The following is a 230,686-nucleotide window of genomic DNA, read 5'->3' as shown; positions in this document are numbered from 1 at the left end:
CATGCAGAGCGGCAACGGCGGCGTCGCGGCGACCGTCGACGATGCTCGTGTGCTGAGTGGCGAACTCGCTGAGGCATTGGGTGTGCCCGCGACCGCGGAAGCCTTCGCGGCAGTGTCACCGTCGGCGCTGCTGGCCGCGCAGGAGTCGGTCCGTGCGGCCTTGGCCCGCGATCCGGACCCGGCGCGCTGGGGGGAGTCGGTGCTGGTCGCAGGGGCCGGCATGAGCTTCTTTCCGGTCGTGGACGGCGATGTTCTTCCCTCGGTACCCGCCGAGGCGATCGCGGCGGGATCCGCCCGTGGCATCGCCTTGCTCGCGGGCTGCACCACCGAGGAGTTCCGGCTGTTCACGGTGCCCACCGGACTCGGGGACGCGATCACTGTCGACGCGCTACCGTTCGCGCTCGCACGCTTCGGCATCGGCGCTTCGTCGATCAGGCCGTATGCCGCCAACCGTCCCGAGGCGACCGCGGGTGACCTGTTCGCGGCGATGGTGACCGATGCGGTATTCCGTGGTCCCACCAGGGAACTCGTCGAATCGCAGACCGCTGTCGACACTCCGGCGTTCCTGTACGAGTTCGGGTGGCGGCGCGCGGATCTGGGTGCGATACACGGACTCGAGGTGCCGTTCGTCTTCGACACCTTGGCCGCGGCAAGCAGCCTCACCGGTCCGAATCCGCCACAGCGGATCGCTGACGAAATGCACTCGGCCTGGATCGGTTTCGCCACCCATGGTGACCCCGGCTGGCCCCGCTACGCCGAGCACAAGCTGGTCATGACCTTCGGCGAGCCTTCCTCGGAGCTGGTCGGCAATCCGCGTGCCGAGGAAAATGCGACGCGCCACCCAGGACGACAGGACTGACCATGGCAAATCTTTTCGATCCCGTCCGCCGACATGCCGATACCCACCCCGACACGGTGGCCGTTCGCGGCGAAAGCTCCGGCCCCGGCGACTTCGCCGCGTGGACCTATCACCAATTGCGTTCGAGGAGTATCAATTACGCTGCGGCGCTGGTCGCTTCGGGGCTGCGGGTCGGTGATCGCGTGCTGCTCGTCGCACCGTCGGTGCCCGAATTCGTCGTCGCCTACCTGGGGATTCAGGTGGCCGGTGCCGTGGTGGTACCGATCAACACGATGTCGACCCGGCACGAAGTCGATTACGTCCTCGACGACGCGGGCTGCGCGCTCGTCATCGCCTGGCACGCACTCGGTCCCGCCGCCTCGTCGGCGGCACAGGCGCGCGGTGTGCCCGTCTGGAATCTACGCCCCGGCGCGGACGCGGGTCTCGCGTCGACGGAGGTTCGTGACCGTGACCCCGACGACACCGCGGCGATCCTCTACACCTCGGGTACCACCGGTCGTCCCAAGGGCGCGCAACTGACCGTGTCGAATCTGTTGTCCGCGGGTGAGATCGGCGTCGCGTGCAGCCGTTCGACGCGGTCGGACCGCACGGGCACAGCGCTGCCGCTGTTCCATGTCTTCGGCCAGGCCTCGGTGATGATGACAACCTTCACCGCCGGTGGGTCGCTGTCGTTGCTCTCCCGATTCGACGCGCAGGCGATGACGGCGATGTTGCGCCGCGATCGGCTCACCGTCATGGTCGGCGTACCGACCATGTGGAACGCGATGCTGCACACCGCGGGCGACGCCGATTCCGCCGACTTCGCCCACCTGCGGATCGCCGTCTCCGGCGGCGCGTCATTGCCCGCCGCGGTGACCAGGGAATTCCAGGCGCGCTTCGGCTGCACCCTGCTCGAGGGGTACGGGCTCACCGAAACCACGGCGATGGGCACCTTCACCGACATCGAGCGGGGTGCGAAGGTCGGCTACGTCGGCGGCGCGACACCATTCACCCGGATCGAGGTCCGTGACGAGGCGGGCCGCCCGTGCCCGCCGTCGACCATCGGCGAGATATTCCTCCGCGGCGCGACGGTGATGAAAGGTTACTGGGAGCGACCGTCGGACACCGCCGACGTTCTCGATCACGAGGGCTGGTTGCGCACCGGGGACCTGGGCGCCGTCGACGCCGACGGTGACCTGCGCATCGTCGACCGGGCCAAGGACCTGATCATTCGCGGCGGGTACAACGTCTATCCGAGCGAGGTCGAGGAGATCCTGTTCGCGCATCCCGATATCGTCGAGGTGGCCGTGATCGGTGTCCCGGACGATTACTACGGCGAAGAGGTCGCCGCCGTCGTCGTGCGCCGCCAGGAATCGGTGCTCGATGCCGCGCACGTGTCGGTGTGGGCGCGAGAACGGCTCTCCGCGTACAAGATCCCGCGCGTGATCCAGTTCGTCGACAGCCTTCCGAAGGGTGCCACGGGCAAGGTCCTCAAGCGAGCCATCGACCGTGGAACCCTCGGTTGAAGCGTCTCACAGTAACAATGTTACTCTCTGTCGGCGCTGGTGTGACAGGCATCATGATCTGATTCTCCGGCGACCTGAGTCACTGCGGCGACGATGCCGTCAGTGGTGTCGACTGAGAGGTTCTCGATGAAGCGACAGGATCTTCGACGGATGCGGCCGCAGGCCGGGCGCATCGTCGCGGTGTTGGTCTTGGCCTGCGCTACGGCGGTGGCCGGTGTGGTGACGGATGCGGGGGAGGTCTCGGCCGAGCCGATGAACTCGTTCTACACACCGCCGGCCCAGATCCCGCAGGAACCGGGCGCGATCATCAAAACCGCGCCGATGACCCTGGTCATGACTCCCCCGACCGAGCAGGGATGGCCGGGCCGGGCGCAGCACGTGATGTACACGACGAAACTGCAGGACGGGTCCCCTGTCGCCGTGAGCGGGACCTACATCGAACCGACCGGCCAATGGCGCGGATCCGGCCCACGGCCGACGGTGGTCATCGGGCCCGGCACCTCGGGTCAGGGCGACCGTTGCGCGATGTCGATGGCGTTCTCGACAGGGATGACGGTGTCCACCGAGCCGTTGGGGCTCTCGGCGAACCAGGAGCTGCCGTCGTCGGTGGTGTGGAGCGGCCTGGGCGCGCGAGTGCTGGTGACCGATTACGTCGGCTTGGGCACACCCGGCATTCACACCTACGCCAATCGGTTCGAGAGCGGACACGCGATTCTCGACGGAGTTCGGGCGGCCAACAACCTGGGCGGGGTCGGACCGGAGACACCGGTGGTGCTCTGGGGCTACTCCCAGGGCGGTGGCGCTACCGCGGCCGCCGCGGAGATGCAGCCCAGCTACGCGCCGGAACTGAACCTCAAGGGCACCTGGGCCGGTGGGCCGGTGGCCGACCTGCCCGCGATCCTGGAAAAGATCGATGGCGCGCTGATCGGCGGTGCGATCGGGTTCGCTGTCAACGGCATGCTCGCGCGCTACCCCGAACTGCAGCGTGCGGTGGACAAGGTCATGAGCCCGAGCGGGCGCGCGATGCTCGATACGTTGAGCAATGCCTGCATCGTCGACTTGATCACCACCTACCCCTTCCTGAAGACCAACTCGCTGACCAACGACGGTCGCTCACTGACCGAGCATCTCAGGGAAATGCCCGAAGCCGCCCCGGTTCTCGCGGAACTACGCATCGGCAACTCCACCCCGGCCACCCCGGTCCTCATCACCAGTGGTCTCAACGACGACACCGTCCCCTATGGGCAGGCCCGCCGCCTCGCCGAAGACTGGTGCGGCAACGGCGCCACAGTCACCTTCCGCACGAACGACCTGCCGCCGATCCTGCCCGGAACCACCATCCCGAACCATTTCGGTCCGGAGATCATCGACGGTTTCGGTCCCGACAACGCGTTCACCTATCTTCTCGATCGCCTTGCGGACAAGCCGGTCTCCGGCTGCAGTATCGACTGAACAAGGATCTGAGTGTGAGGAACATTCCCGCCGCTGGATGCTGATTGCCGTGGCAACAGCGAGCGGGATGTTTCTCGACCCCAACGCGCTGTTTCCCCGACCTGGCATCCGCTCGGTGGAGCGAGCTTGGGCTCGGTGTGCGATCTGAACGGCGCGTCCACGACCAGCCAGGTTCTCTACGTTCTCGACGGTGCGCTGCTGCCGAGCAGCGCCGCCGCATGCGACCCGTCGATGACCATCGCGGCGGTCGCGGAGCGGGCCATGGACAATCTCGTCGCCGAGGATGTGGGCACCCGCATCTGAGGGCGGATCGCCTCGGTGGCAGGACAAGTGGATGGACTACTGTGACATGGTGGCCAGAAAGGGCGAAGGTGATCCCGCGCGCAAAATCACCGAAACCACCCTGTCGCTGCTCGAATCGGAAGGTTACGACGCGGTTCAGCTGCGCCGGGTGGCCCGCCTCGCGCAGGTATCGCTGACCACGGTCTACAAGCTGTACCCCACCCGCGACGAACTCGTTCTCACGGCGGTCGCCCACTGGATGGCCACCAACACCTACACCGAACTCGACCCGCCGCGAGTCGGCGAATCGCTCGCCGATGTGCTGATACGGGTGACGCGCTACGTGTTCGAACCGTGGGAGCGCCACCCCCGGATGCTGGCCGCCTACTCGCATGCTCGTTCCGGTCCAGGCGGGCAGCGACTCGACGCCCAGGGTTTCGCCGCGGTGTTGCCCGCCGTCGGCACGATGTTCGCCAGTCTCGACGAGGACTACGCCGCCGATCTCGCCCTCGTGCTGACCAACATGGTCTATGCCCTGTTGGGACGTTTCGCGCACGGAGATATCGCGATCACCGAGATCCTGCCCGCACTCGAACGCGCCATCGTCCGATTGACGCAGAACAACGCTCCGTTCGCCGGGGCTGCCGACCGGGTCGCCGAACCGGGTGCGACATCGTTCGAGTGGATTTCCGGCTTCAGCTCGCCGTATTCCCCGGGGACCGAGACCGGCGAGCCCTAGCCCGGGAACCGCCGGGCGGGTGGTGGCTCGGGCAGGTTCGGCTGGTGGTTGCGTAAACGTTTCCGCGGCTCACCGGAGCAGTTCAGGCTCTGGCAATCCCGACACGGGATCCTGGAGATTCGGCGCCGACGCCGATGTCCACGAGGAGGAGCCCGAGCGGATGCATCGCCGCAACCACGAGTTCAGTCGGCGCAGTGTGCTGTATGCGGCGGGGGCGGCGATCGCGCTGGCGGCGGTGGCGCCGCCGACACCGGCGGGGACGATCATCCGGGGCCGTTCCCGCGACCTCGGTGCGGGGGAGCGGGCGGATCTGGCGGAACAGGCGATCGTGGCGCGACATGTGCGCTCGCTCTGGGGGCTGCCGCAGCGCCGGTTGGGTGCGCTGGTGTGGCCGGCTGATCTGGCGGAACGGGCATTCGGGCGATGGTGCTACTGGTGGCAGGCGCATCTGCTCGACTGCGCGGTGGATGCCACCCACCGCGCACCTACCCCCGACCGCGTCGATCGGGTGGTCGCACTCGCACGGGGAATCCGAACCCGCAACGTCACCGGATGGACCAATCGGTATTACGACGATATGGCGTGGCTGGCGCTGACGCTCGAACGGGCCGATCGACTACTCGATATTCGGTTCGACGACGCGATAGGCGATCTGCGGGGCGCTTTGAACGATGGATGGAACCCCGACGTGGGTGCGGTGCCATGGCGGTCCGGCGACGATTTCTACAACACCGCGGCGATCGGTCCGACCGGTCTCGCGATGGCTCGCCTCGGCGATATTTCCCGCGCCGGTGAACTCGCCGATTTCCTGAACTTTCGACTGCGTGACACCGACAGTGGCCTGATCCACGATGGTGTCCACGAGCCCGGCGGCCAGGTGGATCGCACCGTCCACACCTACTGCCAGGGCGTAACCATCGGGCTGGAAACCGAATTGGCTTTGCGCACCGGCGAATCGGGGCACCGCGACCGTGCGGCGGCACTCGTGACCGCAGTCGAGCACCGGCTCACCGACACCGGAGTGATCGCCGCGTCCGCCGGCAACGACTCCGGGCTCTTCATGGGAATTCTCGCGCGCTATCTCGCCGAAACCGCACTGGCGCTGGGGAACACGACCGCCGCGAATATCGTGCACGCCTCCGCCCAGGCGGCCTGGGCACATCGCGCCGAGGTCGACGGTCTGCCGCTGTTCGGTACCGACTGGAACCGTCCGGTCGTGGTCCCGGACCATCCGGGAGTCTTCCTCCAGCTCGCCGACACCTCCGCCGCATCGTCGGCGAATCTGAGCCGCGACCTGTCGGTGCAGCTGAGCGGATGGATGCTGCTCGAAGCCGACTACCGGCTTACCGCCGCGGGCCGCTGAACTCACGGGCCCATCAAGGCATTTCGACTGTCTCGGCTCTGGCGATCTCGTTGATGGCGCGCTGAATGGATTGCTGCGGTGAGGTGCGGGCCAGATCGGCGAGGTATTCGATCAGCAATACCGCGGCGGGTTGGGGGTTCGTCCAAGCGCGGTCGGTTTCCGCGGACTCGTCGACCCCGAGCGCCCCGGTGAGCGCGCTGACGACCGCGGTGGCATCGAGTCCGGACAGCCACGGAGCCGATCGCCGGACCACTGCTTCCAGCACGGCACGTACATCGTCACCGGTGAGACCGTCCGGATGCGCGGTCTCGAGCAGCTCTCTGACGATCGCGGCCAGCACCGAGGTGACCTGGTCGGCGGGGAGTTCGGACAGGTCCGCGGTGGTCGCACGGAACCCGGATTCGTCGGCCGCCTTCGCCGCGGTGACGGCGGCCTCGATGGCGGTCGCGATCGCGCGGGCTGACGAGGGCCAATCGGACGGCCACATGGGTAGTTCTCCTCGCGGGTCGGCGCACGTGCCCCGTCAGACTCGTACGGTGGCTGCCGTCAGCGTAGTCAGTGGCCGGTGCCGACTCGATGACGGTGCGCGTGATCGGGTAGCCCGCTACTCGCGTGCGGGGGTGTCTTTCGGCCCACGCTTCCAAGAGAGGGGCGACGGATTTCCCCGTCGTCGAACCCGACACAGGAAGCGCGAGTCCCATGATCATCGACGACACTGCTACGTCGGCCACCGACACCGGCGAATTCCATTCCGGCCCAGAGGCGGGATCGGCATTGATCGGCAGCGTCGAGCACGGCGTGCGCGAACTGCGCTACGCGGAGGTCGACGATCTCGCGATCTTCGAAGGCGACGTCGTGCTCGGCACCGTCGAGGAGATCGATGCCCGCCGTCGACAGGAGGGCGTGGTGATCTCCGGCTCGGTATTCCGCTGGCCGAATGCCGTGGTCCCCTTCGAGGTCGACCCTGCTCTGCCCGGCCCACAGCGAGTTTTCGACGCGATCGCGCAGTGGAACTCGCGCACCAGGATCCGATTCGTCCCGCGCACCGGCGCCCATGGCGACTTCGTGCGATTCGTCCCGAGCATGTCGAGTCGGTCGCTGGTGGGGCGGCAGGGTGGACGCCAGACGATCGAACTCGCCGTCAGCGCACCGGTGGGCACCGTGGTTCACGAAATGGGGCACGCGCTCGGACTCTGGCACGAACAGAGCAGGGAGGACCGCGGCAATTTCGTCGCGGTGCGGCTGGACCGGGTCGATCCGGCCCACCGGCACAACTTCGACCAGCACATCAGCGACGGCGACGACGTCGGCCGGTACGACTTCGGCTCGATCATGCATTACCCCGCGACGGCGTTCAGCACCACCGGGCAGCCGACGATCCTCGCGCGCGTTCCCCTGCCGCCCGGTGTGACGATGGGCCAGCGCTCCGTGCTCTCGGCCGGCGATGTGAACGCCGCCCACGCGATCTACCCGTGACATCGGCGCAGGTACCCCGCTCGGTGAAGTCGAGTGGTCCACTACTCGTGCCCGACACCGCGCCCGCGCCCACGCTGAATACCCCAGCACATTTCTCCGGGCGAGGTGACCCATGGATACCGAGAGTGAAGCACGCACCGCCGCATGGCACGAACAGATGGACGCCGCATCGCGGCGATTCGACGACACCGAGGCCGAACGCGACGAGGTGACCCGCCGCCGTGAGGTGAGCGAGTCCGATGTCGTCGACACCGAGGAACAGATTCTCGCCCGGGCCGACCGCCTGCTCGTCACCGGTGAGGTTCCCGCGCAGGCGGTGATCGAACTGGGCAGGCAGGAGCCGGTCGGCAGCATCCGCTCGCTCGAGCGGGTCATCGGCTTCGCCAACGAGCTACAGGCCGTGAACTTCCTGACCCGCGGTGCCAGAGCCGCCGCGGCGGTGGCGCGAATCTCGTTGGCCGACAACGGGCGGGAGGTTCCGATGGGCACCGGTTCGTTGGTGTCACCACAACTGCTGCTCACCAACAATCACGTGCTGCCAACGCCGGGAGCGGCCGAATCGGTCGTGATCGAGTTCCGCGCCGAGGCCGACATCGACAATGTTCCCGGACCGACGACGCGCTTCCGGCTCGCACCCGCCGACTTCTTCGTCACCGACAAACACCTCGACTACACCGTGGTCCGGGTGGCACCGGGACCCGACGGCGCCGCACCCGGTACGACGTTCGGCTGGAACCCGTTGATCGCCAAGCCGGGCAAGATCGTGATCGGTGAGGCGATGAACGTCGTCGGGCATCCCTCGGGGCGGCTCAAGGAAATCTCGATCCGGCACAACCGCCTCGACCTGCAACTCGACGACTTCCTGCACTACGCCTCCGATACCGAGCCGGGGAATTCGGGCTCGCCGGTGTTCAACGACCAGTGGGAGATCGTCGCGCTGCACCACGCCGGAGTGCCGAAGAAGGACGACAAAGGCCGGGTGCTGCGCAAGGACGGCAAGCTGTGGCAGTCCGGAGACGGCGACGACGCGATCGACTGGATCGCCAACGAGGGCGCGCGGGTGAGCGTGCTGCTCCATGATCTGGGATCGCGCCAGTTCGATCCGGCACAGCGCGCCCTGCTCGACGAACTCGGGCTCGCGGCGATCCCACCGCGTGAAGCGGCGACAATGCTGGTGCCGCAACCGATCTCGGCCGACGAGAGCCTGGTGCGCGGACTGCGTGGCAAGTCGACCGCGTTCGGCGGTCGCCGCAGCGTGCTGTTCCTGCATGGGCGCGGACAACAGGGTCGCGACCCGGTCGAGCTGCGCCGCAACTGGACAGCCGGCTTGAACAAGGGACTCACCCTCGCCGGTCTGAGCCCCATCGACCCTGTCGACGTCTACTTTCCCTTCTATGGTGACCAGCTCGTCGAGAGCATGGACACCCGCGAGGCCGTCGCCGCAGGTCCGGCACTGTACGAGGACCTGGTCGCCGAGGCGGCGCACCGTGCGGGGATGCCGAACGTCGACGAAGTGCCCGCCGACCCGCAGGCGCGGGAGCTCTTCGGCGGATTCGGTGCGGTGGTTCTGGGGCGGCTGCGTGACCAACTCAGCTGGATCGCCGCCCGCAGCGGCCTCGACTCCGCGCTCATCGGCGCCATCTTCAAAGACGTCGCCGCCTATCTCGACAACGAACGGGTCCGCAAGAGTGTGCTCGACACGGTGCTCACCGATACGCCCACCGAGGGCGAACTGATCCTGGTCAGCCACAGTCTCGGCACCGTGGTCGCGATGGATCTGCTCACCCAGTTGCCCCGCGAACTGAACGTGCGCCTGCTGGTGACAGCAGGTAGCCCGCTCGGGTTGGACGGGGTGTACCGCAAGCTGCTCGGTGGCGGCGCGAGCAGGCCCGAACGGGTCGGCGAATGGCTCAACACCTGGTACGCCGGTGACCCGATCGCCATCGGTTGCCCGCTGCGTCAGGCCTGGGGTCCGGATCTGCGTGACCTCCCGGTCGAGAACCCCAAGGAACGGGCGCACGACATCGCCGAATACCTCGCCCATGCCGCGGTGGCCGCCACGATCGGACACGTGCTGTCCGCCTGAGCGACAAGGCAATTCACACCCCGCCACCCTCACTGGTTATGGCGTGAACGGGCGCTGGTCGAGGAGATCGGCGCCCGCGTTGATCGTGAACAGGTTCGGAACCTGGTCGGGCGGCATGATATTCATGATCTGCCGGTGGAACTGGGAATACCCGGCGGTGAAGGCGCCGTTGCCCCAGACCTCGAGCAGCGAGCCCGTGAACTGCCCGTTGACCGGTCCGTCATAGGACAGCTGAGAATCCTGGCAGCCGGCGAGCAGCAGCACGCTCGCCCGGATATCGGCCCGTGCCTGCGGACCGCTCAGGCGCTGGACGAACGAGTACAACTGCCTGCGCCGCTTGTTGTCCTCGGTCTGGACCTCGCGCGGCATCGCCTTGGCGCTGCCCGCGACAACGGTGAGTCCGGCAGGATCGTCGGCGGCGGCGCGTTCGGCCACGTCGATGATCGCTGCCCGTGCGTCGCGGGTGAATACGTCACGGACCACCGATCCGCTGTGGCAGCTGTCGGAGCACACGACCACGCGCACACCCGCCGCGAACTGCCGCCACATCTGATACAGCTCGTCGTCGACGATCTGGCGATCGAAGGCCACCCAGGTCTCGTCCTGACTGTCGTCCTCCTCGCCGTCGACATCCCAGGTCTGGCCGCCGTGACCCGAATAGGTGATGAGAACGAGGTCGCCGGGTCGGGCTTTGTGTGCCAGCTGGCCGATTTCGCCGATGATCGCGAAGGAGGTTGCCGCGCTGTCGAGCAATGTTGTCGACGTGGTGAATCCCTGCGCGGCGGCCAACGCTGCCATGGAATTCGCGTCGTTCACGCAGCCGGCGAGTGCGCCGTCCCAGCCGCCGTAGGCGGCGGGATCGACCCGGTTCAATCCGATATGCACAGAATATCCGCTCACTGCCGTTCCTCCATCCAGAGATGATGATCGCCCGAGGTGAGCGCTCACTTCCTTACCCCTTGATCCTGCTGCGGCTTGTTCGGAACTCGATAGCGTGGCGGACTACTCGAATGCGAAATTGTCGGCACCGGACCCGCGCGTATTCGCGTAGTGGATTACGCGTTCGCGCGGACGTGATCGCGCGCGAGGATAGCTCCACACAGTGTTTTCGCTGAGAAAGGCAACGAAATGTTGGAGATGGATACGGAGGACGCGGTCGTGGCAGCGAGCGCCGATACCGAAGAGGAAAGGTTCGAGTCGGCGAAAACCGGCCACGGTGCCGAAGAGGCAGCTGTGCGGGCGATCGGCCAGACGAATATCACCTCGATCTTCTGGGCTCAGAAGATTCTGCGCACCCATGGAACGGGTGCCTGGGTATTCGGATTCCCGAGCGCCGACGTGCGCGCCGACAGCCAGGTCTCGGTCAGCCTCACCGAGATCGATACCGACAACACCCCGTTTCTCGGGCCGGCCACCACCCAGGTCATGAACGTGGTTCCGCACGCCGACGGCACCATGACGGTGCGGTATCACGTCGGCTGGAACAGCAATATCAGAGTGCTGTTCAACTTCATCATCGCCAATTGAACAGCCGCGATGGCAGTGTCATGGGGGCCGTCGGATGCCGAGCCGGAATCGACAGCGTGGTCGATTCGGACCATCCGGGCCCGTGACAGTCGCAGGGCGGGTCCGCGTCGCCGACGAAGTCGACCAGGACCCCGCCATCGACCCCTGCCGAGAGTGCTACCCGGGCCTACGTGCTGCCGCCAGTGCGGTGAGCACCTGCTCGGTTTTGGTATCGCCCGTCGCGATCGTCAGCCCGAGCGCGTGCAGAGCGGCTTCGAGTTCGCGCTGGGCGTCGACCGCGCGCAGATGTAGATCGACAGGCGAATCGCCCTGTCGGGGCACAACTGTCAGCGATAGTTCGACCAGATCGAGACCGGCGGCAGTCCACCGTTCCACGTCGGCTCGCAGATTTCCCACCGGCACCCCGGTCCACCGTGCCGAAGCGACCGGGCCCATCGCGCACAGATGATCGACCGCGATGCCGGGAGGTGTGCAGCTCACCAGGAACTGCCGCTGGGCCGAGGTCAGCGTGTCGGTGACATCGATACCTCGGGCCACGGCGGTGCGTAGGGAACCGGGGGACCGGGGGCTGATCGCCGAGGCCGACAGCATCCGCCGGTCGCCGGACCAATCGCTTTCGATGCGGTATCGGACGCCGGGCTCGGTGAAGGGCGCCGCCCAGCGACCCGCCAACTGGGATCGCAGGCACGGGCGCAGCTTGACGGTGAGATCGTCTTCGTCGCCGCTGCGCAACCGGATGACGATGCGGCTCGACAGCAGGGTCGGCGCGCTCATGGAACCGGGGTGCAGCGGCTCGGCGAACCAGATGTCGCGGTAGGCCGCGCCGGTGTCGCTACATCGGAGGCGTTGCAGTGCGCCCGCGACATTTCCGTCGAGATTCACTTTGATTTCGATCGGTGTGATCACCCGAGCCCCCTTCCGGTCGCAGTGACGGGTACCGCCCGCGGTGCGCGAGCGCCCTGGAACCCAGATTCGCCCATCGACCGGCCGCGGCGCGCGCGTAGTGCGCTACCCGATCAGGTCGGGCGTCCGAGTCGCTGGACGACCATCGACGGCGGCAGCCCCGCATCGGCGACGATGCGCGGCCCGCTCGGGTCCGCGCGTAGTCGACTACTCGTGACAGCTCTGACCAGGTGCCGGAGACTGGAATCGATCGGTCCGGTAGGCGCCGAGCAGGCGCCATCCCGTGGAGGTTTCTCGATGGTCGACCCACAGCAGCAGACCCTGGTCACCCGCGCACTGGTCGCCGCCGCCGAGGCGCTGGACCGCCGCGTCGGCTGGTTCCGGTTGCCGACCCCGTTGGGCTTGGCCGTATTGGTCGGCCTGCGCAGCCGACTGCGGTCGCGCAACCTCTTCGACACCGGCCCGCACCCGGCCGGGCCCCTGCCGCCGGATGTCACCGGCGAGCACCAGCGCGCGCGCACCGTCGACGGCACCTACAACAGCCCCGACGACCCCCGCGCGGGGTCGATCGGTTGCCGCTTCGGTCGCAATTTCCCGCTGGATCACACCTATCCCGAGGGGCCGTCGCGGATCATGGAACCCAACCCGCGCACGGTCAGCAGGCAATTGCTCACGCGCGAGCGATTCCAGCCCGCCACCACCCTGAATCTGCTGGCGGCGGCCTGGATCCAGTTCGAGGTGCACGACTGGTTCGTGCACGAGCCTGCCGAACGCGACCCCTTCACCGTCACCCTGGACGACGACGATCAGTGGCCTCACCCCCCGATGACCATCCCGCGAACGGCGAAAGTGGCCGCCCCCGATCCGGCCGACCCGCCGACCTACGTCACCGGCGAGACCCACTGGTGGGACGCCTCCCAGATCTATGGCAGCACCGCAGAATTCGCCGCATCTCTGCGCTCGGGCAAGCACGGCCAGCTCGTGATCGACGAACTGGGACTGCCGCCACTGGATGCCGAACGGCTGGTGGCGCTCGAGCCGGAGGCGGCCAACGCGTGGGTCGGCCTCGCGCTGCTGCACTCGCTGTTCCTGCGCGAACACAACGCGATCTGTGCCCGCCTGTCCCGGCGCTACCCCGACATGGACGACCAGCAGCTCTACGACACCGCGCGACTGGTCAATTCCGCGCTGATCGCGAAGATCCACACCGTCGACTGGACACCGGCGGTGATCGCCCATCCCACCACCGTCGCCGCCATGCGCGCCAACTGGTTCGGCGTACTGGGGGAGCGGGTATCGCGTCGCTTCGGCGATCTCATCGGCAACGAAGTGCTCTGTGGCATACCGGGTTCCGAGCGTGACGACAGCGGCGTGCCGTACTCGCTCACCGAGGAGTTCGTCGCGGTGTACCGCATGCATCCACTGATTCCCGATGAACTCGTCGTCCGCAGCCTCGGCGACGACACCGTGCTGGCCGAGCATCCGCTTTCCGAACTCGGCGTCGCACACATCCGCCAACGCCTCGCCGAGATGCCTATGGACACCCTGCTCTACTCCTTCGGCCGAGCCAACCCCGGCGCGTTGACGCTGCACAACTACCCCGCACACCTACAGCAGCTCGAGCGCCCCGGCCAGCCGCTGCTCGATCTCGCTACCGTGGACATCCTGCGGGTCCGCGAGCGCGGAGTGCCGCGCTACAACGAATTCCGCCGCCAACTGCGGCTGCCGCCGATCACCTCGTTCGACGAGCTCACCGACGATCCGCGGTGGGCGCGTGAACTCGAAGGGGTCTACGGCGGCGTGGACGACGTCGATCTGATGATCGGCCTCTACGCCGAACCCAAGCCGCCCGGTTTCGGCTTCAGCGACACCGCCTTTCGCGTATTCGTGCTGATGGCGTCGAGGCGGCTGTCGGCCGACCGGTTCTTCACCACCGACTTCCGGCCCGAGATCTACACCGAGGCGGGCATGGCCTGGGTGCGCGACACCACGATGCGCAGCGTGCTGCTGCGGCATTTCCCGACCCTGGCGCCCGCGCTCGACGGCGTCGCGAATCCGTTCGCCCCGTGGAGGAGTCCGCGATGAGCTACCTGCGCTACCGCGACGACCTGGAAAAACCGCGCCTCGACGAAGAACGCGACATCGACAAGATCATCGCGGTGCTGCGCCACAACAACGAACGCGCCTACCGTAAGTACAAGCGTGGCTTGCGTGACGCGCACGCCAAGAGTCACGGCATCCTGCGCGGCGAACTGACGGTGCCCGCGGGCCTGGCCCCCGAACTGGCGCAGGGCATGTTCGCCACCCCGGCCACCTATCCGGTGATCGCGAGGTTGTCGAGCACGTCCGGGGTGATCCGCAGCGATCAACTGCGCGGCGTCCGCGGACTCGGGATCAAGGTGCTCGGCATCCACGGGCCGCGCGCGATGCCCGACGACGAGGCGATCACCCAGGACTTCATCATGGTCACCCATCGGGAATTCCTCTTCGCCGACGCGCACGCCTACCTCACCAAGGGCATGCCGACCGCCTGGGCGCTGGCCCGGCTGCCCGACCTGGCCCTGCGTGCGGGGAGCGACCTCGTCGCCGCGCTGAACACCCACGTCCTGCGCCGGATCGGGCGTAGCGTGCCACCGAATCTCGGTGTCTTCGTCGCACCCAATACCCACATTCTCGGCGAGACCTTCTTCACCTCTGCGCCCCTTCGATACGGGGATTACGTGGCCAAGCTGCTCTATGTCCCGGTGTCTTCGGAAGTCGTCGCGCTGCAAGGACAACCGGTCGACCCGGATGCCGGCGTCAACGCGCACCAGGACCTGATCGTCGACTTCTTCGCCGGGCACAGCGCCACCTACGAACTGCGCGCGCAACTGTGCACGGATGCGGCGACCATGCCGATCGAGGACGCGACCGTGCCGTGGCCGGAGGACGAGTCGCCACACCGCACCATCGCGACCATCCGTTTCGATGTGCAGGATCCGTACACCCCGCAGCGGCGGGCCTACGGCGACGACGTGCTCTCGTTCAACTCCTGGCGTGGCCTGGACGCGCACCGGCCGCTCGGATCGATCAACCGGCTCAAGAAGCGGGTGTACGAGGCGTCGAGCAACTACCGCCACGACGTGAACAACGCGCCACGCGTCGAGCCGCGCGACGCCACCGAGCTCCCGCCATGACCCCCATGCCGCTCGCACGTCCGGCGCGCCCGCCCGCCGCGCCGGACCACCGGCGCGCCAACCGTGTCGCCGGGTCGATTCGTTGTGACGTCGCCGCAGGACAACTACACTTTTCATGCATGGGCGGACTCTGGCAGCTGCTCGATCGCCCCACCGAATACGACGCCGTCCGTAGGGCATTGGCCGACCCCGACACCGGTGGTGTGATCCTGGTCGGCGCCGCGGGCGTCGGCAAGACCACGCTGGCCCGGCTGGTCACCGCGGTGCTGTCCGACCCGGTGCGCTGGGTGGCCTGCACGGCGTCCTCGCAAGCCATTCCGCTCGGTGCGTTCGCGCCCTGGATCGCCGCGTCTGCGTCGCGTGACCCGCTCGCGCTGCTGCACTCGGCCAGGGAAAACGTGCTCGCCCAACCCGACACGGTGATCGGCGTCGACGACGCGCACCTGCTCGATGTCCTCTCGGCGACGCTGGTGCACCAGATCGCGGTCGACCACCGAGCCCGCATCATCGCCACCGTCCGTACCGGGGAACCGCTGCCCGACGCGGTCACCTCACTGTGGAAGGACGGCTACCTCGAGCGAATCGAGCTGGCGCCGTTCACCAAATCCCAGTGCACCGACCTCGTCGAGACCGTACTCGGCGGGACCCTGGAGGGGCTCAGCGCCGACGTGATGTGGGAATCCTCCGGTGGCAACCCGCTGTTCCTGCGCAATATGGTCGAGGGCGGGGTCGAGGCGAGCACCCTGACCGACGTCAACGGCGTCTGGCAATTGCGCGGGCCCACCGCGGTGCCCTCGGGTCTGGTCGAGCTGCTCGACGAGCGGTTGAGCAGGGCCGGCGCGCCCGTGCTCGACGTGCTGGAGACGCTGGCCGTGCACGAGCCGCTCGACATCGACATCCTCAGCGAGCTCGTCGGCGCCGACGCCGTGGACGCCGCCGAGGTCACCGGCCTGATCCGGGTCACGAGCCACAACGGTGTCGCCGACGTCCGGTTCAGCCATCCGCTGCTCGGTGAAGTGGTGCGCTGCCGGGTCGGCACCGCCGCCGCGCGCGCCCGGCGCGGAAGCCTCGTCGAGACGCTGCAGGATCGGGACCTCAGCACACCGGCACATCGCATCCGGCTGGCGCGGCTGTGCGTCGACAGCGACCGGCCGATCGACATCGTCCTGTTGATCGACGCGGCCAAGGACGCGGTGTCACTGGCCAATCTGCCACTGGGCGAGCGACTCGCGCGCGCCGCCTGCGAGCGGGGCGGCGGGCTGCGCGCGGCCGAACTACTCTCCCGTGCGCTGCTGTGGCAGGGCAGGCCACAGCACGCCGACGAGATCCTGGCCCGCTTCGATCCCGACCGGCTCGATCCGCTGCAACTGGTCCAGTGGGGTGTGGTGCGGGCCAGCCTGCGATTCTGGTCGCTGGGCGATGTCGAACATGCCCGCGACCTGGTCGAGATGCTGCGCGCCCGCGTCGAGCATCCGGCACTGCGCCTGACCGTGGATGCCGCGGCGGCGGCGATGGCGGTGCACGAAAACCACCTCGCCGCGGGCATCGAGGCAGCCGAGCGGGTGATCGCCGACCCCGACTCGCCGCGGCAGGCCGTCGATTTCGCCGCATTCGCCCTGGGTCTGGCGCTGCCGGTGGCCGGACGCGGCGCCGACTTCGCGCCGATCGCGGCACGCAGCCGAGCGCAGCAGAAGTCCACCGACGGGATCATCCGGGTGATGGTCCGCTACGGCGACGTCCTCGCCCTGACCACCATCGGCGACCTCGATCTCGCCGAGCGGCGCGCCACCGAATATCGCGAGTTCTCCTCGGCCGGCCAATTCGTCGGCTGGGCGATCGCGCGAATCGCCGACGGCGTCGTCGCCACCTACCGCGGTCGGTTCCGCGAAGCGATCGCCGCCTTCGAGCAGTCGCTGGCCGCGCTCAACGCCGAATCCTCGCTGCCGTGGAAACTGCCGGCGCGGCTGCTGCTGGCTCGCGCCTACGCGGCCTTGGGTGAGGTCGACCAAGCCGAACGGGTCCTCGACGATGCCGACGAGCACAGCGGGCCACACATGGCCCTGCACGAGCCACAGCGGATCATCGCGCGCGCCTGGCTGGCCGCCGCCGAACACAACGCGCACGCTGCGGTCGATCTGGCCCGCAAAGCCGCCGACCTGGCCCACAGCGCCGGTCAGTACGCGCTGGAAGCCGAAGCACTCCATCACGCCACCCGATTCGGTGACCGCACCCTCGCCGCCCGGCTCGCCACCGTCGCTGATCGCGTACAGGGCCCGGTCGCGGCGATCTACGCCCGCCACGCCGCGGCCCTCGCCGATGCCGATCCGTGCGCGCTCGCCGCGGTCAGCCGCGAGTTCGAGTCCGCGGGCCTGCTGTTATCCGCTGCCGATGCCGAGGCGCAGACGGTGCCGATCCACGACCATGCCGGACAGCGCCGACCCAGCGCCCAGGCCGCCGCCCGTGCCACGGCCCTGGCCGCCCGCTGCGACGGTGCGGGCACGCCCGCCATCACCGCGGCCGCGCGCCCCCTGCCGATCACCGAACGCGAACGCGAGATCGCCGCCCTCATCGGACGCGGACTGTCCAATCGCGCGATCGCCGAACGCCTCTGCGTCTCGGTCCGCACCGTCGAGGGTCACATCTACCGCGCCTGCATCAAACTCGACGCCACCGACCGCGACCAACTCGCCGAACTCATCTGAGACGCGGTGGCGTGTTCATGGGCTCGGCTCCGGCAACTGGCACTCGGTGACCCTCGGGTTCATGCCGAGGTAGTTGAGCGGGCCCGCGAGCACCGTGAGGCCGATCGTGCCCAGATCGCCGCAATTGACCGGGGTGTTCGTGAAATAGTCTCGCTGCATCGCGGCCACGAGCCCGGACCCGAACCAGGCCAGCATCAGCACCGACAACAAGAACTTGGCGGTCTGGTGGGCCGGGCTGGCCCGGATTTCTCGTACTTCACGAATTTCTCGATCACGTCTATTCCGTCGACCGCGCATCGTCATCGCACCCTTCCCACCGGCGAGCACCACACTGTTGAACCATGTGAACAGCGCCGACCAGGTGGCGCCGCCACGACATGCGCGAGATTCTGTTTCATCAACAGTGCAGCCCGGTAGACGCAGAGTCAATGGACGGTGCCGGTGGAAGCACGCACCGTTACCGCCCCGACACGGCGCGGGCGGGCCGAAGTTCAGGCGGGTACCGGTTGCTCGTCGGCGGCTTCGGCACGCAGATTGCCCAGCAGCCTGGTGAGTTTGCGGGACACGCTCATCTGGGAGACGCCGAGTCGTTCGGCGATCTCGGCTTGGGACAGCGTGTCGTAGAACCGCCAGATCAACAATTGCCGGTCTTCGGGCGGCAGCTGCGCCAGCAGCGGTGCGACGGTGATCGTGTCCTCGGCGAGACGGTAGTGGGGATCGTCGGCGCCGAAGGTGTCGGCGACGGTCATGCTGGGATCGCCGTCGTTGTCGCGTGCGGGAGTGTCGAGGCTGCGGGTCTGGAACGCGTTGGCTGCCACCAGGGTGCGAGCGATGTCGGTGACCGGCACATCGAGTTCGGTGGCGAGTTCGTGGGCGGTGGGCGAGCGCTGGAGACGACGGCTCATCTCCTCGGTCGCGGCCCGGACCTTGCCCTGGAGTTCCTTCTCGCGACGCGGAACGTGCAGCGGCCAGATGTGGTCGCGGAAGTGGCGGCGTACCTCACCCATGATGGTGGGCACCGCGAAGCCGAGGAAGGGTGATCCGGTGGTCACGTCGTAGCGGTCGACCGCCATGACCATGCCGAGGCGCGCGGTCTGGAGCAGGTCGTCGAAGATCTCGCCACGGTTGGCGTACTTGCGAGCGATGTGCTCGGCCAGGGGTAGGCAGACCTCGATGATCCGGTCCCGCAGGGCGTCGTGTTCGGGGCTGCGGGGATCGGTCAGCGACAAGTGCACGAACAAGGGCTCCGCGTGCTCGTAGGTGATGCGGTCGGTGGTCTTGGACATGCAGATCAGCTCCTGGCCTTCGAGTGTGCTTCGGTTCGGCGGGGAGGTGAGCTAAAGGCCTAGCATCCTGGAGGTCATCATCATTCCCGCGGCCAGGCTGACGGCGCCGAAGATCGCGGCGGGTAGCGATCCGGTGAGTGCGGTCAGGCCGAAGAGGAAGAACACGCAGGTGGCCAACATGATGGTGGTGCTGGTCAGATCCATGCTCGGCGTACTCGGTGTCCGATTACGTGAGTAGGTCATGAATGAAGGGTTCACCATCTCGGTGGTTATTAAACCGTTATCGGTCGACAGGTCTTGACAGAGTGATAATTTCGGTTTCGATGTTTAACTCGCCGTGAAATGGGAAGGATCAATTCACGGCGCGCACGCGCAAGTCCCGGGCGAGGTGGTCGCGCTGTTCGATGATCAAGCGGCGCAACGCCCCCGGTGCGTCCGCGTTCGTCGCGAGCCACCGGTCGACCCCGTCGAGCGAATCAGCCGCGGGAAAGAGCCCGACCACGATGCGGCGGGCGATCTCGATGCTGCGCTGATCCCACACCGCGCGCAACGCCGCGAAATACTCGTCGTCGTAGCGCGCTGTCAGATCACGGCGTTGCCCGGCCCGGAATCCCTCGATGACGGCATCGAGATGATCGTTGGTCAGGCTGGTATCGCTCAGCGCTGAATCCCATGCCGAGGCTTTGACCTCCGGTTCCGGTCGCGCCGCGAGCGTGCGCAGGTGGGCGGTTCGTCCCGATGCTGTGTTGTCTTGTTCGAGTTCGGCGTCGAGTTCGGCGACCTTCGCCCCTCCGGTGGCGGCCAACGCCGTCCACAGCGCCCAGCGCAGATCCGGATCCAGCGCCAGACCTTGTGGCGCCCGGTCGAGCAGCATCGCCCGAATGTCGGCGGCACGGCGCCCGTCGACTGTGGCAGCAGCCGCGGTCGCACGCGCCCACGCCAGTTGCGCGCCGGAACCCGGTGCTGACGAATGGAGTGTGGCCCAGCAGGATTCGAGCCACTCGCCACGCCACCGATCCCGCGTCGACTCGGGCAGATAATGGCCGATCGTGAAAGACGCGTTCGCCAGGACAGCGGTGAGCAGCGCCATGTTCGGTTCGGTGGGCGCGAAATCGCGAGCCATGGACAGGTAGCGCTCGGCGCCGAGTTCCCCGTCGCGGGTAGCGTTCCACAGCGCCGACCAGATCAGCCCGCGCGCCAGCGGGTCGGTCACCCGATTCAGCGAACCCTCCACGGTCGCAAGCGAAGCCGTATCCAGACGAACCTTCGCATAGGTGAGATCGCCGTCGTTGAGCAGGCGCAGCGGAGCGGATGCGAGGGCAACCGGCGTGCGTTCGTCGACGAGGTCGAGCTCCACGCGGTCGCGTATCACCAAGTCGCCGTCGGCATCGAAGTCGTAGAGCCCGACAGCGAGTCGGTGCGGACGCGGATCGGTTTGCAGGATCTCACCCTCGTCGAGGGTCAGGGTGGAGACCCCTGTCGTCTGCAACCAGGCCCGCGCCCAGCCCGCCAGGTCGCGGCCGGAATCCGCCGACAATTCGGTCAGAAGATCGTCGAGGGTCGTATTGCCGAAAGCGTGCGTCCGGAAATATCGGCGCACACCCGAGAAGAATTCCTCCCGGCCGACATAGGCCACCAACTGCTTGAGCACGCTGGCGCCCTTGGCGTAGGTGATGCCGTCGAAATTGAGCTTGGCGGCCTCGAGATCGGTGATGTCGGCGACGATCGGATGCGTGGTCGGTAGCTGATCCTGCGAGTACGCCCAGGCCTTGCGACGGTTCGCGAACGCCACCCAGGCGTCGGTCCACTCGGTGGCCTCGGAGCTCGCGAGCGCGCCCATGTAGTCGGCGAAGGACTCCTTGAGCCACAGGTCGTCCCACCACACCATCGTGACCAGATCGCCGAACCACATGTGCGCCATCTCGTGCAGGATCGTGTTCGCCCTGCCCTCGTACTGCGCGGCGGTGGCCGCACCACGGAACACATAGGCCTCGGTGAACGTGACCAGCCCGGGGTTCTCCATGGCGCCCAGGTTGTACTCGGGTACGAACACCTGGTCGTACTTGCCCCACGGGTACGGGTAGTCGAAGTGTTCGCCGAAGAAGTCCAGTCCCTGCTTCGTCACCTCGAAGATCGTGTCCGCGTCCAGATAGCGGGCCAGCGAGGCGCGGCAGTAGATTCCGAGCGGAATCGTGAGTTCGCCTCGCGTCCACAAGGATTCGACACGATGGTACGGCCCGGCCGCTACCGCGGTGATATAGGTCGAGATCGGCAGCGTGGGGGAGAACACGACGTTCTGAATCAGACCGTTGTTCTGGATCGCCGCGTACGGCCGATTCGACACCACCTGCCAGTCGGCCGGGGCCGTCACCCCGAACGTGAACGGCGCCTTCATATCCGGCTGTTCGAAGCACGCGAAAACGCGACGCGCGTCCGCGGGCTCGTACTGGGTGTAGAGGTAGGTCAGGCCGTCGACCGGATCGAGGAACCGGTGCAGTCCCTCACCCGAACGACTGTAGGCGCCGGTGCCACGAACGACGACGACATTGGTCTCGGTCAACCCACCGACGGTGAGCCGAGCCCCGTCGTACTCGACCGCCACCTCCGCACCGTTCACCGTCACCGACTCCACCGCGAGGCCGATGAAGTCGAGCCACGTCTGTTCGACAGTGGCATCGAACACGACGGTCGTCGTCGTGGCGAACCCGGCCCGGGTCTGGTCCGTGGCCTCCGACAGGTCGAGGTCGACGCGGTAGTCGCGGACGGTGACCGCCGCCGATCGCGCGGCGGTCTCGGAGCGGGTCAGGTTCGCGGAGTTCATACCTCGATCCTGCCAGCCGCACGGTCGGCTACGGCAGTTTCTATTCCACGGTGACGCTCTTGGCCAGGTTGCGTGGCTTGTCGACATCGCGACCGAGGGCCAGCGCTGTGTGGTAGGCCAGCAGCTGGAGCGGGATCGTCAGCAGCATGGGGTCCAATTCCGGTGCGACCTTGGGGACCCGGATCACCTCGTCGGCCACATTCGGCGGCAGGTCCGCGTTCGTGACGGCGATCACCGGCCCGCCACGGGCCTTGATCTGTTCGATGGTGCTGATGTTCTTGGCGAGCAGTTCGTCGTCGGGGACGATCACCACGCTCGGCATCTCCGGGTCGATCAGCGCGAGCGGACCGTGTTTGAGCTCGGAGGCCTGATAGGCCTCGGCATGCACATAGGAGACCTCCTTGAGCTTCTGCGCGCCTTCGCGGGCGACCGGCCACGCTCGAACCCGGCCGATGAAGAACATGCTGCGGGCCTTGGCGTATCGGTGGGCGATCTCGGCGATGTCGTCTTCGTCGGTGAGGACCTGGTCGATGGCGTCGGGCAGGGCGCGCAGCCCGTCGACGATCCGGTTGCCGTCGGCTGCCGAGAGGTCGCGTACCCGGCCGAGCAACAGGGCCAGCATCGTGAACGACACGGTCATGTTGGTCAACGCCTTGGTCGAGGCGACGGAGATCTCCGGGCCCGCGTGCAGGAACACACCTGCCCCGCACTGGCGTGCGATCGCGCTGCCCACCGCGTTGACGGCACCGATCACGCGGCCGCCCTTGCGCTGAAGCTCCTGCACCGCGGCGAGAGTATCGAGGGTTTCGCCGGATTGGCTGATCGCGACATAGAGCGCGTCGGGGTCCACGACCGGATTGCGGTAGCGGAACTCCGAAGCGGGCTCCGCGGTGGCCGGGATGCGAGCCAGTTCTTCGATCAGCTGGGCGCCGAGCTGACCGGCGTAATAGGCCGAGCCGCAACCGAGGAAAACAACCTTGCTGATGCTGCGTAGTTCACGCGCGTCCATGTTCAACCCGCCGAGATGGGCGGTGGCGAAGCGGTCGTCGAGGCGGCCACGGAGTGCTCTGCGGACCGCCTCGCCCTGCTCGGCCATTTCCTTGCGCATGAAGTCGGGGAACCCGCCGAGCGCGTAGTCCTCGGCCACCATGTCGATGGTGGTCGGGATCTTGTCGGTCTGCTCGGACTCGACTCCCAGTGTGCTGGTGCGGAATTCGCCGTCGCGGACCGTGGCGAGCTCGCCGTCGTCGAGGAACACCACGCGCTGGGTGTGGTGGACAAGGGCGGCGACATCGGAGGCCACGAACATCTCGCCGTCGCCGACGCCGAGCACGATGGGGCTGCCGTTGCGGGCCACCACCAGTTCGGTCGGGCGGCGCGCGTCGAGCACCAGCAGTCCGTAGGTGCCCCGGACCCGGTGCAGCGCGAGTCGAACGGCGTCCTCGAGCGATTCGGAGTCCTCGAGTTCACGGGCGACGAGGTGGGCGATCACCTCGGTATCGGTATCGGAGACCAGGTCGATGCCGAGTGCGGTGAGCTCGGCCCTCAGCTGTTCGGCGTTCTCGACGATGCCGTTGTGTACCACCGCGATTCGCCCGCTGACATCGGTGTGCGGGTGTGCGTTAGCATCACTGGGCTCGCCGTGGGTGGCCCAGCGGGTGTGCGCGATCCCGACGGTGCCGCACAGGGCGGTGGTGTCGGCCTTGTCGCGAAGATCCTGCACCCGCCCCTGGGTCTTGCAGACGCGCGCCTTCCCTCGATGCGGCAGCGCCAACCCGGCCGAGTCGTAGCCGCGGTACTCGAGCCGATGCAGGCCCTCGAGCAGCACGGGAACAGCTTGCCGGTGACCGATGTATCCGACGATTCCACACATGGCGTGAACCCCTTACCCGTAGACGATGCGACGAAGTTGCCGTTCGGTGAATGACGGCGCCGCGACCGGACGCTCGGCGAGTTCGGTTTCGAGCCGTCGCCAGATCTCGGCGTTGCGCATCTCCCGAGACTGCAGCTCGGCGTGCCTGCGCCGGACGAACTGCTCGGCCGTCTCGTCGAAGTACCCGACGATATCGGCGACGACCCGGGCGGCCACGCGTTCGGGTAGGCCGGTGGACGCCACGACGTAGCGGACGAGCTCAGTGGGTACCCCGTCATTCACTCGCACGATCTTGCCTCGCCCGACCGGGTTCTCCAACATCCCTGCCCGAATTCGGGCAAATAGTGTCCCGACACGGCATCGACAGGCCGCGTCCTGCGCGCCGGATGGTCCGGCCGAGGCGTGCGGAGCTCATCCCGTTATCGCCTTGTGAGGTGTGAGCCGCGACTTGCGAACAATTTGCTGGAAGGCTGTCAAAGGGGACGGCATACGGCGCATCCGAGTGGAGGTTGTGGTGAGGCGACGAATGGGCGACGCATTCAGTGATCGGCTTTATTTCGCGGGCCCCGCGTCGGCCTCCGAGGGTGTCGGCGGCAGACCCGAATATGTCGTCGACGCGGCGATCGTGACGATTGCCGAAGAGATCGTGCGTACGGGTTTCGATGCCGAAGATACCGTGCACCAGCGGCTGCGGAGATTCTGCGCGCACGCGAAAGCCGAAGGGGCAATGGTGAATTGCCTTCTCGGTGCGGCCACGGCCGTCGAAGACGGTGGGGTGGTGCCGTTTGTCGGCCGGGTCGTCGGCAGGCTCGGGAACGCGGAGTTGTTGTTCGATCTCGCCCTCAGCGATTCGGGTATCGATCCGTTCGACGGCAACCCCGTCCAGAATTCGGTCGGGCCGGGCACGATGACGGAGCTGGATTTCGAATTCGTGATCGCTCAGGTGAGTGAGCTGGTCGATAGCTTGCTGCTCCCTAATTATCTGGCATTGCTGGAATGGCGTGACCTCACCGGGGAGGCGCCGCGATCTCGGCGGCCGGAGCAGTCGGCCGCGCTGCTGTACGAGCTGAACGAACGGCTCGCCCCGGTCCTCGGCGAGATGCCGCTGGCCTGGCTGCTGCTGCACTACGCGGAGTTCGGCGTCGCGCCGCTGGCGGACTCGATCCATCGCGCGCTGCTGCGGACCAACGCCGCCGATGCCGTATCCGCCGCGCGCATGGCGGCGGCGGCGCTCACCGCGATGTCGTTCGTGTCCTCGTCGGCCAGGCTGGGTGATCTTCCGGTGGTGTCGCGCCGTCCACTGCATCAGCCGACGCTGGTCACCGGCAATCACGTCATGGCTGACCTCGTCTGCGCGCTGTCGCGGTGCGATACCGCGAACGGCTGGCAGGCCGACGCGAAACTGTTGCGGACCGACGACGCGCAGACGGTCGGCTGGTTACTGGTCGAGGATCGCCGCCATCGCCGCGAAACACGTTGCAGCCGAAGCGATCTCATGGCTTCGGCGATCGGGCTGGAGATCATGCTCGGTGTCGACTACGCGTCGGGGTCCGCCCCGACGGCAGTGCAGGCGCCGTCGTCGACCGCGATCACCGCCGAGCTGCTGCACGTACTGCGTCTGCCCTGGGATCAGATCCCGGAATCGGCCCGCTATACGCCGCTACATCTGGACGGTGCCCTGCGTTTGGCCTGCTGCGCGGTGGAATCCATGGCGCCGGGTATCGAGGCCACCAACGATATCCTCCGCCGAGCCGCCGACCGGGCGATCCCCGCACTGAGTACTCGACCTGACCCGCCGATCTACCTCCAGGGCGCACTGGCCCTTCTCGACGCCTGGCATCGCGGCGGAGCGCCCCGGGCCCGACCTCTGCTCGAGGCAACCGAACCCATCGCGCCCGTCGTCTTCAGCACGCTGCTGCTGATCGGTGCGGCGCTGCTCGAGATGCTGGCCGAGGAGTTCGACGCGGACGTGACGCACGTCCTGGACGCACTCGAGACCCGACTACGAGCCCGCGACCGCTTGTCGGAGTGAGGACGAACTGATCATCGACCTCAGTCGAGATAGACGGCCAGTTGGGGAACCGCGTTGACCACATGCTGGGCGATGATCGGCTGGCCGATCATGGTGAAGACCCAATCCTGGTGAGGGCGATGCAGTTTGCCGACGACGATGCCGGTGTGAGCGCCGACGCTGTCGAGGTCGATGCGGATCAATTCGATGCCGGTGACATTGTCGACGACACGACAGAACCCGTTGACGATCTGGTCGAATCGTTGGCCGGTGTAGCAGGTGACGAGGAAGACGATGGTGGTGACGGCGGGATCGAGCAGGGACACATCGACCACGATGACTTCGTTGTCGCCGTGTCCGTCGCCGGTGACACTGTCGCCGAGGTGGCGCAGCGCGCCGTCGCGCGAGATCAGTTGCTCGTGGAAGGCGACATCGACGAAGTTGTCGCCGGCGAACGACAGTGCGGCGGCATTGAGGTCGATGTCCTTGCGGCGGGGGTGTGTTCCGTAGCCGTGGGCGGGATCCCAACCGAGGCCCATGCTGAGGTGAGTGAGTGTGTGCGTCATGCGGTACTCCTGGCTGAACGGATGCGTACCCGTCACCGGTAGAACCCCACTCGATCGGGCTCGAGCCGGGTTGTCGACCAGACTTCCCGACTCGTCGACCCGTAAACATGCCGTAAAGGCCACGGCCACCGCAAATTCTGACGGCGCCGCAGGCACGTTGCCGGCCTGGTTCCGGTCATCGCAGGACTACCGTGACGGCGATGAGCGCACGCTTCGAAGAACTCGGCTGGCGACAGACCCCGATCGGCGAGATCAGTTTGCGCCGACGGTTCGATCCGACGGTGCGTGCCGATGTCTACGAAGTGAAGCTCGGCGACGAGTACCTGATGTCGAGCTTGTTCACCGTCGCCGAACGTGAGCTGTCGCGACTCGGGCTGGCTCGGACACCGGGCGATCGGCTCGATGTGGTCGTCGGCGGCCTCGGATTGGGGTACACCGCGCGAGAAGCATTGGTGGACCCGAGAATTCGTGAACTCACCATTGTCGAATATTCCGACGCGGTCATCGACTGGCATCGACATGATCTGCTGCCCGACACCGCCGGGTTGGCCGCCGACCGCAGGGTCGAACTCGTCTGCGCGGACTTCTTCGCCGCGGCCGCGGGTCCGGTGGGCTTCGATCCGGCCCAACCCGGCCGCAAGTACGACGCCCTCCTGCTCGACATCGACCACTCGCCACGCCACGTCCTGCACGGCTCGAATGCTGCGTTCTACACCGGTGCGGGCCTGCGTGCGGTCGCGAACCACCTGGTCGACGGCGGCACCTTCGCCATGTGGTCCGACGACGCACCGGACGACGAGTTCTGTGCGACCCTCGAATCCGCCTTCATCGACGTCGAGGCGCAACCGATCGTGTTCGACAACCCGCTGACCCGCGGACAATCCGGCGCGACGATCTACCTCGCGACTCGCTCCGACCGCTTGCGGGGCACAGGCCACAACCAGGCAATATGTGACTAGGTACAACAATGCGGCGAAGTGATTGCCGACGGCGTCGACAAGGTCGATCGTCAGTATGTGGGAGTATTCGTCCCACACACCGAACCGCTGGTAAGCGCTTCATGACAGGCCGGTTCGGGATCGAGCTTTTCGGATTCGACATCGGAGTCAGAATGAACAGCTTGCTCGAAAACCACCGCGGATGGGTTGCCGGTATCTTCGCGGATGGGTTGTACGGACATATCGACGCCCCCGGCCCCAGGGCGACCCTCGCGATCGACACCCCACCGCTGTCATCCGAAGATCGGCACCCGCGCCGACCGGAGGAGGTGATCGGGTGGCGCGCGCTGTGCTCCTGCGACAGCTGGCACGGGCGAACCTGGCTACGCGCCGACCGCAGCGCCGACCACGCGCCGTCCGCGCGGGTCCTGCATTGCCCGGCCGGCAGACTCGACCCGGACCTGGCCCGATTGGTGCTCGCGGAGTGGGACTACCACCAGCTCGAGATGCAAGCCCTGATCCCGGTGCGGTTGGCATTCGCGGACACGGCGTCGGCAGAGCAGCGCCTCGTCGAAGCCGTCCGGTTCGTGCGCGCGTCCGGAGCGTCATGGGAAGCGGTTGCCCGAGTGATCAGCGCGCCCTCGGCGGAAGCCGCCGAAATGCGATTCAGCACGTGGGCCGCTCCTGAGCACGAGGCGGCGGAACTGCGCATTCCGTAATTCCCGCTGAAGTCGACGCGGCGATTCGGCTCAGCCTGAATTCAATGCTGGTCGCGGCTCGTTCCTGGTGGTTTCGTGTGACCAGATCGTCCAGGTTCGAGCGAAAGGCCACCGTATGTCCGTCGATGACGCAGCCGCCCCAGGAGTACGGGTGGTGAAGCTCGGCGCCCATATCGGCGCGCAGATCGACGGTGTCCGGCTCGGTGGTGACCTGGACGCGCTGTCGGTGGCAGCCGTCCGCGCCGCGCTCGACGAGCACAGGGTGATCTTCTTCCGTGGCCAGCACCATCTGACCGAGGACGGGCAGTACGAGTTCGCGCAGTTGCTCGGCGATCCGACGACTCCGCACCCGACGGTGACCTCGGCCGGGGCGAAGAGTCTGGCCATCGATTCGCACCAGACCCGTTCCAATGTCTGGCACACCGATGTCACCTTCGTCGACCGCGTCCCGCAGGCCTCGATCCTGCGCGCGGTGGCGCTGCCCAGCTACGGCGGTTCGACCACCTGGGCCTCGACCGTCGCCGCCTACAACGCGCTGCCCGAGCCGCTCAAGCGACTCGCGGAGAGCCTGCGCGCGCGCCATTCGAACCGATACGACTACGCCGCCGAGATCGAGGACCGATCCGCCGATACCGACCGCGCCTACCGTCGCGAGTTCGAGTCCACCTATTTCGAGACCGAGCACCCCGTGGTGGAGGTGCACCCGGTGACCGGCGAGCGAGCCCTGCTGCTCGGCTGCTTCGTCAAGGAGATCGTCGGGGTGTCGAGTAGCGAGTCGCGGGCGCTGTTCCGGCTGTTCCAGGACCGGGTCACCCGTCTCGAGCACACCGCGCGCTGGAACTGGTCGCTGGGCGATGTCGCGATCTGGGACAACCGGGCCACCCAGCACTACGCCATCGACGACTACGACGGCAGCGAGCACCGCAGGCTCACCCGCATCACGCTTGGCGGGCCGGTGCCCGTGGGCGTCGACGGCTCCGCGAGCACGGTGATCGCGGGCGACGCCGAGCCGTACGCTGCTCCGCTCGGGCGCGCCGCATAGCCATCATCGACCGCCACGACCTCGCGCGCATCCCGGGAACGACACTCGAGATCAACTATTCTGCGACGGCACATCCGACGGTTGCGCACGCGCGAACAGCTACCCACTGGCCCAGTTCGACGATGGGAATGCCGTGAATTTGTGGAACTACGTCCAGGGCAGGGGAGAGGTACTGACCTTCCTCACCTATCAGCACGCGTCACTGGCCTTTCAGACAGTGCTGGTCGGAACCGTCGTCGCGATCCTGATCGCGGTGGCGGTGTATCGGTTGCCGCTGGGCTCGGCACTGACCCTGACCTCGAGTCGGGTAGCACTGACGATTCCCTCGCTGGCGCTGCTGGCGTTGCTGCTCGTCCCGTTCGGTCTCGGTGTCGTGCCGTCGTTCATCATGCTGGCGTTCTTCGCTGCCCTCCCGGTGATCGGCAACGCGATAGTCGGCCTGCGCTCGGTGCCCGCCACGGTCGTCGAATCCGCGCGCGGCATCGGACTTTCGCGGTGGCGGATCCTGCTCACCGTCGAACTGCCAATCGCCTGGCCGGTGATTCTCACCGGCATCAGGGTCTCGACCCAGATGATCGTCGGGGTCGCCGCGATCGTGGCCTACGTTCTCGGGCCCGGCCTCGGCTCGCTGATCTTCAACGGCCTGTCCCGCCTCGGCGGCGCCAATGCCCTCGAAATGGCGCTCACCGGAACCATTCTCATCGTTGCCATCGCGTTGGTCTTCGACGCGCTCCTCGTCCTGCTCGGACGCCTCACGATTGCCAAGGGACTGTGATGACCGATGTGACCAGCCAGCCCGCGCCGACGGCCCGGCAGCGCGATGTGACCGGTGATTCCATCACCTTGGATGGCGTCGTCAAGCGGTACAAGGGTCAGGACACGCCCGTTGTCGAGCGCCTCGACCTCGAGATCGACGCCGGCGACATCGTCGCTTTCGTCGGACCGTCGGGGTGTGGCAAGACGACCACGCTCAAGATGATCAACCGGCTGATCGAGCCGACCGAGGGGCGGATCTTCATCGGCGGCCGCGATGTCACCCGGGAGGATCCCGACAAGCTGCGGCAGTCGATCGGCTACGTCATCCAGTCCGGTGGCCTGTTCCCGCACTGGTCGGTCGCCAAGAACATCGGCGCGATCCCCCGGGTGCTCGGCTGGGACAAGAAGCGGATCGCCGAGCGCACCGAATACCTTCTCGACCTGGTCGGTCTCGATCCGGCCACGTTCGCCGACCGGCTGCCCAAGGACATGTCCGGCGGCCAGCAGCAGCGCGTCGGCGTCGCCCGCGCGCTCGCGGCCGACCCGCCGGTGCTGTTGATGGACGAACCGTTCGGCGCGGTCGACCCGATCACCCGGGTTCGCCTGCAGGACAGTCTGATCGCGATCCAGCACGAACTCGGCAAGACCATCGTGATCGTCACCCACGATTTCGAGGAGGCCACCAAACTCGGCGACAAAGTGCTCATCCTGTCCGAGGGCGGGCATGTCGAGCAGTACGCGACGCCGGAGGAGATCCTCACCGACCCGGCGACGTCGTTCGTGGAGGAATTCGTCGGATCCGGCGCGAAGCTGGCCTATCTCACGGTGTCTCGGGTGCGCGATGTGGAGGTCGACCCGGTGACCACCGCCAGGATCGGGGAATCCTCGCAGGTCGTGATCGGGCGGGCCGAAGCCGCGGGACACACCTGGGTGGTGGTCGTGGACGAGTCGGGTCGGCCGCGGTCGTGGCCGTCACTGACGGAAGTGGCGAGCAAGCCGGAGGTCTCGGACTATCTGGACCGCCGTCTGCCCGTGGTGGCCAAGTCCTCGACGCTCAACGACGCGCTCGACGCCATGCTCGCGGCGAGTCAGGGCGCCACCCTGGTCACCGATGGTCGCGGCGCCGTCGTCGGCTCGCTGAACATCGGCTCGGTGACCGATGTGATCCAGACCAAGCTCGCCGAGGGGCACGCCGCGGTCGAGGACTCGTCCTACGAAACCTATGTCGACGGTTCCGATCCCACGCCCACGCCGGTCGTCGCCGCCGACGAACCCGGATCGGTCGAACCGGCATGAACCGTCTGCGCCGGGTCCCGATCGACGTGTGGTTCGAACCGCTCATCATCGTGGTGATCGGCATCGGGTACGTGTTCTGGTATCAGTCCTCGACATTCACCCCGACCGAACAGGCCTCGCTCGGCTGGGCCAATCTGCAGACCACGATCCTCGATCACATCCGTCTCACCGTGGTCGCCACACTGATCGTGGTGGTCGTCGCGATTCCGCTCGGTATCGCGCTGACCAGGCCGGCGTTGCAGCGGTTCGAGCCGATCGCCGTGAACATCGCCAATGTCGGCCAGGCCGCGCCCGCCGTCGGTTTGCTCGTGCTGTTCACCTTCTGGCTCGGCACCGGGTTCCGCACGGCGGTCGTCGGTCTCGTCGTCTACGCGATCCTGCCGATCCTGCAGAACACGATCGTCGGACTCCGGCAGGTGGACCATCGCACCATCGAGGCCGCGCGCGGTATCGGCTTCTCGGCCGCACGGACCCTCGTGCAGGTGGAACTGCCGCTCGCGGTGCCGGTGATCCTCAACGGCGTGCGCACCGCGCTGGTCATCCTGGTCGGTACCGCGACGCTGAGTACCTTCATCGGTGCGACCAGCCTCGGCACCCTGATCACGACCGGTGTCACGCTGTTTTTGCCCAAGCTGCTCATCTCCGGCGCCGTGCTCGTCGGTCTGCTGGCGTTGATCATCGATTGGCTCGGCCGACTCGTCGAACTGGCCGCGACCCCACGAGGTGTCTCATGAGGCGAGTCCCGTTGATTTCCGCGCTCGTCGCGACGATGTCGTTGCTCGTCGGGTGTGGGCTGGTGAGCTCGTCGGGCACCTTCCACGAGGCGAGCCTGCCCGGCGGCGAACGACCGCTGGACGGCGCGGAGCTGACCGTCACCTCGAAGAGCTTCACCGAGGGTGTGGTGCTCGGCAAGATCACTGCCACCTACCTGGCCGCCGCGGGTGCCTCGGTCACCGACCTGACGGGCGCTCCGGGTTCGGCCTCGTCTCGGCAGGCCCAGCTCAACGGCGACGCCGACGTGCTGTGGGAGTACACCGGCACCGGCTGGGTCAACTACCACAACGAGACCGAGACGATCGCGGACCCGCAGGAGCTCTGGCAGCGCGTCCACGACGTCGAAAAGCGTGATTACAACCTCGAATGGCTCCCACCGGCCAATTTCAACGACACCTACGCCTTCGGTGCGTCGACACCGACCGCGCAGCGACTCGGCGTGAAGTCGCTCTCGGACGTGGCCGCACTACCGGTCGCCGAGCGGACTTTCTGCGTCGACGACGAATTCTTCAGTCGCTCGGACGGTTTCATCCCGATGCTGCAGAAATACGGCATCCCCTACAACGATCCCAACGGTGTCCCCGTGGGCAACGTCACCCGGATGGACGCCGGCGTCGTCTACACCGCGACCGCGAAAGGCGAGCCCTGCCATTTCGGCATGGTCTACACCACCGACGGCCGCGTCAAGAACCTGAATCTGGTCGTCCTGGACGACGACAAGAAATTCTTCCTCCCCTACAGCGGCACCGCCGTCGTCCGCGGCGCCATCCTCGACGCCGACCCCGAACTGCGCGAGCTTCTCGGCACCATCTCCGAGCTCCTCACCGACGACCTGATGCGAGAACTCAACGGCCGCGTCGACATCGACGGAGAAGACCCCGCCGACGTCGCCTACGACTGGCTGAAGAGCGCGAACCTCATCGAATAGCGCTTTGTCGCCTGGCTCCGCGACCTAGGGCATCGCTGAAGGGATTGCAGCGGGGTCGATGCGGGCGCCCACAACGCACCGCGCGCGCCACGGCACTGTCGGTGCCATGACGCGCGCGGCGAATGTTGTGGTCGAAAACCCTATTTCGTGAGTGGCAGCCCGGTCGGTTCGGGAATCTGTTCCACCGTCAGACGTTTGCGGAAGACCCAGTAGGTCCAGCCCTGGTAGATCAGAACCACCGGGGTGCACAGCACCGCTGCCCAGCTCATCACCTGGAGGGTGTAGTGACTGGAAGAGGCGTTGTAGATGGTCAGGTCGAAGGCGGAGTCGATGGTGGAGGGCATCACGTTCGGGTACAGCGAGCCCACCAGCAGGACGGTGGCCGAGGTGATCGTGAGCGTGGTGCCGATGAAGGCCCAGCCGTCACGGCCCGCGACGGTGGCGCCACCGGCGACGACAAGGCCGAGTACCGCGGCGCCGAGAGCGCCCCAGGTCCAGCCGGAGCCGTAGGCGAGCTGGGTCCACAGCCCGAACCCGCCGACGATCACCACCGTGGGCACGAACAGGATCCGGACGCAGGTGCGGGCATCGTCGCGGACCTCACCACCGGTCTTGAGCGCCAGGAAGATCGCGCCGTGCAGGGCGAACAGGATGGCCGTGGTCGCCGCGCCGAGCAGCGCGTAGGGGCTGAGCAGATCCCACACCGAGCCGACGACCTGGCGCTTCTCGTTCAGCGGCACACCGCGCACGAGGTTGGCGAACACCCAGCCCCAAGCCAGTGCCGGAATCCACGAGCCGATGCCGATGCCGATGTCGCACCAGGCCCGCCACTTCGGCGAGTTGATCTTCGATCGCCACTCGATGGCGCAGATCCGCAGGATCAACGCGACCAACAGCAGTAGCAGGGCGAGGTAGAACCCGGAGAACAAGCTCGCGTACCACTCCGGGAACGCCGCGAACATCGCACCGCCCGCGGTGATCAGCCACACTTCGTTGCCGTCCCAGACCGGGCCGATCGTGTTGAGCACGACGCGCCTGCGCGCATCCGAACCCTTGCCCAGGATCGGCATCAGCATGCCGACACCGAAGTCGAAGCCCTCGAGGATGAAGTAGCCGGTGAACAGCACGCCGACCAATACGAACCAGAATTGCTGCAGACTCATCGTCGTCTCCTAGTACGCGAAGGACAGCGGTTCGACGGGTTCGGCGCGGTGCCTACCGCCACCGCCGTCGTCATCGGGACCGGACTCGTCATCGGATGCCGTCGGCCCCGGCTCGGGCCCGACCACGGTGTAGCGGTGCATCAGGTAGTACCAGACCACGGCCAGCGCGCCGTAGAGCAACGTGAAGACCGCGAGGGAGAAGATCACCGTCCCCGGCGCATGATCGGAGACACCTTGCGCCACGGTCATACGAATGGTCGTGTCGCCGGTCAGATTCGGCACCACCACCCATGGCTGCCGTCCCATCTCGGTGAAGACCCAGCCCGCGCTGTTGGCCAGGAAGGGGGTGGGGATGGCGATCAGACACAGCCAGGAGAACCAGCGCTTGTCGGGCACTCGGCCACCGCGGGTCATCCAGAGACCGGCGAGCAGCAACAGCGCCGGTCCGGCCAGCAAGCCGATCATGCCGCGGAAGCCCCAGTAGGTGACGAAGAGATTGGGCCGGTAATTGCCGGGCCCGTAGTCCTGCACGTAGGACGCCTGCAGATCCTCCACGCCCTGCAACGTGACGCCGGTGAACTTGCCCTCGGCCAGGAACGGCAGCACGTACGGAACTTCCAGTAGATGCGTGACACTGTCGCAGTTGTTGTGCGTGCCGACGGTGAGGATCGAGAATTCCGGATCGGTCTGGGTGTGGCACAGCGATTCCGCCGACGCCATCTTCATCGGCTGCTGATCGAACATGATCTTGCCCTGGATGTCGCCGGTCACCCCCACCACGACGATCGATGCGGCGATGACCCACATCCCTGCCCGGGCCGCCGGTCGCCACATGATCCTGGCTTCGTCGAGTTTCGCGGCATCACCGCTGCGCGCGTTGCGCACCATGAACCACCCGGCGATGCCGACGACGAAGGTCGCCGCGGTCAGGAACGCACCGGCGACCACGTGCGGAAATGCCGCGAGGGTGGTGTTGTTGGTGAGCAGCGCCCAGATGCTGTCCAGCTCGGCGCGTCCGGTGTCGGGGTTGTACTTCGCGCCGACCGGGTGCTGCATGAACGAGTTCGCCGCGATGATGAAGTACGCCGAGGCGTTGACACCGACGGCGACGATCCAGATCGTCGCGAGGTGAACGAGTTTGGGCAATCGGGTCCAGCCGAAGATCCACAATCCGAGGAATGTCGACTCCAGGAAGAAAGCTACCAGCGCTTCGAATGCCAGCGGCGCACCGAAGACGTCGCCGACGAATCGGGAGTACTCACTCCAGTTCATCCCGAATTGGAATTCCTGCACGATGCCGGTGGCGACGCCGATGGCGAAGTTGATCAGGAACAGTTTTCCGAAGAACTTCGTGAGCCGATACCAGTGTTCTTTTCCGGTGATCACCCACGCCGTCTGCATTCCCGCTACGAGCGGCGCCAGTCCGATGGTGAGCGGGACGAAAATGAAGTGGTAGACCGTGGTGATACCGAACTGCCATCTGGAGACATCCAGTGTGCTCATTGCCAGCGAACTCATCGTCGGATCTCCTGCCATCGCAGTGAACTGTTGCCGAACCGCTTGCTGTCTGAGTCGAGATGAAATGGATGCTGACGTGCTACGGCACCGCTTCGGCGCACATGACGGCGGTTGTCGCTTCGCCCGGCAGGTCGACGAGTTCGTTGACGCCCACGGCGAATTCCGGTGTCTGCAGGTAATTCGCGTACGCGCGGAACGACGCATTGCGTCAGCACTGCTCGATCCTAGGTGACGAGGTCGCGAATTCCGGTCAGGACTCGGCGATCGTCTTCGCCCGGAGCAGTATGTCTTCGATCATCGCGGGATTCACCTTTCCCGTGGCGGTATTGCGCTGGCTCACGTGGTAACTACCGAGCACAGTGACCGACCGGCCGTCGGGATGGGTGATGACGACTTGCGCGCCGTGGGTGAATCCTGGACGCGGACGGGGCACATTCCAGTCGCCTTCGGAAAGGACGGTGAACAGGGCCTGCCAGCCGAAGCCGCCTAGGACGACGATCACCCGAAGTGCCGAGCCGAGCAGTTCCAATTCCCGGCTGAGGAAAGGCGCGCAGCGGCGCCGCTCCTCGGGTGTCGGCTTGTTCTCCGGCGGGGCGCAGTGCACCGGTGCGGTGAGCCGGGTATCCAGCAGTTCGATGCCGTCGTCGAGGCTCACCGGAGGCGCGCCGGTCGCCGAGCCGACCGCGTGTAGCGCACCGAACAGGACGTTGCCGCTCGGGTCGCCGGTGAACATGCGCCCGGTGCGATTACCGCCGTGGGCGGCGGGGGCGAGGCCGACCACGAGAATTCGAGCGTCGGCGGGCCCGAAACCGGGTACCGGCCGACCCCAGTACTCTTCGTCGCGGAAGGCTGCCCGTTTGACGACCGCGACTTCTTCGCGCCAGGCGACGAGTCGGGGGCAGGCACGGCAGGTGGAAACCAAGCGATCGAGTGCGGCGATATCGGGAGCGATTTCCGCCGCCCACGGGGCCTTTTCCGGATCCTCGCCGGTCATCGACTCAGTCTAGTCCGCGGCGTGGTTGCGGCTTCGGAAAAGTTCGCCGACCGAACCAGCTGCGCGGTACCGTCGGTACCACGTACATTCGAGGGATGTTGTCCACCGAGATCGTGAGCGCCGACGGAGTCGTGCGCGGTCGTGCGGGTCGTCGAATCGCCCGCTGGCGTGCCCTGCCCTACGCGGCCCCACCCATCGGAGCGTTGCGGTTGCGTGCGCCCCAGCCCGTTCGACCGTGGACGGGGGTCCGGTCGGCGACCGAGTTCGGTTACGCCGCGGTGCAGAATCCGAACGGTGCCCGCATCGGCCCGCGAACCTGGCAACCCGTCGGCGAGGATTGCCTGACGCTCAATGTCACCGCGCCGGCGATGCCGTCGGCCACCCCGCGCCCGGTCATGGTGTTCTTCCATGGTGGCGGATACCTGATCGGCACGTCGAGCATGTATTCCGGCGCACGGTTGGCCGCGCGCGGTGACGTGATCGTGGTGTCGGTGAACTACCGCCTCGGCGCGCTCGGGTATGTCGACTTCAGCGAATTCTCCACGGCTGACAGACCTTTCGAGTCGAACCTCGGACTTCGCGATCAGGTCGCGGCGCTGGAATGGGTACGTCGCAATATCGCCGCGTTCGGCGGTGACCCCGACAACGTCACCATCTTCGGTGAATCGGCCGGTGCGCACGCGGTGGTCAGCCTGCTGGCGACGCCCGCCGCGCGCGGTCTGTTCCATCGGGCGATCGCCCAGAGTGCCCCCGCTGACTGGACCTCGACACCGGAGGAGGCGCACCGCTTCGCCCGTCGCTGCCTGGACCGGCTCGGCGCCACCCCTGTCGACGCCGCGACCGTGCTGAGCACTGTGTCCGCGAAGGACCTGTGCCGGGCGGGTGACCGTGCGCTCGGTCGTTCGCTGCGCGAGGAGCCGGGCAGCTTTCCCTACGCCCCTGTCGCGGACGGCGACTTCCTCCCGGAGACTCCCCTGGACGCGATCGCGGCGGGCCGCGCACATCCGGTGCCGTTGATCATCGGCACCAACCGCGACGAGGCGACACTGTTCCAGCGCTTCGCCAAGTCGGTGCCACACACCCCCCAGCAACTCAGCACCATTTTCGACCGCTACGAGCCCGGCACCGAAAAACGGGTGACCAGCAGCTACCCCGGCTATCCGGCGGCGCGGACGGCAGTACGGGTCGGCGGCGACCATCTGTTCCTACGCCCGACGCTGGCCGTGCTCGAAGGCCACAGCAAATACGCCCCCACCTACGCCTACCGGTACGACTATGCCCCCCGCGCGCTGCACCTGGCGGGCTTCGGCGCTACCCATGCGCTCGACCTGGTCCCCGTCTTCGGCTGGGTCGACGGCCCCGTCGGGCGCGCGATGACCGCAGCTGGTGGCAGGCGGGCCTTCCTCGCCGTCCAGGACTACATCCAGGACAACTGGCTCAGCTTCGCCCGCACCGGCCAACCGCTGACGCCGTGGTCGCCCTACACCGCCGAACGCCGCACCACCTCCATCATCGACCATCCGCCGCGCGTCCTGGTCGACCCCGAGTCCGCGCAACGTGAAGCGTGGCAAGGCATTCGGAAGTGTGAAGCATGACTGTAGAGCTCGCCGCGGGGCAGCTGGCCGACCGCATCAAGGCGCTCTACGCCGAAGACGAGCAGATCCGTGCGGCGCGGCCCGTCGAGGATGTTCACGCCATCGTGACGACCCCCGGACTCGCGACGGCGCGCATCGTCGAGACCGTCATGACCGCCTACGCCGATCGTCCGGCGCTCGGCACCCGCCGTACCGAACTGGTCGAGAACAGCGGACGGTCGACGCGAAAGCTGTTGCCGGAGTTCGAGTTGCTGACCTATGGGCAGGTGTGGGAGCGCACTCGCGCGCTCGCCGCGGCCTGGCATCGCGACGGTGTCGTCGCGGGGGATTTCGTCGCGGTGCTCGGGTTCACCAGTGCCGACTACACCGTGCTCGATCTCGCCACGATCCACCTGGGTGGGGTCGCGGTGCCGTTGCAGGCGGGCGCGGGACTGGAACAGTTGCGGTCGATTCTCGACGAGACCGAGCCGACGGTGTTCGCGGTCGATACCGCGCACCTGGACATCGCCGTGGACGCGGTGCTGGCCGGCGTCACGCCGCGTTCGCTGATCGTGTTCGACCATCACGCCGACGACGACGATCACCGGGATGCCCTCGACGCGGCCCGCGCCCGTCTTCGGGCCGGGGGATCGGCCCTCGTGCTCAGCACCCTCGACGACACCACCGAGCAGGGTCGCCGTGCCGACGCGGCTCCGCTGAGCGTGCCCGCCGAGGGCGAGGACCCTCTCGCCCTGCTGATCTACACCTCGGGCAGCACCGGGACCCCCAAAGGCGCGATGTACACCCAGCGCCTGGTCGCGGTGGGCTGGCAGCCCGCGCGGCCGCTGACCGCGATCAATGTCAACTTCCTGCCGATGTGCCACATCGCCGCTCGGCTCACCCTCAACAGCGTGCTCGCCCGTGGCGGCACGGCGTATTTCGCGGCGGCGCCGGACCTGTCGACGTTGTTCGCCGACATCTCCCTGGTGCGGCCCACCGAGATCTTCCTGGTGCCCCGGGTGTGCGACATGATCCTGCAGCGCTTCCAGCGTGCGGTCGCCGAGCGCGGTGTCGCGGCGATCGACACGGTGAAAACCGAACTGCGCGAACAGTTCCTGGGTGGCCGGCTGCTGTCGGTGCTGTGCGGCAGCGCGCCGATCGCACCCGACCTGCGTGCCTTCGTCGAGTCGGTACTGCACCTGCGCTTACACGACGGTTACGGCTCCACCGAGACCGGCGGCGGGGTGATCTTCGATACGAAGGTGATGCGCCCGCCGGTACTGGATTACAAACTCGTCGATGTGCCGGAGCTCGGCTATTTCGGCACCGACAAACCGTATCCGCGCGGCGAGTTACTGCTCAAGACCACCACCATGATCGCCGGGTACTACCGCCGCCCCGAGGTGACCGCCGAGGTCTTCGATGCCGACGGGTTCTGCCGCACCGGTGACGTGGTGGTCGAGTTGGCGCCCGACCGTTTGGCCTATGTCGACCGCCGCAACAATGTCCTCAAGCTCTCCCAGGGCGAGTTCGTTACGGTGTCGCGGTTGGAGGCGGTGTTCGCGGGCGCGGACCTGGTGCGCCAGATCTATGTGTACGGCAGCAGTGAACGCTCCTATCTGCTGGCGGTCGTAGTGCCCACCGAGGCCGCGCTCGCGGGGCCCGCTGCCGAGTTGCGCGCCGCGGTGAGTGCGTCGCTGCACCGCGCCGCCGCCTCGGCCGAACTCGAGCCCTACGAGATTCCGCGTGACTTCATCATCGAGCCCGAACCGTTCTCGACAGCCGACGGGATGCTGTCCGGGGTGGGGAAACTGTTGCGGCCCAAGCTGAAACAGCGGTACGGGCAGCGTCTCGAGCAGCTCTACGCCGACCTCGCGCGGGGTCAGGAAGACGAACTGCAGAGGCTGCGTAGCGACGCACCAGGGCTGCCGGTGTACGACACCGTCGCCCGCGCCGCTCGCGCTGTGCTCGGTGGCGATCCGGCGGATCTGCGTCCGGACGCACGATTCGGTGATCTCGGCGGTGATTCGCTGGCTGCGCTGTCGTATTCGACGCTGCTCCGGGAACTGCTCGCGGTGGACGTGCCGGTGAACGTGCTGCTCGGACCGGACAGCGACTTGGCCCATATCGCCGACTACGTGCGACGTGAGCGTGAACCCGGCACGCACAGAACCGATTCCGACGCGGTGCACGGCAACGGCGCTACCGAGATTCGCGCGGCGGATCTGACGCTCGAGAAGTTCGTGGATGTCGGCACCGCCGCGCGCGTGCCTGCCGCTACACCCGCGAAGACGGTGTTGATCACCGGCGCGAACGGCTATCTCGGGCGGTTCCTGCTGCTGAGCTGGCTCGAACGGCTCGCCCCGGAGGGCGGCAAGGTGATCTGCGTGGTCCGTGGCGGTGACGCGGTCGCCGCCCGAGAGCGACTCGATACGACGTTCGACACCGGCGACAGTGAGCTGGCCATGCAATTCCAGGTTCTCGCGAAGGACACCTTGGAAGTGCTGCCCGGCGATATCGGTGAACCGAATCTCGGTCTGCCGCAGCCGACCTGGGACCGGTTGGCCGCCGAGGTCGATCTGATCGTGCACTCCGCGGCACTGGTGAACCATGTGCTCCCGTATGCGCAGCTGTTCGGTCCGAATGTGGTCGGCACGGCCGAGATCATCCGGCTGGCGCTGACAACTACCCGCAAGCCGGTGAGTTATCTGTCGACGGTGGCCGTCGCGGCGCAGGGGGAGTCCTTCGCCGAGGACGGCGACGTGCGAATCATGAGTCCGGTTCGCCGACTGGACGGTTCCTATGCCAACGGCTACGGCAACAGCAAGTGGGCGGGCGAAGTTCTGTTACGCGAGGCTGCCGACCGATTCGGGCTGCCCGTCGCGGTCTTCCGCTCGGACATGATCCTGGCGCACAGCCACTTCCGCGGCCAGCTCAATGTGCCCGACGTCTTCACCCGTCTGCTGCTGAGTGTGCTCGTCACCGGGCTCGCCCCGACATCGTTCTACCGCACCGATTCCCACGGGCAACCACAGCGCGCCCACTACGACGGCCTACCTGCCGACTTCGTCGCCACGGCCATCACCGAACTCGGCGCCGCGGCCTCGAGTGGATACCGCACCTACGACGTCCTCAACCCGCACGACGACGGGATCTCCCTCGACGTGTTCGTCGACTGGTTGATCGAAGCGGGCCACCGCGTCGATCGCATCGACAGCTACGACGACTGGTTCGCCCGCTTCGAAACCGCCTTGCGCGCCCTGCCCGAACCCCAACGCAAGCACACCCTGCTCCCGCTACTGGACGCCTACCGCAAGCCCGGCCGTCCACTGCGCGGCTCGGCCCTACCCGCCGACGGCTTTCGCGCCGCCGTCCGCGCCGCACAGATCGGTCCCGACAACGACATCCCGCACCTGCCTACAGATCTCATAGTCAAATACGTCCGTGACCTGAAGTATCTCGGCATTCTGGAATAGCACTCACAGACGAGGCCGGGCGATCCACGAGTGCCACCCGCCATCGAGGATCAGCTCGGCCAAGCGCTGGTACCCGGCACTGCCGGGGTGGGCGCCGTCGCCCGCTGCGGCTTCGTCGGCCCAGATCGGGTCTTCCGCCAATTGCTTGGTGGCGGCGACGAAGGGCACGTCACGCGAGCCGCACAGCTCCGCCATGGCGTCGGCGAGTTCCACCGTTCGGCGCAGGTGTTCCTCGCCGCCGTCGATGACAGGCGGTGGGCCGATCACCAGTGGATGAATCGCGCGCTCGCGGCTTTCGGTCAGGAGGGTCGCGAGGTTGTCCAGGCAGCGCGCCTTGCCGACCCGGACGTGGCCGTCCTCCACGACCGCGTCGTTGCTGCCGAAGGAGATCACCAGGCGATTGTCGGCGCCGGGCAGCACGCGCGGATCGACTTCGCGCCAGCAGCGACGCAGGACATCGTCGGAGGTGTTGCGTCGGATGCCGAGGTTGAACGCGGTGATGCCGGGGCCGGTCGCGGTGAGGACGCGGCCGACCCAGCCGCGGTACTCCGGGTCACCGATGCCCTGGACGAAGGAGTCCCCGATGAAGCAGATGCGTAGATCCCCGTTCATTCCGGCAACTGTACGAGGTGGGGGAGCGGGGCCGTGCTGCCCGGTCCGGCCGGTGGTGGGGGAGCGCGTTTACCAAGGAGCCGTACAGGTTTGAATCGTCCTGGTCATTCCGGTTCGATTGGTCGAGGGCCACGTCGACGATCTTGGTTACCGCAACTCCTGATTTATTTAATGCAGATACGCAGATATGCGCATTTATACATGTGTTCCACTCATCCGTCATCCCGACTTGCACACAGACAAACCATCTCCAAAAGAACACAAGGAGGCCGGGGGAGCTCCCAGCTGGTTGGTCTCCGTGGGTACCGGTTGTTAGCGAGGGGTCACAATGCGTGCGACGGCCGACACCATCGCCGAGCGCTGCTCTGCCAGGCGGTCGCGGCCGGCGACGACTGTTCCGGCCCGGGCGTGGGCGGCTGATGTGCGAGCCAGGTCGGTGAGCATGTGCAGCAGGATCGTGGCCGGGATATCGGTGGTGACGAGGCCTTCGTGCTGGCCGCGTCGGAGTTCGACGAGTTTCGCGTCGATGGTGCGCCGCAGGACCTGGGGAATATCGCCGGACGGCTCGAGTTCGGACCAGGCTTGTAGCCGGGCGTTGTCGGGGTGGGCGATGAAGTGGTCGAACAGGCGGCCCACATAGGCGGGAAGGTCGTCGGCGGACATGGCGGCTTCGCTACTGGTCTCGGTGGTCCAGCGTTCGGTGACAGCGGCGTAGAGCTCGTCCTTGCCGGGGAAGTACGCGTAGAGCCGGTCCTTGCTGGCGTGCGCGGCGGCCGCGATGCGGTTGATCCGAGCACCGGCGATGCCGAATTCGGCGAACTCCGCTTTCGCCGCGGTGAGTATTCGCTCCCGTGTTGCCTGACCTGCTGCCCGCATGAGCCGAAGCGTACCCCTTGCCGAACCATCTGGTTCGGAACTATGGTCCCATGTGAACCGGACGGTTCTGAACTCTGTGAGACGAGGCTTGATGAGCGCGGACAAACCACGGTGGCAGCAGCTCAGGGAGCAGACAGACGGTGTCGATACCGCCGATCTGGACCAGCTGTGGACCCGGCTACGCCCGGCTCGCGCCGAGGAGATCCTCGGTGAATGGCGCGGCGACGCGTTCCAGACCGGTCACCCGCTGTGTCGCGCGCTGCCTGCCAGCCGCTGGTACGGCAAGAATTTCCTCGCTCTCGACGACGCGAAGCCACTGATGTGCCGAGCCGAGGACGGCACCTTGTTCTCGAATGTCGAGCTGGGACAGGGCGAGGCGACCCTGTGGAATGTCGAGTTCCGCGGCGAGGTCACCGCGACCATGGTCTACGACGGCCGCGCGGTGTTCGACCACTTCAAGTGGCTCGATGACACCACCTTGATGGGCATCATGAACGGGCGCCCCGAACTGGTTCTCTCCCGCGGCGAATACTTCTACTTCCTGCTGGAACGGGTCTCCTGATGCACACAACGGCGGTGTTGTCGCGCGATCCGTCGGCGGAGTTCTCGATCGAGCCGATCGAGGTCGACGAGCCCCGTGCCGGGGAGATCCTGGTGCGGATCGTCGCCGCCGGGATCTGCCACACCGATCTGGTCAGTCGCCGCGCGGGTGCCGTGGATCGTCCGATTCTGCTCGGACACGAGGGTGCGGGCATCGTCGCGGCGGTCGGGTCCGACGTGCGTACGGTCCGGCCCGGCGATCATGTCGTGCTGACCTTCCGGCACTGCGGCGCCTGTCGCAACTGCGCGGCCGGTCGTCCCGCCTACTGCCACCGCGCGACCGCACTCAACCAATTCGGACGACGCGCGCACGACACACCCCGGGCGCTTGTCGACGGTTCTCCGGTGCTGGACGGATTCTTCGGTCAGTCGAGTTTCGCCGGCTACGCGTTGACCACCGAGGACAACACGATCGTGATCGACCCGGCGATCGACCTCGCGGTGGCGGCGCCGTTCGGTTGCGGTTTCCAGACCGGTGCGGGCGCTGTGCTGAACGCGTTGCGCCCGGAGTCGGGTGCGTGGGTCGCTGTGTACGGGGCGGGCGCGGTCGGGATGGCGGGTTTGCTCGCTGCTCGGTCGATTCCCGACGTGCGCGTGGTCGTTGTCGAAACATCTGCCGCGCGGCGGGAACTGGCTGTCGAGCTCGGCGCTGACGCGGCGCTGGATCCCGCCGACGGGCCCACCGCGCCACGTATCCGCGAACTCACAGACGGCGGTGCGACGCACGCGCTCGATACGACCGGTGTCGCCGCTGTTCTCGGCGATGCCGTCGCCGCGCTCGCTGTCGGTACCACGGTGGTGGCCGTCGGTCTCGGCCGTGGCGCGCCACCGGTCGATATCGGTGATCTCGTGCTGCACGGTAAGGTGATTCGTGGCTGCCTCGAAGGCGACAGCGTGCCTGCCGCCTTCATTCCCCAGCTGCTCGATCTGTACGCGGCAGGTCGCTTCCCGGTCGAGCGCCTCATCGCTCGGTACCCGCACACCGAGGTCGGCGCCGCGCTGGCCGACCAGCGCGCGGGCGCTGTCGTCAAACCGGTGCTCACATGGTGAGCACCCTCGAATCCTCGGACACCCCATGACACTTCTCTTCGATGACGCCCCGGCTGTCGAGGGCGCCGAGACGGCTGCCCGCACCCAGCGACGACTCGCAGTGTTGAGCGCCGCGCGTTCGGTCTTCGTCGCCCACGGCTACCACGGGGCGAGCATGGACGACATCGGTATCAGGGCCGGGATGAGCAAGCCGGTGTTGTACACGCACTACGCGAGCAAGCTCGATCTCTATCTCGCTGTGTTGCAGGGCTATCTGGACCGGATGGTCGACGGTATCCGGGACGCGCTGGCCGACGCCGACGGTCAAGAGGACAAGGTGCGCCGTGCGGTGCTGGCCTATTTCGATTTCGTCGACGAGGACGCCGGTGGGCACACCCTGGTCTTCGAGTCGCCGGTGCCGAGTGAGCCGTGTGTGCGGTGGCGGGTGCGTAATGCCATGGGTGAATGCGCGGTGCTGGTCAGCGCGGAGCTGCGCGCCGCGGGTATGGATGACGTCCGTGCCTACGCGTGTGCGTTCGGGGTGGTGGGCGCCAGCCATCTCGCGGCTCGGCAGTGGCTCGACACGGGTCGTCCGATTCCGATGGTCGAGGCTGTCGACACTGTCGTGGCGCTGTGCTGGAACGGTTTGTCCGGCGTGGAGACTACGGGCGACTAGAGGCGCGAGTGGTCAGCTCGCGCCGATGGGCAGCGGGCTTCCGTCGAGGAGTTCATCGCTGGGGAGCTGTCCGGCGAGTACCGCCAGGGCGCGCTTCCATCGGCGCAGTACCGCCTCGCGTTCGCCGAGTGTTCCGGTGAGCATGGCGGTCATCGAGAGACCGGTGAGCATGTCGATGGTGAATTCGACGAGGACCTCAGCGCGCGGGTCCGACGCATAGGGCTCGCCGAGTACTTGCAGGTAGAGCCTGCGCATTTCGGTGAATACGCGACGTTCCTCGGTGACGAGCTGGTCGCGGAGTTCGGTGTCGGTGCGCGCGGCGACCCAGAGGTCGAGTGCGATGAAGAAGGCGGGGCTGTTGAGGTCGCGCCAGGCGAGGTCGACGACGGATTGCAGTCGGTCGCGGCCGGGCGGGAGTAGTTCGGCTTCGCGCCGGAACTTCTCGAGCCGGATGTCGACCACTTCGGTGGTGGCGGCGATTAGCAGTTCGGCTCTGGTGGGGAAGTGGTGCTGCACGGTGCCGCGGGCGAGCCCGGCGCGTTCCTGGACCGCGCTGACGGTGGTCGCCGCGTAGCCGCGTTCGAGCAGGCATTCGGCAGTACAGGCCAAGATTCTGGCGCGGGTCGATGCCCGACGTTCGGCCTGGGTGCGGCGCGGTGGTTGCACGGTCACCTGAGAAATCGTACGTCCTGCCGACAAGATTCGGTAGATTGGGTGAAATGTGTCGGCGGTCACCCCTTGACGACGGCTGATCGAGCTGGTGCAATCAACATACCGTACGCAGTAACTGTTTCTCTGGATGAAAGGCTGCGATGACGCAGATCTCTCACCTCCGCCGGGGTAGTGGTGCGCCGATCGTGCTGGTGCACGGCCTCGGCAGTCGCTGGCAGGTCTTCGCGCCGATCATCGACCTACTGGCCGATCAGCACGAGGTCATCGCGATCGACCTACCCGGTTTCGGTGACTCGCCGGCGCTCGACGATGTCCGGCCGGGTCCGCGCGGGTACGCCGCCTGGCTCACGCGCTGGCTGGCGGACAACGAAATTCGACGCCCGCACGTGGTAGGCAGCTCCATGGGTGGTGGCATCGCCATCGAATTGGGTCGCACCGGAGTCGCGTCCGGGGTCACCGCGTTCTCACCGGTCGGCTTCTACGGGCCCGTCGGACGCCGGTGGACTCAGGTCCTGCTCACCAGCATGCGTGGTGCCGCCCGTACCGCCGGACCGACATTGGACCGGCTGGTCGAATACCCCGCGGGCCGCAGGATCCTGCTCTCGAGCATGTTCGGTCACCCGGTCGGCGTCGACCCCGATGCCGCTCGGAGCGACTTGGCCGGGCTGGCCGGTGCCACCTCCTTCGCGGCCGCGCGCGACGACTTCGGCAATTACGTCCTCGATCCCGGCGACGACCGTGGCTCGTTGGGTGAGATTCCGGTGACGATCGCGTGGGGCACCCGCGACGTCGTGCTCGTGCACCGCACCCAGAGCGCGCGTGCGCGCGTGGTGTTGCCGTTCGCGCGCCATCTCGACCTTCCCGGCTGCGGGCACCTCCCGTTCAGCGACGACCCCGATACCTGTGCTCGCATCGTTCTCGAAGGGACCTCATGACCCCGTCCATTGCAGTCATCGGCAGCGGGTTCGGCGGCTTGGCGGCTGTCATCGAACTGAAGAAGCGCGGCTTCGATGACATCGTCGTGTTCGAGAAGGCTGACGATGTCGGTGGCGTCTGGCGGGAGAACACCTATCCCGGTGCTGCCTGTGATGTGCCGTCCCCGTTCTACTCGTACTCTTTCGAACCGAATCCGCGCTGGCCGCACCGATTCTCACGGCAGCCGGTGATTCTCGATTACATCAGGCACGTCGCCGACAAATACGATGTCCGCCGTCATATCCGCTTCGGTGTCGAGGTGCTCGGAGCCGCGTTCGACGACGCGACCGGCAAGTGGACCGTCCGGCTCAGTGGCGGGGACACCGTGGTGGTCGATGTTCTGGTGTCGGCGGTCGGGCAGCTGTCGCGGCCCGCCGTGCCGACGATCGATGGTCGAGACAGCTTCGGCGGCAGTAGTTTCCACTCCGCCGAGTGGAACCACGACATCGACCTGACCGGTAAGCGTGTGGCTGTCATCGGCACCGGGGCGAGCGCGATCCAGTTCGTTCCCGAGGTGCAACAGCAGGTCGAGAAGCTGACGCTGTTCCAGCGGACCGCGCCCTACATCATCCCGCGCCCTGATCGGGAGTTCTCCGAGCGCCATCACCGGGTGTTCGAGAAGGTGCCGGTGACCGAGCTCGCCGAACGCGCGACCTGGTACGGCGTGGTCGAAGGGCTCAGCGTCGCCTGGGTGTACTCCAAACCGCTCGCCGCCGCGATCAAGGCCGTGTCGAAGTGGCATATGCGCAGGCAGACCAAGACCAAGCCGGGTCTTTTCGAGAAGGTCTGGCCGGACTATCCGGTCGGGTGCAAGCGAATCCTGTTCTCCGACAATTATCTTCCCGCCCTGGCAGAAGCGAACGTGGAGGTGACCACCGAGCGGATCGCCGAGATCACCCCCTCGGGTGTGCGCACCGTGGACGGGCGTGACCACGAGGTCGACGTCATCATCTGGGGCACCGGTTTCACCAGCACGGAGTTCTTGGCCCCGATGACCATCACGGGCGCGCAGGGCAGGGAACTGACGCAGGAGTGGGACAGCGGCGCGCACGCCTACTACGGGATGACCGTGCCGCGGTTTCCGAACCTGTTCATCATGTACGGCCCCAACACCAATACCGGTGGCGGTTCGATCATCTACTTCCTGGAAGCGCAGGCGAAGTACCTCGGCGACTATGTCGCCCATCTCGCGGCGTCCGGTCGCGCGCTGACGGTTCGTCCGGACGTGGAACAGGCCTACGACGAGCGGATCCAGGCGCAGCTCACCGGAAGCGTGTGGACCCGGTGTTCGTCGTGGTATCGCCAGGCCGACGGCCGCATCACGACCAACTGGCCATTGCTCGGAATCCAATACAAGAAACAGGCGCGGTTCGATCCCGCCGACTATGAGGTGGTGTCACGATGAGCGACTACGACTACGACGTGATCGTCGTCGGTTCCGGTTTCGGTGGCAGCGTGACCGCGCTGCGGCTGACCGAAAAGGGCTATCGGGTAGGTGTGCTCGAATCCGGTAGGCGCTGGAACGCCGAGGACTATCCGAAGACCAACTGGAACATTCCCAAGGCCATCTGGGCGCCGCGCCTGGGTCTGACCGGACCGCAGCGGATCAGCGCGCTGGGTAAGTGCCTGGTCTTCAGCGGTTCGGGCGTGGGCGGCGGGTCGCTGATCTATGGCAACACGCTCTACGAACCGCTGCCGGAGTTCTATCGCGATCGCGCGTGGGCCCACATCACCGATTGGAAGTCCGAGCTCGCGCCGTACTACGACCAGGCCGCGCGGATGCTGGGCGTGGTGGAGAATCCGCGGATCGGGCCGAAGGACGACGTGCTGTTGCAGGTCGCACGGGATCTGAAGGTCGCCGACACCTTCCATCGCACCCATGTCGGTGTCTTCTTCAACGAGGGTTCCGAGGGCGTGGAGGTCGATGACCCGTACTTCGGCGGCGCCGGTCCGCGCCGGGCGGGGTGTATCCACTGCTCGGAGTGCTTCACCGGCTGCAAGCACAATGCCAAGAACACCACCACGCTCAATTACCTGCACCTGGCCGAGAGCAACGGCGCGCAGGTGCACCCGTTGACCACGGTGACGGCGGTAACCCCCGACGGTAACGGCGGTTATCGCGTGGAGACGGTGCAGTCCAACGGTTGGGTGCGCAAGCAGCGTCGCACGTTCACCGCCCAGCAGGTGGTGTTCGCGGCGGCGGCTCTCGGCACCCAGAAGTTGCTGCACAAGCTGCGCGGTGACGGCACGCTGCCGGAGTTGTCCTCGCGGCTCGGCGAGCTGACGCGCAGTAACTCCGAGGCGATCATCGGCGTCACCAGCAAGTCCCGCCACGACTTCGCCCAGGGTGTGGCGATCACGTCGTCCATTCACCCGGAACCGCAGACGCACGTGGAGGTGTGCACCTACGGCAAGGGGCAGAACGCGCTGTTCGTGCAGACGGTGCCGATGATCGACGGCGGGGCGTTCCGGTTCCTGCGGCTGTTGCTGACGATTCTTTTGCATCCGGTGCAATTCGTGCGTTCGCAGAACGCGCACGGTGCGTCGGAGCGGTCGGTGATCTTGCTGGTCATGCAATCGCTGGACAATTCGCTGACTTCGTATCTGAAGGGCAAGCGGTTGGTGACCAAACAGGGCAGTGGTGAGCCGAATCCGGAGTGGATTCCCATGGCGCACGATATCGCCCGGCGCTACGCGGCCGAGTCCGACGGCATCACCGGCAACATCGCCACCGATATCTTCAATATCCCCGCGACCGCGCACTACATCGGTGGTTGCACCATCGGCGACTCCCGCGATACCGGCGTGATCGATCCTTACCAGCGCGTCTACGGCTATCCCGGCCTGCACATCGCCGACGGCAGCGCCATCACCGCCAATCTCGGCGTGAATCCGTCGCTGACCATCACCGCGCAGGCCGAGCGTGCGATGGCGTTCTGGCCCAACAAGGGTGAGCCGGATCCGCGTCCTGATCTCGGAGCCGCCTACCAGCGGATCAGTCCGGTCGCCCCGGAACGTCCCGCGGTGCCCGCGACCGCGCCCGGCGCGCTCCGACTGCCTGCCTGAAAGAGAGGATCTTCATGACGATCGACCAACTCACCGCGCTCGAACCCGTCTGTTCCCGGGAGGCGGCGCTGGCGCTGTTCGACAGTCTGCCGCCGGTGCCCGCGTCCCAGCTCAGTGGCCGCTGGCACGGTCGCGAGCTGGCCACCGGGCATCCGATGGACGGCCTGCTCGTGGCGTCGGGCTGGTACGGCAAGCAGTTCGACGGCATCGACAGTGTGCATCCGCTGCTGTTCCGTGACCGGTCGGGCGACATCTTCGCTGTCGATCCGCAGAAGGTGCCGTTGGGCCTGGTCGGTAAGGTGCCGACCTCGATTGTGGACCGGGGTCGCGGACTGCTCGGGCTGTTGAAGCCGGCGTTGCGCGCTCGCGACTATCGGGCGCGGTTGCGCTCGGTCGAGCATCGCGGGGTCGTCACCACGGCGATGGTGTACGACCATCGGGCGATCATCGATGTGTTCCGTCGGGTCGACGACAACACAGTCTTGGGCCTGATGGATTACCGCGATTTCCCCGAGCCGTACTTTTTCGTGCTCGCTCGCGAGAAAACGCACGAGGGTGGTCGTTTGCCCGAGTGAATCGGGGGTACGCGCCGGATGGGGAGAACCCTCATCGAAAGGAGGCCGTGCCATGACTGACTACATCGATCCCCATCAACACAAGTTTCCCGATACCGAACGCACGACGCGCTCGCACGCCGGGGAGTTGGTCCAGGACTCGCTCAATTGGCCGGGGCTGTTGCTTCTCGGGATCGGCATCGTGATGCTCGCGGCCACCCTGACGGCGGCCGGTTCCGGATTTGTCGGATGGGCGGTGATCGCCGGAATCCTCACTGGTGTGTGTTTGCTGCTCGGAATCGGGATCGTGCTCGCCGAGCATCGCCGGATCAAGGTGGGTGAGGGACTGCATCTCACGGATCCGTGTGGTCACTGACGTCGGACAACGAGAGGACGCCGATGGACGAATGTGTCGAGCCCGGACGGATCACCGTCGACTATTCGCATCTGTTCCCCGGCGTGGTGGTACGCGCCGATCGAATAGCCGACGAGTTCGACGTGGTGTTCTCCGATGGTGTGCGCACCGAGGCGGGGATTCTGCATGACGACGACGGGAGCGCTGCGCTGGATGTGGTCGGCTACGCCACGGCCGCGGGGACGATGTTGCCCGGTCGGATCTGGCCGATCATTTCGATCGAGGATGTCGGGTCCGAGGTGAACATCGCGCTGGGACCCTACTTGCGTTGAGGACAGGGTTTCGGTGATGCGGGACGCGCTCGGTACTTCGGCGTCCTAATAACTGGACCTTCGTCCACTTATGCCGCAGTGTGATGCCCATGAGTGAGCATCCCGCGCAACGGCGCACGCTGGCGGTGTTGGTCGCGGCGCAGATCTTCAGTGGCGCGGGGCTTGCCGCGGGAATCACAGTCGGCGCGCTGCTGGCGCAAGAAATGCTCGGTTCCACCGGGCTGGCCGGGTTGCCCAGCGCGATGTTCACCGTCGGGTCGGCTGCCGCCGCGGTCGGGGTGGGTCGGATCTCGCAGCGGGCCGGGCGTCGGGTGGGCCTTACGCTCGGGTATCTGACGGGCGGCCTGGGAAGTTTCGGGGTGGTGGCGGCCGCGGTGACCGAGAGCCTGCCGTTGCTGTTCGTCTCGCTGATCGTCTACGGGGCGGGCACCGCGACCAGTCTGCAAGCGCGATACGCCGGCGCCGATCTGGCGCAGCCCGCCCATCGGGCGCGCGCCATCAGCACGGTATTGGTGGCGACGACAGTGGGTGCGGTGGTCGGGCCCAATCTCACGACGCCGATGTCGAATATGGCTGTGCGGTACGGTATTCCAGCATTGTCGGGTCCGTTCGTGCTGTCTGGGGTGGCCTATGTGCTCGCGGCGCTGGTGCTGTGGGTGATGTTGCGCCCGGATCCGCTCGTGCTCGCCCGCACCCTCGTCGAGTCGCCCGGCGAGGCTGTCGTGCCGGACGCTCCGACGCGGTGGTCGGCGCCGATCGTGGCCGGGTCGACGGTGATGATCGTGACGCAGTTGGTCATGGCCGCGGTCATGACGATGACTCCGATCCATATGCAGCATCACGGGCACGGTGTCGGCGCGGCGGGGTTTGTGATCGCGGTGCACGTCGCGGGCATGTATCTACCGTCGTTGCTGTCGGGAGTGCTCGTCGATCGGTTCGGGTCGGGGCTGGTGGCCGTGGCGGCCGCGGGCACGCTGGTCGCCGCCGGCTCAGCCGCGGCACTCGCCCCGCCGAGTTCGGTGGCGGCGCTGGCGGTGGCGCTCGGGCTGCTCGGGATCGGCTGGAATCTGGGGTTGGTCGCGGGGACGACGATGATCGCGGATGCGACGCCGGTCGCCACCCGTGCGCGCACGCAGGGCACCGTCGATGTGGGCATCGCTGTCGCCGGTGCCGGGGGTGGACTCGGATCCGGGGTCATCGTGGCATTCGCCGACTACCCGGGTCTGGCGTTGCTCGGTGCCGGGATCGCCCTGCTGATCGTGCCCGCGTTGGCCTGGACCACTCGCCGTCCACGCATCCGCGACGAGACTTCGCCCGTGCATGCCGAAAGCTGAGGGCGGCAGGCCGGTGGGATCGTGGGATGATCTGGCGATGAAAGGTCAGACGAGTACCGGTCGGCTGTTGACACTGTTCGGCGGTGTCGCCCTCGTGATGCTGATGGTCAACTGGAGTCTGATACGCGCGGTCGCGTTCGCGGTGATCTGGGCGGTCGCGGCCGGTGTGCTGGTCTTACGTGACCGGCGCCGTGGGGCCGAGGACATCGATGAGACCTCGGCCGCCGAGGCTTCCGATGCCGGCGCCTCAGGCTCCGGCGAGCGCTGAGGCCAAATTCGGCACATCCAGAGCCTGCAAAGCCTGCTGGCGCACATCAACGCAGTGCTTCAGCGTGACCGTATCGATCACCTCGCGATTGCGAACCACCGCGACATTGATGCCGCCGCTGCGCGCCGCCCAGTTCTGCACCGTGGCGTTGAATGACACCCGCGCGACATTGAACCCCTGTTGACGCCAATTATCGAGATCCGGCGCCAGCATCTCGCACAGGTGCACGCCGGCCGCATCGGAGATCTCCGGTGCGCCCGCGGGCGACGGCGGTAACCCGGGATCCTGCGCGTCGGTGCTGGTGGCGCAGCCGGCAACAACCAGCAGCCCGATCAACATGGCGCCTCGTAGATGTGTGAACACGACCCGGTCCCTCCGGTAGAGGTTTGTCCTAGCTCAGTGCGAATGCCCGCCTCGCGCAGAGTCAAACAGTGGTCGGCGGTCGGAAATCGGTGGGGGAGGTAGGGATTCGTCTCGTGGTCGACCATGGCCGATCGGATGGGCAACGAGTCGACCGTCTGCTCGAAAACCGGTGGGACAACACCGCTGCGCGTCATTACGATGCTGCCGAACCGAGCCACCTAGCCGAGGACGCGCCGTTGTACATCCTGTGAGACCTCCCGAGCAGTGAATTTCACGCGCCGCGCATTTGTGCGCAGCGCGGTTCTTTGCTGCGGACTTCTCACCGAAACGGGTGTACTTCTATGCTCAAAATCTGGGTGGTCGTGCCCACCTGCCTGCCCCTCATTCGCCGCCGTTGCCACGCATGCGCATCCACGCGCTTCCGGGCCAGCAAGAAATTTCGCGTCAACGCACACCACAAACTCCTCGATGTGTGGCTCCTCGCGCGCTGTATCTCCTGCGGGGACACCACAAAACTCACGATCATGGAGCGGGTGAATGTGCGGTCGGTGCGATCCGAACTGCTGGACCGGATGCATGACAACGACCCTGACCTGACAGCCGAGTTACTCCAGGACCCAGTCGTGCAACGCCGCAATCGCATCTCCCTGGACTGGGACAACGCCTGGCGCCTCGACACCGGCGGGTCCGACCACCTCGACTGCGAGGTCATTGATGTGTCGGTTCTCTTCGCGGCGCGGATCCCTCTCCGGCCGGTACGACTGATCGCTGACGGTTTCGGGATCTCGCGAGCCCAGGTCGAGAAACTGATCGCCGACGGGAGTCTTGCCTCAGCAGTTCGCTTGAGCGGCAAGCTCTCCGGTGACTTCATCTTCACCCTGAAGCGCTGAGGCTTTCTGGTAGTTGGGTGCCCGTCCGGAGGATCTGCCGGACGGGCACCCAGCTGTGGCGGGCTGGGAAATGTCGGGCCCACCGGAGGTGTGCTCATACGACGGTGCCGATCGTGAGGCCCTCGCTGGACGGCCGCCACGCCGGTTCACCCGAAACATGTTGCACACGAACCAATCCCATTTCGACCAACTGTTCCAGGTAGGTCTCGGTGCGGTGTACCGAGTGGCTCAACTTCGAGGCCAGGTCAGGTGTGGTGATCGGTGTGGTCGGGGAGAACCGGCAGAGGCTGGTCAAGATCCAGTCCTGGCAGTGGGTCAGATGATCCTCGCTCATCACGAGCCTCCTGCCTGCTGTGCGCGTTGGTCGAGGACCATCCGGTTCTGCTCCACCAACGTGTTTCTGGCGCGGCGCCGACTCCGGCAGGTATCGACCGCGCATTCCAGATGGACTTGCATCGCCCGATGAGCTTGAGCCGCCGTGAGCGGGCCGGGGTCATGACCACACAGCAGCAGAGCATTCACCGGGTCGCCGCCCTGCGGCCCGCGGGCGTGATCTGCCACTCGTTGCGCAGGTTCTCGAACGCGAAGTCCTTGCGCTGCAACTCGAGTGCGACGCGCTTGGCCTCCCATTCGGCGATCTGCACGGTGAGGGCGATCGTGGCGATCGTGAGCATGCCACCTGGTTGCAACGCGGCCAAGATCTTGGCTTCGAGCGTGATACTCATCGGGTCACCTCGGGTGTGTCGGAGCGGGATGGCTCCAAGCTACGAAGCAGCCGGACGGCGACGCCACAAACTTGCGCCAACTTGCGCGAAGCTTGTTGATATCTAGCAATTAACAACCAGATCAGGGACGATAAATCAGTGCGACGCAAGCTCGTGCACACGACTGGACAGGACGGTACGTCATGCAGTTGGAGTTTCTCGGCAATGGCGGTAGCGGAGGCGGCGGATGCCCCACATTGCTCGCAACCGACCAGGGCGCCTACATCGTGCAAGGGTGGGAGACCGGCGATCCCGCCGTCATCGAGATCCCGCACTTGCTCCTCGGATTCGCCGAGCCCGACACATTCGTCGGCGCGACCATGACCGACACCGGACGGGGAACATTCACCCTGACCGGTGTCCCGGTGATCGACCGTGCCACCCTGGACCAATTGGACCTCGCGCCAGGAGAGACCGCGATCGAGGTCCCGAAGTGCGAGAGGAAGTTCTACGGTGCTCCTACTGGAAGGTGAAGCGTTCGACGACCTCCTCCGGTCAGCCCGCCAGGAGGCATTTCACCTGGAAGTGAGAGACACCTACAACACACCCGACGAGACACAACCATTTCGCGATTTCCTCAACGGCGTTCCCGCTGAAGACTATTCGTGGCTACAGGGTTGGTTGGACCTGGTCGAGGAGACCACCGCCCGTGGGGTGACCGTTCGGCGGGCACGCGTGGTCACAGTCCCGCACACCGACTACACCCGCTGGCTTCTCGAGGTGTCCCACCAGAACGCCGCTGCGGGCGAACAGATCCGGTACCTGTCCCGCCACGACATCGACACCGAGCAGCTGACCGTTGACGACTGGTGGCTGTTCGACCGGAACTCGGTGGCGTTCACCGTCTTCGAACCCGGCGGACGATGGCGGGGCGGCGCTTTGACCACCGACCCGAGAATCGTGGCCTACTGCGTGCAGGTGCGGGACCTCGTGTGGGAAGCGGCGGTTCCACACACCGAATACCTCACCCTCGGTGCTCGGTGACCAACTCGGTCGATGAAGCGCGCGAAGCTCTCGGGCTCCGGCTCCGCGAGCTTCGCCGCGACGCCGGCATCACCGCTCGCCTGCTCGCACAGCTCGCCGGATGGCACGAATCCAAAGTCTCGCGCACCGAGTACGGCAAACAAACCCCGTCCGAATCTGACCTACAAGCATGGTGCGAACACACCGGCCGCCTCGACCAACTCCCGGACCTCATTGCGACCCTGCGCAACATCGAAGCCGCCTACATGGAGTGGAAACGCCTGCTCGGCGCCGGAACACGGCGCCGCCAGAAGATGTCGGTGAGACTCGAAGTCACCACCCGGTCGATGCGCTGGTACGAACCGACGATCGTGCCTGGGCTGTTGCAGACCGCCGAGTACGCCGAGGGGATCCTGTCGAAGATCATCAGCTTCTACGGCATTCCCGATGACCTCGCCGACGGTGTCGCAGCCCGGGTCGAACGTCAACGGGTGCTGTATCGCGGTGACCGCCGGTTTTCGTTCATCATTGCCGAGCAGGTGCTTCACACGACAATCGTTGACGATCAGGTGATGTTGGGGCAGTTGGATCGGTTGCTGACGGTGATGTCGTTGCCACGTGTCGTTCTGGGTGTGGTGCCGATGAACTCATCGTATGAGGGCCCAGCGACGAACGGGTTCGCGATCTTCGATCAGCGGCTCGTTCAGGTCGAGACGGTCACCGCGGAACTGTCGGTGACGCAGCCGCGTGAGATCGCCTTGTACGAGCGGATGTTCGCGGTGTTGAACGACCAGGCTGTGTTCGGTGACGGTGCCCGTGAGTTGATCGGTGAGGCGGTCCGGGCGCGCCGTTAGCGGTCTCGCCGCTCGTCGAGCTGAGTCCAAGCTGTATCCGGGCCCGGACTCAGCGGTTCCTTCGAGCTTCGAGGCTTCGGGCGAGGCGGTCCAAGCCCTGCAGCACTGTTGGGCGTTCGTGATTCAGGTCGGCCAGGAGTTGTGTGTGGGCTTCGATTTCGCGGGGGAAGACCTCGTCGATCAGGGTGATTCCGGCCGTGGTGAGGTGGATCGAGGTTGATCGTCGATCGGTCGGATTCTGGGCGCGGGTGATCAGGCCGCGGCGCTCGAGTTTGGTGAGTGTTTTGCCGACGCCGGCTCGCGACATTCCGAGATGTTCTGCGAGTCGGATCGCGGTGAGTGGTGGCTCGGCATAGCGCAAGGGGACCAGGAGTCCGACCTCGGCGGCCGTGATGTTCGCCTCGGCGTAGATGTTCTCCACGGCCCGGTCGAGCAGAGCGGAGATGCGCTTGACCTGGGCCACCACCACCATCGCGGAGGTGTCGAGTTCGGGATTTCGGTCTCGCCAGAGATCGCACGTTCGGTCTCGCAGTGATCGCTCGGCCATCGGCGCTCCTTTTGTAAACTAGTTAACAATTCGGTACGTTCAGGAGCGTACCCGGATGGCGACACTGCCCTGTGGGGCGAGCTGGTACAAGGGGGATCCATGCTTCACGACGTAGTGGTGATCGGCGGGGGCACAGCAGGTCTCGGCGCAGCGCTGGTTCTGGCCCGATCTCGCCGCCAGGTAGTGGTCATCGACTCCGGTGCGCCTCGAAACATGGCTGCCGAGAACACACATGGGTTCTTGACCCGCGACGGCGCGACACCGACCGAGTTGCTGGCAGTCGGCACGACCGAAGCGCTCCGATACGGCGCCCAGTTGCTGGGTGGTCGAGTTGTCGAACTGGCCGAGGCAGACACCGGCTTTGCGGTCGAAACCGAGACTGGACAAGTCATTACAGCGCGGTCGGTTGTCGTGGCGACCGGCTTGCGCGATGAACTGCCTGCGATTCCGGGAGTTCGTGAGCAATGGGGCAAGGGGGTCCTGCACTGTCCGTACTGCCACGGATATGAGGTGCGAGACCAACCGCTTGCGGTACTGGGTGGCGCCAACAGGGCGTTCTCCGTGCACCAAGCCTCTCTGGTGCGTCAATGGTCCGACGATGTCACCTTCTTCCCGCGAGAGATCGACCTGTCCGCTGACGAGCGTCGCCGTCTGTCCGCGCGTGGCATTCGAATCGTCGAGGGAGAAATTGCGCAAGTTGTCGTGCGTGACGGTGAACTGCACGGCGTGGAAATCGCATCGGGACAGGTCATTACACGGACAGCGGTCTTCGTCGGGCCGTGCTTCAGCCCTCGTGACGAGTTGCTGAACCGGTCGCGGTGCACGGTAGGCGAGGATGGCTGGGTGGCGGTCGATGCCACCGGCCACACCAGCGTGCCGGGCGTCTGGGCGGCGGGCAATGTCGTCGATTCGCCTGCGCAACTGATCCACGCCGCGGCCGCGGGATCCAGGGCTGCGGTGGCCGTGAACCACTATCTGCTCGAACAAGACATCCAGCGCGCACTGTCGTAGGCGAGGGGTCGGAATCGTGCTGAGTGCAACCGGTGACCGGTGATTGTGTGTTCGGCTAACGTTTCGGCGGTCGGGTTCGGTGGCTAGGAGGGTGTGGTGACGGTCGACGTCGAGATCGCGGTGCATCCGCTGGATGATCCGGTGCGGGCCTCGTTGCGTGGGGAGCACAGTCGGTTCGCGCACTGGACGGGGCGCATCGGGCGGTATGAGCCGGAGGTGGCGCGGTTCGTCGGGCATCCGGCCGTCCTGGACGCGCAGGACTGGGCTGATCTGGGGACTGCGCTCGGGTCGGGCGGCAGTGCCGGGATACGAGGGTTGGGGCATGTTCTGCCGCCGGAGTGGACGGTGCTCGCCGAGTTCGACACGGTGCAGATGGAAGGTGCGGGGTTGCGGGTCGCCGTCGATCCCGAGCTCGAAATACTCACTGCCGCTGATGTTCCCGAGATCTTGGAGCTGATCGCGCGGACCGAACCGGGGCCGTATGCGCCGCGCACCATCGAGATGGGCACCTATCTGGGGTTGCGGGTCGAGGGTCGATTGGTGGCGATGGCGGGGGAACGGCTGCATCCGCCGGGATGGACCGAGATCAGCGCGGTGTGCACCGACGCCGAATTCCGGGGGCGTGGGTTCGCGTCGCGGTTGATTCGGGCGGTCGGGGCGGGAATTCGGGCGCGGGGGGAGACGCCGTTTCTGCATGCGGTCGCGCACAACACCTCGGCGATCAGCTTGTACGAGACATTGGGTTTCACCGTACGGAAGAAGTCGAAGCTGACGCTGGTCCAAGCCCCGTAGCTCAATGGGTCGATGTGGCCAATTGCGTCAGCTCGTCGGCGATCTGGCTGACATCGGGCATCGCGGCGATCTCGGCGGCGACCGCACCAGCGTTGCGCGCCAGGTCGGGATCGTCGATCAGGGTATTGAGATGGTCGGCGGTGATCGAGCGGGCAGGCACCGACAGTCCGGCGCCGCGTCGCTGCACCGCGAGGGCGTTCCAGGCGCGATCCCCGGGGGCTGGAGTGGCGATCTGGGGTACGCCCGCGTGCAGGGCCGCATAGACCGAACCGGCGCCCGCGTGGTTGACCATGGCCGTGCAGTGGGGCAGGGCTTCGCGCAGGTCGATCCAGCCGGTCGTGTGGACGTTCGCGGGAAGGGTGGTGGTACGCACAGTTCTTCGATCCGGCCGCACGATCACGATGTCGGCGTCGACATAGGGGGCCGCGCGCACGATCGCACGCAGCATCGTGTCCGGGCCGTCCCCGAGCATGGTCGAACGGGTGACGAGGATGCGTCGACGAGTCGACGGTCCGCGCAGGAACGCGGGCGTGGTCGCACCGGGGGTGGAGTACGGGGTGTAGCGCAGCGGGCGGCCGTCGACGCGGACGATGCTGGGCGGGGCGATGGACAACGTGGCCGCCGGTGCGGGCGGGGCGATGTCAGTGAGCAGACGTAGCAACTCACGGCGGATGACGGTGCCGTTGTCGAGAGCGATGTTGTGCAGGACCGTGGGAACCCCGAGCCGATCGGCGACGACCGCCGCCGCCGAGGCGAAGGGCTCGTGCACGATCACCTCCGGCCCGAACTCGGTGGCCTCACGCAGCAGCGGCTCGATCATCGGCCGATTGGTGACAGCGAAAACATGGGCACCGCCGCGCGCATCCGCCATTCCCTTCCCCGAGCGCCACGCCAGCACCGGATGGCTGCCCAACCCACGCACCGCGGCCCGCAGATAGTCGATCGGCGGGGCGACATCGGCCACCGGCAGCTGCGCGCGCACCACCGCGGCGGCATCGCCGCCGGTAGCCACCATGACCTCGTGCCCACGCTCGTGCAATTGCCGCGCCAACGGCATCATCGGGAAAAGATGCCCGATCAACGGCATGGCCACGAACAGCACTCGCATCCGGTCTCCGTCATCGCATGGCGGCCGCGGGCTCGGCCTGTCCCAGTGATACGAGGCCAACGCACCGATGGTTCAACGAGTACTAGGCCGCAGCGCCGTGATAGAAGAAGTCGCCCAGGCCGACCGTGAACACCAGGATGCCGTACAGGGCGTGTTCCACCGAGGTGGTGAGCAGCGAGCGGGTTCGCTGGTACCGGATCGCGAACAGAACACCCGCCGCGGCGCTCAACAGCACCGAGATCCAGTTGCCGACAATGAAATGGGCGAGGCCGAACGCGGTGGCGCTGGCGGCGATCATGCGCGGACCGTCGCCGAAGACCGGGGCGTAGCGGTGGAAGAGGAAGGCGCGAAAAAGCAGTTCCTGCGGATAGACGCTGACCAGTGGATAGAACACCAGGACCAGCACCCAGATCAGCGGACGTTCGCGGGGCAGATCGAACAGGAAATCGGGGCGCAGCACGGCTACCGCGGCAGCGAGGGCTACCGCCGAGACCGCCCAGAGCACGAGGATGCCGGGCAGAGCGGGCCGCAGCGCGTCGGCTCGCCAGAAGCGCTGGCGGTCGAAACCGGTGCGGCGCAGGTAGATCACGATGCCGACGGTGATCACCAGCAGGAACGGCAACGGGCCAACACCGCGCAGCAACACCGCGTACAACCCGGTCAGGCCGAAGAACAGGGCGACGAATTCGACTGTGAGCCACACCTTCCGGCTGTCGATGCCGGTGTCGACGGTCATGCACCCGAGCCTAAGGGGTGTCGGCGCACAGCGCTGGGGGCGACCTAGCGGTGCTCGGCCCCGGTCGCGGCCAGCGTCGCCAGCACGGCGGGCAGGGCGGTGCCGATGGGTTCGCGGATGATCTCGTCGGCGAGGTCGTCGTAGGGGGTGGGTTCGGCGTTGATGATGATCAGGCGGGCACCGTGTTCGGCGGCGACACCGGCCAGCGACGCGGCGGGCTGGACCTGCAGGCTGGTGCCCACGGCGATGAAAACGGTGCAGGCCTGGGCGATCGCCATGGCGTGCCCGAGCACCTCGGGATCCAGTGCCTGGCCGAACATGACCGTCGCGGTTTTGAGGATGCCGCCGCAACGCAGACAGGCCGGGTCGGGTTCGCCCGCGGCGATCCGGTCGAGGGCCTGCTCGGTGCTGGTGCGGTCATCACAGGACGTACACAGCACGGAGCGGGCGTTGCCGTGCAATTCGAGGACTTCGCGGTCGGGCAGGCCGGCGAGCTGGTGCAGCCCGTCGACGTTCTGGGTGATCACGCGCACCGCCGTGCCGGTCGCGGCCAGTGCGGTGACGGCCTCGTGCGCGGAGTTGGGCTGTGCGCGCCAGGCGGGGTGTTCGCCGCGCATCAGCCAGGATCGGCGGCGGATATCGGGATCGGCCATGTAGTAGTCGTAGGTGACCAGCTTCTGGGCGTCGGGGTCGCGCTGCCACAGGCCCGCCGGGCCACGGTAGTCCGGGATTCCGCTGTCGGTGGAGACACCGGCGCCGGACAGGATCGCGACGAGCTGGTTGGTCATGGGCTCCAGCGTAGGACTGGTCGGATGCTGCGGTCGACGGGATTTCGGTCGTGGTGGCGGCGAAGGGCTGTCGCATCTGACTATTGGACGCTAAAGTCTGCCTGGAGTGGACTACAGCGGAAGGTGGCAGACGAATGACGTCGGCAGCGGTCAAACAGCAGGTGCTCGAACTCGGTGGGGCATTCATGATCTCGCGCGAGGCCAGGGTGTTCGGGGATACGACCGGGGTGGCCGGGTTCCAGGGCGCCTACACGCGCGGGCGCGGCGGGGTACTCGGTGATGTCGACGCCGATGTCGTGACCGCGGCGTTCGGATTCTTCGAACCCGCGGGGGTGCGGGCGGCGTGGGAATCGGTGCGGATGCCTGCCGCCGACGCCGCGGAGGGCTACATGCTCGCGTGTCGCGATTTCGGACAGCGCAAGCTCGCCGCGTTCGAACACGCCGACCGGCTCGCCGAGTTGCTGCGACGCGTGGTCGACGCCGCGCCCTGCACCGGGGTGCCGTTGTTCGCCGGGTGGCGGGCGCTGCCGGTGCCGGAGGACGGACGGGCCGCGGTCTTGCAGCTCACGCACGTGCTGCGCGAACTCCGCGGCGGCCTGCACCTGATCGCGGTGATGGCCAACGGGCTCACCCCGCTGCAGGCGATCCTGGTCGCGGGATCACCGATCTACGACGGACCCGGCCACGCGAAATTTCTCGGCTGGGCCGAACCGTTCGAGACGGTCACCGACGATGTGCGGGTGCGCTGGGAGGCGGCGGAGAAGTTGACCGACGAGCTGATCGCGCCCTGCTTCGAGGTCCTCGACGAGTCCGAACGCGACGAACTCGCCGCGCTGATGCTGCAAGCGCACCGAGTGGCCTTGAGCCGCTAGAACGTTCAGGAACCGATGACGTCGCGCCCGCGGCCCACGATCAGTGGGTCGGCGGTGCCGACGATCTCGAGATCTTTGTTGTCGTAGTCGAACCCGCTCAGCACATGCCGCATCGCGTTGAGCCTGGCGCGTTTCTTGTCGTTGCTCTTGACCACGATCCACGGCGCGTGGTCGGTATCGGTGTGCTCGAAGTTCTCTTCTTTGGCCGCGGTGTAGGAATCCCACTTGTCGAGTGAGGCCAGGTCCATCGGCGAGAGCTTCCAGTGCCGCACCGGGTCGACCTGGCGGATGGCGAAGCGGGTGCGCTGCTCGAGTGGGGACACCGAGAACCAGAACTTGACCAGGTCGATGCCGTCGTCGACGAGCATCCGCTCGAACAGCGGCACCTGCGCCAGGAACCGTCGATGCTGCTCCGGCGTGCAGAAACCCATCACCCGTTCGACACCGGCACGGTTGTACCAGGAACGGTCGAACAGCACGATCTCACCCGCGGCGGGCAGGTGCTCGACATAGCGCTGAAAATACCACTGGGTCGATTCGCGCACAGAGGGCTTTTCCAAGGCCACCACCCTGGCCCCGCGCGGATTGAGGTGCTCCATGAACCGTTTGATGGTGCCGCCCTTGCCCGCGGCGTCACGGCCCTCGAACACGATGACCACGCGGCGACCGGTCGCCTTGACCCAGTTCTGCAACTTCAGCAATTCGATCTGCAGCAGCCGCTTGTCGAGGTCGTATTGCAGGCGGGAGAGGCGCTCGTCGTAGGGGTAGCCCTCGCGCCAGGTGTCGACGAGCAGCCCGCCGGGTTCGGTGAGCAGGATCGGATCGTCGTCGTCGCTGTCGTCGACGGTGAATCCGGTGGTGTCGGCCAGGTTCACGACGGTCGCGAGATCGGCGATCTCGCTGACATCACGGGGGATCGGGCGAATCTCGACATCGGTCATCCCTGCGACGCTAAATGGTGTGCGTGTCGCTCAGATGAACACGCGGTGCCCGCCGGAGCGAAACTCCCACGACGGCAACACGGCGATATGGGCTCGATATCGTGCGTTCCTGCAGATGGCACCCTATTCGGGGGACACTGTGAGCTGATTCACGCTGCTACTCGCGAGGCAATGATGCCTGCCGTGGAGAGGATGAAGCCTATGCACGATGGAGGCGCCTTCACCGCCCAGCCCGCCCCTTCCGACGGCGAAGGATCGAGCAGCCGCGTGATCCGGATCGCGTCCGTCGCGGCGCTGGGCGGATTGCTGTTCGGCTTCGACAGTGCCGTGATCAACGGCGCGGTCTCGGCGATCCAATCCGAATTCGATGTCGCCGACGCCGTTCTCGGCTTCGCGGTGGCCTCCGCGCTGCTCGGTGCCGCCGCCGGTGCGATGACCGCGGGCCGGATCGCCGATCGCATCGGCAGGCTCAAGGTGATGAAGATCGCCGCGGTCCTGTTCTTCATCAGCGCGGTGGTCACCGCCTTCGCGCCCAACGTCTGGATCCTGGTCATCGGCCGCGTGATCGGTGGTGTCGGTGTCGGTGTGGCCTCGGTCATCGCCCCGGCCTACATCGCCGAGACCTCGCCCGCGCGTATCCGCGGCAGGCTCGGGTCCCTGCAGCAGCTCGCCATCGTGCTCGGCATCTTCTTGGCACTGCTGGTGGACTACGTGCTCGCCCACCTCGCGGGCGGTGCGAGCGAGACGCTGTGGTGGGGGCTGGAAGCGTGGCGGTGGATGTTCTTGTCCATGGTGGTGCCCGCCGTGGTCTACGGGGTGCTGGCCTCCACGATTCCGGAATCGCCGCGCTACCTGGTGGCCACCCACAAGATCCCCGAAGCACGGCGCGTGCTGTCGATGCTGTTCGGCGAGAAGAACCTCGAGCTCACGATCGGCCGCATCGAGGAGAGCTTGCGCAGCGACACCAAACCGTCCTGGAAGGACCTACGCCGTCCCACGGGCGGGCTCTACCCGGTGGTCTGGGTGGGTTTGATGCTGTCGGTGTTCCAGCAGGCGGTGGGCATCAACGTGATCTTCTACTACTCGAACGTGCTGTGGGAGGCCGTCGGCTTCGAGGAATCCGCGTCGTTCCAGATCAGCGTGTTCACCTCGGTGGTCAACATCGCCACCACCATCGTCGCGATCATGCTCATCGACAAGGTCGGGCGCAGACCACTGCTGCTGACCGGCTCGATCGGCATGACCGTCACACTGGCCACGATGGCGATCTGCTTCGGCAGTGCCGATCAGGTGCCCGACGCCGAAGGCGTCATGGAACCGCACCTCAACGGCGCGCTGGGCCCGATCGCACTGGTCGCGGCCAACCTGTTCGTCGTCTTCTTCGGCATGAGCTGGGGCCCGGTCGTGTGGGTGCTGCTCGGTGAGATGTTCCCCAACCGGATCCGGGGCGCCGCGCTGTCGCTGGCCGCGGCGGGTCAGTGGGCGGCGAACTGGGCGATCACCGTCTCCTTCCCCAGCCTGAAGACATTCTCGCTCGGGTTCGCCTACGGGATGTACGCGGTGTTCGCGTTGCTCTCGCTGGGTTTCGTCGCCAAGTTCGTGCCCGAGACCAAGGGGATGACCCTCGAGGACATGGACGAAGCCACCGGCTTCGAACGCCCCACCGCCGGCGCCTGACCCCACCCGCCCGACGAGGAAGGCAGAGCGATGTATCTTCTCGGTCCCGACGGCGCGCGGCGAGCACAGGCCCGACCCACCCCGGCGAACTGGTCGGTGGTCGAGGACGGCTGGAACCCCGCGCGCGCCAACTACTTCGAGTCGATCTTCACCGTCGGCAACGGGCGCCTCGGAGCCCGAGGCTCGCTCGAGGAACGCCACACCGGAGCGTTGCCGGGCACCTTCCTCGCCGGTGTCTACGACGCTCACGACTCGCCGGTCATCGATCTGGTGAACGCGCCGGATTGGCTCGACAGCGAGGTCTTCGTCGACGGCGTGCGCCTGGACACCGAGTCGGCGCGGATCATCGAGCACCGTCGTGAACTGGATCTGCGCCACGGAGTTCTGCACCGCGACACCGTGTTCGCGCTGTCCGACGGTGCGCGGGTCCGGCTGCGGACCCAACGGTTCGCCAGTACCGCCGATCGTGACCTGTGCTGTCTGCGGATCGAGGTGAGCTGTCTGGATCGGGCGGGAACGGTGACGGTGCGAACCGGTATCGATGCCAACCGGCGCAACCTCGAACGGTTACCGACCTATCGCGAGCAGGCCACGTTCGGCCATGAACGCAAGTGGGACAAGTGGGCCAAGTCCACCCACCTGGTGTCGGTCGGTGCGGGATTCGCCGGTGAAGTCGGTATCGTCGAGAGCCGCACCATCGACAGCGGGGTGGATCTGGCCTATGCCTTCACCTGCTCGGCAACCGGTCGGCGGCGTCGGCAACGGTGCCGACACGACGCCATCGAGATGGAATGGGAATTCGACACCGGCGCGGGCGAATCCGCGCGGGTCGACAAGCTGGTCGGGATCGCCACCAGCCGCGACTACCGGGCGCTGACACCGCCGCGGGAGCGCGCAATGGCCACCCTCGCGCGGACGAGCTCCTTCGATGCCGCCGCGGCGGCGAACCAGGCGGCGTGGGATCAGGTATGGGCCGTCGCCGATTGCGAAGTGCTAGGCAACGATCGGGTCACCCAGGCGCTGCGGTTCGCGATCTATCACCTGCTCATCGCCGCCGACCCCGATGACCCGACCGTGAGCATCGGCGCGAAAGCGCTGTCCGGCGAAGGCTATCGGGGCCATGTCTTCTGGGATACCGAGGTGATGCTGCTGCCGTTCTTCCTGTTCACCCGGCCGCGCGCCGCCCGCGCGTTGCTGGGCTACCGTCACCACACCCTGCCCGGTGCGCGGGAAGTGGCCGCCGACAACGGAACCGGAGGCGCGCGCTTCGCGTGGGAATCGGCCGACACCGGACGCGAGGAATGTCCGCAGTACACCCCCGACGGCAAGGACCGTTTCTACACCCGCGAAGAGGAACTCCACATCACCGCCGATGTGGCCTACGCGATCATGCGCTACGCCACCGTCACCGGCGACGACGACTATCTGTTCGGTGAGGGCGCCGAGATCCTGTTCGAGACGGCCCGCTTCTGGGTGCAGCGGTGCGCCGAGGAGGGCGACCGGCTCGTGATCCGGATGGTGATGGGACCGGACGAGTTCCACTCCCACGTCGACAACAACGCGTTCACCAACAAGCTGGTGCACTGGCATCTGCAGCAGGCGGCGGCGGTCTACGAGCGGATGTCGCGAGAACGGCCCGAACAGCTGGGCGAGCTCATGGCCTCGATCGGGCTCGATGAGGGTGAACCGGCGCAGTGGCTCGCCGCCGCGGCCCGGCTGCGGGCACCGACCGATCCCGACTGCGGTGTCATCGAACAGTTCGACGGCTATTTCGAGCGCACGGTCGTGCCCATCGTCGAATGGGACGACAACGATATGCCGCGATACCCGCTCGGTTACGCCCCTTTCGACTGCGAGGCCACCTCACTGCTCAAACAGCCCGATGTGGTGATGCTGCTGCATATGCTGCCCGACGAATATTCGCTGGAAACCCGGCGGCTGAACTACGAGTTCTATGAGCAGCGCACGCTGCACAAGTCCTCGCTGAGCCCGTCGATCCATGCCATCGTGGGTTTGCAGGTGGGCGATTCCCGCACGGCGGAAAGGTATTTCGGGCGCTCGGCGTTCGTCGACCTCGACGACAACCAGGGCAATACCGAAGAGGGGATTCACATCGCGTCGGCGGCGGGCACCTGGCAGGTCGCCACGCACGGCTTCGGGGGCTTTCGGGCCACCGCCGACGGGTTGCGTTTCGCGCCCGCGCTGCCGACATCGTGGCAACGCTTACGGTTCTCGGTGCACTGGCGCGGGCGCACGGTGCGCGCCGACCTCGGGAACCGGGACGCGCGATTCGAGCTGGTCGGCGACGGACCCGCCGCGCAGATCACCGTGTGGGGCAAGCCGGTGACGCTGCAACCCGGTGTCGTGGTCGAGGTCGAGGCCTCATGACGGGCGTCTTCGACGCGCAGGCAGTGCTGTTCGATCTCGACGGCGTGCTCACCGACACCGCGGCGGTGCACCGGCGGGCGTGGTCGGCGCTGTTCACCGAGTTCTTGCCGAGGGTCGCCCCCGAAGCGGCCCCCTACACCGACTCCGACTACTTCGCGCTGGTGGACGGCAAGGCGCGCGCGGCCGGGGTGCGGTCGGTGCTCGGCTCCCGTGGTGTGACAGTGCCTGACGGGACATCGGCGGATCCGCCCGAGGCCCAGACCGTGTACGGGCTGGGCAACCGCAAGAACATTCGCTTCACCGAGATCATCGGCAGCGACGGCGTCGAGGTGTTCGCCGGGTCGTTGCGTCTGCTCGACGCGCTCGACGCGGCCGGTATCCCGATGGCGGTGGTGTCGAGTTCGCGCAACGCGGTGCTGGTGTTGGGCACGGCGGGTCTGCTGGACAGGTTCGCGGTGGTCGTGGACGGTGTCGTCGCCCAGGACGAACACCTCGCGGGCAAACCGGCACCGGACATGTTCCTTACGGCCGCACAAGTTTTGGGGGTGGACCCGGTGCGCACGGTGGTGATCGAGGACGCGGTGGCGGGGGTCGAGGCGGGGCGTCGGGGCGGATTTCGGGTGATCGGGGTCGACCGGGGGATCGGAGCGGCGGCGTTGCGGGCTGTGGGCGCCGACGTCGTCGTCAGCGACTTGGCGGACCTGCTCGAGGATCGGATCGAGCGGCGCAGGTCAGCCGCGTCAGGGAACAGTTGAGTTACCCGACGTAAACTGAACGTATGTCCAAGTTGGGCAAGTGTTCATGTGAACGGGGATGTTTCGGAAACCAGGCGGCAATAGGTTCGGATCGCACGATTCACCCTGTCGCCCTCTGGTCGGAGATCACCGCGCATGCGAATACCCCTGCCCCGCCGCGTCACGCCCTGCGTCGGTTCGTTCACCGCACTGGCCCTTGTGACGGGCATGATGCTCGTACCCGGCACCGCACAGGCGGAGGCTTCCCAGACGCTGGCCGCGACGCCGATCAGCGACGGCGCGACCCTGTGCGTCAGCGGCGCACCGACTTTCGACGATGTGGTGACCGCCGCGGCATCGGTGCTGCGCGGCACCGTCGGGCCCGCGCAGTTGCTCGCCTACGACCAGCAGGTCGCCGATTTCCGGGCCGGGATCGCCGCGCTGCGGGTGCATCGCGACGGGCTGCCCATGCACCCCGAGCAGGTCGGCACGCGGCCCGCCGAACTCGACGATCCGATCGTCACCTACCTGGTGAACGGCCTGGACGCGGTGCGCACCGGGCGCATCGACGAGACGATGTCGGTCTCGCAGTTGACCGTCAACGACGCCATCGAGGTATTCATCCTGGCGACCGGCATCGTCAAGATCCCGGCCAAACTCGTCGCGGGCATGGTGCCCACCGTCGGGATATTCCTCAAGCCGGTGGTCGGTGCGATGTTCACCGGGACCAAGGCGCTGGCGCGCGCGGTGCAGGACTCGATCGACGCGGGCTGTGTGGCGCCGAATGTGTACCCGCCGCTCGAACTCGGCGAACCCGTCATCGAGCCCGTGCACGTACCCCAGCCGATCGAAGACCTGGCCGCGCTGGTCATGAACGCCGACGGCACCTGCACGCCTGTCGCCGAACTGACCCTGGCCGCGGTCGTGGAGCGCGCACGGGCCTTCCTCGACAGTGGGGCCGTGGCCCTGGACCACGTCGCGATGCACGAGGCCGCCGACGCGCTGCAGGAGTTCCTGGCGAGCAACCGGGTGGCCAAGGTGATGCTGATGCGTCGCGCCGACGACCTGGGCCCGCTGGTCGAGGCCCTGGATCTGGGTCCGCTGACCTTCCTGGCCAACCTCGGTGCCGACCTCGCCGCGGGCACAGCGCTCGACACGGTGCCGCTGGCGCAGGTCCAGGTCGAGAACGCCTTCGACCTCGCGACCCTGACCCTCGACATCACCAGCCTGCTGTTCTCGGCGGGCACCAGCGTCGCCGGGTTCGCCGGAGTGGCCGACACGGTCACCACGCCGCTGTCGATCGTGCAGAAACTGGTGTTCGCGCCGACCGACTACGGCGCGCCGATCGTGCGCGGTGTCATCCAATCGATGTGCGCGGTCTAGGCGAAGCCCCGCTTCGCCGACATGCGCACGAGGCCGACGATCGCTTCGCCGGTGCGCCCGTTAGGCTGCGGCGGCGTCGCGATCATGTCACTGTGCTTCGATCAGGTCAGTTGTCCAATAGAGCCACAACCCAGAAGGTGACCATGCACGATCAGTTCTCGTCCGGAATCGGCCGTCGTGAAGTTCTGGCGGGCGCCGCCGGTGTCGCCGCGGGATTGTCGCTGGTCGGGCTCACGCCCGCGGCGGCGGTGCCCGCCGAGGTGCCCAAGTTCGCGCCCCCGGCCGGGGGCAGCGTCCGGGTGCTGGTCACCGGTGACGCGGGCACCGGCACCCGCACCCAGTGGGCGGTGGCCGACGCGGCACGAGAATTCCACGCACGCCGCCCGTTCTCGCTCGCGGTGGGTCTGGGCGACAACATCTACGACACCGGACCCCACGGCCCCGACGACGAACAGTTCGCCACGAAATTCGAGAATCCCAATGCGGGACTGGACTTTCCGTGGGCCATGGTGCTCGGCAACCACGACACCAGCTCGGTGTTCCCCGGCGACGGCGGCTGGTTGGCCCGTGGCAACTTCGAGGTGGCCTATCACGCGAAGTCGCCGCGCTGGTGGATGCCGAGCCGCTACTACTCGGTGCGCGTGCCCGAACAGAACCCGGTCGTGGAGTTCTTCGTGCTCGACATCAATCCCCTCGCGGCCTACATCCCGCCGTTCCTGGACCCGTACTGGGCCGTCGACGGGCCGTACATGAACGAGCAGCGCGCCTGGCTCGACACCGCGCTCGCCGAGTCCACCGCGCAATGGAAGATCGCCTGCACACACCAGGCCTACATCAGCAACGGCCCGCACGGTGACGCGGGCAATTACGAGGGTCTGCCGGTGGAGCCGATCAACGGCGTCCACGCCAAACGCTTCTTCGAAGACCATGTGCTGGGCAAAGTGTCGTTTCTGCTCTCGGGCCACGACCACACCCTGCAGGTGCTCGAACCGACGCCGGCGACCAAGGGCACCCGCCAGATCGTGTCGGGCGCGGCGGGCAAGACCGCGGGCGGTCAGCCGCATCTGACCACCGGTGGGCACAGTGCGCTGTTCGAGACCCAGCACGAACTGGGGTTCATGGTGATGGACCTGACCGCGGACTCGGTGAACCTGACAGTGCTCACCGTCGACCCCGCCTCGGGCGCGAGCACCGAGGTCTTCCACCGACGACTCGGCTGAAGCTCGACCGCCGGTGACGGCGGGAGGATGATCGACGGATGGGCTTCTATACCGATCGGATCCTCCCGCACCTCGTCGACAAAGTCTGCGGCGTCGCCCAGAACGGGCCGCTGCGCGAGCGAACCTGCGCCGGATTACACGGCACCGTGCTCGAAGTGGGCTTCGGGTCGGGCAACAACATTGGGTTCTATCCCGCCGCGGTGGAGCGGGTCGCCGGGGTCGAGCCCGCGCAGACAGCCTGGAACATCGGGGCCAAACGTGTTGCGGCGAGCTCGATTCCGATCGAACGCGCCGGCCTGGACGGTCAGTCGCTGCCGTTTCCCGACGCCGGTTTCGACACCGCCCTGTCCACCTTCACCCTGTGCACCATCCCCGATGTCGCGACCGCACTCGCCGAGATCCGCCGGGTGCTGCGACCCGGTGGCACCCTGCACTTCGTCGAACACGGACTCGCGCCGGAGGAGTCGGTACAGATCTGGCAGCACCGGCTCGACCCGATCCAGCAGAAGATCGCCGGCGGCTGTCACCTCAATCGCGACATCGTCGGCCTGATCATCGACGCGGGCTTCGAGATCACCGACCTCGACCGGTTCTACCAGCCCGGCGCCCCGAAAGCCCTGGCGGCGTTGTCCCTCGGCGTCGCGGAACGTCGCTGAGCTCGACAGGCACGGCCGATCACCACGATTCGACCAGCGGAGCGTCATGTTCGCTCCGCGCCCACGCGTCGGTGATACGGCCCAGCCGGTGCGGTGCGGCGATGCTGCGCATGCCCGCGATCTTGTCCGCGCGCATCTCCAGGATCGCGACGCCGAGGACTCGATCGCCGAGGGTGACGAGCACGGCCGGGCAGCCGTTGACCACGACGGCATGGATCGAGGGTGAGCCACCGGCGAGGCGGCGCTTGGCTTCCGTCGGTGCGAACCCGGCCCGCACCGCGCCGGCCAGGCGCTGCGGGCTCGCGTACCGGATCAGCTTGGTGGCCAGCCCCCCGACACCGTCGGAGATCCCGGTCGCATCGTCAGTCAGTAGCGCGACCAGCCGATCGGTGCGACCCGAGGTCGCGGCATCGACGAACGCTTCGACGACGCGACGCGCGGCGCTGTGATCGAGATCGGTACCGGTGCGCGCGACGGTGATTCGCCCACGCGCGCGGTGGAGGTGTTGCTGACTCGCGGAGACGGTGAGGTCGAGGATCTCGGCGATCTCGGCATGCCGGTACGCGAAGGCCTCGTGCAGCACATACACCGCGCGCTCGGTCGGTGAGAGCCGTTCCATGAGCGTCAGTACCGCCAGAGTCACCGATTCGCGCTGCTCGACGGTGTCGGCGGGGCCGAGCATCGGGTCACCGTCGAGCAGCGGTTCGGGCATCCAGGTGCCGACCGCGCGCTCGTGGCGCGTCTTCGCCGAACGGAGCCGGTCCAGCGCCAGGTTGGTGACGATCTTGGTCAGCCACGCCTCCGGCACCTCGACGTAGTCGCGATCGGCGGCCTGCCACCGCAGGAACGCGTCCTGGACCGTGTCCTCGGCGTCGGCGGCCGAGCCGAGCAGACGGTAGGCGATCGAGGCCAGCCGGTGACGGCTGGCCTCGAAACGCGCCACGGTGGCAGTGTCCATGAGCACGACTCTAGGTCGCGACCACGTCGTGGGGTCGATCGGTGTTCGCGCGGTACCGGCGACTCGGCATGCCGAAGGTCGGGTGGCTCAGGCTCCACGGGTTGACCCCGAGGATCGCGGCTTTGAGGCGGGCGGCCGTGCGCCCACGCAGGGCCCAGGACTTCGATCGCGCGTCACCGTCGACGACCTGGAAGATCCCGTCCTTGCGGCCGAGGCTGATGTGGTTGCCCACATACGACAGCGAGGTCGTCGAGATCGTGCGCCCGGTCAGTTCTCCGACGATCGTGGCCGTGGCCTGCATGCTGGTGAATCCCGCGGAAGCGCACGACATCGGCAACGGCAAACCGTTGTCGCCGATGACGAAGGCGCTGTCACCGGCGACATAGACCTCGGGGTGCGAGACCGAGCGCATCTGCCGGTCGACGGTGATCTGTCCGTTGGGCTCCACCGCCAGACCGCTGGCCACGGCGATCGGCTGCACGGCGAAACCGGCGGCCCACACCGTCGCGGCGGCGGCGAAAACGGTGCCGTCGGCGGCCACGGCGCCCGCGGCCTCGACCCGCTCGATGGTGGTGTACTCGTCGACCGTGATGCCGAGCCGGTCGCAGGCAGCGAGCAGGTGGCCGCGGGCCTTGTCGCCCAGCCAGCCACCGAGCTCACCGCGGGTGACGAGACCGACCGCCAGCTCGGGATGAGATTCGGCGATCTCGGTGGCCGCCTCGATCGCGGTCAGGTTGCCGCCGACCACCAGGACCTTCGCCTTCGCGCCCAGCTCGTCCAGGCGGGCGCGCAACCGCAGCGCTGCCGGGCGCGATGCCACATGGAAGGCATGCTCGGCCGCGCCGGCGGCACTGTGGATGTCGGCGGTACTGCCGAGCGAGTAGAGCAGGGTGTCGTATTCGAGTGTGTCGATGCCTTCGCTGTCGGTGACCGTCACAGTCCGGTGCTCGACGTCGATGCCGGTCACCCGGGCGACGTGAAGCCGGATGCCGGTGCCCGCGAACACTTCCACCAGCGGCCGCCGGGGCAGATCCTGCCCGGCGGCGAGCTGATGATTGCGCAACCGCTCGGCGAAATCGGGGTCGGCGTTGACGACAGTGATCTCGAAGTCGTCGGAATGGAGTCGGCGGGCCAGTAGTCCGGCGGAGAAGGCCCCGGCGTAACCGGCCCCGAGGACGACGATGCGGTGCTTCATGAGTGGCTCCTGTCTGGTTCGCGTGGTTTCTGAACGAGACAGCCGCCGAAATCCTGACAGCATCAACCTGTGTTGTGGGTCACATCAGGTCAACGGACATGGTGGTTCGCTCCTCGGGATCTGAGTCAGGGGTCGTCGAGGTGATGGTCTCGATCTCGCGGACCGCGTCGGCGATGGCGCGGAAGTCCTTGCGCAGGATCGCACCGTGGTTGCTGGCGACCTTGGCGCTGATACGAATGTTGGGGTTGCGGTCGAGCACCGCGTCGAGGCCGGCGCGGATCTTCTCCTGCTCGCCGCCACGGCTGCCGAACGAGGTTCCCGAAGCGACCACGTAGCGCACCGGGGCGGTGGTGGCATCGAGTACCGGGCTCAGTGCGGCGACGCTGGAGAGCTTGCCGAGTTCGATATTGCTGTCGGCCTGCTGCTGCGCGGTCAGCCGGGGTGCGAGACCCGTCGGGCGAGCCAACGGCAACACCCAGCTCAAACGCTTGAACAGCTTGCGAATCCGCAACTCCATCGCCTCGTCGAGCCAGTCGTAGGGGAACGCGCCGTCGACGACATCTGGCTACGCAACCTCGTCGCCTCGGTCCAGATGCAGAACTCGTTGTCCGCCATGACCCGGCGCGGAGTCGAGATCCTCGGCCCCGACACTCCCGCCGGTGCCCGCTTCGAACAATCCGCCGAGTTCGTCGCCATCGTCGGTGCGGCACTGCGGCAGGCGATGGAACAGTGGCGAGTGCGCTTGGCCGAACGTAGCGCCGAACGATAGTGGTGACCGCCCCACCACGGTGCGCCGGGTCGCCTCCCTCTTGAGGAAAAGTGCTCTGCGACAGCCGAATACCGGGTGTCTAACGGTCAGCTGTGAGGACGATCCGGGCAACCAGCGCTCGGTGATCGGCGCCGGGAAGGGCGACCGTTTCGACAGTGGTGGCCCGTGCCTTCGCGAGCAGGAAATGGTCGATGCCCACCAGCGGTGGAATGGCCTTGTCGGTCGGGTAGGTGACCAGGTGCCCCGCACCAGCCTGGACCGCGGCATCGGCGAAACGCCCGGATGCCATGGCGCGGAAACGGGCATGGTCATAGGTGGCGTTGAAATCGCCGCCGACGATCGCGGGGCGGTCAGTGGGGGACCGGCGCAGAATTTCGTGGAGGCGGGCGAGTTCGTCGGCCCAGACGCCGGTGTCGTAAACGGGCGGGACCGGGTGGAAGGCGTAGACCGCGACCGGTCCGATCTCGGGGACGGTGGCGGTCGCCGAGATCTGGTTGAGGACGTAGCCGTCGTATTCCACGGTGTCCGACAACGGGAATCGGCTCCAGATGCCGGTGCCGCTGGCCGTCTGACCCGGAGCGAGGTACCGGTATGGCAGCAGTTGGTCCAAGCCGGCACCGGACAGGGCCTCGGCGGCCGGGCGGGTGAGCTCGTTGACGGTGAGAATCGCGATGTCACGGGCCTGCACCTGGTCGACGAGCGCGCTCGGATCAGCACCGTCGAAAAGCAGATTGGCCTGCATCGCCATGATCGGCTGCCCGTCACCACCGGTCTGGGCCACATACAGCGGCACCTGGGTCGCGATCCCCGCGCCCGCCACCACCACTGCCACCCCGGTCGCGATCCACTGCCTGGTCGCCGCGAAACCGACGATGCCGAGTACCGCACCGCCCATCAGATAGGGCGCCCCCGACGCTGCCAGGACCAGTGGTTCGGCCGGCCACCGGGTGAAATGCAAGGCCACCCCCGCGGCCGCGGCCAGCGTCGCCGTCGCTGCCACCAGGCGGACACCGCCCCGAACAATCTGCGCTCTCACCGCGCCAGCCAAGCACGCGACGGGGACGCAGGCGAATTCGTCCTCCGCTGACGGCGGCCGCGAAGGAGGATCCGGCGGAGTTCTGCTCACCCCGAGTCTGTGGCAGCGAGCAGCGGCGCAAGCGTTGCGAGCAGGGCAGGTGGCGCGAGGGGTGCGCGAATGGTGGTAGGAAAGGGGGCGTGTCGGCATCTGGCGAGAATTCTGGTTCGAACGGGCGGTCCCGCGCGGAGGACGAGGTGGTGGAGCTGGTCAGCAAACTGATCCAGTTCGACACCTCCAACACCGGCGAGCTGGCCACCACCAAAGGTGAGAAGGAGTGCGCCGAGTGGGTGGCGCAGCAATTGCACGAGGTCGGCTACGAGACCGAATACGTCGAGTCGGGTGCGCCCGGACGCGGAAACGTGTTCGCACGGTTGAAGGGCGCCGATTCCAGCCGCGGTGCGCTGATGATCCACGGGCACCTCGACGTGGTACCGGCCGAGGCCGCCGATTGGAGCGTGCACCCGTTCTCGGGTGCGGTGCGCGACGGGTACGTGTGGGGGCGCGGCGCGATCGATATGAAGGACATGGTCGGGATGACGCTCGCCCTGGCCCGCCAGTTCAAAGCCGAAGGCACGGTCCCGCCACGGGATCTGGTGTTCGCGTTCCTGGCCGACGAGGAGAACGGCGGCAAATGGGGCTCGCAATGGCTGGCCGACAACCGGCCCGACCTGTTCGACGGTGTCACCGAGGCGGTCGGTGAGGTCGGCGGGTTCTCCCTGACCGTGCCACGCCCCGACGGCACCGAACGCAGGCTCTACCTGGTCGAGACCGCGGAGAAGGGCCTGGGCTGGATGCGGTTGCGCGCCAAGGCCCGCGCCGGACACGGATCGTTCCTGCACGAGGACAACGCCGTCACCATCCTCGCCGAAGCCGTCGCGCGCCTGGGCCGCCACACCTTCCCGGTGGTGCTCTCGGATTCGGTGGCCGAATTCCTCGCCGCGGTGAGCGAGGAGAGCGGGCTGGCATTCGACCCGCACGGACCGGATATCGAAGGCCAGCTCGCCAAACTGGGCACCATCTCGCGCATCATCGGCGCCACCCTGCGCGACACCGCGAACCCGACCATGCTGCAGGCCGGATACAAGGCCAACGTCATCCCGCAGACCGCCGAGGCCGTGATCGACTGCCGAGTGGTCCCGGGACGGCAGGCCGCGTTCGAACGCGAGGTCGACGAGCTGATCGGACCCGACGTGGAGCGGGAATGGATCACCAAGCTCGACTCCTACGAGACCACGTTCGACGGCCACCTCGTCGACGCCATGAACGACGCGGTGCTGGCCCACGACGCCAACGGGCGCACCGTGCCCTACATGCTCTCCGGCGGCACCGACGCGAAAGCGTTCGCGCGCTTGGGAATCCGCTGCTTCGGCTTCGCGCCGCTGCAGTTGCCGCCCGAGCTGGACTTCACTGCCCTGTTCCACGGGGTGGACGAGCGGGTTCCGGTGCAATCACTGGAATTCGGCACCCGGGTGCTGGAACACTTCCTTCTGCACAGCTGACCTCGACTGGAAAGGTCCTTTATGAGCTACAACCCGTATGACGCGCTGCCGACGGTGCCGTCGTTCACCGTCACTTCGGCCGATATCACCGACGGTCAGCCGTTGGCCAACGATCAGGTGTCGGGGGTCTTCGGATCAGGCGGCAAGGACATCTCGCCGCAGCTGAGCTGGTCGGGATTCCCCGAGGGCACCCAGAGTTTCGCGGTGACGGTGTACGACCCCGACGCACCGACCGCGTCCGGGTTCTGGCATTGGGCCGTGGCCGATATTCCGGCGTCGGTCACCACCCTCGATGCCGGCGCGGGCAGCGAAGGTGGGAACCTGCCCGCCGGTGCGGTGAGCTTGCGCAACGACGGTGGTTTTCCCGGCTTCGTCGGCGCGGCACCGCCGAAAGGCCATGGGCCACACCGGTATTTCGTGGTCGTACACGCTGTCGATGTCCCCGCACTCGAGGTCGGAACCGACGCGTCGCCCGCCTATCTCGGGTTCAACCTGTTCTCCCACACCCTGGCCAGGGCCACCCTGATCGGCACCTACGAACAGAACTGACAACACACAACAGCGGTGGCCCTGAGACTTCCAGGGCCACCGCTGTTTTCGTCACTACTTCACGTTGACGACATGCTCGGGCGGGGTCGCGGCGTAGAGCTGGGTGATGGTCTCGGCGTACTTGTTCGAGATCGGGGTGCGCTTGAGCGACATCTTCGGGGTCAGCTCGTCACCGCCGGGCTCCCACAGGTTCTCCACGATCACGAAACGCTTGATCTGCTCCACCCGGGAGAGCTTGCGGTTGCCCGCCAGCACCGCTTCTTTGACCTCGTCGACGATCTCCTTGCGCCGGGCCAGCTCCGCGTGGGTGGCGTCGGTGGCGCCGAAGTCCTTGGCGCGCAAGGCCGCGACATCGGGATCGAGCATGATCAGGGCGGTGATGTAGGCGCGGGCCTCGCCGATCGCGACGGCCTGGCCGATCATCGACGAGGCCGCCTTCATGGCGTTCTCGATATTGGAGGGGGCGATGTTCTTGCCCGCTTCACTGATGATGAGTTCCTTCTTGCGATCGACGATGCGCAGATAGCCGTCGGCGTCGAGGGTGCCGATGTCGCCGGTGTGCAGCCAGCCCGCGTCGTCGATCGCTTCGGCGGTCTTGTCGGGCATGTTGCGGTAGCCGGGGGTGATGATCGGGCCACGGATGAGGACCTCGCCGTCGGCGTCCAGACGTAGCTCCACACCGTCCATGACGCGTCCGACCGAGCCGGGGCGCGGCTTGTCGATCTCGGTGAAGGTGCCCACGCCCGCGGTTTCGGACATCCCCCACACCTCGCTCACGGCGAAGCCGAGGCCGAGGAAGTATTCGAGGGTCTCCGGCGGCACCGGCGCGGCACCGGACGCGGCGACCTTCAGCTCGGCGAATCCGAGCGCCTCGCGCAGCTTGGACAGCACCAACGCGTCCGCGATCTTGTGCTGTACGCCGAGCAGCAGTGAGCTCTCACCGGCCAGCTTGGCCTTGGCCTGCGCGACACCGACACCGATCGCCCAGTTCGCGAGCGCCTTCTTGACCGGGCTCGGCTCGACGGCGAGTTTGTTCTCGATACCGGCCTTGATCTTCTGCCACACCCGCGGCACGCCGAAGAACACCGTCGGTCGGGCATCGGGCAGGGCGGCTGCGATCTCGCGCGGGTCGGTGACAGTGGTGATCTGGATGCCGGTGAGCAGGCTCATCGCGTGCGCGGAGATGCGGTCGGCGACGTGGGCGGCGGGCAGATACGACACGGCACGGTCGTCGAAACCGACCGGCAGCGGACCCGAGACCAGGCCGGCGACCTGGGCGATCACATTGCTCTGGGTGAGCTCGACACCTTTGGACGGGCCGGTGGTGCCGGAGGTGTAGATCAGGGTGGCCAAATCGCCGGACTGCACCGCCTGCCAGGCCGCGTCGAAATCGAAGTCCGGTTCGGGATCGGATTCGAGCTGAGCCAAGGTGACGGTGCCCTCGGCGGTGCCGTCGACCACGACCGTGTGCTCGACCGAGATCCCCGACGCGCGCAGGGTGTCGAGGAACGCCTGCTCGGTGATGACCACCTTGTTGCCCGCATTGGCGAACACGTGCGCGATCTGGTCGGTGGAACTGGTGTTGTACACCGAGAACGGCACGGCGCCCAGGTGCAGGGCCGCGGTGTCGATCAGGTTGAACTCGGGACGGTTGGTGAGCATGATGCCGACCGTGTCGCCGCGGCGCACACCGAGCTTGGCCAACCCCGCGGCCAGTGCACGCACCCTCGTCGCATACTCGGCCCAGGTGATCTCCTGGGTGCCACCGACCGTGCGCAAGGCGATCTGGTCGGGCCGCAACGCGGCGGTTTGCTGGAAGGCGGCGGGCACGGTGTGCACCGTGACCCCGGATGCGTGCGCGAAACCGATGTCAGTCATATCCCTTGTTCCCATAGGCCGAGCTGGATACCGAGCCGATGCGAGTGAAACCATCTCGTTATCTCGAGATGGAGACGTCAGCAGTGGCGTGGCTCACTTATCGTAACCGGACATACGGGATCGTGAGGACGGTTACCGGCGAGCCCGTAGCCGCCACCACGACCGCACCCGCCCCGATCGCTCGTCGTCGGCGAGCGGATCGGCGGGGATGGTGTGCTGACGTTGGCGTCGTTTGGCCTGCAGGTATTGCCTGCCGCGCGAGGATTGCAGGGCGATGGTGAGGGCGATGGGCTCGACGGTGATCCCGGCCTCGGTCAGTGCCCGGCACTTGTCGGGGTTGTTGGTGAGCAACCGGACCCGGGTGAGATCGAGCTCGCGCAGTGCGCGCGCGGCGGGCTCGTAACAGCGGGTGTCGGCGTCGAGGCCGAGGCTTCGATAACTGTCGAAGGTGTCGGCGCCGGACTGCTCGCTTTCGCGGTAGCCGCGAGCTTTCCAGATCAAGCCGGCCCCGCGGCCCTCCTGCTCGAGGTAGACGAGAACACCGGCGCCCTCGGCCTGGATGCGGTCCATCGACTCGGTGAGTTCCCCGCCGCAGTCGCAGTCGTCGGAACCCAGGCCCTCGCCGTAGAGGCAGCGCGAATGCACTCGAACCAGACAGCCGTCGCTGGGTTCGCCGAAGACGAGCAGGTGTCCACCGTCGCGGGGGTCGGGGATCTCGATGACCCGGATCGGCAGTTGTGCGCCGTGGCGACCCAACCGGTGTGCGGTGTCGGCACCGGCTTGCCCGGTCCTGGCACTGCCGAACGACAGAATGGTCAACGATCCTCCGTGCGTGGACAGGCGATACCGAACAGGGGCGAGCCTCGACGGCGCGACTTTACCCCCGGATCAGGCCGACGGCGCGTACAGCCGCACGATGCGGTCGATCTCGGCGACACCGGGCATCGACACCGCCACCGCCCCCAGATTCTGGGTGGGAATCATCGCCGCGGTCGCCCATACGAAATCGGTTGCGGTGAGCGGGGTTCGGGAATTGACGAGCCGATAGGCCAGCGCCCCGGTGAAGGCGGCGGCGGCCCCGACCGAGGCTTTGAGCACCTGTGGGAAGTAGTCGATCACGGTCTCGACCGTGTCGGAGGCGACGACGCAGCGGAAGTTCTCGACCGTACAGACGGTGCCGACGCCGAGCCCGCGCAGCAGCCGGGCGATGTCTTCGGCGGATTCGGCGGGCACATCGGGCAGCAGCGCGTCCAGATCCGCAGCGGCGCCGACGAGATAATCGACCGCGCCCAGGTACTGGTAAAGGCTCTGCGGCACCGGCATCGACGGCGTCGGGCACACGATGACGGGCGGTTTGGGCCGCATCTGCGACACCACCGACAGCACCTGCTCGATCACCGAGGGCGGTGGTTCGAAGCTCAGGATCACCGCGTCGGAGGCTTCCAGCGCGGCGCGCAGTTCCGGGCGGTGCAGGTCTTCGTCCTGGAGTTGGACGCGGCTGTCGCGGCAGCCGATGATGCGGGTCTCGCCGTTGGGGGTGATCACCACCGCGGTCACCAGCGACGTCGCGAACGGTACGACCTTGACCAGGTCGAGGTGCACCCCCTCGGCTTCGATGAATTCGAGGATGCGGCGGCCGTATTCGTCACCGCCGACCGCACAGGCCAGGTGCACGCCGACGCCCAGACGGGCCGCGGCGACGGCCCGGTTGAGCCCTTTGCCGCCGGGGTGGCCGGTGAAGGTGCCGCCGGCGGCGTTGTCGGCATCGGGGAAGGTGTCGACCCGGTAGAGATGATCGATGACGGCATCGCCGAAAACCGTGACGACACCGTGCCGGTCGGGCGCGGCGGTGGGCTGTGTGGCCGACGGCGCGGCCATGGGATAGCCGGAATCGGTGGCGAGCAGCCCGGCCAGCGCGGTGAAGGCGCTGTGTTCGGAGACCGTGCGCAACCGCTTGACCGTGGGAGCTTCGGGAACGGGGTCGACATCGAGCAGGGTGTGCAGGGCAACCCACTGCTCGGTCAAGGCCTCTCGACGTTCCCCGAGGTTATCTGCATACAGGCGTTCGATATCGATACCCACGCCAGACCGGTCCCGGAACAGTCCCAGTGAGAGCGCCGCATCCACGATCAGCCGGTCCGTCGGTGCCAGCCACTGCGTGACCTCACGCACCACGGGCAGGATCGATGCCTCGACGGAGACCCCGGTGCGGCGGGCGTGTCGGCGTACCGACAGCAGCTCCAGCAGCGGTGCGGCGTCGATCTCTGTGTGGCGCAAGCGTTCTGCGTTCAAGCCCGCGTACTTGCCCAGCCTGGCCAGGATGCTGCGGATCGCGGCGACGCGGGCATCCTGGGGAACCATCGACATGCTGCCTCCCGTCAACTTCTCGACGCCACCGCGCACTCGATCGGGGCGGACGCCGCACTGCGATCGCCACATTGCCGGGTTTGCCACGCCCGAAATCTGGCAATTACCTACTAACAATGGCAATTGACCAAGACAAATGGCAAATGCCACACTGGATTACGGGGGAGTGATGCCCCGCCAGACGCTCGGGGAGGGCGCAGGCCCCCACCGGGGAAGGCAGGTCCACGATGGCTATTCATGGCACCGACGACACGTTACGCAGCGACCGCACACCGGAATTCGCCCAGCGAACCGACACCGGCGGCTGGCGATTGAGCTGGTTGCCCGAATACACCCTCAGTCGTGAGCAAGCCTGGGCGGGCATGGAACTCGACGAACTCGTCAGCGATCCGGACGCGGTGCACGACCGAATCGCGCACGCCGAGATCAGTGCCCGCGCCGACCTGCTCGGCATCATCTGGCAACAGGCTCTGATCAAGCTCGCCAAGCGCATCGACGCCCGCCAACGCGGCGACGACCCGGCCGCGGGGGAGTCGTTCCACGATCCACCGGCTCAATTGTCCCGGCTACGCCCGGCGCGACCGATGCACGAGGATCGGTCGCCCCAGGCGTACTACGGCTGAGATCTCAGACCGAGTGGGTGCGGTGTTCGGCGCCGACCGCCTCGGACAGCCGGGCGTAGCCACCCGCGCGCAGGTTGGCCGCGATGCCACGGTGGATGCGGGTGGTCCACAACGGGCCGCCGTAGATGAAGCCGGTGTAGCCCTGCAGCAGGGTGGCGCCGGCGAGGATGCGGGCCCAGGCCTGCTCCGGTGTTTCGATGCCGCCGACGGAGATCAGGACCACCTGGTCGCCGACGCGGGTGTAGAGGCGGCGCAGGACTTCCAGGGACCGTTCGGCCACGGGAGCGCCGGACAGTCCGCCCGCACCCATGGCTTCGACCTCGGGGGTCGGGGTGTGCAGGCCGTCGCGGCGGATGGTGGTGTTGGTGGCGACGATGCCGGCCAGACCCAGTTCGACCGCCAGGTCGGCGACGGCGTCGATGTCGTCGTCGGACAGGTCGGGGGCGATCTTCACCAGGACCGGCACCGAGACACTGTCGAGCACGGCCTGCAGGATCGGGCGCAGCGATTCGACGGCTTGCAGGTCACGCAGGCCGGGGGTGTTGGGCGAGGACACGTTGACCACGACGAAGTCCGCGAGCGGGCCGAGTAATCGGGCGCTGGTCGCGTAGTCGCCCGCGGCGGCATCGGGTTCGGTGATCTTGGTCTTGCCGATGTTCGCACCGATCGGGACGGTGGGGTGCGCGCCGTGCAGGCGGGCGGCCGCGGCGGCGGCACCGTGGTTGTTGAACCCCATCCGGTTGATCAGGGCGTGGTCGGCGGGCAACCGGAACAGGCGCGGGGTGGGGTTGCCGGGCTGGGCGTGGGCGGTGACGGTGCCGATCTCGGCGAAGCCGAAACCCAGTGTGCCCCAGGCGTTCGCGCCGTCGGCGTTCTTGTCGAAACCGGCGGCGAGACCCAGCGGCGCGGGGAAGGCGACACCGAACGCGGTGGTGGCCAGGATCGGGTCCTCGACCACGGTGAGCTTGCGCGCCAGCCAGCGGGTCGGTGGGAACCAGGTGGCGAAACGCAACGCGGCGAACACCAGGTGATGCACTCGCTCCGGCGGGATCAGGAACATCAGGCGTAACAGGAGGGCGTACATGGTCGGCTCACAATCCGGGTTCGGGCACAGGCAGGACGGCGTTCTTGCGGCGGCGCAACAGCACCCGGCGACTGCCGTCGGTGTAGGCGCGCACCCGGGACAATTCCCAGCCACCGAATTCGGCCTGGATGGCCAGTCGCATCGAGGCGGTGACCCGGTTGACCTCCGGTGGCAGCCGCAGGGGCACGTATTCGTAGTCGTCGTTGCTGGTTTCCCAGCTCGGCGGTATCGCCGAGCGCGAACTGCGAGGCCTGGGAGCTGTAGCCATCACTGCCCTCTCTTCCGCTCGTCCGCGCCGATCCGCTGCAGGCCATCACCCACAGCCGAGGCCACGAACAGGTCGCCGGTGCGTTCGTCGACCGTCATCGCGTCGGGCTGGCGCAGCGTCGCGAGCCTGGCCACCTCGACACCGATGCCGGTCGACAGGTCGTAGCCGACGACCTCGTTGCTCTGCGTGCAACTCACCCAGACCGTGTCCGAACGCGGGTCGTAAGCGAGCGCGTAAGGCGATGATGATACCGGGAAACGCTGGCGCAGCACGAGCGGACCGGCCGAGTAGACGAGCAGTTCGCCGCCCGTGGTGTCGGCCACGATGATGCGGCCGTGCTGGTCGGTGATGGCGTTGGTGGCGCCGTCGCCCGCGCGCAGCATCAGCCCGAGGGCTTCCTGCCCCACGGCGACAACGGCGGTCTGCTTGCGATCGAGGACGGTGATGTTCTCACCGGTCAACGCGATCTCGTCGGCGGAGACCAGGCCGGTGATCGTGCGGGTGACCGCGCCGTCGGCGGTCAGTTCGCGCACGGTGCCGTCGGCGGTACCGACCACGAGGGTGCCGTCGGTGCGAGTTCGCACGCTGTGCACGTCGCCGTCGACGGGGGTCTCGGTGAGCGTGCCGGTGGTCACGTCGATCCGCAGTACCCGGTCGGGGGCGGCGACGAGTACTTCGCCCGGCTTGCCTTGCGACAGCGACGCGCCGGCGGCGGGGAGGCCGACCGTGCGCGGGGTGGTCGGTGCGGCGGGGTCGATCAGCGAGAGTGCGGTGCCCGCGGTGTCCAGGGCGGCGAGGCGGCCGGTCGAGTTCTCGGCGAGCAGAGCTTTCGTCGCCGCTGCCGGGAAGACCTGACCGACCGGGTTCGCGGTAGCGGGAGAAACCGCTGCGGTGGCCGGGGCCCTGGTCGGGACATCGGAACCGCCGTCCTCACCACTGCACCCGGTCAACAACACCAAAACCGCCGCGCCGAGCAACGCAGAGGCGACCGAGCCACGAGGGCGCATGCACCGAACTCCTTCAATCCGCACGAGGTGACTCCCTTGATCACCATCTGACCATGATGACTCACCAGTAGCTTCGACCGGGTGCTCGCGTCGGAGGTGTCGGTGACGCGCGTTACTGTTGACGCGTCGACTAATTGATTGCCACACAGCGGCAGGAGATCCCCACGATGACCGACCGGACACAGGCGGGTTTCGGCATCGATGACATCTCCGTCGGACCGTTCGCCCACGGCTTCGGCACCACCGACGACGGCCGTCCCTTCGCCTTCCGCACCCACCGCGCCACGCTGACCGTGCAGATCTACCGCGCCGACCTCGGCGATGCGGTACCCGGATCCGACGACGTGGTGGCCCAGGCGCAGGCTCAGGTGACCGACATCGACCTCGGTGACATCCGCAGCGTCAGCGCCTTCGTGCGCGATCTTCTCCCCGACGCCGTCCCGGTCGAGAGGCCCGCAACCAGTGACATCTCCACAGTTCGCGCCATCCTGGGACGGATCAGTGCAGTCATTGATGGTATGTAGATGGTGATGCCTTCCACACTTTCCGCCAGGGCCGCTGCGGCCACCGCCTGCCTCACGGCCCTCGTCGCCCTCGCCGCGTGCGGGGGAACCACCGACGAGGCCTCGGTCGACGCCGCACGGTCTTCGGCCAACGCTTCCCTCGCCTCCTCCGTCGCGACCTCGGTCAGCAAGGCCAAGGTGCCGCTGCCGAACGCCCAAGAGCTCGACGCGCAGATCAAACGCGCGCTCGACCCGAGCCTGCCCGATGTCGAACGCACCGAACTGATCGAGGACGGAGCGGCGTTCTCCGACGCCATCCCCGACATGTACAAGGCGCTGCGCGACAACCCCCACGCGGTGTACGGCGTCGTCGACCCGGTCTTCGACAACCGTGACGGCACACTCACCGCGACCATGCGACTGGACAAGGACGGTTCGGGAACCAACGTGCGCACCACCATCGTGCATTTCGTGCTGCTCGACGGTAAGTGGAAGATCTCGCGCACCGACCTGTGCGGCATCCTGCGCTCGGCCGACTATCGCACCGCCGCCTGCGGCTGAGATGCGCGAATCTCGATCCGTGCGGTGGGGCAGGTTCGTCTACCGCCACCGGTTCCTCGTGCTCGGCTTCTTCGTGATCACCGTGCTCGCCTCGGGGTGGTTCGGGCGTGACCTGGCCGACCGCTACACCCAGGAGGGCTGGTTCGACGAGTCGAGCCAGTCGGTGGCGGCGTCGAAGCTGGCCGACGACACCTTCGGGCGCGATACCGACGGCGACCTGATCGTCATCTACACCGCCCCACCCGGCACCACCGTCGACGATCCCGCCGTGCGCGGCCCGGTGACGGCGGCACTGGCCGACCTGCGCAAGCAGTACGGCGAGCGGATCCACAAGATCGACAGCTACTGGGACAGCCCGTTCTCGGCGAATGCCTCCGACCCGACCAAACAGCACGCGTTCGCCAGCATCGGGCTGGCAGGCGGCGGCGGGACCGCGACGGTCAACAACTATCTCGCGTTGAAACCACACCTGAACGCCGGTGCACCCGGCGCCGGGCCCGGTGGCACGACGGTGCAGCTGGCGGGGCTGCAGCCGGTGGTCGAGGGCATCAATATCGGGATGCAGCACGACATCAAGCGCGCCGAGATCATCGCCTTGCCGATCGTGGCGATCCTGCTGTACTTCGTGTTCGGCGGGGTGATCGGCGCACTGCTGCCGGTGCTGATCGGCGGACTCACCATCCTGGGCACCTCCGGGATCCTGCGGGTACTCACCGCCCAGATCGAGGTCAACGTGTTCGCCAGCGCGGTGATGACGTTGGTCGCGCTCGGCTTGGCGATCGACTACGGGCTGTTCACGGTGACCCGGTTCCGGGAGGAACTGGCCGCCGGTCGCTCCGTGGAGGACGCGACCGCACGGACCGTCGCCACCGCGGGGCGCACCGTGCTGTTCTCCGCGGCGATCATCGCCTCGAGCCTCGGTGCGCTGTTCATCTTCCCCAACGGGGTCCTGCGGTCGGTGCCCTACGGCGGCATCTCCGCGGTGATGCTGGCGGCGCTGTTGTCGGTGACCGCCCTGCCCGCCGCCTTGAGTATCGCCGGACACAAGATCGACTGGCTGGGCTGGAAACGCTTCTCACGCAGCAAGACCGAAGCCCAGATCGATGCCGGGTTCTTCTCCCGGCTGGCACAGTGGGCGATGCGCAGGCCGTGGGCGGTGGTCATCCCGATCGTGCTCGGCCTGCTGGCGCTGAGTATTCCGTTGCGCCACATCGAGTTCGGTGGGATCAGCGAGAAATATCTGGCCGCCGACAATCCGGCGCGGGTGGCCCAGGAAGACTTCGACCACCTGTTTCCCGGGTTCCGCACCGAACCGTTGAAGCTGATCGTGGTCGGCGCCTCGCCCCAGCAACTCAGCGATATCCGCTTCGAGGCCAATCAGGTTCCCGGGCTGACCGGACGGTTCGAACCGGCGGCGGCGACCAAGGACAACGTCAATGTGCTCTCCGCCGGGCTCGGCGACAAACGCGACGCCGACCAGGTGATCGACGCGCTGCGTTCGTTGCCCGCGCCACCGGGCGTGCAGGTGATGGTCGCGGGTATCCCCGCGCTCGAACGCGACAGCATCAACGGGTTGATCGACGGGCTGCCGCTGCTGTTGGCGATCCTGATCGCGGCGGCGTTGGCGCTGATGATCGTGGCGTTCCGGTCGGTGATCCTGGCGGTGAAGGCCGTCGCGATGAGCGCGCTCAGTTTGGTCTCGACCCTGGGCGTGCTGACCTGGATCTTCGTCGAAGGCCATGGGGCAGAGACATTCCAGTTCACACCGGGACCATTGATGTTCGCGGTGGTGGCGTTGATCGTGACGGTGATCTTCGGGTTGTCCACCGACTACGAGGTGTTCCTGCTGTCGCGAATCGCCGAGAAACGGGCCGCCGGCGCCGAGGCCGAGGAGTCGATTCGCTACGGCGTCGCCCACACCGGTGGGGTGATCACCTCGGCGGCCGCGATCCTGATCGTGGTGACCGGGGCGTTCGGGTTCTCGGATCTGGTGCTGATGAAATACATCGCCTACGGGATGATCGTGGCGCTGATCATCGACGCCACGATCATCCGGATGGTGCTCACCCCGGCCCTGCTGAAAATCATCTGGAAATAGCCGATTCGACCTGCGCGCCGAACGGTGTCGACTCGCGGAGCTGTAGCGGCCAGAAGGAGCAGAGATGGCAAGCCCGAATGATCCATCCAGGTCACCGCACCGTTCTGCGTCGTCAGCTGTCGCTCGCTTGGTCGATGCCGAAGGTCATGACGGCGTAGCGACTCCGGACGACGTCGCCCGGCATTTCTCGACGGACACGTCATTCTGGCTCGACCTGGAGGCCCTGGGAAACGAGGATCTGTCGGACTTCTGCCGAGCTCTCCAGCTTCCCGCAGAGCTCGTGGACATCGTCGCGCACGGTAGACCGCGATCATGGTTCGCCCCGACCGAGACCGCCGTCGTGGTGTCGCTTCGGTGGGTCACCGGCACCGATTGGCGTGCGTCGCACGGCGCCAGCTACCTGAATATGGTCCTGACGGATCGGTTCCTGCTGACCGTTCACGCGACGGCCTGTGAGCCGCTGGGTCGGGCCCTCAGGAGTATTGACGCCAGACAGGACCAGGACGGGCGAGAATTAGGCCCACACTTGTTGTTTCTGATCCTGGATTCTTTGATCGACAGCTTCAAGCCGCTACTGCTGGCAATCGACGACCGGCTCGGCGAGGTGCAGTTGGAGATGCTCCAAGGCGGCGCGCCAGAAGTTCACGATGAGCTGGTCAACATGCTGGGCGTCCTCACCGATGGCATCCAGGAGTTCGGGTGGTACTCGCACGATCTCGAGGACATCGCGGCGGACCTGGACGGGCTACCCGGCATGCGCCCTGACTCCCACGCGCACCTCGAGCAGCACCGTAAGCGGGTCACTCGCATGAAGGAGAACGCTCGAGAAATCCGTGAGGAGGCGAAGGACGCACTGAGCCATTACTCCGCCTCGGTCGCGGGCCGACAAGCGGTGGTGATCAATGGACTCACGATTGTCGCGACTGTCTTCCTCCCGCTCTCGTTCATCACAGGCTACTTCGGAATGAACTTCACAATCCTCACCTCTCACGCGCAAACCACGCTATGGAGCTTCATCCTGCTGGCCGTGCTGGTGCCACTGGGCAGCGTCGCGTTGTCGTTGTCGCTCATCCATCGAATGGTGCGACGACTCGGCCTCAACCGACTGAGCGAGCCTCCTCCCTAGCCGCCGCGGGACAACTTCGGGCTTCAGAACTGCTGATTGCCGTAATCGCGGAACCAGGCCACGATCTGGTCGTGCTCGGCGATTCTGGCCAGTGCCAGCAGGAGCAGCAGGCGTGCCTTCTTGGGCGCGAGGTCACCGCCGCTGACCACACCCATCGCGGGGTCGACGGTGATCGCGCCGGAACCGTAGGCGTTGGTGGCGACCAGGGCCACGCCCTTGGTCGCCATCGCGGCGCTCGCCTGTTTCGGCGAGGGAGTGCCCGCGAACACGATGCCCTTGGCGCCCGCGTCGACGGCCGCGGAGATGGCCTCGGCGGGCGCGTCGAGGTAGCTGTGGGCGATGTCGACGCGCGGGAGGGCGTCGCGGTTGATCGTGGTCAGGTCGAACGGGGTCAGCCAGCGGGCGGGGTCGTCGCAGCGTTGGACGCGGGCGGGGGCGCGTTGCAGCCGGATTCCGGCCTGGTCGATGGTGCCGAGGTCGCCGTATTCGTGGGTGGTGAAGGTGTGCACGCGGGTCGAGTCGGATTTGGTGGCGTCGCGGGCGGGCAGGATCTGGTCGTTGAGGGCGATGACCGTGCCGAAACAGGTGGTCCGGTTGCTCGCCGCGAGGCGAATCGCGTTGTACAGGTTGACCGGACCGTCACTGCCGATCGCGGTCCACGGTCGCATCGCACCGGTCACGACCACCGGCTTCGTGCTGCGCACGGTGAGGTCGAGGAAGTAGCTCAGCTCCTCCATCGTGGCCGAACCGGTGCTCACCACGACCGAATCATGATCTCGCAGGCGGCTTTCCACCAGGCGCGCCAGATCGTAGAGGTCGGTGACGGTGTAGTCGCCGGATCCCTTCTGCCCGAAGTCCTCGGTCGACACGGCGGCGATCTCACCGATCTCGGGACGCAGGGAGTCGACGAGTTCGGCGATCGGCCGCGTGCCGGGCCGATAGGTTTCCAGATCGGTGCGCCGGTCGGAGGTTCCCGCGATGGTGCCGCCGAGACCGATCACCGCCACCCGCGGCGCCGGTCCCGCCGGTGCGGAATCCGCCGAACTGACACCGATTCCGACACCGGCGACCGTTCCGGCGACAGCGATCGCGGCGGCGACTTTCGAGACTGAGGACATGCGACTCACGCTACGAACGGCTGGTACACGATCACATCACTCTCGCGCAGTACCTCGATCCGATACCGAGGTACTGCGCGAGATGTATCAGGACAGTTCCGCCGCCAGGTCGGAGAACACGATTCGGCCGACCGCCTCGATGAGGGCGAGGTGGGAGAACGCCTGTGGAAAGTTACCCAGATGCCTGCCGGTGCTGGTGTCGTATTCCTCGGCGAACAGGCCAAGCGGTGAGGCGATGCTGATCAGGCGATCCATCAGGTCCCGGGCGCGCTGCGTCTCGCCGACGATGGCGAGCGCGGACACAAGCCAGAACGAGCAGATCAGGAAGCTGCCTTCCTTGCCGGACATCCCGTCGTCGGTTTCTCCGGTGCGGTAGCGCAGCACGAAGCCGTCCTCGGTGAGGTCGTTCGCGATCGCCTCGACGGAAGCACGCAGCCGCTCGTCGTTGGCCGGCAGGAAACCGAAGACCGCCGCGAGCAAGGTGGAGGCGTCGAGTGCCTCGGTGTCGTAGTGCTGGCGTAGGACGCCGTCGCGAACACCTTTGGCAAGGATGTCGGCGTGAATCTCATCGGCCGTCGCGCGCCACTTGGCCTCGGCAGCGCGGTCACCACGAATGTCGGCGATCTTCGCGGCCCGGTCCATGGCCACCCAGCACATGAGTTTCGAGGACACGTAATGCTGCGGCGCACCGCGTGCCTCCCAGATGCCTTGATCGGGTTCGCGCCACACGTCGGTGGCGCATTGGGCCTGGGTCTCCACGATGGGCCACAGCCGACGCGGGAGCCGCTTGCTCCGTACCGTGTGCAGCAGGATCGAATCGAGCACGGAACCGAACACATCGTTCTGGCGCTGATCGAAGGCGCCGTTGCCGATTCGCACCGGATACGCACCCGCGTAACCGGTCAAATCCTCGCGGATCGATTCAGTGAGGTCGCGGCGGCCGTCGATGCCATACATGATCTGCAGCGCACCATCCGAATTCGGTTCGAGGTCGGCGACGTACTGCATGAAATCGTTGGCCTCCCCGTCGAGGTTCAGGTAGTGCAGCGCCTGCAGGGTGAACGTCGAGTCGCGCATCCAGGTATAGCGGTAGTCCCAGTTGCGTTCCCCGCCAGGAGTTTCCGGCAACGAGGTGGTGAGCGCGGCCACGGTCGCGCCGGTGGGTAGGTAGGTCAGGCCCTTGATGGTGAGGGCGGACCGCTGGATCGCGGCGCGCCAGCGGTGATCGGGGAAGCGTGCGCGTCCGAACCAGGACCGCCAGAATTCGGTGGTCGCATCGAGGCGTTCGAGTGCCTCCTCGACAGTCTCCGGCCCGTCGAGGCCGTCGGCCCACGAGAGCGCACAGAACAGCGATTCATCCTTCGATAGGGTATGCCGGGCGCGGACCCGGCCGCCCTCGATGCCAAGGGCCATGTCGGTCCGGAGCCGGATCGTCTGGCCTGCGCCGGTCGCGTCCGCGGTCTGACGACTCTCGTCGACCAGCGCCCACGCGGCTTCCGTACGCCCGTAGTCGAACACCGGCTCGCACACCAACTCGATCTCCACACTTCCCGACAGGCACCGGACCATACGGACCAGCAGGTGATCGGCGTCCTCGTCGGTGGAAGGTCGCGTGTGCGGTGTGGTGGTGTCCTCCCCGCGAGTCGGTCCCATCGTCAGAGCGGTGCGGATCTCCACCCACCCGGTGGGCGTATTCCACACGGTGACAATGGTATTCGTCCCGGGCTCGTAGTGGCGGGCGGCCGGCACATTGATGCCGAACGGGCCGAGCCGGAAGACACCGGCCTCGCGGTCGAGCAGGGAACCGAACACGCTGGGTGAGTCGAATGCCGGTATACAGAGCCAGTCGATCGCTCCGTCCGCGGCGATCAACGCACCGGTATGGCAGTTCGACAGGAACGCGTAGTCGGCGATCGGCGGGAACGCGGACGGCGCCGCCGCGCTCTGTGGTCGGCGGGCAGCGGCGGTGTCGTCGGGACTCATGACGCCAACCAGGGTTCGTACCAGCGGTCCTGGCCGGGCAGCAGTTGATTCGGTGGCCCCCACGACCCCTTCGGGTAGGTCTGTACGGGTGGTGGCCCATCGAGCAGCGGTTGCATCACCCGCCAGGCTTCCTCGACACCGTCTTGGCGAGTGAAGCGCGCACTGTCCCCGACCAACGCGGCGTGCAGCAACACCTCGTAGGGTGTGGCGCCCTCGCCGCCCTCGTCGGCGAATTCCATGTCCAGCGTGATCGGCCCGGGTTGTTTGCCCTCACCACGTTGCGCCTCGACTTCGATACGGATGCCGGTCATCGGATCGAGTTTGATCACCAGTTGTGCGGGTTCGGGTTGATGTGCGGCGTCGAAGAACCACACCGGGGGCGGGCTGCGGAAGACCAGTCGCAATTCGGTCTGTGTCACCGGGAGGCACTTGCCCGTGCGTAGGTAGAACGGCACACCGGACCAGCGCCAGTTGTCCACCTCCAACCGCAGCGCCATATATGTTTCGGTGCTGGAGTCCGGTGCCACCCCGTCGACGTCGCGGTAGCCCTCGTACTGCCCGCGGAGGTAATGCGCGGGATCCGCTGCGGGGATGGCCCGGTACACGTTGACCATCGCGTCCTTCAACGCTGCGGCGTGTGACGCCGACGGCGCTTCCATCGCCACGGCGGCGACAAGCTGCATCATGTGGTTGACCACGACGTCGCGAAGTGCGCCGACCGGATCGTAGAAGTGGCCGCGGTCGGCGACATCGAAGCTCTCGGCCATGGTGATCTGGACTTCGGAGACGAACTGGCGATTCCAGATGGGCTCGAAGATCGCGTTGGCGAAGCGCAGGTACAACGTTTCGGAGAATCCCTTTTTGCCGAGAAAATGGTCGATCCGGTACAGCTGCGACTCATCGATGTACTGGTGGATCTCCGCGGCGAGTGCGCGGGCCGATTGGAGATCGTGTCCGAAGGGCTTCTCCACGACGACTCGTGCCGAGTTCGTGAGGCCCGCATCGGAGAGTCCTTTGATCACCGTCGCGAACAGGAATGGCGGGACCTCGAGGTAGAACACCGGATTGCGGACCCCGCTCAGGTGTCGTGCGAGCTCGGTGAATGTCTCAGGCTTGCCGAAATCGCCACTGACGTAATCGAATCGCGCCGCGAGCCGGTCGAAGATCGCCTCGTCCACCGGCTCTTTTCCGGCGGTTTCGATCGAGGTGCGGGCGCGTTTCTTCAGATCGTCGACCGTCCAATCATCTACTGCGACACCGATTATGGGACAATCGATCAGGCCACGCCGCTCGAGTCGGTACAACGACAGGAAGGTCATCATCTTCGCCAGGTCGCCGGTTATTCCGAAAATCACCAGCGCATCGGCATTCGAATGCTCGGCCCCTTCGGTGGTGGAACTGGAAACAGCATTCGTGCTCATCGGCACGTCTCCTTCGGAGGTCGGTGGCCGTCCAGACTTCCTCACCCTACAACCCTCCCGTCGGGGCGCCGGGCGATCGATATGAATTCGTGGTAAATCGTGAATGCTTGTCGAATGTTCGACTTGTGAGAGTGCTATTTCGAAAGCCTTACAGGGACAGTCTATTTGGGCATGACGCGCCGTCTATGTCCGGTTCGGTCGAATCCGTTTCCTACCAAAAGCATCTATCTCGAGGCATATCCGGCTGGTACTGTTCGAATTGCATCGGCAATCGCCCCCCGGCGATTGCTTCTTTTTGTCCGAGTTTCCGCATCGATTGTTGACCGCAGGTTCGAACGGTTTGCAACACCGAGGAGAGCGCGATGCCGGCCAGTGATCATTACGACGTAATCATTATCGGGACCGGGGCCGGTGGGGGGACGCTAGCGCATACCCTCGCCGCAGCGGGGAAGCAGATCTTGCTACTCGAGCGGGGTGACTTCCTGCCGCGCGAGACCGAAAACTGGGACCCCGCGCCGGTATTCGTGGATGGGCGCTACATCTCGCCCGATACGTGGTTCGACGCGGCCGGGACACCGTTCCAGCCGCAGGTCCATTACTTCGTCGGCGGAGCGACCAAGATGTACGGCGCGGCGCTGTACCGGCTGCGGCCACAAGACTTCGGGGAGATCACACACGTCGACGGCATCTCCCCGGCCTGGCCACTGAGCTACGACGACTTCGAACCCTGGTACAGCAAGGCCGAGTGGCTCTACCAGGTTCACGGCGACCACGGCGCGGATCCCACCGAGGGGCACTGGTCCAAGGAATACCCGTGGCCGGCGGTCTCGCACGAACCCCGAATCCAGGAGCTCGCCGACAGCCTCACAGTCGGTGGCTATCATCCGTTCCCGGCCCCGTGCGGAATCCTGCTCGACGAAGCCGACCGGGCTCGCAGCGCGTGCATCCGCTGCTCGTGGTGCGATGGCTACCCCTGCCTCGTGCACGCGAAGTCCGACGCCGAGACGATCGCGGTGCGGCCCCTGCTGGACGCACCGAACGTGACATTGCTCGTCCAGGCCGAGGTGGTCAAGCTCGATACCGACCCGACCGGGCGCACTGTCAGCTCGGTCGTCGTATCCCGCCGCGGCGCCGTCGAACGGTACGAAGCCGACATCGTCGTGGTCGCCGCCGGCGCGGCCAACAGTGCCAAGTTGCTGCTGCAATCCGCCGATGACCACCACCCGAACGGGCTCGCCAACGGCTCGGACCAGGTCGGTCGCAACTACATGTTCCACAATTCCAAGGCAGTCGTGGCGCTGGCCAAGGAACCCAATGACACCGTGTTCCAGAAGACCTTGGGTATCAACGACTTCTACCTCGCCGATGGTGAGCGCGAGTTCCCCTTGGGGAACATCCAGATGGTCGGCAAGTCCAACGGCTGGGCGATGAAGGGCGAAGAACCCCGACTGACCCTGCTCGCCCCGCACTGGAGCCTCGACGAGGTCGCTCGCCACGCTGTCGACTTCTGGCTCACCACCGAAGACCTCCCCGCCGCCGACAACCGCGTGACCATCGACGATCAGGGGCAAGTCCACCTGCGCTACACCTCGAACAACGACACCGAAGCCGCTGGGCTGTACCACGAACTGAAGAAACTGCTCAACCACGTCGGGATGTCTCAGCATCATGTGCTCGCGAAGAACTTCTACATGCAGATGAACATCCCGGTCGCCGGTTGTGCGCATCAGGCCGGAACCTGCCGGTTCGGCGACGACCCGGCCACCTCCGTGCTCGATGTGAACTGCAAGGCTCATGAACTCGACAACCTCTACGTCGTCGACACCAGCTTTTTCCCCAGTATCGGGGCCGTGAACCCCGCGCTCACCGCGATGGCCAACGCCATCCGTGTCGGTGAACACCTGATCGAGCGTCTCGGATGAACCGCGCGCACCCGGTGGTGTCATGAGCACCGCACAGGTGTTGTTGTCGATGCCGGAGGTGAATCCGGTGCCGTGGGCGCGTTCGCAGATGGCGTTCACGCTGGCGTTCCACATCATCCTGGTTCCGTTGGGTGTGGCGTGGGGATTCATGACGTTGATCGCGAACTACAGAGCTGTGAAGCACGATGACGCCGACGCGTTACTGCTCGCTCAACGCTGGTCGAAATACATGGCCGTCACCTTCGCCGTCGGCGCGGTCACCGGCACAGTGCTGAGCTTCGAATTCGGTTTGCTCTGGCCGCGTTTCATGGGCAAGTGGGGCGAGGCGTTCGGGGTGCCGTTCGCCTTCGAGGGGTTGTTCTTCTTCACCGAAGCGATCTTTCTGACCATCTACATCTATGGGTGGCGGCGTCTGAAACCGTGGACCCATTTCTTCACCGGCATTCCGATCGTGCTGGCCGGCATTCTCGGCAGCGCATCCGTCGTCGCCGCGAACGCGTGGATGAACGCACCGTCGGGATTCACACTCGACTCGTCCGGCGCCGTCGTCGAGGTCGACCCGCTCGGTGTCATCTTCAACAAGTCGATGCCGTTGCAGTCGGCGCACATGATCCTCGCCGCGTACGTCGTCGGCGGCTTCCTCGTCGCATCGGTCTACGCGGTGGGCATGCTGCGGGGGCGGCGAGACCGCTACCACCGCATGGGATTCCTGATCGCGTTCACGGTCGCGTGCGCCGCGATCGTCCCGCAGATGGCAGTCGGGGACTCGCTGGCCCGGTGGGTATACAACAATCAGCCCGCGAAGTTCGCCGCCATCGAACTCGTTCCCACCACCAGCAGCGACGTGCCCGAGACTCTGCTCGGCCACCTCAATGAGGACGGCACCGTGGAAGGCGGGATACCGATACCCGGCCTGGCGTCGTGGCTGTCGGACCCGTCCTCCGGCAAGGCCACTGTCGTGCAGGGCCTGGACAGTTTCCCGGAAGCCGATCGCGTGACGGTCTCCCAGGCCAACATCGTGCACCTGTCCTGGGACATCATGGTCGGACTCGGCACGCTGCTCTTCCTGATCGCCGTCTGGTACGCCGCCGCCTGGGTGTTTCGGCGCGACATGCCTCGCAGCCGATGGTTCCTGCGAGTCGCCGCCTGCTGCGGTGTGCTGTCGGTGATCACCATGGAAGCCGGGTGGATCGTCACCGAGGTCGGGCGCCAACCCTGGATCGTCTACAACTACATGAAGGTCGAAGACGCCGCGACCGGCAACACCGGCGTATGGATCACCTTCATCGCGGTGTTCGTGCTCTATCTCGGCCTCGGCGTGACGACGATCCTGGTGCTGCACGGAATGAGCAGACGATTCCGCGAGAGCGAGGCCCGCGACGGACCCACCGGTTTCGCGGAGGACGACGTGCCCTACGGCCCCAACCCGCAGGACCTCGTGCCGGCGAAAGGGCCGATCGAATGACCGATGCGGTGGCGGTTGTCCTGTTCGCCGCGATCACGGCGTACGCCCTGTTCGCGGGGGCGGACTTCGGCGCCGGATTCTGGGACCTGGTCGCCGGCGGTGCGATCCGCGGCGAGCGGCCACGGGCCACGATCGACCGGGCGATCGGACCGGTGTGGGAGGCCAACCATGTGTGGCTGATCTTCTGTTTCGTGGTGCTGTGGACCGCGTTCCCGACCGTGTACGCGTCGATCACCCTGACCCTGTTCGTGCCGCTGACCCTCGCCGCGCTCGGCATCGTGGCGCGCGGAGCGAGCTTCGCCTTCCGAAAGGCCGTGCTGCGCACGCGAGACCAGCGCCGCTTCGGCGCGGCGTTCGCCTTGTCCTCGGTGCTCGTGCCTTTCTGCTTCGGGGCCGTGGTCGGGGCGATCGTCAGCGGACGGGTACCGCCCGGCGGCAAGGCCGGGGATCCCGTCACGAGTTGGATCAACCCGGTCTCGATACTCGGCGGGGTGCTCGCCGTCGTCGTCTTCGCCTGGCTGGCGGCCGTACGTCTCACCTGCGACGCCCATCGCCTCGGCGACGAGGAGATGACGACATACTTCCGCCGCCGCGCACTCGGGTCGGCGGTGGTGGCCGGAATCGTCGCCGCGGCAGCGATTCCGGTTCTCGCCCACTCGGCGGACCACCTGTTCGACGGACTCACCTCTCGTGCACTGCCGTTCGTGATCGTGTCCATGGTGGCCGGCGCGGCATCGCTGGTACTCGTCTACCTCCGCGACGACCGGTTCGGGCGCGCGACCTCCGCCGTCACGCTCATCGCCCTGATTCTTGCCTGGGGCGTCGCGCAATGGCCCTATCTCTTGCCGGAGACCACCACCGTGGACGAGGCGGCCGCGCCCAGCGGGACATTGACGGCGTTACTGGTCGCCACTGTGGCGTTGGTGGTGATCGTCGTCCCAGCGTTGATCTTGCTGTATGTCCTCGACCAGAAGAATCTGCTGCCCGAGGAAGGCGCCGATAACTGAGGCATCACGCGCTTTCCTGGGCGGCGGCACGGCCGGTTTGCCTGCCGGAGAACAGGCAGCCGCCGAGAAAGGTGCCTTCCAGCGCGCGGTAGCCGTGGACACCGCCGCCACCGAAGCCCGCGACCTCACCCGCGGCGTAGAGCCCGGTGATGCGATTGCCGGTGGCGTCGAGGACGCGGCCGGAGAGATCGGTTTGCAAGCCGCCGAGGGTTTTTCGGGTGAGGATGTTCATCCGGATCGCGATGAGGGGACCCGCTGCGGGGTCGAGGATTCGATGCAGCGGGGTAGTGCGGACCAGGGCATCGCCGATGTAGGCGAGGGAATTTCGGATGCCGATGATCTGGGGGTCGGTGCTGTTCGGGTTGTCGACCTGCTCGTCGCGCAGGGAGATCTGCGCGTGCAGGTCGTCGATGTTGATCAGGTCCGAGCCGGTGAGCCGGTTCATGCCCGCGACGAGCTCGGGTAATGCGTTGGCGGTCACGAAGTCCGGGCCGTGGTCGATGAAGGCTTCGGTCGGCAGGGGGGTGCTGTTGGTCAGGCGGCTGAGGAGGTAGCCGGGGATGTCTTTGCGGGTGAGTTCGGGATTCTGTTCGGATCCGGAGAGCACGAACTCTTTGTCGATGATCCTTTTGTTCAGCACGAACCAGGAGTAGTCGTAGCCCGATCGCATGATCAGTTCCAGCGTGCCGAGTGTGTCGTAGCTGGGGATACCGGGGGAGGGAAAGCGGCGGCCGGTGGCGTCGAACCACATCGAGGAGGGGGAGGCGAGCACGCGGATGCCGTGGTCGGGCCAGATGGGCGTGTGGTTGATGAGCCCTTCGGTGTAGTGCCACATCCGATCACGATTGACCAGCCGGGCGCCGGCCGCTTCGCTGATCGCGAGCATGCGGCCGTCGACGTGGGCGGGTACGCCGGTGATCATGCGGGCGGGCGGTGCGCCGAGGCGGGTCGGCCAGTTGCGGCGGACGAGATCGTGGTTGGCGCCGATGCCGCCGGAGGTGACGATCACCATCGGGGCGTGCAGCTCGAACTCGCCGATCTCGGTGCGGGAACTGGGTGTGCCGCGGGCCGCGTCGCTGGGTTCGAGCACGCTGCCGTGGACGCCGGTGACGGCATTACCGGTGGTGATGAGCCCGTCGACCTGATGGCGGAACCGGAACGAGACCGCGCCGCGGGACTGCGCGTCGCGCACGAGTTTCTCGAACGGTTCCATGACACCGGGACCGGTCCCCAGGGTCAGATGGAAACGCGGGACCGAATTGCCCGGTCCGTTCGGACTCCTGTCGCCGCGCTCGGCCCACCCCACGTAAGGGACCCAGCGCATCCCGAGCCCTGCCAGCCACGATTGCTTCTCCCCGGCCGCGAACTGCAGGTAGGCCTCGGCCCAGCGTGCGCCCCAATAGTCTTCGCCGAGCGGGTCGTCGGGCCCGCGGTCGAAACCGGCGGTGTTGAACCAGTCGCGTCGCGCCAATTCGAGCGAATCGCGGACCCCGGCGATCCGCTGTTCGAGGGAGTCGATGAAGAACAACCCGCCCAGCGACCAGAACGCCTGACCACCGAGACCGGTCTCTGGCTCTTGATCCACTAGCAGTACGCGCCGACCGGCGGCGACCAGCTCCGACGTCGCCACCAGCCCGGCGAGTCCGGCACCGACGACGATGACGTCGGCGTCATCCGCCGGTCCGGCGGACGCGCGGCCCAGGCTCAGTGCGCTCAGCGTGGTGGCCGCGGCGGCGGTTGCCAGCAGTTGTCGGCGGCTCAGGTTGGGCAAGCTCTGCTCTGCGGGCGGCATGTCAATTCCTCTGCGGGACAATAAACTTCGTAGCAGCCCGAGCAACTGGTCGAACGGGGTGGCGCCGCGACCGATAGTAGGAGACACGCCGCTGTCTTTGTTGCCCTCGGCTCGCGACTGTGGAAGGTCACTGTCGCTACCGGGTGCGTTTGTCGACCGGGCACGAACCGCCCGGCGACCGTGGTCCGGTGCAGGACCCGTGTGTGCGGCTTCGACCGGGGTCGGTGGGTCCCAGTCGGTCAGGTGAGGACACCGCCTTTCCCTGCCGCGGCCGCGCTCGATCAGGACGCCGGGGGTGCGTCAGTCGCGGCCGCGGTCGGGCAGGACTAGTTGGGCGCCGGTGGTCGGGTGATCGAAGACGTCGACGGGGTGCTGGTAGACGGTGGTGAGTAGTTCGCGGGTGAGGATCTCGCGGGGGCGGCCGTCGGCGGCGACGCGGCCCTCGTCCAAGACAGTGACGCGGTCGGCGTAGGCGGCGGCCACGCCGAGGTCGTGGACCACGACGACCACGGCGGCGCCTTCGGCGGCGCGGGTGGCGGCCAGGCGAAGGACGGCCTCCTGATGGCCGAGGTCGAGGGCAGCGGTCGGTTCGTCCAGCAACAGGGTGGCGGTGTCCTGGGCCAGGACGCGAGCCAGGGCTACACGGGCGCGCTCGCCGCCCGACAGCGACGGGAAGACGCGCGTGGCGAGGTGGGTGACATCGGTCGCGGCCAGTGCCGCGGTGACGAGTGCGTCGTCGTTGTCGGCGGCAGGGGTGTGCAGCCACGGGGCCCGACCCATGGCGACGACCTCGCGGGCGGTGAAAGGGAATCCGACGGCGTGGGATTGGGGCAGGACCGCGCGTCGACGGGCCATGTCGGCGGGGGTCCAGTGTGAGAGCGCGTGGCCTTCGAGCTTCACGGTGCCCGCACTGGGTTCGAGTTCCCCGGCGAGAGCGGCGAGCAGGCTGGACTTGCCCGCACCGTTCGGGCCGACGAGCGCGACGATCTCTCCTGCCGCGACCTGGAAGTCGACAGCTTCGAGGACGGTACGCGTGCCGCGACGGACGGTGAGCCCGCTGGCACGCAAGGTGACGGTGCCGAGTTCGGGGCGTGCGGGCACGTCAGGGGTTCGGGCGAACAGCGAACGCCAGGATGCCCGGCGGTGCAGTGCGGTGTCGGCGGTGTCGATCTCGGTCATCCCCAGCCTCCTGCCCGGGCGCGGGTGCGGCGCAGCAGCCAGAAGAAGAACGGGCCGCCGATCAGGGAGGTGAGCATGCCCAGTGGCAGGTCGGCGTTATGGACCAGCGTGCGGGCCACGACGTCGGCACCGAGCAGCATCACCGCGCCCACGATCGCGCTGAGCGGCACGAGCACCCGGTGGCCGGGGCCGACCATCATGCGTACCAGGTGCGGCACGATCAAACCCACGAACAAGATGATGCCGCTGAACGCCACACCCGCCGCGGTGAGCACGGCGACCACCACGATCACCTGCCTGCGCAACCGCTCCACGTCGACGCCGAGGTGACGGGCCGCGGAATCACCGAGGGCGAGCAGATCCAGGCGTGGTGCGATGAGGATCGCGGCCAGGATGCCGAACGATGCCAGCACCGCCACCACCGCCACCGACTGCCAGGTGGCGCCGTTGAGGCTGCCGAGCTGCCAGAACACGATCTGATCCCGCGCGGCGGGGCTGGCGACGAACAACAGCAGCGCGATCAACCCGCCGGCGAAGGCGTTGATCGCGACACCGGTGAGGATCAGGGTCACCACCTCGGTGCGCCCGCCCGACCTCGACAGCACATAGACCAGCGCGGTGGTGATCAATCCCGCGACGAAGGCCGCGGCCGCCACCGACCACGAGGCGACGAACGCGCCACCGACCACGATGACGGTGCCCGCCCCGACCGCGGCACCCGCCGACACCCCGATCACGCCGGGTTCGGCGAGCGGATTGGCGAATACTCCTTGTAGCAGGGCACCGGCCGTCGCCAACGAAGCTCCGACCAGGACGGCCAGGGCCACCCGGGGGAACCGCACCTCCCACAGCGTCACCTCACCGGCCGGATGCGCGGGCATCGGCCCGATATCGAGGCCGATCCGGTGGGCCACACTGCCCAGCACCTCGGCGGCCGTCGTGGGGACCTGTCCGAGCACGGCCGAGACCACGGCCAGCACGATCAGGGCGAGCAGCGCGACAGCGAACACGACTGTCACGCGCGTGCCCCGGTGCGTTGTGGGCGGCAGGGGATCGGGGGTGGCGTCGGTGATCCGCGGGGTGTCCGCGGACTTGGTCAGGTCGGGCGCATCGCTCATGCCGATTTGCCGTAGACGGCATCGGACAGTGCCGCGACGACGCGGCCGGTGTTGGGGCCGAAGCTGAGGATCACCGCGTCGGACATGTCGACCACGCGCCGGTTGCGGCCCGCCGGCGTCTGGGCGATGCCGGGCACCTTCTCCAGCCCGTCGAGGCCTCCCACCGATTTCAGCCCGTCCGACATCACCAGCAGCACATCGGGGGCGGCGGCGATCATCGCCTCGCTGGTGATGGACACGAACGGCTCGTTCACCCCGGAGGCGGTGCCCGCGTCGACGCCACCGATCGCGGTGATCAGCGAATCGGCGCCCGACCCGCGGCCCGCCATCATGGTGATCGCGGCGCTGCGTAGGTAGAGGAAGGCGATCTTGGGCTGCGGATCCTGCTTCGGCACGCGGGCTGTCGCGACAGCGATCTCGTCGGCGGTGCGCGCGCCGAGTTGCTTGCCCGCCTCGGGAACACCCAGCGCGGTGGCCACCGACTCGATCTGCGGGACGACACCGGCCATGCTGCGATCGGGGTCGAAGTAGACCACGGTCACCCCGGCGGCCCGCAACTGCTCACGCACGGCGGGGGCGGCGCTGGTCGTATCGGTGAGGAACACCGACGGGCGCAGATTCAGGACCGCTTCGATGCTGAGGCTGCCGTTGCCGCCTGCCACATTGGGTACGGCCGCGATGGCGGGGAACGAGGCGGAGGTGCTGCGGCCGACGAGGTTCGCGCCAAGACCCAGTGCCCACACGGTTTGGGCGAGGGTGCCGTACCGGTCGACGGCGATGATGCGCGAGGTATCGGCGATCGTCACGTCGCTGCCGTCATAGGACTTCACCGTCACCGGCAAGCGCGGCGTCGGTGCGGGCCCGATCGGGACGGGGTCCAGGTCAGCGAGCTGAGCGGTCACCGGTCCACCGGAATTGGCAGTCGATGCAGGATTGCTCGCGGTGCAAGCGACGGCGCCGGTCAGCACCGTCGCCGCGAGCATCGCCGTCAACACACCACGCAGTTTCATATAGGTAAGGCTAGCCATCATTCGGAACGGGCGCTCACATCGTCCAATGCCGCCGCGATCGCGCGCGGCAACTCCAGGGTTTCGGCGGCCAGCACTCCGGTGAGCTGACCGATATCGCGGGCACCCACGATCATGCTCGTGATGCCGGGCCGATCACGGATCCAGGCCAGCGCCACCGCCAACGGCGACGTGCCGAGCCCGTCGGCGGCGGTGACCAGCGCGTCGACCACTCTGGTCGCGCGATCGTCGTCGAGCCTGCGCCGGATCTCGGCCGCGGTCGCCTCGTCGGCGCCCCGCGAATCCGCGGGAACACCGTCGCGATACTTGCCGGTCAGGATCCCACCGGCCAACGGCGCCGACGCGATGACGCCCACCCCGTGATGGCGAGCGGCGGGAATCACATCGTTCTCGGTACCACGCGCGAGCAGCGAGTACGGTGTCTGCGCGGCCGTGATCGGCGCGATCGCGGCCAGACTGGCCAACTGCCACGCCGCGAACCCGCGCACACCCGCGTACCGGGTACGGCCGGTCCGCACCGCGGTGTCGAGAGTGGCCGCGACCTCGTCGAGCGGCGTGTACGGATCCCAGGCGGCGATGCTCCAGATGTCGAGATGGTCGGTGCCCAGTTCGAGCAGGGTGCGGTCGAGTTGTTTGAGCAGGGTGCGCCGCGACGAGTCGACCACCGGGCCCACCGCCGCGGGCGCGGGCACCGAGTCGCCGACCCCGGCGCCGGGTGCGTGCATCACCACCCCCGCGCTGCCACTGAGGACCAATTCGTCACGCGAGACCAAGTCGCCGAGCAGATCCGCCAGGATCCGCTGCGCCGCCCCCTCGCCGTAGACGGGCGAGATGTCGACGAGCGTGCCACCGGCCTCGGTGAACGCCGCCAACTGCACCGATGCCTCGTCGGCATCGGTATGTGTCCCCCAGGTATGGGTCGCCAACCCGATTCGCGACACCCGAAGTCCGCTGCGTCCCACCGTTCGCTGTTCCATCACCGCGCCCGCGCATTCGTCACGGCGACAGCCTAATGTGCGCGCCTCCGCAACCTCACTCGGCGACCCGTGCCGCGGCGCGGCAGAACCCGATCTCGGCGACCGGCGGGCGACGACCGAGGGCGTCGACAGGTAGGGTCGCTGCGAGATCGTGGCCGTTACGGCCGGATATGTAGCAAAAGCCCAGGAGGACGCGGTCTTTCGGGCGCGAGTCAGCAGGAGGACGTGGTGGGCGAGGCGATGACCTGGTTCCAGGCATTGGTACTCGGATTAGTGCAGGGACTCACCGAGTTCCTGCCGATCTCGTCCTCGGCGCACCTGCGCATCGTGTCGGGCGTGTTCTTCGGCGACGACGCGGGCGCGTCGTTCACCGCGGTCACCCAGCTCGGCACCGAGGCAGCGGTGCTGGTGTATTTCGCCAAAGACATCCAGCGCATCGTCGTCGCCTGGTTCACCACGCTCGGGATGCGTTGGCGCGAACGGTCCCAACGCGAGGTCGCGGTGGGAGACCGGGTCACCACGAAGCTGCCGGTGATGGACCGCAGTGCCCGCGACGCCCACGAACGCGACACCCAGCGCGAACTCGACTACCGCATCGGCTGGTACGTGATCATCGCCACCATCCCGATCGGGGTGTTGGGCTTCCTGTTCAAGGACGAGATCCGCACAGGGGCGCGCAACCTGTGGTTGGTGTCGTTCATGCTGGTCGCGTTCGCGCTCGTGATCGCCGCGGGTGAGCATTTCGGCAGCAAGGCTCGGCCGCTGAGCCAACTCACGACCAAAGACGGCATCGTGATGGGCCTGGCGCAGTGTCTGGCGTTGGTCCCCGGCGTCTCCCGCTCCGGCGCCACCTCGACCGCGGGTCTGTTCCTCGGCCTCGAGCGTGAAGCGGCCGTGCGGTTCTCGTTCCTGCTGGCCATCCCCGCGGTGACCGCATCGGGCCTGTTCAGCCTGCCCGACGCGTTCGAACCGGCCGGTGAGGGCCTCAATGCCAGTGGGCCGCAGTTGCTGGTTGCCACCGTCGTAGCGTTCATCGTCGGCTATGCCTCGGTGGCGTGGCTGTTGAAGTTCGTCGGCAAGCATTCGTTCTACTGGTTCGTCGGCTACCGGATCATCCTCGGCGTCACGATGCTGGGCCTGCTGGCCACCGGCGTCGTCTCCGCGACCTGATCCAGACATCGACCCATGGTTAGGCGTACCTCCGCATTCGCTCCGGCCATGCGCGAAATGACCGACGACCGCTTCGCGACTGCGCCCATTAGGCTGGTCCCATGACGGTGATCCTGCTCCGGCACGGAGTGTCGACCTCCAACACCGCGCGCACCCTCGCGGGGCGCGCACCCGGCGTCGAACTCACCGAGCGCGGCACCGAACAGGCCGCCGCGGTGGCCGACCGGCTCGCGATGCTGCCGATCGAACACATCGCCAGCTCACCGCTGTTGCGCTGTCAGCGCACCGTGGCGCCGCTGGCCGAGAAACTCGGTCTCGAACCCGAGCACGACGAACGACTCATCGAGGTCGACTACGGCGACTGGACCGGACGCCCGATCGCCGAACTTCTCAACGAACCGCTGTGGCGGGTCGTGCAGGGTCACGCCTCGGGCGCGGTGTTCCCCGGTGGGGAAGGCCTGGCCCAGGTCCAGCAGCGTGCGGTCGCCGGAGTCCGCGATATCGAACGCACGCTGGCCGAGAAGGCGGGCCGGGATGTGCTGTGGGTGGCGTGCGCGCACGGCGACGTCATCAAATCGATCCTGGCCGACGCATTGGGCCTGCATCTGGACAGCTTTCAGCGGATCGCGGTGGAACCGGCCTCGATCAGCGTCGTCCGCTACGGCACGCACGGGCCGTCGGTGTGGAAGTTCAACGACACCGGCGCCGATCTTTCCGCGCTGGCCGCGGCCGCACCGACGACACCGACACCCGGTGGAGAGGTGCCGACGGCCGCGAACGCGGATAATGGGAATGCGGGGCACCGCGATTCTCCTTAGAGGAGTGTGTTCGTGAGTGTCGATCAGGGTCACGTATCAGGAGGTGCATGTGTCACGCGCAATCCATGTATTTCGCACCCCCGATCGTTTCGTCGCCGGGACCGTCGGTGAACCGGGCGATCGTTCGTTCTACCTGCAGGCCGTGCAGGAGCCGTTGGTGGTGAGTGTGCTGCTCGAGAAGCAGCAGGTGAAGGTGCTCGCCGACCGGATGGGTCTGCTGCTCGACGAGGTAGCGCGCCGCTTCGGCGCCGAGGTGCCGCCCGAAGGTGAGGACGTGCGCGATGTCGCGCCGCTGGTCACCCCCATCGACACCGAATTCCGGGTCGGCACCATGGGTCTGGGCTGGGATTCCGACGCCAACGCCGTGGTGGTCGAGTTGCTCGCGATCACCGAGACCGAGGTCGACGAATCGGTGGTGCTCGACGACACCGACGAAGGACCCGACGCGGTGCGCGTGTTCCTGACCCCCATCCAAGCGCGGGAGTTCGCGTTGCGGTCGGCGCGGGTGATCGCGGCCGGGCGCCCACCGTGCCCGCTGTGCGGGGAACCACTGTCCTCGCGCGGGCACATGTGTGTGCGCACCAACGGGTACAAGCGCGGCGAGATCTTCGGCGCCGCCGAACTCGAAGAGGAGTGATCCCGGCGTGCCGGTACTCACCGAAGGGGATCTCGACATCGTCGGCCGGATCGGCGTGGCCAGCAATCTCACGCTGGTCTGTGAGATCGCCGCACCCGAACCCGACGGTGCCCCGCTGCGGGTGGTGTACAAGCCGGTACGCGGTGAACGACCGCTGTGGGACTTCCCCGACGGCACCCTGGCCGGGCGCGAAGTGGCGTCGTATCTGATCTCCGAGCACCTCGGCTGGGGTGTGATCCCCGAAACGGTGCTGCGCGAGGGGCCTTTGGGGCCGGGCATGGTGCAACGCTGGGTCACCTCGGTCGACAACCGCACCGACGCCCGTCAGCGCCTGGACCTGGTCGACCTGTGTACGCCCGGAACCGTGCCCGAGGGATTCTGTGAGGTACTGCGCGCCCTCGACGAGCAGGGCAACGAGGTCTCGCTCATCCACGCCGACGATCCGCGTCTGCAACGGATGGCGGTGCTGGATCTGTTGCTCAACAACGCCGATCGCAAAGGCGGGCACGCGCTGGAAGGTATCGACGGTCAGGTCTACGGCGTCGACCACGGCATCTGCCTGCACACCGAACCGAAGCTGCGCACCGTGCTGTGGGGTTGGGCGGGGCGCCCGGTGCACGAGTCGCTGATCACCGATATCTCCACCTTCGCCGCGAATCTGCCCGGCGCCGTCGCTGATTCGCTGGCCGTCCACATCACCGACGCCGAGATCACCGCGCTCACCGAACGCGCGAAAGCCCTGCTCGAACACCCGGTGATGCCGGTGCCCAACTCCTCGCGACCGATTCCCTGGCCCGCTTTCTGACAGCACGTCAGCCCACCGATGAGTTTCGAGCGCGGAGGAGGTCTACACGGTCATGAGGAAACTGATCTACGGATTCGGCGTATCCCTGGACGGCTACGTCAACGACCGCGAGGGCCGCATCGACTGGACCGATCCGGACGAGGAGCTGCACCAGTTCCACAACGACAGGTTCGGCGGGCTCGAAGTCGCGTTGAACGGTCGTCGGCTGTATGAGCTGATGGCCGAGTACTGGCCGCACGTGCCCGAGGACGCACCGCCCATCCAGCGCGAATTCGGCGAGTTCTGGACGAACAAGCCCAAGGTCGTCTTCTCCCGGACACTGACCGAGGTCGAGTGGAACAGCACCCTGGTCAGTGCGAACGCGGTCGAGGAGGTCCGCAGGCTCAAGGCAGGCGGTGACGGCGTCATGGAGGTCGGCGGCGCGAGCCTGGCGGCCTCGCTGATGCCACACGGTCTCATCGACGAGTATCAGGTGTTCGTCTCGCCCGTGGTGCTCGGCGGCGGCACACCGATGTTCCCGTTGCTGGACAAGCGCATCAGGCTCCGCCTGGTCGAGACCAGGCGCTTCGAGACCGCGGTGCTGCTGCGCTACCTCGTCGACTGAGCCGGCGCCACCACCGAGGTCTTTTCGGGGATGCCGGGGCTCTGTTGCCTGGTCAGCCCCGGTGCTAGTGTGCTCCAAGCACTTTCGTTGTCCCCGTGAGATCTGAGGAAACCTATGTCGACCCGTTCTATTGTCACCGCCTCCGCTGCCGCGTTGCTGCTCACCGGTGCTGCCGCTGCTGTTGCCGCGCCCGCGCAGGCGTTCCCCGCCGGGTGGTGGTCTGAGAAGACCTACGTGTGTTCCTCCACCAACCAGGTCGGCGCGCCGCTGCCCGACGTTACGGTGAAGGCGGGCAACGAGGTCGGTGCGGCGTACTACGCGACGCAGCAGCTCGGCCCGGACGCGGCGCAGATGCAGTGCCGCGAACTCTGATGTGATCTGTTCGGTGTCGCCGCACGTCGGGGAGCGGTGGCACCGAAGCTCATCCTGCGTGGGTCAGCACGAATTCGCCCACCGCCGCAGTCTGATTCAGCAGTGCGTGTCCGACCCCGGGCAGCACACGCACCTCGCCTCGCGTGAAGGCGCCGCGGGCACGTTCGGCGGTACGCGCCGAATCGAACAGGGCATCGCGTTCGCCGACGATTACCAGGACCGGGATGTCCACCTTGCGTAGTTGTTCGTCGCGGAAAATAGGCACATTGACTGGGCGCGGCACGAAATGGGCGAATGTCAGCTCGATGTCGTCGATGATCGGGTCCGCTTCCGGACCGGCGAGACCCAGACCGGCGCGGGCCATGTCGCGCGCGCTGTGCCTGCCGATCATCCGCAGGCCGATCGCCTTCACCAGCCAGCCGTACCGATGTTTGCCCAGTCCACCGGGGCACAGCAGCACCAGCGTGGTGACCCGACCCGGCCTGCGCAGCACGAAATCGAGTGCGGTCCACCCGCCCAGTGACATACCCACCAGCGCCACGGTGTCGAGGCCGAGTGCGTCGATCACCTCGTCGAGCCAGCTCGCGGTCGCGTCGCTGTCCAGTGACAGCCGGGTAGGGACGCTGAATCCTGGTTCGCCGGGCAGATCCACCGCGTACACGCGGAAACTTCTCGACCAGTCGGCGATGTCGGCGCGCCAGGTGCTCGCATTGGCTCCTGAGCCGTGCAGCACCAGCAGCGGCGGGGCGTCGACGGGTCCGGAGACCACGACGAACGTTTCTCCGACCTCGGTGTCGATCCGCCGTTCCTCGCGCGGGACCGGCCAGGCGTCGAGGTGCTCGCGGTAGCGCCGGTGGATGAGCTCTCGGCCTTCGTCGGATTTGTAGATCATGAGGTGAGGATTCCGTCCAGGTAGTCGAGGAGGCGGGAACTGTCGGCGAGGCTGCCGAGCAGAATCACTGTGAGGCGATTGCGGGCCGGGTCGTAGCTGGTTTCCACGCGCATGCGCTGACCGCCCGCACCTCGGGTTCCGGCGGTCGCGGTGAGCAGTGTGGTGATCCGGTCGACGGTGGCGCGGTCGATGTCGTCGATATCGACGATGCAGGAGGACTCGGCATGGCGACGCGGCGCTGTCTGCGGCGTGGTGATCGGCAGCCCGGTGAACGCCTCGAGGTCCTCGTGGGTGATGCGGTACTGCTTGCCGATGCGGGCGGCGGGCAGTTTGCCGTCGCGCACATAGCTGCGCACGGTGCGGACATGCAGTCCGAGAAGTTCGGCAACCTGCTCGACCGAATAGAGACGATCCGTCATAAAATGACCGTAAACGAACGTGCAGATAAGTATCAATAGGGAAGTTCAGGTAGTTGCGGACTGTGACAATGATCGCGATGGCAACCGTTCACCCAGGTCGGAACGCACAATGGGCACGACACGCCCGATTCGACCCGTTACCCCTGTGACCAGGGGATCTGCCTGAGCGCAAACCTTGACGCGGGCGCCGCAACACGTTTGTGTGCAGGTAGCGGGCCGTGCCGCGACACCGCGAGCAACCCCATGGGCCGGGCCGCGAGCCGAGCACATCCGCGGGGGCTCTACCCTCGAAGACATGCAGTCCTGGTCCGATATCTCCCTGCCGACCGTCCCCGGAACAGGGCCGCCGTTGCGTTTGTACGACACCGCCGATCGTCAGATCCGCCCGGTCACCCCCGGCGAGACCGCGAAGATGTACGTCTGCGGCATCACCCCCTATGACGCCACCCACCTGGGTCACGCGGCGACCTATCTGACGTTCGACCTGGTCAACCGGATCTTGCGCGACGCGGGCCACGACGTGCACTACGTGCAGAACGTCACCGACGTCGACGACCCGCTGTTCGAACGCGCCGACCGCGACGGCATCGACTGGCGCGACCTCGGCAGCCGCGAGATCGACCTGTTCCGTGAGGACATGACCGCCCTGCAGGTACTGCCGCCGCGGCACTACATCGGCGCCATCGAATCGGTCGAGGAGGTGGTGGAGCTGGTGCAGAAGCTGCTCGCCGCCGGCGCCGCCTACATCGTCGACGACGCCGAGTACCCCGACATCTACTTCCGCACCGACGCCACCGAACAGTTCGGCTACGAATCCGGGTACGACCGCGCGACGATGGAGACGCTGTTCGCCGAACGCGGCGGCGACCCCGACCGGGCAGGCAAGCGCGACACCATCGACGCCCTGCTGTGGCGGGCCGAACGCCCCGGCGAGCCGTCGTGGCAGGCGCCCTTCGGGGCTGGCCGCCCCGGCTGGCACATCGAGTGTGCGGCGATCGCGCTCAACCGCCTCGGCGCCGAGTTCGACATCCAGGGCGGCGGCTCGGACCTGATGTACCCCCACCATGAATACTCCGCCGCACACGCCGAGGCGATCACCGGCGCCCGCCGCTTCGCCCGCCATTACGTGCACGCCGGGCTGATCGGCCTCGACGGCGAGAAGATGTCGAAGTCCAAAGGCAACCTCGTGCTCGTGTCGAAGCTGCGCCGCTCCGGGGTCGACCCCGCCGCGATCCGCCTCGGCCTGCTCGCCGGGCACTACCGCTCCGACCGCATGTGGACCGACGAGGTCCTCACCGCCGCCCAGCGCCGCTTGGACCGCTGGCGTGAAGCGGTGTCGCTGACCGCGGGCCCTTCGGCCACCGACACCATCGCCCGGTTGCGTCAGCACCTGGCCGACGACCTCGACACCCCGAAAGCCCTCGACACGATCGACAACTGGGCCGAACAGGCCATCGCCTACGGCGGCACCGACACCGAAGCCCCCACCCTGGTCCGCACCGCCGTCGACGCACTGCTGGGTATCAGCCTCTGACACCGTCGCAGCTCACCGCGGCACCGCTCGAGCTGCGTCGACTTGTGATCAGCCGCCGGTAGAGTCGCCTGGAAGTGAGGCGCGGGGCGCTGTCGCGTCGTGCGGACGACCGGCGACAGGAGCGGCGATGCCCCAGGATCAACCGGCCTCCGTTACGACCGTCCTGCACGTGGGCGGGCAACTGCGCGCCAGCTCCCACGGGGTACTCACCAACGGGTTGCGCCACCGTCCCGGCGTACTCGCCGTCGACCCGAACCCCGTCGCCCAAACCGCGACCGTCACCTACGATCCCACGCGAACATCCGTCGCCGATCTGCGCACCTGGGTCCGCGACTGTGGCTACCACTGCGCGGGACGCTCCGTGCCGAGCCACGTCTGCGACCCGACGAGCGAGCCGACCACGCCGCACCATGTCGAGTCCTCGGGCCACCCGGCACCGGCGGGCGACCAGCCGCAGGCGACACACACGCACGGCGGGCACGCGTCGATGTCGATGGACGACATGGCCCGCGACATGCGCAATCGGTTCCTCGTCGCGCTCGTGTTCTCCGCCCTGGTGATGCTCTGGTCGCCGATGGCCACGCACATGCTCGGCCTGCATCTGCCCACTCCGTTCGGGCTGCGCGCCGATATCTGGATGTTGGTCCTGAGCCTGCCGGTGATCTTCTACTCCTCGACCATCTTCTTCACCGGGGCACGGGCGGCGTTGCGGGCCCACACGCTGGACATGATGGTGCTGGTCTCGGTGGGCATCGGCACGGGATGGCTCTATTCGCTGGCTGTGACGTTCACCGGTGGCGGTGAGGTGTTCTACGAGGCCTCCACGATGTTGGCGACGTTCGTGCTGCTGGGGCACTGGTTCGAGATGCGCGCCCGCAGCGGTGCGGGAGACGCGGTGACGAGCCTGCTCGACCTGTCGCCACCGAAAGCTGTGGTGCTGCACGACGGTAAGGAAACCGAGGTGCCGACCGCCGAGGTAGGAGTCGGTGACGTGCTGCTGGTGCGGCCCGGCTCGAAGATCGCCGTCGACGGCACCGTGCTGGAGGGCTCCAGCGAAGTCGACGAGTCGATGGTGACCGGCGAGAGCATGCCGGTACACAAGGAACCGGGCTCCCCGGTGATCGGCGCGACCATCAACAGCACCGGCAGCCTGCGGGTGAAGGCCACCAAGGTCGGTTCCGACACCGCCCTGGCCCAGATCGTCGAACTGGTGCAGCAGGCACAGAATTCGAAGGCCCCGGGCCAGCGACTGGCCGACCGGGCGGCCTTCTGGCTGACGCTGGTCGCGCTGCTGGGCAGCCTGACCACGCTGGTGGTGTGGTTGCTCGTCGGCGCGTCGTTGAGCGAGGCGCTGCTGTTCGCGATCACCGTTGTGGTGGTGACCTGCCCGGACGCGTTGGGATTGGCGACGCCGACGGCGATCATGGTCGGCACCGGGCTGGGCGCCGCACGCGGTGTGCTGTTCAAGAACGCGACAGCACTCGAGGACGCCGCGCGCATCGACGTGGTGGTGATGGACAAGACCGGCACCCTCACCAAGGGCAGACCCGAGGTCACCGACGTGATCACCGCGCACGGCGTGGCTACCGACAGGGTGCTGGCACTGGCCGCGGCGGTGGAACTCGACTCCGAGCACCCCCTCGCCCGAGCCGTCGTCGACTACGCGAAAGCCCATGGCGTACAGATTCCTTCGGCCACCGACTTCCTGAACGTGGCAGGGCGCGGCGCGAAGGCCACCGTCGACGGGCAGCAGGTGATCGTCGGCAACCGCGGCCTGCTCGATGCCGACCACATCGCACTGGGCGAATTGGCGAAACATCGTGACGAGCTGGCGACCTCGGGCCATACGGCCGTCCTGGTCGCCGTCGACGGGCGCGCGCAAGCGGTGATCGCGCTGGCCGACGCCCCACGCCCGACCGCCGCCGACGCCGTGCGGGCGCTCCACGAGCTCGGCGTCGGCGTGATCATGCTGACCGGCGACAACAAGGGCACCGCCGAACGGATCGCCCACGATCTCGGCATCGACACCGTGATCGCCGATGTCCTGCCCCGAGACAAGGCCGACCGGATCGCCGATCTGCAACGCAGCGGCCAGAAAGTCGCGATGGTCGGCGACGGCGTCAACGACGCGCCCGCCCTCGCCCGCGCCGACCTCGGTATCGCCATCGGCGCGGGCACCGACGTGGCCATCCAGACCGCCGACGTCGTGCTCATGCGCTCGGACCCGTACGCGGTGTCGACGACCCTGCGCATCGGCCGTGGCACCGTCCACAAGGAACACCAGAACCTGGGGTGGGCAGTCGGTTACAACGGCCTCGCCTTGCCGATCGCGGCCGGTGTCTTCGCTCCGTGGGGTCTGACCATGCGCCCGGAGATCGCGGCGATGGCCATGTCGGGGTCCAGCCTGATCGTGGCCCTCAACGCCTTGCATCTCAAACGCCTGTCACTGCCGTCGGCGCCGGCGAACCGGTAGCACCGAGCGGCGTGCCCATCGGTGCCGGTTGCCCGCAGTGTGCTGCGCTTATACTGTGGGCCACAGCGCAGCTGACCTGCCGTCGATCGGAGAGCGTCACATGGGGTGCTACCAGCACATCATCGTGGGAACCAACGGCTCGGAGTCCGCGCAGACGGCGGTAGCGGTGGCGGGGGAGTTCGCGGTGCGCCTTGGTATTCCGGTGACCGCGGTGAGCGTGTGGAAGGACGCGGGGCGCAAATCGGGCACCGATGCCGAATGGGCCGAAGACAACACGCGTACGGCCGCCGAAGCGCTCCTCGAAGCCGGTGTGGACGAGGTCGTCGGCATCGAACTCGACGGCGCGGCAGGCGCGTTACTGCTCGAGATCGCCGAACGCGAACCCGAGACCTTGCTCGTGATCGGTGGGGGCAGCCTGGGTAGTTCCAAGGCGCGTCTGCTCGGCTCGACAGCCAATCACGTGTCCCACCACAGTCAGACCGATGTGGTGTTCACGAGCAAGGTTCCCAAACGCTGGACCACCGTCGGCCTCACCACCGACGGATCGGCGAGTTCGCTGACCGCGGTCCGTCGCGGCTACGACCTGGCACTGGCCCTGGCCGCGCGCCCGTTCCTGGTGACCTCCGCCAAAGTCGACCAGGACGGTGTCGACACCCTGATCGACGTGGAAGCTCAACTGGCGGTCGAGGACCCGGAACTGTTCGGGCGTGACGTCCTCACCGGGGTCCCCGCGGCAGAGGCGATCTGCAACTCGGCCTGGAAATACGACCTCGTCGTGATCGGCAACCGCGGAATGAGCGGGCCCGCACGCCTTTTGGGCTCGGTCGCCAACAAGGTCACCCACGACATCGACACCAACCTGCTGCTGGTCAACACCACGCACTGATTCTTCGGCCCACGAATCAGGTCGCGTCGAGTTCGCGAGAACGCCGAATCCGGTCCCGATTCGATGTTTGCTCCGGTTTAGCGGGTAACGGCTGAACTTGCCCGAAACGCGGAGTTCGGTCGCTTATGATGTCCGTACGCGCGATGTTCGCCACACAACGGAGTGGACGCCGGATGAATGCTGAGATCGAGGCGGCGGGGTTCTTCGGCCTGCTGGACTGGGAGAAGACGACCGGTCTGAGCAAGTTCTGGGTCGACATGATCACCATTCCGATCTTCAGCGCCATGGCCGGTCTGATCACCAACTGGACCGGGGTGATCATGCTGTTCGCGCCGGTGCGCTTCACCGGCTTCTACGTGCCGGGCTTGAAAACGATCTTTCCGCTGCTGCCGCGCAAAGTGCAGATCCTGCCGACCTTCGCCCCCGGCGGCATCCTCGGCTTCCAGGGTTTCATTCCGGCGCGCTCGGAGAAGATGGCGAGCCTGATGGTCGACAACGCGGTCGCCAAGATCGGCACCGCCAAGGACTTCTTCGACCAGATGGATCCGCGCAAGATCTCCGAGCAGGTCGCGCTGGTGGCGCTGCCGAACGTGCGCTCGATGGTCGACTCGATCATGGACGCCGAGCACCCGCGACTGTGGGCCGACATGCCGCCGCGCGCACGCGAAGCCATCTACACCCGGGTGGAGGCCGAACTGCCCGCGATCACCGATCGCGCGTTCGACTTCATCGGCGAGAACATCGACCAGCTCCTCGATGTGAAGCTGATGGTCGTGGGCTATCTGCGCCGTCGGCCCGAACTGCTCAAGGACGTGATCTACGGGCTCGGCGCCCCGGAATTGCGCTTCATGATCCGCAGCGGGGTGCTGGGGTTCCCGTTCGGGGTCATCGTGGCGCTGTGGTTGTCGTTGCTGCACTACAGCTCACCCCACGGCGACAGCCCCGCGGTGATCTCGCTCCCCGGCTGGCTCTACGACATCCTGCACTTCCTGCCCGCGTGGGCATGGGTGCTCGCCGGTGGCGCGATGGTGGGTGTGCTGGTCAATATCATCGCGATCAAGGTGGTGTTCGAACCCTCCGTGCCGCAGCCGCGCTACCGGTATCCGTGGCGGGTCGCGAAATTCGCGAAACGGCAGTACCAGGCCGCGGCGGATCTGGGGCACGCGATCGGGTATCAGATCGTCACCCTCGACGTCGTCGCCGAGCAACTGCTCGACGGGCCCAGCGGTGACAAGACCCGCGCGGTGATCGCCCATTTCCTCGAGGCCGAGATCGATCGGATCCTCGGCCCGTTGCGCTCGGTGACCCGACTCGCGATCGGGCCACGCCACTTCGACGCCATCCAGGCCACCGCAGGCGCGAACCTGGCCACCGAGATGAAGCCGTGGCTGGTCGAGGACATCGAGTTCTCCCAGTCCACCGCGGCCAGCGTCGACCGGCTCGCCACCGAGAAGCTGCGCGAACTGCCGCCGGAGGAGTTCGTCGAAATGCTCTACACCGCCATCGAACAGGACGCCTGGCTGCTGTATCTGCACGGTGGCGTGCTCGGTGCCTGCATCGGTGCCCTCCACCTGCTGATCTTCGGAGTATGAACATGAGCATCGAGCCCACCCCCGATCGCGAACCCGGCATCCCCACCGATCTGCTCGGCTTGGCGCGGATCGCGGGACAGTCGTTGCGCCACATCGTCGGCGCGGTGACCAAGGGTGCGGTGCACACCGCCACCGATCTCGTCGACGACCTCCGCTCGGGCGAACCGATATCGCAGATCTTCGACGAACGCGTTGATCTGTTCCGTCGCGCCGCGTTGAGCGCGCTCGGTCTGTCCAGCACCGCCACCGGCGTCTACGGCCCGGTCGAAACCGAGGTCGACGCCGACGATCTCAAGGCGATGGGCGACGCGATGATCACCGAGGGCTGGGATTGCGCGCAGCAACCGCGCGACCTGCACCCGTCGTTCGTGCCGATCCTGCACGACCTGACACCCGACGAAGCCCGGATCCTGCGGTTCCTCGCCGTCGCCGGACCGCAGCCCGCGATCGACATCCGCACCAAGGCGCCGTTCGGGATCGGCTCGCAACGGCTGGCCGACGGCATCAACATGATCGCGGCGATGGCCGGGTGCGCGCTGCCCGACCGTGACCACCACTACCTGGGCAACCTCAGTCGTCTCGGGCTGATCCGCTTCTCCACCGAACCGGTGGCCGATTTCCGTCGCTACGCGTTCCTCGAAGCCCAACCGCCGGCACAGGCGGCGTACAAGTCGGTGAAGATGCGGGCGATCAGCTCCTACCGCAGCATCTACCTGACGGTGTTCGGAAAGCAGTTCTGCCACGCGTGTTTCGTGCTCGGTGACTACACCGGGGGCGGCTGGGCAAGCGATGACCGTGGCGACATCTACCTGGGCAAGGGCCCCCGGCTGCCGTGATCAGTCCCGCCCGCGCAGCGCGTCGAGGACATCGGCGAACATCACCGATTTGATCGCGGTCATCGTGGTCTGATCCTTGCCACCCAGCGGTGCGACCAAAGCCAGTGCGGCATCGAGGACTTCGCCTTCAGCGGCGGTGGCGTCGACCAGATCCAGCGCCAGTGCGTCGGCGCCACCGAAGCGCCGCGCCGTGGTCATGCTGGCGACGGCGGTCTTGGGGGGCACCTTCGCCTGGATGAGCGCGGCCATGCCGTTGGTGAACGGAATGCGGATGTCGGCCTCGGGGAAGCAGAAGTAGCCGCGGTCGGCGCGCATCACCCGGTAGTCGTGGGCCATGGCCACCATCGCACCCGCGCCGAAGGCGTGTCCGCCGATCGCGGCGACCGTCGGCATCGGCAAGGTGAGCACCCGGGCGAACAGAGTATGCACCGCTGCGACGTATTCGGCGGCCCGGTCGCCGTTGGCCGTGAGCCAGTCCAGGTCGAGGCCGTTGGAGTAGATCTTGCCGGTCGCGGTGGTCACCAGCGCGTGCGCGCCCTCGGCCACGACGGTGTCGAGGTGGCTCTGCGCTTCGATGAGGAAGTCGGGGGAGAAGCGGTTCTCGCCGTCGCCGAGGTCGAGCACGGCGATCGAATCATGGTGGCGCAGTGTGGGCACGGGGTTTCCTTTTCAGTGGGGACCGAGGTCGAGGACGGCCCGCACGGCAGCACGCAGCTGTGCGCGGGCCAGGGGATCGGTGAGCCGGTCGCGGCGCAGCAGCAGCGCGGTGGGCAGATCTACCAGGCAGGTGGTGACGGTGGCGACGCCGCGCCGGTCGGCGCGACCCCACAGGGCACGCGCGAGCCGGTTGAGCGCGGCGACGAGTGCCTTCTCGGTGTCGGCGATCTCCTGTGCCAGAGCGGGCGGGATGTCACCGGCGAGCAGTTCGGCACGATCGACGAGCAGCAGCAGGCGCGCGGAGTCGGGGTGGTGCTCGGCCAACCGCGCCGGGGCCTGCGCGGCGTCGAGGACCGCATCGATACGGGTCTCGGGGTCGGGTGCGGCGACGGCGCGGTCGATGTCGGCCGACTGCAGGGCGAGGAATCGGTGCGCGGCGCGTAACCAGGTGCGCGCCAGCACAACCTGGCGAGACTGAAATGTGTGATAGAGCGCGCCATTGGATACTCCGGTAGCGGCGGCGACTGCGCGCACCGTGACAGCGGCGGGTCCGGAACGGGCCGCGAGCTTTTCGGCGGCGTCCAGAACCGTCTGCGGGTCGTGAGTGCGCGGTCTCGGCATGAACAATAGTTTACAGAGCGTGCGCTCCGCTATTCCATTCGGATGCACTTTCAGGCCGCTGTGCACGTATTTCGTTCCACCACTTGGCATTTCGTCGTCAAATCGGCCGGTTGTGACACAGCGTAGACAACCTTACGTACGCGCGAGGGCTCGATACGATGGGGTACTGTTCGGATTCTTCGGCCCTGCCCGCACGAACAGAACGGCATCGCGATGTCCCGAGTGGTCACCAAGGAGCAGTACTTCGACACCGCGGTGGCGGTGCTCGCCGAGTTCGGTTTCAAAGGTCTCAACATCGGGGTGCTCTGCCGTCGCCTCGGTGTTACCAGTGGCTCGTTCTATCACCACTTCGGCTCCTGGCAGGGCTTTGTCGACACCCTGCTCGAACACTGGGAGAACCGTCAGATGGTCGAGCTACGCGCGCTCGATGTCGGCCACGGTGATGCCGACGCCGACGTGCGCGCCATGTCGGTGCTCGCCAGCGGACTCGAACACGGCGCCGAGGCCGCGTTGCGCGCCTGGGCGGCCAACGACGAATCGGTACACGTGACCGTCAAGCGCGTCGACGAGTCACGTCGGCGCACCGTGCACCGCGTGATCGACGGCGTCGTCGACGACACGGCCACCGCCACCGTCGTCACCGAATTCGGCATGGCCATGATCATCGGCTACCAACAGCTCGCCGCCGCGGGCGAACCCACCGAACTCGACCACCTGCTCGCCGAGTACGCCCGCCTGATCTACTCCCACCGCGGCTGACCGAGCAGCCGGGTCATCCGAGCAGCTGGTCCACGTAGCACCAGCGCCACGCTTCGCCCGGCTCCACACTGCGCATCACCGGATGCGTCGAGGTGCGGAAGTGGGCGTCGGCATGGTTGCCGATCGAGCTCTCGCAGCAGCCGATGTTCCCGCAGTCGGTGCACATTCGCAGATGCACCCAGCGCAGACCCTCATCGAGGCACGTCTGGCACACCAGCTCACCAGCAGGTGGCTCCAGCACGAGCGGAGCCTCGTCGAGATGCGCGCACCCCAGCGCACCGGCTGCGGTCGACAGCGTTTCGACCCCGCGCGCTTCGTCCCGTTCGTCGAAGCGGTCGATCATCGACTCCTCGAGATCGAGCCGGGCCAGCACGTGTTGCAGCACTTCGTAATCCACGGCTCCCGCATCGCGAACCTTCAGCACCGCGTCGCGTTCGGCAGCCAGCATCGCCAGCCGTAGCCGCCGGTATTCCGCGGTCGGTGTCACCAGTTCCGCCTCGGGGCGGCCCAACCGTTCCCACGCGGCGTTGGAACGCCAGACCAGTCGCTGGCGCAGCGACTCGATCACCGGCTCGGGGGTGTTCGGGCCGATCCGGCGATCGAGTTCGGCCAGGCCCGCGGTCGAAGCCTGTTGGAGCAGAGCAGCTTTGGCGAGCGCGTCCTCTTCGCGGCTCGGCCCGCGCAGCCGCAGCCACCGCACCAGCCACGGCAACGAACTGCCCTGAACGAGCAGCGTGCCACCCACCACTACCAACGCGAGCAATTCCAAGACAGGCAACTGCGGTGTCGATTCGGGCAGCAACAACACCGCCGCCAAGGTCACCACCCCGCGCATCCCCGCCCACGACACCACCGCCGCGTGACTCAACGGCTCGCTCGCGCGCCCGAACAGCCTGGCCACCAACACCGGCGTGAACACCCACACCGGGCGAGCCAGCATCACCGCGGCCAGCACACCCACCGCCGCCACGACGAGAGTGCCGTGATCCAACCCGCTGTGCCAGGCACCTTCGACGATCCAGCGCACCTGCAATCCGATGATCAAGAACACCGCGCTCTCCAGAATGAACTGGATGGTGCGCCAATTGGTGGTCTCGGCGACGCGCGAGGCCGCCCCCTGCCATCGTTGCGCGCCGTGTCCGAGGATCATCCCGCACGTCACCACCGCGATCACGCCGGAAGCGTGAAAATGCTCGGCAGGCAGATACGCCACGAACGGGGCCAGCAGCGAGACCGAGGTATCCAGCACGGGATCGGTGATCCGCCTGCGCAACATCGCCAGCGCCGCCGCCACCACGGCCCCGATGACACCGCCACCGACAGCGGCGAGCAGGAAATCGCCGCCCACCTGCCACACCGTCACCGCACCGGCCATCGCCGCGATGGCCGAACGCAATGCCACCAGCGCGGTCGCGTCGTTGAACAGCGACTCGTCCTCGAGCACCGTCACGATGCTGCGCGGCATCCCGGTGCGCCGTGCCACCGCGGTCGCGGCCACCGCGTCCGGGGGAGCGACCACCGCACCCAACGCGACCGCCGCCGCGAACGGCACCGGCAGCAACCACCACACCACCAACGCCACCGCGAACGTGCTGAACAGCACCAGCCCCACCGACAGCGACGCGATGGTGCGCAGGTTGTCCTTGAAATCGACCAGCGACGTGCGCAGCGCGGCGGTGTAGAGCAACGGCGGCAACAAACCGAGCAGCACCACCTCCGGCTCGAGATGCACCTGCGGCACCATCGGCAGATACGACGCGGCCACGCCGGCCAATGTCAGCACCAGCGGTTCCGACACCCCGAATCGCCGCGCCAGCGCCGCCAGCGCGGTCGCCGAGCCGATGAGGACAACCAGACCGATTGCGACATCCACTCGCGCATTCTGTCATCCACGAACCGGTCAGTCCGTTGGCGCCGCCTCAACCAGCCTGTTCGTCCCAGGAGCCCTGTCGTGTCTGCTCGTCGGTCGTGAGGTGCTCGACCGCGCCCCACACCCGCAATGCCAGGCGCGAGCCCTCGCGCCGCCACTGTGACACCGACGCGTTGGGCACCGGCTCGAGCGAATCCGGCACCGGCGCGCCGAGTCCGTCGAGGATGTAGCGCAACGACACCACAACCGCATCGTGGGTCACCACCAATACCTGCTCGCCCGCGGCCACCACATCCAGCTCGTCGAGGAAACTGCGCACCCGCAACGCCACATCGGCCAGCGATTCCCCGCCCGGCGGGCGATACACCCAGTTGCCGACCAGTTCACGGCGCGCACCCTCCTCGGGTGCGCGTCGCCGGATCGCCCGGTACGGATGCAGTTCGAACACCCCCATCTCCCGATCACGCAACCGTTCGTCGACCAGAGTGCGGATCGGGCGTAGTTGCCGGTTGCGGGTGGCGGCCGCCTCGGCCATCACCGCCCAGGTGACTCGGGTGCGCAGGTAGGGGGAGCAGACCACCAGCGTGGGCCGCTGCACACCGGACAACCCCGCCAGCCAGTCGCCGAGACGCTGCGCCTGCCACTGCCCGTGCGCGGTCAATTCCACCGCCGAGTCGGTCCCGCGCATCGGCCGCTGTCCGGTCGCCGGGTCGGCGAACCACACATTGGCCTCGCTCTGTGCGTGGCGCACCGCCCACAACCCGCCCAGCGCGCGCGGCACCACCAGTCCTTCGGGCATCTGCACCCACCCCCTCCGCTGTTCGAACCCCATCGATGTCCTTCGTGCTCGTCCCGTCGTGCCCGGACGCGCCAGGGAATAGCGGCTTCATCGCCGGCGTTACACACCCCGAATTCGAACGCCTGTCCAGTACCGTCCGGCGGACCACCGCCGCACCCCGTGATGCGCCGCAGGAGGCCCGCTTGTCCACCAGAGTAGAGATCTGGACCGACATCAATTGCCCGTTCTGCTACCTGGGCAAAGCGCGCTTCGAACAAGCCCTGGCCGACTTCGCGCACCGTGACGACGTCGAAGTCGTGCACCGGTCCTTCGAACTCGATCCGACGCTTCCCGCCGGTTCCACGCGCCCGGTCATCCCGGCGATCGCCGAGAAATACGGCATCACCGTCGAGCAGGCCGCCGCCAACGAACGCGGCATCGGCGCTCAGGCCGCGGCGATGGGTCTGCCCTACCAGACCGCAGGCCGCGACTCCGGCAACAGCTTCGATATGCACCGGCTCCTGCACTACGCTCTCGACCAGGGCAAACAGGAAGCCATGCTCGACGCGCTCTACGCGGGCAACTTCGCCGAGACCGAACCCGTCTTCGGCGACACCGAACGTCTCGTGGCGTTGGCCGTGCGCGCGGGCCTGGACGAGACCTCGGTGCGTGCGGTGCTCGCGGACCCCGACGCCTACGCCGACGCGGTCCGCGCCGACGAAGCAGAAGCCGCCGCGCTCGGCGCCACCGGTGTCCCGTTCTTCGTCTTCGACGGCAAATACGCGGTCTCCGGCGCCCAACCCGCCGAAACGTTCACCCGGGCGCTGAACACCGCCTGGAACGATCGACCCGCCCCTCAGCTCATCGCCGACGGCGAGACCTGTGGTCCCGACGGCTGCGCGGTCCCCGCCACCGAGTCCGCGGCGAGCAACTGACCGCCGCGGTGTCCGGAGTCAGGCCAGGTCGATGACGACCTTGATATCGGACCCACCCGGATCGAACGCCTCGATCGCCCGATCCAGCGGCAGTCGCCGGGTGATCAACCGTTCCAGCCACGACTCGTCGGCTTCGGCCAGCGCCTGCGCGCCCTGTTCGTAGTGGTGGCGGTTCGCGTTCACCGAACCGAACACCAGCGCGTTGTCGAGCACGATATTGCGGTTCAACCCGCCCACATCGACATCGGTGTCGACACCGGGCGTCGACACTCCGGTCAAACAGACGATCACGCCCGGGTTGTCGATCTCCATCGCCTGCAAGGCCACCGAGGGCGCACCGGTCGCCTCGATCACCACATCGGGGCGGATCGCCTCCGCGACCGCCGCCGCGGTCGCCGTGTGGAAGGTGCCGCCCAACGCCTCGACCAGCTCTTGTTTCGTCCCGCCACTGGTGCGATCGAGGACGTGCACGTCCAGGCCGCGCTGTCGGCCGAGTAACGCCGCCAGTAACCCGATCGGCCCGGCGCCGGTGACCAGGACCGTGCGCGGATCGAACCAGGCGCGGTGGTTGATCTTCTCGATTTGATCCCACGCTTTGGCGACCACCGTCGTCGGCTCCAACAGCACCCCGACCTTCTCCAGCGCCGGATCCAGCCGCACCGCGAAGTCCTCGCGCACCACCCAGGCCGTCGACCCGTAGCCGTCGATCTCCTTGATCCCGCGCTCGACGTACATTCCGTTGCGGCACATGTCCCACTCCCCGCGCGCGCATGCCCCGCACGGCACCGGATCCGGCCTGCGCACGATCCCGACCACGAGGTCGCCGGGGGCGAACGCGCTGCCCTCGGGCGCGGTCTTCACCCGGCCCAGCGATTCATGCCCCAGGACCATCCGTGGCTTGCCCGGTGGCAGCCAGCCGTAGTTGCCCTGCGCGATATCGCGGTCGGTGCCGCAGATGCCCAGCGAGATCCCGTCGACGAGCAGTTCGCCGGGACCGACGACCGGATCGGGGACATCCTCCACACGCAGCGATTGCTTCTGCATGGGAATCACTGTCAACGCACGCATTTCGGCATCCCTTCCGCCCGGACGGGCCAACGGTCGACGTTCGCACGAACCACATCCACGACACCCGGGGGGAGCAACCCCATCGCGAACTCGCCGCGAACACGGACTACCTGCGACAACGGTACGCGAACACCAGGGGAACGCCGAGACATCAATCGTGTCGGTCGACTCCGCTACGGTGGACAGCGCTCGCACCGATCGACCCGTGGCCAGTTGGAGGCTTCTTGCGCATCATCGTCCGGATCCTGCTCGTGCTCGCCGCACTCGTGTGCGCGCTCGCACCGGCCTCGGCCGCTCCGTCGGTCGATGAGGCCACCACACGCAAGATCGACGAACTGCTCAGCGTGCGCGCCGAATCGGGCGATCTCAGCCGTGGTGAACTCATCGAACGGCTCTCCGCACGCCTGCTCGGCACCCCCTACGGGGCCAACATGCTGATCGGCTCGGCCACCGAACCCGAACAGCTCGTCGTCGATCTGCGCCGGGTGGACTGCTTCACCTACCTCGACTACATCGACGCCGCTTCCCGCTCCACCGACCGCGACCAGTTCCTCACCAACCTGATCGCCACCCGCTATATCGACGGCCGGGTCGAATTCGCCCAGCGCAAGCACTTCTTCACCGACTGGGCCACCCGGGAGCGCCTGGCGGCCACCGACATCACCGCGAGTCTGAGCCCCGCCGCCGTCACCACCACCAAACACCTCAACGCCAAAGCCGACGGCAGCACCTACCTGCCCGGCGTCCCCGTAATCGACCGCGCCGTCACCCACATCCCCTCGGGCGCTGTCGACGGGGCAGTGTCGGGCGCGCTGCGCACGGGCGACTACCTCGGTGCCTACACCCCCGAGGTCGGCCTCGATGTCACCCATGTCGGCTTCGTCGTTCAAACCCCCACCGGTCCCGTCTTCCGCAACGCCTCCTCCCTCGCCGCGAACAACCAGGTCGTCGACACACCGCTGATCGACTACCTTCGGACCGTCCCCGGCATCGTCGTCCTGCGCCCGCTCTGACCGACTCCAAGGATTTCGCCATGACCACGCTTCCCGACCGTCCGAACACCGCATTGCTCATCGTCGACGTCCAGAACGGTGTCGTCGACGAAGCGCCCCGTCGCGACGAGGTCGTCGCGAACATCACCGCCCTTGTCAAGCGTGCCCGCGACGCCGATATCTCGATCATCTGGATCCAGCACTCCTCCGAGGACCTCGTCGAAGAGAGCGATCCCTGGCGCTACGTCCCCGAACTCACCCGCGCCGACACCGAACCGCTGGTTCACAAGCGCTACGGCGACTCGTTCGAAGACACCGAGCTCGAGGGGCTGCTCGCCGCTGTGGGTGCCGGTCACCTGATCGTCACCGGCGCCGAATCCGACGCCTGCATCCGCTCGACCATCCACGGCGCCTTCGTGCGCGGCTACGACGTCACCCTCGTCGGCGACGCGCACACCACCGGCGACAAAACCCGGTGGGGCGCACCGAAACCCGAAGACGTCATCGCTCACACGAACCTGTACTGGCAGTTCCAGCGAGCGCCCGGTCGCGCCGCGGCGGTCCGCCCGACCGAAGAGCTTGACTTCAGGTCGACCTGAGCAAGCACGGTGGTCTCATGACCACCTTCGGATACGAACAGAGCCTCGGCTACGACCGGCGCGCGACCCGACTGCTCACCGGCCTGTATCGCCGGATCGCCACCGACATCGATACCAGCACCACCACCTCGGCCACCGTCGTCGATCTCGGTACGGGTCCGGGAAAGCTGTTGTCGCACCTGACAACTCGTCGGCCCGACCTACACTTGCACGGAATAGACCTGTCCCCGCACATGATCGAGATCGCCCGCCGGACCCTCGCCGGGCACCCGGTCGAGCTGGCGGTGGCCGACGTCGCCGAGCTGCCTCACCCCGACGCCAGCATCGACTTCGCCGTGTCGAGCCTGAGCATGCACGAATGGCCCGACCTGCCGGGCGCGGTCACCGAACTGCGTCGAGTGCTGCGACCCGGCGGCGGCGCCGGGATCTATGACTTCCGCTTCTCGCGAACCCGGCAGATCCGGCACGCACTCGGCGCGGTCTTCGGCGCGGTCGACACCGAAACAGTGCGCCTGCCATGGCATCCTGTCGCCCTGATCACCTGCTACCGCGTCACCGCATAGGCTCGGCGGATGGCCGAGGAACACACCACGATCGGTGCGGTGGCGACACGGTTCGGTCTGGCGCCCCACGTGCTCCGCCACTGGGAAGACCGTGGGCTGCTCTGCCCACCGCGTGACTCGGCCGGACGCCGCCACTATCGCAGCACCGATATCGACACCGTCGCGATGATCGTCCTCGGCAAGAAAGCCGGGCTGTCCCTCGACGATCTCGCCATCCTGTTCACCCGCGCTCCCGACCTCGCCACCCGCCGCGAGGTGCTCGAGGCCCATCGTGACCGCCTCGCCGACCAGATCGCCCGCACCCGCGCCGCCCTCGACGCCGTTACCCATGTGCTCGAGTGCGATGCCGAGGACTTCCGCACCTGCCCGCACTTCCGTGCCGAACTCGACGGGGTCCTGCACACCCGACGTGGGCGGCCGCTGTCGTAAATACCACCCGACGTGGGACGATCGCCCCTGTGACCGGCACCCCCGCGAAACCACAGCACCTGCGCGACCTAGCGCTGCTGCGTCGCGTGCGCGACCGCATCGATCGCGAATACGCCCAACCCCTCGACGTCGAAGCGCTCGCCCGCGGCGTCCACATGTCGGCCGGGCACCTCAGCCGACAATTCCGCCTCGCCTACGGGGAATCGCCGTACTCCTACCTGATGACCCGCCGCATCGAACGCGCCATGGCATTGCTGCGCCGCGGCGACCTGAGCGTCACCGACGTCTGCTTCGCGGTCGGCTCGTCCTCACTGGGCACCTTCAGCACCCGCTTCACCGAACTCGTCGGCGTACCGCCCAGCGTCTACAAACAGCAGCAGGACGAACAGACCGCGGGCATGCCGTCGTGCGTGGTCAAGAAGGTGACCAGACCGATCAGGAATCGAGAAGCTTCCGCTCCGGCCGACAATTAGCGTGGTCGGCATGAACCTCACCATTCACCAGAGCTACCTGCCCCAGGACGACCCCGATGCCGCGCTCGCCTTCTACCGCGACGCGCTCGGCTTCGAGGTGCGCAACGATGTGGGCTACAACGGGATGCGCTGGATCACCGTCGGCCCCACCGGCCAGCCCGATACCTCGATCGTGCTGCACCCACCGGCCGCCGACCCCGGCCTCACCGACGACGAACGTCGCGTCATCAGCGAAATGATGGCCAAGGGCACCTACGCCGGTATCAACCTCGCCACCGACGACCTCGACGGTTTGTTCGAAAAGCTGCAGGCCGGAGACATCGAGGTCGTCCAGGAACCCACTGATCAGCCCTATGGTGTGCGCGACTGCGCCTTCCGCGACCCCGCCGGAAATATGGTCCGCATCCAGCAGACCAAGTAAGCCACCGCGCCGGTAGATTCGATATCCGGCGATGTCGACTGATCGAGGGAGACCCATGAGCACGGCCAAGAAGACCGGCACCACCATAGAGCCGGCCGACAGCCACGATTTGATCCGCGTGCACGGCGCGCGGGTCAACAACCTGCGCGATGTGAGCATCGAGATCCCCAAGCGCAGGCTGACGGTCTTCACCGGCGTGTCCGGATCCGGCAAGAGCTCCCTGGTCTTCGGCACCATCGCCGCCGAATCGCAGCGCCTGATCAACGAGACCTACAGCGCGTTCGTGCAGGGCTTCATGCCCAGCCAAGCGCGCCCCGACGTCGACGTACTCGAGGGCCTGACCACCGCCATCCTCGTCGACCAGTCCCGCCTCGGTGCCGACCCACGCTCCACCGTCGGCACCGTCACCGACGCCAACGCGATGCTGCGCATTCTGTTCAGCCGCCTCGGCGACCCCCACATCGGGTCGTCGCAGGCGTTCTCCTTCAACGTCGCCTCGATCAGTGGTGCGGGCGCTGTCGAGGTCGAGAAGAACGGTGTCACCGTCAAGGAACGCCGCAGCTTCGCCATCACCGGCGGCATGTGTCCCACCTGTGAGGGCAAAGGCCAGATCAACGACATCGACCTCACCGAGCTCTACGACGAGAACCTCTCCCTCGACGAGGGCCCGTTCAAGATCCCCGGCTACAGCATGGACGGCTGGATGGGCCGCATCTTCAAGGGTTCCGGCTTCTTCGACCCGGCGAAGCCGATCAAGAAGTACACCAAGAAACAGCTCGCCGACCTGCTGTACAAGGAACCGACGAAGGTCAAGGTCGAGGGCATCAACCTCACCTACGAAGGACTCATCCCCAAACTGCGCAAGTCGATGCTGTCCAAGGACATCGATTCGCTGCAACCGCATGTGCGCGCCTTCGTCGAACGCGCCGTCACCTTCGGTACCTGCCCCGACTGTGCGGGCACCAGACTGTCCGCCGCGGCCCGATCGTCGAAGATCAACGGCATCAGCATCGCCGACGCCTGCGCCATGCAGATCACCGATCTCGCCGAATGGGTCAAGGAAGTCGACGACCCGTCGGTGGCGCCGCTGCTCGAGTCGCTGCGCCAGACCCTGGACTCGTTCGTCGAGATCGGCCTCGGCTACCTGTCGCTGTCGCGCCCCTCGGGCACCCTGTCCGGCGGTGAAGCCCAGCGCGTCAAGATGATTCGCCACCTCGGCTCCTCGCTCACCGACGTCACCTATGTCTTCGACGAACCCACCGCGGGCCTGCACCCGCACGACATCCAGCGGATGAACGACCTGCTGCTGCGCCTGCGCGACAAGGGCAACACCGTGCTCGTCGTCGAGCACAAGCCCGAAACGATCGTCATCGCCGACCACATCGTCGACCTCGGCCCCGCCGCCGGCTCCAAGGGCGGCACCATCTGCTTCGAAGGCACCGTCGACGGGCTGCGCGCCAGCGACACCGTCACCGGCCGCCACTTCGACGACCGCGCCTCGGTCAAGGACTCGGTGCGAAAGTCGACCAGCGCCTTGCAGATTCGTGGCGCCACCGCCAACAACCTCGACAAAGTCGACGTCGACATCCCCCTCGGCATTCTGGTGGCGATCACCGGCGTCGCGGGCTCGGGCAAGAGCTCGCTGGTGCACGGCTCGATCCCGATCGACGAAGGCGTCATCTCCATCGACCAGACCCCGATCAAGGGCTCGCGCCGCAGCAACCCCGCTACCTACACCGGTCTGCTCGACCACATCCGCAAAGCGTTCGCCAAGGCCACCGGCGCCAAACCAGCCCTGTTCAGCGCCAATTCCGAGGGCGCCTGCCCCAACTGCAACGGCGCCGGCGTGGTCTACACCGACCTGGCGATGATGGCCGGCGTGTCGACCATGTGTGAAGTGTGTGAGGGCAAACGGTTCATGGCCGAAGTCCTCGAATACACCTTCGCGGGCAAGAACATCAGCGAAGTGCTCTCGATGCCCGTCGACGAAGCCCGTGAGTTCTTCGGCGACGGCGAAGCCCGTACCCCTGCCGCCCACAAGATCCTCACCCACCTCACCGAAGTGGGCCTCGGCTACCTCACCATCGGCCAGCCACTGACCACCCTGTCCGGCGGCGAACGCCAGCGCCTCAAGCTCGCCACCCACATGTCCGACAAGGGCGGCACCTATATCCTCGACGAACCGACCACCGGCCTGCACCTGGCCGACGTCGAACAGCTCCTCGGCCTGCTCGACCGGCTCGTCGAATCCGGCAAGTCCGTCATCGTCGTCGAACACCACCAGGCCGTGATGGCTCACGCCGACTGGATCATCGACCTGGGCCCCGGCGCGGGCCACGACGGCGGCCACATCGTCTTCGAAGGCACTCCCGCCGAGCTCGTAGAGGCGCGCTCCACCCTCACCGGTGAACACCTGGCCACCTACGTCGGAGCCTGACATTGTGCGGCCGGGCTCACCCTGAGCCCGGCCGCGCTTACCCTGGACCGATGCTCGAGATCTCCACCGATCCCGCCGCCGTCGATCTCGACTGGCTCCACCACCGCCTGTCGACCGACGCCTACTGGGCCCTCGGCCGCAGTCGCGAACGCGTCCGCCGCGTCGTCGAGAACTCCTTGCCCTACAGCGTGTTCCACGACGGTTCCCAGATCGCCTTCGCCCGCCTGGTCACCGACCGCACCACCTTCGCCTGGCTCTCCGACGTCTACGTAGACCGTCACCAGCGCGGAAAAGGCGTCGGCAAACTCCTGCTGGACCGGATCATGGCCGACGCCGACGACTGGGGACTGCGCCGCATGGCCCTGGCTACCGGCGATGCCCACGACATGTACCGCCCTTACGGCTTCACCGCCCACCCCAAGCCGGACCAGTGGATGGAAAAGAACTGGCCGAGCAACCCCGCTTGAAGAATTCGTTGGGGTCCGTCGATCACGAAATCACCCTCACAACAGAATCTCGGCCAGCTGATCGGTCGCTCGGGTCAACCAGTCGGGATCACCGTGACGCCGTCCCCAGAGCGCAGCTTTGACCGCACGCACCTGCGCCCACCGACGGGCACGATCACGGTCGATTCCCGCTGCCTCGCAATACAAGTCCAGTCCGCGACGGATACCGGCGCCCGGATCGGCGGCGAACAGTAGCGGCGCGAACCGGTAGCTGCGAAGGACGGTGATCGTGTCGTAGGCGGGGTCGCCGACATACCCCTTGGGGTCGATCGCGAGCCAGGGTTCTCGTTCTCCCGCCAGTACATTCGCATCATGGAGGTCGCCGTGGACGAGGGTCTCGGGCTGCCCCGGACCGAGGTCGCGCAAGGTCTCGGCCGCGGCATCCAGAACGCGGCAGGGGAGTGGGTCGCCCAGTTCGGCGGCCGTCGTGCGGATCTCGTCGGCCCAGTCGGCGACCAGGTCGCTCAAGCGCGGTAGCCCGGCAGAGGCGTCGACAGCCAAGCGGTGCGACAGCTGCCCGAGTATGCCGACTGCCTCGTCGAAGTCGGTGACGTCGGCCAGAGTCTTGGGTCCTGTGCGCTCGAGCAGCATCGCGAACCGCTCGTCATCGCGGTCGAACAAGTGCACCGCACCTCGTCCGTTCCAGGTGGCGAACGCGTCCGGCTCGAACACATTGCCCGGGTGCGGAAACGAGACCTTGACGACCGCGGGCGGCAGATCCGGCCGCCGTACCGGTATGACGATCCCGACGTGGCCGTGCATGACCGGTCCGTCGGGGGTGCACGACCACCGTCGCAGCAACTCCTCCGCCAGGAGGGGCAGTGCCGCGATCCATGCCCGCCCAGGTTCGCCTTCGCGACCGATCGTTTCGTGGGCGAAGGCCTCTGGAATCTCGATCATGATCCGACCCTAGGCGTCTACCTCGAGGCGCGGCCACCACCGATGTGACGTATCTCGCCGCCCTCGAGTCTGTTCTCCGCGATGACGACAGGCATAGCCTGAGACCCCGCGCAGGAGCGAAATCGACTGCACTAGAAGAATATTCGGTGCAAACCGGACATTCTCGGTTCGGTGGACGTCTCGCTGATTTCGACGCGCGCACCCTGCCGTCCCGGGACGTGTACATCCGGGCCGACGGCAGAATCATGGCAAGGAGCTACACCGGTGCCGATTCGTCACACAGACCTCAGCCCCGTCATCACCCGCCGCGGCGCACTCGCCGCACTGGCACTGCTCGCTGCCGCCGGTTGCGGCGGTTCGGTCGCGGCCACCACGGGCAAGCCGCACTGGGACTACGACGCCGAGGGCCCCGAGCACTGGGCCGACCTCGACCGCGGCTACTCGGCCTGCCGAGTCGGCCACGCCCAATCGCCGATCGACCTGGACAGCCCCACCGAACTACATCCGTCCGACCACATCGAGATCGACTACCGCCCCATCCCCTCGGTGGACCTGCTCAACAACGGACACACCGTTCAGGTGGGCGCCCCAGCGGACTCCGGCAACCGCATCGTCGTCGACGGAACCCCGTTCACCCTGACCCAATTCCACTTCCATCTCCCCAGCGAGCACACAGTCGACGGCGCCGAGACCGCCATGGAACTGCATTTCGTCCACACCGCCCAATCTGGCCGGCTGGCTGTTCTCGCGGTCCTCCTGAACGCGCACACCGACCCCACCCCGCTGAGTCGCATACTCACCGCGGCCCCGGACCGCGCAGGCCTCACCCGCGCTGTCACCACTGTCGACCCGCGCGAGTTCCTCCCGGCCGACCTCGCCCAGTTCCGCTACCAGGGCTCCCTGACCACGCCCCCGTGCACCGAAGGCGTGGAATGGATCGTGCTGCGCCACCCCGCGCCGGTCGCAATCCGCGATGTCGACAGTTACCGCGCGCTGTTCCCGCACAGCAATCGACCCACCCAGCCGCGCAACGGTCGGCCCGTAGTCCTGGCCGGATCCAATTGAGCAGTCGTCGAGGGCTGTGATCGTCAGCTGGGGGAGGACCGGGGGAGCAGGCCGAGGGTGAGGTGCCGGACCAGGTCGTCGAGCAGCTGTTCGGAGTCGTAGTCGGCGGTATAGCCGGACCCGACGAAGGTAGCCAACCCCTGGAGGGCGGCCAGGGCGGTGACACCGAGCCGTTTCGGGTCACCCGCCACGATCTCGCCGGCGGCCTGACCTTCGGCGATGAGGGTGATCGGCACCGCGAACGCCCGGTCGGCGGCCTGCTGGAGATCGGCGGAGGTGGAGTTGTTTCGGCGCGCGAACATCAGCGGCAAGAGCTCGAGGTTGTCGACGGCGAATCGCAGGTAGGCATAGGCGACGGTCTGTAGGCGTGCCGTGATGGGTCCTTCGATCACGGCCTGTTCGAAACAGGCGCCGAGGCGTTCGAGCCCGGTCACGGCGAGTGCGTCGAGGAGCGCTTGCTTGTCGCGGAAATGCCGACTCGGCGCCGCATGGCTCACACCGGTGTCGCGGGCCAGCTGACGCAGAGACAGCCCGTCCACACCGGCCTCGCGCAGTGTCGCCTCGGCGCGCGTCAGCAGCGCGGCGCGGAGGTCGCCGTGGTGGTACGGGGTGTGCAGGGACATGGTACGAGCAGGATATCCGACGTCCGCCCAATGTTTGCGTTGACTACTTTGTTGTCGCTGACTACATTGACGATTGCCATGACTGACAACACCGCGCCCACCCGCAAGCAGCGCACCATGCCGATCCGCGAATGGCTGGCCCCGATCACCCTGGTCACCATCCTGGCGGCGCTGCTGGGCACCATGTACCTCGGCTACACCGCCGACCCCGAGAAGCACCTCCACGACTTCCCGATCGCCCTGGTCAACCAGGACGTCGGCGACACCGTCGGCGGTACACCCACCAACATCGGCGCACAGATCACCACGGCGCTGAGCGACAACATCCCCGCCGACAAGATCGACCTGCGCCCACTCGGCATCAACGAAGCCCAGCGACAGCTGCAGAACGGCGAGGTGTACGGCGCCATCGTCATCCCCGGCGACTTCACCAAGCGCGTCGCCATCCTCGGCGCCGCATCGATCGTCCCCGGCCAGGTCGAACAGCCGATCATCTCCGTGCTCACCAATCCACGGGCAGGCACTCTCGCCGCACAGATCATGAACACCGTCGCCGACCAAGCCATGACACAGGTGAACAGCACCGTCGGCGCCCAACTCGCCGAGCAGGTCAACGCCGCTATCGGCGCCACCCCACTCAGCGGCGCGGCCCAGCTGCAACTCACCGAGCCGATCGACGTCATGGTCAGCGCCTACCACCCACTGCCCGAAGGCACCGGCCAAGGCCTGGCCGCGTTCTTCTACACCCTGGTGCTGCTGATCGTCGGATTCAGCGGCGCGATGATGATCAACTCGCTGGTCGACGCCTCCCTCGGCTACATCCCCGCCGAATACGGCCCATGGCACAAGACCACCGCCCCGGCCCCGATCAGCCGATGGCGCACCCTGCTCGTGAAATGGGCAATCGCCACGATCAGCGCCCCGCTGGCATCCGGAGTGTTCCTCGGCGTCGGCACCCTGCTGAACATGTCGATCGAGCGACCACTGATGCTGTTTCTCTATGGCACACTGGCGATCGCCGCCATCGCGGTCACCGCCCTGTCGGTGATGGCCGCCTTCGGCACGGCAGGCCTGATGATCAATCTCATCGTGTTCGTGGTGCTCGGCATCCCGTCGTCCTCGGGCACCATCCCGCTCGAGGCGACACCGCGCTGGATCGCCGACATGGCCACCTTCGAACCCATGCATCAGATCTACCTGTCCGTGCGCGCCATCCTGTTCTTCGACGGACACCTCGAAGCGGGCATGGCACAGGGCCTGTCGATGACCCTCGCCGGACTCGCGATCGGCCTGGTCGTCGGTGCGGTGGCCACCAATGCCTACGACCTGCGCGGACTGCTGCGTCTCGGCATCGAGCACGCGCCCGCGCGATAACTGATCAACCCACGTGGAAGGGCCCCTGTGATGCCTGAGTTCGAAGCCCCGGCTTCCTACACGATTCCGGAACACGCGAACAATTCCGACAGCGTGTTCCTGCACGCCGAACACTCGCCACACACGGTGCTGTTCAACGTCTCGAACGGCAGCGGCGGACTCACCGACATCACCGCGGCCCAGTTCGCACGAACGGTCACCGACGTGGCCAAGGGCCTCATCGCCTCGGGCATCGAACCCGGCGACCGCGTGGCCATCATGGCACCCACCCGCTACGAATGGGTCGTGCTCGACCACGCGATCTGGGCAACCGGCGCCTGCACCGTCGCCATCTACGACAGCTCCGCCGCCGAGCAGGCGACGTGGATCCTGCAGGACTCCGCGACGACACTGCTCATCGTCGACAGCGACAAACACCGCGCGATCATCGAGGAGATCGACGACCGCGCACTGCCCGAGCTGCGAGAAATCCTCCAGATCGACAAAGGCGTCGTCGAGGAGTTGACCACTCGCGGCGCCCACCTCGACGACGCGGCCGTCCACACCCGCCGAGCCGATGTCGGGGCGAGCGCCCCGGCAACCCTGATCTACACCTCGGGCACCACCGGCCGCCCCAAAGGCGTCGTTCTCACGCACGGCAACCTCTACGCCGAGTCGAAATCCGACCGCATCGCCCTGGGCGAGTTCGTCACCCAGGGCAACAAGACACTGATGTTCCTGCCGCTCGCCCACGTCTTCGCACGAGCGGTGACCTTGGCAGCGCTCGATGCCAAAGTGGTCGTCGCGTTCAGTTCCGACTGGTCGACACTCGTCGACCAATTCGGCAGCTACCGACCGCACTTCATCCTCGCGGTGCCGCGAGTGTTCGAGAAAGTCTTCAACGGCGCCAAGCAGAAGGCGCACGCCGGCGGTAAGGGCAAGATCTTCGACCTGGCCACCGAGACCGCCATCGCGTGGAGCGAATCGTTGGACACCGGGGGACCCGGTCTCGCGCTCAGACTGCGCCACACCGTGTTCGACACACTGGTGTACCGCAAACTACGCCAGGCGCTCGGCGGACGCTGCGAGGCGGCGGTCTCCGGTGGCGGACCGCTGGGCGCTCGGCTCGGTCACTTCTTCCGCGGTGCCGGCATCCCGATCTACGAGGGCTACGGACTCACCGAGACCACCGCGGCGATCACCGTCAACACCCCGGCCGATACCCGCGTCGGCACCGTCGGCCGCCCGACCGAAGGCCACGCCGTCAAGATCGCCGCCGACGGCGAACTGCTCCTGCGCGGCCCCGTCGTATTCCACGAATACTGGGGCAACGCCCAGGCCACCGAGGACGCCTTCGCCGACGGCTGGTTCCAGACCGGCGATCTCGGCACCATCGACCGCGACGGATACCTCACCATCACCGGTCGCAAGAAGGAAATCATCGTCACCGCAGGCGGAAAGAACGTCTCCCCGGGACTGATGGAGGACTCCCTGCGCGCCCACCCGCTGATCAGCCAGGCGATGGTGGTCGGTGACGGCCGCCCGTTCGTCGGCGCCCTGATCACCCTCGACCCCGAAGTACTCCCGGCCTGGAAGCAAAGCCACAACCTGCCCGCCGACACCACGAACGAGGCCCTGATCGACAACCCGGACCTCGTCGCGGAGATCGACGCGGCCATCGCTGACACCAACAAGAAGGTGTCCCATGCCGAGGCGATCAAGAAGGTCCGCATTCTGCCCGTCGACTGGACCGAGGCCACCGGCGAACTGACGCCGAAGATGTCGCTCAAGCGAGCAGAGGTGATGAAGAAGTACGCCACCGAGGTGGACAAGATCTACGGCTAGTAGCTAGTACCACCCAATTCGGAACACCAGTCTGTTATGTCTAACTAAATAACGCGGACTGCACCGCATCGACCCCTCGAGTTCGTATCCTCACCAGGACCGCGCCCGGCGCGCGGCACCGGAACAGGGGTTGAACACAGCAGATGGCTATATCTGACGTCGAGGCGTACACACATCTCTCGCCGACCGACATCGAAGAGTTCGGGCAACGCCTGGACGCGTTGCGCGGACAGATCGAATCCAGCTTGGGCGAGCGCGACGCGAAATATATCAAGACTGTCATCCGCGTTCAGCGAGCGTGCGAAATCGCCGCTCGACTCGTCCTGATCGACTCGGGTCGGAAAAGCAGTTGGTGGTGGGGGACAGGCCTACTCACCTTGTCGAAGGTGCTCGAGAACATGGAGATCGGGCACAACGTCATGCACGGCCAGTGGGACTGGATGAACGACCCGGAAATCCACTCCACCACCTGGGAATGGGACCATTCCATGCCCGCCGCGCATTGGAAAGAAGCGCATAATTACCGCCATCACGTTTTCACCAACGTGCTCGGCCTGGACCCCGATGAAGGCTACGGTCTGCTCCGCATCACCCGCGACCGTCGCTGGCGTCCTTACCACCTCGGTAACTTCGTCTACCTCGTCCCGGTCTCGCTGCTCTATGAACTGGGCATGTGCGTGTACCACCTGGAGATCCCGCGCGTGCTGGCGGGCAAGAAGGACAAGAAGAAGTTCCGGGAAGCTCGTGATGAAATCGCCCAGAAGGCAGGAAAGCAGCTGCTCAAGGACTATGTCATCTTCCCGGCGATGACCGGGCGGAACTGGAAATCGACGGTACGCGCGAACATCACCGCCAACCTCACCAAGAACGTGTGGGAACAGATCATCACGTTCTGCGGGCATTTCCCCGACGGCGCGGAGAAGTTCACCAAACGCGATATCGAGAACGAGACTCGCGGCGAATGGTACCTGCGCCAATACCTGGGCAGCGCCAATATCGAAGTCGGTCCCCTGATGCGCATTCTGTCGGGAACGCTCAGCCATCAAATCGAACACCACTTGTTCCCGGATCTGCCGAGCAACCGACTTCCCGAAATTCAACGTGAAGTGCGCAAACTGGCGGCCGAATATCGCCTGCCTTACACCACCGGCAGCCTGGTCCGGCAATACGGTCTGACATTGCGCACCATCGCGAAACTGTCGTTGCCCGATAAGTACCTCACCGCCGACGCCGACGAAGCCCCGGAGACCAGCTCCGAAAAGGCCACCGAATCACGCCGCCTGACCCCTGTTCTCGTCTGATCCTCGTCGCGCACCGCATCACTTCGAGTTCGGCGTTGCGGTGCGCCGTCGGGGAACCTCCAATAGTTTCGTCACTGTGACGAAATAGGGACAGGGAAGGGGGAGGGGGAGTGCCGCCCTTCGGGTGGCCGCATCAGCTTTCCGTGGATCCAGGCCCCAGATCTGGCGATTAGCGGCATTCAGCGAGAACGGTTATCAATCGAGCAATCCGAGAATTGTCCGAATTTCGTCAGATTTCGTCCCAGATACCGAAATGTCGTGCAGAGGTCCGCATAAATTGTCTGCGCGCACAAAACGGGAGCGCAGACAGGCATCCTGAGATGCCTGTCTGCGCGCGGTGCAGCTCGGCACACACTGCAAGCATCCGCAGAACTCGCGAATACCCCTCGCGACCGGCCGCCTTCAAACGCCGATAATGCACATTATGTCAAGTAAGCCCTTACTCGGCGCCCTCCCGGCCAGCTGCGTTCAGCAGATTCGTCCGGTTGCAAACCATCTGGCCACCCCCACCTTTGCTGACCGCGGGTGGGTGCGACTGCCCTCTGAACTCTCTGCCGAGATCTGCGTCCGCTCAGCGTGATTGATGTCGGACGTTTCCTGTCGCGGCAGAGAATTCGAAGGCCCCTCCCCTGTGGTCCCGAGGATTGATGGAGACCGGCGTTGTCAGGGCAACGACGCGCAGTTCACCGGAGCGGGCACGCCCGCGAGGCGATCGACCATCCAGGGCTGCGAACTCGTCAGCGACGGGAAGAAGGCCAGATCATGGGTGCCCAAGAAGCCCGACATCGCGGGCACCGTGCCGTCCGCTTCCAGTTGTACCGCCGCGCCGCCGCCACACCATTGCGCGGCAAGATCGCGCGCCGCGGGATAGGTGGCCTTGTCGTCGTGCATGGCCGAGTAGACGCGCACCGGCGCCGCAGGGGCGGTCCCGCCGAGCCGCTGCTCGTCGAATGCCCGCTTCAACTCGGGGGAACCGTCGATTACAGCCGTCAGCGGTCGTCCGCTGGTCGTCCACCGGGCCGTGTCCTGGGGCTGGACGAGAATCTCGGAGAGACCGCCCCCGCACGTGCCGGCGGAGCTGTGCAGGATCGCCTTACCGGTGTCGTTGAGCTCGGCATCGAGTACCGGGCGGGTCTCGGGGTAGTCGGCGGCGATTCCGTTGAGCACCCACGCGATGGCGGGCGCGACGCCGGGGCTGCCATCGCTGCGCGCGATGAAGTCCTGCGGCCCCGCCACCGGCCCGCCCACGTAAGCTCCGCGTACGTTGAGTTCGGGTGCGTACTCGGCCTGCAGTTCGGCGGCGGCAGCGGAGGCCATCCCGCCCTGGGAGTAGCCGTAGATGATGACCGGTGAATCCGGGCCGAGTCCCGAACCGGGCAGGCGCAGTGCGGCCCGCGCGGAATCCAGCACCGCGTAAGCCTGCGTCTTGCGGTTCAGGAAGTTGTGCACTACCGGTACCCCGAAGTCGTGATAGTCGGTCATCACGACCGCCATCCCGCTCGCCAGGAGTTGATAGATCGCGATGATGTCGTATTCGAAGACCACGTCGGCAGGCGGCTGGTATCGGACCACCTGCCCCAGCATCGCCGACGGCGCGCATTCGGCGCTCTGCCCCTGTGCGCCGCCCGCGTATGCCACCAGTGGTCGCGGGCCCGGGCCGGTCCAAGGCTGACTCGGCTCCAGATAGGTGCCGACCACCGTGTTCGGCGCGCCGTGGGTGTCGTTGCTGGAGTAGACCAGCCGGGTGGATCGTGCCGGTATCGGCCCGGCCGCGCCGGGAATCGTGATCGCCGTCGCAGCACCGTCGGCATGGATAACGTCACCCCCCGCCACCTGTAACTGCGGTGGCTGGGCCCCTACCGTCGATGTGGCCACGACCCCGGTGCCGACGACCACGAGGGTTCCCGTGAGGGCTGCGATCCAGGCGCGTTTTCCGCTCTTCATACCGATCCTTCGTGCGAGTTGGTCCGTTCAGGGCATCTATCGAACCGAACAGCACAATCGCCACGGGATGGAGCGCAACACCGCTTGTCAGCGGATCGTGAGCAGAAAAGCGTGCTATTCGATCCGAGAGATCTAGATCGAAACTGCGGGCATCTCTGTCTAGCGCAGAACCAGGCACGGATATCGCGGTGCCGGGGTCAGCTTATGTCATGAGGTCGGCATCGCTGCGTAGGGTGCTACTTCGGCATCGGCGGCGGCCCCATCGGTCAGAGATACCGGGCCCGAAGTTTGCCCTTGACCAGCTTTCCGGTCGGCGTGCGCGGCAGATCGTCGGAGAAGTCGACCGTGCGTGGCACCTTGTAGGCGCCGATCCTCTCCCCGAGGAAATCGCGCAGTTCCTCGGCGAGTGCGGGCCCCGCCTCGACCCCGGCCGCCGGTTGCACGACCGCCTTCACCGATTCGCCCATCTCCTCGTCGGGCACGCCGATCACCGCGACATCGAACACCTTCGGATGTAAGGCCAGTGCGTTCTCGATCTCCTGCGGATAGATATTGACGCCGCCCGAGATGATCGTGAACGCCTTACGGTCGGTGAGGAACAGGTAGCCGTCCTCGTCGAGGTAACCGATATCGCCGGTGGTGGTCCAGGTGGGATGGTTCGGGTGGACCGCCTCGGCGGTCTTGGCGGGATCGTTGTGGTAATTGAACGGCAGTTCTTCGCGTTCGAAATAGATGGTGCCGATCTCGCCGGACGCCAGTTCGGCGCCGTCGGTGCCGCACACCCGGATGACACCCAGGCCCGCGGTACCGACCGAACCCGGTTTACGCAGCCACTGCTCGCTGTCGATGAAGGTGGCGCCGTTGGCCTCGGTCGAGGCGTAGTACTCGTGCAGCACCGGCCCCCACCAGTCGATCATGGCCTGTTTCACCTCGACCGGACACGGTGCGGCGGCGTGTACGGCGGCCTGCATACTCGACACGTCGTAGCGGGCTCGCACCGATGCGTCGAGTTTGAGCATCCGGACGAACATGGTCGGCACCCATTGACTGTGGGTGACCCGGTGCCGTTCGATCGTGGCGAGTGCCAGCTCCGCGTCGAACTTCTCCATCACCACGAGGGTGCCGCCCAGCGCGTTCACCACACCACCGAAACGCAACGGCGCCGCGTGATACAGCGGTGCGGGTGAGAGGTAGACACTCTGGGATTCGAAGGCGTAGAGCGGGCCGAAGATCGCGGTGTAGGTGTCACCGGGCGGATCGCCGACCTGACGATCGGACAGCGGTAGTTTTATGCCCTTGGGTCTGCCCGTGGTCCCCGAGGAGTAGAGCATGTCGGCTCCGCGCGGCTGATCGGCCAACGGATCGGGAGAGGCCGCCGCGAGCGCCTGCTCGTAGGATTTGAATCCCTCGACCGGACCGTCGAAGGCCAACCGGATCTCCACCTGCGGCGTATGCGCGGTGACCTGCTCGGCGGTCGCGGCCAGCGCTGCGGACACGATGAGAGCGCGCGCCCCGCAGTCGTCGACGATGTAGCCGATCTCGGCGGGAGTCAGATGCCAGTTGACGACCGTGATGTAGAGCCCCGAACGCAGTGCGGCCCAGTACACCTCGTATACCTTCGGGTCGTTCACCGACAGCAGCGCCACATGATCGCCTCTGCGCAGCCCCGCATCGTGGAGGTGGCGGGCCAGCCGGATCGAGTTCTCCTCCAGTTGCCGATAGGTCAGCGTGGCACCGCTCTCGGCCATGACGATGGCAACCTTGTCGGGGAATCGGTCGACGTGTGCGCCCGGATACATACTGCTCCTTCGTAGAACGGAGCGGATATCGCGATGTCCGCTCGAGCGGGTGGCCCCGTTCCGGACAGTAGCCGAAAGTGAACGGTGATTCCGGCGATTCCGGAACGCGTGCGTCACCGGGGCGGCATCGTGGGCGGCCGAGTTATACCTGTGATGTCGTGTCGCCGCGCAGGTGCGGGGCACTCTATGGCGATCCCGTCGGGCACAAAGTTGCCGGTTATTCCAAGGAGGTCAACAAGACGGCAATCGGACATTCGCAGCCGCCAGTACTTCCGCGAGGCCTTCCTGCAGGTCCTTGACGAAGTACCCGGGTACCTCGAGCGACGGGAAATGTCCCCCACTCTCGGGCAAGCTCCATCGGACGATCTGTCGGTACCGCTCCTGCGCCCATGCGCGTGGAGCCTTCTCGACGTCCCGTGGATACATGGTGATCGCTGACGGCACGTCTACGCGAAGTTCTGGATCGAGCGCGTTGTGGCTTTCGTAGTAGATGCGGGCCGCAGATGCGCCGGTCCGCGTCAGCCAGTACAGGGTGACATCGTCGAGAACGCTGTCGATGGAAATCGTTTCGAACGGGCTGTCCTCGGTATCGGTCCACTCGGCGAACTTGTCGAGGATCCAGGCGAGCAGCCCGACCGGTGAGTCGACGAGCGAGTAGCCGATGGTCTGCGGTCGGGTTGCCTGCTGCTTCGCGTAGGCCGCGCGGTGGCGCCAGAAGTCGCGGGTTTCCGCTGCCCACTCGCGCTCGACCGCCGTCAGACCGTCGGTGGTCAACCCGGGCGGTCCCTCCGCGAATGTGGTGTGGATGCCGAGGACGTGCGCCGGGAACCTACCGCCGAGAACCGTGGTGATGTTGCCGCCCCAGTCGCCGCCGTGGGCCAGGAACCGGCCATAGCCGAGCCTTCCCATGAGTTCCACCCAGGCGGCCGCGATCTTCTCGGTCCCCCACCCGGTGGTGGCCGGCTTGTCGCTGTAGCCGAAGCCGGGCAACGACGGGACTACGACGTGGAACGCCGGCGCGTCTGCGTCCTTCGGATCTGCCAGCTCGTCTACTCCATCGATGAATCGAACAATGCTGTCCGGCCAACCGTGCGTCAGGATCAGCGGAGTGGCGTCCGCGCGCGTGGATCGGCGGTGCAGGAAGTGGATTCCCAGGTCATCGATCGTCGTACGGAACTGGCCGATCCGGTTGAGGCGCTCTTCGAACGATCGCCAGTTGTACTCGGTGCGCCAGTAATTCACGACGTCGACGAGGTCCGCGAGAGGGACTCCCTGTTCCCATCGCCGAGGGTCGGGCGCGGCGCGGTAGACCGTCTCGGCCTCCGGTAGGCGGGCCGCGGCCAATCGCGCGCGCAGATCGTCGAGGTCGGCGTCAGGTGCGTGGGCTTCGAATACGTGCACATCGCTGGTCGTGCGGGGCATGAGACCTCCTTGCCGTCGCGTAACCGGTTACCGCTTATCGAGAACCGGCTAAGACGGTTCTAACACGCCTCGATTCCGACACGCAACCGGCTAAGGTGGTTCCATGCCTGCCGAGTTCCCTGACTTCCGCCTCGGGAGTGTGCTGGCTACCAGCTTCACGGCGACTTTGACGGAGCGTCACGGCGACGCCGTGGAACGCATTCCCACGCCGCAGCGACTCGTCGACTGGCTCGCAGTGAGCGGCTTAGCTGTCGACTCCTGCACCACCGCCCAGCTCGAACTCGCTCGGACACTGCGGGAATCAATTCACGCCGCCGCGACAGCGGCCGCGATCCAGGACACTCCCCCTGTGCCTGCTGTCCGAATCATCAATGACCGCAGCATTCAAGGGCGGGCGGCGGCGATCCTGACGCCCGAGAGCAATCGCGAATGGCGACTCAGCTCGGCTTCCTGTGTAGAAGATGCCCTCGGCGTCATCGCCGCCGACGCGATCAGCATCATCGCGGGCGAACGAGACGGAAGATTGGCCTTGTGCGCATCGCCGACGTGCCGAGCGGTCTTCTTCGATACCAGCCAGAGCCGCACCCGCAAGTGGTGTGACATGAACACCTGCGGGAATCGTCAGAAGAAGGCGCGCTTCACCGCGAACCAGCGTAAGACCCCAGATCAGCGGAGCGATCGCTAGTCCTGTTCCGCTCCCCTGGTTCAGGGACGGTCGACGTCGGGGATGATGGTCTCGGGCTTGAAGATCACCTTGTAGTGGTAGCGGCTCACCTCGGCGCCCTCGAGCTGTTCGACGAAGTAGCTCACGTTGTCCGAGAGCCCGAGAAAGTGCTTCTTGTATTCGTCGTCACCGGTCTTGCAGGTCACCTCGAGCTGGTTGTTCTCGTCCTTGATCGAGCATTTTCCCTCGATGGACAGCAGGTACTTGTCGGTGATTCCGTTGAAGAACACCACCCGGCGGTCGATCTTGAACTGGTCCGATTCTTTGGACAGGTTCTTCGACACTACGTCGGCGTCACTCGAGCAACCGGTCACCGCGACGACCCCCGCTGACAGAGCCGCAACAGCGGCGATGAGCTTGTTGTTCATTCCCCCACCTCACTTCGATCCTTCTTCTGACCATCATGGGCGTCAGCGGTCGAGCTCGCCACTGTCAGAGGGGATTTCCGCCCGAAGCGGATATCGGCTCTCGGGCCGCCGCGGCGGCACTGCCACGTAGCGGATTTCGGCTGTCGATCAGCTGTGCGGGATGCACAAACCACCTGGACTCAGATTGTCCGAGTCAGGACGTGGCGGTACCAGCGGCAGATGCCGAGGGCGAAGCGCAGTTCGAAGGTGTCGGTGTCGACCGCGATGCCGTAGCGGCCGGTGACCTGCTGGATGCGGTACTGGACGGTGTTGCGGTGGACGTCGAGGACGCGGGCGGTGCGGGAGTAGCTGGCGCCTTCAGCGAGGAACACCTCGAGAGTGTTCCTCAATAGCTCCACCTTGGTGCCGTCGCCGGCCAGGGGGCCGAGGACGCGGTGGACGAGGCCTGCGAGTTCGTCCGGGTCGTCGGTCAGCAACGCGAAGGGCGCGATCGCGTCGTAGTCGACCACGGTGGGTGCGGTCTCCCCCGCTGAAATGGCCAGCGCCTTCGCCCGTGCCGCACTGCGGGCCGAGCGTCGAAACCCGGGCAGCCCTTCGCCGATCGGGCCGAGAGCGACTCGTACCGGCAGTCCGCTGGCCTCGACCTGTTCGGTGAGCTCGTGGAGCGCGCACGGCTCCTCGATCGGGAACCAGAGACACATGGCGCGGTCCCCCGACGCTGCGACCAATTCGGAACCGCGGGTGCGCATCGCGGCGGACAGCAGCTGTCGTGCCTGCTCGAGCGCGCGCGCGGCGTCGGTGCCGGTGGCTGTCGACCATACTTCGGCCGCGTGGTGTGGCTGGTCGAGTCGGTAGTTCAGCACTTCTTCGGCCGCCGCGACGTCGACATCCTCGTTGTCGAGCAGACGTGCGATCCACTGCTGCCGTGCGGCTTGGCGACTGCTGAGCCAGCGATCGCGTTCCGCCTCGTAGATTCGCCCCATCGACGAATTGAGCCGATCCAGGTAGGTCCCCGCGAACTTGAGGACCTCCGCGATCCGGGCGGGTTGGTCGGGGCCGGGAACAGCGAGGATCAGCCCGATCGCCGCGTCCAGGATGCGGTACTGCCCGAGCCCGTAGGCGCGCAGCAGGATCGTCAGCGGTACACCTCGCCGGGCCAGGCGTTGGGCGTAGGCGGCGGCGCCCGCAGGCGGGCTGACGGTGGACGGATCGATACCGTTCGCCAGGACGTGCTGCACGGCGGCGATGTTCTCCGCGATGCTGGCGGCTCGCATCTCGGCCAGGTCGGCGGCCACGTCGTTGAGCGGAATCATCTGCTCGGTGACGCGGATGAGGTCTTCGGTGATGGCCTCGACACGCGGGCCGAGGGCCTGTCCCACCCATATCAGGGATCCGTATGCCGCCACGGGCGCTTCCATTCGTTGAACAAAAAACATCGACGACATTGTGCCATCCGCACAAATTTCTGATCGATTCGGTCTGGGCGCCGAGAAACAAACCGGTCATGTGGTCGTGACAGCCTTACATGTGGTGTCATGGTCGCCGAACGCCCCGATATCGACTCCTTCTTGCTTGTTCGACACTGGTCCGCCCCGGTAGGCCGAATCCGACAGGGTTCGTGGGTCATCGCAGAGATGTGGGCCGGACAGATGAAGGATGTTGTACCCGAATGCGTGAAGCGCGCACCTCTGGACGTGAAGCTCGCCGTGCGCCGCGAGGCATTCGAAAGTCGAGTACTCCGCTTTTCTCGCAGCTGCTGACCGCCGCGGTAGACACCGCGGGTGATGCCGTGGCCGTGTCGTACTCCCCCGTCGACGGTGAACGCCGCGAACTCACCTACACCCAACTCGACGAGTACTCGTCACGACTGGCCAGGGATCTGCTCGAGCGCGGGATCGGCCCCGGCGATGTGGTCGCGCTCGGTTTCACCCGTTCGATCGAATCGGTGGCGGCGGTGTGGGCGGTGGCCAAGACCGGTGCCGCGTATGTCCCCGTCGACCCGGCGCTGCCCGCGGAGCGGATCGCCTACCTTCTCGAGGACTCCGGCACGATCCTCGGACTCACCTGCACGGCGCATCGGGACAAGCTCGGCGACTGTGTCGACTGGCTCGACATCGACGCCCCGGCCCACCACGACCGCATCACGGCGCACCACGCCCACCCGATCTCCTACCTCGATCGCGTCCGCCCGCTGACCGATCAGCACCCGGCCTATGTCATCTACACCTCGGGCTCGACGGGCCGACCCAAGGGCGTCGTCGTCACCCACACCGGTCTCGGCGCGCTGGTCGCGGCGGCCAGGGAACGCTATGCGGTCGACGGCGGCGACCGTGTCCTGCACGTGTGCTCACCGAACTTCGACGTCTCCGTGCTCGAGCTGCTGGTGGCGTTCAATTCCGGTGCCACGCTGGTGATTTCACCTCCGTCGGTCTTCGGTGGCCCCGAGCTCGCCGAGCTGCTGCGCCGTGAACGAGTGACCCACATGCTGATCACCCCGGCGGCATTGGAATCTGTCGACGCGCACGACCTCGACGCCCTGCGGGTGGTAGTCGTCGCGGGCGACGCGTTCGGCCCGACCCTCGTCGACCGCTGGGCTGTCGGCCGCGCCTTCTTCAACGGCTACGGCCCGACCGAGGCCACCATCCTCGCCACCGGCACCACCGAGCTTGCCCCCGGGCAGCCGATCACGATCGGTTCGGCTTTCCCTGGCCTCGGTGCGACCGTGCTGGACTCACGTTTGCGCCCGGTTCCCGCGGGCGTGGCGGGTGAGCTGTATCTGTCCGGCCCCGCCCTGGCGCAGAGTTATCAGGGCAGGCCCGCTCTCACCGCCGAACGCTTCGTCGCCTCACCCTTCTCCGGGTCCCGTATGTACCGAACCGGAGACCTGGTTCGACGCACCGCCGACGGTGATTTCGAGTATCTCGGCCGCTCCGACTTCCAGGTGAAGATCCGTGGCTTCCGCGTCGAGCTCGGTGAGATCGACGCCGCCCTCACCGCCCATCCCGACATCGAGTACGCGGTCACCCTCGGTATGAAGGCCGACTCGGGCGCCACGGTATTGGTGTCGTATGTGCTCCCCCGGCAAGGTATTTCGATCGACACCGAGGAAGTAGCCCGTTTCGTCGGCACGTCGCTGCCCGGTCACATGGTGCCGACCGTCCTGATGATCCTCGATGAGATCCCGTTGACCCCCAACGGCAAGCTCGACCGAAATGCGCTGCCCACACCGGTTTTCGGTGCGGTCGGTTCCCGCGCGCCCGAAGGTCCGGTCGAGACCGCCATCGCCGAACTGTTCACCCAGATCCTCGGCCTGGAGCAGATCGGTGCCGAGGATTCGTTCTTCGCCGCCGGTGGCGACAGCATTCTGTCGATCCAGCTCGTCTCGCGAGCACGCAATGCCGGCATCTCGTTCACCCCACAGGCGGTGTTCGAGCACCGGACTGTCGCCGGGTTGGCGCGGGTGGCGGTGCTCGGTGCCGAATCCGCGCCCACCTTGGCCGAACTCCCCGGCGGTGGCGTGGGCGAGATGCCGTTGACGCCGGTGCTGGCCGCCGCGCTGGCCGGGGGACGTGTCTTCGGCCGGTTCACCCAGCAGATGGTCCTTGCCCTGCCTGCCGGGATAGATCGAAACACCCTGGAGGACACCCTCACGGCGGTGATCGATCACCACGACATGCTGCGGGCGGGTCTGCGGCAAGTCGACGGGAAGTGGGAGCTGCACACGCTGCCGCCAGGCGCGGTGGATGTGAACGAGCTACTCATCCGCGTCGATGTCCCGGCAGGCACCGACCAGCTCGACGCAATCGCCGACACCGCGATGGATTCCGTGCTCGCGTCGCTGGATCCGCAGGCGTACCGGATGATCGGCTTCGCTTGGCTGGCTCGTGAGGACGGCCCGGACGGGCTGGTCGTCGCGGCGAACCACGCGGTGATCGACGGTGTGTCGTGGCGAATCCTGTTGTCGGACTTGGTCGCCGCGTGGGCCCAGTCCGGCCAGCGGGTCGTCTTGCCTCCGGTCGGCACGTCGTTCCGCCGCTGGGCGCACGGCCTGACCGGCGTGGCGGCAGGCACGCGCGAGGAACTCGACCACTGGCAGCAGACATTGTCGGTGCCCGACCCGCTGCTGGGCGATCGTCCGCTCCGTCCTCTCGATACCGCATCGACGGTGCGAACCATCAGCGTCGAGGTGCCCACCGACATCACTCAGGCGGTCCTGACCGGCCTGCCGACCATGTACCGCGCGGGTGCTGAGGACGGCTTGCTCGCCGCCTTGGCGATGGCCGTACGCACGTGGCGGGCCCGACGTGGCGTCGACGCTCCCGCCACACGGGTCCGTCTGGAAGGCCACGGCCGCGAGCAATCCGCGGTCGACGGTGCCGATCTGACGCGCACGGTCGGCTGGTTCACCAGCATGTATCCGGTCGCGCTGGATCTGAGCGCGGTCGACAACGACGCCGCGTGGCACGGTGGCGATGCCACGGCCGCCGTGGTCAAGGCGATCAAGGAACAGCTTCGCGCGGTGCCGCACAAGGGCATCGGTTTCGGGATGCTCCGCCACCTGGACCCGGAATCTGCGGCCCACCTCGAAGGCCCCCTGGGTCAGGTCGGCTTCAACTACCTGGGACGTCTTTCCGCAGGCGATGTCGCCGCAACCGACCACAGCTGGCTACCCACCGCCGACTGGGGCGAGCCCGTCGCAGAACAAGACCCCGAGCTGCCCGCGGCCGCCGTCATCGACATCAACGCCCTCGCCACCAGTTCCGACACCGGCTTGCAACTGCGTGCGTCGTTCTCTTACGCCTCCGAGATCATCGATGAGGCGTCGGTGCGAGAACTGGCCGACTGCTGGACAGCGGCCTTGTCGATCCTCGCCGAACACCTGCGCGATCCGGCATCGGGTGGCCTGTCCCCCGCCGACGTGCCGCTGGTCCAGGTCACCCAGGCGGAACTCGATACCTGGCATCGCGAACGTCCGCGTCTGACCGATGTGCTGCCGTTGGCGCCTTTGCAGCTCGGTTTGATATTCCTCGCGCAGGTGTCTCCGGCCGATCCGTATCTGGTCCAGCTGGCTGTGGAGTTGGCGGGCGAGGTCGACACCGACCGTCTGCGCCGAGCGGCCCAAGCGGTCCTCGACCGTCACGCGATCCTGCGCACAGCCTTCGGCTCGTCGGCGGCGGGTACGCCGGTCGGTTTCGTCGCCGAAGGTGTCACGGTGCCGTGGCAGATCGTCGACACCGACCATGCCGAGGCCGAGGAGTTCTTGGCCGCCGAAGCGCGGATCGGGTTCGATCTCTCCACGGCGCCGCTGCTGCGGTTCACGCTGTATCGGCGCGCCGACGGCATGCATTTGGTGTTGACCGCGCATCACCTGCTGGTCGACGGCTGGTCGATGCCGTTGCTGATGCAGGAACTGCTCCTCTGCTATGCCACCGACGGCGCGCCCACCGTGCTCCCGCGCGTGCGTCCCTACCGTGACTACCTCGCGTGGCTCGCAGACCAGGACCGGTCCGCCGCGTTGCGGAATTGGCGCGAGGCGCTGTCCGGACACCGGCCGAGCCTGCTCACCACAGCGATCTCCGCGCCGACCGCGCCGACCGAGGGGCACGGGATGTGCACCGTCGAGCTGTCACCGGCCGAGGCAGAGGAACTGGCGGTCTGTGCCGCAGCCAACGACGTCACGGTCAACACCCTGTTCCAGGCGGCGTGGGGTGTTGTGCTGGCCGGTGCGATCGGTGGCGACGATGTCGTGTTCGGCGCGGTGGTCTCGGGCCGCCCGCCGCAGTTGGACGGTGTCGACGGCATGGTCGGACTCTTCGCGAACACCATCCCCGTTCGAGTCGACGTCGACACGGACCAGCCACTGCGAAACATGTTGTCGCAGCTGCAGTCCGCACAAATCGCGCTGCTCGACGGACATCACCTCGGCCTGGCCGAGATCCAGCGGGCCGCAGGCACGGGCGAGCTGTTCGACACGCTGATGGCCTACGAGTCCTACCCCGTCGACACCGAGGGAATGCGGCGCGCGCACAGCTCCATCGACGGCCTCGAGATCGTCGATGTCACAGCGGCCAACGCGACCCACTATCCGGTGGCAGTCGGTGTCGAGGTCGGCGACGGTATCCGCGTCGGTGTGCAGTACCGCCTGGACGTGATCGACAGCGGCATCGCCGAAGCTCTCGCGCACCGTTTGCGTGCCACCCTCGACGCTTTCGTCCGAACACCGGAACACACAGCCGCCCAACTGCTGGACACCCTGGATCAACTCGACGACCCGATCGCGGAGTCGACCTACTGGCGTTCGGTCCTCACCGACCTCCCGCAGGAACTGAACCTCCCCACCGATCGCGCCCGACCGGCAACTCCCGTGGTGACCGACGCGCGCGTCCGCTTCGAGATCCCCGCCGATCTCCATCGGCGCATGCGGGATTTCGCCGAATCCCGCGACACGACGGTATTCAGCCTCGTGCACACGGTCTTCGCGGTGCTCCTCGCCCGACTGTCCGGCACCGAAGACATCGCGATCGACACCCCCCACTTGGTGTTGCGACTACCGGTGCGCGGCAACACCGTTGTCGACGAACTGCTGGCCGAGGCGACCATGGTGGCCCGGCGGGCATTCGCGCGAAACAGGTCACCGGTGGGCCACGCACCGGACGAGCAGCCTCTCGTGCGGGTGATGCTGGTATCGGACGAATCCTCGGACGTGGATAGGGTCGCGCGGGATCTCGTGCTGTCCCTGAGCTCCGCACACCACGCGGCGGCTGACGAACACGCCATCACCGCCGAATTCGTCTACGCCAGCGCTCTCTTCGACCAGTCGACAGTCACGGTCTTCGCGCAACGTCTGCTTCGCCTGCTGGCAGCGGCGATCGAGCACCCCGATGCCCCCGTCGGTGACCTCACGCTGCTCGACACGGAGGAGCACGCGGCGCTGACCGCGCGGGACGCCGATCCCGAAGGCTCCACCGTGCTGTTCCCCGAGCTGGTCTCGCGTGGATCGACCCACGGTTCAGATCGGGTCGCCGTCCGGTACAGGGACCGCTCGATCACCTACGGACAGCTGACCGAGCAGACCGCGCGACTGGCCCGTGCGCTGATCGCCCGTGGTGTCGGACCCGAAGTCGCTGTCGCCGTTGCCCTTCCACGCTCTTTCGAAATGGTCGCGGCCGCACTCGCCGTCGCCGCGGCAGGTGGCGTGTATGTACCGATGGACCCCCGCAATCCCACCCAACGGCTCCGACACCTGGTCGACGACTCGGGTGCGGAACTCGGCATCACCGCCGCCGCGCACCTCGAGGACCTGCCCGACGACCTGACCTGGCTGACCCTCGACGACCTCGACCGAACCGGTGCCACACACCCGACCACGCCGATCACCGACGCCGACCGCCTCGCACCCCTGCGTGTAGACCACCCCGCGTACATCATCTACACCTCGGGTTCCACGGGTCTGCCCAAGGGCGTCACCGTGACCCATGCCGGCTTGGCCCCCTTGGTCGATGAAGCCGTCCGCCGCTACCGCCTCGAGTCCGACCACCGCTTCCTACACATCTGCGCCCCCTGGTTCGACCCCTCCGTCCTGGAGTGGTTGTGCGCCTTCGCGACGGGAGCGACGCTGGTCGTCGTACCGTCCGACATCGCGGGTGGTGTCGAACTCGCCGACCTGTTGGCCGCCGAGTCCGTCACCCACGCCATCATCACCCCCGCGGTCCTGGGCACCCTCGACCCGGCCGGTCTGGACGCACTGGAATCGTTGTCTGTCGGCGGTGATGTGACCACCCCGGAACTGCTCGCGAAATGGCAGCCCGGTCGCCGCTACCTCAACGGCTACGGCCCCACCGAGACCACGATCATCTCCTCCTACGCCGAACTCACCGCCGGGCAACCCATCTCGATCGGCAGCCCCGTGCAGGGCACGCACGCGATGATCCTGGACCCCCGCCTGCGCCCGGTTCCGTCGGGCGTCACCGGTGAGCTCTATCTGACCGGTGAAGCGTTGGCCCGCGGTTACCGCAATCAGCCGGCGACGACCTCGACCCGCTTCGTCCCCGACCCGTGGGGTGCGCCCGGCACCCGCATGTACCGCACGGGCGATCTGGTGCGCCGCCGCGACACCGGCGACATCGACTACCTCGGCCGCACGGATACCCAGTTGAAGGTGCGCGGTTTCCGGATCGAACCGGGTGAGATCGATGCCGTGCTCGTCAGCCACCCCAGCGTCGAATTCGCGGTCACCGTGGGACGTCGGACCCCTTCCGGATCGACGACGCTGGTGTCCTATGTGCTTGCGACACAAGGTCATTCGGCCGACCCTCACACACTCACCGAGTACGCCGCAGATCGTCTGGCCGCGCACGCGGTGCCGTCGGCGATCGTGGTCCTCGACACGCTGCCCCTGACCGCCAACGGCAAACTCGACCGCAACGCCCTGCCCGAACCAGCCGCCGCGACGGAGCCCGCCGCCGCGCCGACGGGCACGATGCAAACCCTGCTGGCCGAGCTGTTCGCCCGCGTCCTCGGGGTCCCGCAGGTCGGCGTGCACGATTCGTTCTTCGCGATCGGCGGCGACAGCATTTTGTCGATCCAGCTGGTCTCCCTGGCCCGCACGGCAGGCATCGTCTTCACCACCCGTGACGTGTTCGAACACCGCACCGTGGCGAAGCTGTCCGCTATCGCCGCCCTCGACAGCCCGAACGCGCCCGTATTGGCCGAACTGCCCGGCGGCGGCCTCGGCGACGTCGCGTTGACACCGGTATTGGCCGACTTCCTGAGTACCGGTTCGAGCGACCGCTTCGCCCAAACCATGGTCCTGGCACTACCCGACAACATCGACCGTGCCGGCCTGACGGCAACCATCGCCGCGGTCCTGCGCCACCACGACATGCTGCGTTCGCGGCTGCGGCAAGACGGCGACGAGTGGCGGTGGGAAGTCCTGGCGCCCCACGCCATCGATGTGGACTCGCTGATCACCGAGATCGACGCCCCGCCGGATGAGCTGACCCGAATCGGCAGCGCCGCCATGGACTCAGCCCTGTCGGCACTGGATCCCGCTGCCGCCCGCATGATCGCCTTCACCTGGATCCGCCGCCACGGCGCTCGTGATGTGCTCGCGGTCGCCGCCCACCACTACGTGATCGACGGCGTCTCCTGGCGCATCCTGCTGCCCGACCTGGTCCTGGCCTGGGCCCAGTACGACGCGGGTCAACAAATCGCCCTACCGCCGGTCGCGACCTCGTTCCGCCGCTGGGCGCACGGCCTGGCCACCGCCGACCGCACCGCCGAACTCGACCACTGGCAGCGGGTCCTGGCCACCCCCGACCCGCTGCTCGGCACCCGCGCGCTCGACCACCGCCTCGACACCGAGGCAACGATGCGGTCGATCACCGTGCAGATCCCCGCCGAGATCACCGAAACTCTGCTCACGACCCTGCCCGCGCAATACCGGGCAGGCGCCGACCACCCCCTGCTCGCCGCGCTGGCCCTGGCCGTACGCGTCTGGCGTGCGCGTCGCGGCATCGACTCCGCCACTCTGCGACTGAGACTCGAAGGCCACGGCCGCCAGGAGGACGCCGTCCCCGGTGCGGACCTGACCCGCACCGTCGGCTGGTTCACCACCGTCTACCCCGTCGCCCTCGATCTGCGCGCCATCACACCCGTGACCTTCGACGACGAAGCCCTCGCCGCGACGGTGCGCACCGTCAAGGAACAACTGCTGGCTGTGCCCGACAACGGCATCGGTTTCGGCCTACTGCGCAGGACACCGGAAACCCGAAACCTTTTGTCCGGCACCATCGGTCAGATCGGCTTCAACTACCTGGGCCGCGCCACCACCGGCGCCCTGCCCACCGATGACGTCGCGTGGCTGCCCACCGCCGACCTCGACGAGATCGAGGTCGACTACGACCCCGCCCTGCCCGCGCACACCGTCCTCGACATCAACGCGATCGCCGTCGCCACCGACACCGGTCTGCAACTGCGGGCGGACTTCCGCTACGCCACCGGCATCCTGACCGAGTCCGAGGTCGAGGAACTGGCGCAGGACTGGACGAGCTGGCTCACCGCCCTGGCCGACCACACCCGGCACCCGTCCGCGGGCGGGCTGACCCCGTCCGACGTCGCGCTGGTCCAGGTCTCGCAAACCGATCTCGACACCTGGCGCCGAACCCATCCGGGCCTGTCGGATGTGCTGCCGCTGTCGCCGTTGCAGCACTCGCTGCTCGCACTGGGCGACATGCTCGACGAGTCGGTCCACGCCTACGTCATCCAGCTCATGGCCGAACTGAGCGGCGACCTCGACACCGACCGGCTACGCCACGCGGCCGCGACCGTCTTGCACCGGCACGCCAACCTCCGATCGGCCTTCGTCACCGCACCCGACGGCACCCCGGTCCAGCTCGTCGCCGATGCCGTGGAAGCACCGTTTCGGATCGTGGAAGCCGCCGACGCCGAGCTGCCCGCCTTGCTCGCCGCCGATCAGCAGGCCGGTTTCGACCCGACGATCGCGCCGCTGCTGCGATTCACGGTGTACATCACCGGTTCCGGGCGGAGCCACCTCGTCCTGACGGGCCATCACATCCTCCTCGACGGCTGGTCGATGCCGCTGCTGATGAAGGAACTGCTCGTCCTCTACGCCACCCACGGCGACGCGACCCCGCTCCCGCCGGTGCGCCCGTACCGTGACTACCTCGAGTGGCTCACCCGCCAGGACCGCACCGCCGCCGAGAGCGCGTGGTCGGAGGTCCTCGACGGGGTGCGCACGACCATGATCGCCCCCGAGCTGACCTGGCCGGCCGCGACAGGGACCGGCTACGGGCTGTGCGAGTTCGAACTCGACGCCGCGCGCACAGCGGAACTGACCACGTTCGCCGCGGCCGCCGAGGTCACCGCGAACACCGTGTTCCAAACGGCCTGGGGCCTGGTCGTCGCCGCGAGTACAGCGCGCGACGATGTGGTGTTCGGCGCCACCGTGTCCGGGCGCCCGCCACAGCTCGACGGCGTCGGCGACATGATCGGCCTGTTCGTCGACGCGGTTCCGGTGCGCGTGCGGATCGATCCCGCCGACAACGTCGGCGACCTGATCCGCGCCGTCCAGGCCGAGCAGGCTTCGGTGCTCGATCACCACCACCTCGGTCTCGGCGCGATCCAGCGGGTCGCGGGACTGGGCGAGCTGTTCGACACCATGCTCGCGTTCGAGTCCTACCCCGTCGACGTCGAAGGACTCCAACAGGCGGGCGGCGCACTCGACAACCTGAGCATCGACGACCTGCAAGGCGCCGATCACACCCACTACCCGATCACGGTGCTGGTCTTCCTGGGCGCCCGCACCCAGGTGCAGATCAAGTACCGCCGCGACCTCGTCTCCGATGTGGTGGCTCGAGCCGTGACCGACCGCCTCCGCACGGCTATCGACAACCTCGTCGCGAGCCCGACCACGCCCGCGGCCCGCATCGCCGAACAGCTCGCCGCCGACCCGACCGACCCGATCACCCGATCCCGCTACTGGCGCCAGACTTTGGCGGATCTGCCTGCCCGACTGGTCCTGCCCACCGACCACTCGCGCAGCGGGCAATCGGATAGCCACGGCGCCACCGAACAGGGACGCACCCGATTCGCGGTCCCGGCTCCGGTGCACCGAGACCTCCGCCGCCTCGCCGACACCGCGAACGTGAGCTGGCAGACGCTGGTCCGCACAGGTGTGGCCGTGCTTCTCGCACGCCTGACGGCTTCCGACGACATCGTGATCAGCACCGGCACTCCTGATCTGTTGCTACGCACCACGATCGATCCCACCGTGCCGTTCCTCGATCTGCTTACCCAGGCACACAACACCGAGTCTCAGGCGATGGCTCATGCCGGAATCCCACTCGCGGACTTCGCGCACCTGCTCGGCGTCGAGCTCCGTTCCCTGGGACAGGTCTGCTTGCGAGTACGGTCCGACGACGCTGCGACGACGGCGGAAGACGCCCCGACAGCCGGTGAACTCACCGTGACGGTGATCGAGAACAAGTCGAGCATGGCGATCGAGATATCTTTCGCCCGAACCCTTTTCGATGACCACGAAGCCGGTACCTTCGTCCGGCGTCTGGTCCGGCTGCTCACCGCCATCTCCGACCGACCGCAGACCCCGGCGGGCGACCTACCCCTGTCCGACCACGCCGAGTACACCTTCCTGACCCACCTCGGCGACGGCACAGATCCCTCGACGACCGGCACCCTGCCCGAGTTGCTCGTCCGCGGCACCGGCTACGGCCAGCATCGAATTGCGGTGCGCGACAACGCGAATGCCTACACCTACGGCACCCTCGACGCCGACTCCTCACGCCTGGCCCGAGTCCTCGTCGCCGAGGGAATCGGCCCGGAAACCGTCGTCGCCTCGGCTGTACCGCGTTCCTACGAGTCGGTCCTCGCCTTCTGGGCCATCGCCAAAGCCGGTGGGGTGTATCTGCCTGTCGACCCGAACTACCCCGACGATCGCGTGCGCCACATGCTCGACGACTCCGGCGCGACCATCGGCCTCACGGTCGCGGCCAAGGTGAACAGACTCCCCGAATCCCTGCGCTGGTTGATCCTCGACGAGCCGACCACCCAGGCCCGCATCGCCGCCTGTTCGTCGACCCCGGTGCGTGATCGCGACCGCCGAGCACCCTTGCGCCGTGACAACATCGCCTACGTGATCTACACCTCCGGCTCCACCGGCACGCCCAAGGGCGTCTCGGTCACCCACGCCGGGGTGGGCGCTCTCGTCGCACACTCAGCAGCCCTGATGCGCCTGCGCCACGACCACCGCATGCTGCACGTGTGCTCGCCCAGCTTCGACCAGTCGATCGAGGAACTCGGTACCGCGTTCCATCACGGCGCCACCCTGGTCATCGCACCACCGGACACCCTCGGCGGCACCGACCTCGACGACCTGCTGCGCGCCGAACAGGTGACGCACACGATCATCACCCCCGCCCTGCTGAGCACCCTGGACCCGGCAGCCCTGCCCGATCTCCAGTGCGTGTCGGCAGGCGGTGAAGCCACCACCCCCGAACTGCTGGCGAGCTGGCAGCCCGGCCGCAGCTTCCTCAATGGCTACGGCCCCACCGAAGCGACCATCGGCGCGACCTACTCGGCATTGCGTGCCGGGGACCGCGTCACGATCGGACGCCCCGTCCCGGGCATGCGTGCCGTAGTGCTCGACGCCCGCCTGCACCCGGTCCCGGTGGGCGCCACCGGTGAGCTGTACCTGGCGGGTCCCGCACTCGCACGCGGCTACCGTGGCCGCGCCGCCGCCACCGCCGACCGTTTCGTCGCCTGCCCGTGGGCGGGACCCGGCGAACGCATGTACCGCACCGGCGATCTCGTGCGCTGGGTGCACGGCGACACCTACGAGCTGGAGTACCTGGGCCGCACCGACTTCCAGATCAAGATCCGCGGCTTCCGCATCGAGCCCGGCGAGATCGACTCCGTCCTGCTGCGCCACCCCCAGCTGAGTTTCGCCCTCACGATCGGCGCCGAGAACCCCGCCGGCGACACCGCGCTGGTCTCGTATGTGACGGGCCGCGACATCGATCCCGGCGCCATCGCACGGTGGTCGTCATCGATGCTGCCCGCGCACATGGTCCCGGCGGCGGTCGTCGTCTTGGACCGCATCCCGCTGTCGGCCGCCGGAAAGATCGACCGGAACGCTCTTCCTACACCGGAATTCGCGACTCGGGCCTACCGCGAGCCCGCGACCGGGCTGGAACGGACGGTCGCCGACGTGTTCGCCGAGGTGCTCGGCGCGGAAGGTGTCGGCGCCGACGACAACTTCTTCGACCTGGGCGGCAACTCCCTGCTCGCCACTCGCCTGACCGCACGGCTCGGTGCGGCGGTCGAGATCCGGGTGCCGGTGCGCGTGCTGTTCGCCGCACCCACCGTCGCCGAATGTGCCCGTGAGATCGCCGGATTGACCCGTGCGGCCCACCGCCCAGCCTTGGCCGCGCGCCCACGGCCGGACCACATCCCGCTCTCGCCCGCCCAGCAGCGCATGTGGTTCCTCAACCGTTTCGACACCGGAACCGCCGCCTACAACATTCCGGTCGTGCTCCGCCTGACCGGCGCGCTCGACACCACCGCGATGCGGCAGGCGTTCACCGATCTGGTCGCACGCCACGAGATCCTGCGCACGGTCTACCCGACCGTCGACCTCGCCCCGGCACAGATCGTGCTGCCGATCGACCACCCGGACGTGCCACGCCTGCAGGTCACCACGCAGGGCGACGACGCGGCGGTGACAGCACTGGTGTCCACGGTTTTCGATGTCACCACCGAGGTCCCGTTGCGCGCCACCCTGTTCGAACTGGGCCCGGATGACTATGTCCTGGCCATGGCGGTGCACCATATCGCCGGTGACGGCTTCTCCGGTGGACCCCTCACCCGCGACCTCGTCACCGCTTACACCGCACGCACCGAAGGAAACGCCCCCGCCTGGGCACCGCTGCCCGTGCAGTACGCGGACTACGCGGTCTGGCAGCAAAGCCTGCTCGGCGACGAAACCGACCCCACCTCGACATCGGCGGCCCAGCTCGCCTACTGGCAGCAAGCTCTGGCAGAGCTGCCCGACCAGCTCGACCTACCCCGTGACCGGCCACGACCCGCGATCCAGTCCTATGCGGGCGGCCGCGTCCCCTTGACCATCGACACCGCCACCCACGCCGCCCTCGCCGAACTGTCGCGCACCCACGGCGCGACCCTGTTCATGGCCGTGCACACCGCCCTGGCGGTGGTACTCGCCGAACTTTCCGGCACCACCGACATCGCCATCGGAACGCCCGTCGCAGGTCGCGGCGACGCCGTTCTCGACGACCTGATCGGCATGTTCGTCAACACCCTGGTGTTCCGGACCCGAGTCGACGCCGATGCGAGCTTCGCCGAACAGCTGACCCGCCAACGCGACACCGACCTGGCCGCCTTCGCCAACGCCGACATCCCGTTCGAGCGGCTCGTGGAAGTTCTCAACCCGGCCCGTTCCACCGCCCGCCACCCGCTGTTCCAGGTCGGTCTGTCGTTCCAGAATCTCGCCGAGGTGCGGATGGACCTGCCCGGGATGAGCGTGTCGTCGGTGGAGCTCGACCGTGCGCTGTCCCAGTTCGACCTGCACCTGATCCTGGCCGACCGCTACACCGCCGAGGGTTCGCCCGCCGGCATCACCGGCTACTGCACCTACGCCACCGACCTGTTCGACGCGGCCACGGTAGCCGGATTCCTGACCCGGCTCACCCGTCTCGTCACCGCGGTGGTCACCGACCCCGGCGCGCCCCTGCACACCTTCGACCTGCTCGCCCCCGACGAACGAGGACAGCTCCTCGACACCTGGAATCACACCGCCCGGCCAGCAGACCCGAGCACCACCCTGGTCTCGATGCTCGATGCGACCGTGTCCTCGACACCGGATGCCGAAGCCCTCGTAGCCGACGATGTGCGCCTGACCTACGCCGACCTCGACGCGCGAGTGAACCGCCTTGCGCGCTATCTCATCGCGGCAGGCGTCGGCCCGGAAACCCGCGTGGCGCTGGCGATGCGCCGATCGGTCGACCTGGTCGTCGCGATGTACGCGGTCAGCACGGCAGGCGGCGCGTATGTCCCCATCGATCCCGACCAGCCACCGGCCCGCACCCGGCACATCCTGGATACCGCGTCGCCCCTGCTGACCCTCACCAGCACGGGCACCTGGCTTGCCGCGACGGACTCACCGGGAACCACCGTGCTGTGCGTCGAGAAGTTGGACCTGGCACCTCACAGCCCCGCCCCGATCACCGACCGCGACCGCCGCGCCCCCTTGCGCGCCGCGAATACCGCCTACGTGATCTTCACCTCGGGCTCGACGGGTCGTCCGAAGGGTGTGGCCGTCTCCCACTCCGCGATCGTCAACCAGTTGCGGTGGAAGACCACCGAATTCGGGCTCACCGCCCAGGACAGCGTGCTGTTGAAGACAGCCGCCACGTTCGACTTGTCGGTCTGGGAGTTCTGGTCCGCGGCGGTCTGCGGCGGTCGACTGGTGCTCGCCGCACCCGATGGTCACCGGGACCCGACCTACCTCGCCGAGCTGATGCGACGCGAAGAAGTGACGACCCTGCACGTCGTGCCGTCGATGCTCGACACCCTGCTCAACGACACGCTCGCGCCGTCACTGCGCCGCGTCCTGGCCATCGGCGAAACCCTCCCGATCGCACTGACTCGCCGATTCGCCACCGTGGCACCGAATATTGCGCTGTTCAACGTCTACGGCCCCACCGAGGCCGCGGTCTCGATCACCAGCCACCGGGTGCGCGCCGCCGACACGACCACCGTCCCGATCGGCACACCGGTCTGGAACAGCCAGGTCTACGTCCTGGACGCACGACTACGCCCGGTCCCGGTCGGTGTGCCGGGCGAGCTGTACCTGGCAGGCGCCCAGCTGGCCACCGGTTACCTGGGCCGCCCCGACCTCACCGCCGAACGCTTCGTCGCCAACCCGTTCCAGGCGGGCACCCGCCTGTACCGCACCGGCGACCTCGCCGCATGGAACCGACACGGCGAACTCGAATACCGCGGCCGCACCGACTTCCAGATCAAGATCCGCGGATTCCGCATCGAACTCGAGGAAATCGACGCCGTCCTGGGCTCGCACCCCGACGTCGGCACCACCGTCACCGTCGGTCGCGAGAACCAGGCCGGGGCAACAGTGTTGGTGTCCTACGTGGTCGCCGCGCACGGTCGCGACGTCGACGTGGACAGCCTCCTGCGGTGGGCAAGCCACTCGCTGCCCACCCACATGGTCCCCACCACGATCATGGTCCTCGACGACATCCCCCTGACCGCCATCGGCAAACTGGACCGCGCCGCCCTGCCCGCCCCCGAACTCGCTACCCGCACCTACCGCGCCCCGGACACGGCCGTCGAACACACGGTCTGCGACATTTTCGCCGACATCCTGTGCCTGGACCGCGTCGGCATGGACGACCACTTCTTCGAACTCGGCGGCACGTCCCTGAGTGCCACCCGCCTGTCCACCCAGCTCGGTGCCGCGACGGCCGCGACCGTTCCCGTCACCTGGATCTTCACCACGCCCACCCCGGCGGGCATCGTGGCGGCGTTGCGCGCCGAGGGCCCCGACAGCGCGGGCGCCGACGCCGCCTTCGACGTCCTGCTGCCTTTGCGCACCGAGGGCACCGGCGAGCCGCTGTTCTGTGTCCACCCCATCAGCGGCATCGCCTGGTCCTTCAGCGGCCTCGCCGCCCACCTCGACCGCCCGCTCTACGGACTCCAGTCACCGGCGTTGAGTTCGGTCGAGCCCCTCCCGGATTCGATCGAGGAATGGGCTCTGCTCTACCTCAAGGAAATCCGCGCGGTGCAACCCGAAGGTCCGTACCACCTGCTCGGCTGGTCCCTCGGTGGCGTCATCGCCCACGCCATGGCGGTGCAGCTACAGGAAGACGGCGAGGACGTCGCGGTGCTGGCCATGCTGGACAGCACCCTGTCGTCGGCGTCGACGGCCATCGCCACCCCCGCGACCGCTGCCGATCTGCTCGGCGGGTTCGTCGGGGCCGACGAGGTGGACCTCACCGAACCGGTCGACCTGCACCAACTCGCCCGGACCCTGTTCGAACGCTCCGCCCCGCAGACACCCCTCGACCCCGCCCGCATCGACCGAATCGTCGACGCGGCGATCACCTCGCTCACCCTCGACGCCGCCTATCGCCCCCGCCGGTTCGACGGCACGATCACCTATTTCACCGCAGCCCAGGACGATCCGACCGGGACCGCCGGTGCGTCGTCGTGGGACCAGGCAGTGACCGGCTCCGTCGACAACCACCCCGTGGACGCAACCCACTGGCGCATGACCGAGGACCGCGCCCTCGCCGTCATCGCCGACACAGTGCGACAGAAGCTGGGCTAGCCGAAACCGGATCCGGGCACCCCGAGTGACCCGGATCACTCTTGAGGTTGACCATGGGTCAAGGTGGAAGCTCATCTCATGACTTCGAACTCGAACACCGCAACGAATATCACCAAAACTGTTGCCGCACAGGCATATCCGAATCTTCAGCAGACGATCGAGGAGATCGTCGACACCGGTTTCGTCGGCCTGCAACTGCGGGTCGACGACGAGCGCGGCGAGTGGGTCGGCAGCGCCGGGCGCAGCGTGCTGGGCGAGCCTGCGGCACCGCCGATCAACGGGCGCGTCCGGATCGGCAGCAACACCAAGACCTTCGTCGCGACCGTGGTCCTGCAGCTGGTGGCCGAGAACAAGATCGCCCTGGACACCCCTGCTGTCGACTATCTGCCCCGGTTCGCACTGGACCCGCGGATCACGGTCCGGATGCTGTTGCAGCACACCAGCGGGATCTTCAACTTCACCGGCGAGGTCTACGAGGACGGGACGACCGCGCCGGGCGTCGTCGCCTGGGGTGGCAAAGAATGGGTGGACAACCGCTTCCTGACCCATGAGGCCGACGAACTGGTGCGGCTGGCCCTGGCCCAGCCTGCCCGATTCGAACCGGGCACCGACTGGAGCTACGCCAACACCAACTACGTGCTGGCCAAGCTGCTCATCGAGGCGGTCACCGGCCGCCCACTGGCCGAGGAGATGCAGCGACTGATCCTGGGTCCGCTCGGACTGTCGGACACCGTGGTGCCGGAGACCTCCACCGAGATCGGCGGACCGCACGCCCACGCCTACTACCGCTACGACGACGCCGGCGTGGAGAAGACCGTCGATGTCAGCGTGCAGAACCCCTCCTGGATCTCCAGCGGCGGCGACATGATCTCCACCAGCAAGGACCTGCACACCTTCATCTCCGCCCTGCTGAGCGGCAAGCTGCTGCCCGCCCCGCTGCTGGCCGAGATGCTCATGCCCGAAACCAAGGTCGGCTACGGCCTGGGGGTGTTCGTGCAGAAGACCGCGACCGGCACCGTCATCACCCACAACGGCGGCCACGGTGGTCACGCGGCACTGATGTACAGCACACCCGACGGCGCCAAAACCATGACCGCGGCGCTGAACTATGTCGACGACGCCGACCTGTCGCTGTCCACGGTGTTCCAGGCTGCCACGCAACGGCTGGTCGACGAGGTGTTCGGCGCCGAGGACTTGACCTCGCCCTCGCATCAAGGTCAACTTTCTCAGTAGGACTACCCCGAGCAGGGCGGACTGAGCAGATGAACAACGGCGTCACGATCGGCCAGGCCGCGGTATTCGCCGGCGTCACGATCAAGACCGTGCGGCACTACGAGAAGAACGGTCTGCTCGAAGAACCAGCGCGCGACAGCTCCGGCTACCGCCGGTACGGCTCGGCCGCGCTGCTGCGCCTGGTGCAGGTCAGAACCCTGGCCGGTGCCGGAGTACCGCTGGCCGAGATCGGCGCCCTGCTCGACGCCGACGCGGCATCGTTCGCCACCGAGCTCGCCGACGTCGAGCGGCGCCTCACCGAACGGATCGAGGAGTTGATCGCCCGCCGCGACACCCTGCACCGCCTCGCCGACGGCGACCGAACGCTGCTGCCCGACCGCGCGGTGGCGCTGCTCGCCCGCCTGCCCGAACTCGGCATCAGCGAGGCAGACATCGCCGCCGCCCGCGAGGGCTGGGTGCTGGCCAGAGCTCTCGTTCCGGAAGGCTTCGACGACTACCTGGCCAATATCGAGACCGCCATCGAAGACCCCGAGTTCCTCGCCGTGTATCGGCGCGCCTCCGAGGCGATGAGCTGGGAGCCCGACGACCCCAGGATCGAGGACCTCGCCACCGCAGTGGCCGAGCACTATCTCGCCAACCCCGATCACCTCGAGATCGTGACCGGGCTACAAGCCGGCACCGAGGCCGCGACACGCTACAAATTGATCCGGCACCACGGTGAAGAGCCGGAATCGACCGCGGCTCGGATGTCAACGCTCGTCGAAACGAAACTGCGTGCCGCGGGTGTACGGATTCCCGGACAGAACTCTCGGTGAGGCGCTGCCACCCTCAGATCTGATGCACCCACGCCACGAAGAACAGCCCGCCCGCCGCCGCGAGCACCACCACGATCGGAATCGCCCACCACGAGCGATCACCGCCCAGAACAGTCAGGATCACCCGCAGCTGCAACCGGCCGAACAGGGCGATCGAGCCGACGAACACCGGCGCGATCAGCACGCCCAGCGCCGCGTGCACCGCCCACGCTCCCGCCAAGGTGGGTCCGCCCCAGGAGTTCTCGTACCCATCGGCGGCGACCAGCGGATAAGCCAGACCGCGCACCAGAACCAGCACGCTGAGCATCGCGAGGAACCAGCCGAGTAGCCCGAGTCCCCCCGACAGCACCGAGTGGATCAGGCAGCGTCCCAGCGAAACATGGCGGGCGCCGACCGGTTCGCGCAGGAGCAGGCGCGGCACCCGCAGCCGGGTCCGTACCCGCGTGAATGCCAGTGGCAGTGCCAGCAGTTCATAGAACGCCGACCGTGCCACCGCGCCGATCACCGCAGCGACCCGGCCGCTGCTAGGTCGTCGAACAGCAACTGGTCGACCGGGGGGACCAGATCGCGGTCGCCGAACCCGAACCAGGCCAGCGCCTCGATTTCACTGCTGGCCGTGAGCACCCCGCGGTAGTCGGCGGTGTAGCACGCCATCCGGACCACAGTGTCGTGCCCGTCGGCGACCGCGGCCTCGTAGGTGCCGACGTGGACGGCGCTGTCCGGTGTGAGTTCGACGGTCAGTTCCTCGGCGACCTCACGGACCAGGGTCTGCAGGTCGGTCTCGGCGCCTTCGCGTTTGCCGCCGGGAATGAAGAACACGTCCTTGCCGCGTGGACGGGCGCACAGGATGCGACCGTTCTCGATCAGCACCCAGGCCACCGTATCGATGAGCTGCTGTCGCGCAGGTTCCACCACGGCCCGCAGCTTAACCGGGATCGGTGCGACAGTGTTGCTCAGCGTCTGGCACACAGCCGGTGGGAATGCGGTGCGATGTCTGGCGCAGGCGGCGGTCAGTGCCCGGGCAGCACGCACACGGTGTCCAGCCCGAGGACACGATTGAGGCGTCCGAACGCCAGCCAGGAACCGATGCTCATGCTCAGCTCCACCACTTCGGCCTGGGAGTACTCGGCGAACATCCTGACCCAGAATTCGTCGTCGAGGCCGTGATGGTCGGTGGCATAGCGCTCGGCGTATTCGGCGGCCAGCCGGGTGCGTTCGTCGAACTGGTCGGTGTCACGCCAGTGCGTGACCGCCTCGGGGAATTCCGCCTCGACCTTCTGCCCGTCGCGTTCGGTGCGCCAGTCCTGACAGAACAGACACCCGTTGATCTGGGCGATCCGCAGCCGGGCCGCTTCGAATTCACGCAGGCCGAGGGTGGAGTGCTCGTAGACCGACAGCGAGAACGCCGCCGCGGCGACGCCGATGCCGGGCACCATCTCGCCCCACACGTAACCGATGGGATCTTTGCCCTCGGGAATATCGATGATCATCGTGGTGTCCTTCCGAGTTTGCCGACCGCGGCACGCAGCGGCACATCGAGTGCGTCATAGAGACCGGGCGGCGCCTCGTCCAACCAGTCGATGGCATTGACCAAACGTCCTACCGCCGTGGCGTTTCCGCCCGCCGCGCGATTGCCGCCCTCGTCGGTCGCTTCCACGCTGACCCCGATGCGCGGCGAGCCCTCGATGATCACCCGGTGGGCGCCGTCACCGTCGGGTGGTGTCGGCCAGTCCGGTGCGCAGCTGGGATGAATGCGGGTGACATGCTCGATCACGATGCGCGCCTGCCCGTCGATGATGCCCTGCACCTCGAACCGCACCGCGCCCTGCGTGCCCGCGTCGAAGGCTCCCATCCGGGTGGTCTGCACCGTCTCGTCGAGGGCGCGCCGGTCGACGGTTTCGCGGATCTCGTCGAGTTCGACACCCAATGCCCTGGCCATCAGCCGAATCTGGCCGCCCCACACCATCGTCGGCACGCTCGCCATCAGCATCGGCGGTTGGTAGTCCATCGGCTGTCCCATGCCGACGAGATAGCGCACCGAGTCGGGTTGGTCGTAGGTGGAGTAGTCGAAGATCTCTTGGCAACGCACCACGTCGACGGTGGCGGCGAGCCCGCTGATCAACAGTGGCAGCACATCGTTGCCCCAGCCGGGATCCACGCCGGAGACGAACAGTGAACCACCGCCCGCGGCAATGGCTTCCAGCACCGGTTCGCGCATTTCGGCCGGTGCGTTGCGCGGGTCGTAGAGGGCGTAGAGCGCGGGGGTGACGACGACAGCCCCGGCACGGATGGCTCGCACGATGTCGGCGAGCGCTTCATCGGGCCGGATCTCTCCGGAAGCCGCGTACACCACCGCCCGCGGACCGGTCGCGAGGAGCGCGTCGATGTCGTCGCTGGCGGCCACCCCCAATTCGGTGTCGAGGCCCGCGAGCGTGCCCGCGTCTCGGCCGACCTTGTCGGGGTTGTGCACGAGCACCCCGGTGAGAACGAGCGCCGGATGGGCAGCCACGGCACGGATGGCCGCGCGGCCGACATTTCCCGTGCCCCAGACGATCGTGGGGATCATCGAGCCACCGTAGCAAGCGCTTGGTTCGGTGTCCGGAGTATCCGAAATCTCAGCCCACGCGCAGGCCGAGCCCGCGTGCGCCGGTCGCCTCGGCGAACCGCTTCACCGCTGCGGACAGCGTGCGCTTCGGGATTGTGCGCCCGTCGAACAGCGACACCACGAGCTCGTCGTCGACCTGTTCCCAGGTGCCCGCGATCCGGCCGTCCAGCAGCACCAGCGGGGAAATCCAGCCCGCCGTCCTGCTCACCTTCGACCGCTGCTCGGCGGGCAGGAGCACGGTGTCGCCGGTGCCGGGCCCCAACACGTACTGGTCGAACGGGCCGAGCAGATGGACGCCGCCGTCGAGGGTCGCCGTGGCGAGATCGTCGGCGAACTCGCTCGGAATCCAACCGATCCGACCCTCGACGTCGACCTCGGTCAGTGCCTCGCCCATGGCCGCGAACCAGCCACGCACCACGGTCTTGCGCACGCTGTTGCGACTGAGCCACGCGTCGAATGCCTCCGGCGTCGCGGGACCGTACGCGCCGAGATAGGCGCTGATCAGAGTCGGTGCGGCACTCTCGGGTTCGGGTAAGCCCTTCCATCCGGGAGTCAGGCCGGCCGGTGCGGTGAAGGTGACCTTGCTGCCGCGGGCGGGACCGTGGCACAGCGCGCCCTGCCAGGCCAACGGCTTGAGCACCGCACCCCACCCGGAGCGCAACTGCTCGCCGAGATGGGCGAAGCCGGGTTCGGCGAGCACCGCCTCGACCAGTTCGTCACGGGTCAGGACCTGATCGACCAGGACACCGGACACCACCTCCACCAGGGCGGCCACCTGCTCAGGGGTCGCACCGAAAGTCTTCTGCCACGACGGTTTCTCCCACGTGCGAGCCGAGCCGATCAGCGACAGCGCCGCCGCTGCCTGCTCGGGCACCATCGCGTGCAGCGTGCCGCGCATCGCCCAGGTCTTCATCAGCGTGCCCACACCCAATGCCTCGCCGACACCGAGTGCGCGGGCATCCGAACTTCGCACCGCGACAGCCGTTTCCGCCGCCGACGCCACCTGCGCCTGCACCCCGGCCAACCTGGCCGCGACATCCTCCGCCGAGCCCCCGGTCGGTGCCGCGACGTACTGACGACCCAGCCGCCAGGCGAACACCTGATCCCATCCGACACTCAGCATGCGTCCCCGTCCCCGTGACCGATCCCGTTGGCTCTGCTCATCAGATCAGATCACTCCGACACGGTCGGGCTAGCTCGCCTCACTGCGGCGGGTGGCGACGCGGCGCAAGGCCGCGCGTAATCCCGCGAACTCGTCCTCGCTGATCCGGTCGACGAAGAAATTGAGAACCAGGTCGGACCGACCGCCGACACCGAGCGCCTCGTGCATGAGCCGGGCGCTGTATTCCTCGCGGGTCACCGTCGGCCAGTACCGGTACGCGCGCCCCTCGCGCTCCCTGGCCAGCCAGCCTTTGCGGTGCAGATTGTCCATGGTCGACATCACGGTGGTGTAGGCGATGTCGCGCTCGGTCGCGAGTTCGTCGAACAGTTCGCGCACCGTGGTCGTGTCCACATCGCGATCCCACAGCCGATCCATCAGCACTGCCTCGAGATCCCCGAAACCACGCACCGCCGACCGACTCCTTCACCTTGCCCGAACCGGCTTCACAGTACCGGCACGCCATCGGTGAGAGTTGCGAGCATGGCAATGGCAAGGAGGGAAAACCACTCCTTGCCACCTCTAATCTATAGCGCACCCCGGGGCTTGCGGCAAGGCCCCGGTCGTGCTGCACAATCTCTCGGCGAGCCCGCAACCTGCGGATATCCGGTCGAAGGGGAGTATTCGATGATCGACGTGATCGTGGCAGGCGGTGGACCGACCGGCATGATGCTGGCCGCCGAGTTGAGGCTGCATGCGGTGCGGGTGGTGCTACTGGAAAAGGATGTCGAGCCGACGAAGATCGTTCGCTCGCTCGGTCTGCACGCGCGCAGTATCGAAATCATGGACCAGCGCGGCCTGCTCGACCGGTTTCTCGCGCTCGGGCGCAAGCATCCCGTCGGCGGCTTCTTCGCCGGCATCCCCAAACCCGCACCCGAACGACTCGACACCGCCCATCCGTTCGTGCTCGGCATCCCACAACCTCTCACCGACCAGCTGCTCAGCGAGCACGCCACCGAGCTCGGGGTCGAGATCCGGCGTGGCAGCGAAGTGGTCGGCCTCGGTCAGCACGACGACGCGGTCACGGTCGAACTGGCCGACGGCACACAGCTGCGGGCGCGCTACCTCGTCGGTTGCGACGGCGGCCGCAGCACCGTGCGCAGGCTGCTCGGCGTCGCGTTTCCCGGTGAGCCGAGCCGGGTCGAGACACTGCTCGGCGAAATGGAACTGACCGCGTCACCGGAAACGATCACCGAGGTGATGGCCGAAGTCCGCAAGACCCAGTTGCGCTTCGGCGCGATGCCGCTGGGCGGCGGGGTCTACCGCGTGGTCGCCCCCGCCGACGGCGTCGCCGAGGACCGTACGACCGCACCCACCTTCGACGAATTCACACAGCAGCTCGTCGCCACCGCCGGTACCGACTTCGGGGTGCATTCACCGCGGTGGCTGTCGCGGTTCGGCGACGGCACCCGCCAGGCCGAGCACTACCGCGTCGGCCGGGTGCTGCTGGCGGGCGACGCGGCCCACATCCACCCGCCCGCCGGTGGACAGGGCCTCAACCTCGGCGTCCAGGACGCGTTCAACCTCGGCTGGAAACTGGCCGCGCAGATCAACGGATGGGCGCCACCGGGCCTGCTCGACACCTACGAGACCGAACGTCACCCGGTGGCCGCCGACGTGCTCGACAACACCCGCGCCCAGATGGAGCTGATGTCGCTGGACCCTGGTCCGCAGGCGGTGCGCAGGCTGGTGTCGCGACTGATGGACTTCGACGACGTGAGTCGCTATCTCACCGAGAAGATCATCGCCATCGGCATCCGCTACGACTTCGGCGAGGGCGATCCCCTGCTCGGTCGGCGACTGCGCGACATTGCCTTGAAACGCGGTCGCCTCTACGCGCAGATGCACGCGGGTCGCGGGCTGCTGCTCGACCAGACCGGGCGCCTGTCGGTGCGGGGATGGGCGGACCGCGTCGACCACATCGTCGATGTCAGCGAAGAACTCGACGCCCCCGCGGTACTGCTTCGCCCGGACGGGCATGTGGCGTGGGTCGGGGACGACCAACAGGACCTGCTCGCCCACCTGCCGGTCTGGTTCGGCAGGGCGAACCGGGGAAGTTCCTGACCACCAGCGCGCGTCGACATGGTTGCGCCGACTCGCTGTCGCCCGGAATCATCGGCGTATGAGGTTGGCAGGGGTGGCCCGATGACCGAGCTCGACACGTTCACCACCTTCCGGCCACTGCTGTTCACGATCGCCTACGAAATCCTGGGCTGCGCCGCCGATGCCGAAGACGTGCTGCAGGACAGCTATCTTCGCTGGCGCGAAGCGACGGAGGTGACGCATCCGCGCGCGTACCTGGTGCAGATCGTCACCCGTCAGGCGATCAACCATCTCCGCTCGGTCCGGCGGCGCCGCGAGGACTACGTCGGCACCTGGCTGCCCGAACCGATCCGCACCACGCCCGATGCCGGCCACGACGTGTTGCTGGCGGAGTCGGTGTCGATGGCGATGTTGCTCGTGCTGGAAACCCTCGGCCCCACCGAGCGGGCGGTGTTCGTCCTGTCGGAAGTGTTCGGGCACAGCCACCGCGAGATCGCGGACATGATCGACAAATCCGACACCGCCGTGCGGCAGATCGCCCACCGGGCCCGCGCGCACGTCGCGGCTCGGCGCCGACGCTTCCGACCCGACTCCGACACCAGCCGGGCGGTGATCGGCCGTTTCCTGCTCGCCGCCCACACCGGCGATGTCGGCGCCCTCCTGGCGGTGCTCGCGCCCGACGTCGTCGAGATCTCCGATGGCGGCGGCCGCGTCTCCGCCGCACGCCGCCCGATCGTCGGCGCCGAGTCCGTCGCGCGGTTCATGATCGGGCTGGCACAGAACTCGATGGCGGGCGCGACTGTCGAATTCGGCAGTTTCAACGCCCAACCCGCGGTGCTCGTCCGGTCGAGGAACGGCGACCTGGACACGGTGCTGGTGGTCGAGATGATCGACGACCTCATCACCGGCCTCTACGCGGTCCGCAATCCCGACAAACTGCAGACGATCGATGTCATCCGGTCCCTCGACATCTCCGCTGACCTGCCCTGATCGCGTGCTGTGACCGAGAACACCCCGCGGGCGTGTCACGCTGGGACCCCGAGCGGTGTCTTCGAGAGTGTCCAGCAATTGCAGCGGAACGAAAGGACCATCCCCATGAAGGTCATCCTCGTGTGCAAGTCGGTGTCGCACGGCAACACCCAGCGCGTCGCCGAGGCCATGAACCAGGTGCTCGGCGGCCGGGTCCTCGCCCCCGCCGACATCGACCCGGCCGAGCTCGCCGACTGCGACCTCGTCGGCTTCGGTTCGGGTATCTACACCATGGCTTTCCACCCGGAACTGCGCCGATTCATCGACGCGCTGCCGACCGGGCACCAGGGCAAGGCGTTCGTCTTCCGCACCAGCGGATTCCCGGAAACACCGATTCGCCGCTATGTCAGCACCTTGACCCGCGACATCGAGCGCAAGGGCTTCGACGTGATCGACGCCTTCGACTGCCGCGGCTTGGACACCGTGCTACCGCTGCGCCTGGTCGGCGGCATCCATAAAGGCCACCCCGACGCCGCAGACCTCACCGCCGCCCGCGCGTTCGCCGAAAATTTGCGCGCCAGGATTACCGCCGCACCTTGAGCGACCGAACTCGTCGTACCCCGATTGTCGTACCCCGATGCGAACATATGTTCGTGTCCGATTCCGCCGCCCGTCCCCCGCGTATCCAGTCCCGCGCCGAAGCCTCGATCCTGCACGCCGACCTCGACTCGTTCTACGCCTCGGTCGAACAGCGTGATCAGCCGTGGCTGCGTGGCAAACCGGTCATCGTGGGCGGCGGGGTGGTGCTGGCGGCCAGTTACGAAGCCAAGGCGTTCGGTATCCGCACTCCCATGAACGCGGGGCAGGCGCTGCGGTTGTGTCCGCACGCGATCGCCGTGCCGCCGCGGATGTCGGCCTATGCCGAGGCGAGCAAGGCGGTTTTCGCGGTCTTCCGCGACACCACTCCCGTGGTGGAGGGGATCTCGATCGACGAGGCGTTCCTCGACGTCAGTGGGTTACGCCGGATCAGCGGGGAGCCGATCGAGATCGGGCACCGCTTGCGCGCGCAGGTCGCCGCGCAGGTCGGCCTGCCCATCTCGGTGGGCATCGCGCGCAACAAGTTCCTCGCCAAAGTCGCCTCCGCCGTTGCCAAGCCCGATGGATTACGCCTCGTCGAACCCGGCAAAGAACTCGACTTCCTGCACCCGCTGCCGGTGGAGCGATTATGGGGCGTCGGCAAAGTCACGTCGGCGACCCTGCACGCCAACGGCATCACCCGCATCGGCCAGCTCGCCGAACTCGGCGAACCGCATCTGCGCGCGATCCTCGGTCCCGCGGCGGCCCGTCACCTGTTCGCCCTGTCCTGGGCGCGCGATCCACGCCGCGTGGAAACCGGCAAACGACGCCGCTCGATCGGCGCACAACGCGCCCTCGGCCGCCGCCCCCGCGAGCCCGAAGAGATCGCCGCCTACCTCGACGGCCTCACCGACCGACTCGGCCGCCGCCTGCGCGCCGCCGACCGCGTCTGCCGGACAGTGGTGCTGCGCTTACGTTTCGACGACTTCACCAGGGCCACCCGCTCGCACACCCTCGTCGAAGCCACCGATTCCTCCACCGCGATCCGCCATGCCGCTCGCCTGCTCCTGCACACCGCCCAACCCCTGATCATCGAACGCGGCATCACCCTGATCGGTCTCTCGCTGACCAACCTCGACGACGCCGACACCATGCAACTCACCCTGCCACTCGAGGCGCGCGCCGAGAACACCCTCGACGCCACCCTCGACGACTTGCGCCGCCGCTTCGGCTCCACGGCCGTCACCCGCGCCGCACTTCTGCGCAGCGGCGAAGGCATTTCGGTCCCGATGTTGCCCGACTGACCCCGAATTCGCGCTCGAGCCCACGGTGCGGCATCCTGACTGCCCGGGGGCTTCGGCGACAGCTGTCCTCCGACCATCGATTCCCGAAGAGGACAACCGCGATGCATTACGCCGTCATCGGCTTCTTGACCCTTGCCCTGTGGGTGTACTGCCTGGTCGACATCATCACCAGCCCCGACGCGGGCATCCGGCACCTTCCGAAGATGGGCTGGATCATCGTCGTCGTTCTCGTTCCCACGATCGGCGCGCTGCTGTGGTTGTTCGCGGGCAGGCCGCTCGGGGAGTCGCGTCCCGCGTCGAACACCTCTTTCGGCGAATACGACCGTCCAGGCCGCCGGGTGGCGTCGAATCCCGACGACGACGAGGCCTTCCTGCGCGGCCTGCGCGAGCGTGCCGAACAACAACGTCGCGAAGCCCGCAGGCAACAGGAAGAACGCGACCAGGACCCGGTCTGATCACCCGAAAAGCGCTGGGCCGGTCGCGGATCTAGGTGCGCTGGTCGTGCCTGGCCGCCCGGAACAGCGACCTCGTCCCGAACAGTGAACTGTCGAACCGCTTGCCCGCGTCCGGTTCCCGGTGATAGCGCTCGATACGCAGCACCTCGTTGCGGGAACCGAAGATGAACGGCACCCGCTGATGTACTTCGGCTGGGGGAACCTCCATCATCCGCTCGTGCCCGGTGGTCGCCGCCCCACCCGCCTGCTCGACGATGAACGCGATCGGATTCGCCCCGTACAGCAGCGAAACACGGCCCGGCAGCGCGGGATTGCGGGTATCGCGCGGGTACAGATACAGCCCGCCCCTGGTCAGGATGTGGAACGTGTCGGCCACCAGCGACGCCACCCACCGCATATTGAAATCGCGTCCGCGCGGGCCCTCCACACCTTCCAGACACTCGAGCACATACCTGCGCACCGGCCGCTCCCAGAACCGCTCATTGGCGGCATTGATCGCGAATCCCGAAGTGTCCTGCGGGATTCGCATCTGCGGGTGGGTCAACACGAACGCCCCGATCTCCCGATCGAGGGTGAACCCGTCGACCCCACTGCCGGTGGTGAGCACCAGCATGGTCGCGGGCCCGTACAGCGTGAACCCCGCGCACACCTGCTCCACACCCGATTGCAGGAAGTCGGCCTCAGCAGGTTCGGCGTCGCCGGAGACCACCGCGTCCGGCGCCCGCAGAATGCTGAAAATCGAACCGACCGGCAGATTCACGTCTATGTTGCTCGACCCGTCCAACGCGTCATAGGCCAGCAGATACTTTCCCCGCCGCTGAGCAGCGGGCAACACCGTCGCGTGCTGCTCGGACAACAGCCCCGATAAATGCCCGGACCACTGCGTCTGCCCCACCATGATTTCGTCGGTCAGCACATCGAGCCGCCCACTCACCGAGGACTCGTCGTCGACCCCCGACCCGATGATCGCCCCACGCGTCACCTGATTGGCAATGATCTTCGCCGCCGTAGCCACCACATTGACCAGCGCGGAGAATTCCCCCGACGAACCGGGATGCCGATGTTCTTCCTCGATCGTGTAGCGAGTAAGCGTTTTCAGCCCATTCGGCATTCGGCAACAACCCCTTGTGAAATCCGGTGTGTCCCTTGCCCTTTCCAGAATGGCTCACAGCCCGCCCACAATCAATGTGAACTCTCCCGACACCACCCGCGATCCCATCCCGCACAAGTCGCTGTACCTCGATCAGCCTTCATGCTTGACCTTGCCCCTGGGGGCAGCGTTTACATTCGCTGCATGAGGATCGGAGAGCTTGCGCGGCTGGCTCAGCTCAGCCCCAAGGCCATCAGGCGGTACGAGGCTCTGGGGCTGGTCGCGCCGGAACGCCACCCCAACGGCTTCCGTGAATACGACGACCACACCGTCCGACTGGTGCAGGAAATCCGATCCCTGAATCGCCTGGGAATCCCGGTGGAGGAAACACGACCCTTCCTGGACTGCCTGGCCACCGGCAGCGAACACGTAGACGACTGCCCCGCCTCACTGGCCGAATACCAGCGCACCATCGACGCGCTGAACACCGAAATCGAAGCACTCACCGCCCGCAGAGACGCCCTCGCCGATCGCCTCCGCGACGCCGCCCACCGCCACACAACCACTCGAATGCTCCCGTGGCCGGAGGCGGTCTTTGCGCGGCAGCCTCCATCGGGCCGCGACGGGACGATCGACGGCCACGTCGAACAACCACACGACCACCCCACCGAACCGAAGGAATCATGATGACTCAGAGTTCTGCGATCGCCGACACCGTCGCGGTCACCGATGAAACATTCGACCGCGACGTTCTCGCCCACCCCGGCCTCGTGCTCGTGGATGTCTGGGCCACGTGGTGCCCGTCGTGCAAGATGATCGCGCCGGTGCTGGCCGAGGTCGCCCGCGAACGCGCGGACACCCTCACCGTTCGCACTCTCAACGCCGACGAGAACCCGCTCACCGCGCGCAACTACCAAGTCATGGCGGCGCCGACGCTGCTGCTCTTCCGCGACGGCCAACTGCTGCGCACCCTCGTCGGGGCACGATCCAAGGCTCGGCTCCTCACCGAGTTGGACGACGCAGTGAGCCGCTGATCCAGGTAGACGACTGTCGGCGCCGTCGGTACGGTCGTCGCCAGGCGCGGTCGCTGCCTGGGGACAGTCGAATGAAGGGGTGGGACATGGCAACTGCGGTGAAGCTGGCGGGGGATGCGCTCGAATTGCCAGGCGGTGTCCGGGTGACGTTCGTGCGGACCTTGCGACTGCCGGAGACCGGCACCTATCCGTTGCCGCCCGGCCTCGGCACCTTCCCACTGCGACGGGTCGCCGACTACCCCGACACTGTGCCCGAGGAATGGCGCGAACGCGGTGGGGTGATGTTGCCGGTCTACCAGCGCGAAGCCATGTGGTTGCGCTTCTCCGCTCCTGCGCCGACCGCGCTGAAGGTCGCCGTCGGCAAAGTCTGCGCGGTCTCGGGTAAGCCGTGGAGCGACACGCTCTCGAAGGATCCGCAGAACTACCTCGCGTTGCCCGAACAGCCGTGGCTGGACGGAATCAATTCGGGACAGGGGACCGTCCGCCAGTTCGTCGCGGTGCCGATGGGTCTCGGCGCGACCGTCGAAGGTCAGGTCACCGGCACTGAACAGTGGGGTGGCGTGCAGTTGTCGGTACACGGGCTGACCGACGCCGCGCGAGAAGTGTGGGAGCAGCAGGAGCGCGCACGGCAGCAGCGCTTGCGAGCCGCACCGGCCCCGGTCGCCCAACCGCCGTGGGCGTCGTCAGCCGCCTACGGCGCAGCGCCCTATGGTGGGCCGATGCCCGTCAGCGCGCCCGGCGCTCCTCCGGCGCCGGCAGGTCTGCCCATGGCCAGGAAGATGGGCCTGGGCGCCGGTGGCACGATGCGCCAGGAGATCTACGCCGACATCCGCCCCGTCGACGACTACCGCCCCGACGCCGACGGCAGGGTTTTCGTCCATCTCGCCTCTGCCGCCGAATGGCAGCAGATCACCGGCGAACCCGCGCCCCCGACCCCGATCACCGCCCAGGCGTATGCCGCGAACGGCCTGCCGTGGTTCGACTACTACGCCGCCGACGCCGACGACCTACCACCCTCGACCGAGCTCGCCGACGTGAAACCGACCGGCAACTGGCTCGCCGACGAACACCCCAATCCGCCCATCGGATACGGCCTTCCGGTGATTCCACTGGGCGACAACGCCGTCGACGACGGCAACTGGTAGCGCCGCACCCCGACCCCGCGCCTCGCGCGAAACCCCTCGATCATTGTCGGTGGCGTGTGCCACGATCTCGCCCATGACCGAACCCGCACACCTGCTCGCCGAGCATCGCCTGGAGCTGGCGCTCGACTACGGCCAGTTCACCCTGCACGGCGGGGAGGGTGAGGAAGACGTCGAGCTCGCGTTGCTGGACGCCGCGCTGGCGGACAGACCGGCGGCGGGAGACGGGCACACCGTCGTGGTGCTCAGCCCACACCAGAACAACTTCGACATGCCGATCCACGTCCAGGTGTGGGATCAGCGACCGGCCGACGAGGGCGACTGGCAACAGGTCAGCGAAGCCCGACTACACATCGGCGAGCACGGACTGAACATCAGTTCACCCATCGACGGCTGGGCCGACGCACCGGTGCCGCGCGGCGACTACACCGCCGAGATCGCCGGAACGGGTTTCGTCAACTACGGCTGGCCCGGCGACACCACCCCTGGCGACCGCTGGCGAATCCGGCTGTGGCCCGACGACGGCACTGCGCTTCGGCCGGCCCAACAGTGGGACATGCCCGGCTACGGAATCCCCGCGAACAGCGAACCACCACCGCCGGAGCCTGCCCCGAATCTGCCCGAGCCCGAATCGAACTGGCAGAAGGAACTCCGCACCGAGGCCGAAGCCAGAGACCGGGCAGCATGGGGTGGCGACCCGATTGCAGCTTTTGCCGATACCTATAACGGACGCGAACTCGCGGGCTACGACCGCGTCCTGGCGGAGTCGATCGCGGCCATGAACGCCACCCAACTGCGCCGACTGGCGCAGTACTGCGCCCAGAGCGCCTACGACATGGCAGGTCTCAGCGATCGTCCCTGGGTGCGCCCAGCGCTGGACGCGCTTCGATCCGGCGCACCCCTGCCCGAACCCTTCCACGACAACAGCGCCGCGTTCGCACGGCTCGACCGAGACCAGTACGGACCCGACGAGGCATGCTTCGAGAGCAGCGTCGTGTGGGAGATATCCGCGGACCCCGCCCCGAAGTCGAACCCGTACGACCACGGTGAGATCAGTCGCCCACACTTCGCGCTCAACACGGTCTTTCACGCGCGACATGCCGATCCGCTACAGGGCGCGCTCTCCGCGCTCAACGAAGCCGCGAGCACCTACGGCGCACACGTCGAGAGCTTGTTCACCGGGATCCGTCGCGAGTTCGAGCTACCCCCGCGACGGTCGTGAGCGCAGACCCGGCCAGGCGCTGATCGCCGCCTATACCACTGCGCGACTGGTCGATCCGACGAACCTGCCACGGTGGCGCCACCCCCGGACGTACGATCCGAGCGTGGCCGAATCCAATGGTTCCACCCCTCTGCGTGTGCTGGTCTACAGCAACGATGCCGATACCCGCCAACAGGTGATCCTGGCGCTTGGTCGCAGGCCGCGCGCCGATCTACCCGAGCTCGACTTCTTCGAGGTCGCCACCGCGCCGGTGGTCATCGAGCAGATGGATGCGGGTGGGATCGATCTGGCCATCCTCGACGGTGAATCCGCCCCGACCGGCGGCCTCGGCATCGCCAAGCAACTCAAGGACGAGATCGATCAGTGCCCGCCGGTGGTCGTGCTCACCGGTCGCCCCGATGACGCCTGGCTGGCCAACTGGTCGCGTGCCGAGGCCGCCGTCTCGCACCCGATCGACGCCATGCAGCTCACCAACGCGGTCGCGGCGGTCCTGCTCGCCCGCTGACCGGTAGCGGCTGGACATCGTCCCGCACCGTCGGATAGTTCGCTTCGCACCTTTCCGCCTATCACCACTGGTAACGCCAGCGGTTCGCTGCCGCATGCCCGTAGGCGATTACCCCCGTATCGCTCATGAATCGCGGTACCGATATCGATCAAACCCCGCCCCGGAAACGTGCGGCGGAGCCGCGAAACGGCGGTACTCTGTGCTCTAGCTCACACGAGCACGGGCACTTGTATAACGCTCCGCCATCGCTGCACAGCCTTGCGCGAGCCCCCGTTCGGCGGACAACGTTGTCGGCCCCGTCTCGCCGAAAGCTGCCGTCCGCGGCCGGGCCACACGGCTCGGCCTGCTCCAGCGAGGAGGGGAAGTGCAGTCGTGAACATCGAGGTGCCCGCACTCGTACTCGGCGCCATCGCCGCGGCGTTCGCGGTGTTCTCCGTCATCATGGCGTCGCTGATCGGCCCGAAACGCTACAACCGGGCCAAACTCGAACCCTATGAATGCGGCATCGAGCCGACCCCGCACGCCATCGCCGGTGGACCGGGAAATGCAGCAGGACAGCGCTTTCCGGTGAAGTACTACCTGACGGCGATGCTGTTCATCATCTTCGACATCGAGATCGTGTTCCTCTACCCGTGGGCAGTGCATTTCGACACGCTCGGGCTGTTCGGTCTCGCCGCGATGGCGCTGTTCATCGTCAATGTGTCAGTCGCCTACGCCTACGAGTGGCGTCGCGGCGGCCTCAGCTGGGAATGAGTGGGAAATAATGGGTCTCGAAGAGAAACTGCCCAGCGGGTTCCTGCTGAGCACGGTCGAAGATTTCGCCGGCTACCTGCGTAAGGGCTCGGTCTGGCCCGCGACTTTCGGGTTGGCGTGCTGCGCGATCGAGATGATGGCCACCGGTGCCGGACGATTCGATATCGCCCGCTTCGGCATGGAAGCGTTCCGCGCCTCACCGCGCCAGGCCGACCTGATGATCGTGGCGGGCCGGGTGAGCCAGAAGATGGCGCCGGTGCTGCGGCAGGTCTACGACCAGATGACCGAACCGAAATGGGTGCTGGCCATGGGGGTCTGCGCGTCCTCGGGTGGCATGTTCAACAACTACGCCATCGTGCAGGGTGTCGACCACATCGTCCCGGTCGACATCTACCTGCCCGGCTGCCCGCCGCGCCCGGAGATGCTGCTCAACGCGATCCTGGCGTTGCACGCGAAAATCGCCGAGATGCCGATGGGCGTCAACCGCGAGGAAGCGATCCGCGCCGCCGAAGCGGCCGCGCTGGCCAGCACGCCGACCATCCGGATGGAGGGGCTGCTGCGATGACCTTCGATTCCCCCGACCACACCGACAACCCCGCGGGACAAGAAGTTCCGGAGGAATCACCCGCACAGCCGCAACCGAAACCGGCCGAGGACGAGGTGATCGGTACCCGCCGCGGCATGTTCGGCGTCACCGGCACCGGTGATACCTCCGGTTACGGCGGTCTGGTCACCCCGGTCGCGTTGCCCGCGGGCACCCCGCCCCCGTACGGCGGTTGGTTCGACGCTTTCGTCGGCACGTTGCGCGCCGCACTCGTGGGACGAGTCATCGCCTTCGACACCGTGATCGAGAAGATCGTGGTGTTCCGCGACGAACTCACCCTGCACGTGAAGCGTGAACATCTCCTCGCCGTCGCGAGCACGCTGCGCGACGACAGCACTTTGCGATTCGAGCTCTGCCTCGGTGTCAACGGCGTGCACTACCCCGACGACGAAGGCCGCGAACTGCACGCGGTCTATCACTTGAAGTCGATCACCCACGGTCGGCGTGTACGCGTGGAAGTGTCGGCGCCCGATGCCGATCCGCACATTCCGTCGCTGTTCTCGGTCTATCCGACGAACGACTGGCACGAACGCGAAACCTACGACTTCTTCGGCATCGTCTTCGACGGGCACCCCTCCCTGACCCGCATCACCATGCCCGACGACTGGCGCGGCCATCCGCAGCGCAAGGACTACCCGCTCGGCGGGATCCCGGTGGAGTACAAGGGCGCGCGCATACCGCCGCCCGACGAGCGGAGGACCTACAGCTGATGACCGACACCGACTTCCGCCGCGACGAAACACCAGTAGTGACCGTCGCAGGCCAGGACTGGGACCAGGTCAGCGAAGTGATCGACGGCGGCGCCGAAGAACGCATCGTGGTGAACATGGGCCCACAGCACCCGTCCACGCACGGGGTGCTGCGCCTGATCCTCGAGATCGAAGGCGAAACCGTCACCGAGGCCCGCTGCGGCATCGGCTACCTGCACACCGGTATCGAGAAGAACCTGGAATTCCGCAACTGGACCCAGGGCGTCACGTTCGTGACCCGGATGGACTACCTGTCCCCGTTCTTCAACGAAACCGCCTACTGCCTCGGCGTGGAGAAACTCCTCGACATCACCGAGCAGATCCCCGAACGCGCCACTGTGGTGCGGGTGCTGCTGATGGAGCTCAACCGCATCTCCTCGCACCTGGTGGCGCTGGCGACCGGCGGCATGGAACTGGGCGCGCTCACCCCGATGCTGTTCGGCTTCCGGGAACGCGAGCTCATCCTCGACGTCTTCGAAACCATCACCGGCCTGCGGATGAACCACGCCTACATCCGCCCAGGCGGGCTGGCCCAGGATCTGCCCGACGACGGCGTCACCAAAGTCCGCGAACTCCTCGACCTGCTGCCCGGTCGGCTCCGCGATATGGAGCACCTGCTCAGCGCCAACCCGATCTGGAAGAAGCGCACCCAGGACATCGGCTACCTCGACCTCACCGGCTGCATGGCCCTCGGCATCACCGGCCCCGTCCTGCGCGCGACCGGGCTGCCACACGACCTGCGCAAATCGGATCCGTACTGCGGCTACGAGAACTACGAATTCGACATTCCGACCACCACCGGCTGCGACTGCTACGGCCGCTACATCATCCGGGTCGCCGAGATGACCGAGTCGATCAAGATCGTCGAACAGTGCCTGGACAAGTTGCGGCCCGGCCCGGTGATGATCGACGACAAGAAGATCGCCTGGCCCGCCGACCTGGAACTGGGCCCCGACGGTCTCGGTAACTCGCCCAAGCACATCGGCAAGATCATGGGCACCTCCATGGAATCGCTGATCCACCACTTCAAGCTCGTCACCGAAGGCATCAGAGTGCCTGCGGGACAGGTGTATACAGCGGTCGAGTCCCCTCGCGGGGAACTGGGTGTGCACATGGTCAGCGACGGCAGCACCCAGCCCTACCGGGTGCACTACCGCGACCCCTCGTTCACCAACCTGCAAGCGGTGGCAGCGATGTGCGAGGGCGGCATGGTCGCCGACGTCATCGCCTCCGTCGCCAGCATCGACCCCGTCATGGGCGGAGTAGACCGATGAATGCCGCACTCCCTTCGTGCCCTGACCTCTCACTGGGCGGAGTAGACCGATGAGCACTGAAAACCCCACCAGCACACCGATTCTCCTGAGCCTCAGCACCCGTCCCGAACCGTATTCGCCGCATGTGCGCGAACGTCTCGAACTGGACGCGAAGGAGATCATCACCCGCTATCCGCACCCCCGCTCCGCACTCCTTCCCCTGCTGCACCTGGTGCAAGCCGAGGAAGGCTACGTGACCGGCACCGGCATCGACTTCTGCGCCGATCACTTGAATCTCACCGGCGCCGAAGTGACCGCGGTCGCCACGTTCTATTCGATGTACCGGCGCACCCCCACCGGCGACTACCACGTCGGCGTGTGCACGAACACCCTCTGCGCGATCCTCGGCGGCGACGCCATCTACGAGGCACTGCAACAGCATCTGGATGTCAAGCACGGCGAGACGACCTCCGACGGCGCCATCACCCTCGAACACATCGAGTGCAACGCCGCCTGCGATTACGCCCCGGTCATGATGGTGAACTGGGAATTCTTCGACAACCAGACCCCCGAATCGGCACTCGCGATCACCGACGCACTACGCGCGGGCCACCAGGTCCGCCCGACCCGCGGCGCACCACTGTGCACATTCCGCGAGACCGCTCGCATTCTCGCCGGATTCCCCGACGAACGCCCCGGCGCCCTCGAAGGCGCACCGGGCGCACCCACCCTGGTAGGGCTCGAAGCTGCTGCGGCAGAAGATGACTCGGCAAGGGGACCGCGATGACCACGCTCACCCCCGTCCTCAGTGAACACTGGGCCAGCTCGCGGTCCTGGACCCTGGAAAGCTACCGCGCCACCGGCGGCTACGACGGACTCCGCGCCGCCCTGCGGATAACGCCCGACGAGGTGATCCAGACCGTCAAAGACTCGGGTCTGCGCGGTCGCGGCGGGGCGGGCTTTCCCACCGGGATGAAATGGTCGTTCATCCCACAGGGCCCCGGCCCCGACGGCACGACGAAACCGCACTACCTCGTCGTCAACGCCGACGAATCCGAACCCGGCACCTGCAAAGACATTCCGTTGATGCTGGCCACCCCGCACACCCTCATCGAAGGCATCGTGATCGCCGCGTATGCCATCCGGGCCGCGACAGCGTTCATCTATGTTCGCGGCGAAGTGGTGCCGGTGCTGCGCCGACTCCAAGCCGCCGTCGCGGAGGCCTACGCGGCGGGCCTGCTCGGCCACGACATCCTCGGCTCGGGCTTCGATCTCGACCTGATCGTGCACGCCGGTGCGGGCGCGTACATCTGCGGCGAGGAAACCGCCCTGCTCGATTCCCTCGAGGGCAGGCGCGGACAGCCCCGACTGCGTCCACCGTTCCCCGCCGTCGCGGGTCTGTACGCGTGCCCGACGGTGGTCAACAATGTCGAATCCATTGCCAGCGTGCCCTCGATCCTGCGCAACGGCACCGAATGGTTCCGCTCGATGGGCAGCGAGAAGTCACCCGGCTTCACCCTGTACTCCCTGTCGGGACATGTCGCCCGCCCCGGCCAGTACGAGGCCCCGCTCGGAATCACCCTGCGTGAGCTGCTCGACTACGCGGGCGGCGTGCGAGCCGGGCACACCCTCAAGTTCTGGACGCCCGGCGGCTCGTCGACACCGATGTTCACCGACGAACACCTCGACGTGGCCCTCGACTACGAAGGCGTCGCCGCCGCCGGATCCATGTTGGGCACCAAAGCCCTCCAGATCTTCGACGACACCACCTGCGTGGTACGCGCTGTCCTTCGCTGGACCGAGTTCTACGCCCACGAATCCTGCGGCAAGTGCACACCGTGCCGGGAAGGCACCTACTGGCTCGTGCAATTGCTGCGCCGACTCGAAGCGGGCCAAGGCACCGAAGCCGATCTGGACAAGCTCGCCGACATCGCCGACAACATCAACGGCAAATCGTTCTGCGCGCTCGGTGACGGCGCGGCCAGCCCGATCTTCTCCTCGCTGAAGTACTTCCGCGAGGAATACCTCGCGCATCAGCGACTCGGCGGCTGCCCGTTCGACCCGGCCGCCTCGACCGTGTGGGCACCAGCGAAGGAGGACCGATGACTGCCATCGCGCCAGGCAACAGCAGCGGTGTGGTGCCCACCGACATGGTGAGTGTCACCATCGACGACACCACCATCGAGGTGCCCGTCGGCACCCTGCTGATCCGTGCCGCCGAACTGATCGGCGTGCAGATCCCCCGCTTCTGCGACCACCCCTTGCTCGACCCCGTCGGCGCGTGCAGGCAGTGCCTCGTCGAAGTCGAAGGGCAGCGTAAGCCGGTCGCCTCGTGCACGATCCCCGTCACCGACGGCATGATCGTGCGCACCCAGATCAGCTCGCCGGTCGCCGAAAAGGCCCAGCGCGGGGTGATGGAGCTACTGCTCATCAACCATCCGCTGGACTGCCCGGTCTGCGACAAAGGCGGCGAGTGTCCGCTGCAGAACCAGGCGATGTCCACCGGCAGCGCCGAATCCCGCTTCGACGGGGAGAAGCGGACCTACCCGAAGCCGATCCCGCTGTCCACGGCGGTGCTGCTGGACCGGGAGCGGTGCGTATTGTGCGCACGCTGCACCCGATTCTCCCAGCAGGTCGCCGGTGACCCGTTCATCGAACTGATGGATCGTGGTGCGCTGCAACAGGTCGGCACCGCCCAGGCCGAACCACTGGACTCCTATTTCTCCGGTAACACCGTGCAGATCTGCCCCGTGGGCGCGCTCACCGGCACCTCCTACCGTTTCCGGGCCCGCCCGTTCGATCTGGTCTCCACGCCCAGCGTCTGCGAGCACTGCGCCTCCGGATGCGCGCAACGCACCGACCATCGCCGGGGAAAAGTATTGCGCCGCTTGGCCGGTGACGATCCGCAGGTCAACGAGGAATGGAACTGCGACAAGGGTCGCTGGGCCTTCGCCTACGCCACCGAACGTGACCGCCTCACCACACCGATGGTGCGCGGCTGGGACGGCGTCCTCGCCCCGGCCTCCTGGCCCGAAGCTCTCACCGCCGCCACCGCGGGCTTGAAGGCCGCGATCGGCAATGCCGGGGTACTCGTCGGCGGCCGAGTCACTGAGGAAGAGGCCTACGCGTACAGCAAGTTCGCGCGCATGGTCCTCGCTACCAATGACATCGACTTCCGCAGCCGGGTGCACTCGGACGAGGAAGAACGCTTCCTCGCCGCCCGCATCGCCGGACGCGGTGTCCAGGTCGACTTCGCGGCGCTGGACCGGGCTCCTGTCGTCCTGCTGGTCGGGTTCGAACCGGAAGAAGAATCGCCGATCGTCTACCTGCGGCTGCGCAAGGCCGCACGCACGCGCGGGCAGCGGGTGGTCTCGCTGGCGCCGTTCGCCTCCCGCGGCCTCGAACGCATGTCGGGCGCGCTCATCCAGACCCCGCCCTGCGGCGAAGCCGAGGTCATCACCTCGATCATGGCCGAGACATCGGCCGATGCCACCGAACTCATGACGCTGCTGAACAGCTCCGGCGCGGTGATCATGGCGGGCGAACGGCTCGCGGGCAGCCCCGGCGCGCTGTCGGCGGTGACCCGGCTGGCCGATGCCACCGGCGCCGCGCTGGCCTGGGTGCCGCGCCGCGCGGGCGAACGCGGCGCGCTGGAAGCGGGCGCACTGCCCGCGCTGTTGCCCGGCGGCAGGCCCGTGGTGGATCCCGCCGCGCGCCAACAGGTTCGACACCGGTGGCAGTCCGGAGAACTCCCGGTCACGGTGGGCCGCGACGCCACCGCGATCCTGTCGAGCGCCGCCCAGTTGGGCGCACTGGTGATCGGCGGTGTCGACCCGGCCGATATGCCCGACCCGGCGGCCGCGCTGGCCGCCATCGACGCGGCCCGGTTCGTCGTCAGCCTCGAAATGCGGCACAGTGCCGTCACCGAACGGGCCGACGTCGTCTTCCCCGTAGCGACCGCGATGGAGAAGTCCGGCACCTTCCACACCTGGGAAGGCCGTCCGCGCCCGTTCACCGCGGCCTCGCTCGACACCACCCGCCGCGTCGCCGCCCCCTTGTCGGACCTGCGGGTATTGCATTCACTGGCCGCGCAGATGGGCGTCTCGATCAACCTGCCCGACCCCGCCGCCGCGCGCACAGAACTCGACGCGCTCGGTCCGTGGACGGGCGAACCCATCCCGGCGCCGGAACTCACCAGCCAGACTCGCCCCGCCCCTGGTCCCGGAACAGCAGTGCTCGCCGGGTGGCGGATGCTGCTCGACGCCGGTCGCCTGCAAGACGGTGAACCCAACCTCGCCGGCATCGCCCGCCCACCGGTCGCTCGGCTCTCGGCCGCGACCGCCGCCGAGATCGAAGCCGACGATGCCGATCACGTCATCGTCTCCACCGACCGCGGTGAGATCTCGGTGCCGCTGATGATCACGGACCTGCCCGACCGGGTGGTGTGGCTGCCGCTGCATTCGCCCGGCTCGACGGTCGCCGCCGAACTCGGTGTGACACCCGGCGCCGTGGTGCGCGTGCGTCGCGCCGACGACAGGATGAAGGAACACCGTCATGAGTGATCGCGTGCTACTCCTCGCGGCCGAAGCCGGACCCGTCTTCGGCACCGACCCGCTGTGGCTGGTGGTGGTCAAGGCGCTCGGCGTGTTCGTCTACCTGATGCTGGTGCCGTTGATCGCGGTCTACGCCGAACGCAAAGTCGTCGCGTGGATGCAGATGCGGGTCGGTCCCAACCGGATCGGCCCCGGCGGCATGCTCCAGTCGGTCGCCGACGGCGTGAAGATGGCGCTCAAGGAAGACATCATCCCGGCGATCGTGGACAAGCCGATCTTCGTGCTCGCCCCGATCATCTCGGTGATCCCGGCGTTCATGGCGTTCGCGGTGATCCCGATGGGCCCGGAGGTATCGATCTTCGGGACGCAGACCGCGTTGCAGCTCACCGATATGCCGGTCGCCGTGCTCTACATCCTCGCCATCACCTCCATCGGCGTGTACGGCATCGTGCTGGCCGGTTGGTCGTCGGGTTCGACGTATCCGCTGCTCGGCGGCCTGCGCTCGACCGCGCAGGTGATCTCCTACGAGATCGCGATGGCGCTGACCTTCGCCACGGTGTTTCTGCTGTCGGGAACCATGGCGACCTCCGAGATCGTCGGCGCGCAGGAAGGCACCTGGTATGTCTTCTTGCTGCTGCCCTCGTTCCTCATCTACTGCGTGTCGATGGTCGGCGAAACCAACCGGGCGCCGTTCGACCTGCCCGAAGCCGAAGGTGAACTGGTCGGTGGCTTCCACACCGAGTACTCGTCGCTGAAGTTCGCGATGTTCATGCTCGCCGAATACGTGAACATGGCCACGGTGTCGGCGCTGGCGACCACCCTGTTCCTCGGCGGCTGGCGGGCACCGTTCCCGATCAGCCTGTGGGAGGGCGCCAACTCCGGGTGGTGGCCGCTGCTGTGGTTCACCCTCAAGGTGTGGACGTTCCTGTTCGTGTTCGTCTGGCTGCGCGGCACCCTGCCCCGCCTGCGCTACGACCAGTTCATGAACCTCGGCTGGAAACTGCTCATCCCCACCTCGCTGGTGTGGGTGATGATTGTGGCCGGTGCCCGGGTGCTCGACCTCGAAGGCCTGCCCGGGCAGAACTTCATCCTGGTCGGTGTGGGTGTGGTGATCACCGCGGCGATGATCGCGATGTTCCTGCGCGCCGGGCGCAGCAAGGGGCTGCCGCCGTTGCCGCCGCAGGAGCCATCGACCTCGTCGGTGTTCCTCGGTTTCCCGGTCCCGCCGATGCCGGCGCGGCCCGCCAACGACCAACCCCAGATCAGCCTGTTCGAACCGCTCGCCGGTTTCGCGGTCACCGCGGCCACCATGTTCAAAAAGCCCAATACCGAGTCCTACCCCGAGGAAAAGGTGCCGACCGCACCGCGCTATCACGGTCGCCACCAGCTCAACCGCTACGAGGACGGACTCGAGAAGTGCATCGGCTGCGAGCTGTGCGCGTGGGCGTGCCCGGCCGACGCGATCTTCGTCGAAGGCGCCGACAACACCGAGGAGGAACGCTTCTCCCCCGGTGAACGGTACGGGCGCGTCTACCAGATCAACTACCTGCGCTGCATCGGCTGCGGCCTGTGCATCGAGGCCTGCCCGACGCGCGCGCTGACGATGACCAACGAATACGAACTCACCGACGACAACCGCGCCGATCTCATCTACGAGAAGGATCAACTGATGGCGCCCATGCAGCCGGGGATGACCCCCGCGCCGCACCCGATGGCACCGGGCACCGACGCGGCCGACTACTACCTCGGCCGGGTCGGTCCGGCACCGTCGGAGCAGGAGGTACTGCGATGAGCACCGCACACACGCTGGCCGCCGAAGTCGCCGACACCTCCACCGGCGAGGGCGTGCTGTTCTGGGTACTCGCCCCGATCGCGGTGCTCGGCGCGCTGGGCATGGTGACCGCGGCCAAGGCCGTGCATTCGGCGATGTGCCTGGCCGCCACCATGATCGCGCTCGCGGTGTTCTATATCGCCCAGGGCGCGCTGTTCCTCGGCGTGGTGCAGATCGTGGTGTACACGGGCGCGGTGATGATGCTGTTCCTGTTCGTGCTGATGCTCGTCGGCGTCGACTCGGCGGAATCGCTGCGGGAGACGTTGCGCGGGCAGCGCATCGCCGCCGCCATCGTCGGGGTCGGATTCGGGCTGCTGTTCATCGGCGGCATCGGGGCGGCCCTGCGCGACAGCGGAACGAGCTTCCCCGGCCGCGGTTTCGGTGACCGCGACGTGATCGCCGAACTCGCCGAGCTGATCTTCCTGCGCTACGTGTGGGCCTTCGAACTCACCGGCGCACTGCTGATCACGGCCACGATCGGTGCGATGGTGCTGGCCCACCGCGAACAGTTCACCCCCAAACGCGGGCAGCGCGAGATGTCGCGCGACCGCTTCCGCACCGCGGGCGAGCGGGCCACTCCGCTGCCGACACCGGGCGTCTACGCGCGACACAACGCCGTCGACAGCCCCGCTCAACTCCCCGACGGCTCCTTCGCCGAGCTCTCGGTGAGCACGATCCTGCGTCACCGCCGCACTCGCGCCCACACCGAAGCCGCCGTGGCCTCGGTCGGCACGCTGCACGCGGACAAGATCAGCGACGACAACCCGACGGCCGACGAGGAAGGCAAGCGGTGAACCCCCAGAACTACCTGTTCCTGTCTGCGCTGCTGTTCACCATCGGCGCCGCGGGAGTGCTGTTGCGCCGCAACGCGATCGTGGTGTTCATGTGCGTGGAGCTCATGCTCAACGCGGTGAATCTGGCGTTCGTGACCTTCGCCCGGTTGCACGACAACCTCGACGGGCAGGTGATCGCGTTCTTCACCATGGTGGTCGCCGCCGCCGAAGTCGTTGTCGGCCTTGCCATCATCATGACGATCTTCCGTGCCCGCCGGTCGACCTCGGTCGACGACGCCAACCTGTTGAAGTTCTGACATGGGTACCGCAACGCTGTGGCTGCTGCCCGCCCTCCCGCTCGCAGGCGCGATCGTCCTGCTCCTGTTCGGCCGTTTCGCCGACCGCTTCGGCCCGTATCTGGCCACAGCGGCCGCGGTGGCCTCGTTCGCTGTCGCCGTCGTCGCGTTCGTCGGCATGCTCGGGCGCGCCGACGCCGACCGCGCCGTGCACGAGGAACTGTTCAACTGGGTGTCCGCCGGTGATCTCCAAGTCGGTTTCAGCCTGCAACTGGACCAGCTGTCGATCTGCTTCGCGCTGCTCATCACCGGTGTCGGGTCGCTGATCCACCTCTACTCGATCGGCTACATGAGCCACGACCCGGGCAAGCGCCGGTTCTTCGGCTATCTCAACCTGTTCCTGGCCGCCATGCTCGTGCTGGTCCTGGCCGACAACTTCCTCGTGCTGTACCTGGGCTGGGAAGGCGTCGGTCTCGCGTCCTATCTGCTGATCGGCTTCTGGTACGAAAAGCCCTCGGCCGCAACGGCGGCCAAGAAGGCCTTCGTGGTGAACCGGGTCGGTGACATGGGCCTGGCCATCGCGATGATGGTCATGTTCACGACGTTCGGTTCCTTCGACTTCAGCACCGTGTTCGCGGCGAGCCCCGACGCGAGCGAAGGCACCCTCACCGCGATCGGGCTGCTGCTGTTGCTGGCCGCCTGCGGCAAGTCCGCGCAGGTGCCGCTGCAGTCGTGGCTCGGCGACGCGATGGAGGGCCCCACTCCGGTCTCGGCGCTCATCCACGCCGCCACCATGGTCACCGCCGGTGTGTACCTGATCGCCCGCTCCAACCCGATCTACGATCTCGCCCCCGACGCGCGGACCGCGGTGATCGCCGTCGGCGCGGTGACGTTGCTGTTCGGCGCCGTCATCGGCTGCGCCAAGGACGACATCAAGAAGGCACTGGCCGCCTCGACGATGAGCCAGATCGGGTACATGATCCTGGCGGCCGGCCTCGGCCCGGCCGGCTACGCGTTCGCGATCATGCACCTGCTCACCCACGGCTTCTTCAAGGCTGGACTGTTCCTCGGTGCCGGTTCGGTGATGCACGCGATGAACGACGAAACCGATATGCGCCGCTACGGCGGTCTGCGCACGCTGATGCCGATCACCTACATCACCTTCGGCCTCGGCTATCTCGCCATCATCGGGGTGCCACCGCTGTCGGGGTTCTTCTCCAAGGACAAGATCATCGAGGCGGCCTTCGACTACGGCGGAGCCACCGGAATCCTGCTCGGCGTAGTCACTCTCGTCGGCGCCGCACTCACCGCGTTCTACATGACCAGGGTGATGCTGATGACGTTCTTCGGCGAGCGCCGCTGGAAGCCCGACACCCATCCGCACGAGTCACCCGCGGTGATGACCGGGCCGATGATCCTGCTCGCGTTCGGTTCGGTCTTCGCGGGCGGGCTGTTCGTGTGGGGGTCCTCGCTGGTGAACTGGCTCGAACCTGTTGTCGGGTCCCATCACGGCGAGCCCGTGATCCCCGCGGCGGTGGTCACCGGTCTGGCATTGACCGCGGTCGCGATCGGTGTGGCCGTCGCCTACCGCAAGTACGCCGAGAGCCCGATCCCCGAGCTCGCACCGGAGCCGGTCAGTGTGCTCACCACGGCCGCGCGCGACGATCTCTACGGCGACAAGATCAACGAAGCGGTCTTCGAACGCCCCGGTCGCCACCTCACGAGGGCGCTGGTGTTCGTCGACGCGAAGGGCGTCGACGGGATCGTCAACGGGACGGCCGCTGGGATCGGCGGATTGTCGGCGCGAATCCGCAAGGTGCAGACCGGTTTCGTGCGCTCCTACGCCCTGTCCATGTTCACCGGCGCGGCCCTGGTGGCCGCTGCCCTGCTGGCGGTGAGGTTCTGGTGAACTCGTTTCCCTGGCTGACGACACTCTGGCTCGCCCCCGCGATCGGTGCGGGTGTGGTGCTCGTCGTGCCCGCCGCCCGGCGCAATGTGGCGCGCGCCATCGCGTTCGTGGTCTCGATCGGCGTGCTCGCGCTGGCCGTCGTCATCACGACGCGGTTCCAGCCCGGCGGTGCGCAGTACCAGTTCGTCGAATCCCACGAGTGGATCCCGGCATTCGGTGTCGGCTACACCCTGGGCTTGGACGGCATCGCCACCGCGCTGGTCTTGCTGACGGCGGTGCTGGTGCCGTTGCTGATCCTGGCAGGCTGGAACGACGACACCGCCACCGGTGACGGACGCCGCACCACCCACATCTACATGGCGTTGATGTTGCTGGTCGAGTCGATGGTGCTGATCTCGTTCCTCGCCCTCGACATCCTGCTGTTCTACGTGTTCTTCGAAGCGATGCTGATCCCGATGTACTTCCTCATCGGCGGTTTCGGCACCCGCACGTCCGATGCCGCGATCCGCGCCCAACGGTCGCGCGCCGCGGTGAAGTTCTTGCTCTACAACCTGTTCGGTGGGCTGATCATGCTCGCCGCGGTGATCGGGCTGTACGTGTTGACCGTCAACGCGGGCCTCGGCGAGGGTTCCGCGGGCACCTTCGACCTGCGCGTCGTGGTGGCCGCGGCCAACAACGGTGAACTCGGGGGCAGCACCGCGGTTCTCAACGCCCTCTTCCTCGGCTTCATGTTCGCCTTCGCGGTAAAAGCACCGCTGTGGCCACTGCATACGTGGCTGCCCGACGCGGCGGTCTCGGCCACCCCGTCCAGCGCGGTGCTCATGATGGCCGTGGTCGACAAGGTCGGCACCTTCGGCATGCTGCGCTACTGCCTGCTGTTGTTCCCCCTTGCATCGGACACCTTCGCGCCCCTGGTCATCACCCTCGCCGTGATCGGCGTCCTCTACGGGGCGCTGCTCGCGATCGGCCAAACCGATGTGATGCGCCTGATCGCCTACACCTCGATCTCACACTTCGGGTTCATCATCCTGGGCATCTTCGCCATGACCAGCCAGTCCCAATCGGGGGCGACGCTATACATGGTCAACCACGGGCTGTCCACGGCCGCACTGTTTCTCATCGCCGGATTCCTCGTCTCCCGGCGCGGCACCCGGATGATCGCCGAATACGGCGGTGTGCAGAAGGTCGCGCCGGTGTTGGCCGGGACGTTCTTCATCGCGGGCCTCGCCACCCTCTCGTTGCCCGGGCTGGCGCCGTTCGTCAGCGAATTCCTGGTCCTGGTCGGCACCTTCCCGAAGTATCAGGTGGCGGCGGTGATCGCGACCGGTGCGCTGGTGCTGGCCGCGATCTACGTGCTGTGGCTGTATCAGCGGTTGATGACCGGCCCGCTGAAGAAGGGCAACGAGCACCTGCGCGATCTGGTGCCGCGTGAGCTGGCCGTGGTGGTGCCGCTGCTGGTCGCGTTGCTGGTGCTCGGGTTCTATCCGAAACCGATCCTGGATCTGGTGGATCCCGCGGTGGGACACACCCTGTCGACGATCGGTAAGCACGATCCCGCTCCGACGGTCCCCGCTCCCGAAGCAGGTGCGGCCACTCCGCCCGCAGGCGGCCACAAATGAGGACGGACTCCGTGACCATCACCGAGCTCGCGGCCATCGCGCCCGCACCGAGCATCGAATACCACCTGCTCGCCCCGATGTTGATCGTGTTCGCGGTCGGTGTGGTCGGCGTGCTCGTCGAAGCGTTCGTGCCACGGCCCTACCGGTATCCGACGCAGTTGACGCTCGGGGTGGCCGGCGTGATCGGCGCGCTGGTGGCCGTGGTGCTGCTCGCGGGTACCGAGGGCGCGGCGGTGATGGGTGCGGTGGCCATCGACGGGGTCACGTTGTTCCTGCAGGGCACGATCCTGCTGGTCGCGCTGCTGGGTCTGCTCTTGATCGCCGAGCGCGGCGCGGTGCCGCGGGCGCGCAGCGGGCCGGGGACGTGGAGTCGGGCGGCGGCCGCGTTGGATCGAGGGGTCGACGCGTTCACCCCGCAGGCTTCCGCGGTGCCCGGCAGCGCGCACGAGCTCGCCGCGGTCCGTTCGGGCGTCTCGACCACCGAGGTGTTCCCGTTGACGATGATCGCGGTCGGTGGCCTGCTGCTGTTTCCCGCGTCCAACGATCTGCTGACGATGTTCGTCGCGCTCGAAGTGCTGTCGCTGCCACTGTATCTGCTGTGCGGGTTGGCGCGCCGAAGGCGGTTGCTCTCGCAAGAAGCGGCGATGAAGTACTTCCTGCTCGGTGCGTTCTCCTCCGCGTTCTTCCTCTACGGCGTCGCGCTGCTCTACGGGCAGACCGGCACGGTGTCACTGCCGGGAATCGGTGCGGCACTCAACAAGCAGCCCGAGAACGCGACCCTGGCCCTGCTCGGCATCGGGATGCTCGCTGTCGGTTTGCTGTTCAAGATCGGTGCCGTCCCGTTCCAGGCCTGGGTTCCCGACGTCTACCAGGGCGCGCCGACACCGATCACCGCCTTCATGGCCGCCGCCACCAAGATCGCCGCCGTCGGTGCGACCATGCGGGTGCTGATGGTCGGGGTGAATGCGCTGAGCTCGGAGTGGCGCCCGGTGATCGCCGCGGTCGCGGTGGCGACGATGGTCGTCGGTGCGATCATGGCCATCACCCAGACCGACGTGAAGCGCATGCTGGCCTACTCCTCGATCGCCCACGCCGGTTTCCTGCTCGTCGGTATCGTCGCCGCCGACACCGCCGGTGTCGCGGCCGTGCTGTTCTACCTGCTGGCCTACGGACTGGGCACCGTCGGTGCGTTCGCGGTGGTCAGCCTGGTCCGCGACGCTTCCGGCGACGAAGCGACCGCGCTGTCCCAATGGGCAGGTCTCGGACGCCGATCCCCGTGGCTGGCTTCGGCATTCGCCCTGTTGCTGCTGTCCTTCGCTGGTCTGCCCCTCACCAGCGGATTCGTCAGTAAGTTCGCTGTCTTCGCGGCCGCCTCCGGTGCCGGCTACACCCCACTGGTCATCATCGGCGTCGTGTGCAGCGCCATCGCCGCCTTCTTCTACATCCGCGTCATCGTCTTGATGTTCTTCACCGATCCCCCCTCCGACGCCCCCATCGTGACCGCCCCCTTCGCCACCACGCTGGTCGTGGCCTTCAGTGCGGGCGCCACCCTCCTGCTCGGCATCTTCCCCCAGCCGGTTCTCGACCTCGCGGACCGCTCCGCGCTGTTCATCCGCTGATGCCCCAGCCCGACCCTCGCCCACCGACCAGTCACGAACGCCGATCCGGCCAACCGTGGAACGCGTCCTATCTCGACGGCCCCGCTCCCTGGGACATCGGCGTTGTCCAACCGGCTGTCGTCCGTCTGGCCGAGGCAGGCGGATTCTGCGGACCGGTCCTCGACGTAGGTTGCGGCACCGGCGACAACGCACTGTTCATCGCCGCCCGCGGTCTGCCGGTGTTCGGCGTCGACGTCGCCGAAACAGCCCTGGCCGTCGCCAGACGAACAGCCGATGACCGCACGGTCGACGTCGACTTCGCCATCGCTGACGCCCTGCACCTGCAACGTCTGTACCGCCGCTTCGAGACAATCCTCGACTGCGGTCTGTTCCACACCTTCGACGAGGTCGAGCGCGTCGAATACGTTGCGAGCCTGGCCTCGGTCGCCGACGACGGCGCCGCCCTGTATGTGTTGTGCTTCAGCGATATCGGAGCCGATATCGGACCCCACCCGGTCACCAAGGAAGCCCTCGCCGCCCCTTTCGTCGACAGTCCCGCATGGCGGCTGGCGAACATCGCTCCGGAAAATCTGCGAACCCGCTTCAACGATTCCACCCCCGCCTGGCTCGCGACCGTCCTGCGTAGGTAAGACCTTCGGCCTTGACCTCGAGAGAAGTTGAGGTTCTAGTGTCCGTTTCATGAGCGGACACGAAAACACACCGACAGTCGCAGTTCTGGGTTTGGGCGAGATGGGGTCGGCACTGGCCGCGGCTCTCGTGGGGAGTGATCACCGTGTCACCGTGTGGAACCGGTCTCGGGACAGAGCGGATCCACTGGTGGCCAAGGGGGCCCGGTGGGCCGCGTCACCGGCGGAGGCGGTCGGCGCAGCCGAGGTGGTGATCGTCAATGTCACCGGTGGCGCGGTGGCAGCGGAACTGTTGCGCGCGGCGGGGTCGCGGCTCGCGGAGCGAACCGTGGTCGACCTGACCGACGGGACCTCCGAACAGGCCACTGCCACTGAGCAATTGGTGCACGAATACGGCGCGGACTACCTGCACGGCCAGATCATGACGATCGCTCCGGGTATCGGCTCCCCCGAGACGCTGGTGTTCTACGGCGGCGCCCGTCATGCCTTCGACCAGTATGAATCCCTGCTCCAGGTTCTCGGCGGCCGCGCCACTTACGTCTCTGCCGACCCGGGTGTACCGGTGCTGTACGGCATGGCCGTGCACGACATCATGTGGGGCCTGTTGAACGGATTCCTCCATGCCGCAGCACTTCTCGGCAATGCGGGGCTTCGGATCGGCGAGTTCCACCAGCAGGCGCTGCCTTCCTTGGCGGTCCTGCCGACCCTGTTCCCGATGCTGGCGAAGGAAATAGACCACGGCCAATTCGCTACCCCTTTCGGCGACCTGAGCCACCACCTGCCCTCCCTCGATGACCTGATCGCCGAAAGCCAGGCCCGAGGCATCGATTCAGATCTGCCCACCTACACGCGAAACCTGGTCGCCGAGGCCATCGCAGCAGGCCACGGACATGACAGCTACTCCCGACTGGTCGAACACTTCGGCCGTCGATGATCGGCCGTGGAGGGGTGCTACGTCAGCGCCCCTCCACGCCAGAAGTGCCGCTTGGCGGAACTGTGATCCGATACCGCCGCGCCGGACCGAGTTCGGTGTCCTCGATGGCCTCGAGTACGCCGCCCTGGCGCTCGATCGTCCTCGCCGACCAGACATTGTCGGCCGCGCAGACTGCCGACACACGGTCCATGCCTGTCGATCTCGCCTCGGCGATGATCTGTCCCAATGCCCAGTTCGCCAGACCGCGTCGACGCGCGGAAGGCCGGATCCCGTAACCGACATGGCCGAATTTCCTCACCAAGTCTCCGGTCCCGTGCCTCAACGCGATCCCACCGAGTACACGATCACCCTCGACTATCCAGCGATACGAGCAGCGCCGGTCGCCACTCTCCGCCGATGCGGCGGCGAGCCGCGCCACCCAGACCTCGAATCCAGCTACGGAGTCGACGTCGTCACTCGGCAGCAGGCCGAAACCGTCCTCGTGGGCACCGGGACCCCACTCCGCATGCGCCTCGCGCCACGCGCTGTACAGATCGACGGAGGGTGTGATCAACGCGGGCACACCCGGACCGTCAGTTCCGCTGTCTCGCACCGATGCTCCCCACGATCAGATCGGTCAGCGCCGAGACTGCCTCCTCGGCCGACGTCGCGCCCAGGTTCAGTTCCGCGGCCAGCGTTTCGGCCGCGCCCAGCACGCCGACACAGCGCAGCCGCAGGGCCGCGGTGGTGAGTGCGGAGAACGGTTGCAGCGTGGTCGCCATCCAGTCTCGGTAGCCGTCGAGCATGTCGTGCTGGATCGCCTGGACGTCCGGGTTCCCTTTCAGCGCTGCGGAGATCGCGTCGAACTCGGGCATGTCGGTGGCGCAGGCGAAGTAGGCGGCGCCCATGACGCGCGCGATCTCGTCGACGGTCGGGGTGGCGTCGCGGACGGCTTGTTCCGAGGCCAGGCGGTGGCGTTCGTCGAGTTGCCGGTAGAGCGCGAGCAGCAGTTCGGGGCGGGTGCCGAAGTGGTCGTAGACGATCGGCCTGCTCACTCCCGCGGCTTCGGCGAGGGTGGCCAAGGTCAGGCCGTCGGTGCCGTGCTCGCGGACCAACGTCAAGGCGGTATCGAGCAGTTGCTCGCGTCTGGCCGGCTTCGCCAACCGAGCCGATCGTGTGGTCATCGTCCTCCCTTGCGCCATTCCTCCAGTTTAGCTACAAAGAGTAAGTTACAAACTGTAGCTTTACAGCCGGAGAGGAATTCACCATGGAGAAATCGGTACTGATCATGGGCGGTTCGGGGCAGGCGGGGTCGAACACCGCCGCCCTGTTGCGCCGCTGGTACCCGAGCCTGCCGTTGACCATCGCGGGTCGCGATCTCGGCCGGGCGCAACGTGTGGCCGACGAACTCGGCACCGCGACCGCTGTCACGATCGATCTGTCGCGCCGCGATCTCGGCCTCGCCGATGCCGCCTACTCGGCGGTGGTCGCGACACTGTGGGACGACAGACTCAACGGCCTGCACTACGCGCAGGACCACAGACTGCCCTACCTCAGCATCTCCAGCGGCCTGCTCGACATCGGCCCGGAGATCGTCGCGGGCGCGCAAAGGTCGAGTGCGGCACCGGTTCTGGTCGCCAGCCACTTGATGGCGGGAATCATCGTTCTCGCCGCACTGGAGTCCGCGCGCGAGTTCGACCGCGTCGACTCGGTTCGTGTCGGTGTCGCCCTCGACGACACCGACACCGGCGGACCGGCGGGAATCGCGGACCTGGAGCGTTGGTCGGCCGTCACCTCGGCGGGCCTGGTGCGACGCGACGGCGTTTTCACCTGGCTCACCGAGGCCGAGGCACGAGCGGACGTCTACACGGTCGACGGCACCGCGCTGCCCGGTCAGAGCATCCCGGTTCTCGATGTGCCGAGCCTGGCCCTCGCGACCGGCGCACCGAACGTCCGGGTCGACTTCGCCGTCGGTGAGACCCCGACCAGACGTCGCGGCGAACCTGCCTCCGTCGAGATCAGCATCGATCTCGTCGGCACCGCCCGGACCGGCGAACCGATCGCTAGGACACAACATCTCGTCCATCGGGACGGGCAGCGCCCGCTGACTGCCCTCGGGATCGCGCTCGGCGTCGAAAGGCTGCTCGGCCTGCGCGGCGATCGTCCCGCACCGGGCATCCACACCCCGGAGGCACTGGTCGAGCCCGCCTACGCGGTCGAGCGGCTGAGCGAGATCGGTGCCGTGTGGCATCGAGACGGCGGTGCCCCCAGGCCGTGACCCGGAGGCCGACGTGCCTACCGCACCGAGCGGAAGAACTCGCGCACATCCTCGACCAGCAGGTCAGGCGCTTCCATCGCGGCGAAGTGCCCCCCACGGTCGTATTCGGTCCAGCGGACGAGGTTGTTCTGTTTCTCGGCGATGCCGCGAATCGTGGAGTCGCCGGGGAAGACCGCGACCGCTGTCGGGACACCGGAGCTGGGCAGGTCGGCGCCCCACTGTTGGGATTCCTTGTACAGGCGCATCGAGGATCCGGCGGTGCCGGTGAACCACAGAATCGCGATTTCGGCGAGTATGGCGTCGCGGTCGAGGGAGTCCTCGGGCAGCGCGGCGGCGGGGTCCTTGTAGGTGTTGACGACGTCGACGATCCAGGCGAGCAGGCCGACCGGCGAATCGGTGAGCGCGTGGGCCAGGGTGTGGGGGCGGGTGCCGTGGACACCCGCGTAGGCCGAGGTTTCGTTGCTGCTCCAATCCTGGAGTGCGGCAAGCTTTTCCTGATCCCGCTCGGTGTAGCCCGCGCCGTCGTCGTTCCAGGCGGGGATGGTGATCGCGGCGTTGAGGTGCACGCCGGCGACTCGCGCGGTGTCGACGCGACCCAGTTGCGGGGCGATAAACGAGCCCGCGTCGCCGCCCTGCGCGCCGTAGCGTTCGTAGCCCAGTTCGCTCATCAGCCGGGCGATCAGTTCGGCGGATCGCTCGGTCGCGGCGTGGCCGGGCTGATGCGTGGGTCCGGAGAAGCCGAAACCGGGCAGAGACGGGATGATGAGGTCGAAGGCGTCGCGCGGGTCGCCGCCGTGCGCACGCGGGTCGGTCAGTGGGCCGATCGTCGCGCCGAAGTCGGTGAACGGCCAGCCGTGCACGAGCACCAGCGGCAGCGCGTCCGGTTCGCCAGAGCGGACGTGGGTGAAGTGCAAGCGCTGTCCGTCGATCTCGGTGACGAACTGCGGGTGGGCGTTACGTGCGGCTTCGGTGGCGCGCCAGTCGAACCCGGTCCGCCAGTAGTCGGCGAGATTCCGCAGGTAGCTGGTGGGCAGGCCGTAGGTCCAGCCGGTGCCGGGCAGGTCCTCGGCCCAGCGGGTGCGGGCGAGCCGCTCGTGCAGGTCGTCGAGCTCGGACTGCGGGATGTCGATCCGGAAGGTGTCGATGTCGCTCATACCGGCAACGCTAGGGACCACTTAGGTCAATATCGTTCCTAAGTTCGCTGCATGATGAACGGATGTCCGACACCTCTGCCCGGCTGCTGCGTCTGTTGTCGTTGTTGCAGACCCACCGCGCGTGGTCCGGCGCCGAACTGGCGACCAAGCTCGCTGTCACCACACGCACCGTGCGCCGCGATGTGGAGCGGCTGCGCGGACTGGGCTATCCGGTGCAGGCATTGCAGGGCAGCGCGGGTTATCGCTTGGGGGCCGGTGCGTCGATGCCGCCATTGTTGCTCGACGACGAGGAAGCCGTGGCTGTCGCGGTCGGTCTGCGCACCACCTCGGGCGGCACCGTCACCGGCATCGAGGACGCGTCGTTGCGCGCACTCGCCAAGCTGGAACAGGTGCTGCCGTCGCGGCTGCGCCATCGGCTGACGACATTGCAGCAGTCCATGGTGCGGGTTGCCGCCCAAGCACCGCGGGTGGCGCCCGAGACCCTGCTGACGATCGCGGAAGCCTGCCGACGCCACGAGCGTCTGCGCTTCGACTACACCGACCACGCCGGTCAGACGTCTCGCCGCGATGTCGAACCCGATTCACTGGTCAATGTGAGCAGGCACTGGTATCTGGTCGGTTGGGATGTGGACCGGGCGGACTGGCGGTCCTTCCGCATCGACCGGCTCCAGCCGCGCGTGCCGACCACGATTCGCCCCGCGCCCACTGCCCGACGGCGACGCGGCAACCTATCTGTCACGCAGGCTGTCGGTCGCGTCGTGGCCGTGGCGCACTGCCGTCACCCTGCACGGATCAGCCACCGAGCTGGCCGATCGTGTCTGGCCCGGAATGGGTGTGCTCGAAGCGGTCGACGACTCCCGCTGCCTGCTGCACCTGGGTGCGGACTCCCCTGCCTCGCTGGCCTGGATGATCACCGCCTTGGACATCGAATTCACTGTCACCGATCCACCGGAGCTCATCACGGCGCTGCGCACGGTGAGCGAGCGCTGCCGTGACGCGATCGTGAATGCACCCGGTGCAACTGTGCATCAAGTGCCACCAATGCCCTGAGGCGCGATATTCAGTCACACAGTGCGTGAGTGAGCATCCCGGCGAGATCGACAGCGGAGGATGTGCCGGTGTAGACGATGGTGACCGCCCGCCCGGCTCGGGTGGCGCCCGCGACGGTGGAGAATCCGGGGACGCCGCCGATGTGGCCGACAAACTGGGCACCGCACGGCAGTGGGGTGTAGCCGAGACCGAGACCGTAGGACATGCCGTCCCCGTTGCCCATGTCGATTCCGTCGAGCATCTGCCGAAGTTGTGGCTCGGGCACGACCTGACCGGCCAGCAGCGCGAGGAAGAACCGATTCACATCGACGCCGGTGCTGACCAGGGCACCCGATGTCCACGGCACCGACGGCTCCATCGGTGTCGTATCGGTGACGGTCCCGTCGACGGTGGTGTAACCGGTGGGATGGGGCAGGCGCAGCCCGGTTTCGCCGGTGGCGGGCAGGTAGGTATTCGACAGGCCGAGCGGAATCAGGATGCGGTCGCGCAGTTCATCGGTGTAGCGATGTCCGGTCACTGCCTCGATCAGCATGCCCGCGACGATGTAGTTGATGTTGGTGTACTCGAACCGGCTGCCGGGCGCGAACTTCGCGGGGTTCTCCAGGGCCAGTGCGATCTCCTCGGCCGGGGTGAAGGTGCGACCGTTCTTGGCCGCTTCGTGCTCGTCGAGCTCGGGGGATCGAGTCGGCTCGGGCAGGCCACTGCGGTGGCCCAGGATCTGACGAACGGTGATCGCGCGACCGTCCACGCCGTCACCGGTGAGCAATCCGGGCAGATACGTGTCGACGGACCGGTCGAGGTCGACGCGGTGTTCGGCGACCAGTTGCAGCACGATCGCGGCGGTGAAGGCCTTGGTGACGCTGCCGATCCGCACATGCTGGGCAACGTCGGTGACGATCGGAGTCGCCGCGACGACATCGCCCAGACCGGAGCCGACGACGGTGCTCGCACCGTTCTCGGTGAGCGTGGCGATGGCCCCGACGGCGCCCGAGCCGACCATCGCATCGAGGTCGCCCCGCACGCTGTCCACCCGGGCGACCACGACGGGATCGGCCTCACTCGTCGTGCAGGCGGACAGGACCAGCGCGGCCGTGAGGATCGGCACGGTGAAGATTCCAAAACGCATGATCGAACGGTAGGAAGCGCAGGCCCACACAGACATCGGACTGCGGTACTACCACCACATCGGACTGCGGTAGTGGGGCAGGGCGGTCCGGTCGCCCTGCCCCACTACGTCATCGGATCAGTTCCGACTCAACGCGAGCACCGGGATGGTGCGGACACCCTTCGTCTTCTCCTCGTATTCGGCGAAACCGGGATACCGTCGCGCCTGCTCGGCGTAGAGGCGGTCACGTTCGGCGCCGGTGACTTCGGTGACGGTGACCGCGAAGGTCTCGGTGCCGACCTCCGCCTCTGCTGTGCCCGCCGAGACGAGGTTGTGGTACCAGTCGGGATTGGTGGGGGCACCGGCTTTGGACGCGAAGACATACATGACCTTCGGGTCGTTCTCATCGGCCAGGTACATCATCGGAGACACCAGTTGCCGGTCGGTGCGCCGCCCTCGGTGATGCACCAGCACCATCGGCGCACCCTCGAAGGGCCCACCCACTCGCCCGTCGTTGTCGCGGAACTCGGCGATGATCTTGCTGTTCCAGTCCTGGGATTCGCTCATGCCTGGCATCTTCTCTCCCGGCCTCGCCGTGTGCGAGCAACCACGCTCACGGCTCGTCGAGTACTTCTTGCAGCCGGGCGGCGAAGGTGACGGGGTCGTTGACGAATCCGGTGTGGTCGCCGGGGAACATGACCGGTTCCACGCCCAGCGCCGAGGCCAGTTCTCGTCCGGTGTGATCGCAGAACTGGCCGGTGGACTCGGCACCGATTCCGACGATCACGCGGGTGGGGATCGAGCGCAGCAACGGCGGGTCCGGTACCCAGCCGGTGGTCTGGCCTAGTTCATGGGCGAACCAGAAGCGTTCGCTGGCCACCTGCTGAGGATCGCGGTCGCCGCCGAAGATCTGTTCGAGCATCGGGTCCGGGATGGGAATCTCGGCTTGGGCGAAGAACTTTCGCCAGGCGCCGATCACCTCACCGGTGGCGTAGGTGGCGACGACGTCCTCGGTGAGCGCGCGCTGGGCATCGGCGTCGGGCAGCAGTTCGCGCAGCGGCGGTTCGTGGGCGACGGCGGTAGTGACCAGATCGGGGTGGGTCTGAGCCAGAGCCAGCGCGGTGACGGCGCCGCCGCTGGATCCGAAGACCACGGCCGGGCCCTCGTCGAGATGGGTGATGAGCTGGGCTAGGTCCCCGGCACGGGCGAGCACCGTCGAATCCTGGTTCGGATCGTCGAGGGGGCTACCGAAATGACCGCGCGGGTCGGTGGTGAGGACGGTGTTGGTGGTGGCGAGTTGTTCGGCGGCCGCGGCGAACGAGGCGGCGTTCATCGGGGCGCCGACGAGCACGAGTAGCGGTCCCGATCCACGGACCTCGTAATACAGGCGGGCGTCGGGCACCACGAGGGTGCCGGTGGTGACGGCGGAACTGGCGGTCATGAGGCTCTCCCGGATCTCGGCTACAGGTAGCACTCATACAGACGGTGCGGAACGTGAGAACTCATCGGTCGTTGCGAATGTTCTTTCACCATAACCTTTGTCGCAGGTCAGAGTTCTTTCGATGGCGAAAGTCGGGCCAGCGCCACCACGGTCACGCCGCAACCGGCGACGACGATCCACCCGAGCCGGGCCGATCCGGCACCGGCGATCAGTCCCCCGGCAACCGCGATACCGACCGCGGCGCCGACTTGCCGAGCGGTGGAGGCGATCCCACCCGCGACCCCGGCCCTGGCGGCGGGCAATCCGCTCACGGCGGTGTTGGTGATCGGGGCGTTCGCGAACCCGAAGCCGACCCCGATCAGCGCGAACGCGCCCAGCATCACTATCGGATCCGGCTCGTCGCCCGCGCCGACGAGCAGAGCTCCACCGGCAGTGAGGAATCCACCCGCGAGCAACAACGGCAGTCGAGCACCGACGCGGCCGACGAGGATTCCCGACAGCGGTGCGCAGAAGGTCGCGGCCACCGCGAGCGGCAGCGTGATCGCCCCCGCCGCGACCGCGCTCATCCCCCGTCCCTGCTGCAGATGCCAGGTGCTCAGCAGCAAGGTGGTGGTCAGCGCGACGAACACCACCACCGCCCCGACGACCGCGGCGGAGAACGGCGCGCGCCGAAACAGTGCGGGATCGATCAACGGCTCGGCCACCCGGCGTTCCACCCACACGAATCCGGCGGTCGCGGCCCCGACGCTGAGATATCCGGCGACTGCCGTGGCCGAGCCCCATCCGATTCGCGGCCCTTCGATGAGCAGCGCGATCACTCCTGCGATGACCAGCACCAGCAACACCTGCCCCACAACGTCGATCCGACGTCCCTGCTCGGCCCGCGATTCCGGGACGAACACCGCGCTCAGCACGAGAGCGATCACCACCACGGGTACCGCGATCCAGAACACCGACCGCCACCCGAACCAATCGACCAGCGCCCCTCCCAGCGTCGGCCCGACCGCCATGCTCACCCCGAACACCGCCGCCCACACCCCGATCGCCCGTGCGCGCTGCCGCGGATCGATGATCGTCGACACCACGATCGCCAACGCCACCGGGCTCAGCATCGATCCACCCACGCCCTGGGCGATCCGCGCCGCGATCAGTACCTCGACCGTCGGCGCCAGCGCGCACACCGCCGAAGCGATGCCGAAGACCGCAAGGCCGAGCCGGAATACCCGACGCCGCCCGACCCGATCCGCGATCGCCCCGGAGGTGATGAGAAAGCTCGCCAGCGCCAAGGTGTAGGAGTCGACGACCCACTCCAGGCCCTGCGGCCCGACCCCGATGCCGTCACCGATCGCGGGCAGGGCCACGGTGACGATGGTCGCGTCGAGACCGACGACGAACAGGCTCAACGAACAGACCGCCAGCACCGCCCAGGGACGAACGGTGGTGGTGCGGGCGCGAATAGGGTTGTCCAGCATGGGCGGTCCTCCTCGAATCGAGGACCCGAGTATCACCAGCTGTCAGCCGAGCTGCCCAGAAAAATTGCCGAATCGGCAAGGATGTTCCCAGCTATGGCACATTCGCCGACGGGGGCGGTCGAGCTAACGGCGGCGGCGAAGTTCGTCCGCGCGTGCGCGCAGTGTCGCGGCGACCAGTTCGCGACCTTCGTGCGCCAGATCGACCACTTCGCGGGCGCTCTTGCGTCCCGCGTCGCTCACGATGCTCGCCAGCGCGGTACCTGTTCGGCGCGCCGCGATGGACAGTTCGTTGAGCAGTTCTCGGCCGGGTTCGAATTTGTCCATCTCGGTGGGACTCCATTCGCAGTGCAAACCAGCTGGTATCACCTGGAAAGCTCAGTGTACAGTCGTGCACTGAATACGTGTCAAGCCCCCCGGGTCGCGGTGACTACGATTCCCGCATGTCAGTCCATGCGTCAAGGGGGTTCGCCTGCTGAGTTCTCACCCGGAAACACGCGAGCACGCAATGATTCGACCGACGAGCACCGGCACTACCGCGGCAACGAGCGAACGAACGCCGATGCCGCACAGCGGAGAGCTGCACGGCACCAGGGTGGGGCAGGTTCAGTTGTAGGAGTTGGCGACCCCGTCGAGCAGGTGCTCGAGGGTCTCGTAGGCCGGTACGTCGACCACGTCGATCAGATCGGCGGCCACCGGCACCGAACGCTCAGCGGCGACCGAGGTGAACTGGGCGGTGTCGCCGGTGCGGAAGCCGTGTTCGGTGGCCAGACGGCGCAGCTCGGGGTTGTCGGTGAGGAGTTTGCCGATCTTGTCGCCGGTGGGATTCAACGGGACCAGCGTGTGACTCGACAGGACGGTCGGGGTCGGGTACGTCAGCACCATGTCCGGCTTGATCCGGCCCTTGCCCGCCGCTTCGACGAACTGCGCCTCGTAGATGCAGACCAGCGGGGTCGGGCCCATACCGTTGGTGAGGTACTGGTTGAACGGTCCTTCGCTGCTGTTGTCGGTGTAGCCCTGGGCGAGGAACAGTTTCGACAGGGCGGGCAACACGTGCTGTTCGGCGGTGGCGCCGCGCACGATGGTGTGGTCGTTGGCGACGTAGCTGGCGATCGACAGGTACATGGCCGCGGAATTGGAACTGCGCGGATCGGTGGTGGAGACCAAGATGTTCTTGGCCACCGGGTAGGTGGTGTTGTCGGGCAGGTCGTCCCACTGCACGCCGGTGCCGGCCAACTCCAGGTACTTGTTCATGTCGAACGTCGCGACCGGACCCGGCTTGATCACCCCGGCCGTCGTCAGCAGGTCCGCGATCGGCCGGTAGGTGGCGATGGCGATGGGCGACGAGAACGGCGTGTATTCGGTGGTGATGTTGCGCTGGCGCTGGATTCGTTCCGCGGCCGGAATGCTGGACGGGAACGCGAAATCGAAGGCGCCGAGATCGACGGTGGTCGCGATCTGGCGCGAACCGGCCGGTTCGACCTCGACTCGGATGCCGTTGTCGGCGAGCACCTTCACCACGCGCTCGTCAGCGAAGAACGACATCTTCTCCGACCCGACGACACCGCGCACCACAGTCGCCGCGGCGACCGGAGCGGCGGCCGGAGCATCCGCGCCTCCGGGCAACAGCACGACCCCGGCCACGACGGCGGCGACCACCACGACCGCGCCGAGCGACATCGGCACCACCGCCCGCCTGCTCACCAGCCGCTCGGTCTGCTTCTCGGTCGTGTTCGACTCTCGCGCGATGAGCTCGGAGGCCCGCACGCTGGCCGAGGGGGCCGGAATCCGTACCGTCGGATCGGGATCGGCGAGTTCACGGCGTACGATCCGCTCGACCAGAATCGGCACGAACTCCCGGATCGGCTTATCGGTGAAACGATGGTGCGCGGCGCCTACCGCCGACGTCACCTGGTCGACGGGGACGTTCTCGGACAGGTCTTCGACCAAACTCTCGGTCATGCGCCGCATAGCCAGCTCTTCACGCTGGACGGCATCGGCAGCTAGGCCGGGTACTACGCGCGACACCACAATTCTCCTGGGCTCACAATCGGGCTCTGCGGACGCGGCGCGCCGAACAGGGCCCTCTCCCCGTGCGCACGCCGCGGGCCACGCTACCGGCGCGCAGCACAGTTACCCCAGCTGTGAGCGAGGGTGCACACAGAGTTCAGCACGCGCTCGACTGCCCGCAATGTCGCGTTGTCCCCGAGTTCGCGTAAACCTCGAATTACGCACTGGCAGTGTGTGATTCGCTACTACAGCTCGGTCGCGGCACGAATCGGCCGACTCTGTTCCTCGGTCGCGGACCCGTGCGTCGCGTGCAGCGCCGCCCGCCAGAGTCCACCGGCGAGCAGTTCCATGACACCGATCACGACCAGCCCACCACCGGCCATCGTGGCCAGCCCCGTGACCGTCTGGAAGGTGATCGCGATGACGGCGATGCCGATCGCGGTGGTGACGAGCCCGCACACTTCGTGGGTCCAGCCGTCGACGATGCTGTCGTCCCACGCCGCGACCAGCGCCTGCACGATGCCGCGCACCGACCAGCCGATGCCGATCCACAGCGCGAGCAGTTCGATATTGCCGCCGTAGAAGACCAGTCCGGCCAATATCCCGGTGAGCGCGGCGCTGACCAGTACCAGCACCCGCAGCAGGAACGCGATCCGCGCCATGAACGCCAGATACGTCTGCACCGCGGTGCTCAGGACCAGCGAGATCCCGAACAGCGTTGCCAGGGTGGATTCGTCGCGCCCCGGCCACAGCAGCAGCGCCACCCCCAACCCGAACGAGCACCCACCGGCCACGAGCATCGCGGTGCCGGTCCGATCGGCGTCGCGGTTCATGTCAGCCGCTCCGCCAGGTAGGGCGAGGTCCGGCTCACCGGATTGTCCGCCACCTGCTCCGGTGTCCCCTGTGCCACGATTCGGCCCCCCTGCCCGCCACCGCCCGGTCCCATGTCGATCACATGATCGGCTTCGGCGACCACGGTCATGTCGTGTTCGACCACCACCACGCTCGCACCGCTGTCGACGAGCGAATTCAGTTGTGTCATCAGGATATCGGTGTCGGCCGGATGCAGCCCGGTTGTCGGTTCGTCGAGCAGGTAGACGGTGCCCGCGCGCCGCGCCCGCTGCAACTCGGTGGCCAGCTTCACTCGCTGCGCTTCACCACCGGACAGTTCGGTGGCAGGTTGCCCGAGCCGCAGGTAGCCGAGGCCGACATCGCGCAGCGTGTGCAGAGCGCGCGCGACGACGCCGACGTCGGCGAGGAAGTCGGCGGCGCGGTCGACGGTCATGTCGAGCACCTGGGCGATCGTGGTGTCGCGATAGGTGATTTCGAGGGTTTCGGGGTTGTAGCGCGCACCGTGGCAGGCCGGGCACGGGCTGTAGGTACTGGGCAGGAACAGCAGTTCCACGGTGATGTATCCCTCGCCCTGACAGGTCGGGCAACGTCCTTCGGCAACATTGAACGAGAACCGGCCGACCCCGTAGCCGCGAGCTTGGGCGGCCTCGGTCGCGGCGAACAGTTTTCGCACCGTGTCGAACAGGCCGGTGTAGGTGGCCAGGTTCGATCGTGGGGTGCGCCCGATCGGCGCCTGATCGACCTCGACGACTCGCACGATGTCCGCATCCGCCTCGGCGGCGGCCGAAACAGCGTGCAGCAGCGTGGATTTGCCCGATCCGGAGACACCGGTGATCGTGGTGAACACACCGAGGGGAATGTCGACGTCGAGGTCGTGCAGATTGTGGCTGGTGATCGCGCGTAGTCGCAGCGCGCCGGTGGGCGTGCGGGCCGCGCGCGGGGGGCGCACTATCTCGTCGAACAGGTAGGGCCGGGTGACCGAGTCGGCCACCTCGCGCAAGCCGTCGACTTCACCGGCGTAGAGCACTGTGCCGCCGTGCACGCCCGCGCCGGGGCCGATGTCGATGAGCCAGTCGGCGTGACGGACGACGTCGAGGTCGTGTTCGACGAGGAACACGCTGTTGCCCGAATTCTTGAGCCGGTCGAGCACTTTCGTCAGGGCGGCGGTGTCGGCCGGGTGCAGTCCCGCTGACGGCTCGTCGAGAATGTAGACGACACCGAACAGTCCCGACCGCAGCTGCCCGGCCAGTCGTAATCGTTGCAGCTCACCGCCGGACAGTGTCGGACTCTCCCGGTCGACGCTCAGATAGCCGAGCCCGAGTTCGATCAGCACATCGATGCGCGAGGTCAGATCCTGGGTGAGCACCGCCAGCGCCTCCGTGCCGGGGGTGTAGGGCCGCAGCACCTCGACGAGCTCACTCAGCGGCAGGTCGGCGAGTTCGGTGATGTTGTACCCGGCGAAGGTCACCGCGAGCGCTTCGGGTTTGAGTCGCCGCCCGTCACACAGCGGGCAGACGGCGGTGTGCAGGTACTCGGCCGCGCGGGCCCTGGTGGCCTCACTCTTGGATTCGGCGTGCGAGCGCAGCAGCAACTGCTTGGCGCCGGTGTAGGTGCCCTGGTAGGGGCGGTGGATGCGATGCGGTTCGCGCACGGGTTCTACCGTGACGACCGGTTTCTCCTCGGTGAACAGGATCCATTCGCGGGCGGCGGGTGAGAGTTCACGCCACGGGCGGTCGATGTCGTAGCCGAGCGCGCTCAGCACGTCGCGCAGGTTCTTGCCCTGCCAGGCGCCGGGCCACGACGCGATCGCGCCCTCTCGGATGCTCAGCGACGGGTCGGGGACCATCGACGCCTCGGTCGCTTCGTGGACGACACCTTGTCCGTGGCAGCGCGGGCACGCGCCTTCGACGGTGTTCGGGGAGAACGCGTCGGAGTAGAGGCGGTTGGTGCCCTCCGGGTAGTGCCCGGGGCCGGTCCTGGCCGGGGTGTCGGGGTAGTCACCTTCGCGGGACATGAGCATGCGCAACGTGTTCGAGATCGCGGTGACGGTGCCGACGGTCGATCGTGACGACGGCGAGGACCGGCGCTGGGCCAGGGCCACCGTCGGCGGCAGGCCGGTGACAGTGTCGACATCGGGAGCTTCGACCTGGTTCAGCAACCGTCGGGCATACGGCGCCACCGACTCCAGATAGCGGCGTTGCGATTCCGCGTACAGCGTGCCGAACGCCAACGAAGACTTGCCCGATCCCGACACGCCCGTGAACGCGACCAGGGCGTCTCGGGGGATATCCACATCGACATCGCGCAGATTGTGGACCCGGGCGCCACGCACCCGAACCGAAGGATCGACCTCGTGCGAATCCACAGCTACCTACCGTACTCCCGAAGCGGTGACCTTCGGGGCGAACGCGCCCGTTGGCGTAGAGCCTAGAAGGGCCAGCCCAATTGCGGAGCGCGGTCGGCGGTGAACGCTTCGTCGAACGCGCGCAGCACCTTCGGATCCTCGACCGCGATCCGGTGCGCGGCGGCGAAAGTGCTGGCGCGCTGCCCGCCGAAGTAGAGGGCGCCGAGAATGTTGATGTCGAAGGCGAGTGTCGCTGTCCGGGTGGTGGGCTCACATTCGGCGAGGCCGTCACGGATGCGCAGGGCGAAATTTCCGCCGGCGCCGCGGAACGGATCGTGCACCGCCAGCACGGTATCGAGGTCGGCGCGGTAGGTGCGGGCGGTCAGGGCGGTGGGTACGTTCATTACCCGTGCCCATAGTGCGTCTCTGCGATGGGTCACCTGCACCGCGCGTGGGTCGGTGAGCATGTGGGCCAGCGGGTCGTCGTCGGCGATCTCGGCTTCCACGGTGTCGACGAGGTCCATACCGAGCAGCACCCGCCACAGCGCGGCGTGCGCATCGGGGGTCACGGCACGAAATTCCCACACCGAGGCGATATCGCGGCCATCCCGCCGGAAGCGCCGATACAGGGCGTAGCCGTCGGCGTGCAGCAGCACGAACAGTGTCGTCGCGCCCTGGCGATGGCGCTCCACATCGGCGAAGAACAGGTCCCACTTGGCATCCGGACGATCCTGCGCACCCGAGGTCACTTCCTGCCAGCGTTGGTAGATCTCGCGAATCCGCGAGACGGCGTCGGCCAGCGTCTCCAAGGTGACACCACCGGGATCGGGTGTGGTGGAACGGAATTCGGCCCGCCGCGTATCGATGTAGACCGCGGTGTCGAGAATGGCGACCTCGTACCCGAACCGTCCGTAGATCGTGCCCTCACTGGCCGTGAAGATCGTCAACGGCAATCTGTCGGCCTCGGTTCGAGCATGCTGGGCCTCATAGAGCTCGCGCAGAATCCCCCGCCGCCGATGCGTCGGCGCCACCGCGACCCCCGATATGCCACATGCCCGCACCGACCGTTCCCCCGGCACGGTGACCGTCATCGTCCGATCCACCGTGTGCCCGACGATCCGGTCACCGTCCACCGCGACCAACGACCGCTCGACCGGAAAGACCTTGCCCCGGAATTCGTCCTCGTCACCGCCGTACCGCATCCCGAACCCGGCCTCTTGCAACCCCAAGATCGCAGCCGAGTCCGCCTGGGTAGCCGCCCGAACGCACACGCTCTTCGCCGATGCCATCTTCGTACCCTCCCACGCCACCCCACCACTGCACATCTGGTTTTCTACCCGCGGTGGCGTGGTGGGGAGCAGCTGTGGGGCTAGTCGGCGAGCACGGTGATCAGCTCCACGACCGGGCCCAGTGCGGAGGGCACGGCGACCGAGCCCGCCGCGCCGAGTCGTACGGCCGCGGGCGAGCGATGGAATCGCACCACAGCGGACCCGATGGGAACGTCGGTGTGGGTGATGTCGTCCAGACCGATGCCGACATCACCCTCGATCGACCGGTGTTCGGGCTTCGTCACGACGACCGTCGGATCCGGCGCGTCGCTGACGCTCTGAGCCTGAGCCCTCGTCCGACCTGTCAGCAGATCCACGACGGCGCCGATCGCGACCGGATCGCGGGTGCCGTCGTAGATCCAGCGCCGGCCCAGTACTCCGTGTTCGGCCGTGCCGACGAGCGCGGAGTCACCTCCCGGCAGCGGCGCCCCACGATAGGTCAACGGCACCTGATACAACACTTCGTCGGCACCGGAATCGTCGACGAACAGCAGGAATTCGATGCCCACTTCACCTGCGGGATCGTCGAGGCGGAACCCGCCGGCCTTGCGAATACTCGGTACCGTGCCCTGGTACCACTGCCGACTGGGCAACCACGTCGCGACGAGATCGCGCTTGGACGGGGTGACGGTGGTCTGGTGGATGACTGCCATCGCGGGTATCAGCCTTTCGCCGACATGGCGCGCACGTCTGGCAGGGTGCCGATGCGCTGGGTGGTGGGACGGCCGGGGGCGGCGGTCTGGGCGGAGCCTGTTGTGCGGAGCAGGGTCCTTATCTGTTCCGGGGTCGCGCGGCCGGGGCCGTGGGCGCGGATGCCCTGGTAGGCGGCGACGGCGCCGACGACGATCGGCGAGGCGCTGGAGGTGCCGCTGAATTCGTCGGTGTACCAGAGGTCTTCGTCGGGGCCGCCTTGGAGATCGCCGTAGCCGGTGGTGGTGACCTCACGGCCCCAGCCTTGGACGTCGAGGCGGGCACCGTGGTTGGAGAAGTCCAGACGCGAGCGGGCGGGGCCGTGGTCGCGGCCGTGCAAGCCCGGTGGTGGGGCGCCCGCGCCGACCAGGACGGCGCCGGAGTCGGCCCGGCCCGCGCGAAACGGGTTGTGCCAGGTGGCGGGGAAATCACCGGGGCGGGTGTCGTAGACGGCGTCGTCGAGGTTTTCGGCCCCGTTGCCCGCCGCTTCGATGACGACGACGCCGCGGCTCACGGCGTAGCGGATGGCGGCGAAGTCGTCGGGCCACCATTCCACGGCGATGTAGCCGCGCTGATCAGGAGTGGCCCGGTAGTCGAATCGCGGACCGGGGCGATGCAATTCGATGAGGACGATGTCGCCGGGGTTCAGGGCGTCGGCCGCGGAGCGGATCGCGGCGGCCGAGCCGATGCCGAACACGGAGATGGCCCTGATGTGGGCCTCGGGTGCGATCCCGGTGACGCCGAAGGCGTTGAGGTCGCCGCTGATCTCACCGGCGACGGCGGTGCCGTGATTGCGCCACCCCAGATCGTCGGACGCGGTGCCACCGATCATCCCGCCTTGGTTCTGGCGCAGGTCCTCGTGGGTGAACCGCCACGCGCCCTCGACATCGATCACCCGCACGCCGGTGCCGAGCCCGCCGGGCTGACCGTGTGCCCACACCGCATCGATGCCGTGGGGCGCGGCGTCCAGATAGGCCTGCCTGACCCGGAAATCGGGTGTCACAGCGGGCGCTCGCGGTGCGACGATGTTCTCGGCGAGGGGTGCCAGCGGCAGTTCGGCCGCGGGCTTCACATAGGCAGCGGCCACGGTGTCGTCCTCGCGCAGCCGATGCGCGAGTTCGCCGAGGTCACCCAGTTCACCGTGCACCGAGTAGTAGCTGAGGTAGTCCCCCGCGACCGACGCCTGCGGTGTGTCTGCCAGTCTGGCCGCGAGTCGGTTGTCCGGACCGAAGATCGGCACCAGACGTGCCGTGCCGGGGAGCAATTCATCGACCCTGGTGCGGACGGATCGGTTCTCGCGCAGGGCGATCGGTGTGATCTCCGGGCCGGTCGGCGTGGTGATGACGATCAGTTCGCCCGGCGGGACCGCGGGTGCGGGCACCCCTGATCGACGCTGCCTGCTGGATCGAGTGGCGGCCATGGTTACCAGTCAACCGTGCCCCGCGCTCGCCCGCTACTGTTCTGCCGCACCGACTTCGGCGACACGCCGTCACCACATCACGCCGACGACCCCGAACACAGCGATCGCCGCGACATAGGCCAGCACCAGGCGGGTGTCGCGCAACCAGCATCGACTGCGCCGCAACCCGGCCCGCCACGCCCGCCAATACCCGGCGAACGCGAGCGCGCCGAACCCGACCACCGCCCACGGGCCCACCAACCACGTCAGCAACGCCACGGTCGCCACCACACACAACGTCAACGGGTCGTGCGGCTGCTGGGCGCGCATCGCCTCCTCGTAATAGACCCCGCGCTCGCTCACCGCACCTCCACCGGCAGCAACGCCCGTCCCGACGGTGCCGCTGCCGACAACCGTTGCCGCGACAGCGCGGGCCACGCCTGCACCGCGCAGAACGGCGCGCACTGATCAGCATCGGCGCGAGTGCCCACATGTACGCAACACTGGGTGAGTCGTTCTTCGATCATCGTCGACATATCCATGAACGGTTTGATCGTGATCCGCACGACCCGTTCCCCGAGCAGTGTCCGCAACCGCTTGCGCCGTCCGGGCAAGGCCGACGACGCCAATGTCAGCAGGGTCGACATCCCCAGGTCACAGTTCTCGCAGATATTGCGCCACACCCGCCCGATCTCCGGATGCGACAGCGACGACTGCTCCGACAGCAGTCCCAGCAGCGATTCCTGCACCGCCATCCGCAGTTCGGCGGGCAGCGCCGAGTCCGCGATCCGGTTGGACACCAGCCCCAACTGCTGTTTCAACCGCTCGTGCCCGATCAGTGAGACCAGCGACCGCCACTGCCCGGCGTCGTCACGCAACAGGTAGCCGACCGAGCAGCAGTGCGGATGCGAACACGGCAGCGCGGTGAGGTCGCGCCAGGTCACCAGCCCGTCGGTCTGCGGGCCGAGTCGGCGCAGCACGCCGGTGTGGGTGAGCCGGTCCATCGGGTCGATCGCTCCCGACCGCCCGGACCCGAATTGCGGTTGGATCGAGACCCCGCCGACGAACGGGGTGTCCATGGCGGTGCGCAGCACCGCGCCGATCTCGTCGTCGTTCACGCCCAGCGCCACTGTCATCACCAAGGTGGTGAAGACGGCGTTCGACGAAAGCCGTTGCAGTGCCTGCTGTTTGCGGACCCGCAGGTCACCGCCGCGGTGATGGCGTGAGGCCTGCGCTGTTTCCCCGTCGTATTGCAGATACACCTCGACCCGGTCGCGATGGGTACGCAGCAGCGCCAGCAGTTCGTCGTCGACGGCGATGCGCAGACCGTTGGTGTTGAGCAGGATTCGGGTGATGGGCCGCGCGGTGAGCTCGGCCAGCAGGTGCGCCAACTGCGGATGCAGGGTCGGTTCACCGCCGCTGAGCATCAGCACGTCCAGGCGCCCGTTCTCGCGGGCCAGCCGCTGATCGACATTGGCCAGCACGTCCTCGACCGCCACCACACCGCGCAGTTCGGGCGAGGAGTCGGCGAAACAGGTCGGGCAGCGCAGGTTGCAACTGTCGATGATGTCCTCGAGCAGGATGCAGGTGTGCTGGGTCTGCATCTCGGGCAGTCCCCGCAGATACGCCGAGGGCACGGGATCGAAATTGCCGACGGTGTCGGGCAGGTGTGCTTTGGTCGGGGCCGTCCACTCTTCGAGGTAGGCCAGGATCTCGGGGTCCTCGTCGTAGAGGGTCCGGACCATGCCGTGGGTGCGGCACCCGCGTTCGAGGAAGACCTTCCCGTCTCGTTCGGCCAGCCACCCCGACAGTCGCGCGACCTCGGGCAGCGGCGTTTCAGGGTGTTCGTCGTGGCAGCGGGGACAGAACGCGGTGACATAGCGCAGAATCCGATCGCCCCGCAACGGCATCCCGGTCATCGCGCCATCCCGAACATGCCCGTGTACAGCTCGGGGTTGATAGCCGTGCACAAACCAGCCGTGCACACCGAGACCAGCGACCACCCGATCATCAGCCCCATTCCGAACCCCTTGGGAGCGGGGCGTTTGCGCCGGATCAACAGCCAGCCACCCCCGAAGGCCGCCGCCGCACTGACCACCGCGGTGAGACCGACCAGCGCCTTGGTCGCGGTGTCGTCGTTGATGGAGGCCACCACCAGGAACACGACGAATCCCGCGATCGCGTTGACCACGATGAACGCCATCGCACCCGCCAACGCCATCGCCGCGATCTGACCGCCCTGCCCCGGCGGCTTTCCGCCCTGATAGGGCGGTGGGGGTGGCATGTTCGGTGGTGGTCCGGGAGGAAAGTTCATGCCGCGACCTTTCGTCGAAGTACACCGTCGTAGTTGCCACGCCGATAGCCGATGGTCCAGCGCACCGCCACCAGGACCAGTCCCAGCAGCAGGAACCATTGCGGGCGAGTCAGATCCAGCCACACCGTGTCGTTGGCACGGGTGAACTCGACCAGGAACCGGAAGATCGCATAGGCCCCGACATAGAGGGTGAACAGCTCCCCCGGTGTGCTGATCCGGTCGCGTAACCACCACAGTGCGCCGAAAGCGGCCAGCTGGAACATGATTTCGTAGAGAAAACTGGGATGCATCGCCACACCGGCCACACACCCGGGGCACTGCGGCACCGTCGCGGGCGCGTGGATCCCCCACGGCAGACTTGTTGGCCGCCCCGGCGCCTCGGTGAGCAAGCACCCGATACGCCCCACCGCCATTCCCAGCGCGACCGCCGGGGCGAACAGGTCACCGGTCCGTTCCCGATAGCCGATGATCCGCTTCGCGATCAACACACCCACATACGCGCCGAGCAATCCACCCAGCACGCTGCGCGCACCGAACATCCAGCTCTCATAGGGATCGAGCGTCTCGGCCAGACTCGACAACCGCATACCGATCGCCCCACCGACCAACGCTCCGGTGACCGCGACCAGGGACTCTTCGCGCAGCGCGTCGCGACGTCTGCATTCGGTCACGAACACCACCGCGGCCACAGCTACCCCGAGCGCGACGAAGAACCCGTGCGTCGGGATCCCCCACATCAGCTGCGCCACCATGGCCAAAGGTTAGCGGGCACGACGGCCCGCGTGCGTGAGTGAAACTACTCCCGCATTCGGGTACTACCCTGTTCGTTGGTGAACGACGGTGCGGGAGTGAGTGTTTCGTTTAGAATGGTGCGAGGTGAGATCCTCACCCCGGTACCGGTCCTCGGGTACCAGCGTAGATCATCGCGATAGTTCCACCATTTCGGGAATTCCATCGGGTACGCAGTCATACAGGGGGTCAATCATGTCTACAGCTGTCGATTTCGCGGCCAGGCTCATCGATCCGCCGGCGATCGTCGCGGCGGGTCATTCGGCGGTCCTCGCCTACATCTCACCGAGCAGGCCGGGTGCGAATTTCGGTGCCAAACCGATCACCGCCGACTACGCGCGCGCACTCACCGCCGCCGGGCTCGACATCGTCTCCATCTGGCAATACGGCAAACCCGGCGACGCGACGCCGTCGGACTGGACCACCGGTTTCGACGGCGGTCGGCGGATGGCCGAACAGGCGTTGGCCACGCATCTGAGTGTGGGCGCGCCTCGACAGGCACCGATATTCTTCGCCGTCGACGAGGACATCTCGCTCTCGCAGTGGAACAGCACCGCCGTCGAGTTCTTTCGCGGGGTCAATGCGGTACTGGGTACGGAATGGACCGGGATCTACGGGCATTCGCGGGTGTGCGCGTGGGCGATCGAAGACGGCGTGGTCGGCGCGCGCGGGGAATTCAGTTGGGCGTGGCAGACGCGAGCCTGGTCGGGCACCGAGCGGGAACCGCGCGCGGTGCTCTACCAGCGGGTGATCGACACCCCGAGCAACCCCGGACCTCTCATCGACGGCACCCGTGTCGATGTCAACGACATCCTCGCCCCCGACTTCGGGCAGTGGGCACTCGACCGCTCGGTACCGGTCCCGCAGTTCACCGAGATCGACCGCCTCGGACCCTCGCACTCCTCGCGTGACGGCGCCCGCATCACCAACTTCCTGTTGCACACCCAGGAAGGCAACGGCACCGCCGAATCCCTTGCCGCCTACCTCAACAACCCCGCCAACGGCGTGTCCTACCACTACACGCTGCGCGACGCGATCGTGGTGCGGGTGGTAGCGGAGGAACGCGCGTCGTGGTCGGTGCTGTCGGCGAACCCTTTCACCGTGAATCTGTGCTTCGCCGGCAGCCGGATCGCGTGGTCGCGTGAGCAGTGGTTGCGCATCGACGGTGATCTGCGGATCGCGGCGTTCCTGGCCGTGCGCAGCGCGCACCGCCACGGGTACTCGACCGAGGTGATCGAGCCGGATTACTACGTCGGCGACGGCATCTCCGATCACCAGTACGTCACCAGGGCGCTCGGCATCGGCTCCCACACCGATGTGGGACCGAACTTCCCGTGGGATGTGTTCGCCGCCCACGTCGCCGCGTTCGCCGGTGGGACCACACCGACGGCGATCGATGTTCGTGCCGCGGCGTCCCCGTGGTTGGGCGCGCGCCGCACCGACGGCGAACTCCCCACACCGGACGGGGTGGGACGTTTCGCCGAATTCGAGCGCGGCTACGTCTACTGGCATCCGGCCACCGATGCCCACGCGATCCCGACGGCGGTCATGTCCAAATATGCCGAGCTGGGGTGGGAGGCAGGCCCCTTGGGCTACCCGACCGCCGAGCACACCGAACTACCCGACCCGCGCGGTTCCGGACCAGGGCTGACGCAGGCGTTTCAAGGTGGCACCGTGTACCGACGCGCCGGGCAACCCGCGTACTGGGTGCACGGTGCGATCGGTGCGCGGTGGGCAGCGGCCGGTTACCAGAACGGCGAGCTCGGGTGGCCTGCCTCCGACGAGATCGGCCACGACGACGGGGTCTATCAGGCGTTCGAGTTCGGCCGGATCTACTGGGTGCCCGACCAGATCGTCGCACTGCGTAATTCCGGCGACCCCGACACTCCGTTGGCTCGGCCCGCGTGAGGGGTCAGGCCAACAGAATCGCGAAGGTGGTGGCGCCAGCGCCCAATACCAGCGCCGCCACCACCAGGATCGCGATCAGCCGCGTCCGTGACGTGGGGCCGGTGTAGGTTTCCTCGGCGTTCAGCATGTCGTCGATGTCGATGGCGGCGAACTCACGGGTCGATTCGAGAGGGCCGGGCTGCTCGGTCATGTGCGTGACGCTAGTCCAGGTCGCTGCTCGCCGCCGCCGATACCCCACTCATGTCTGCGGTATCGGGGCGCGGGTGGTGGCGAGAAGTTCGTCGAGCTGCGCTTCGGCGCGTTCGGCGCGGGCCAGAGTTTGCTTGCGGGCGTCGTCGAGCGCGGCCCATCGTTCGGCGGCTTCGGCGCGTACCTGTTCCAGCGCGGCCGCGGATTCGTCACGGCGCTGCTGGGTGTCGATGGTGGTGGCGCGGCGCAGCTCGGCGAGTTCGGTACGGGTGCGGTCGAGTTCGCCGCGCGCGGTGTCGAGTTCGGTGCGGGCCCGGCGCCACTCCTCGCGTGCTTCGGCGGCGGCCTCCACTCGCTCGGCGGTGGCTTGCTCGGCACGTTCGGTGGCCCGGTCGGCGTCGGCGGCGCGCTGGATCGCGAGATCACGTTCGGCGTTCGCGGCGGCGATGCGGGCGTCGGCGTCTCGGCGCTGGTGGGCGATCTCGGTGTCGGCGCGCTGTTCGGCGCGGGCCACGGTGTCGTCGGCGTCCTGTTTGGCCTTGTCGATGTCGTCGGCCGCTTGTCGTTGTGCCGCACGCACTTGCGCCTCGGCATCGCTGCGCGCCGCGAACACGTCCTCGGCAGCCTGCCTGGTGAGCGCGTCCACCGAGGCGACGACTTCGTCCCTGGCCGCGAGCGCCTCACCCACCGCTTGCTCAGCGTGTTCCGCCGCGGCGACTGCCTCTTCGGCCACCGATTCCGCCAGCGCGCGTGCCTCTTCGGCTTCCCGTCGCGCTTGTTCGGCCGCCACCGTCGCCATCTCCGCTTCGGCGATCCGGCGGGCAGCGTCGGCCTGCGCGGCCTGGACCTGCGCTTCGGCCACCGACGGATCCCCGATCGTCTGCAGCTCGGCCACCGCCGCGTTCAACGTGGTCCCCAATTGCTCGGCCAGCCCTCGGAATTGTCCGAGCAGCTCATCGGCCCGCAACCGCGCCGCGGTCACCGGACCTTGAGCCGTCACAGTGACGGTAGCGGCCGCACTCTCGGACTCCTGTTGCTGGCGTTGTCTTTCGCGCCAGGCGCGCCACCGGGTGTGGTCCGGGTGATCGCAGTACTCGGAGGGACGACCCGGGCCACCGGCGCGGGTGATGGGGCGGGCACAGCCGGGATAGTTGCAGACGCTCGACACGGGAGAATCGTAGCGTTTGTTTCGTCGTTTCCTTACGTAATACACGAAACGAATTCCGTGTCGCCCCAGGAAGAGTCGAATCGAGCCTTCTCGATCCTGACCGCCGATAAGTGAACATTATCGGCGGTCAGGATCTCCCCTCGCTCTCAATGACCTTGATTTTATTACGTTTCCGTTTGGTCACTGCCAACGCAACGTTACTGCTACGGAACACGTCAAAAACTGTGCTCGGTCCAAACCGTCACGGAAAGCGGGATATCACGGATGCGGCAGGCCGACAGGGCCATCCGTGGATATGGGATCGATCGACGGCCGCACGCAACGCGGCCATCGCCGCCGAGTCCAGATCGTCGAGGCAACCGCGGCGCGCTACTGCGCTCCAGCCCCTAGGTCGGACAGCACGCCGCGCGTCAGAGGGCGAGCATGGCGACAGCGATCTGGTCGGCCGCGGTGTGGCGCAGAGCGGTACCCATGTCGTCGAGGACGAGCAGTCGCGCCGCGGGAATCTCGGCGGCGAGGGCTTCGCCGTTGCCAACCGGGAAGAACGGGTCGGCGCGGCCGTGCACCACGAGCGTGGGCACGTCGAGTTCGCCGAGCCGCTCGCGCCATCGCGGGGTGCAGTCGATCCGGGAGAACACCATCCCGAGCTGGTTAGCCTGGTGGACGGCGGGAACGGGTGACGGCGTCCGGTCCCAGATCCGGGCTGCCGTCGACCGCGCCTGCTCCGCATCGTTGCCCAACAACTCGGCGCCCTCGGCGGCGAACGCCGCGACCGCGTCCCGGTCTGTCCAGTCCGGCTTCGGGCGGGAGAACAGCTCGCGCATGATCGCGCCATCGTGGTCGGGCAGGTCCTTGTCGACGGGGCCGGGCGCCACCGACCGGGTGCCGACGAGGGTCAGTGCGGAGAACACGTCCGAGTGGTCCAGCGCGGCGACCTGAGCGATCATCCCGCCGACACCGATTCCACCGAGATGGGCGGTCCCGGCTCCGAGCGCCTCGACCAGCGCGGCCGCGTCGGTGGCGAGATCCCGTAGGTCATACGCCGGATGCTCCGGGTCGAGAAGCGTCGACGCGCCGGAGTCACGCAGGTCGTAGCGGACCACACGCCGCCCGCCCGACGCGAGTCGTTCGCACAGCGCATCGGGCCAGGACAGCATCGTCGTGCCGCCGACCAGCAGCACCAGCGGATCGTCCTCGCGGCCGAAGCTCTCGATGCCGAGATCCACCCCGTTGGCCCGTACCGCGGTCGTATCGAATCGAACCGGTCTCGCCATGCCTGGACTCCTGTCTGTCGGTACACCCAGTGGTTACGACGTCGGATTCACCCGAAAGTCATCGGTGCAGGGGAAATCGTGTGCGGCCTCCCACGATTGGGGCAGTTTCCGCTTGCCGACCAGCCGGATACGGTTTGACAGAGTGCGTAATACTGTAACGCATGATGCTTCGCCCCGACGCCCCGACGGTCACTGATGAGTCCGCGATCGGCCTGGCCGCGTCCATCCGCGCTCGCGAAGTGACCGTCCGCGCGGTGGTCGATGCCCACATCGCCGTGCTGCAACGCTTCGCGCCTGCCACCAACGCCGTGGTCGTCGACTGCTACGACACCGCGCGACAGCAGGCCGACGCCGACGACGCCCACCTCGCGACCGGACCGGCGCACCTGCCACCACTGTTCGGCGTACCGATCACCGTCAAGGAATCCCTGGCCGTCGCCGGTTTGCCGAACACGGCGGGCGTGGTGGCCCGCAAGCATCTACGTCCCACCGCCAATGCCACTGTGGTGCAACGAGTCCTGGATGCCGGCGCGATCGTGCTCGGTCTGACGAACACCTCCGAGGGGTGCATGTGGATCGAGTCGACCAACCGGGTCTACGGGCGAACCAACAATGTGCACGACCGGGAACGCACCGCCGGCGGGTCCTCGGGCGGTGAGGGTGCCGCCGTGGGCAGCGGCGGATCCCCGCTCGGGTTGGCCACCGACACGCTCGGCTCGATCCGCATCCCCGCCTTCTGCAACGGCGTCTTCGGCCACCGCCCCTCGACCGGCCTGCTCCCGACCACCGGCGCCTGGCCACCGCCCTTCGGGGTCGCCGCCCTGTGCTCCAACGGGGTCATCGCCCGCCGTGCAGCCGATCTCATGCCGCTGTTGCAGATCATGGCAGGCCCCGACGGGACCGATCCACTGATACAGCAAGTCACCCTCGGCGATCCGGCGACCACCTCGCTACGCGGTGTTCGCGTGGTGCTGCTCGACAAGACGTTCACCCCCGGCATCGGCCGCGAAGTGCTGGCAGCACGTGACCGTGCCGCGGCCGCGCTCGCCGATGTCGGCGCCGAGATCACCCGTGTACCGGTGCCCGCTCTGCGGATGATCGGGCTCTTCGCCTCGATCGTGCTGGCCGAGGAAACCGGGATCAGTTTCGCCGAGATCATGCGCAACGAAGGCGCCGACATCCTGGCGCTGGGGCAGCTCACCGCCGCCGGCGGGGACCACACACTCGCCACCCGGCTCCTCGCACTCGGCGAACTGATCGCCGCACGACTACCGGGCCCGGCGGCCCGGCGCATCACCGCTGCCGCGCACAACGCTGCCGCCGAGATCACCGAAACCATCGGCGACGGACTGCTCCTGCATCCCACCCTGACCACGGTCGCACCCCGCCACGGTCGCACCACCGGGCGCCTGTGGCGTACGAACACGGTCGCGCCGTTCAGCCTCGCGGGACTGCCGGTCACCCAGGTTCCCCTCGGCCGCGGCTCCGGTGGTCTGCCGCTGGGAGTTCAGGTGGTCGCGGGCCCGAACCGCGACCACCTCTCGATCGCCGCAGCCCTCACTCTCGAGAAGGCGTTCGGCGGCTGGGTCAGGCCACGCCACTGACCACACTCGAGGCCGGATACCTCGAATGTCAGTGCGTGGCGGCCTCCTCGATGACCGCGGCGACGGCAGCGGGCTGCGCGACCAAGGAAGCGTGGGAGGCGGGGATCTCGGTGGTGCGGGCGCCGATGCGGTCGGCCATGAAGCGTTGGGAGGCAGGGGGGATCACCCGGTCGGCGCCGGAGACGAGGTACCAGCTGGGAGTGTGGGACCACGAGGCCGGTCCGGAGGGTTCGATGTTCGCCGCTACGGCGATGGAGCGCTGGTGGGCGATCATGTCGGCGGCGGTGGCATCGCTGACGTCCTGCGCGAACACCTCGTGGAACGACGCCGGGGCGACATAGCCGTCGAGGTTCTTGCCCGCGATGCCCTGGCTGTCGTCGACGACGGCGAGCTGCAGGACCGGGGGCAGCAGTTGGCTACCGGGGAAGCGGATCGGATCAAGGGCCAACTGGGCGGGCTCACCCTGCTGCGGGGCGAACGCGGCGATGTAGACCAGCGCGGTCACGTCGGGGTCGTCGATGTTGGTGATCACCGCGCCACCGTAGGAATGTCCGACCAGCACGATCGGCCCGTCGATCGTGGCGAGTGTGCGTTCGATCGCGGCGGCATCGTTGGCGGGACCGCGCAGCGGATTGTCCGGGACCACCACGCGGTAACCGTCCGCGCGCAGGGCCTCGGCGACACCGTCCCAGCTGGTCGTATCGGCGAACGCACCGTGAACCAGCACCACGGTCGGGGTGTCGGCGGCCAGAGCGGGTGCCGTCGCGCTGAGCGCGCCCGCACCCAGGCCGACCGCGACCGCGACCGCCATGTTCGATCGGAGCCTGCTCGTCATGACTTCGTCCTCTCAATCATCAGAGATTTTGGCGAACGCCCACGCAACAGTATTGCTTTGCGCGGCAAATGATCGGCAGGCGCTGGCGGCGACGTCGACTTTCGAGTACGAGTGGAGCTGAACAGAGGGGGAAATTCGTGGGGAACGAAACAGTCCGTCGGCGACAGGCTCGCGGGTGGGTGAGCGTCGCGTGCGCTCCACCGAGGAATGGCTGGACTACTTCCAGCAGAATGCGGCTCGGCAGCGACCGATTCCGTGGCAGACGAACGGCATCGGAGCCGATCCGGCGGAGCTGGCACCGATTCGCCGCTCACTGCAGGCCTGGCAGCTCGGCGAGACATCGGACGGCGCTCACCTGGCCGCCTCCGCTGACCGCTACGCCACAGCCACCGATGACCCCGCATACCGCGACGTCATCGACCTGTTCATCCGCGAAGAACAACGCCACGGAGCCCTGTTGGGCCGGATCTTGGACGATGCGGGAATCCCACGCCGCCGAGCGGATTGGGGCGACACCCTGTTTCGCCGACTCCGCTACAGCATCACCGACATCGAGGTCTGGACCACGCCCGTCGTGATGGTCGAGACCCTGGCGATGGTCTATTACAACGCGATCCGCCGAGCCACCGGCTCGCCGGTACTGCGCGCGGTCTGCGCGCAGATCCTCGCCGACGAGGTGCCGCACGTGCAATTGCAGTGTGAGCGTCTGGCCGTGTTGCTGCACAACCGATCCCGCGCTCGCTTTCGTCTCACCATGCTCGCCCACCGCGTCCTGTTCCTGGTAGTGATGCTCCTGGTGTGGGCGGGGCATCATCGTGCACTCCGTGCCGGCGGCTTCACTTGGACCCACTACCGCCGGGCGGCCTACGCCAAGATGCATCGCAGCTGGCAACGCATGGACCCGCAGCGATACGTCTGGACCTGATCCGCGGGACACGGTTGTGTCGGTTTCCCGCCAGCGTCGGGTACTCGCACTTTCTACCGTCGGTCGATATGACTACAGATCCTGCCGTCGAGATCCACGCCGACACCCGATTGCGGGGTTCGGTCGTGCTGCTCATGGCCCTGGCGGCCGCGCTCGGGACCTCCACCATCTACCCCTTGCAGCCCGCGATCGGCGACGTGGCCGATTCCTTGGGTGTACAGATCGCGGTGGTCGGACTCGCCCTCGCGTGCGGGCCGATCGGGTACATGGCAGGTCTGGGTCTGCTTGTCCCACTGGTCGATCGGTTCGCACCTGGGCGGGTGATCGCAACTCAGTTCGCAGTCCTGGCGGTTGCTCTGGCGCTCAGTGCCGCAGTCGGTGGTAGGTGGCAGTTGGCGCTGATGACCGCGGTGATCGGAGCGTGTTCGACGGTGGGAGCGAGCCTCAGCTCCGTCGCGGGCAGGCTCGCTCCCCCGCGTCGACGCGCGAAAACCCTCGGTGTCGTGACCGCCGGAATTTCGGTGGGGATCCTGGCGGGCCGAATCTTCGGCGGTTGGCTCGCCGACGAGATCGGCTGGCGCGGAACACTTCTGACGTTCGCCGCCGCTTGCGCGCTCATCGCCGGATGCTGCCTGGTGATGTTGCCCGGCGGTCAGGGCGCAGGACAGCGAGGCTACCTCGCGACTCTGCGTTCGCTTCCCGGCCTGCTCGTGCGCCACGCCACACTGCGGATCGCGGCCATCGCGGGCGCGCTGTGGTTCTTCGCGTTCTGCTCGATGTGGGCAGGTCTGGCCGTTGCACTGTCGCAGCCTCCCTTCTCGTACTCGTCGGAACGGATCGGCCTCTACGCATTGGCCGGGCTTTCGGGGATTCTGGCAACGCAGGTAGCCGGCGCGTGGACCGACCGAGCGGGCGCCCGGCGCGTGATCATGATCGGTCTGTCGATAGCAGCAGCGTCGTTGGTCGTCGCCGGGTTCGCACTCACCGACCTCGTCGTGACGCTGGTCTGCCTGGCACTCTTCGATGCCGGCCTCTTCGCCGCCCAGGTAGCGAATCAAAGCACCGTTCTCGCGATCGACCCCACAGCCCCCGCCCGCTTCAACAGCGCCTATATGCTGGTGTATTTCGTCGGCGGAAGCCTCGGCACTGCTTTCGGCGCGGCATCGGTCGGCTGGTTCGGCTGGTCAACGACAGCGGCAATCACCGCGGCGACCATCGGAGCAGCCGCTGCGATCGTCTTTCGGTTCACCTCCCGAGCCTCGGTCGCCTCTATGACCGCTTCGTCGCCCGCAGCATCCGGCTAGCGCGCAGGCCCTGGGCTGATTCGCCGTCGAATTTCGCGGATCCGTCCAGGTAGCTGTCGATCAGGTCGGCGGCGGGGTGATCTTCGACGTCGGTGAAGCCGAGAGCGTGCAACTGCGCGGCGATGTCGTCGGGTGTGAAGTAGCTGAACAAGGGTTCGCCGACAGCGGCCAGGCGATCCGCGCGGGCCTTCAGGTGCGCGCGATCTTCGTCGGTCTCTGCCGGTTGCAGATAGTCGAAGATCACCTCGACCGGCTCGGCCTGACCAGCGAGGTAGTCGAGGGTCGACTGAGCGGCTCCCGGGGTCAGATAGAAGACCACACCGAGCCACACGAATACAGCCGGCTCCGACCGGATGAATCCGGCTGACTCCAGTTCCTTTGCCAGCACCTGGGTTTCGAAGTCGACCGGGACGAAGGTCAACGTGTCGGGGCGGTCGATGTCGGCCGCGACGAGACGTTGGCGTTTCCACGCTTGGGTAGCAGGGTGGTCGACTTCGAACACCCGCAGCTCCGGGTGCGGGTTGCGGTAGGCGAAGGTGTCGAGGCCCGCGCCGAGTACCACGACCTGTCGTACCCCGCCAGCGACTGCCGCCGCTACGCGGTCCTCCGCGAAGCGGGCGCGAGCAGCGAAGAACAGCCGTCGCGACCGATCGCCGGCCTCGCCACCGTGACGATCACCTGTCGGCTCGGCCCATTCGGACAGTTCGTCCGCGGTGACGCCGAGCAGACGCGCCGCGACCGGGTCGGTGAGGATCAGTGGCCTATCAGCGATCTGGTGGTAGGCGCGGGCATAGGCGGTCGTGAGTGCTGTCCGGCTGGGTCCGTCGTTGTCCATGGTCTCGAACCTACTCACGAAGGGGTGCTCGGAAGCCGCCGATCTTCTGCTCCAACAATTCGGCCAGCCGCAGCGGGGTGCGGTCTTCGAACATCGGACCGACGAGCTGCACTCCCACCGGCAGCCCCTCGTGTGACAGTCCGGTAGGGATGGCGGTGGCGGGTAGGCCGGGCATGGTGGCCAGACCGGCCCAGACGAGCTGGTCGAGGTAGGGGTATTCGACGCCGTCGATGTCGATGCGGCGTCCCAGCAGATCGGGATCGTGGTCATGGGGGAATGCGGGAGTCGGGGTGATCGGGCACACCACGGCGTCGAACTCGGCGAAGAGTTGGCGCCAGCCGTGGCGGTGGAGTTCGCGGCGGTTGTTCGCCTCGACCCAGTCGCGGTGGGTGAAGACCAGGCCGCGCAACCGCGTCGCGTCGAGACTCTGGTCGTGGATGCTCAGTTCCGCGGCCTGGGTCCGAAGTTGTTCGTACGCTTCGACGGGAAACCCTGCGCCCGAGCCCGAGAACAGCAACTGCATATAGATCGTCGCGGCCTCGGCCAGATCTGGCAGCAACGCGCTGTGTCGTTCGACGCGGGCACCGCTGTCGACGAGCGCGTCGGCTACCCGATTCACCCCTGCCTGCACCGCGATCCCGGTCCCGATGAGCGGATGCTCGTCGAGGACCAGAACCCGGAAATCGTGGAGCCGCTCATGGCGCGCGGGCGGGAGTCTCGAGTCGTACGCCTTACCGAGCGTCAGTGGGTCCGGGCCGGCCATCACATCGAGGAGCAGTGTGAGGTCGCGGGCCGTGCGCGCCATCGGACCGACAACGGCGAGGTCGAGGTCGACCGGCAAAGCCTGCGCGGGCGGCGCGACCATTCCGCGATTCGCCGCCAGCCCGAGTGTCGGCTTGTGCGCGTAGATACCGCAGAAATGTGCGGGGGTGCGCAACGAACCGCCGATGTCGGAACCGATGGACAGCGCACCGAATCCCGACGCCAGTGCCGCCGATGATCCGCCCGAAGATCCACCCGGCGTCCGGCTGTGATCCCACGGGTTGTTGGTGGTGCCGTAGATCTCGTTGAAGCTCTGCACATCTCGCAGCCCCAACGGCACATTGGTCTTGCCGAGCATCACCGCCCCGGCGGCTTCCAGCCGCGACACCTGTATCGCGTCCTCGGCAGGAACATAGTCCTTGTTGTGCGGCACGCCCCAGGTCGTGGGCAGCCCAGCCATGTCGTAGGACTCCTTGACCGTCACCGGAACACCGAGCAGCGGCCGATCCTCACCGCCCGCACGCGCCTGATCGGCACGACGCGCGGCGACCCGAGCACGATCGAAGTCCCGCACACAGATCGCGTTGATCGCCTCGTCGTCACGCTCGATTCGGGCGATCGCGTCCTCGGTCAGTTCCACCGATGTCAGCTCACCGGCACGCAAAGCGGTCACGAGTTCTTCAGCCGACGCGAAATTCCAATCCATGAATTCGACGCTAACCGCAGGTCGCGATAGCCATAAAACACCTTTTTGCACAACAGGGACAGATGTCTCAGCCCAGCGTGTTTTCGATGAGATCGGCGGCACGGACGGTCCCGCCTTCGGCTTGTGCTCGGGTGCGCAGTTGCGCTGAGCGGCGGGCGACCTCGGGATCGCCGATCAGATCGTTCAGGGCTGAGCGGAGGTTGTGGGCGGTGGCTTCCGCGGTGTCGAGGCGGCGGGCTACGCCCAGTTCGACGAGACGGTCCGCGTTCATGAACTGCTCGGCGCCCTGGGGCACGGCGATCATCGGGACACCCGCCAGCAGCCCTTCGCCGCAGCCACCCATACCGGCGTGGGTGACGAAGGCGTCGGCCCGTTCCAGGATCGCCCGCTGGGGAACCCAGGAGTGCACTTCGACATTGGCTGCGATATTGCCGAGCTCGTGGGGGTCGGTGTGTTTGCCGATCTGAAGGACCACGTGCCAGCCGGGCAGGTCACCGAAAGCCTGGAGGCACTGGTGGTAGAACTCCGGTTGGTGGGTGTAGGCCGATCCCAGGGAGATCAGCAAGACCTTCTCCGCGTGTTCGGGGCGGACCCAACCCGCTGACTCGCGGGTGTCGAAGCAGGGGCCGACGAAAGTCACTGTGCCGGAGTCGACGTGGTCGGCATGCGGTTGCATCGCTCGCGGGATCAGCGCTACGGCCTTGTCGGGCAGGCCGGAGAAGTCGTCGACATCGGTGGTCGCGGCACCGCAATCGGCTAGCCACTGCGCGAACCTCGCCTGGTAGGCGTCGGCGCCCGGCAGCTGTCGTAGCTGTGCCGCGACGTCGTGTTCGTAGCCCTTCCACGCGACGAAAGTAGGCGAGAGCTGGACCATTTGGCGGTTCTGGGTTTCGGCGAGGGCCCGTCCGGCGTAGGCGCCGATGTCGTAGAGATAAAGATCCGCGGGGTCGTGGTCGTAGGCCGCGTGCAGTTGTGGCAGGGCCAGCAGGGCATTGTCGAGGAACAGGTTCATCGCCGCGACAGGGTCGTCGGGCCAGTTGTTGTCGGCCACCGGCAGCGTCGAGGTGCACGGGATCAGCTCGACACCGGTTGCGGTGATCAAGTCCGCGACGGCCGGGTCGTTGGCGTAGGTGACGCGATGGCCACGGGCCACCAGCTCACGGATGATGTCGAGGCTCGGCAGGACATGGCTGACGATAGGGATGCCGACCATTGCGATATGGGCTGGGCGAGAAGGCATTTCACTCATTTCAAGGATTCGGCGGCGGCTTCCAGGTCGTCGATGCTGCCCGACATGATCGTCGGCACGTGTGCGGTGATGTGCTCGGCGGGCCAGTCCCACCACGCCACTGCCAGCAGTCGGGCGATATCGCCGTCGCTGTACCGGGTTTTGATGAGGCCGGCCGGATTTCCGCCGACGATGCCGTAGTCGGGGACATCGCGGGTGACGACGGAGCCGGTGCTGATGATCGCGCCGTGGCCGATCCGCACGCCGGGCATCACCGTCACGCCGTTGCCGAACCAGACATCGTTGCCGACCACGGTGTCACCTCGGACCGGCAGTCCGGTGAGCAGGTCGAAGTGGTTCGACCAGGAGCCGCCCATGGCGGGAAACGGGAAGGTCGACGGGCCGTCCATCCGGTGGTTGGCCCCGTTCATGATGAACCGCGTTCCGGTGCCCAGCGCACAGAACTTTCCGATGATCAGTTTCTCCGGCCCGTAGTGGTAGAGGACGTTGCGAGTTTCGAACGAGGTCGGCTCATCGGGGTCGTCGTAGTAGGAGTACTCGCCGACCTCGATGAGGGGTGAGGTGATCAGCGGCTTCAGCAGCACGACTCGCGGTTGCTCGGGCATCGGATGCAGCACCGTCGGGTCTGCGGGAACAGGTGCGGATTCGTGGGGCACAGCGAAACTCCTTCGGCGGGTGCGCTATCGGACGCCGGTGGAGGTCGCACACCCACCGTTGTTAATACGACAATTGTCGCACTAAGCTACGTCGACAGCCCTACCTCGTCAAGCGATCGGATGGCCGACAATGAGATCCGAACCGGATACCTCCGAGCCCGCTCCCCCGGCACGCCCCCGCCCGGGTGGCAGAACCGCCCGCATCCGAACCCAGGTGCTCGACGCCGTCACCGCGGAGCTGGCCGAACACGGCTTCGACGCGCTCAGCATGGACGCCGTCGCGGCCCGGGCGGGCGTGCACCGAGCCACGGTGTATCGACGCTGGCAAGATGTCGGCGGTCTGCTCGCCGACCTCTTCGATGCGGCGAGTGACCAGCAATGGAGCCCTCGCGACACCGGCTCGCTGCGCGGCGATCTCGCGGCGCTCAACCACGAGATCCAGGATTCCTTGACCGAGGAGCCGTCGCTCGCGGTGGCGCTGATCGCCGCGTCGTTCCGATCCGAGGAAGCCGCCGGAGCTCTGCGGCGTTTATGGGATGACCGCTACGCGCAGTCCGAGGTCATCGTCGAGCGCGCGATCCAGCGCGGCGAGCTTCCGCCCGATGTCGACGCGCACGCCCTCCTGATCGCCGCGACCGCACCGGTCTACCACCAGTTGGTTCTCCTGCGCGCTCCGTCCGACCCCCGCCTGCCCGACCGCTCGGCCACCGGTGCCGCGCTCGCCGCGGACGCCGGCGCGTTCAACCGATGACACAAGCTCCTGCGCGGACGGCAAACAGCCGCCGACCGCAAGAGGGTGTTCGGCGGCTGTCGCACCAGTTGGGTGTTGCGGAGCGCTGGAGGCCCAGCATGTGCGACGGTCGGTCACACGCGGATGGCTTCGGGCGCAATAGTTTTGACCTTCCTCACACGAGAGTTCCGTGCCCCACGGTGACGTTCCCGTAGAGGTTGCGCGCGAATACCTGCACAGAATCCCCGCTCCCCTGCGAGGGGTCCACGGGTTCCATCCGGTTCTGCACGCTGCCGTACAGCGCGTTGGCCTCCAGCCGCGCCGCGCTGCCCGGGCGGATCCCCACCTCGAGATCGCCCATCGAGGTCTCCAGTCGGAGCACCCCGTGCGCGGCCTCGTCGACGCGGATGTTGCCCTTGGCGGTCTTCGCGGTCACCGAGCCGCCCGGGCGCTCGACCACGATGTCGCCGGCGGATACCTCGAGCTCGCACCGGTCGAATTCGCCGACACTCACCAGTCGACCCATGGCGATGGTCGCGTCGAGCACGGAGCCGATCGGCACCTCGACGGTCACCGAGACCGTCGGGTTGCCGCCGAACGGGGTGAAGGCCTTCCACTTCTTGGGAGACTCGACCGTCAGCTTGCCGCCGGCGAATTCGACCTGAATCTGTTCGGCGGCACGCATATCCGCTTTGCTGGACGCGTCGGCCGGTCGGACCTCCACAACAGCGTCGGCTCGGTCGGCGGCGATCACGGTGACATCACCGCAGGCCACATCAACGGTGACGGCGATCGGCTGCGGCGTCTGGAAAGTAGGCATCTGTACTCCTAGGTTGCGAAGGATATACGTAGATGTATACGT

General features: G+C 67.1%; 206 protein-coding genes and 4 pseudogenes (1 of these 210 cut by a window edge). 119 read left to right on the top strand and 91 right to left on the bottom strand.

Translation table 11 applies throughout. The features are described 5' to 3' along the window. The 6 genes and pseudogenes from ASD42_RS22990 to ASD42_RS22970 form a co-directional block, all read left to right on the top strand. Window positions 1-859, top strand: partial view of a carboxylesterase/lipase family protein gene (locus tag ASD42_RS22990; protein ID WP_056820196.1) — the 3' portion only. It extends 641 nt beyond the left edge of the window; only the last 859 of its 1,500 coding nucleotides appear in the window; the start codon falls outside the window, past its left edge; the stop codon is at window positions 857-859. Between the two features lie 2 nt (window positions 860-861). Continuing rightward, the gene (locus ASD42_RS22985) at window positions 862-2,364 is read left to right on the top strand and encodes a class I adenylate-forming enzyme family protein (protein WP_056820193.1); all 1,503 of its coding nucleotides are present in this window, start codon (window positions 862-864) and stop codon (window positions 2,362-2,364) included. Window positions 2,365-2,490: 126 nt separating this feature from the next. Then, window positions 2,491-3,816 carry a lipase family protein gene (locus ASD42_RS22980; RefSeq protein ID WP_084787248.1) on the top strand — a complete coding sequence of 442 codons (1,326 nt, stop codon included), beginning with the start codon at window positions 2,491-2,493 and terminating at the stop codon, window positions 3,814-3,816. 76 nt (window positions 3,817-3,892) lie between these two features. Next, window positions 3,893-4,119: pseudogene (locus ASD42_RS33950) on the top strand (GMC oxidoreductase); the annotation flags it as partial. A gap of 31 nt (window positions 4,120-4,150) precedes the next feature. Further along, a complete protein-coding gene (locus ASD42_RS22975) occupies window positions 4,151-4,837 on the top strand; it encodes a TetR family transcriptional regulator (RefSeq protein WP_063893703.1) in 687 nt (228 codons plus the stop codon). A 160-nt stretch (window positions 4,838-4,997) separates the two neighbouring features. Next, window positions 4,998-6,200: a glycoside hydrolase family 76 protein gene (locus ASD42_RS22970; RefSeq protein ID WP_082843666.1), complete on the top strand. Its 1,203-nt coding sequence runs from the start codon at window positions 4,998-5,000 to the stop codon at window positions 6,198-6,200. 13 nt (window positions 6,201-6,213) lie between these two features. Here the strand turns inward: ASD42_RS22970 and ASD42_RS22965 are convergent, their stop codons facing one another. After that, window positions 6,214-6,687: a hypothetical protein gene (locus tag ASD42_RS22965; RefSeq protein ID WP_056820187.1), complete on the bottom strand. Its 474-nt coding sequence runs from the start codon at window positions 6,685-6,687 to the stop codon at window positions 6,214-6,216. A 212-nt stretch (window positions 6,688-6,899) separates the two neighbouring features. Between ASD42_RS22965 and legP the strand changes: the two genes are divergently transcribed. Both legP and ASD42_RS22955 read left to right on the top strand, forming a co-directional pair. Next, window positions 6,900-7,676: a Dot/Icm T4SS effector Zinc-dependent metalloprotease LegP gene (gene legP, locus ASD42_RS22960; RefSeq protein WP_056820184.1), complete on the top strand. Its 777-nt coding sequence runs from the start codon at window positions 6,900-6,902 to the stop codon at window positions 7,674-7,676. Window positions 7,677-7,788: 112 nt separating this feature from the next. Continuing rightward, entirely contained in the window at window positions 7,789-9,762 is a 1,974-nt protein-coding gene (locus ASD42_RS22955; protein ID WP_056820182.1) for a trypsin-like serine peptidase, read from the top strand. Between the two features lie 36 nt (window positions 9,763-9,798). Here ASD42_RS22955 and ASD42_RS22950 read toward each other — a convergent pair whose 3' ends face one another. Next, complete coding sequence (locus ASD42_RS22950) at window positions 9,799-10,662, bottom strand: caspase family protein (RefSeq protein ID WP_056820179.1); 864 nt, start codon at window positions 10,660-10,662, stop codon at window positions 9,799-9,801. A 228-nt stretch (window positions 10,663-10,890) separates the two neighbouring features. Here ASD42_RS22950 and ASD42_RS22945 point away from each other — a divergent pair, with 228 nt between their 5' ends. Continuing rightward, window positions 10,891-11,289, top strand: coding sequence for a hypothetical protein (locus ASD42_RS22945; protein WP_056820176.1), 399 nt, complete (start codon window positions 10,891-10,893; stop codon window positions 11,287-11,289). Window positions 11,290-11,445: 156 nt separating this feature from the next. On the opposite strand, the gene ASD42_RS22940 is transcribed toward ASD42_RS22945, so the two are convergent. Next, window positions 11,446-12,195 carry a hypothetical protein gene (locus ASD42_RS22940; RefSeq protein WP_056820173.1) on the bottom strand — a complete coding sequence of 250 codons (750 nt, stop codon included), beginning with the start codon at window positions 12,193-12,195 and terminating at the stop codon, window positions 11,446-11,448. Between the two features lie 294 nt (window positions 12,196-12,489). On the opposite strand from ASD42_RS22940, the gene ASD42_RS22935 reads away from it, so the two are divergent. The 3 genes from ASD42_RS22935 (at window position 12,490) to ASD42_RS22925 (ending at window position 18,070) form a co-directional block, all read left to right on the top strand. After that, window positions 12,490-14,277: a peroxidase family protein gene (locus ASD42_RS22935; protein WP_056820170.1), complete on the top strand. Its 1,788-nt coding sequence runs from the start codon at window positions 12,490-12,492 to the stop codon at window positions 14,275-14,277. Next, a complete protein-coding gene (locus ASD42_RS22930) occupies window positions 14,274-15,368 on the top strand; it encodes a catalase family protein (protein WP_056820503.1) in 1,095 nt (364 codons plus the stop codon). Before ASD42_RS22935 ends, ASD42_RS22930 begins: the two co-directional genes overlap by 4 nt. Window positions 15,369-15,487: 119 nt before the next feature. Beyond that, the gene (locus tag ASD42_RS22925) at window positions 15,488-18,070 is read left to right on the top strand and encodes a helix-turn-helix transcriptional regulator (protein WP_056820168.1); all 2,583 of its coding nucleotides are present in this window, start codon (window positions 15,488-15,490) and stop codon (window positions 18,068-18,070) included. A 15-nt stretch (window positions 18,071-18,085) separates the two neighbouring features. Here ASD42_RS22925 and ASD42_RS35745 read toward each other — a convergent pair whose 3' ends face one another. The 6 genes from ASD42_RS35745 to ASD42_RS22900 all read right to left on the bottom strand — a co-directional run bounded on the left by ASD42_RS35745 (window position 18,086) and on the right by ASD42_RS22900 (window position 24,332). Continuing rightward, complete coding sequence (locus ASD42_RS35745) at window positions 18,086-18,373, bottom strand: hypothetical protein (protein WP_245661343.1); 288 nt, start codon at window positions 18,371-18,373, stop codon at window positions 18,086-18,088. Window positions 18,374-18,561: 188 nt separating this feature from the next. Beyond that, window positions 18,562-19,356, bottom strand: a complete 795-nt coding sequence (locus tag ASD42_RS22915; RefSeq protein ID WP_056820165.1) for a SigB/SigF/SigG family RNA polymerase sigma factor — start codon at window positions 19,354-19,356, stop codon at window positions 18,562-18,564. A 51-nt stretch (window positions 19,357-19,407) separates the two neighbouring features. After that, window positions 19,408-19,599, bottom strand: a complete 192-nt coding sequence (locus tag ASD42_RS34510) for a hypothetical protein (protein ID WP_156677543.1) — start codon at window positions 19,597-19,599, stop codon at window positions 19,408-19,410. A 109-nt stretch (window positions 19,600-19,708) separates the two neighbouring features. Continuing rightward, window positions 19,709-22,177: an aminopeptidase N gene (gene pepN, locus ASD42_RS22910; protein WP_056820163.1), complete on the bottom strand. Its 2,469-nt coding sequence runs from the start codon at window positions 22,175-22,177 to the stop codon at window positions 19,709-19,711. A gap of 40 nt (window positions 22,178-22,217) precedes the next feature. Then, window positions 22,218-24,050: a glutamine--fructose-6-phosphate transaminase (isomerizing) gene (gene glmS, locus ASD42_RS22905; RefSeq protein WP_056820160.1), complete on the bottom strand. Its 1,833-nt coding sequence runs from the start codon at window positions 24,048-24,050 to the stop codon at window positions 22,218-22,220. 12 nt (window positions 24,051-24,062) lie between these two features. Beyond that, window positions 24,063-24,332, bottom strand: coding sequence for a hypothetical protein (locus ASD42_RS22900; RefSeq protein WP_235569782.1), 270 nt, complete (start codon window positions 24,330-24,332; stop codon window positions 24,063-24,065). A 244-nt stretch (window positions 24,333-24,576) separates the two neighbouring features. Here ASD42_RS22900 and ASD42_RS22895 point away from each other — a divergent pair, with 244 nt between their 5' ends. After that, a complete protein-coding gene (locus tag ASD42_RS22895) occupies window positions 24,577-26,082 on the top strand; it encodes a hypothetical protein (protein WP_056820153.1) in 1,506 nt (501 codons plus the stop codon). Between the two features lie 20 nt (window positions 26,083-26,102). Here the strand turns inward: ASD42_RS22895 and ASD42_RS22890 are convergent, their stop codons facing one another. Next, entirely contained in the window at window positions 26,103-26,627 is a 525-nt protein-coding gene (locus ASD42_RS22890; RefSeq protein WP_056820495.1) for a TerD family protein, read from the bottom strand. A 200-nt stretch (window positions 26,628-26,827) separates the two neighbouring features. On the opposite strand from ASD42_RS22890, the gene ASD42_RS22885 reads away from it, so the two are divergent. The 7 genes from ASD42_RS22885 to ASD42_RS22855 all read left to right on the top strand — a co-directional run bounded on the left by ASD42_RS22885 (window position 26,828) and on the right by ASD42_RS22855 (window position 33,080). Further along, on the top strand, window positions 26,828-27,586 hold the full coding sequence (locus ASD42_RS22885; RefSeq protein WP_056820150.1) for a hypothetical protein: 759 nt from the start codon (window positions 26,828-26,830) through the stop codon (window positions 27,584-27,586). Window positions 27,587-27,738: 152 nt separating this feature from the next. Beyond that, window positions 27,739-28,284 carry a hypothetical protein gene (locus ASD42_RS22880; RefSeq protein WP_156677542.1) on the top strand — a complete coding sequence of 182 codons (546 nt, stop codon included), beginning with the start codon at window positions 27,739-27,741 and terminating at the stop codon, window positions 28,282-28,284. Window positions 28,285-28,399: 115 nt separating this feature from the next. Next, window positions 28,400-29,326, top strand: a complete 927-nt coding sequence (locus ASD42_RS22875; protein ID WP_056820144.1) for a TauD/TfdA dioxygenase family protein — start codon at window positions 28,400-28,402, stop codon at window positions 29,324-29,326. A 133-nt stretch (window positions 29,327-29,459) separates the two neighbouring features. After that, window positions 29,460-30,101: an ABC transporter permease gene (locus tag ASD42_RS22870; RefSeq protein ID WP_056820141.1), complete on the top strand. Its 642-nt coding sequence runs from the start codon at window positions 29,460-29,462 to the stop codon at window positions 30,099-30,101. Then, entirely contained in the window at window positions 30,101-31,378 is a 1,278-nt protein-coding gene (locus ASD42_RS22865) for an ATP-binding cassette domain-containing protein (RefSeq protein ID WP_056820138.1), read from the top strand. Before ASD42_RS22870 ends, ASD42_RS22865 begins: the two co-directional genes overlap by 1 nt. After that, window positions 31,375-32,112, top strand: coding sequence for an ABC transporter permease (locus tag ASD42_RS22860; protein WP_056820135.1), 738 nt, complete (start codon window positions 31,375-31,377; stop codon window positions 32,110-32,112). The genes ASD42_RS22865 and ASD42_RS22860 overlap by 4 nt, the downstream gene beginning before the upstream one ends. Then, window positions 32,109-33,080 carry a glycine betaine ABC transporter substrate-binding protein gene (locus ASD42_RS22855; RefSeq protein ID WP_056820132.1) on the top strand — a complete coding sequence of 324 codons (972 nt, stop codon included), beginning with the start codon at window positions 32,109-32,111 and terminating at the stop codon, window positions 33,078-33,080. The genes ASD42_RS22860 and ASD42_RS22855 overlap by 4 nt, the downstream gene beginning before the upstream one ends. A gap of 140 nt (window positions 33,081-33,220) precedes the next feature. Here ASD42_RS22855 and cydB read toward each other — a convergent pair whose 3' ends face one another. The 4 genes and pseudogenes from cydB to ASD42_RS22840 form a co-directional block, all read right to left on the bottom strand. Further along, window positions 33,221-34,243 carry a cytochrome d ubiquinol oxidase subunit II gene (gene cydB / locus ASD42_RS22850; protein WP_056820129.1) on the bottom strand — a complete coding sequence of 341 codons (1,023 nt, stop codon included), beginning with the start codon at window positions 34,241-34,243 and terminating at the stop codon, window positions 33,221-33,223. Between the two features lie 9 nt (window positions 34,244-34,252). Then, entirely contained in the window at window positions 34,253-35,746 is a 1,494-nt protein-coding gene (locus ASD42_RS22845; RefSeq protein ID WP_056820126.1) for a cytochrome ubiquinol oxidase subunit I, read from the bottom strand. A gap of 94 nt (window positions 35,747-35,840) precedes the next feature. Beyond that, window positions 35,841-35,954 (bottom strand): annotated as a pseudogene (locus ASD42_RS34505) (DUF488 domain-containing protein); the annotation flags it as partial. A 57-nt stretch (window positions 35,955-36,011) separates the two neighbouring features. Continuing rightward, window positions 36,012-36,755 (bottom strand): uracil-DNA glycosylase, encoded by a 744-nt coding sequence (locus ASD42_RS22840; protein ID WP_056820124.1) that lies wholly within the window; start codon window positions 36,753-36,755, stop codon window positions 36,012-36,014. A gap of 95 nt (window positions 36,756-36,850) precedes the next feature. On the opposite strand from ASD42_RS22840, the gene ASD42_RS22835 reads away from it, so the two are divergent. Continuing rightward, the gene (locus ASD42_RS22835) at window positions 36,851-38,350 is read left to right on the top strand and encodes a carboxylesterase/lipase family protein (protein WP_056820119.1); all 1,500 of its coding nucleotides are present in this window, start codon (window positions 36,851-36,853) and stop codon (window positions 38,348-38,350) included. Continuing rightward, on the top strand, window positions 38,347-41,805 hold the full coding sequence (car, locus tag ASD42_RS22830) for a carboxylic acid reductase (protein ID WP_056820116.1): 3,459 nt from the start codon (window positions 38,347-38,349) through the stop codon (window positions 41,803-41,805). Before ASD42_RS22835 ends, car begins: the two co-directional genes overlap by 4 nt. Before the next feature lie 3 nt (window positions 41,806-41,808). Here car and ASD42_RS22825 read toward each other — a convergent pair whose 3' ends face one another. Together ASD42_RS22825 and ASD42_RS22820 are read right to left on the bottom strand one after the other, a co-directional pair. Beyond that, entirely contained in the window at window positions 41,809-42,417 is a 609-nt protein-coding gene (locus tag ASD42_RS22825; protein WP_056820111.1) for a GDSL-type esterase/lipase family protein, read from the bottom strand. 312 nt (window positions 42,418-42,729) lie between these two features. Next, window positions 42,730-43,293, bottom strand: a complete 564-nt coding sequence (locus ASD42_RS22820) for a TetR family transcriptional regulator (RefSeq protein WP_056820108.1) — start codon at window positions 43,291-43,293, stop codon at window positions 42,730-42,732. A gap of 91 nt (window positions 43,294-43,384) precedes the next feature. Between ASD42_RS22820 and ASD42_RS22815 the strand changes: the two genes are divergently transcribed. The 3 genes from ASD42_RS22815 to ASD42_RS22805 are packed head-to-tail and all read left to right on the top strand — an operon-like array spanning window position 43,385 to window position 45,598. Further along, a complete protein-coding gene (locus ASD42_RS22815; RefSeq protein WP_056820106.1) occupies window positions 43,385-43,855 on the top strand; it encodes a DUF4334 domain-containing protein in 471 nt (156 codons plus the stop codon). Continuing rightward, window positions 43,855-44,943: an NAD(P)-dependent alcohol dehydrogenase gene (locus ASD42_RS22810; RefSeq protein WP_056820103.1), complete on the top strand. Its 1,089-nt coding sequence runs from the start codon at window positions 43,855-43,857 to the stop codon at window positions 44,941-44,943. Before ASD42_RS22815 ends, ASD42_RS22810 begins: the two co-directional genes overlap by 1 nt. Before the next feature lie 25 nt (window positions 44,944-44,968). Next, window positions 44,969-45,598: a TetR/AcrR family transcriptional regulator gene (locus ASD42_RS22805; protein WP_056820100.1), complete on the top strand. Its 630-nt coding sequence runs from the start codon at window positions 44,969-44,971 to the stop codon at window positions 45,596-45,598. Window positions 45,599-45,610: 12 nt separating this feature from the next. Here ASD42_RS22805 and ASD42_RS22800 read toward each other — a convergent pair whose 3' ends face one another. Beyond that, complete coding sequence (locus tag ASD42_RS22800; protein ID WP_056820097.1) at window positions 45,611-46,270, bottom strand: TetR/AcrR family transcriptional regulator; 660 nt, start codon at window positions 46,268-46,270, stop codon at window positions 45,611-45,613. Window positions 46,271-46,410: 140 nt separating this feature from the next. Here ASD42_RS22800 and ASD42_RS22795 point away from each other — a divergent pair, with 140 nt between their 5' ends. The 8 genes from ASD42_RS22795 (at window position 46,411) to ASD42_RS22760 (ending at window position 53,154) form a co-directional block, all read left to right on the top strand. After that, on the top strand, window positions 46,411-47,205 hold the full coding sequence (locus ASD42_RS22795; protein WP_056820094.1) for an alpha/beta fold hydrolase: 795 nt from the start codon (window positions 46,411-46,413) through the stop codon (window positions 47,203-47,205). Beyond that, complete coding sequence (locus ASD42_RS22790; protein ID WP_056820092.1) at window positions 47,202-48,650, top strand: flavin-containing monooxygenase; 1,449 nt, start codon at window positions 47,202-47,204, stop codon at window positions 48,648-48,650. The genes ASD42_RS22795 and ASD42_RS22790 overlap by 4 nt, the downstream gene beginning before the upstream one ends. Continuing rightward, on the top strand, window positions 48,647-50,311 hold the full coding sequence (locus tag ASD42_RS22785; protein WP_056820088.1) for a GMC family oxidoreductase: 1,665 nt from the start codon (window positions 48,647-48,649) through the stop codon (window positions 50,309-50,311). The genes ASD42_RS22790 and ASD42_RS22785 overlap by 4 nt, the downstream gene beginning before the upstream one ends. Before the next feature lie 14 nt (window positions 50,312-50,325). Continuing rightward, complete coding sequence (locus tag ASD42_RS22780) at window positions 50,326-50,886, top strand: DUF4334 domain-containing protein (RefSeq protein ID WP_056820085.1); 561 nt, start codon at window positions 50,326-50,328, stop codon at window positions 50,884-50,886. A 52-nt stretch (window positions 50,887-50,938) separates the two neighbouring features. Further along, on the top strand, window positions 50,939-51,241 hold the full coding sequence (locus tag ASD42_RS22775) for a hypothetical protein (RefSeq protein ID WP_056820083.1): 303 nt from the start codon (window positions 50,939-50,941) through the stop codon (window positions 51,239-51,241). A 23-nt stretch (window positions 51,242-51,264) separates the two neighbouring features. After that, window positions 51,265-51,552 (top strand): hypothetical protein, encoded by a 288-nt coding sequence (locus ASD42_RS22770; RefSeq protein WP_056820081.1) that lies wholly within the window; start codon window positions 51,265-51,267, stop codon window positions 51,550-51,552. A gap of 89 nt (window positions 51,553-51,641) precedes the next feature. Further along, a complete protein-coding gene (locus ASD42_RS22765) occupies window positions 51,642-52,886 on the top strand; it encodes an MFS transporter (RefSeq protein WP_056820078.1) in 1,245 nt (414 codons plus the stop codon). Continuing rightward, window positions 52,873-53,154 carry a hypothetical protein gene (locus tag ASD42_RS22760; protein WP_156677541.1) on the top strand — a complete coding sequence of 94 codons (282 nt, stop codon included), beginning with the start codon at window positions 52,873-52,875 and terminating at the stop codon, window positions 53,152-53,154. Before ASD42_RS22765 ends, ASD42_RS22760 begins: the two co-directional genes overlap by 14 nt. Here ASD42_RS22760 and ASD42_RS22755 read toward each other — a convergent pair. Beyond that, entirely contained in the window at window positions 53,134-53,493 is a 360-nt protein-coding gene (locus ASD42_RS22755) for a hypothetical protein (protein WP_056820073.1), read from the bottom strand. The genes ASD42_RS22760 and ASD42_RS22755 overlap by 21 nt on opposite strands. A 365-nt stretch (window positions 53,494-53,858) precedes the next feature. Between ASD42_RS22755 and ASD42_RS22750 the strand changes: the two genes are divergently transcribed. Then, window positions 53,859-54,407, top strand: coding sequence for a DUF1062 domain-containing protein (locus ASD42_RS22750; RefSeq protein ID WP_056820070.1), 549 nt, complete (start codon window positions 53,859-53,861; stop codon window positions 54,405-54,407). A 94-nt stretch (window positions 54,408-54,501) separates the two neighbouring features. Here ASD42_RS22750 and ASD42_RS22745 read toward each other — a convergent pair whose 3' ends face one another. Then, the gene (locus tag ASD42_RS22745; RefSeq protein WP_056820067.1) at window positions 54,502-54,741 is read right to left on the bottom strand and encodes a hypothetical protein; all 240 of its coding nucleotides are present in this window, start codon (window positions 54,739-54,741) and stop codon (window positions 54,502-54,504) included. 184 nt (window positions 54,742-54,925) lie between these two features. Continuing rightward, window positions 54,926-55,132, bottom strand: coding sequence for a hypothetical protein (locus ASD42_RS22740; RefSeq protein WP_056820065.1), 207 nt, complete (start codon window positions 55,130-55,132; stop codon window positions 54,926-54,928). Between the two features lie 182 nt (window positions 55,133-55,314). Between ASD42_RS22740 and ASD42_RS22735 the strand changes: the two genes are divergently transcribed. From ASD42_RS22735 to ASD42_RS22725, 3 genes are read left to right on the top strand one after another with little or no spacing between them, the layout of a single operon-like run. Continuing rightward, window positions 55,315-55,644 (top strand): hypothetical protein, encoded by a 330-nt coding sequence (locus ASD42_RS22735; RefSeq protein WP_056820061.1) that lies wholly within the window; start codon window positions 55,315-55,317, stop codon window positions 55,642-55,644. Next, window positions 55,625-56,155, top strand: coding sequence for a DUF6879 family protein (locus tag ASD42_RS22730; protein WP_056820058.1), 531 nt, complete (start codon window positions 55,625-55,627; stop codon window positions 56,153-56,155). Before ASD42_RS22735 ends, ASD42_RS22730 begins: the two co-directional genes overlap by 20 nt. Further along, the gene (locus tag ASD42_RS22725) at window positions 56,152-56,988 is read left to right on the top strand and encodes a DUF5753 domain-containing protein (RefSeq protein ID WP_056820056.1); all 837 of its coding nucleotides are present in this window, start codon (window positions 56,152-56,154) and stop codon (window positions 56,986-56,988) included. The genes ASD42_RS22730 and ASD42_RS22725 overlap by 4 nt, the downstream gene beginning before the upstream one ends. Before the next feature lie 49 nt (window positions 56,989-57,037). On the opposite strand, the gene ASD42_RS22720 is transcribed toward ASD42_RS22725, so the two are convergent. After that, window positions 57,038-57,535, bottom strand: a complete 498-nt coding sequence (locus ASD42_RS22720) for a MarR family winged helix-turn-helix transcriptional regulator (RefSeq protein ID WP_056820053.1) — start codon at window positions 57,533-57,535, stop codon at window positions 57,038-57,040. Between the two features lie 99 nt (window positions 57,536-57,634). Here ASD42_RS22720 and ASD42_RS22715 point away from each other — a divergent pair, with 99 nt between their 5' ends. Both ASD42_RS22715 and ASD42_RS22710 read left to right on the top strand, forming a co-directional pair. Beyond that, window positions 57,635-58,546 (top strand): NAD(P)/FAD-dependent oxidoreductase, encoded by a 912-nt coding sequence (locus tag ASD42_RS22715; RefSeq protein ID WP_056820050.1) that lies wholly within the window; start codon window positions 57,635-57,637, stop codon window positions 58,544-58,546. Between the two features lie 93 nt (window positions 58,547-58,639). After that, window positions 58,640-59,338, top strand: coding sequence for a GNAT family N-acetyltransferase (locus ASD42_RS22710; protein ID WP_442938660.1), 699 nt, complete (start codon window positions 58,640-58,642; stop codon window positions 59,336-59,338). Between the two features lies 1 nt (window position 59,339). Here the strand turns inward: ASD42_RS22710 and ASD42_RS22705 are convergent, their stop codons facing one another. From ASD42_RS22705 to ASD42_RS22695, 3 genes are all read right to left on the bottom strand, one after another. After that, on the bottom strand, window positions 59,340-60,446 hold the full coding sequence (locus ASD42_RS22705; protein ID WP_056820047.1) for a glycosyltransferase: 1,107 nt from the start codon (window positions 60,444-60,446) through the stop codon (window positions 59,340-59,342). 82 nt (window positions 60,447-60,528) lie between these two features. Next, on the bottom strand, window positions 60,529-61,182 hold the full coding sequence (locus ASD42_RS22700; protein WP_056820044.1) for a CPBP family intramembrane glutamic endopeptidase: 654 nt from the start codon (window positions 61,180-61,182) through the stop codon (window positions 60,529-60,531). Window positions 61,183-61,226: 44 nt separating this feature from the next. After that, a complete protein-coding gene (locus tag ASD42_RS22695) occupies window positions 61,227-61,970 on the bottom strand; it encodes an SIR2 family NAD-dependent protein deacylase (protein ID WP_056820041.1) in 744 nt (247 codons plus the stop codon). A gap of 134 nt (window positions 61,971-62,104) precedes the next feature. Here ASD42_RS22695 and ASD42_RS22690 point away from each other — a divergent pair, with 134 nt between their 5' ends. Then, window positions 62,105-62,842 (top strand): SCO6745 family protein, encoded by a 738-nt coding sequence (locus ASD42_RS22690; protein ID WP_056820038.1) that lies wholly within the window; start codon window positions 62,105-62,107, stop codon window positions 62,840-62,842. 5 nt (window positions 62,843-62,847) lie between these two features. On the opposite strand, the gene ppk2 is transcribed toward ASD42_RS22690, so the two are convergent. Further along, window positions 62,848-63,783: a polyphosphate kinase 2 gene (gene ppk2, locus ASD42_RS22685; protein ID WP_056820035.1), complete on the bottom strand. Its 936-nt coding sequence runs from the start codon at window positions 63,781-63,783 to the stop codon at window positions 62,848-62,850. Between the two features lie 201 nt (window positions 63,784-63,984). Between ppk2 and ASD42_RS22680 the strand changes: the two genes are divergently transcribed. The 6 genes from ASD42_RS22680 (at window position 63,985) to ASD42_RS22655 (ending at window position 71,841) form a co-directional block, all read left to right on the top strand. Beyond that, window positions 63,985-65,460 carry a sugar porter family MFS transporter gene (locus tag ASD42_RS22680; RefSeq protein ID WP_056820033.1) on the top strand — a complete coding sequence of 492 codons (1,476 nt, stop codon included), beginning with the start codon at window positions 63,985-63,987 and terminating at the stop codon, window positions 65,458-65,460. Window positions 65,461-65,490: 30 nt separating this feature from the next. Beyond that, entirely contained in the window at window positions 65,491-67,848 is a 2,358-nt protein-coding gene (locus ASD42_RS22675; protein ID WP_056820029.1) for a glycoside hydrolase family 65 protein, read from the top strand. After that, window positions 67,845-68,603, top strand: coding sequence for an HAD family hydrolase (locus tag ASD42_RS22670; RefSeq protein WP_056820026.1), 759 nt, complete (start codon window positions 67,845-67,847; stop codon window positions 68,601-68,603). Before ASD42_RS22675 ends, ASD42_RS22670 begins: the two co-directional genes overlap by 4 nt. Window positions 68,604-68,738: 135 nt before the next feature. Further along, the gene (locus ASD42_RS22665; protein ID WP_056820024.1) at window positions 68,739-69,965 is read left to right on the top strand and encodes a hypothetical protein; all 1,227 of its coding nucleotides are present in this window, start codon (window positions 68,739-68,741) and stop codon (window positions 69,963-69,965) included. A 143-nt stretch (window positions 69,966-70,108) separates the two neighbouring features. After that, on the top strand, window positions 70,109-71,185 hold the full coding sequence (locus tag ASD42_RS22660) for a metallophosphoesterase (protein ID WP_056820489.1): 1,077 nt from the start codon (window positions 70,109-70,111) through the stop codon (window positions 71,183-71,185). A 38-nt stretch (window positions 71,186-71,223) separates the two neighbouring features. Next, window positions 71,224-71,841: a class I SAM-dependent methyltransferase gene (locus ASD42_RS22655; RefSeq protein ID WP_056820021.1), complete on the top strand. Its 618-nt coding sequence runs from the start codon at window positions 71,224-71,226 to the stop codon at window positions 71,839-71,841. A 19-nt stretch (window positions 71,842-71,860) separates the two neighbouring features. Here ASD42_RS22655 and ASD42_RS22650 read toward each other — a convergent pair whose 3' ends face one another. From ASD42_RS22650 to ASD42_RS22640, 3 genes are all read right to left on the bottom strand, one after another. After that, on the bottom strand, window positions 71,861-72,799 hold the full coding sequence (locus ASD42_RS22650; protein ID WP_056820018.1) for a sigma-70 family RNA polymerase sigma factor: 939 nt from the start codon (window positions 72,797-72,799) through the stop codon (window positions 71,861-71,863). Between the two features lie 10 nt (window positions 72,800-72,809). Continuing rightward, window positions 72,810-73,994 carry an NAD(P)/FAD-dependent oxidoreductase gene (locus ASD42_RS22645; protein WP_056820015.1) on the bottom strand — a complete coding sequence of 395 codons (1,185 nt, stop codon included), beginning with the start codon at window positions 73,992-73,994 and terminating at the stop codon, window positions 72,810-72,812. A gap of 79 nt (window positions 73,995-74,073) precedes the next feature. Further along, a complete protein-coding gene (locus ASD42_RS22640; RefSeq protein WP_235569781.1) occupies window positions 74,074-74,511 on the bottom strand; it encodes a hypothetical protein in 438 nt (145 codons plus the stop codon). A 75-nt stretch (window positions 74,512-74,586) separates the two neighbouring features. On the opposite strand from ASD42_RS22640, the gene ASD42_RS34500 reads away from it, so the two are divergent. After that, window positions 74,587-74,763 carry a hypothetical protein gene (locus ASD42_RS34500; protein ID WP_156677540.1) on the top strand — a complete coding sequence of 59 codons (177 nt, stop codon included), beginning with the start codon at window positions 74,587-74,589 and terminating at the stop codon, window positions 74,761-74,763. 79 nt (window positions 74,764-74,842) lie between these two features. Here the strand turns inward: ASD42_RS34500 and ASD42_RS22635 are convergent, their stop codons facing one another. Beyond that, entirely contained in the window at window positions 74,843-75,799 is a 957-nt protein-coding gene (locus ASD42_RS22635; protein ID WP_235569780.1) for an endonuclease/exonuclease/phosphatase family protein, read from the bottom strand. Window positions 75,800-75,978: 179 nt separating this feature from the next. Between ASD42_RS22635 and ASD42_RS22630 the strand changes: the two genes are divergently transcribed. Next, a complete protein-coding gene (locus ASD42_RS22630; protein ID WP_084465284.1) occupies window positions 75,979-77,340 on the top strand; it encodes a M20/M25/M40 family metallo-hydrolase in 1,362 nt (453 codons plus the stop codon). Window positions 77,341-77,361: 21 nt separating this feature from the next. Further along, entirely contained in the window at window positions 77,362-77,889 is a 528-nt protein-coding gene (locus tag ASD42_RS22625; RefSeq protein WP_056820013.1) for a YbhB/YbcL family Raf kinase inhibitor-like protein, read from the top strand. Between the two features lie 54 nt (window positions 77,890-77,943). On the opposite strand, the gene ASD42_RS22620 is transcribed toward ASD42_RS22625, so the two are convergent. From ASD42_RS22620 to ASD42_RS22610, 3 genes are all read right to left on the bottom strand, one after another. After that, entirely contained in the window at window positions 77,944-79,767 is a 1,824-nt protein-coding gene (locus ASD42_RS22620) for an AMP-dependent synthetase/ligase (protein WP_056820011.1), read from the bottom strand. 132 nt (window positions 79,768-79,899) lie between these two features. Continuing rightward, window positions 79,900-80,586 carry a GTP cyclohydrolase II gene (locus ASD42_RS22615; protein ID WP_056820008.1) on the bottom strand — a complete coding sequence of 229 codons (687 nt, stop codon included), beginning with the start codon at window positions 80,584-80,586 and terminating at the stop codon, window positions 79,900-79,902. Window positions 80,587-80,655: 69 nt separating this feature from the next. Beyond that, window positions 80,656-82,134, bottom strand: coding sequence for a PfkB family carbohydrate kinase (locus ASD42_RS22610; protein ID WP_084787257.1), 1,479 nt, complete (start codon window positions 82,132-82,134; stop codon window positions 80,656-80,658). 227 nt (window positions 82,135-82,361) lie between these two features. Between ASD42_RS22610 and ASD42_RS22605 the strand changes: the two genes are divergently transcribed. Beyond that, window positions 82,362-82,757: a hypothetical protein gene (locus ASD42_RS22605; RefSeq protein WP_063893702.1), complete on the top strand. Its 396-nt coding sequence runs from the start codon at window positions 82,362-82,364 to the stop codon at window positions 82,755-82,757. A gap of 4 nt (window positions 82,758-82,761) precedes the next feature. Here the strand turns inward: ASD42_RS22605 and ASD42_RS22600 are convergent, their stop codons facing one another. From ASD42_RS22600 to ASD42_RS22590, 3 genes are read right to left on the bottom strand one after another with little or no spacing between them, the layout of a single operon-like run. After that, window positions 82,762-83,841, bottom strand: coding sequence for a quinone-dependent dihydroorotate dehydrogenase (locus ASD42_RS22600; RefSeq protein ID WP_056820005.1), 1,080 nt, complete (start codon window positions 83,839-83,841; stop codon window positions 82,762-82,764). A gap of 7 nt (window positions 83,842-83,848) precedes the next feature. Then, on the bottom strand, window positions 83,849-84,109 hold the full coding sequence (locus ASD42_RS22595; protein ID WP_056820002.1) for a DUF5703 family protein: 261 nt from the start codon (window positions 84,107-84,109) through the stop codon (window positions 83,849-83,851). Then, on the bottom strand, window positions 84,109-85,116 hold the full coding sequence (locus tag ASD42_RS22590) for a YncE family protein (protein ID WP_056819999.1): 1,008 nt from the start codon (window positions 85,114-85,116) through the stop codon (window positions 84,109-84,111). Before ASD42_RS22590 ends, ASD42_RS22595 begins: the two co-directional genes overlap by 1 nt. A 167-nt stretch (window positions 85,117-85,283) precedes the next feature. Here ASD42_RS22590 and ASD42_RS22585 point away from each other — a divergent pair, with 167 nt between their 5' ends. The 4 genes from ASD42_RS22585 to ASD42_RS22570 all read left to right on the top strand — a co-directional run bounded on the left by ASD42_RS22585 (window position 85,284) and on the right by ASD42_RS22570 (window position 89,404). Further along, complete coding sequence (locus ASD42_RS22585; protein ID WP_056819996.1) at window positions 85,284-85,640, top strand: hypothetical protein; 357 nt, start codon at window positions 85,284-85,286, stop codon at window positions 85,638-85,640. A 6-nt stretch (window positions 85,641-85,646) separates the two neighbouring features. Next, entirely contained in the window at window positions 85,647-86,180 is a 534-nt protein-coding gene (locus ASD42_RS22580) for a hypothetical protein (RefSeq protein ID WP_235569779.1), read from the top strand. Between the two features lie 19 nt (window positions 86,181-86,199). Beyond that, the gene (locus ASD42_RS22575; RefSeq protein ID WP_235569778.1) at window positions 86,200-88,278 is read left to right on the top strand and encodes an MMPL family transporter; all 2,079 of its coding nucleotides are present in this window, start codon (window positions 86,200-86,202) and stop codon (window positions 88,276-88,278) included. 64 nt (window positions 88,279-88,342) lie between these two features. Further along, window positions 88,343-89,404 (top strand): CorA family divalent cation transporter, encoded by a 1,062-nt coding sequence (locus ASD42_RS22570; protein WP_084787246.1) that lies wholly within the window; start codon window positions 88,343-88,345, stop codon window positions 89,402-89,404. 23 nt (window positions 89,405-89,427) lie between these two features. On the opposite strand, the gene ASD42_RS22565 is transcribed toward ASD42_RS22570, so the two are convergent. The 3 genes from ASD42_RS22565 to zwf all read right to left on the bottom strand — a co-directional run bounded on the left by ASD42_RS22565 (window position 89,428) and on the right by zwf (window position 93,926). Then, window positions 89,428-90,522 (bottom strand): asparaginase, encoded by a 1,095-nt coding sequence (locus ASD42_RS22565; protein WP_056819985.1) that lies wholly within the window; start codon window positions 90,520-90,522, stop codon window positions 89,428-89,430. A gap of 87 nt (window positions 90,523-90,609) precedes the next feature. After that, on the bottom strand, window positions 90,610-92,529 hold the full coding sequence (locus tag ASD42_RS22560; protein WP_413232917.1) for a glycoside hydrolase family 15 protein: 1,920 nt from the start codon (window positions 92,527-92,529) through the stop codon (window positions 90,610-90,612). Then, window positions 92,502-93,926, bottom strand: a complete 1,425-nt coding sequence (gene zwf / locus ASD42_RS22555; RefSeq protein WP_056819979.1) for a glucose-6-phosphate dehydrogenase — start codon at window positions 93,924-93,926, stop codon at window positions 92,502-92,504. Before zwf ends, ASD42_RS22560 begins: the two co-directional genes overlap by 28 nt. A 458-nt stretch (window positions 93,927-94,384) precedes the next feature. Here zwf and ASD42_RS22550 point away from each other — a divergent pair, with 458 nt between their 5' ends. Genes ASD42_RS22550 through ASD42_RS22540 form a run of 3 tightly spaced genes read left to right on the top strand, consistent with a single transcriptional unit; the run spans window position 94,385 to window position 98,320 of the window. Next, window positions 94,385-95,848, top strand: coding sequence for a GMC family oxidoreductase (locus tag ASD42_RS22550; protein ID WP_327153301.1), 1,464 nt, complete (start codon window positions 94,385-94,387; stop codon window positions 95,846-95,848). 22 nt (window positions 95,849-95,870) lie between these two features. After that, window positions 95,871-97,313 (top strand): cytochrome ubiquinol oxidase subunit I, encoded by a 1,443-nt coding sequence (locus ASD42_RS22545; protein ID WP_056819974.1) that lies wholly within the window; start codon window positions 95,871-95,873, stop codon window positions 97,311-97,313. Beyond that, window positions 97,310-98,320, top strand: a complete 1,011-nt coding sequence (locus ASD42_RS22540; RefSeq protein ID WP_056819971.1) for a cytochrome d ubiquinol oxidase subunit II — start codon at window positions 97,310-97,312, stop codon at window positions 98,318-98,320. Before ASD42_RS22545 ends, ASD42_RS22540 begins: the two co-directional genes overlap by 4 nt. 4 nt (window positions 98,321-98,324) lie before the next feature. Here the strand turns inward: ASD42_RS22540 and ASD42_RS22535 are convergent, their stop codons facing one another. The 5 genes from ASD42_RS22535 to ASD42_RS22515 form a co-directional block, all read right to left on the bottom strand. Then, window positions 98,325-100,112, bottom strand: coding sequence for an FAD-binding dehydrogenase (locus ASD42_RS22535; RefSeq protein WP_056819969.1), 1,788 nt, complete (start codon window positions 100,110-100,112; stop codon window positions 98,325-98,327). A gap of 300 nt (window positions 100,113-100,412) precedes the next feature. After that, a complete protein-coding gene (locus tag ASD42_RS22530) occupies window positions 100,413-101,291 on the bottom strand; it encodes a heme ABC transporter ATP-binding protein (RefSeq protein WP_056819965.1) in 879 nt (292 codons plus the stop codon). Next, complete coding sequence (locus ASD42_RS22525; RefSeq protein WP_174551924.1) at window positions 101,288-102,409, bottom strand: FecCD family ABC transporter permease; 1,122 nt, start codon at window positions 102,407-102,409, stop codon at window positions 101,288-101,290. Before ASD42_RS22525 ends, ASD42_RS22530 begins: the two co-directional genes overlap by 4 nt. Continuing rightward, on the bottom strand, window positions 102,406-103,419 hold the full coding sequence (locus tag ASD42_RS22520) for a heme/hemin ABC transporter substrate-binding protein (RefSeq protein ID WP_156677539.1): 1,014 nt from the start codon (window positions 103,417-103,419) through the stop codon (window positions 102,406-102,408). Before ASD42_RS22520 ends, ASD42_RS22525 begins: the two co-directional genes overlap by 4 nt. 17 nt (window positions 103,420-103,436) lie before the next feature. After that, window positions 103,437-104,414: an aldo/keto reductase gene (locus ASD42_RS22515; RefSeq protein ID WP_056819960.1), complete on the bottom strand. Its 978-nt coding sequence runs from the start codon at window positions 104,412-104,414 to the stop codon at window positions 103,437-103,439. Window positions 104,415-104,642: 228 nt separating this feature from the next. Here ASD42_RS22515 and ASD42_RS22510 point away from each other — a divergent pair, with 228 nt between their 5' ends. From ASD42_RS22510 to ASD42_RS22485, 6 genes are all read left to right on the top strand, one after another. Then, window positions 104,643-105,584: an undecaprenyl-diphosphate phosphatase gene (locus ASD42_RS22510; RefSeq protein ID WP_174555333.1), complete on the top strand. Its 942-nt coding sequence runs from the start codon at window positions 104,643-104,645 to the stop codon at window positions 105,582-105,584. Between the two features lie 101 nt (window positions 105,585-105,685). Then, complete coding sequence (locus ASD42_RS22505) at window positions 105,686-106,402, top strand: histidine phosphatase family protein (protein ID WP_056819959.1); 717 nt, start codon at window positions 105,686-105,688, stop codon at window positions 106,400-106,402. 49 nt (window positions 106,403-106,451) lie between these two features. Next, a complete protein-coding gene (locus ASD42_RS22500; RefSeq protein WP_056820470.1) occupies window positions 106,452-107,039 on the top strand; it encodes a DUF3090 domain-containing protein in 588 nt (195 codons plus the stop codon). 7 nt (window positions 107,040-107,046) lie between these two features. After that, the gene (locus ASD42_RS22495; RefSeq protein ID WP_056819956.1) at window positions 107,047-107,844 is read left to right on the top strand and encodes an SCO1664 family protein; all 798 of its coding nucleotides are present in this window, start codon (window positions 107,047-107,049) and stop codon (window positions 107,842-107,844) included. 52 nt (window positions 107,845-107,896) lie between these two features. After that, window positions 107,897-108,448, top strand: coding sequence for a dihydrofolate reductase family protein (locus tag ASD42_RS22490; RefSeq protein ID WP_056819955.1), 552 nt, complete (start codon window positions 107,897-107,899; stop codon window positions 108,446-108,448). Between the two features lie 114 nt (window positions 108,449-108,562). Continuing rightward, window positions 108,563-108,820 carry a hypothetical protein gene (locus ASD42_RS22485; protein ID WP_056819953.1) on the top strand — a complete coding sequence of 86 codons (258 nt, stop codon included), beginning with the start codon at window positions 108,563-108,565 and terminating at the stop codon, window positions 108,818-108,820. A gap of 49 nt (window positions 108,821-108,869) precedes the next feature. Here the strand turns inward: ASD42_RS22485 and ASD42_RS22480 are convergent, their stop codons facing one another. After that, window positions 108,870-109,712, bottom strand: coding sequence for an alpha/beta fold hydrolase (locus ASD42_RS22480; RefSeq protein ID WP_056819950.1), 843 nt, complete (start codon window positions 109,710-109,712; stop codon window positions 108,870-108,872). After that, window positions 109,709-110,131 (bottom strand): helix-turn-helix domain-containing protein, encoded by a 423-nt coding sequence (locus ASD42_RS22475; protein ID WP_056819947.1) that lies wholly within the window; start codon window positions 110,129-110,131, stop codon window positions 109,709-109,711. Before ASD42_RS22475 ends, ASD42_RS22480 begins: the two co-directional genes overlap by 4 nt. Before the next feature lie 295 nt (window positions 110,132-110,426). Between ASD42_RS22475 and mshC the strand changes: the two genes are divergently transcribed. The 5 genes from mshC (at window position 110,427) to ASD42_RS22450 (ending at window position 117,452) form a co-directional block, all read left to right on the top strand. Further along, complete coding sequence (gene mshC, locus ASD42_RS22470; RefSeq protein WP_056819943.1) at window positions 110,427-111,665, top strand: cysteine--1-D-myo-inosityl 2-amino-2-deoxy-alpha-D-glucopyranoside ligase; 1,239 nt, start codon at window positions 110,427-110,429, stop codon at window positions 111,663-111,665. 127 nt (window positions 111,666-111,792) lie between these two features. Next, complete coding sequence (locus ASD42_RS22465; protein ID WP_056819940.1) at window positions 111,793-114,138, top strand: heavy metal translocating P-type ATPase; 2,346 nt, start codon at window positions 111,793-111,795, stop codon at window positions 114,136-114,138. 100 nt (window positions 114,139-114,238) lie between these two features. Further along, complete coding sequence (locus ASD42_RS22460; RefSeq protein WP_056819937.1) at window positions 114,239-115,024, top strand: universal stress protein; 786 nt, start codon at window positions 114,239-114,241, stop codon at window positions 115,022-115,024. A 173-nt stretch (window positions 115,025-115,197) separates the two neighbouring features. After that, entirely contained in the window at window positions 115,198-116,616 is a 1,419-nt protein-coding gene (locus ASD42_RS22455; protein WP_056819932.1) for a hypothetical protein, read from the top strand. Between the two features lie 2 nt (window positions 116,617-116,618). Then, a complete protein-coding gene (locus ASD42_RS22450; RefSeq protein WP_056819929.1) occupies window positions 116,619-117,452 on the top strand; it encodes an Abi-alpha family protein in 834 nt (277 codons plus the stop codon). On the opposite strand, the gene ASD42_RS22445 is transcribed toward ASD42_RS22450, so the two are convergent. Both ASD42_RS22445 and ASD42_RS22440 read right to left on the bottom strand, forming a co-directional pair. Continuing rightward, window positions 117,453-118,109 (bottom strand): enoyl-CoA hydratase-related protein, encoded by a 657-nt coding sequence (locus ASD42_RS22445; RefSeq protein ID WP_056819928.1) that lies wholly within the window; start codon window positions 118,107-118,109, stop codon window positions 117,453-117,455. Window positions 118,110-118,121: 12 nt separating this feature from the next. Next, complete coding sequence (locus tag ASD42_RS22440) at window positions 118,122-118,730, bottom strand: TetR family transcriptional regulator (RefSeq protein WP_056820467.1); 609 nt, start codon at window positions 118,728-118,730, stop codon at window positions 118,122-118,124. 213 nt (window positions 118,731-118,943) lie between these two features. Here ASD42_RS22440 and ASD42_RS22435 point away from each other — a divergent pair, with 213 nt between their 5' ends. Beyond that, window positions 118,944-119,489: a TetR/AcrR family transcriptional regulator gene (locus ASD42_RS22435; RefSeq protein ID WP_056819923.1), complete on the top strand. Its 546-nt coding sequence runs from the start codon at window positions 118,944-118,946 to the stop codon at window positions 119,487-119,489. A 13-nt stretch (window positions 119,490-119,502) separates the two neighbouring features. On the opposite strand, the gene ASD42_RS22430 is transcribed toward ASD42_RS22435, so the two are convergent. Together ASD42_RS22430 and ASD42_RS22425 are read right to left on the bottom strand one after the other, a co-directional pair. Then, on the bottom strand, window positions 119,503-121,362 hold the full coding sequence (locus ASD42_RS22430) for a Na+/H+ antiporter (RefSeq protein WP_056819919.1): 1,860 nt from the start codon (window positions 121,360-121,362) through the stop codon (window positions 119,503-119,505). A gap of 46 nt (window positions 121,363-121,408) precedes the next feature. Next, a complete protein-coding gene (locus tag ASD42_RS22425) occupies window positions 121,409-122,158 on the bottom strand; it encodes a histidine phosphatase family protein (protein ID WP_056819915.1) in 750 nt (249 codons plus the stop codon). Window positions 122,159-122,340: 182 nt separating this feature from the next. On the opposite strand from ASD42_RS22425, the gene ASD42_RS22420 reads away from it, so the two are divergent. After that, window positions 122,341-123,072 carry a DsbA family oxidoreductase gene (locus ASD42_RS22420; RefSeq protein ID WP_056820464.1) on the top strand — a complete coding sequence of 244 codons (732 nt, stop codon included), beginning with the start codon at window positions 122,341-122,343 and terminating at the stop codon, window positions 123,070-123,072. Window positions 123,073-123,090: 18 nt separating this feature from the next. Here ASD42_RS22420 and ASD42_RS22415 read toward each other — a convergent pair whose 3' ends face one another. Next, window positions 123,091-124,116, bottom strand: a complete 1,026-nt coding sequence (locus ASD42_RS22415; RefSeq protein WP_235569777.1) for a glucose 1-dehydrogenase — start codon at window positions 124,114-124,116, stop codon at window positions 123,091-123,093. 248 nt (window positions 124,117-124,364) lie between these two features. On the opposite strand from ASD42_RS22415, the gene ASD42_RS22410 reads away from it, so the two are divergent. From ASD42_RS22410 to ASD42_RS22375, 8 genes are read left to right on the top strand one after another with little or no spacing between them, the layout of a single operon-like run. Further along, the gene (locus ASD42_RS22410) at window positions 124,365-125,153 is read left to right on the top strand and encodes a DUF1460 domain-containing protein (RefSeq protein ID WP_056819908.1); all 789 of its coding nucleotides are present in this window, start codon (window positions 124,365-124,367) and stop codon (window positions 125,151-125,153) included. A 20-nt stretch (window positions 125,154-125,173) separates the two neighbouring features. Next, window positions 125,174-125,731, top strand: a complete 558-nt coding sequence (locus ASD42_RS22405) for an isochorismatase family protein (protein ID WP_056819905.1) — start codon at window positions 125,174-125,176, stop codon at window positions 125,729-125,731. Between the two features lie 17 nt (window positions 125,732-125,748). After that, the gene (locus ASD42_RS22400; RefSeq protein WP_056819902.1) at window positions 125,749-126,294 is read left to right on the top strand and encodes a class I SAM-dependent methyltransferase; all 546 of its coding nucleotides are present in this window, start codon (window positions 125,749-125,751) and stop codon (window positions 126,292-126,294) included. 9 nt (window positions 126,295-126,303) lie between these two features. Continuing rightward, complete coding sequence (locus ASD42_RS22395) at window positions 126,304-126,723, top strand: MerR family transcriptional regulator (RefSeq protein WP_056819899.1); 420 nt, start codon at window positions 126,304-126,306, stop codon at window positions 126,721-126,723. Window positions 126,724-126,752: 29 nt separating this feature from the next. Beyond that, window positions 126,753-127,196 carry a helix-turn-helix transcriptional regulator gene (locus tag ASD42_RS22390; protein WP_056819895.1) on the top strand — a complete coding sequence of 148 codons (444 nt, stop codon included), beginning with the start codon at window positions 126,753-126,755 and terminating at the stop codon, window positions 127,194-127,196. A 10-nt stretch (window positions 127,197-127,206) separates the two neighbouring features. Then, a complete protein-coding gene (locus ASD42_RS22385; RefSeq protein ID WP_056820461.1) occupies window positions 127,207-127,617 on the top strand; it encodes a VOC family protein in 411 nt (136 codons plus the stop codon). Between the two features lie 55 nt (window positions 127,618-127,672). After that, a complete protein-coding gene (locus tag ASD42_RS22380; RefSeq protein WP_056819892.1) occupies window positions 127,673-130,054 on the top strand; it encodes an ATP-binding cassette domain-containing protein in 2,382 nt (793 codons plus the stop codon). A gap of 50 nt (window positions 130,055-130,104) precedes the next feature. Continuing rightward, a complete protein-coding gene (locus ASD42_RS22375; protein ID WP_056819888.1) occupies window positions 130,105-130,521 on the top strand; it encodes a GNAT family N-acetyltransferase in 417 nt (138 codons plus the stop codon). A gap of 36 nt (window positions 130,522-130,557) precedes the next feature. On the opposite strand, the gene ASD42_RS22370 is transcribed toward ASD42_RS22375, so the two are convergent. Continuing rightward, the gene (locus tag ASD42_RS22370) at window positions 130,558-131,460 is read right to left on the bottom strand and encodes an aminoglycoside phosphotransferase family protein (protein WP_056819885.1); all 903 of its coding nucleotides are present in this window, start codon (window positions 131,458-131,460) and stop codon (window positions 130,558-130,560) included. Between the two features lie 264 nt (window positions 131,461-131,724). Between ASD42_RS22370 and ASD42_RS22365 the strand changes: the two genes are divergently transcribed. Further along, complete coding sequence (locus tag ASD42_RS22365) at window positions 131,725-132,525, top strand: carbonic anhydrase (protein ID WP_235569776.1); 801 nt, start codon at window positions 131,725-131,727, stop codon at window positions 132,523-132,525. Window positions 132,526-132,548: 23 nt separating this feature from the next. Here ASD42_RS22365 and ASD42_RS22360 read toward each other — a convergent pair whose 3' ends face one another. Beyond that, window positions 132,549-133,148 (bottom strand): TetR/AcrR family transcriptional regulator, encoded by a 600-nt coding sequence (locus tag ASD42_RS22360; protein WP_056819882.1) that lies wholly within the window; start codon window positions 133,146-133,148, stop codon window positions 132,549-132,551. Window positions 133,149-133,226: 78 nt separating this feature from the next. On the opposite strand from ASD42_RS22360, the gene ASD42_RS22355 reads away from it, so the two are divergent. The 3 genes from ASD42_RS22355 (at window position 133,227) to ASD42_RS22345 (ending at window position 137,647) form a co-directional block, all read left to right on the top strand. Continuing rightward, on the top strand, window positions 133,227-134,522 hold the full coding sequence (locus ASD42_RS22355; protein ID WP_235569775.1) for a YhgE/Pip domain-containing protein: 1,296 nt from the start codon (window positions 133,227-133,229) through the stop codon (window positions 134,520-134,522). A 30-nt stretch (window positions 134,523-134,552) separates the two neighbouring features. Further along, a complete protein-coding gene (locus ASD42_RS22350) occupies window positions 134,553-136,346 on the top strand; it encodes an AMP-dependent synthetase/ligase (protein WP_056819879.1) in 1,794 nt (597 codons plus the stop codon). Between the two features lie 143 nt (window positions 136,347-136,489). After that, complete coding sequence (locus ASD42_RS22345; RefSeq protein ID WP_063893701.1) at window positions 136,490-137,647, top strand: fatty acid desaturase family protein; 1,158 nt, start codon at window positions 136,490-136,492, stop codon at window positions 137,645-137,647. 663 nt (window positions 137,648-138,310) lie between these two features. On the opposite strand, the gene ASD42_RS22340 is transcribed toward ASD42_RS22345, so the two are convergent. The 3 genes from ASD42_RS22340 to ASD42_RS22330 form a co-directional block, all read right to left on the bottom strand. Further along, on the bottom strand, window positions 138,311-139,591 hold the full coding sequence (locus tag ASD42_RS22340; RefSeq protein WP_056819877.1) for a lipase family protein: 1,281 nt from the start codon (window positions 139,589-139,591) through the stop codon (window positions 138,311-138,313). Window positions 139,592-139,857: 266 nt separating this feature from the next. Beyond that, a complete protein-coding gene (locus tag ASD42_RS22335; RefSeq protein ID WP_056819874.1) occupies window positions 139,858-141,390 on the bottom strand; it encodes an acyl-CoA synthetase in 1,533 nt (510 codons plus the stop codon). Window positions 141,391-141,621: 231 nt separating this feature from the next. Further along, window positions 141,622-142,812: an epoxide hydrolase family protein gene (locus ASD42_RS22330; RefSeq protein ID WP_056819871.1), complete on the bottom strand. Its 1,191-nt coding sequence runs from the start codon at window positions 142,810-142,812 to the stop codon at window positions 141,622-141,624. A gap of 103 nt (window positions 142,813-142,915) precedes the next feature. On the opposite strand from ASD42_RS22330, the gene ASD42_RS22325 reads away from it, so the two are divergent. Then, window positions 142,916-143,497 (top strand): CGNR zinc finger domain-containing protein, encoded by a 582-nt coding sequence (locus ASD42_RS22325; RefSeq protein ID WP_056819868.1) that lies wholly within the window; start codon window positions 142,916-142,918, stop codon window positions 143,495-143,497. Window positions 143,498-143,517: 20 nt separating this feature from the next. Here ASD42_RS22325 and ASD42_RS22320 read toward each other — a convergent pair whose 3' ends face one another. Both ASD42_RS22320 and ASD42_RS22315 read right to left on the bottom strand, forming a co-directional pair. Next, window positions 143,518-143,904 carry a beta-sandwich lipoprotein gene (locus ASD42_RS22320; protein WP_056819865.1) on the bottom strand — a complete coding sequence of 129 codons (387 nt, stop codon included), beginning with the start codon at window positions 143,902-143,904 and terminating at the stop codon, window positions 143,518-143,520. Between the two features lie 179 nt (window positions 143,905-144,083). Then, window positions 144,084-145,322 carry a PucR family transcriptional regulator gene (locus tag ASD42_RS22315; RefSeq protein WP_056819862.1) on the bottom strand — a complete coding sequence of 413 codons (1,239 nt, stop codon included), beginning with the start codon at window positions 145,320-145,322 and terminating at the stop codon, window positions 144,084-144,086. 251 nt (window positions 145,323-145,573) lie between these two features. Between ASD42_RS22315 and ASD42_RS22310 the strand changes: the two genes are divergently transcribed. From ASD42_RS22310 to ASD42_RS22300, 3 genes are all read left to right on the top strand, one after another. Next, entirely contained in the window at window positions 145,574-161,806 is a 16,233-nt protein-coding gene (locus ASD42_RS22310) for a non-ribosomal peptide synthetase (RefSeq protein WP_056819859.1), read from the top strand. A 78-nt stretch (window positions 161,807-161,884) separates the two neighbouring features. Further along, on the top strand, window positions 161,885-163,039 hold the full coding sequence (locus ASD42_RS22305; RefSeq protein WP_056819856.1) for a serine hydrolase domain-containing protein: 1,155 nt from the start codon (window positions 161,885-161,887) through the stop codon (window positions 163,037-163,039). Between the two features lie 29 nt (window positions 163,040-163,068). Next, on the top strand, window positions 163,069-163,854 hold the full coding sequence (locus ASD42_RS22300) for a MerR family transcriptional regulator (RefSeq protein WP_056819853.1): 786 nt from the start codon (window positions 163,069-163,071) through the stop codon (window positions 163,852-163,854). 13 nt (window positions 163,855-163,867) lie between these two features. On the opposite strand, the gene ASD42_RS22295 is transcribed toward ASD42_RS22300, so the two are convergent. The 6 genes from ASD42_RS22295 to ASD42_RS22270 form a co-directional block, all read right to left on the bottom strand. Further along, complete coding sequence (locus tag ASD42_RS22295; RefSeq protein WP_235569774.1) at window positions 163,868-164,347, bottom strand: hypothetical protein; 480 nt, start codon at window positions 164,345-164,347, stop codon at window positions 163,868-163,870. An 8-nt stretch (window positions 164,348-164,355) separates the two neighbouring features. Continuing rightward, window positions 164,356-164,769 carry an NUDIX hydrolase gene (locus tag ASD42_RS22290; protein ID WP_056820451.1) on the bottom strand — a complete coding sequence of 138 codons (414 nt, stop codon included), beginning with the start codon at window positions 164,767-164,769 and terminating at the stop codon, window positions 164,356-164,358. Window positions 164,770-164,864: 95 nt separating this feature from the next. Continuing rightward, window positions 164,865-165,344: a carboxymuconolactone decarboxylase family protein gene (locus ASD42_RS22285; RefSeq protein WP_056819847.1), complete on the bottom strand. Its 480-nt coding sequence runs from the start codon at window positions 165,342-165,344 to the stop codon at window positions 164,865-164,867. After that, window positions 165,341-166,420, bottom strand: a complete 1,080-nt coding sequence (locus ASD42_RS22280) for an NAD(P)H-dependent amine dehydrogenase family protein (RefSeq protein WP_056819845.1) — start codon at window positions 166,418-166,420, stop codon at window positions 165,341-165,343. The genes ASD42_RS22285 and ASD42_RS22280 overlap by 4 nt, the downstream gene beginning before the upstream one ends. Before the next feature lie 49 nt (window positions 166,421-166,469). Beyond that, window positions 166,470-167,582 (bottom strand): DNA glycosylase AlkZ-like family protein, encoded by a 1,113-nt coding sequence (locus ASD42_RS22275; protein ID WP_056819842.1) that lies wholly within the window; start codon window positions 167,580-167,582, stop codon window positions 166,470-166,472. 69 nt (window positions 167,583-167,651) lie between these two features. Continuing rightward, complete coding sequence (locus tag ASD42_RS22270) at window positions 167,652-168,029, bottom strand: BlaI/MecI/CopY family transcriptional regulator (protein ID WP_255284383.1); 378 nt, start codon at window positions 168,027-168,029, stop codon at window positions 167,652-167,654. Window positions 168,030-168,245: 216 nt separating this feature from the next. Here ASD42_RS22270 and rox point away from each other — a divergent pair, with 216 nt between their 5' ends. The 5 genes from rox to ASD42_RS22245 all read left to right on the top strand — a co-directional run bounded on the left by rox (window position 168,246) and on the right by ASD42_RS22245 (window position 172,965). Further along, window positions 168,246-169,682, top strand: coding sequence for a rifampin monooxygenase (gene rox / locus ASD42_RS22265; RefSeq protein ID WP_056819839.1), 1,437 nt, complete (start codon window positions 168,246-168,248; stop codon window positions 169,680-169,682). 81 nt (window positions 169,683-169,763) lie between these two features. Then, window positions 169,764-170,651: an RNA polymerase sigma-70 factor gene (locus tag ASD42_RS22260; RefSeq protein ID WP_056819835.1), complete on the top strand. Its 888-nt coding sequence runs from the start codon at window positions 169,764-169,766 to the stop codon at window positions 170,649-170,651. 105 nt (window positions 170,652-170,756) lie between these two features. After that, window positions 170,757-171,230 (top strand): flavodoxin family protein, encoded by a 474-nt coding sequence (locus ASD42_RS22255; RefSeq protein ID WP_056819833.1) that lies wholly within the window; start codon window positions 170,757-170,759, stop codon window positions 171,228-171,230. 47 nt (window positions 171,231-171,277) lie between these two features. Next, window positions 171,278-172,510, top strand: a complete 1,233-nt coding sequence (gene dinB, locus ASD42_RS22250) for a DNA polymerase IV (RefSeq protein WP_056819830.1) — start codon at window positions 171,278-171,280, stop codon at window positions 172,508-172,510. 101 nt (window positions 172,511-172,611) lie between these two features. Then, entirely contained in the window at window positions 172,612-172,965 is a 354-nt protein-coding gene (locus tag ASD42_RS22245; protein WP_056819826.1) for a PLD nuclease N-terminal domain-containing protein, read from the top strand. 31 nt (window positions 172,966-172,996) lie between these two features. Here ASD42_RS22245 and ASD42_RS22240 read toward each other — a convergent pair whose 3' ends face one another. After that, on the bottom strand, window positions 172,997-174,076 hold the full coding sequence (locus tag ASD42_RS22240) for a class 1 fructose-bisphosphatase (protein WP_056819823.1): 1,080 nt from the start codon (window positions 174,074-174,076) through the stop codon (window positions 172,997-172,999). Between the two features lie 183 nt (window positions 174,077-174,259). Here ASD42_RS22240 and ASD42_RS22235 point away from each other — a divergent pair, with 183 nt between their 5' ends. The 20 genes from ASD42_RS22235 (at window position 174,260) to ASD42_RS22140 (ending at window position 195,477) form a co-directional block, all read left to right on the top strand. Then, the gene (locus ASD42_RS22235) at window positions 174,260-174,742 is read left to right on the top strand and encodes a MerR family transcriptional regulator (protein ID WP_063893700.1); all 483 of its coding nucleotides are present in this window, start codon (window positions 174,260-174,262) and stop codon (window positions 174,740-174,742) included. Next, window positions 174,742-175,089 carry a thioredoxin gene (gene trxA, locus ASD42_RS22230; protein ID WP_056819820.1) on the top strand — a complete coding sequence of 116 codons (348 nt, stop codon included), beginning with the start codon at window positions 174,742-174,744 and terminating at the stop codon, window positions 175,087-175,089. Before ASD42_RS22235 ends, trxA begins: the two co-directional genes overlap by 1 nt. An 86-nt stretch (window positions 175,090-175,175) precedes the next feature. Beyond that, window positions 175,176-176,234, top strand: a complete 1,059-nt coding sequence (locus ASD42_RS22225) for a hypothetical protein (RefSeq protein WP_056819817.1) — start codon at window positions 175,176-175,178, stop codon at window positions 176,232-176,234. Between the two features lie 73 nt (window positions 176,235-176,307). Beyond that, on the top strand, window positions 176,308-177,453 hold the full coding sequence (locus tag ASD42_RS34955) for a hypothetical protein (RefSeq protein ID WP_063893699.1): 1,146 nt from the start codon (window positions 176,308-176,310) through the stop codon (window positions 177,451-177,453). Between the two features lie 103 nt (window positions 177,454-177,556). Continuing rightward, entirely contained in the window at window positions 177,557-177,958 is a 402-nt protein-coding gene (locus tag ASD42_RS22215; protein ID WP_131816457.1) for an Rv3143 family two-component system response regulator, read from the top strand. 372 nt (window positions 177,959-178,330) lie between these two features. After that, window positions 178,331-178,711 (top strand): NADH-quinone oxidoreductase subunit A, encoded by a 381-nt coding sequence (locus tag ASD42_RS22210; protein ID WP_056819816.1) that lies wholly within the window; start codon window positions 178,331-178,333, stop codon window positions 178,709-178,711. Window positions 178,712-178,721: 10 nt separating this feature from the next. Beyond that, complete coding sequence (locus tag ASD42_RS22205; RefSeq protein ID WP_056819813.1) at window positions 178,722-179,276, top strand: NuoB/complex I 20 kDa subunit family protein; 555 nt, start codon at window positions 178,722-178,724, stop codon at window positions 179,274-179,276. Then, window positions 179,273-180,025 (top strand): NADH-quinone oxidoreductase subunit C, encoded by a 753-nt coding sequence (locus ASD42_RS22200; protein ID WP_056819811.1) that lies wholly within the window; start codon window positions 179,273-179,275, stop codon window positions 180,023-180,025. Before ASD42_RS22205 ends, ASD42_RS22200 begins: the two co-directional genes overlap by 4 nt. Beyond that, window positions 180,025-181,338 carry an NADH dehydrogenase (quinone) subunit D gene (nuoD, locus tag ASD42_RS22195; protein ID WP_056819808.1) on the top strand — a complete coding sequence of 438 codons (1,314 nt, stop codon included), beginning with the start codon at window positions 180,025-180,027 and terminating at the stop codon, window positions 181,336-181,338. Before ASD42_RS22200 ends, nuoD begins: the two co-directional genes overlap by 1 nt. A 49-nt stretch (window positions 181,339-181,387) precedes the next feature. Beyond that, a complete protein-coding gene (gene nuoE, locus ASD42_RS22190) occupies window positions 181,388-182,104 on the top strand; it encodes an NADH-quinone oxidoreductase subunit NuoE (protein WP_056819806.1) in 717 nt (238 codons plus the stop codon). Further along, window positions 182,101-183,423, top strand: coding sequence for an NADH-quinone oxidoreductase subunit NuoF (gene nuoF, locus ASD42_RS22185; RefSeq protein WP_056819803.1), 1,323 nt, complete (start codon window positions 182,101-182,103; stop codon window positions 183,421-183,423). The genes nuoE and nuoF overlap by 4 nt, the downstream gene beginning before the upstream one ends. Further along, window positions 183,420-185,879, top strand: coding sequence for an NADH-quinone oxidoreductase subunit G (locus tag ASD42_RS22180; protein WP_084787256.1), 2,460 nt, complete (start codon window positions 183,420-183,422; stop codon window positions 185,877-185,879). Before nuoF ends, ASD42_RS22180 begins: the two co-directional genes overlap by 4 nt. Next, a complete protein-coding gene (gene nuoH / locus ASD42_RS22175) occupies window positions 185,872-187,662 on the top strand; it encodes an NADH-quinone oxidoreductase subunit NuoH (RefSeq protein WP_056819801.1) in 1,791 nt (596 codons plus the stop codon). The genes ASD42_RS22180 and nuoH overlap by 8 nt, the downstream gene beginning before the upstream one ends. Next, window positions 187,659-188,495 carry an NADH-quinone oxidoreductase subunit J gene (locus ASD42_RS22170; RefSeq protein ID WP_056819799.1) on the top strand — a complete coding sequence of 279 codons (837 nt, stop codon included), beginning with the start codon at window positions 187,659-187,661 and terminating at the stop codon, window positions 188,493-188,495. Before nuoH ends, ASD42_RS22170 begins: the two co-directional genes overlap by 4 nt. Continuing rightward, a complete protein-coding gene (gene nuoK / locus ASD42_RS22165; RefSeq protein ID WP_056819797.1) occupies window positions 188,492-188,791 on the top strand; it encodes an NADH-quinone oxidoreductase subunit NuoK in 300 nt (99 codons plus the stop codon). Before ASD42_RS22170 ends, nuoK begins: the two co-directional genes overlap by 4 nt. A gap of 1 nt (window position 188,792) precedes the next feature. Beyond that, complete coding sequence (gene nuoL / locus ASD42_RS22160) at window positions 188,793-190,679, top strand: NADH-quinone oxidoreductase subunit L (RefSeq protein WP_056819795.1); 1,887 nt, start codon at window positions 188,793-188,795, stop codon at window positions 190,677-190,679. Further along, on the top strand, window positions 190,676-192,298 hold the full coding sequence (locus ASD42_RS22155) for an NADH-quinone oxidoreductase subunit M (protein ID WP_056819792.1): 1,623 nt from the start codon (window positions 190,676-190,678) through the stop codon (window positions 192,296-192,298). The genes nuoL and ASD42_RS22155 overlap by 4 nt, the downstream gene beginning before the upstream one ends. Next, window positions 192,295-193,917, top strand: a complete 1,623-nt coding sequence (nuoN, locus tag ASD42_RS22150) for an NADH-quinone oxidoreductase subunit NuoN (protein ID WP_056819791.1) — start codon at window positions 192,295-192,297, stop codon at window positions 193,915-193,917. Before ASD42_RS22155 ends, nuoN begins: the two co-directional genes overlap by 4 nt. After that, a complete protein-coding gene (locus ASD42_RS22145) occupies window positions 193,917-194,546 on the top strand; it encodes a class I SAM-dependent methyltransferase (RefSeq protein WP_056819789.1) in 630 nt (209 codons plus the stop codon). Before nuoN ends, ASD42_RS22145 begins: the two co-directional genes overlap by 1 nt. Before the next feature lie 49 nt (window positions 194,547-194,595). Continuing rightward, a complete protein-coding gene (locus ASD42_RS22140; RefSeq protein ID WP_056819787.1) occupies window positions 194,596-195,477 on the top strand; it encodes an NAD(P)-dependent oxidoreductase in 882 nt (293 codons plus the stop codon). A 22-nt stretch (window positions 195,478-195,499) separates the two neighbouring features. Here the strand turns inward: ASD42_RS22140 and ASD42_RS22135 are convergent, their stop codons facing one another. Together ASD42_RS22135 and ASD42_RS22130 are read right to left on the bottom strand one after the other, a co-directional pair. Continuing rightward, window positions 195,500-196,039: a GNAT family N-acetyltransferase gene (locus ASD42_RS22135; RefSeq protein ID WP_056819785.1), complete on the bottom strand. Its 540-nt coding sequence runs from the start codon at window positions 196,037-196,039 to the stop codon at window positions 195,500-195,502. A gap of 10 nt (window positions 196,040-196,049) precedes the next feature. After that, window positions 196,050-196,640 carry a TetR/AcrR family transcriptional regulator gene (locus tag ASD42_RS22130; RefSeq protein WP_056819780.1) on the bottom strand — a complete coding sequence of 197 codons (591 nt, stop codon included), beginning with the start codon at window positions 196,638-196,640 and terminating at the stop codon, window positions 196,050-196,052. Window positions 196,641-196,723: 83 nt separating this feature from the next. Here ASD42_RS22130 and ASD42_RS22125 point away from each other — a divergent pair, with 83 nt between their 5' ends. Continuing rightward, window positions 196,724-197,734 (top strand): hypothetical protein, encoded by a 1,011-nt coding sequence (locus tag ASD42_RS22125; RefSeq protein WP_056819779.1) that lies wholly within the window; start codon window positions 196,724-196,726, stop codon window positions 197,732-197,734. Between the two features lie 17 nt (window positions 197,735-197,751). Here the strand turns inward: ASD42_RS22125 and ASD42_RS22120 are convergent, their stop codons facing one another. Then, window positions 197,752-198,888, bottom strand: coding sequence for an epoxide hydrolase family protein (locus ASD42_RS22120; protein ID WP_056819777.1), 1,137 nt, complete (start codon window positions 198,886-198,888; stop codon window positions 197,752-197,754). Between the two features lie 62 nt (window positions 198,889-198,950). Between ASD42_RS22120 and ASD42_RS22115 the strand changes: the two are divergent. Continuing rightward, window positions 198,951-199,938: pseudogene (locus tag ASD42_RS22115) on the top strand (helix-turn-helix transcriptional regulator). Window positions 199,939-199,948: 10 nt separating this feature from the next. Here the strand turns inward: ASD42_RS22115 and ASD42_RS22110 are convergent. From ASD42_RS22110 to ASD42_RS22040, 15 genes are all read right to left on the bottom strand, one after another. Beyond that, window positions 199,949-201,064, bottom strand: a complete 1,116-nt coding sequence (locus ASD42_RS22110) for a serine hydrolase domain-containing protein (RefSeq protein WP_056819774.1) — start codon at window positions 201,062-201,064, stop codon at window positions 199,949-199,951. Window positions 201,065-201,181: 117 nt separating this feature from the next. Beyond that, entirely contained in the window at window positions 201,182-201,610 is a 429-nt protein-coding gene (locus ASD42_RS22105) for a nitroreductase/quinone reductase family protein (RefSeq protein WP_056819771.1), read from the bottom strand. A 46-nt stretch (window positions 201,611-201,656) separates the two neighbouring features. Continuing rightward, the gene (locus ASD42_RS22100) at window positions 201,657-202,484 is read right to left on the bottom strand and encodes an alpha/beta fold hydrolase (RefSeq protein WP_056819759.1); all 828 of its coding nucleotides are present in this window, start codon (window positions 202,482-202,484) and stop codon (window positions 201,657-201,659) included. A gap of 107 nt (window positions 202,485-202,591) precedes the next feature. Then, the gene (locus tag ASD42_RS22095) at window positions 202,592-203,956 is read right to left on the bottom strand and encodes an MFS transporter (RefSeq protein WP_056819757.1); all 1,365 of its coding nucleotides are present in this window, start codon (window positions 203,954-203,956) and stop codon (window positions 202,592-202,594) included. A 123-nt stretch (window positions 203,957-204,079) separates the two neighbouring features. Next, on the bottom strand, window positions 204,080-204,280 hold the full coding sequence (locus ASD42_RS22090) for a hypothetical protein (protein WP_056819754.1): 201 nt from the start codon (window positions 204,278-204,280) through the stop codon (window positions 204,080-204,082). A 279-nt stretch (window positions 204,281-204,559) separates the two neighbouring features. After that, complete coding sequence (locus ASD42_RS22085) at window positions 204,560-205,981, bottom strand: three-helix bundle dimerization domain-containing protein (protein WP_235569773.1); 1,422 nt, start codon at window positions 205,979-205,981, stop codon at window positions 204,560-204,562. Between the two features lie 227 nt (window positions 205,982-206,208). After that, window positions 206,209-206,796 (bottom strand): hypothetical protein, encoded by a 588-nt coding sequence (locus ASD42_RS22080; protein ID WP_056819750.1) that lies wholly within the window; start codon window positions 206,794-206,796, stop codon window positions 206,209-206,211. Beyond that, a complete protein-coding gene (locus ASD42_RS22075) occupies window positions 206,793-209,180 on the bottom strand; it encodes an ATP-binding cassette domain-containing protein (RefSeq protein ID WP_056819748.1) in 2,388 nt (795 codons plus the stop codon). The genes ASD42_RS22080 and ASD42_RS22075 overlap by 4 nt, the downstream gene beginning before the upstream one ends. Before the next feature lie 62 nt (window positions 209,181-209,242). Then, complete coding sequence (locus tag ASD42_RS22070; RefSeq protein WP_056819745.1) at window positions 209,243-210,448, bottom strand: GNAT family N-acetyltransferase; 1,206 nt, start codon at window positions 210,446-210,448, stop codon at window positions 209,243-209,245. 80 nt (window positions 210,449-210,528) lie between these two features. Beyond that, a complete protein-coding gene (locus ASD42_RS22065; protein ID WP_056819743.1) occupies window positions 210,529-211,140 on the bottom strand; it encodes a maltokinase N-terminal cap-like domain-containing protein in 612 nt (203 codons plus the stop codon). 8 nt (window positions 211,141-211,148) lie between these two features. Further along, entirely contained in the window at window positions 211,149-212,597 is a 1,449-nt protein-coding gene (locus tag ASD42_RS22060; protein WP_082843684.1) for a S8 family peptidase, read from the bottom strand. A gap of 69 nt (window positions 212,598-212,666) precedes the next feature. After that, on the bottom strand, window positions 212,667-212,939 hold the full coding sequence (locus tag ASD42_RS22055) for a hypothetical protein (RefSeq protein ID WP_235569772.1): 273 nt from the start codon (window positions 212,937-212,939) through the stop codon (window positions 212,667-212,669). Next, window positions 212,936-214,486, bottom strand: a complete 1,551-nt coding sequence (locus ASD42_RS22050) for a radical SAM protein (protein ID WP_056820433.1) — start codon at window positions 214,484-214,486, stop codon at window positions 212,936-212,938. The genes ASD42_RS22055 and ASD42_RS22050 overlap by 4 nt, the downstream gene beginning before the upstream one ends. 5 nt (window positions 214,487-214,491) lie before the next feature. Continuing rightward, window positions 214,492-214,890: a hypothetical protein gene (locus tag ASD42_RS22045; protein ID WP_063893698.1), complete on the bottom strand. Its 399-nt coding sequence runs from the start codon at window positions 214,888-214,890 to the stop codon at window positions 214,492-214,494. Next, window positions 214,887-215,642 carry a prolipoprotein diacylglyceryl transferase gene (locus ASD42_RS22040; RefSeq protein ID WP_056819735.1) on the bottom strand — a complete coding sequence of 252 codons (756 nt, stop codon included), beginning with the start codon at window positions 215,640-215,642 and terminating at the stop codon, window positions 214,887-214,889. Before ASD42_RS22040 ends, ASD42_RS22045 begins: the two co-directional genes overlap by 4 nt. 232 nt (window positions 215,643-215,874) lie before the next feature. Here ASD42_RS22040 and ASD42_RS35885 point away from each other — a divergent pair. Next, a pseudogene (locus ASD42_RS35885) lies at window positions 215,875-216,528 on the top strand (DUF1906 domain-containing protein); the annotation flags it as partial. A gap of 156 nt (window positions 216,529-216,684) precedes the next feature. Further along, window positions 216,685-217,587 carry an LGFP repeat-containing protein gene (locus tag ASD42_RS35880; RefSeq protein WP_442938661.1) on the top strand — a complete coding sequence of 301 codons (903 nt, stop codon included), beginning with the start codon at window positions 216,685-216,687 and terminating at the stop codon, window positions 217,585-217,587. A 4-nt stretch (window positions 217,588-217,591) separates the two neighbouring features. Here the strand turns inward: ASD42_RS35880 and ASD42_RS22025 are convergent, their stop codons facing one another. The 3 genes from ASD42_RS22025 to ASD42_RS22015 all read right to left on the bottom strand — a co-directional run bounded on the left by ASD42_RS22025 (window position 217,592) and on the right by ASD42_RS22015 (window position 220,218). Next, the gene (locus ASD42_RS22025) at window positions 217,592-217,777 is read right to left on the bottom strand and encodes a hypothetical protein (protein ID WP_056819732.1); all 186 of its coding nucleotides are present in this window, start codon (window positions 217,775-217,777) and stop codon (window positions 217,592-217,594) included. A 48-nt stretch (window positions 217,778-217,825) separates the two neighbouring features. Continuing rightward, window positions 217,826-218,944: a hypothetical protein gene (locus ASD42_RS22020; RefSeq protein WP_235569770.1), complete on the bottom strand. Its 1,119-nt coding sequence runs from the start codon at window positions 218,942-218,944 to the stop codon at window positions 217,826-217,828. A 410-nt stretch (window positions 218,945-219,354) separates the two neighbouring features. Further along, window positions 219,355-220,218, bottom strand: a complete 864-nt coding sequence (locus ASD42_RS22015; RefSeq protein ID WP_056819729.1) for an alpha/beta fold hydrolase — start codon at window positions 220,216-220,218, stop codon at window positions 219,355-219,357. A gap of 161 nt (window positions 220,219-220,379) precedes the next feature. Between ASD42_RS22015 and ASD42_RS22010 the strand changes: the two genes are divergently transcribed. Further along, window positions 220,380-221,822, top strand: a complete 1,443-nt coding sequence (locus ASD42_RS22010) for an amidase (protein ID WP_056819726.1) — start codon at window positions 220,380-220,382, stop codon at window positions 221,820-221,822. 28 nt (window positions 221,823-221,850) lie between these two features. Here ASD42_RS22010 and ASD42_RS22005 read toward each other — a convergent pair whose 3' ends face one another. Further along, window positions 221,851-222,657, bottom strand: a complete 807-nt coding sequence (locus ASD42_RS22005) for an alpha/beta fold hydrolase (RefSeq protein ID WP_056819723.1) — start codon at window positions 222,655-222,657, stop codon at window positions 221,851-221,853. A gap of 175 nt (window positions 222,658-222,832) precedes the next feature. Between ASD42_RS22005 and ASD42_RS22000 the strand changes: the two genes are divergently transcribed. After that, entirely contained in the window at window positions 222,833-223,582 is a 750-nt protein-coding gene (locus ASD42_RS22000; RefSeq protein WP_235569769.1) for a ferritin-like domain-containing protein, read from the top strand. A 68-nt stretch (window positions 223,583-223,650) separates the two neighbouring features. Continuing rightward, entirely contained in the window at window positions 223,651-224,886 is a 1,236-nt protein-coding gene (locus ASD42_RS21995; RefSeq protein WP_056819720.1) for an MFS transporter, read from the top strand. On the opposite strand, the gene ASD42_RS21990 is transcribed toward ASD42_RS21995, so the two are convergent. From ASD42_RS21990 to ASD42_RS21975, 4 genes are all read right to left on the bottom strand, one after another. Continuing rightward, window positions 224,852-225,721, bottom strand: coding sequence for a class I SAM-dependent methyltransferase (locus ASD42_RS21990; protein ID WP_056819718.1), 870 nt, complete (start codon window positions 225,719-225,721; stop codon window positions 224,852-224,854). The two genes, ASD42_RS21995 and ASD42_RS21990, sit on opposite strands and share 35 nt — an antisense overlap. Before the next feature lie 10 nt (window positions 225,722-225,731). Beyond that, a complete protein-coding gene (locus ASD42_RS21985; RefSeq protein ID WP_056819715.1) occupies window positions 225,732-227,189 on the bottom strand; it encodes an amidase in 1,458 nt (485 codons plus the stop codon). A 67-nt stretch (window positions 227,190-227,256) separates the two neighbouring features. Next, entirely contained in the window at window positions 227,257-228,438 is a 1,182-nt protein-coding gene (locus ASD42_RS21980) for a macrolide family glycosyltransferase (protein ID WP_063893697.1), read from the bottom strand. Continuing rightward, entirely contained in the window at window positions 228,435-229,043 is a 609-nt protein-coding gene (locus ASD42_RS21975; protein WP_056820421.1) for a CatB-related O-acetyltransferase, read from the bottom strand. The genes ASD42_RS21980 and ASD42_RS21975 overlap by 4 nt, the downstream gene beginning before the upstream one ends. 181 nt (window positions 229,044-229,224) lie before the next feature. Between ASD42_RS21975 and ASD42_RS21970 the strand changes: the two genes are divergently transcribed. Continuing rightward, entirely contained in the window at window positions 229,225-229,845 is a 621-nt protein-coding gene (locus tag ASD42_RS21970) for a TetR/AcrR family transcriptional regulator (protein ID WP_056819709.1), read from the top strand. 154 nt (window positions 229,846-229,999) lie between these two features. On the opposite strand, the gene ASD42_RS21965 is transcribed toward ASD42_RS21970, so the two are convergent. Continuing rightward, complete coding sequence (locus ASD42_RS21965; RefSeq protein ID WP_056819705.1) at window positions 230,000-230,644, bottom strand: DUF4097 family beta strand repeat-containing protein; 645 nt, start codon at window positions 230,642-230,644, stop codon at window positions 230,000-230,002. Between the last annotated feature and the right edge of the window lie 42 nt (window positions 230,645-230,686).

Origin of the sequence: Nocardia sp. Root136 (assembly GCF_001427185.1) — a bacterium.
Classification (GTDB): domain Bacteria; phylum Actinomycetota; class Actinomycetes; order Mycobacteriales; family Mycobacteriaceae; genus Nocardia; species Nocardia salmonicida.
Note: the sequence above shows the minus strand (reverse complement) of the source record. Positions and strands in the feature narration are given on the sequence as shown.

Bases quoted from the DNA above. Each gene is read 5' to 3' on its own strand.
- ASD42_RS22180 (WP_084787256.1), top strand. From the start codon at position 183,420: ATGACTGCCATCGCGCCAGGCAACAGCAGCGGTGTGGTGCCCACCGAC.
- ASD42_RS22475 (WP_056819947.1), bottom strand. From the start codon at position 110,131: ATGACGGATCGTCTCTATTCGGTCGAGCAGGTTGCCGAACTTCTCGGA.
- ASD42_RS22815 (WP_056820106.1), top strand. From the start codon at position 43,385: ATGAGCGCGGACAAACCACGGTGGCAGCAGCTCAGGGAGCAGACAGAC.
- ASD42_RS22260 (WP_056819835.1), top strand. From the start codon at position 169,764: ATGACCGAGCTCGACACGTTCACCACCTTCCGGCCACTGCTGTTCACG.
- ASD42_RS22610 (WP_084787257.1), bottom strand. From the start codon at position 82,134: ATGTCGATGGTTCCCCAGGATGCCCGCGTCGCCGCGATCCGCAGCATC.
- ASD42_RS22015 (WP_056819729.1), bottom strand. From the start codon at position 220,218: ATGGCGAGACCGGTTCGATTCGATACGACCGCGGTACGGGCCAACGGG.
- ASD42_RS22380 (WP_056819892.1), top strand. From the start codon at position 127,673: ATGAGCACGGCCAAGAAGACCGGCACCACCATAGAGCCGGCCGACAGC.
- ASD42_RS22100 (WP_056819759.1), bottom strand. From the start codon at position 202,484: ATGACCGCCAGTTCCGCCGTCACCACCGGCACCCTCGTGGTGCCCGAC.
- ASD42_RS22455 (WP_056819932.1), top strand. From the start codon at position 115,198: ATGAATGCTGAGATCGAGGCGGCGGGGTTCTTCGGCCTGCTGGACTGG.
- ASD42_RS35745 (WP_245661343.1), bottom strand. From the start codon at position 18,373: ATGACGATGCGCGGTCGACGGAATAGACGTGATCGAGAAATTCGTGAA.
- ASD42_RS22930 (WP_056820503.1), top strand. From the start codon at position 14,274: ATGAGCTACCTGCGCTACCGCGACGACCTGGAAAAACCGCGCCTCGAC.
- ASD42_RS22835 (WP_056820119.1), top strand. From the start codon at position 36,851: ATGTTGTCCACCGAGATCGTGAGCGCCGACGGAGTCGTGCGCGGTCGT.
- ASD42_RS22935 (WP_056820170.1), top strand. From the start codon at position 12,490: ATGGTCGACCCACAGCAGCAGACCCTGGTCACCCGCGCACTGGTCGCC.
- nuoN (WP_056819791.1), top strand. From the start codon at position 192,295: ATGAGGACGGACTCCGTGACCATCACCGAGCTCGCGGCCATCGCGCCC.
- ASD42_RS22480 (WP_056819950.1), bottom strand. From the start codon at position 109,712: ATGATCTACAAATCCGACGAAGGCCGAGAGCTCATCCACCGGCGCTAC.
- ASD42_RS22070 (WP_056819745.1), bottom strand. From the start codon at position 210,448: ATGGCATCGGCGAAGAGCGTGTGCGTTCGGGCGGCTACCCAGGCGGAC.
- ASD42_RS22525 (WP_174551924.1), bottom strand. From the start codon at position 102,409: ATGAGCGATGCGCCCGACCTGACCAAGTCCGCGGACACCCCGCGGATC.
- ASD42_RS22945 (WP_056820176.1), top strand. From the start codon at position 10,891: ATGTTGGAGATGGATACGGAGGACGCGGTCGTGGCAGCGAGCGCCGAT.
- ASD42_RS21995 (WP_056819720.1), top strand. From the start codon at position 223,651: ATGACTACAGATCCTGCCGTCGAGATCCACGCCGACACCCGATTGCGG.
- ASD42_RS22670 (WP_056820026.1), top strand. From the start codon at position 67,845: ATGACGGGCGTCTTCGACGCGCAGGCAGTGCTGTTCGATCTCGACGGC.
- ASD42_RS21990 (WP_056819718.1), bottom strand. From the start codon at position 225,721: ATGGACAACGACGGACCCAGCCGGACAGCACTCACGACCGCCTATGCC.
- ASD42_RS22925 (WP_056820168.1), top strand. From the start codon at position 15,488: ATGGGCGGACTCTGGCAGCTGCTCGATCGCCCCACCGAATACGACGCC.
- glmS (WP_056820160.1), bottom strand. From the start codon at position 24,050: ATGTGTGGAATCGTCGGATACATCGGTCACCGGCAAGCTGTTCCCGTG.
- ASD42_RS22810 (WP_056820103.1), top strand. From the start codon at position 43,855: ATGCACACAACGGCGGTGTTGTCGCGCGATCCGTCGGCGGAGTTCTCG.
- ASD42_RS22985 (WP_056820193.1), top strand. From the start codon at position 862: ATGGCAAATCTTTTCGATCCCGTCCGCCGACATGCCGATACCCACCCC.
- ASD42_RS22095 (WP_056819757.1), bottom strand. From the start codon at position 203,956: ATGCTGGACAACCCTATTCGCGCCCGCACCACCACCGTTCGTCCCTGG.
- ASD42_RS22315 (WP_056819862.1), bottom strand. From the start codon at position 145,322: ATGGAAGCGCCCGTGGCGGCATACGGATCCCTGATATGGGTGGGACAG.
- ASD42_RS22305 (WP_056819856.1), top strand. From the start codon at position 161,885: ATGACTTCGAACTCGAACACCGCAACGAATATCACCAAAACTGTTGCC.
- ASD42_RS22760 (WP_156677541.1), top strand. From the start codon at position 52,873: ATGCCGAAAGCTGAGGGCGGCAGGCCGGTGGGATCGTGGGATGATCTG.
- ASD42_RS22765 (WP_056820078.1), top strand. From the start codon at position 51,642: ATGAGTGAGCATCCCGCGCAACGGCGCACGCTGGCGGTGTTGGTCGCG.
- ASD42_RS22805 (WP_056820100.1), top strand. From the start codon at position 44,969: ATGACACTTCTCTTCGATGACGCCCCGGCTGTCGAGGGCGCCGAGACG.
- ASD42_RS22820 (WP_056820108.1), bottom strand. From the start codon at position 43,293: ATGCGGGCAGCAGGTCAGGCAACACGGGAGCGAATACTCACCGCGGCG.
- ASD42_RS22375 (WP_056819888.1), top strand. From the start codon at position 130,105: ATGCTCGAGATCTCCACCGATCCCGCCGCCGTCGATCTCGACTGGCTC.
- mshC (WP_056819943.1), top strand. From the start codon at position 110,427: ATGCAGTCCTGGTCCGATATCTCCCTGCCGACCGTCCCCGGAACAGGG.
- ASD42_RS22590 (WP_056819999.1), bottom strand. From the start codon at position 85,116: ATGCGCCCTCGTGGCTCGGTCGCCTCTGCGTTGCTCGGCGCGGCGGTT.
- ASD42_RS22040 (WP_056819735.1), bottom strand. From the start codon at position 215,642: ATGGTGGCGCAGCTGATGTGGGGGATCCCGACGCACGGGTTCTTCGTC.
- ASD42_RS22065 (WP_056819743.1), bottom strand. From the start codon at position 211,140: ATGGCAGTCATCCACCAGACCACCGTCACCCCGTCCAAGCGCGATCTC.
- ASD42_RS22325 (WP_056819868.1), top strand. From the start codon at position 142,916: ATGCCTGCCGAGTTCCCTGACTTCCGCCTCGGGAGTGTGCTGGCTACC.
- ASD42_RS22385 (WP_056820461.1), top strand. From the start codon at position 127,207: ATGAACCTCACCATTCACCAGAGCTACCTGCCCCAGGACGACCCCGAT.
- ppk2 (WP_056820035.1), bottom strand. From the start codon at position 63,783: ATGACCGATGTCGAGATTCGCCCGATCCCCCGTGATGTCAGCGAGATC.
- ASD42_RS22300 (WP_056819853.1), top strand. From the start codon at position 163,069: ATGAACAACGGCGTCACGATCGGCCAGGCCGCGGTATTCGCCGGCGTC.
- ASD42_RS22975 (WP_063893703.1), top strand. From the start codon at position 4,151: ATGGACTACTGTGACATGGTGGCCAGAAAGGGCGAAGGTGATCCCGCG.
- ASD42_RS22705 (WP_056820047.1), bottom strand. From the start codon at position 60,446: ATGCGAGTGCTGTTCGTGGCCATGCCGTTGATCGGGCATCTTTTCCCG.
- ASD42_RS22750 (WP_056820070.1), top strand. From the start codon at position 53,859: ATGCTCAAAATCTGGGTGGTCGTGCCCACCTGCCTGCCCCTCATTCGC.
- ASD42_RS22120 (WP_056819777.1), bottom strand. From the start codon at position 198,888: ATGAGCGACATCGACACCTTCCGGATCGACATCCCGCAGTCCGAGCTC.
- ASD42_RS22580 (WP_235569779.1), top strand. From the start codon at position 85,647: ATGCCTTCCACACTTTCCGCCAGGGCCGCTGCGGCCACCGCCTGCCTC.
- ASD42_RS22415 (WP_235569777.1), bottom strand. From the start codon at position 124,116: ATGCAGAAGCAATCGCTGCGTGTGGAGGATGTCCCCGATCCGGTCGTC.
- ASD42_RS22865 (WP_056820138.1), top strand. From the start codon at position 30,101: ATGACCGATGTGACCAGCCAGCCCGCGCCGACGGCCCGGCAGCGCGAT.
- ASD42_RS22400 (WP_056819902.1), top strand. From the start codon at position 125,749: ATGACCACCTTCGGATACGAACAGAGCCTCGGCTACGACCGGCGCGCG.
- ASD42_RS21980 (WP_063893697.1), bottom strand. From the start codon at position 228,438: ATGAGTGAAATGCCTTCTCGCCCAGCCCATATCGCAATGGTCGGCATC.
- nuoE (WP_056819806.1), top strand. From the start codon at position 181,388: ATGAGCACTGAAAACCCCACCAGCACACCGATTCTCCTGAGCCTCAGC.
- ASD42_RS22450 (WP_056819929.1), top strand. From the start codon at position 116,619: ATGAGCATCGAGCCCACCCCCGATCGCGAACCCGGCATCCCCACCGAT.
- ASD42_RS22345 (WP_063893701.1), top strand. From the start codon at position 136,490: ATGGCTATATCTGACGTCGAGGCGTACACACATCTCTCGCCGACCGAC.
- ASD42_RS22690 (WP_056820038.1), top strand. From the start codon at position 62,105: ATGACGTCGGCAGCGGTCAAACAGCAGGTGCTCGAACTCGGTGGGGCA.
- ASD42_RS22240 (WP_056819823.1), bottom strand. From the start codon at position 174,076: ATGCCGAATGGGCTGAAAACGCTTACTCGCTACACGATCGAGGAAGAA.
- ASD42_RS22350 (WP_056819879.1), top strand. From the start codon at position 134,553: ATGCCTGAGTTCGAAGCCCCGGCTTCCTACACGATTCCGGAACACGCG.
- ASD42_RS22105 (WP_056819771.1), bottom strand. From the start codon at position 201,610: ATGAGCGAATCCCAGGACTGGAACAGCAAGATCATCGCCGAGTTCCGC.
- ASD42_RS22490 (WP_056819955.1), top strand. From the start codon at position 107,897: ATGAGGAAACTGATCTACGGATTCGGCGTATCCCTGGACGGCTACGTC.
- ASD42_RS22010 (WP_056819726.1), top strand. From the start codon at position 220,380: ATGATGCTTCGCCCCGACGCCCCGACGGTCACTGATGAGTCCGCGATC.
- ASD42_RS22585 (WP_056819996.1), top strand. From the start codon at position 85,284: ATGACCGACCGGACACAGGCGGGTTTCGGCATCGATGACATCTCCGTC.
- ASD42_RS22275 (WP_056819842.1), bottom strand. From the start codon at position 167,582: ATGCTGAGTGTCGGATGGGATCAGGTGTTCGCCTGGCGGCTGGGTCGT.
- ASD42_RS22285 (WP_056819847.1), bottom strand. From the start codon at position 165,344: ATGATCATCGATATTCCCGAGGGCAAAGATCCCATCGGTTACGTGTGG.
- ASD42_RS22825 (WP_056820111.1), bottom strand. From the start codon at position 42,417: ATGAACGGGGATCTACGCATCTGCTTCATCGGGGACTCCTTCGTCCAG.
- ASD42_RS22130 (WP_056819780.1), bottom strand. From the start codon at position 196,640: ATGACCACACGATCGGCTCGGTTGGCGAAGCCGGCCAGACGCGAGCAA.
- nuoD (WP_056819808.1), top strand. From the start codon at position 180,025: ATGACCGACACCGACTTCCGCCGCGACGAAACACCAGTAGTGACCGTC.
- ASD42_RS22405 (WP_056819905.1), top strand. From the start codon at position 125,174: ATGACCACGCTTCCCGACCGTCCGAACACCGCATTGCTCATCGTCGAC.
- ASD42_RS22505 (WP_056819959.1), top strand. From the start codon at position 105,686: ATGACGGTGATCCTGCTCCGGCACGGAGTGTCGACCTCCAACACCGCG.
- ASD42_RS22245 (WP_056819826.1), top strand. From the start codon at position 172,612: ATGCATTACGCCGTCATCGGCTTCTTGACCCTTGCCCTGTGGGTGTAC.
- ASD42_RS21965 (WP_056819705.1), bottom strand. From the start codon at position 230,644: ATGCCTACTTTCCAGACGCCGCAGCCGATCGCCGTCACCGTTGATGTG.
- ASD42_RS22460 (WP_056819937.1), top strand. From the start codon at position 114,239: ATGGGGTGCTACCAGCACATCATCGTGGGAACCAACGGCTCGGAGTCC.
- ASD42_RS22880 (WP_156677542.1), top strand. From the start codon at position 27,739: ATGAACAGCTTGCTCGAAAACCACCGCGGATGGGTTGCCGGTATCTTC.
- ASD42_RS22535 (WP_056819969.1), bottom strand. From the start codon at position 100,112: ATGCCGCCCGCAGAGCAGAGCTTGCCCAACCTGAGCCGCCGACAACTG.
- cydB (WP_056820129.1), bottom strand. From the start codon at position 34,243: ATGAGTCTGCAGCAATTCTGGTTCGTATTGGTCGGCGTGCTGTTCACC.
- ASD42_RS22680 (WP_056820033.1), top strand. From the start codon at position 63,985: ATGCACGATGGAGGCGCCTTCACCGCCCAGCCCGCCCCTTCCGACGGC.
- nuoH (WP_056819801.1), top strand. From the start codon at position 185,872: ATGAGTGATCGCGTGCTACTCCTCGCGGCCGAAGCCGGACCCGTCTTC.
- ASD42_RS22355 (WP_235569775.1), top strand. From the start codon at position 133,227: ATGACTGACAACACCGCGCCCACCCGCAAGCAGCGCACCATGCCGATC.
- ASD42_RS22090 (WP_056819754.1), bottom strand. From the start codon at position 204,280: ATGGACAAATTCGAACCCGGCCGAGAACTGCTCAACGAACTGTCCATC.
- ASD42_RS22060 (WP_082843684.1), bottom strand. From the start codon at position 212,597: ATGGCCGCCACTCGATCCAGCAGGCAGCGTCGATCAGGGGTGCCCGCA.
- ASD42_RS22625 (WP_056820013.1), top strand. From the start codon at position 77,362: ATGAGCTACAACCCGTATGACGCGCTGCCGACGGTGCCGTCGTTCACC.
- ASD42_RS22620 (WP_056820011.1), bottom strand. From the start codon at position 79,767: ATGACTGACATCGGTTTCGCGCACGCATCCGGGGTCACGGTGCACACC.
- rox (WP_056819839.1), top strand. From the start codon at position 168,246: ATGATCGACGTGATCGTGGCAGGCGGTGGACCGACCGGCATGATGCTG.
- ASD42_RS34500 (WP_156677540.1), top strand. From the start codon at position 74,587: ATGCAGAACTCGTTGTCCGCCATGACCCGGCGCGGAGTCGAGATCCTC.
- ASD42_RS22465 (WP_056819940.1), top strand. From the start codon at position 111,793: ATGCCCCAGGATCAACCGGCCTCCGTTACGACCGTCCTGCACGTGGGC.
- ASD42_RS22370 (WP_056819885.1), bottom strand. From the start codon at position 131,460: ATGATCGAGATTCCAGAGGCCTTCGCCCACGAAACGATCGGTCGCGAA.
- ASD42_RS22005 (WP_056819723.1), bottom strand. From the start codon at position 222,657: ATGACGAGCAGGCTCCGATCGAACATGGCGGTCGCGGTCGCGGTCGGC.
- ASD42_RS21975 (WP_056820421.1), bottom strand. From the start codon at position 229,043: ATGCCCGAGCAACCGCGAGTCGTGCTGCTGAAGCCGCTGATCACCTCA.
- ASD42_RS22565 (WP_056819985.1), bottom strand. From the start codon at position 90,522: ATGTCCTCAGTCTCGAAAGTCGCCGCCGCGATCGCTGTCGCCGGAACG.
- ASD42_RS22745 (WP_056820067.1), bottom strand. From the start codon at position 54,741: ATGAGCGAGGATCATCTGACCCACTGCCAGGACTGGATCTTGACCAGC.
- ASD42_RS22570 (WP_084787246.1), top strand. From the start codon at position 88,343: ATGGCAAGCCCGAATGATCCATCCAGGTCACCGCACCGTTCTGCGTCG.
- ASD42_RS22845 (WP_056820126.1), bottom strand. From the start codon at position 35,746: ATGAGCACACTGGATGTCTCCAGATGGCAGTTCGGTATCACCACGGTC.
- ASD42_RS21970 (WP_056819709.1), top strand. From the start codon at position 229,225: ATGAGATCCGAACCGGATACCTCCGAGCCCGCTCCCCCGGCACGCCCC.
- ASD42_RS22600 (WP_056820005.1), bottom strand. From the start codon at position 83,841: ATGTACGCCCTCCTGTTACGCCTGATGTTCCTGATCCCGCCGGAGCGA.
- ASD42_RS22170 (WP_056819799.1), top strand. From the start codon at position 187,659: ATGAGCACCGCACACACGCTGGCCGCCGAAGTCGCCGACACCTCCACC.
- ASD42_RS22675 (WP_056820029.1), top strand. From the start codon at position 65,491: ATGTATCTTCTCGGTCCCGACGGCGCGCGGCGAGCACAGGCCCGACCC.
- ASD42_RS22110 (WP_056819774.1), bottom strand. From the start codon at position 201,064: ATGCGTTTTGGAATCTTCACCGTGCCGATCCTCACGGCCGCGCTGGTC.
- ASD42_RS22640 (WP_235569781.1), bottom strand. From the start codon at position 74,511: ATGGAGTTGCGGATTCGCAAGCTGTTCAAGCGTTTGAGCTGGGTGTTG.
- ASD42_RS22225 (WP_056819817.1), top strand. From the start codon at position 175,176: ATGGCAACTGCGGTGAAGCTGGCGGGGGATGCGCTCGAATTGCCAGGC.
- ASD42_RS22360 (WP_056819882.1), bottom strand. From the start codon at position 133,148: ATGTCCCTGCACACCCCGTACCACCACGGCGACCTCCGCGCCGCGCTG.
- ASD42_RS22340 (WP_056819877.1), bottom strand. From the start codon at position 139,591: ATGAAGAGCGGAAAACGCGCCTGGATCGCAGCCCTCACGGGAACCCTC.
- ASD42_RS22780 (WP_056820085.1), top strand. From the start codon at position 50,326: ATGACGATCGACCAACTCACCGCGCTCGAACCCGTCTGTTCCCGGGAG.
- ASD42_RS34955 (WP_063893699.1), top strand. From the start codon at position 176,308: ATGACCGAACCCGCACACCTGCTCGCCGAGCATCGCCTGGAGCTGGCG.
- ASD42_RS22735 (WP_056820061.1), top strand. From the start codon at position 55,315: ATGCAGTTGGAGTTTCTCGGCAATGGCGGTAGCGGAGGCGGCGGATGC.
- ASD42_RS22775 (WP_056820083.1), top strand. From the start codon at position 50,939: ATGACTGACTACATCGATCCCCATCAACACAAGTTTCCCGATACCGAA.
- ASD42_RS22720 (WP_056820053.1), bottom strand. From the start codon at position 57,535: ATGGCCGAGCGATCACTGCGAGACCGAACGTGCGATCTCTGGCGAGAC.
- ASD42_RS22715 (WP_056820050.1), top strand. From the start codon at position 57,635: ATGCTTCACGACGTAGTGGTGATCGGCGGGGGCACAGCAGGTCTCGGC.
- ASD42_RS22645 (WP_056820015.1), bottom strand. From the start codon at position 73,994: ATGAAGCACCGCATCGTCGTCCTCGGGGCCGGTTACGCCGGGGCCTTC.
- ASD42_RS22955 (WP_056820182.1), top strand. From the start codon at position 7,789: ATGGATACCGAGAGTGAAGCACGCACCGCCGCATGGCACGAACAGATG.
- ASD42_RS22875 (WP_056820144.1), top strand. From the start codon at position 28,400: ATGTCCGTCGATGACGCAGCCGCCCCAGGAGTACGGGTGGTGAAGCTC.
- ASD42_RS22205 (WP_056819813.1), top strand. From the start codon at position 178,722: ATGGGTCTCGAAGAGAAACTGCCCAGCGGGTTCCTGCTGAGCACGGTC.
- ASD42_RS22125 (WP_056819779.1), top strand. From the start codon at position 196,724: ATGGAGAAATCGGTACTGATCATGGGCGGTTCGGGGCAGGCGGGGTCG.
- ASD42_RS22755 (WP_056820073.1), bottom strand. From the start codon at position 53,493: ATGTTGATCGGGCTGCTGGTTGTTGCCGGCTGCGCCACCAGCACCGAC.
- legP (WP_056820184.1), top strand. From the start codon at position 6,900: ATGATCATCGACGACACTGCTACGTCGGCCACCGACACCGGCGAATTC.
- ASD42_RS22650 (WP_056820018.1), bottom strand. From the start codon at position 72,799: ATGGACACTGCCACCGTGGCGCGTTTCGAGGCCAGCCGTCACCGGCTG.
- ASD42_RS22795 (WP_056820094.1), top strand. From the start codon at position 46,411: ATGACGCAGATCTCTCACCTCCGCCGGGGTAGTGGTGCGCCGATCGTG.
- ASD42_RS22140 (WP_056819787.1), top strand. From the start codon at position 194,596: ATGAGCGGACACGAAAACACACCGACAGTCGCAGTTCTGGGTTTGGGC.
- car (WP_056820116.1), top strand. From the start codon at position 38,347: ATGACTGTAGAGCTCGCCGCGGGGCAGCTGGCCGACCGCATCAAGGCG.
- ASD42_RS22860 (WP_056820135.1), top strand. From the start codon at position 31,375: ATGAACCGTCTGCGCCGGGTCCCGATCGACGTGTGGTTCGAACCGCTC.
- ASD42_RS22605 (WP_063893702.1), top strand. From the start codon at position 82,362: ATGGCTATTCATGGCACCGACGACACGTTACGCAGCGACCGCACACCG.
- ASD42_RS22785 (WP_056820088.1), top strand. From the start codon at position 48,647: ATGAGCGACTACGACTACGACGTGATCGTCGTCGGTTCCGGTTTCGGT.
- ASD42_RS22485 (WP_056819953.1), top strand. From the start codon at position 108,563: ATGTCGACCCGTTCTATTGTCACCGCCTCCGCTGCCGCGTTGCTGCTC.
- ASD42_RS22200 (WP_056819811.1), top strand. From the start codon at position 179,273: ATGACCTTCGATTCCCCCGACCACACCGACAACCCCGCGGGACAAGAA.
- ASD42_RS22530 (WP_056819965.1), bottom strand. From the start codon at position 101,291: ATGACCGAGATCGACACCGCCGACACCGCACTGCACCGCCGGGCATCC.
- ASD42_RS22320 (WP_056819865.1), bottom strand. From the start codon at position 143,904: ATGAACAACAAGCTCATCGCCGCTGTTGCGGCTCTGTCAGCGGGGGTC.
- ASD42_RS22840 (WP_056820124.1), bottom strand. From the start codon at position 36,755: ATGACCGGCGAGGATCCGGAAAAGGCCCCGTGGGCGGCGGAAATCGCT.
- ASD42_RS22425 (WP_056819915.1), bottom strand. From the start codon at position 122,158: ATGCCCGAAGGACTGGTGGTGCCGCGCGCGCTGGGCGGGTTGTGGGCG.
- ASD42_RS22515 (WP_056819960.1), bottom strand. From the start codon at position 104,414: ATGGAACAGCGAACGGTGGGACGCAGCGGACTTCGGGTGTCGCGAATC.
- ASD42_RS22050 (WP_056820433.1), bottom strand. From the start codon at position 214,486: ATGCCGTTGCGGGGCGATCGGATTCTGCGCTATGTCACCGCGTTCTGT.
- ASD42_RS22595 (WP_056820002.1), bottom strand. From the start codon at position 84,109: ATGGCTACAGCTCCCAGGCCTCGCAGTTCGCGCTCGGCGATACCGCCG.
- zwf (WP_056819979.1), bottom strand. From the start codon at position 93,926: ATGAGCACGAATGCTGTTTCCAGTTCCACCACCGAAGGGGCCGAGCAT.
- ASD42_RS22770 (WP_056820081.1), top strand. From the start codon at position 51,265: ATGGACGAATGTGTCGAGCCCGGACGGATCACCGTCGACTATTCGCAT.
- ASD42_RS22980 (WP_084787248.1), top strand. From the start codon at position 2,491: ATGAAGCGACAGGATCTTCGACGGATGCGGCCGCAGGCCGGGCGCATC.
- ASD42_RS22330 (WP_056819871.1), bottom strand. From the start codon at position 142,812: ATGCCCCGCACGACCAGCGATGTGCACGTATTCGAAGCCCACGCACCT.
- ASD42_RS22045 (WP_063893698.1), bottom strand. From the start codon at position 214,890: ATGAACTTTCCTCCCGGACCACCACCGAACATGCCACCCCCACCGCCC.
- ASD42_RS22695 (WP_056820041.1), bottom strand. From the start codon at position 61,970: ATGACCAACCAGCTCGTCGCGATCCTGTCCGGCGCCGGTGTCTCCACC.
- ASD42_RS22435 (WP_056819923.1), top strand. From the start codon at position 118,944: ATGTCCCGAGTGGTCACCAAGGAGCAGTACTTCGACACCGCGGTGGCG.
- ASD42_RS22665 (WP_056820024.1), top strand. From the start codon at position 68,739: ATGCGAATACCCCTGCCCCGCCGCGTCACGCCCTGCGTCGGTTCGTTC.
- ASD42_RS22520 (WP_156677539.1), bottom strand. From the start codon at position 103,419: ATGAAACTGCGTGGTGTGTTGACGGCGATGCTCGCGGCGACGGTGCTG.
- trxA (WP_056819820.1), top strand. From the start codon at position 174,742: ATGACTCAGAGTTCTGCGATCGCCGACACCGTCGCGGTCACCGATGAA.
- ASD42_RS22280 (WP_056819845.1), bottom strand. From the start codon at position 166,420: ATGATCCCCACGATCGTCTGGGGCACGGGAAATGTCGGCCGCGCGGCC.
- ASD42_RS22080 (WP_056819750.1), bottom strand. From the start codon at position 206,796: ATGAACCGCGACGCCGATCGGACCGGCACCGCGATGCTCGTGGCCGGT.
- ASD42_RS22440 (WP_056820467.1), bottom strand. From the start codon at position 118,730: ATGCCGAGACCGCGCACTCACGACCCGCAGACGGTTCTGGACGCCGCC.
- ASD42_RS22145 (WP_056819789.1), top strand. From the start codon at position 193,917: ATGCCCCAGCCCGACCCTCGCCCACCGACCAGTCACGAACGCCGATCC.
- ASD42_RS22310 (WP_056819859.1), top strand. From the start codon at position 145,574: ATGCGTGAAGCGCGCACCTCTGGACGTGAAGCTCGCCGTGCGCCGCGA.
- ASD42_RS34510 (WP_156677543.1), bottom strand. From the start codon at position 19,599: ATGACCTACTCACGTAATCGGACACCGAGTACGCCGAGCATGGATCTG.
- nuoL (WP_056819795.1), top strand. From the start codon at position 188,793: ATGGGTACCGCAACGCTGTGGCTGCTGCCCGCCCTCCCGCTCGCAGGC.
- ASD42_RS22970 (WP_082843666.1), top strand. From the start codon at position 4,998: ATGCATCGCCGCAACCACGAGTTCAGTCGGCGCAGTGTGCTGTATGCG.
- ASD42_RS22915 (WP_056820165.1), bottom strand. From the start codon at position 19,356: ATGTCCAAGACCACCGACCGCATCACCTACGAGCACGCGGAGCCCTTG.
- ASD42_RS22235 (WP_063893700.1), top strand. From the start codon at position 174,260: ATGAGGATCGGAGAGCTTGCGCGGCTGGCTCAGCTCAGCCCCAAGGCC.
- ASD42_RS22885 (WP_056820150.1), top strand. From the start codon at position 26,828: ATGAGCGCACGCTTCGAAGAACTCGGCTGGCGACAGACCCCGATCGGC.
- ASD42_RS22655 (WP_056820021.1), top strand. From the start codon at position 71,224: ATGGGCTTCTATACCGATCGGATCCTCCCGCACCTCGTCGACAAAGTC.
- ASD42_RS22965 (WP_056820187.1), bottom strand. From the start codon at position 6,687: ATGTGGCCGTCCGATTGGCCCTCGTCAGCCCGCGCGATCGCGACCGCC.
- ASD42_RS22855 (WP_056820132.1), top strand. From the start codon at position 32,109: ATGAGGCGAGTCCCGTTGATTTCCGCGCTCGTCGCGACGATGTCGTTG.
- ASD42_RS22895 (WP_056820153.1), top strand. From the start codon at position 24,577: ATGGGCGACGCATTCAGTGATCGGCTTTATTTCGCGGGCCCCGCGTCG.
- dinB (WP_056819830.1), top strand. From the start codon at position 171,278: ATGTTCGTGTCCGATTCCGCCGCCCGTCCCCCGCGTATCCAGTCCCGC.
- ASD42_RS22700 (WP_056820044.1), bottom strand. From the start codon at position 61,182: ATGACCGTCGACACCGGCATCGACAGCCGGAAGGTGTGGCTCACAGTC.
- nuoF (WP_056819803.1), top strand. From the start codon at position 182,101: ATGACCACGCTCACCCCCGTCCTCAGTGAACACTGGGCCAGCTCGCGG.
- ASD42_RS22255 (WP_056819833.1), top strand. From the start codon at position 170,757: ATGAAGGTCATCCTCGTGTGCAAGTCGGTGTCGCACGGCAACACCCAG.
- ASD42_RS22660 (WP_056820489.1), top strand. From the start codon at position 70,109: ATGCACGATCAGTTCTCGTCCGGAATCGGCCGTCGTGAAGTTCTGGCG.
- ASD42_RS22790 (WP_056820092.1), top strand. From the start codon at position 47,202: ATGACCCCGTCCATTGCAGTCATCGGCAGCGGGTTCGGCGGCTTGGCG.
- pepN (WP_056820163.1), bottom strand. From the start codon at position 22,177: ATGAACTCCGCGAACCTGACCCGCTCCGAGACCGCCGCGCGATCGGCG.
- ASD42_RS22395 (WP_056819899.1), top strand. From the start codon at position 126,304: ATGGCCGAGGAACACACCACGATCGGTGCGGTGGCGACACGGTTCGGT.
- ASD42_RS22890 (WP_056820495.1), bottom strand. From the start codon at position 26,627: ATGACGCACACACTCACTCACCTCAGCATGGGCCTCGGTTGGGATCCC.
- ASD42_RS22545 (WP_056819974.1), top strand. From the start codon at position 95,871: ATGAGCACCGCACAGGTGTTGTTGTCGATGCCGGAGGTGAATCCGGTG.
- ASD42_RS22335 (WP_056819874.1), bottom strand. From the start codon at position 141,390: ATGTATCCGGGCGCACACGTCGACCGATTCCCCGACAAGGTTGCCATC.
- ASD42_RS22025 (WP_056819732.1), bottom strand. From the start codon at position 217,777: ATGACCGAGCAGCCCGGCCCTCTCGAATCGACCCGTGAGTTCGCCGCC.
- ASD42_RS22740 (WP_056820065.1), bottom strand. From the start codon at position 55,132: ATGAGTATCACGCTCGAAGCCAAGATCTTGGCCGCGTTGCAACCAGGT.
- ASD42_RS21985 (WP_056819715.1), bottom strand. From the start codon at position 227,189: ATGGATTGGAATTTCGCGTCGGCTGAAGAACTCGTGACCGCTTTGCGT.
- ASD42_RS22540 (WP_056819971.1), top strand. From the start codon at position 97,310: ATGACCGATGCGGTGGCGGTTGTCCTGTTCGCCGCGATCACGGCGTAC.